Annotated in this window: 202 protein-coding genes, 2 pseudogenes and 1 riboswitch (2 of these 205 only partly in view); of the genes and pseudogenes, 121 read left to right on the top strand and 83 right to left on the bottom strand. The window is 42.8% G+C overall.

What is annotated here, in order from left to right; genetic code table 11:
- Together F899_RS08935 and F899_RS08930 are read left to right on the top strand one after the other, a co-directional pair.
- Window positions 1-224, top strand: partial view of a hypothetical protein gene (locus F899_RS08935; protein ID WP_005222280.1) — the 3' end only. 556 nt of this gene lie to the left of the window's left edge; 224 of the gene's 780 nt are visible here — the last part of the coding sequence; its start codon lies beyond the left edge, outside the window; it ends in the stop codon at window positions 222-224.
- Window positions 225-379: 155 nt separating this feature from the next.
- Window positions 380-1027, top strand: coding sequence for a ParA family protein (locus F899_RS08930; RefSeq protein ID WP_005222278.1), 648 nt, complete (start codon window positions 380-382; stop codon window positions 1025-1027).
- Between the two features lie 75 nt (window positions 1028-1102).
- Here F899_RS08930 and F899_RS08925 read toward each other — a convergent pair whose 3' ends face one another.
- From F899_RS08925 to F899_RS08905, 5 genes are all read right to left on the bottom strand, one after another.
- The gene (locus F899_RS08925; RefSeq protein ID WP_004809500.1) at window positions 1103-1639 is read right to left on the bottom strand and encodes a DUF2058 domain-containing protein; all 537 of its coding nucleotides are present in this window, start codon (window positions 1637-1639) and stop codon (window positions 1103-1105) included.
- Between the two features lie 16 nt (window positions 1640-1655).
- Entirely contained in the window at window positions 1656-2330 is a 675-nt protein-coding gene (locus tag F899_RS08920) for a YoaK family protein (RefSeq protein ID WP_005222276.1), read from the bottom strand.
- 46 nt (window positions 2331-2376) lie between these two features.
- On the bottom strand, window positions 2377-3573 hold the full coding sequence (gene sstT / locus F899_RS08915) for a serine/threonine transporter SstT (protein ID WP_005222275.1): 1197 nt from the start codon (window positions 3571-3573) through the stop codon (window positions 2377-2379).
- A 310-nt stretch (window positions 3574-3883) separates the two neighbouring features.
- Window positions 3884-5635 (bottom strand): SulP family inorganic anion transporter, encoded by a 1752-nt coding sequence (locus tag F899_RS08910; protein ID WP_005222273.1) that lies wholly within the window; start codon window positions 5633-5635, stop codon window positions 3884-3886.
- 200 nt (window positions 5636-5835) lie between these two features.
- The gene (locus tag F899_RS08905) at window positions 5836-6147 is read right to left on the bottom strand and encodes an ArsR/SmtB family transcription factor (RefSeq protein ID WP_004809492.1); all 312 of its coding nucleotides are present in this window, start codon (window positions 6145-6147) and stop codon (window positions 5836-5838) included.
- Window positions 6148-6430: 283 nt separating this feature from the next.
- Here F899_RS08905 and cysK point away from each other — a divergent pair, with 283 nt between their 5' ends.
- From cysK to F899_RS08885, 4 genes are all read left to right on the top strand, one after another.
- Window positions 6431-7429, top strand: a complete 999-nt coding sequence (cysK, locus tag F899_RS08900; protein ID WP_005222271.1) for a cysteine synthase A — start codon at window positions 6431-6433, stop codon at window positions 7427-7429.
- 148 nt (window positions 7430-7577) lie between these two features.
- Complete coding sequence (locus F899_RS08895; RefSeq protein ID WP_005222269.1) at window positions 7578-10262, top strand: heavy metal translocating P-type ATPase; 2685 nt, start codon at window positions 7578-7580, stop codon at window positions 10260-10262.
- Between the two features lie 4 nt (window positions 10263-10266).
- A complete protein-coding gene (cueR, locus tag F899_RS08890) occupies window positions 10267-10698 on the top strand; it encodes a Cu(I)-responsive transcriptional regulator (protein ID WP_004809488.1) in 432 nt (143 codons plus the stop codon).
- Window positions 10699-10726: 28 nt separating this feature from the next.
- Window positions 10727-10921 carry a heavy-metal-associated domain-containing protein gene (locus F899_RS08885; RefSeq protein WP_005222267.1) on the top strand — a complete coding sequence of 65 codons (195 nt, stop codon included), beginning with the start codon at window positions 10727-10729 and terminating at the stop codon, window positions 10919-10921.
- Between the two features lie 42 nt (window positions 10922-10963).
- Here F899_RS08885 and F899_RS08880 read toward each other — a convergent pair whose 3' ends face one another.
- Window positions 10964-11569, bottom strand: coding sequence for a TetR/AcrR family transcriptional regulator (locus F899_RS08880; protein WP_005222266.1), 606 nt, complete (start codon window positions 11567-11569; stop codon window positions 10964-10966).
- 209 nt (window positions 11570-11778) lie between these two features.
- Window positions 11779-12870, bottom strand: a complete 1092-nt coding sequence (locus F899_RS08875) for a zinc-binding metallopeptidase family protein (protein WP_005222265.1) — start codon at window positions 12868-12870, stop codon at window positions 11779-11781.
- A gap of 317 nt (window positions 12871-13187) precedes the next feature.
- Between F899_RS08875 and ureE the strand changes: the two genes are divergently transcribed.
- From ureE to F899_RS08825, 9 genes are all read left to right on the top strand, one after another.
- Window positions 13188-13670 (top strand): urease accessory protein UreE, encoded by a 483-nt coding sequence (ureE, locus tag F899_RS08870; protein ID WP_008307360.1) that lies wholly within the window; start codon window positions 13188-13190, stop codon window positions 13668-13670.
- Window positions 13657-14322: an urease accessory protein UreF gene (locus F899_RS08865; protein ID WP_005222263.1), complete on the top strand. Its 666-nt coding sequence runs from the start codon at window positions 13657-13659 to the stop codon at window positions 14320-14322. The genes ureE and F899_RS08865 overlap by 14 nt, the downstream gene beginning before the upstream one ends.
- Window positions 14323-14339: 17 nt before the next feature.
- Window positions 14340-14954: an urease accessory protein UreG gene (ureG, locus tag F899_RS08860; RefSeq protein WP_005222262.1), complete on the top strand. Its 615-nt coding sequence runs from the start codon at window positions 14340-14342 to the stop codon at window positions 14952-14954.
- Between the two features lie 30 nt (window positions 14955-14984).
- On the top strand, window positions 14985-15866 hold the full coding sequence (locus F899_RS08855) for an urease accessory protein UreD (RefSeq protein ID WP_005222259.1): 882 nt from the start codon (window positions 14985-14987) through the stop codon (window positions 15864-15866).
- Between the two features lie 270 nt (window positions 15867-16136).
- Window positions 16137-16439 carry an urease subunit gamma gene (ureA, locus tag F899_RS08850; RefSeq protein ID WP_005222257.1) on the top strand — a complete coding sequence of 101 codons (303 nt, stop codon included), beginning with the start codon at window positions 16137-16139 and terminating at the stop codon, window positions 16437-16439.
- A gap of 9 nt (window positions 16440-16448) precedes the next feature.
- Window positions 16449-16757 (top strand): urease subunit beta, encoded by a 309-nt coding sequence (locus tag F899_RS15800; protein WP_004809471.1) that lies wholly within the window; start codon window positions 16449-16451, stop codon window positions 16755-16757.
- 15 nt (window positions 16758-16772) lie between these two features.
- A complete protein-coding gene (ureC, locus tag F899_RS08840) occupies window positions 16773-18473 on the top strand; it encodes an urease subunit alpha (protein ID WP_005222254.1) in 1701 nt (566 codons plus the stop codon).
- Window positions 18474-18547: 74 nt separating this feature from the next.
- Complete coding sequence (locus F899_RS15795; RefSeq protein ID WP_005222243.1) at window positions 18548-19660, top strand: hypothetical protein; 1113 nt, start codon at window positions 18548-18550, stop codon at window positions 19658-19660.
- A 100-nt stretch (window positions 19661-19760) separates the two neighbouring features.
- The gene (locus F899_RS08825; RefSeq protein WP_005222240.1) at window positions 19761-20648 is read left to right on the top strand and encodes a DMT family transporter; all 888 of its coding nucleotides are present in this window, start codon (window positions 19761-19763) and stop codon (window positions 20646-20648) included.
- A 67-nt stretch (window positions 20649-20715) separates the two neighbouring features.
- On the opposite strand, the gene pcaD is transcribed toward F899_RS08825, so the two are convergent.
- From pcaD to F899_RS08765, 12 genes are all read right to left on the bottom strand, one after another.
- Entirely contained in the window at window positions 20716-21495 is a 780-nt protein-coding gene (pcaD, locus tag F899_RS08820; RefSeq protein WP_005222239.1) for a 3-oxoadipate enol-lactonase, read from the bottom strand.
- Window positions 21496-21562: 67 nt separating this feature from the next.
- A complete protein-coding gene (gene pcaF, locus F899_RS08815; protein WP_005222236.1) occupies window positions 21563-22768 on the bottom strand; it encodes a 3-oxoadipyl-CoA thiolase in 1206 nt (401 codons plus the stop codon).
- 171 nt (window positions 22769-22939) lie between these two features.
- Window positions 22940-23593: a 3-oxoacid CoA-transferase subunit B gene (locus F899_RS08810; protein WP_005222235.1), complete on the bottom strand. Its 654-nt coding sequence runs from the start codon at window positions 23591-23593 to the stop codon at window positions 22940-22942.
- A gap of 19 nt (window positions 23594-23612) precedes the next feature.
- The gene (locus tag F899_RS08805; protein WP_005222233.1) at window positions 23613-24284 is read right to left on the bottom strand and encodes a 3-oxoacid CoA-transferase subunit A; all 672 of its coding nucleotides are present in this window, start codon (window positions 24282-24284) and stop codon (window positions 23613-23615) included.
- 37 nt (window positions 24285-24321) lie between these two features.
- Window positions 24322-25542 (bottom strand): benzoate/H(+) symporter BenE, encoded by a 1221-nt coding sequence (benE, locus tag F899_RS08800; RefSeq protein WP_005222231.1) that lies wholly within the window; start codon window positions 25540-25542, stop codon window positions 24322-24324.
- Between the two features lie 58 nt (window positions 25543-25600).
- Window positions 25601-26386, bottom strand: coding sequence for a benzoate diol dehydrogenase BenD (gene benD, locus F899_RS08795; RefSeq protein ID WP_004731107.1), 786 nt, complete (start codon window positions 26384-26386; stop codon window positions 25601-25603).
- Window positions 26387-26403: 17 nt separating this feature from the next.
- Window positions 26404-27420 carry a benzoate 1,2-dioxygenase electron transfer component BenC gene (benC, locus tag F899_RS08790; protein ID WP_004894952.1) on the bottom strand — a complete coding sequence of 339 codons (1017 nt, stop codon included), beginning with the start codon at window positions 27418-27420 and terminating at the stop codon, window positions 26404-26406.
- A gap of 93 nt (window positions 27421-27513) precedes the next feature.
- A complete protein-coding gene (benB, locus tag F899_RS08785; RefSeq protein WP_004809446.1) occupies window positions 27514-28005 on the bottom strand; it encodes a benzoate 1,2-dioxygenase small subunit in 492 nt (163 codons plus the stop codon).
- On the bottom strand, window positions 28002-29390 hold the full coding sequence (gene benA, locus F899_RS08780) for a benzoate 1,2-dioxygenase large subunit (protein WP_005222229.1): 1389 nt from the start codon (window positions 29388-29390) through the stop codon (window positions 28002-28004). Before benA ends, benB begins: the two co-directional genes overlap by 4 nt.
- A gap of 75 nt (window positions 29391-29465) precedes the next feature.
- The gene (gene catA / locus F899_RS08775; protein WP_004894948.1) at window positions 29466-30386 is read right to left on the bottom strand and encodes a catechol 1,2-dioxygenase; all 921 of its coding nucleotides are present in this window, start codon (window positions 30384-30386) and stop codon (window positions 29466-29468) included.
- 162 nt (window positions 30387-30548) lie between these two features.
- On the bottom strand, window positions 30549-30839 hold the full coding sequence (catC, locus tag F899_RS08770) for a muconolactone Delta-isomerase (RefSeq protein ID WP_004809440.1): 291 nt from the start codon (window positions 30837-30839) through the stop codon (window positions 30549-30551).
- Window positions 30840-30862: 23 nt separating this feature from the next.
- The gene (locus tag F899_RS08765; RefSeq protein ID WP_005222227.1) at window positions 30863-31972 is read right to left on the bottom strand and encodes a muconate/chloromuconate family cycloisomerase; all 1110 of its coding nucleotides are present in this window, start codon (window positions 31970-31972) and stop codon (window positions 30863-30865) included.
- A 114-nt stretch (window positions 31973-32086) separates the two neighbouring features.
- Here F899_RS08765 and F899_RS08760 point away from each other — a divergent pair, with 114 nt between their 5' ends.
- From F899_RS08760 to F899_RS08750, 3 genes are all read left to right on the top strand, one after another.
- Window positions 32087-33001, top strand: a complete 915-nt coding sequence (locus tag F899_RS08760) for a LysR family transcriptional regulator (protein ID WP_005222226.1) — start codon at window positions 32087-32089, stop codon at window positions 32999-33001.
- A 415-nt stretch (window positions 33002-33416) separates the two neighbouring features.
- Complete coding sequence (locus F899_RS08755) at window positions 33417-34787, top strand: MFS transporter (RefSeq protein WP_005222225.1); 1371 nt, start codon at window positions 33417-33419, stop codon at window positions 34785-34787.
- Between the two features lie 111 nt (window positions 34788-34898).
- Window positions 34899-36233, top strand: a complete 1335-nt coding sequence (locus tag F899_RS08750) for a DcaP family trimeric outer membrane transporter (protein ID WP_171056680.1) — start codon at window positions 34899-34901, stop codon at window positions 36231-36233.
- A 38-nt stretch (window positions 36234-36271) separates the two neighbouring features.
- Here F899_RS08750 and F899_RS08745 read toward each other — a convergent pair whose 3' ends face one another.
- A complete protein-coding gene (locus F899_RS08745; protein WP_005222221.1) occupies window positions 36272-37684 on the bottom strand; it encodes an aminotransferase-like domain-containing protein in 1413 nt (470 codons plus the stop codon).
- A 185-nt stretch (window positions 37685-37869) separates the two neighbouring features.
- On the opposite strand from F899_RS08745, the gene F899_RS15660 reads away from it, so the two are divergent.
- From F899_RS15660 to F899_RS08725, 5 genes are all read left to right on the top strand, one after another.
- On the top strand, window positions 37870-38037 hold the full coding sequence (locus F899_RS15660; protein WP_004894933.1) for a hypothetical protein: 168 nt from the start codon (window positions 37870-37872) through the stop codon (window positions 38035-38037).
- Window positions 38038-38295: 258 nt separating this feature from the next.
- The gene (locus tag F899_RS08740; protein WP_005222219.1) at window positions 38296-39951 is read left to right on the top strand and encodes a long-chain-fatty-acid--CoA ligase; all 1656 of its coding nucleotides are present in this window, start codon (window positions 38296-38298) and stop codon (window positions 39949-39951) included.
- Window positions 39952-40268: 317 nt separating this feature from the next.
- A complete protein-coding gene (locus tag F899_RS08735) occupies window positions 40269-41291 on the top strand; it encodes a flavin reductase family protein (RefSeq protein ID WP_005222217.1) in 1023 nt (340 codons plus the stop codon).
- Between the two features lie 27 nt (window positions 41292-41318).
- Entirely contained in the window at window positions 41319-42482 is a 1164-nt protein-coding gene (locus F899_RS08730) for a fatty acid desaturase family protein (RefSeq protein ID WP_005222214.1), read from the top strand.
- A 389-nt stretch (window positions 42483-42871) separates the two neighbouring features.
- Window positions 42872-43222 carry a hypothetical protein gene (locus F899_RS08725; RefSeq protein WP_034434013.1) on the top strand — a complete coding sequence of 117 codons (351 nt, stop codon included), beginning with the start codon at window positions 42872-42874 and terminating at the stop codon, window positions 43220-43222.
- 81 nt (window positions 43223-43303) lie between these two features.
- Here F899_RS08725 and F899_RS08720 read toward each other — a convergent pair whose 3' ends face one another.
- A complete protein-coding gene (locus F899_RS08720) occupies window positions 43304-44014 on the bottom strand; it encodes an HAD family hydrolase (protein WP_004809418.1) in 711 nt (236 codons plus the stop codon).
- A gap of 281 nt (window positions 44015-44295) precedes the next feature.
- Between F899_RS08720 and F899_RS08715 the strand changes: the two genes are divergently transcribed.
- The 4 genes from F899_RS08715 to uca all read left to right on the top strand — a co-directional run bounded on the left by F899_RS08715 (window position 44296) and on the right by uca (window position 50561).
- Entirely contained in the window at window positions 44296-45189 is an 894-nt protein-coding gene (locus F899_RS08715) for a LysR family transcriptional regulator (RefSeq protein ID WP_004894919.1), read from the top strand.
- Between the two features lie 203 nt (window positions 45190-45392).
- A riboswitch (guanidine-I (ykkC/yxkD leader) is annotated at window positions 45393-45504 on the top strand.
- A gap of 28 nt (window positions 45505-45532) precedes the next feature.
- Window positions 45533-46270, top strand: coding sequence for an urea amidolyase associated protein UAAP1 (locus F899_RS08710; RefSeq protein WP_005222210.1), 738 nt, complete (start codon window positions 45533-45535; stop codon window positions 46268-46270).
- Window positions 46271-46285: 15 nt separating this feature from the next.
- Complete coding sequence (locus F899_RS08705) at window positions 46286-46936, top strand: urea amidolyase associated protein UAAP2 (protein ID WP_005222208.1); 651 nt, start codon at window positions 46286-46288, stop codon at window positions 46934-46936.
- Between the two features lie 4 nt (window positions 46937-46940).
- On the top strand, window positions 46941-50561 hold the full coding sequence (gene uca, locus F899_RS08700; protein WP_005222206.1) for an urea carboxylase: 3621 nt from the start codon (window positions 46941-46943) through the stop codon (window positions 50559-50561).
- Window positions 50562-50901: 340 nt separating this feature from the next.
- Here uca and F899_RS08695 read toward each other — a convergent pair whose 3' ends face one another.
- The gene (locus F899_RS08695; protein WP_005222204.1) at window positions 50902-52614 is read right to left on the bottom strand and encodes an electron transfer flavoprotein-ubiquinone oxidoreductase; all 1713 of its coding nucleotides are present in this window, start codon (window positions 52612-52614) and stop codon (window positions 50902-50904) included.
- Between the two features lie 226 nt (window positions 52615-52840).
- Entirely contained in the window at window positions 52841-53677 is an 837-nt protein-coding gene (locus F899_RS08690) for an IclR family transcriptional regulator (RefSeq protein WP_005222202.1), read from the bottom strand.
- Window positions 53678-54262: 585 nt separating this feature from the next.
- Here F899_RS08690 and F899_RS08685 point away from each other — a divergent pair.
- The 5 genes from F899_RS08685 to F899_RS08665 all read left to right on the top strand — a co-directional run bounded on the left by F899_RS08685 (window position 54263) and on the right by F899_RS08665 (window position 59540).
- Window positions 54263-55417, top strand: coding sequence for an acyl-CoA dehydrogenase family protein (locus tag F899_RS08685; protein ID WP_005222194.1), 1155 nt, complete (start codon window positions 54263-54265; stop codon window positions 55415-55417).
- Between the two features lie 32 nt (window positions 55418-55449).
- Window positions 55450-56649: an acyl-CoA dehydrogenase gene (locus tag F899_RS08680; protein WP_005222192.1), complete on the top strand. Its 1200-nt coding sequence runs from the start codon at window positions 55450-55452 to the stop codon at window positions 56647-56649.
- Between the two features lie 216 nt (window positions 56650-56865).
- Window positions 56866-58146 (top strand): MFS transporter, encoded by a 1281-nt coding sequence (locus F899_RS08675; RefSeq protein ID WP_008307316.1) that lies wholly within the window; start codon window positions 56866-56868, stop codon window positions 58144-58146.
- A gap of 51 nt (window positions 58147-58197) precedes the next feature.
- Window positions 58198-58866 carry a 3-oxoacid CoA-transferase subunit A gene (locus F899_RS08670; protein ID WP_005222181.1) on the top strand — a complete coding sequence of 223 codons (669 nt, stop codon included), beginning with the start codon at window positions 58198-58200 and terminating at the stop codon, window positions 58864-58866.
- Window positions 58866-59540: a 3-oxoacid CoA-transferase subunit B gene (locus F899_RS08665; RefSeq protein WP_005222180.1), complete on the top strand. Its 675-nt coding sequence runs from the start codon at window positions 58866-58868 to the stop codon at window positions 59538-59540. The genes F899_RS08670 and F899_RS08665 overlap by 1 nt, the downstream gene beginning before the upstream one ends.
- A gap of 545 nt (window positions 59541-60085) precedes the next feature.
- On the opposite strand, the gene F899_RS08660 is transcribed toward F899_RS08665, so the two are convergent.
- The 3 genes from F899_RS08660 to F899_RS08650 all read right to left on the bottom strand — a co-directional run bounded on the left by F899_RS08660 (window position 60086) and on the right by F899_RS08650 (window position 64083).
- Window positions 60086-61279, bottom strand: a complete 1194-nt coding sequence (locus F899_RS08660; RefSeq protein WP_005222178.1) for an MFS transporter — start codon at window positions 61277-61279, stop codon at window positions 60086-60088.
- Window positions 61280-61296: 17 nt separating this feature from the next.
- Window positions 61297-62562, bottom strand: coding sequence for a DcaP family trimeric outer membrane transporter (locus F899_RS08655; RefSeq protein ID WP_005222175.1), 1266 nt, complete (start codon window positions 62560-62562; stop codon window positions 61297-61299).
- Between the two features lie 222 nt (window positions 62563-62784).
- Entirely contained in the window at window positions 62785-64083 is a 1299-nt protein-coding gene (locus tag F899_RS08650; protein WP_005222173.1) for an MFS transporter, read from the bottom strand.
- A 452-nt stretch (window positions 64084-64535) separates the two neighbouring features.
- Between F899_RS08650 and F899_RS08645 the strand changes: the two genes are divergently transcribed.
- Genes F899_RS08645 through F899_RS08635 form a run of 3 tightly spaced genes read left to right on the top strand, consistent with a single transcriptional unit; the run spans window position 64536 to window position 68069 of the window.
- Window positions 64536-65309, top strand: a complete 774-nt coding sequence (locus F899_RS08645; RefSeq protein WP_005222169.1) for an enoyl-CoA hydratase — start codon at window positions 64536-64538, stop codon at window positions 65307-65309.
- 2 nt (window positions 65310-65311) lie between these two features.
- Window positions 65312-66832, top strand: coding sequence for a 3-hydroxyacyl-CoA dehydrogenase (locus F899_RS08640; protein ID WP_005222167.1), 1521 nt, complete (start codon window positions 65312-65314; stop codon window positions 66830-66832).
- A gap of 25 nt (window positions 66833-66857) precedes the next feature.
- Window positions 66858-68069 carry a 3-oxoadipyl-CoA thiolase gene (locus F899_RS08635; RefSeq protein WP_005222165.1) on the top strand — a complete coding sequence of 404 codons (1212 nt, stop codon included), beginning with the start codon at window positions 66858-66860 and terminating at the stop codon, window positions 68067-68069.
- A 119-nt stretch (window positions 68070-68188) separates the two neighbouring features.
- Here the strand turns inward: F899_RS08635 and F899_RS08630 are convergent, their stop codons facing one another.
- Window positions 68189-68626, bottom strand: coding sequence for a PaaI family thioesterase (locus F899_RS08630; RefSeq protein WP_005222163.1), 438 nt, complete (start codon window positions 68624-68626; stop codon window positions 68189-68191).
- Window positions 68627-68736: 110 nt separating this feature from the next.
- Here F899_RS08630 and F899_RS08625 point away from each other — a divergent pair, with 110 nt between their 5' ends.
- From F899_RS08625 to F899_RS08590, 8 genes are all read left to right on the top strand, one after another.
- Window positions 68737-69492 (top strand): class II aldolase/adducin family protein, encoded by a 756-nt coding sequence (locus F899_RS08625; RefSeq protein ID WP_005222162.1) that lies wholly within the window; start codon window positions 68737-68739, stop codon window positions 69490-69492.
- A complete protein-coding gene (locus F899_RS08620) occupies window positions 69489-70412 on the top strand; it encodes a 2-hydroxyacid dehydrogenase (RefSeq protein WP_005222161.1) in 924 nt (307 codons plus the stop codon). The genes F899_RS08625 and F899_RS08620 overlap by 4 nt, the downstream gene beginning before the upstream one ends.
- A 36-nt stretch (window positions 70413-70448) precedes the next feature.
- Window positions 70449-71237: an enoyl-CoA hydratase-related protein gene (locus F899_RS08615; protein ID WP_005222160.1), complete on the top strand. Its 789-nt coding sequence runs from the start codon at window positions 70449-70451 to the stop codon at window positions 71235-71237.
- An 11-nt stretch (window positions 71238-71248) separates the two neighbouring features.
- Entirely contained in the window at window positions 71249-72229 is a 981-nt protein-coding gene (locus tag F899_RS08610; protein ID WP_005222159.1) for an NAD(P)H-dependent flavin oxidoreductase, read from the top strand.
- 207 nt (window positions 72230-72436) lie between these two features.
- Window positions 72437-74239 carry an acyl-CoA dehydrogenase C-terminal domain-containing protein gene (locus tag F899_RS08605; RefSeq protein ID WP_005222158.1) on the top strand — a complete coding sequence of 601 codons (1803 nt, stop codon included), beginning with the start codon at window positions 72437-72439 and terminating at the stop codon, window positions 74237-74239.
- 129 nt (window positions 74240-74368) lie between these two features.
- Window positions 74369-75208, top strand: coding sequence for an alpha/beta fold hydrolase (locus F899_RS08600; RefSeq protein ID WP_005222157.1), 840 nt, complete (start codon window positions 74369-74371; stop codon window positions 75206-75208).
- Between the two features lie 15 nt (window positions 75209-75223).
- Window positions 75224-76720: a flavin-containing monooxygenase gene (locus tag F899_RS08595; RefSeq protein WP_005222156.1), complete on the top strand. Its 1497-nt coding sequence runs from the start codon at window positions 75224-75226 to the stop codon at window positions 76718-76720.
- A gap of 76 nt (window positions 76721-76796) precedes the next feature.
- Complete coding sequence (locus F899_RS08590) at window positions 76797-78479, top strand: AMP-binding protein (protein ID WP_005222155.1); 1683 nt, start codon at window positions 76797-76799, stop codon at window positions 78477-78479.
- A gap of 70 nt (window positions 78480-78549) precedes the next feature.
- On the opposite strand, the gene F899_RS08585 is transcribed toward F899_RS08590, so the two are convergent.
- The gene (locus F899_RS08585) at window positions 78550-79773 is read right to left on the bottom strand and encodes a CaiB/BaiF CoA transferase family protein (RefSeq protein ID WP_005222153.1); all 1224 of its coding nucleotides are present in this window, start codon (window positions 79771-79773) and stop codon (window positions 78550-78552) included.
- Between the two features lie 358 nt (window positions 79774-80131).
- Between F899_RS08585 and F899_RS08580 the strand changes: the two genes are divergently transcribed.
- The 6 genes from F899_RS08580 (at window position 80132) to F899_RS08555 (ending at window position 86966) form a co-directional block, all read left to right on the top strand.
- On the top strand, window positions 80132-81403 hold the full coding sequence (locus F899_RS08580) for an MFS transporter (RefSeq protein WP_004646947.1): 1272 nt from the start codon (window positions 80132-80134) through the stop codon (window positions 81401-81403).
- A 1081-nt stretch (window positions 81404-82484) separates the two neighbouring features.
- Complete coding sequence (locus F899_RS16050) at window positions 82485-82598, top strand: hypothetical protein (protein WP_005222148.1); 114 nt, start codon at window positions 82485-82487, stop codon at window positions 82596-82598.
- 4 nt (window positions 82599-82602) lie between these two features.
- On the top strand, window positions 82603-83046 hold the full coding sequence (locus F899_RS08570; protein ID WP_005222146.1) for a CopG family ribbon-helix-helix protein: 444 nt from the start codon (window positions 82603-82605) through the stop codon (window positions 83044-83046).
- An 11-nt stretch (window positions 83047-83057) separates the two neighbouring features.
- Window positions 83058-84866 (top strand): allophanate hydrolase, encoded by a 1809-nt coding sequence (atzF, locus tag F899_RS08565; RefSeq protein ID WP_005222143.1) that lies wholly within the window; start codon window positions 83058-83060, stop codon window positions 84864-84866.
- The gene (locus tag F899_RS08560; RefSeq protein WP_005222141.1) at window positions 84863-85885 is read left to right on the top strand and encodes an ABC transporter substrate-binding protein; all 1023 of its coding nucleotides are present in this window, start codon (window positions 84863-84865) and stop codon (window positions 85883-85885) included. Before atzF ends, F899_RS08560 begins: the two co-directional genes overlap by 4 nt.
- 55 nt (window positions 85886-85940) lie before the next feature.
- On the top strand, window positions 85941-86966 hold the full coding sequence (locus F899_RS08555) for an ABC transporter substrate-binding protein (protein WP_005222139.1): 1026 nt from the start codon (window positions 85941-85943) through the stop codon (window positions 86964-86966).
- Window positions 86967-87031: 65 nt separating this feature from the next.
- On the opposite strand, the gene F899_RS08550 is transcribed toward F899_RS08555, so the two are convergent.
- The 6 genes from F899_RS08550 to F899_RS08525 form a co-directional block, all read right to left on the bottom strand.
- On the bottom strand, window positions 87032-87931 hold the full coding sequence (locus F899_RS08550) for a YncE family protein (protein ID WP_004894896.1): 900 nt from the start codon (window positions 87929-87931) through the stop codon (window positions 87032-87034).
- Entirely contained in the window at window positions 87928-88941 is a 1014-nt protein-coding gene (ahr, locus tag F899_RS08545; RefSeq protein ID WP_005222137.1) for an NADPH-dependent aldehyde reductase Ahr, read from the bottom strand. The genes F899_RS08550 and ahr overlap by 4 nt, the downstream gene beginning before the upstream one ends.
- A 3-nt stretch (window positions 88942-88944) precedes the next feature.
- Window positions 88945-90021, bottom strand: coding sequence for an isopenicillin N synthase family dioxygenase (locus F899_RS08540; protein WP_004894890.1), 1077 nt, complete (start codon window positions 90019-90021; stop codon window positions 88945-88947).
- 68 nt (window positions 90022-90089) lie between these two features.
- Window positions 90090-90419 (bottom strand): DMT family transporter, encoded by a 330-nt coding sequence (locus F899_RS08535; RefSeq protein WP_005222135.1) that lies wholly within the window; start codon window positions 90417-90419, stop codon window positions 90090-90092.
- An 11-nt stretch (window positions 90420-90430) separates the two neighbouring features.
- The gene (locus tag F899_RS08530) at window positions 90431-91324 is read right to left on the bottom strand and encodes an ABC transporter ATP-binding protein (protein ID WP_005222134.1); all 894 of its coding nucleotides are present in this window, start codon (window positions 91322-91324) and stop codon (window positions 90431-90433) included.
- Window positions 91324-92268, bottom strand: a complete 945-nt coding sequence (locus F899_RS08525) for an ABC transporter permease (protein ID WP_005222132.1) — start codon at window positions 92266-92268, stop codon at window positions 91324-91326. Before F899_RS08525 ends, F899_RS08530 begins: the two co-directional genes overlap by 1 nt.
- 310 nt (window positions 92269-92578) lie before the next feature.
- Here F899_RS08525 and mtlD point away from each other — a divergent pair, with 310 nt between their 5' ends.
- Entirely contained in the window at window positions 92579-94705 is a 2127-nt protein-coding gene (gene mtlD / locus F899_RS08520) for a bifunctional mannitol-1-phosphate dehydrogenase/phosphatase (protein ID WP_005222130.1), read from the top strand.
- Between the two features lie 65 nt (window positions 94706-94770).
- Here mtlD and F899_RS08515 read toward each other — a convergent pair whose 3' ends face one another.
- The gene (locus F899_RS08515) at window positions 94771-95775 is read right to left on the bottom strand and encodes an ABC transporter substrate-binding protein (RefSeq protein ID WP_004809403.1); all 1005 of its coding nucleotides are present in this window, start codon (window positions 95773-95775) and stop codon (window positions 94771-94773) included.
- A 10-nt stretch (window positions 95776-95785) separates the two neighbouring features.
- The gene (locus F899_RS08510; protein WP_004809402.1) at window positions 95786-96364 is read right to left on the bottom strand and encodes an ANTAR domain-containing response regulator; all 579 of its coding nucleotides are present in this window, start codon (window positions 96362-96364) and stop codon (window positions 95786-95788) included.
- Window positions 96365-96765: 401 nt separating this feature from the next.
- Between F899_RS08510 and F899_RS08505 the strand changes: the two genes are divergently transcribed.
- The 15 genes from F899_RS08505 to F899_RS08435 all read left to right on the top strand — a co-directional run bounded on the left by F899_RS08505 (window position 96766) and on the right by F899_RS08435 (window position 114145).
- On the top strand, window positions 96766-98115 hold the full coding sequence (locus F899_RS08505; RefSeq protein WP_004809401.1) for an MFS transporter: 1350 nt from the start codon (window positions 96766-96768) through the stop codon (window positions 98113-98115).
- Window positions 98116-98150: 35 nt separating this feature from the next.
- Entirely contained in the window at window positions 98151-100697 is a 2547-nt protein-coding gene (nirB, locus tag F899_RS08500; RefSeq protein WP_005222127.1) for a nitrite reductase large subunit NirB, read from the top strand.
- Window positions 100698-100721: 24 nt separating this feature from the next.
- The gene (gene nirD, locus F899_RS08495) at window positions 100722-102332 is read left to right on the top strand and encodes a nitrite reductase small subunit NirD (RefSeq protein WP_005222125.1); all 1611 of its coding nucleotides are present in this window, start codon (window positions 100722-100724) and stop codon (window positions 102330-102332) included.
- A 185-nt stretch (window positions 102333-102517) separates the two neighbouring features.
- Window positions 102518-105295, top strand: coding sequence for a nitrate reductase (locus F899_RS08490; protein ID WP_005222123.1), 2778 nt, complete (start codon window positions 102518-102520; stop codon window positions 105293-105295).
- On the top strand, window positions 105295-105918 hold the full coding sequence (gene mobA / locus F899_RS08485; RefSeq protein ID WP_005222121.1) for a molybdenum cofactor guanylyltransferase: 624 nt from the start codon (window positions 105295-105297) through the stop codon (window positions 105916-105918). Before F899_RS08490 ends, mobA begins: the two co-directional genes overlap by 1 nt.
- A gap of 226 nt (window positions 105919-106144) precedes the next feature.
- Window positions 106145-107206 carry a GTP 3',8-cyclase MoaA gene (moaA, locus tag F899_RS08480; RefSeq protein ID WP_005222119.1) on the top strand — a complete coding sequence of 354 codons (1062 nt, stop codon included), beginning with the start codon at window positions 106145-106147 and terminating at the stop codon, window positions 107204-107206.
- 1 nt (window position 107207) lies between these two features.
- Window positions 107208-107474 carry a MoaD/ThiS family protein gene (locus tag F899_RS08475; RefSeq protein ID WP_004809395.1) on the top strand — a complete coding sequence of 89 codons (267 nt, stop codon included), beginning with the start codon at window positions 107208-107210 and terminating at the stop codon, window positions 107472-107474.
- A 1-nt stretch (window position 107475) separates the two neighbouring features.
- Window positions 107476-108042, top strand: a complete 567-nt coding sequence (locus tag F899_RS08470) for a molybdenum cofactor biosynthesis protein MoaE (protein WP_005222117.1) — start codon at window positions 107476-107478, stop codon at window positions 108040-108042.
- A gap of 45 nt (window positions 108043-108087) precedes the next feature.
- Complete coding sequence (moaCB, locus tag F899_RS08465; protein ID WP_005222115.1) at window positions 108088-109011, top strand: bifunctional molybdenum cofactor biosynthesis protein MoaC/MoaB; 924 nt, start codon at window positions 108088-108090, stop codon at window positions 109009-109011.
- The gene (locus tag F899_RS08460) at window positions 109008-110255 is read left to right on the top strand and encodes a molybdopterin molybdotransferase MoeA (protein WP_005222114.1); all 1248 of its coding nucleotides are present in this window, start codon (window positions 109008-109010) and stop codon (window positions 110253-110255) included. The genes moaCB and F899_RS08460 overlap by 4 nt, the downstream gene beginning before the upstream one ends.
- Before the next feature lie 14 nt (window positions 110256-110269).
- Entirely contained in the window at window positions 110270-111025 is a 756-nt protein-coding gene (modA, locus tag F899_RS08455; RefSeq protein WP_005222112.1) for a molybdate ABC transporter substrate-binding protein, read from the top strand.
- Between the two features lie 12 nt (window positions 111026-111037).
- On the top strand, window positions 111038-111724 hold the full coding sequence (gene modB, locus F899_RS08450) for a molybdate ABC transporter permease subunit (RefSeq protein ID WP_005222110.1): 687 nt from the start codon (window positions 111038-111040) through the stop codon (window positions 111722-111724).
- The gene (locus F899_RS08445) at window positions 111724-112371 is read left to right on the top strand and encodes an ATP-binding cassette domain-containing protein (RefSeq protein WP_005222109.1); all 648 of its coding nucleotides are present in this window, start codon (window positions 111724-111726) and stop codon (window positions 112369-112371) included. Before modB ends, F899_RS08445 begins: the two co-directional genes overlap by 1 nt.
- Window positions 112372-112465: 94 nt before the next feature.
- Window positions 112466-113668 carry an MFS transporter gene (locus tag F899_RS08440; protein ID WP_004809388.1) on the top strand — a complete coding sequence of 401 codons (1203 nt, stop codon included), beginning with the start codon at window positions 112466-112468 and terminating at the stop codon, window positions 113666-113668.
- Between the two features lie 186 nt (window positions 113669-113854).
- Complete coding sequence (locus F899_RS08435) at window positions 113855-114145, top strand: hypothetical protein (RefSeq protein WP_228127798.1); 291 nt, start codon at window positions 113855-113857, stop codon at window positions 114143-114145.
- Window positions 114146-114295: 150 nt separating this feature from the next.
- On the opposite strand, the pseudogene F899_RS08430 reads toward F899_RS08435, so the two are convergent.
- Window positions 114296-114635 (bottom strand): annotated as a pseudogene (locus F899_RS08430) (P-II family nitrogen regulator).
- A gap of 406 nt (window positions 114636-115041) precedes the next feature.
- On the opposite strand from F899_RS08430, the gene F899_RS08425 reads away from it, so the two are divergent.
- Together F899_RS08425 and F899_RS08420 are read left to right on the top strand one after the other, a co-directional pair.
- Window positions 115042-116055, top strand: coding sequence for a M48 family metallopeptidase (locus F899_RS08425; protein WP_004809385.1), 1014 nt, complete (start codon window positions 115042-115044; stop codon window positions 116053-116055).
- A 90-nt stretch (window positions 116056-116145) separates the two neighbouring features.
- A complete protein-coding gene (locus tag F899_RS08420; RefSeq protein WP_004894830.1) occupies window positions 116146-116349 on the top strand; it encodes a hypothetical protein in 204 nt (67 codons plus the stop codon).
- An 8-nt stretch (window positions 116350-116357) separates the two neighbouring features.
- On the opposite strand, the gene F899_RS08415 is transcribed toward F899_RS08420, so the two are convergent.
- Both F899_RS08415 and F899_RS08410 read right to left on the bottom strand, forming a co-directional pair.
- Window positions 116358-116966, bottom strand: coding sequence for a MarC family protein (locus F899_RS08415; protein WP_004894827.1), 609 nt, complete (start codon window positions 116964-116966; stop codon window positions 116358-116360).
- 28 nt (window positions 116967-116994) lie between these two features.
- The gene (locus F899_RS08410; RefSeq protein ID WP_005222100.1) at window positions 116995-119031 is read right to left on the bottom strand and encodes a choline transporter; all 2037 of its coding nucleotides are present in this window, start codon (window positions 119029-119031) and stop codon (window positions 116995-116997) included.
- Window positions 119032-119301: 270 nt separating this feature from the next.
- Here F899_RS08410 and betI point away from each other — a divergent pair, with 270 nt between their 5' ends.
- The 10 genes from betI to F899_RS08360 all read left to right on the top strand — a co-directional run bounded on the left by betI (window position 119302) and on the right by F899_RS08360 (window position 131256).
- Entirely contained in the window at window positions 119302-119907 is a 606-nt protein-coding gene (betI, locus tag F899_RS08405; protein WP_005222098.1) for a transcriptional regulator BetI, read from the top strand.
- The gene (gene betB, locus F899_RS08400) at window positions 119904-121379 is read left to right on the top strand and encodes a betaine-aldehyde dehydrogenase (protein WP_005222095.1); all 1476 of its coding nucleotides are present in this window, start codon (window positions 119904-119906) and stop codon (window positions 121377-121379) included. The genes betI and betB overlap by 4 nt, the downstream gene beginning before the upstream one ends.
- An 11-nt stretch (window positions 121380-121390) precedes the next feature.
- A complete protein-coding gene (gene betA / locus F899_RS08395) occupies window positions 121391-123046 on the top strand; it encodes a choline dehydrogenase (RefSeq protein WP_005222094.1) in 1656 nt (551 codons plus the stop codon).
- 129 nt (window positions 123047-123175) lie between these two features.
- Window positions 123176-123946 carry a TorF family putative porin gene (locus tag F899_RS08390; protein WP_005222093.1) on the top strand — a complete coding sequence of 257 codons (771 nt, stop codon included), beginning with the start codon at window positions 123176-123178 and terminating at the stop codon, window positions 123944-123946.
- A 334-nt stretch (window positions 123947-124280) separates the two neighbouring features.
- Window positions 124281-126482 carry an OsmC domain/YcaO domain-containing protein gene (locus F899_RS08385; protein WP_005222092.1) on the top strand — a complete coding sequence of 734 codons (2202 nt, stop codon included), beginning with the start codon at window positions 124281-124283 and terminating at the stop codon, window positions 126480-126482.
- Window positions 126483-126724: 242 nt separating this feature from the next.
- Complete coding sequence (locus tag F899_RS08380; RefSeq protein ID WP_005222091.1) at window positions 126725-127723, top strand: acyl-CoA dehydrogenase family protein; 999 nt, start codon at window positions 126725-126727, stop codon at window positions 127721-127723.
- On the top strand, window positions 127711-128505 hold the full coding sequence (locus F899_RS08375) for a PIG-L deacetylase family protein (RefSeq protein ID WP_005222090.1): 795 nt from the start codon (window positions 127711-127713) through the stop codon (window positions 128503-128505). Before F899_RS08380 ends, F899_RS08375 begins: the two co-directional genes overlap by 13 nt.
- Window positions 128486-129094 carry a class I SAM-dependent DNA methyltransferase gene (locus F899_RS08370; RefSeq protein WP_005222089.1) on the top strand — a complete coding sequence of 203 codons (609 nt, stop codon included), beginning with the start codon at window positions 128486-128488 and terminating at the stop codon, window positions 129092-129094. The genes F899_RS08375 and F899_RS08370 overlap by 20 nt, the downstream gene beginning before the upstream one ends.
- Entirely contained in the window at window positions 129091-129813 is a 723-nt protein-coding gene (locus tag F899_RS08365; protein WP_004894797.1) for a glycosyltransferase family 2 protein, read from the top strand. The genes F899_RS08370 and F899_RS08365 overlap by 4 nt, the downstream gene beginning before the upstream one ends.
- A 210-nt stretch (window positions 129814-130023) precedes the next feature.
- Window positions 130024-131256 carry an MFS transporter gene (locus F899_RS08360; protein ID WP_034434010.1) on the top strand — a complete coding sequence of 411 codons (1233 nt, stop codon included), beginning with the start codon at window positions 130024-130026 and terminating at the stop codon, window positions 131254-131256.
- 31 nt (window positions 131257-131287) lie between these two features.
- Here F899_RS08360 and F899_RS08355 read toward each other — a convergent pair whose 3' ends face one another.
- Window positions 131288-132718: a trehalose-6-phosphate synthase gene (locus tag F899_RS08355; RefSeq protein ID WP_005222087.1), complete on the bottom strand. Its 1431-nt coding sequence runs from the start codon at window positions 132716-132718 to the stop codon at window positions 131288-131290.
- Window positions 132685-133572: a trehalose-phosphatase gene (otsB, locus tag F899_RS08350; RefSeq protein ID WP_005222084.1), complete on the bottom strand. Its 888-nt coding sequence runs from the start codon at window positions 133570-133572 to the stop codon at window positions 132685-132687. Before otsB ends, F899_RS08355 begins: the two co-directional genes overlap by 34 nt.
- Window positions 133573-133948: 376 nt before the next feature.
- Between otsB and F899_RS15655 the strand changes: the two genes are divergently transcribed.
- From F899_RS15655 to F899_RS08340, 3 genes are all read left to right on the top strand, one after another.
- Window positions 133949-134089 (top strand): hypothetical protein, encoded by a 141-nt coding sequence (locus F899_RS15655; protein WP_005222082.1) that lies wholly within the window; start codon window positions 133949-133951, stop codon window positions 134087-134089.
- A gap of 148 nt (window positions 134090-134237) precedes the next feature.
- On the top strand, window positions 134238-134690 hold the full coding sequence (locus F899_RS08345) for a CocE/NonD family hydrolase (protein ID WP_228127797.1): 453 nt from the start codon (window positions 134238-134240) through the stop codon (window positions 134688-134690).
- Window positions 134691-135057: 367 nt separating this feature from the next.
- Complete coding sequence (locus tag F899_RS08340; protein ID WP_004894786.1) at window positions 135058-135975, top strand: LysR family transcriptional regulator; 918 nt, start codon at window positions 135058-135060, stop codon at window positions 135973-135975.
- 112 nt (window positions 135976-136087) lie between these two features.
- Here the strand turns inward: F899_RS08340 and F899_RS08335 are convergent, their stop codons facing one another.
- Both F899_RS08335 and F899_RS08330 read right to left on the bottom strand, forming a co-directional pair.
- Window positions 136088-137140, bottom strand: a complete 1053-nt coding sequence (locus F899_RS08335) for an aromatic ring-hydroxylating oxygenase subunit alpha (RefSeq protein WP_005222077.1) — start codon at window positions 137138-137140, stop codon at window positions 136088-136090.
- A 192-nt stretch (window positions 137141-137332) separates the two neighbouring features.
- Window positions 137333-138262: a LysR family transcriptional regulator gene (locus tag F899_RS08330; protein ID WP_034434237.1), complete on the bottom strand. Its 930-nt coding sequence runs from the start codon at window positions 138260-138262 to the stop codon at window positions 137333-137335.
- A gap of 269 nt (window positions 138263-138531) precedes the next feature.
- On the opposite strand from F899_RS08330, the gene F899_RS08325 reads away from it, so the two are divergent.
- The 8 genes from F899_RS08325 (at window position 138532) to F899_RS08290 (ending at window position 147654) form a co-directional block, all read left to right on the top strand.
- Complete coding sequence (locus F899_RS08325) at window positions 138532-139587, top strand: aromatic ring-hydroxylating oxygenase subunit alpha (protein ID WP_005222075.1); 1056 nt, start codon at window positions 138532-138534, stop codon at window positions 139585-139587.
- Window positions 139588-139704: 117 nt separating this feature from the next.
- Window positions 139705-140178, top strand: a complete 474-nt coding sequence (locus tag F899_RS08320) for a nucleoside deaminase (protein ID WP_034434008.1) — start codon at window positions 139705-139707, stop codon at window positions 140176-140178.
- A gap of 339 nt (window positions 140179-140517) precedes the next feature.
- A complete protein-coding gene (locus tag F899_RS08315; RefSeq protein WP_005222073.1) occupies window positions 140518-141609 on the top strand; it encodes a BMP family ABC transporter substrate-binding protein in 1092 nt (363 codons plus the stop codon).
- A 105-nt stretch (window positions 141610-141714) separates the two neighbouring features.
- Entirely contained in the window at window positions 141715-143319 is a 1605-nt protein-coding gene (locus F899_RS08310) for an ABC transporter ATP-binding protein (protein ID WP_034434005.1), read from the top strand.
- 41 nt (window positions 143320-143360) lie between these two features.
- Window positions 143361-144458, top strand: a complete 1098-nt coding sequence (locus F899_RS08305; protein ID WP_005222071.1) for an ABC transporter permease — start codon at window positions 143361-143363, stop codon at window positions 144456-144458.
- Window positions 144459-144479: 21 nt separating this feature from the next.
- Window positions 144480-145400 carry an ABC transporter permease gene (locus F899_RS08300; protein ID WP_004809345.1) on the top strand — a complete coding sequence of 307 codons (921 nt, stop codon included), beginning with the start codon at window positions 144480-144482 and terminating at the stop codon, window positions 145398-145400.
- Window positions 145401-145432: 32 nt separating this feature from the next.
- A complete protein-coding gene (locus F899_RS08295) occupies window positions 145433-146818 on the top strand; it encodes an amidohydrolase family protein (protein WP_005222070.1) in 1386 nt (461 codons plus the stop codon).
- Window positions 146819-146937: 119 nt separating this feature from the next.
- The gene (locus F899_RS08290) at window positions 146938-147654 is read left to right on the top strand and encodes a metallophosphoesterase (protein ID WP_005222069.1); all 717 of its coding nucleotides are present in this window, start codon (window positions 146938-146940) and stop codon (window positions 147652-147654) included.
- Window positions 147655-147733: 79 nt separating this feature from the next.
- Here F899_RS08290 and cynS read toward each other — a convergent pair whose 3' ends face one another.
- Entirely contained in the window at window positions 147734-148183 is a 450-nt protein-coding gene (gene cynS, locus F899_RS08285) for a cyanase (protein ID WP_005222068.1), read from the bottom strand.
- Between the two features lie 284 nt (window positions 148184-148467).
- Here cynS and F899_RS08280 point away from each other — a divergent pair, with 284 nt between their 5' ends.
- The 3 genes from F899_RS08280 to F899_RS08270 all read left to right on the top strand — a co-directional run bounded on the left by F899_RS08280 (window position 148468) and on the right by F899_RS08270 (window position 152565).
- The gene (locus tag F899_RS08280; protein ID WP_000323725.1) at window positions 148468-149277 is read left to right on the top strand and encodes a formate/nitrite transporter family protein; all 810 of its coding nucleotides are present in this window, start codon (window positions 148468-148470) and stop codon (window positions 149275-149277) included.
- 50 nt (window positions 149278-149327) lie between these two features.
- Complete coding sequence (locus tag F899_RS08275) at window positions 149328-151052, top strand: bifunctional protein-serine/threonine kinase/phosphatase (protein ID WP_005222067.1); 1725 nt, start codon at window positions 149328-149330, stop codon at window positions 151050-151052.
- Between the two features lie 187 nt (window positions 151053-151239).
- Window positions 151240-152565, top strand: coding sequence for a PQQ-dependent sugar dehydrogenase (locus F899_RS08270; protein ID WP_005222066.1), 1326 nt, complete (start codon window positions 151240-151242; stop codon window positions 152563-152565).
- Between the two features lie 503 nt (window positions 152566-153068).
- Here the strand turns inward: F899_RS08270 and F899_RS08265 are convergent.
- Window positions 153069-153767, bottom strand: coding sequence for a hypothetical protein (locus F899_RS08265; protein WP_005222064.1), 699 nt, complete (start codon window positions 153765-153767; stop codon window positions 153069-153071).
- A gap of 260 nt (window positions 153768-154027) precedes the next feature.
- On the opposite strand from F899_RS08265, the gene F899_RS08260 reads away from it, so the two are divergent.
- The 8 genes from F899_RS08260 (at window position 154028) to F899_RS08225 (ending at window position 162596) form a co-directional block, all read left to right on the top strand.
- Window positions 154028-155026, top strand: a complete 999-nt coding sequence (locus tag F899_RS08260) for a putative oxygenase MesX (RefSeq protein ID WP_005222062.1) — start codon at window positions 154028-154030, stop codon at window positions 155024-155026.
- 42 nt (window positions 155027-155068) lie between these two features.
- Window positions 155069-156112, top strand: coding sequence for a methionine synthase (locus F899_RS08255; protein WP_005222060.1), 1044 nt, complete (start codon window positions 155069-155071; stop codon window positions 156110-156112).
- A 97-nt stretch (window positions 156113-156209) separates the two neighbouring features.
- Window positions 156210-156704, top strand: coding sequence for a flavin reductase (locus F899_RS08250; RefSeq protein WP_005222049.1), 495 nt, complete (start codon window positions 156210-156212; stop codon window positions 156702-156704).
- Between the two features lie 420 nt (window positions 156705-157124).
- Window positions 157125-157796 (top strand): DUF1345 domain-containing protein, encoded by a 672-nt coding sequence (locus F899_RS08245; protein ID WP_034434002.1) that lies wholly within the window; start codon window positions 157125-157127, stop codon window positions 157794-157796.
- 235 nt (window positions 157797-158031) lie between these two features.
- Window positions 158032-158733, top strand: coding sequence for a VIT1/CCC1 transporter family protein (locus F899_RS08240; RefSeq protein WP_005222045.1), 702 nt, complete (start codon window positions 158032-158034; stop codon window positions 158731-158733).
- A 188-nt stretch (window positions 158734-158921) separates the two neighbouring features.
- Window positions 158922-160598 (top strand): phosphoethanolamine transferase, encoded by a 1677-nt coding sequence (locus F899_RS08235; protein ID WP_005222039.1) that lies wholly within the window; start codon window positions 158922-158924, stop codon window positions 160596-160598.
- Between the two features lies 1 nt (window position 160599).
- Window positions 160600-161271 (top strand): response regulator transcription factor, encoded by a 672-nt coding sequence (locus tag F899_RS08230; RefSeq protein WP_004894748.1) that lies wholly within the window; start codon window positions 160600-160602, stop codon window positions 161269-161271.
- Between the two features lie 5 nt (window positions 161272-161276).
- Window positions 161277-162596 (top strand): ATP-binding protein, encoded by a 1320-nt coding sequence (locus tag F899_RS08225; RefSeq protein WP_005222038.1) that lies wholly within the window; start codon window positions 161277-161279, stop codon window positions 162594-162596.
- Window positions 162597-162621: 25 nt separating this feature from the next.
- Here the strand turns inward: F899_RS08225 and F899_RS08220 are convergent, their stop codons facing one another.
- Both F899_RS08220 and F899_RS08215 read right to left on the bottom strand, forming a co-directional pair.
- Complete coding sequence (locus tag F899_RS08220) at window positions 162622-163329, bottom strand: phosphatase PAP2 family protein (protein WP_005222037.1); 708 nt, start codon at window positions 163327-163329, stop codon at window positions 162622-162624.
- 39 nt (window positions 163330-163368) lie between these two features.
- On the bottom strand, window positions 163369-163755 hold the full coding sequence (locus F899_RS08215) for a diacylglycerol kinase (protein ID WP_005222036.1): 387 nt from the start codon (window positions 163753-163755) through the stop codon (window positions 163369-163371).
- A 240-nt stretch (window positions 163756-163995) separates the two neighbouring features.
- Between F899_RS08215 and F899_RS08210 the strand changes: the two genes are divergently transcribed.
- Complete coding sequence (locus F899_RS08210) at window positions 163996-164805, top strand: SDR family NAD(P)-dependent oxidoreductase (protein ID WP_005222035.1); 810 nt, start codon at window positions 163996-163998, stop codon at window positions 164803-164805.
- 338 nt (window positions 164806-165143) lie between these two features.
- On the opposite strand, the gene F899_RS08205 is transcribed toward F899_RS08210, so the two are convergent.
- From F899_RS08205 to F899_RS08185, 5 genes are all read right to left on the bottom strand, one after another.
- Window positions 165144-167474, bottom strand: a complete 2331-nt coding sequence (locus tag F899_RS08205; protein ID WP_005222034.1) for a PhoX family protein — start codon at window positions 167472-167474, stop codon at window positions 165144-165146.
- A 168-nt stretch (window positions 167475-167642) separates the two neighbouring features.
- The gene (gene tatC, locus F899_RS08200; protein WP_005222033.1) at window positions 167643-168419 is read right to left on the bottom strand and encodes a twin-arginine translocase subunit TatC; all 777 of its coding nucleotides are present in this window, start codon (window positions 168417-168419) and stop codon (window positions 167643-167645) included.
- Window positions 168416-168832 carry a Sec-independent protein translocase protein TatB gene (gene tatB, locus F899_RS08195; RefSeq protein WP_005222032.1) on the bottom strand — a complete coding sequence of 139 codons (417 nt, stop codon included), beginning with the start codon at window positions 168830-168832 and terminating at the stop codon, window positions 168416-168418. The genes tatC and tatB overlap by 4 nt, the downstream gene beginning before the upstream one ends.
- Before the next feature lie 9 nt (window positions 168833-168841).
- Window positions 168842-169060 (bottom strand): Sec-independent protein translocase subunit TatA, encoded by a 219-nt coding sequence (locus F899_RS08190; RefSeq protein ID WP_004894723.1) that lies wholly within the window; start codon window positions 169058-169060, stop codon window positions 168842-168844.
- A 242-nt stretch (window positions 169061-169302) separates the two neighbouring features.
- Complete coding sequence (locus F899_RS08185; protein ID WP_005222029.1) at window positions 169303-169488, bottom strand: hypothetical protein; 186 nt, start codon at window positions 169486-169488, stop codon at window positions 169303-169305.
- A 204-nt stretch (window positions 169489-169692) separates the two neighbouring features.
- Here F899_RS08185 and F899_RS08180 point away from each other — a divergent pair, with 204 nt between their 5' ends.
- Together F899_RS08180 and F899_RS08175 are read left to right on the top strand one after the other, a co-directional pair.
- Entirely contained in the window at window positions 169693-169950 is a 258-nt protein-coding gene (locus F899_RS08180) for a helix-turn-helix transcriptional regulator (protein WP_004894712.1), read from the top strand.
- The gene (locus F899_RS08175) at window positions 169950-171176 is read left to right on the top strand and encodes a type II toxin-antitoxin system HipA family toxin (protein WP_005222028.1); all 1227 of its coding nucleotides are present in this window, start codon (window positions 169950-169952) and stop codon (window positions 171174-171176) included. Before F899_RS08180 ends, F899_RS08175 begins: the two co-directional genes overlap by 1 nt.
- A gap of 635 nt (window positions 171177-171811) precedes the next feature.
- Here the strand turns inward: F899_RS08175 and F899_RS08170 are convergent.
- The 11 genes from F899_RS08170 to F899_RS08120 all read right to left on the bottom strand — a co-directional run bounded on the left by F899_RS08170 (window position 171812) and on the right by F899_RS08120 (window position 185445).
- On the bottom strand, window positions 171812-172588 hold the full coding sequence (locus tag F899_RS08170; RefSeq protein ID WP_026056703.1) for an OmpA family protein: 777 nt from the start codon (window positions 172586-172588) through the stop codon (window positions 171812-171814).
- 1 nt (window position 172589) lies between these two features.
- Entirely contained in the window at window positions 172590-173549 is a 960-nt protein-coding gene (gene tagF, locus F899_RS08165; protein ID WP_004894649.1) for a type VI secretion system-associated protein TagF, read from the bottom strand.
- Window positions 173550-173591: 42 nt separating this feature from the next.
- Complete coding sequence (tssM, locus tag F899_RS08160; RefSeq protein ID WP_004894646.1) at window positions 173592-177419, bottom strand: type VI secretion system membrane subunit TssM; 3828 nt, start codon at window positions 177417-177419, stop codon at window positions 173592-173594.
- A 47-nt stretch (window positions 177420-177466) separates the two neighbouring features.
- Window positions 177467-178897 carry a hypothetical protein gene (locus F899_RS08155; RefSeq protein WP_005222027.1) on the bottom strand — a complete coding sequence of 477 codons (1431 nt, stop codon included), beginning with the start codon at window positions 178895-178897 and terminating at the stop codon, window positions 177467-177469.
- Window positions 178894-179886: a type VI secretion system baseplate subunit TssG gene (tssG, locus tag F899_RS08150; RefSeq protein ID WP_004894643.1), complete on the bottom strand. Its 993-nt coding sequence runs from the start codon at window positions 179884-179886 to the stop codon at window positions 178894-178896. Before tssG ends, F899_RS08155 begins: the two co-directional genes overlap by 4 nt.
- The gene (gene tssF, locus F899_RS08145) at window positions 179850-181664 is read right to left on the bottom strand and encodes a type VI secretion system baseplate subunit TssF (protein ID WP_004894641.1); all 1815 of its coding nucleotides are present in this window, start codon (window positions 181662-181664) and stop codon (window positions 179850-179852) included. The genes tssG and tssF overlap by 37 nt, the downstream gene beginning before the upstream one ends.
- 5 nt (window positions 181665-181669) lie before the next feature.
- On the bottom strand, window positions 181670-182146 hold the full coding sequence (tssE, locus tag F899_RS08140; RefSeq protein WP_004894639.1) for a type VI secretion system baseplate subunit TssE: 477 nt from the start codon (window positions 182144-182146) through the stop codon (window positions 181670-181672).
- A 75-nt stretch (window positions 182147-182221) separates the two neighbouring features.
- The gene (locus F899_RS08135; protein ID WP_004809258.1) at window positions 182222-182725 is read right to left on the bottom strand and encodes an Hcp family type VI secretion system effector; all 504 of its coding nucleotides are present in this window, start codon (window positions 182723-182725) and stop codon (window positions 182222-182224) included.
- A 48-nt stretch (window positions 182726-182773) separates the two neighbouring features.
- A complete protein-coding gene (gene tssC / locus F899_RS08130; RefSeq protein ID WP_005222026.1) occupies window positions 182774-184255 on the bottom strand; it encodes a type VI secretion system contractile sheath large subunit in 1482 nt (493 codons plus the stop codon).
- Complete coding sequence (gene tssB, locus F899_RS08125; protein WP_005222025.1) at window positions 184248-184751, bottom strand: type VI secretion system contractile sheath small subunit; 504 nt, start codon at window positions 184749-184751, stop codon at window positions 184248-184250. Before tssB ends, tssC begins: the two co-directional genes overlap by 8 nt.
- Window positions 184752-184779: 28 nt before the next feature.
- On the bottom strand, window positions 184780-185445 hold the full coding sequence (locus tag F899_RS08120) for a hypothetical protein (RefSeq protein ID WP_228127796.1): 666 nt from the start codon (window positions 185443-185445) through the stop codon (window positions 184780-184782).
- Between the two features lie 352 nt (window positions 185446-185797).
- On the opposite strand from F899_RS08120, the gene tssH reads away from it, so the two are divergent.
- From tssH to F899_RS08090, 6 genes are read left to right on the top strand one after another with little or no spacing between them, the layout of a single operon-like run.
- Complete coding sequence (gene tssH / locus F899_RS08115) at window positions 185798-188464, top strand: type VI secretion system ATPase TssH (RefSeq protein ID WP_004894622.1); 2667 nt, start codon at window positions 185798-185800, stop codon at window positions 188462-188464.
- Window positions 188465-188510: 46 nt separating this feature from the next.
- Window positions 188511-189617, top strand: a complete 1107-nt coding sequence (gene tssA, locus F899_RS08110) for a type VI secretion system protein TssA (protein ID WP_005222021.1) — start codon at window positions 188511-188513, stop codon at window positions 189615-189617.
- A 6-nt stretch (window positions 189618-189623) separates the two neighbouring features.
- Complete coding sequence (tssK, locus tag F899_RS08105) at window positions 189624-190988, top strand: type VI secretion system baseplate subunit TssK (protein ID WP_004894617.1); 1365 nt, start codon at window positions 189624-189626, stop codon at window positions 190986-190988.
- A 5-nt stretch (window positions 190989-190993) separates the two neighbouring features.
- Complete coding sequence (icmH, locus tag F899_RS08100; RefSeq protein ID WP_004894615.1) at window positions 190994-191803, top strand: type IVB secretion system protein IcmH/DotU; 810 nt, start codon at window positions 190994-190996, stop codon at window positions 191801-191803.
- A gap of 14 nt (window positions 191804-191817) precedes the next feature.
- Window positions 191818-192465 carry a hypothetical protein gene (locus F899_RS08095; protein WP_005222019.1) on the top strand — a complete coding sequence of 216 codons (648 nt, stop codon included), beginning with the start codon at window positions 191818-191820 and terminating at the stop codon, window positions 192463-192465.
- A gap of 5 nt (window positions 192466-192470) precedes the next feature.
- Window positions 192471-193430, top strand: coding sequence for a M15 family metallopeptidase (locus F899_RS08090; protein WP_034434000.1), 960 nt, complete (start codon window positions 192471-192473; stop codon window positions 193428-193430).
- 20 nt (window positions 193431-193450) lie between these two features.
- Here F899_RS08090 and F899_RS08085 read toward each other — a convergent pair whose 3' ends face one another.
- The 7 genes from F899_RS08085 to F899_RS08055 form a co-directional block, all read right to left on the bottom strand.
- Window positions 193451-194221 (bottom strand): alpha/beta fold hydrolase, encoded by a 771-nt coding sequence (locus F899_RS08085; protein ID WP_005222016.1) that lies wholly within the window; start codon window positions 194219-194221, stop codon window positions 193451-193453.
- Window positions 194222-194737: 516 nt separating this feature from the next.
- Entirely contained in the window at window positions 194738-195151 is a 414-nt protein-coding gene (locus tag F899_RS08080) for a hypothetical protein (RefSeq protein WP_005222015.1), read from the bottom strand.
- Window positions 195148-195516: an immunity protein Imm33 domain-containing protein gene (locus F899_RS08075; protein WP_005222014.1), complete on the bottom strand. Its 369-nt coding sequence runs from the start codon at window positions 195514-195516 to the stop codon at window positions 195148-195150. Before F899_RS08075 ends, F899_RS08080 begins: the two co-directional genes overlap by 4 nt.
- A gap of 126 nt (window positions 195517-195642) precedes the next feature.
- Window positions 195643-196245: a nitroreductase family protein gene (locus F899_RS08070; protein WP_005222013.1), complete on the bottom strand. Its 603-nt coding sequence runs from the start codon at window positions 196243-196245 to the stop codon at window positions 195643-195645.
- Window positions 196246-196662: 417 nt separating this feature from the next.
- Window positions 196663-197154 carry a hypothetical protein gene (locus tag F899_RS08065; RefSeq protein ID WP_005222012.1) on the bottom strand — a complete coding sequence of 164 codons (492 nt, stop codon included), beginning with the start codon at window positions 197152-197154 and terminating at the stop codon, window positions 196663-196665.
- Window positions 197155-197280: 126 nt separating this feature from the next.
- A complete protein-coding gene (fumC, locus tag F899_RS08060; protein WP_005222011.1) occupies window positions 197281-198675 on the bottom strand; it encodes a class II fumarate hydratase in 1395 nt (464 codons plus the stop codon).
- 108 nt (window positions 198676-198783) lie between these two features.
- The gene (locus F899_RS08055; protein WP_005222004.1) at window positions 198784-199791 is read right to left on the bottom strand and encodes an SDR family NAD(P)-dependent oxidoreductase; all 1008 of its coding nucleotides are present in this window, start codon (window positions 199789-199791) and stop codon (window positions 198784-198786) included.
- A gap of 67 nt (window positions 199792-199858) precedes the next feature.
- On the opposite strand from F899_RS08055, the gene tusD reads away from it, so the two are divergent.
- Genes tusD through F899_RS08035 form a run of 4 tightly spaced genes read left to right on the top strand, consistent with a single transcriptional unit; the run spans window position 199859 to window position 201246 of the window.
- On the top strand, window positions 199859-200227 hold the full coding sequence (gene tusD, locus F899_RS08050; protein WP_004894594.1) for a sulfurtransferase complex subunit TusD: 369 nt from the start codon (window positions 199859-199861) through the stop codon (window positions 200225-200227).
- A 44-nt stretch (window positions 200228-200271) separates the two neighbouring features.
- Window positions 200272-200622 carry a hypothetical protein gene (locus tag F899_RS08045; RefSeq protein WP_004894591.1) on the top strand — a complete coding sequence of 117 codons (351 nt, stop codon included), beginning with the start codon at window positions 200272-200274 and terminating at the stop codon, window positions 200620-200622.
- An 11-nt stretch (window positions 200623-200633) separates the two neighbouring features.
- Window positions 200634-200918 (top strand): hypothetical protein, encoded by a 285-nt coding sequence (locus tag F899_RS08040; RefSeq protein WP_004894589.1) that lies wholly within the window; start codon window positions 200634-200636, stop codon window positions 200916-200918.
- A gap of 16 nt (window positions 200919-200934) precedes the next feature.
- Window positions 200935-201246: a TusE/DsrC/DsvC family sulfur relay protein gene (locus F899_RS08035; protein ID WP_004894586.1), complete on the top strand. Its 312-nt coding sequence runs from the start codon at window positions 200935-200937 to the stop codon at window positions 201244-201246.
- Between the two features lie 180 nt (window positions 201247-201426).
- Here F899_RS08035 and F899_RS08030 read toward each other — a convergent pair whose 3' ends face one another.
- On the bottom strand, window positions 201427-201951 hold the full coding sequence (locus tag F899_RS08030; RefSeq protein ID WP_004894583.1) for a hypothetical protein: 525 nt from the start codon (window positions 201949-201951) through the stop codon (window positions 201427-201429).
- 273 nt (window positions 201952-202224) lie between these two features.
- Window positions 202225-202539 (bottom strand): annotated as a pseudogene (locus F899_RS08025) (aminoacyl-tRNA deacylase); the annotation flags it as partial.
- 177 nt (window positions 202540-202716) lie between these two features.
- Here F899_RS08025 and F899_RS08020 point away from each other — a divergent pair.
- The 4 genes from F899_RS08020 (at window position 202717) to F899_RS08005 (ending at window position 205529) form a co-directional block, all read left to right on the top strand.
- On the top strand, window positions 202717-203934 hold the full coding sequence (locus F899_RS08020) for a tyrosine-type recombinase/integrase (RefSeq protein ID WP_005221999.1): 1218 nt from the start codon (window positions 202717-202719) through the stop codon (window positions 203932-203934).
- Window position 203935: 1 nt separating this feature from the next.
- Window positions 203936-204181, top strand: a complete 246-nt coding sequence (locus F899_RS08015; protein ID WP_005221991.1) for a hypothetical protein — start codon at window positions 203936-203938, stop codon at window positions 204179-204181.
- Window position 204182: 1 nt separating this feature from the next.
- Window positions 204183-204818, top strand: coding sequence for a hypothetical protein (locus tag F899_RS15170; RefSeq protein ID WP_005221989.1), 636 nt, complete (start codon window positions 204183-204185; stop codon window positions 204816-204818).
- A 267-nt stretch (window positions 204819-205085) separates the two neighbouring features.
- The gene (locus F899_RS08005; protein WP_005221988.1) at window positions 205086-205529 is read left to right on the top strand and encodes a hypothetical protein; all 444 of its coding nucleotides are present in this window, start codon (window positions 205086-205088) and stop codon (window positions 205527-205529) included.
- Window positions 205530-205982: 453 nt separating this feature from the next.
- On the opposite strand, the gene F899_RS08000 is transcribed toward F899_RS08005, so the two are convergent.
- From F899_RS08000 to F899_RS07990, 3 genes are read right to left on the bottom strand one after another with little or no spacing between them, the layout of a single operon-like run.
- Window positions 205983-206378 carry a hypothetical protein gene (locus F899_RS08000; protein ID WP_005221985.1) on the bottom strand — a complete coding sequence of 132 codons (396 nt, stop codon included), beginning with the start codon at window positions 206376-206378 and terminating at the stop codon, window positions 205983-205985.
- A gap of 6 nt (window positions 206379-206384) precedes the next feature.
- Complete coding sequence (locus F899_RS07995) at window positions 206385-207005, bottom strand: lysozyme (RefSeq protein WP_005221983.1); 621 nt, start codon at window positions 207003-207005, stop codon at window positions 206385-206387.
- The gene (locus F899_RS07990) at window positions 207002-207373 is read right to left on the bottom strand and encodes a hypothetical protein (RefSeq protein ID WP_005221982.1); all 372 of its coding nucleotides are present in this window, start codon (window positions 207371-207373) and stop codon (window positions 207002-207004) included. Before F899_RS07990 ends, F899_RS07995 begins: the two co-directional genes overlap by 4 nt.
- A 156-nt stretch (window positions 207374-207529) precedes the next feature.
- Here F899_RS07990 and F899_RS07985 point away from each other — a divergent pair, with 156 nt between their 5' ends.
- Complete coding sequence (locus tag F899_RS07985) at window positions 207530-208021, top strand: hypothetical protein (protein WP_005221980.1); 492 nt, start codon at window positions 207530-207532, stop codon at window positions 208019-208021.
- 169 nt (window positions 208022-208190) lie between these two features.
- Window positions 208191-209264, top strand: a complete 1074-nt coding sequence (locus F899_RS07980; RefSeq protein ID WP_005221978.1) for a RelA/SpoT domain-containing protein — start codon at window positions 208191-208193, stop codon at window positions 209262-209264.
- A gap of 290 nt (window positions 209265-209554) precedes the next feature.
- On the opposite strand, the gene F899_RS07975 is transcribed toward F899_RS07980, so the two are convergent.
- On the bottom strand, window positions 209555-218515 hold the full coding sequence (locus tag F899_RS07975; protein WP_005221975.1) for a PLxRFG domain-containing protein: 8961 nt from the start codon (window positions 218513-218515) through the stop codon (window positions 209555-209557).
- Window positions 218516-218651: 136 nt separating this feature from the next.
- On the opposite strand from F899_RS07975, the gene F899_RS07970 reads away from it, so the two are divergent.
- A complete protein-coding gene (locus tag F899_RS07970) occupies window positions 218652-219578 on the top strand; it encodes a hypothetical protein (RefSeq protein ID WP_034433994.1) in 927 nt (308 codons plus the stop codon).
- Window positions 219579-219619: 41 nt separating this feature from the next.
- Here the strand turns inward: F899_RS07970 and F899_RS07965 are convergent, their stop codons facing one another.
- Window positions 219620-219856, bottom strand: a complete 237-nt coding sequence (locus F899_RS07965; RefSeq protein ID WP_005221971.1) for an Arc family DNA-binding protein — start codon at window positions 219854-219856, stop codon at window positions 219620-219622.
- Between the two features lie 115 nt (window positions 219857-219971).
- Here F899_RS07965 and F899_RS15570 point away from each other — a divergent pair, with 115 nt between their 5' ends.
- Window positions 219972-220133 carry a hypothetical protein gene (locus tag F899_RS15570; protein WP_005221969.1) on the top strand — a complete coding sequence of 54 codons (162 nt, stop codon included), beginning with the start codon at window positions 219972-219974 and terminating at the stop codon, window positions 220131-220133.
- 77 nt (window positions 220134-220210) lie between these two features.
- Window positions 220211-221056, top strand: coding sequence for a BRO-N domain-containing protein (locus tag F899_RS07960; protein WP_034433992.1), 846 nt, complete (start codon window positions 220211-220213; stop codon window positions 221054-221056).
- Between the two features lie 38 nt (window positions 221057-221094).
- On the opposite strand, the gene F899_RS07955 is transcribed toward F899_RS07960, so the two are convergent.
- The 6 genes from F899_RS07955 to F899_RS07930 form a co-directional block, all read right to left on the bottom strand.
- Window positions 221095-223158, bottom strand: a complete 2064-nt coding sequence (locus F899_RS07955) for a hypothetical protein (RefSeq protein ID WP_005221965.1) — start codon at window positions 223156-223158, stop codon at window positions 221095-221097.
- A 75-nt stretch (window positions 223159-223233) separates the two neighbouring features.
- Window positions 223234-225765, bottom strand: a complete 2532-nt coding sequence (locus F899_RS07950; RefSeq protein ID WP_005221964.1) for a hypothetical protein — start codon at window positions 225763-225765, stop codon at window positions 223234-223236.
- 2 nt (window positions 225766-225767) lie between these two features.
- Window positions 225768-227093, bottom strand: coding sequence for a hypothetical protein (locus F899_RS07945; RefSeq protein ID WP_005221963.1), 1326 nt, complete (start codon window positions 227091-227093; stop codon window positions 225768-225770).
- Window positions 227086-229656, bottom strand: coding sequence for a hypothetical protein (locus tag F899_RS07940; RefSeq protein WP_005221948.1), 2571 nt, complete (start codon window positions 229654-229656; stop codon window positions 227086-227088). Before F899_RS07940 ends, F899_RS07945 begins: the two co-directional genes overlap by 8 nt.
- A gap of 3 nt (window positions 229657-229659) precedes the next feature.
- A complete protein-coding gene (locus F899_RS07935) occupies window positions 229660-230244 on the bottom strand; it encodes a hypothetical protein (protein ID WP_005221946.1) in 585 nt (194 codons plus the stop codon).
- A gap of 30 nt (window positions 230245-230274) precedes the next feature.
- A protein-coding gene (locus F899_RS07930; RefSeq protein WP_005221944.1) for a hypothetical protein crosses the window boundary here: on the bottom strand, window positions 230275-230686 show its 3' portion. The gene runs 761 nt beyond the window's last position; the window shows 412 of its 1173 coding nt (coding positions 762-1173); its start codon lies beyond the right edge, outside the window — the gene reads right to left on this strand; its stop codon occupies window positions 230275-230277.

Here is a 230686-nt window from a genome sequence, read left to right as displayed (position 1 = left end):
ACAAATGTGCATTTGCAGGAAGAGTGAGTTCGGAAAACAATGCACCATATTTTAATATTCATCTGGTCTTAACAGGTTCTGCAAGTTCCGACTGTTTGAATGGGGCACAGCAAGTAGATGGGATATTGCTGAATCAGATTGATAGCCAGTCAATTTATATGATGGCCGAGAACAGCAATCAGCAGGATGCAATTCTGTTTATTGGACAGAAAACTCAAAATTGATCTCAGTTAGAAAGCTTTTTAAACAAAGCATCTGAGGGTGCTTTTTTACAGTCTAATGAAAATGAGTTTTGACTTTTTAAATTAAATCATTCATTTTAAAACCATAATTATTTTAAGTATTTAATAATATTTTTGATTAAAAATGCGGGAATAACATGACGATCTTTGTGGTGACCAGCCCGAAACGAGGGTCAGGTAAAAGTACCTTGGCGATGAATCTGACAGAATATCTGCGTCTTCAAGCCAGAACACTCTATATTGATACTGATGACGACAAGCAGAATTTTGAATGGGTGGCTTTGCATCGTACAGGTTTTGGCTTTGAACATATTTCTTTAAAAGACCATCCAGATGAGTTAATGCGGCGTGTAGAACAGGTCAAAACTCAATATGATGATATCGTGATTGATATCGCCGGGCATGATAGTTATGCATTGCGCTCGGTGTTAATGCGAGCAGATAAACTGATTATTCCTATGTCAGCAGAGGCTGAAGAGCAGGAGATGTATACTGAGATGCTGCAACTGGCCATCAGTGTTGCACAGTTCAATACCCAGTTAAAAGTCTATGGAATACTGATGCGTGTACCTCAGCAGATCGAAATCTCGCAAATTGAAGCAAATCAGAATTTACTCAAAGGCATTCCTGGTGCACATTCTTTGAATACTATTATTTATGAGGATGAAGCCTTTGATGATGCAAAAAACTTGGGCTGTAGCATCTGGGAACATTCACCAGCACAAGGGCAACGTTTTGATCAATTTATTCAGGAGCTAATGGCTGATACAGCACAGCCAGTTTGATTGTCTACCTCGAATCATTATGTTAATAGTGCTTAAAAAAAGCTCCCGAAATAGGGAGCTTTTGGCTTTCATGGATTACCACATCAGGTCATCCGGAATCACATATGCTGCATATGGATCTTCTTCATCGGTGGTCTGTTCATTCTTCTCAGAATTATTCACAATGATGAAGCCTTCCATTTTGGCATTGATACGATCCGCCAGCGCTTTAGGCAGGAAAGCATAGCTGTCATTTTCGCGGGCGATCACCAAACTGCCTGCAACCAGGGCATTATAAATTTGCTGATTCAGATAGACTTTCTTGATTTTAGAATCATCAATAAACTGATAGGAAATCTCCCCATCAGTATCCCGAATTTTATGCTGATTGATCATTTGCATGATGGCAGCTTTGAGTTCTTTTTCCTGCAGCGCTGCCTTTTTCTCTTGTTCAATGGCCTGATCTTTTGCCAGCTTTTCCTGTTTGGCCTGTTCAATTTTCGCCTTGATTTCAGCTTCACTGCTATCACCAGTGCGCTTTTCATGAACGGCCTGCTTTGACAATTTTTTTGCTTTCTTATTATCGACCAGACCTGCCTTTAACAATTGTGCCTGTAGTGCGTTTTTAACCATGAGTATTTCCAGAGAATTAATGCTTTAAGCGTCGATAACGTAAATAAATGATCCAGTAAATCAGGCTTAGACTAAGGCTGAGTGCTGCCGGGATCAGGAATGCGTTTAATTTTAAATAAGGATAAATACAGCTGGCAAGAACACCGCCAATTAAAAATCCGATCAGGATCAGTAAATGAAGGATAGTCCGTCGAAATTCGACTTCCAGTCCACGCAACTTATAGCCTAATGACAGCCCAAGATCGGTTAATACACCAGATAAATGCGTAGTGCGGATAATCGTGCCTTTATAGTGACTGACCATGGCATTTTGCACACCCATCGCCACACAGGCCCACAGCAAGCCATAATGAGGAAAATATGGTAACAAGATCCAGCACAGGATAATAAAAAGAGCCACCAGACTAAGCGGATATCCATAACGGCGGCCTAGCTGAAAGTGGCTATTTCCCAAGATAAGACCGCTATACATTGAGCCAATGACATAACACGCAGTAACCAGGCACAGATAGAGAATCTGTTCAGGCTGCCATTGCACCAGTGCCATGGCCAGCATACTGATATTGCCGGTCATATGGGAAACGGATTGGTGCAGGAGAGTAACCAGACCGAGTACATTAATCATGCCGGCATTCACGGCAAGAAAAAATGCACCCAGTTGAACCCAGATGGGTAAACGCTGTAATGGCATAAGAACTCAACATCTATTGGCAAAATATTGAATTATCAATATAAGATCAATTAGATGCGCGGTCTACAGCTGTAGTAAATAAAACGTCAGTTGATGAGTTGAGTGCAGTTTCAGTTGAATCCTGCAATACGCTAATCACCATACCGATTGCAACGACCTGCATTGCGATATCAGAAGAAATACCAAACAGACCACATGCAACTGGAATCAGCAGCAATGAACCGCCGGCAACACCAGAGGCACCACAGGCAGAAACAGTTGCAACCACAGAAAGAATAATCATGGTGGTTAAATCAACATGAATGCCTAACGTATTTACCGCTGCAAGCGATAACACGGTAATGGTTACAGATGCACCCGCCATGTTAATGGCTGCACCCAGTGGAATGGCTACACTTGAAGTGGATTCAGACACACCTAAGCGTTTCGCCAGATCCAGATTTACCGGAATATTTGCAGCTGAGCTACGGGTAAAGAATGCAGTGATGCCACTTTCGCGCAAGCAGGTAAAGACTAGTGGATAAGGATTGGCACGTGTCACCAATGCAACCAGTAATGGATTCACCACCAGTGCTACGAAGGCCATCGTACCAAGCAATACTGCCAGCAAATGACCGTAGCTTTCTAAAGTTTCCAGACCCGCTTCGGCAAAAGTAACTGCTACCAGACCAAAAATACCGACAGGTGCAAAGCTAATTACCAGACGGATCACATGGTTAATGGCATTTGCTGCATCATTTAATACGGTTTTAGTGGTTTCAGATGCATGACGGAATGCAATGCCCAGTGCCACAGCCCAAGCCAGAATACCAATGAAATTTGCTTCAGCAATTGCAACCACCGGGTTCGCAACAAAGCTGAGCAGCAGATTTTTCAGGATTTCACTTAAACTGCCTGGTGGCTGTAAGTCACCTTGTGCAGCGACGTCCAGGAACAGCGTACTTGGAAACATGATGCTGGCAATTACAGCACTCACTGCGGCCAGGAACATGCCGATCGCATACATGTACATGATCGGGCGCATACGGGAGTTTCCTTGACCCACTTTAAAGTTAGCAATGGAAGCCAGAACTAAAATGAAAACGAGGACAGGAGCGACAGATTTAAGAGCTTTAATAAAAAGGTCGCCTAGCAGACTGAGGTAGGGCGCATATTCTGGAAAAACCAGCGCGACACCAATACCAAGTATAATGGCAATGATGATTCGGGAGACTAAACTCATACGCGAAAGGGCAGAGAACATAAGGTTGCCTTGTGTAAATTACGAGGGCTAAATGCGGAAAAAATTTGCGTTATTTTATACTTAAAATTCTATGTGCTTAAAATATATTTTTAGTTTAAATATAAGTTTATGAAAATAAATAATAATTATAGAAAACCACCTATATTTTTTGTCTATAATTTAATCAAAATCAAGTTTTGGACAAAATTTTAAGATGAAAATGTATACCATATATTTATTATAGAAATGCTCTTAAAAAAGTGATCAATTTTGCTGATACTACGAGATGCCTTCAAAATTAATCACGTTGTTCCTGGAACAGTCAAATGAGTTAAATGGAATAATCTTTACTGTGATCATTAAACAGATCGGGAGAGAGATCCCGAATTGCCTGATAGTGCGTCAGATAAATCTGTCCACTGAGATGTTTAAGCAATTTGGATTCCTGTAAGCGATCCATGACTGGTCCTTTCACTTCCGCAAAGTGTAGACGAATATTGAGTTTGGACAGTTCTGTATTCAGATCTTCCAGCATTTCCAGAGCACTAAGGTCAATGGCACTGATACTGGAACAGTTCAAAATGACATGCTCGAGCTGGTCTTTACCACTGACTGCATTAATCAAAAAGCCTTTAAAGGCATTAGCATTCAGGAAGCTTAGATTTTCATCAATACGCAAGGAAAGCACCTGATCTGAGGTCAGCACCTGATGGCGCTGCACATTGCGGAAATGCTGGGTGCCTTCAATCAGGCCGACTACTGCAATATGCGGACGGGAAATACGCAACAGCATCAGCACGAAGGTGGAAATAATGCCAATAATCAGACCTGTCGAGATATCAATCAGCACCACACCAAAGAAAGTTACCCACATGGCAATCCCGTCTGCTTTGGAATAGCGCCAAGCGTTCATAAAGGGCTGGAAATCAACCAGTTTCCAGATCGATACAATGATCGTGGCTGCAAGAATCGCCAGTGGCAGCTCTTCAAAGAAACCAGTAAAAAACAGGCTGACCAAAATAATCAGCAGAGAAGACAGTACACCCGCCATTGGCGTTCTGGCACCAGCATCTGCGTTGACTACAGTACGTGACAAGCTACCAGTAACTGGAAAGGCAGAACTGACTCCGGCACTAATATTGGCAATACCCAGTGCAATCAGTTCCTGGTTACTGTTTAGCTGGCTACGTTGCTGTAATGCTGTTGCTTGCGCGATAGACAGCGATTCCACAAAACTGATCATCGCAATCATGGTCGCGCCTGGCAGCAAGGTGAGCACTAAATCCCAGTTCCAGTGTGGAAAACTTAAAGGTGGAAATCCGGAAGGAATTGCACCTACCGTTTTGATCCCTTGTATTTGCAGATTTAGATACACCACAGCCAAAATACCTAAAGCGACTAGCATTAATGGTACAGCACGCACCAGAAAATCAGTCGATCCAATCCGGCTTTGTACAGACTGGGATTTCAGAATTTTTGGAAGATAGATCAGCAGGCCAATGGACAGCAGCCCAAAAACCAGACTTGGCCAGTGAATCAGATGGAGATATTCCAACAGGCTAAACACAAATTGCTGAAGATTATTGGCTTGTAATGGCACATCGACCAGAAACTTAAACTGTCCAACCGCAATCAGCAGCGCAGAAGCAATAATAAAACTCTGAATTACCGGATGGCTAATCAGCTGAATCAAAAAACCAAAACGCATTAAGCCTAATAATAGGGAAATGATTCCGACCATCAGCGCCAATAAAGTTGCTGCTTCGATATAGACGGGTGAACCGACTTCAAATAAAGGATTCAGCGTGGCGAAGGTCATCATGGAAATGATGGCCACAGGACCAATCGACAAGGTACTGCTACTACCTAGCATAGCGTACAGAATCATAGGCAGGATACTGGCATATAGCCCCATGATCGGCGGCAATCCAGCCAGCATGGCATACGCCATACCTTGCGGCACCAGCATGGCAACCACAATTAACGAAGCCAGCACGTCGGACTTGAATTTAACCGGACTATAGTGGCTTAACCATGACCAGGCCGGTAATAATTGCAGCAGTTTTGACTTCGAATTGGACATATAAAAGTCTAAATCACAAATATAGATATATTATGCACATTTTCTGCTAAGAAATCATGGATAAAAGTGGAGCTTGATCAACCCTCATATAAAAAATGACCTGACCAGTTCTTAGCAATAATTCTGTCTCAAAGAGATGATCTACATATTGAAGATCATCTCCAGTGCTAAGAGGAATGTTTAGACTCTAGATAAAATGCTTAAGCTTTTGCACAGTACAATTGATACAGCGTATTCAGGATGACCACCAGATTCTGATCTTTAATAGAATAGAAAATTTGCTTACCATCGCGGCGGGTACTGACCACATCACTTTTACGTAACATCATCAATTGCTGGGAAAGTGTAGGTTGCTGGATGTGGGTGAGATTTTCAATTTGGGAAACGTTGAGTTCCGCTTGGGAAAGATGACATAGGATGATGAGACGGTCAGTGTTTGCAAGAGATTTCAGGATGCCAACCACCTGATCAGCTGAATCACGCATGGTGGTGATTTCAAGATCGGTATTCATTCAGAATGTCCATAGAGATAAAATACAGCGCGAATGATTATAAAGGTCTGAATCCTTAAACATTTGGTAAAAATCACTTATTTTTATGGCTTTTTGTGAATTTAAATATCAATAAAAATTATATATTTGACATTAAGTAATCAGTTATTTTTATTTTATATTAATAACTTATATAACAGTTGATTTGCCATAATAGAGTACAGATTCCACTTTCTTCTACAAAATCTGAAAATACTTGTATGATGATAGTGCACTTCGAGCTAATAACATCAGGGATATACTAATGAGTACAGATGCAGCATTTCCTACGCCCAACAATCTGGGAATAGCGGTTTACAGTAACAATGCAGAAGCCATTGGCAATACACCTCTTGTGCGCATTAACCGTGCCATCACAGGTGGAGCAACTGTACTCGCGAAAGTTGAGAGCCGTAATCCGGCATTTTCGGTGAAATGCCGTATTGGTGCAGCGCTGATTGCAGATGCTGAAAAATCTGGTAAGTTAAAACCAGGCATGCACATTGTTGAACCAACCAGTGGCAATACCGGTATTGCACTGGCTTTCGTTGCTGCAGCAAAAGGCTATCCACTTACACTGACTATGCCAGCCAGCATGAGTATCGAACGCCGTAAAGTGGTCAAAGCCTTTGGCGCTAACCTGATTTTGACTGAACCTGCGAAAGGCATGAAAGGTGCAGTAGATGAAGCGGTTCGTCTAGTGACTGAACAGCCTGAAACATATTTCTTGCCACAACAGTTTGAAAACCCCGCTAACCCGAAAATTCATGAAGAAACGACTGGCCCAGAAATCTGGGAAGCGACTGGCGGTAATGTTGATATTCTGGTTGCTGGTGTAGGAACTGGCGGTACCATTTCAGGTATTTCACGTTACTTCGAAAAAGTCCGTAACAAGCCGATCTATTCGGTTGCCGTTGAGCCAGCTGAGTCACCAATTATTACTCAGGCGAAACGTGGTGAATCATTGACGCCTGGACCACATAAAATCCAGGGGATCGGTGCGAACTTTATTCCTGGTAACCTTGATCTTGATCTGGTAGATGAAGTCATTGCGATTGACAGTACTACGGCAGTGGAATGGGCACGTAAAACGGCATCGCAAGAAGGTATTTTGGTGGGTATATCAAGTGGTGCTGCGATGGCTGCGGCTGCACAACTTGCAGCGCGTCCTGAAAATGCAAGTAAAAACATTGTGGTAATTTTGCCAGATGGTGGTGAACGTTACCTGTCATCGATATTATTTGAAGATATTTCTGCGGAATAATTTTTAGCAAGTATTTGACAATACGTTAAAAGCCCGGGTTTATGATCCGGGCTTTTTTATTTTCACATAAAGACTTGACCTTCCAACTATGGGAAGGTTTAAGCTATAAACTAAATTCAAACTATCAATAATATAAAGGATATGTGCCATGCAGGAACTGTCGAATACTCAACTGTATCAAACGACTGTACAGATTGAAGGTATGACCTGTGCTTCTTGCGTGGCACGGGTAGAAAAGGCTTTAAAGAAAATTGAAGGCGTAGTTTCGGCTCATGTCAATCTATCTACGGAAAAGGCATCGATTAGTGCCGATCATGTGATTCCCTGTGCCGAGATTATCCAGAAAATAGAGCGTGCTGGCTTTAAGGTGGTACAACAGAAATTCGAACTGGATATTGAAGGCATGAGCTGTGCCTCTTGTACTGCCCGAATTGAAAAAGCCCTCAAAAAAATTCCAGAAGTGCTGGAAGCCAATGTGAATCTGTCTACCGAAAAGGCTTATGTCACTGCAGTCAGTTCTTTACAGCAACAGGTCTTGGTCAAAGCCATTCAGAAAGCCGGTTTTGATGTCAAAGCAGATCAGCTTGAACTAAATATTGAAGGGATGACTTGTGCATCCTGCGTCGCTCGGGTGGAAAAAGCACTCAATAAAGTGGAAGGCGTCACTGCGGCCAGTGTCAATCTGGCCACTGAAACGGCACAGGTTTCTGGTTCAAACCTGAATATTGCTAATCTGATCCAAGCGGTTAAAAAAGCCGGTTATGAGGCACAGCTAAAAACTGCAAAAGTGAATTTCACCGAGCAGCAGAATTTCCAGCATAAAAAAGCTGAAGAAACAGCTTCATTGTATCGTGATCTTTGGATTGCCCTGGCGCTGGCATTACCGGTATTTATTCTGGAAATGGGATCACATCTGCTTCCGTCCTTCCATCATTTTGTTGTGCATAATATTGGTACGCAGAACAGCTGGTATATCCAGTTTGTACTGACCACTTTGGTATTATTGTTTCCGGGGCGGCGTTTCTACCAGCATGGGATTCCAGCTTTACTGCGACTGGCACCTGATATGAACTCGCTGGTAACGGTGGGTACATTGGCAGCATATCTGTTTTCCGTTATCGCAACATTCTTCCCATTTTTATTGCCGCAAGCCACCGTACATGTCTATTTTGAAGCGGCAGCGGTCATTATTGCCTTGATCCTGTTAGGTCGCTACCTGGAAGCACGTGCCAAAGGCAAAACCTCACAGGCGATTCAATACCTGATTGGCCTGCAGCCTAAAACCGCACGTGTCTTACAGGATGGACAATGGCTGGACCTGCCCATTTCCGAAGTCCAGCAGGATATGATCATCGAAATTCGCCCGGGTGAAAAAGTCGCAGTAGATGGTGTAGTGACTTCCGGTCATAGCTATGTCGATGAAGCGATGGTGACGGGTGAACCGGTGCCTGTGGCCAAAAATACTGATGATAGAGTGGTTGGCGGCACTATTAACCAGAATGGAACCTTGCAAATCCGTGCGACCGCCGTGGGTGAAGATTCAGTACTGGCGCAGATCATTAAAATGGTCGAGCAGGCGCAAGGTGCCAAACTGCCGATTCAGGCAGCTGTAGATAAAGTTACCTTATGGTTTGTGCCTGCGGTAATGGGTCTGGCTTTATTGACCTTTATAGTCTGGTTCCTGCTTGGTCCTGAGCCACAATTGAGTTATGCACTGGTTAATGCCGTGGCAGTTCTGATTATTGCCTGTCCATGTGCCATGGGCCTGGCAACACCGACCTCGATTATGGTCGGTACCGGTCGTGCGGCAGAAATGGGGATACTGTTCCGTAAAGGCGAAGCTCTACAGTTATTGCAGCAAACTAAAGTTGTGGCAGTCGATAAAACCGGAACACTGACAGAAGGAAAACCTGTCATGACTGATTTTCACGTGCTAGAAGGTTTTAATAAACAGCAGGTTTTACAACTGATCGCCTCGGTAGAAGCCAAGTCTGAACATCCGATTGCCTATGCGATTGTGCAGGCTGCAAAAGAGCAGCAGATCGAATTAATCGAAGTAAGTAAATTTGATTCGATTACTGGCGCCGGGATTAAAGCACAGATCAATAATCAGGATATCCAGATTGGTGCTGAACGATTGATGCAACAGCTGGGTTTAAATACCGAGCACTTTGCTGGAATAGCCTCTAAATTGGGACAAGAAGGCAAGACACCGCTGTATGCAGCGCTCAATGGAAAACTGGCAGCTATTATTGCCGTAGCTGATCCGATTAAAGATACCAGCTTTAAAGCCATTGAAGAATTGCATCGTCAAGGTCTGAAAGTCGCAATGATTACGGGTGATAACCCACATACGGCGAATGCGGTAGCACAACAACTCAAGATTGATCATGTGATTGCTGAAGTCTTACCTCATGAAAAAGTCGATGCCGTAAAAATGCTGCAAAAAGAGCATGGCATTGTAACCTTTGTGGGTGATGGTATTAACGATGCACCGGCACTCGCGCAAGCAGATGTCGGCATGGCGATTGGTACGGGGACTGATGTTGCAATTGAAGCGGCAGATGTAGTGCTCATGTCTGGCAATATGCAGCATGTCGCCACCGGCATTGGCATCAGTCAGGCCACCATCAAGAATATTCGACAGAACCTGTTCTGGGCCTTTGTCTATAATATTGCATTGATCCCAATTGCTGCGGGTATCCTGTATCCATTCTTTGGCATCCTGCTTTCGCCAATGTTTGCCGCAGGTGCAATGGCTTTATCATCGGTATTTGTTGTCAGCAATGCCTTGCGTTTAAAGCTGTATCAGCCACTATCAGCACAGGAGTAAATCAGTGAATATTGGACAAGCCGCCAAACGATCCGGTATCTCGGCCAAAATGATTCGCTATTATGAAGAGATTGGTCTGTTACCTGCGCCGAAACGTAGTGAAAGTGGCTATCGTGACTATAGTGATGCTGATATCCGTATGCTCGGTTTTATCCAGCATGCACGCGAGCTGGGATTTTCCTCGGAACAGATGAAAGAGTTGTTAGGCCTATGGCAGAATGAAGTGCGGCAGAGCAGTGAAGTTAAACAGCTGGCACAAAAACATATCACTATACTGGAACAGAAAATTCAGGATATGCAGGCCATGGTCAAAATTTTGAAGCAATCTGTCGCGCGTTGTGCTGGTGATGAGCGTGCCGATTGTGCAATTTTAAAAGATATCGAGCAGGGACTGGATACAAATCCACCCTCCAGCCATCACTCAACTTCAAGTTAGAATAAATCATTCCTAAGGAGATAAGCGCATGAAATTTCGTATTGAAAATATGACCTGTGGCGGTTGTGCACGTAGTGTTACTGCAACCATCAAGGATCTGGATGAACATGCACGTGTTGAAATCGACGTAGAGAAAAAGCTGGTTGAAGTAGAAACTGGCGTACATCAGGATGAAATCGTTGCTGCACTGACTGAAGACGGTTTTCCACCTGTAGCAGTATAAGTAGCGCTACGAAAGCAAGCCTGACCTGTGTGTCAGGCTTTTTTATACAGAGGTATTGTTGGGTGCAATCATTAAAGCTTGATTGACATAGAGTTCAATCAATCGTTCACGAGAACCGATAGCTTTTTGATAGCTGGTTGAATTCAGTAACAAGGAAGCGCCATAGGTCACTGTCCAGATAAAAGACAGATAATCCCGGATCGACATGTTACTGTTATTGGCATCCAGATATTCACGAGTAAGGTCACGGATACTCAGAATCCGTTCTTCACGAACCTGATACAGTTCCTGAAACAGTTCTTTCAGACCTTTTTCAGTATTGGTCAGGCGCTCCTCAATCATATGCAGTAAAATGGTTCGATTGGAATTGTGCAAATGATAAAGCATATATTCCAATACATAAGTCCGGAAGTCAGTATTAAAACGTTTGGAAATCTCTAGAAGACGCTGTTCATTTAAAATAATCAGTTCCAGATATAACTGGTTTTTGCTTTTAAAATGCTTGTAAATGGTCCCCTTGGCAATATCCATTTCACTGGCAAGCTCATTCAGGGTAATGTCTTCGTTATTATCTAGAAGCAGGTTCTCGGCCATGCTCAGAATTTTTTCTTTACGCAGAAGAAAGTTCTGTTGTCTTACACTACTCATCTTATCTTTACTAACGTGTCGAAAAAGAACAATAACAGCCTAATTATTTTCAGATTAAATGAATATCAAACTATGGTCGTGCATGGTAATAAAATTGTTGGATAATTGATCATTTACTGACTAAATTCATAAAAATGACCAGGATCTGGTGGCTAAACGGCAATTTAGAAGATAATTCTCATTGTTTTAGGACGTGACGGGGCAGCGATTTAACTGGGTAATTTTGAATCAGCTTCTTTAAATGCTTTGTCCAGTACATGACTATGAATAAAGCGCAGCTTGTTTTTCACAACTTCGGTAAGCGTAAACGGATAGGCATCTTCCAGTCCCATGCTACGATTCAGGGCGTTCAGGTTAAACGTTAAAGTGATCCAGTTATCCAGAATGTGTTCAATGTCTTTGCCGCCAATCGGGCATTCATTAAAGGACATGCTGGCCAAGGTTTTACCATTTCCATCAACACGCAGGCCACCATAAAAAGCGGTTTCCAGAGTGTCCATAATATGCAGATAATGCGCCCAGGTTTCGGCCCAATCTTCCCATGGGTGTGCCGTCGCATAGGTGCTGATATATTTTTCTTGCCAATTTTCTGGCGCACCTTCTTCATAATGGCGCTGCAACGCAGTGGCATAATGCTGACGTTCATCACCAAAATAAAGTCTAAATTCTTCAATTAGTTCTGGATGAAGATGCTGCATGATACTGAAATAAAAATGCCCACTTTCATGGCGGAAGTGACCTAAAAGAGTGCGATAATTTTCACCCATATCAATACGCGTGGTTTCCCGATACACCACATCTGCTTCAATGGCATTCATGGTGATCAGGCCATTGGCATGTCCGGTTAACACTGGCTTACCATCCATAGGCAATAAAAAGTGAAAACGCAGACCAAATACATCATCATCTGTACGTTTTGGACGCGGCATCATATTCATGCGCTGAGTAAGATATAAAAAGCGCCGTTTGGCCTCTTCAAGTCGCCGCCAGTAGGTAATAACGTCAGGATCATCCAGATTGGGAATAATATGGGTCAGCTGACAGGACTCGCAGTAATCCTCATCGCAATCGCCCGGAATCATCCAGTTACAGACCTGATAATGGGTATAGTTATAGCAAGGCTTATAGTGCGTGGCACGATATTCTGATTTCAGCGGAATCCATTCATCTTCACTGATTTTTTCAAAAGTGCACATGTCCTTTTCCGATGCGATATAACCAATCGGAGATTTGCAGTGATGGCATTCAGTTGAATAAAAAAAGATCTGATGCTCACATTTGGGACATTCAAAATATTTCATTTTCACTCCGTGAAAAGCGTGGAACCGCTAAGCCCGAGTAGTTTTACTTAAATCCAGTTGCTATCATTTCATTTAAATAAAACTAAATAATTCAGATACTTGAATCAAAATAACTAAACTCTTAACTCAGCTGGCTGCTCTTATATTTTAGCCGCAGTTGAAGATAGGTGAAATGTCATTCGTAATTTTTATGTAAGAAAATTGAATCCAATATCTTGGCACGATAAATGCTTTATTTTGATGCAATATTTTCTGTTTTTTGATCAATTGTTCCGCTTTGGAACGTGATGAATCAAATTGATGCATATAGGGCCAAGATGAAGATTTTTACCCAACGTTTGGAAGATGCCAGTCACTCTACTGATATTGAAAGCATTGAACTTAGCTTTGATACGCGTCAAAAAAGCCGTTTCCGCGCTACGCTAAAAAATGGCACCGATATTGGTGCAGACCTGCCACGTACCGGGATTTTACGTAGTGGTTCAGTCATCGCCACCGATCGTGGTGAATTGCTGCGTGTTAATGCCAAGCCAGAAACCTTGATGCAGGTCACCGCAGATCATGAATTTGATCTTTTGAAGGCAGCCTATCACCTGGGTAACCGTCATGTGCCGCTGATGCTGACACCAACGGCACTCTACTTTGAACCGGATCATGTGCTGGCTGAAATGGTCGAAGGTTTGGGTTTACATGTAGATACAGTACAACATCCGTTTGAACCAGAGAGCGGCGCTTATGCACAGCACCAGCATGATCACCGTTTAAGCCCAATCAAGTCACTGCATCATGTCGCACATTAAGGCTTCGCAACTACTCAGCCTGCTAACCCTGTCTTCGACGGCACTACCGGTCGGTGCTTACTGCTATTCACAAGGGGTTGAAAGCGCGATTGATACCGGCTTGATTCATGACGAAGCTTCCAGCATTGCCTACTTTAATGAAGTGTTGGAAATGCTATTGCTGCGGTTCGAACTGCCAATTTTAAAATGCTTAATGCAAAGTTATGACGATGAAATCATATTTCAGCATTGGGCTGAAATTTACAGGGCAAGCCGTGAAAGTAAGGAATTACTGGCAGAATCCCAGCAGCTGGCATTTTCGCTGAATGCCTGGATTCGCGATGTACTCAAGCGACCAGTAAAAGTTAAAAAACAGTATGGCTACGTTCCAGTCTATGCCCAGTTGTGTGGCGAATTGCATTTAGAAGTCGATGATGTCCTGACTGCTTATGCATTTGCTGTTCTGGAAAATCAGGTATTAGCCGCTGTGAAAACAGTGCCTTTGGGGCAAATGAGTGGTCAGCGGATTCTTTGGCATCTGCATGGAGAAATTCCGGCACTTATCGAGCGTGCCATTAACCTGAGTGATGATGAGATGAGTAGCGCTTTGCCGAATTACGCCATGCTGAGCATGCGCCATGAAAATCAGTATTCCCGTTTATTTAGATCTTAAAAATTAAAGGAAAAATTATGTCAGAACGTAGTCCATTACGCGTTGGAATCGGTGGCCCAGTGGGTTCAGGTAAAACTGCTTTAACCCTGAATTTGTGTCAGGTATTGCGAAATAAATACAACATGGCCGTGGTCACCAATGACATTTATACCAAGGAAGATTCGAACTTCCTGACCCGTAATGAAGCCATGTCGCCTGACCGTATTGTCGGTGTTGAAACTGGTGGCTGTCCACATACTGCGATTCGCGAAGATGCCTCGATTAACTTGGCAGCTATTGATGACCTGTGTGAAAAGTTTGATGGACTGGAGCTGATCATTATTGAAAGTGGTGGAGATAACCTGGCTGCAACCTTTAGTCCTGAGCTGTCTGATCTGACTTTATATGTGATTGATGTTGCTGGTGGTGAAAAGATTCCACGTAAAGGTGGCCCGGGTATTACCAAATCGGACTTACTGATCATTAATAAAACCGACTTAGCACCGATGGTGGGGGCAAATTTGGATGTTATGGATCAAGACGCAAAACGTATGCGTGGCGAGAAACCATTTTTATTTTCCAATATGAAAACCAAAGATGGTCTTGAGCAAATTATTGAATTTATCGAAAAACAAGGTCTGTTTAAGGCATAGGTTAGTTAGTCAGGATAAGTGCACAACGAAATGAATAGCGTGGTAGAAGCAGAACACGGCTCAGCAGCAAAACTCTGGTTTGCACGTTTGCAACTGGGTTTTGAGGCAGATTGCAGTAATGGGCGAACCATTCTGCAGCATCGCAAGCATGAGGGCCCGGTTCGTGTGCAAAAAATGCTGTGGCCTGAAAAAACCGGAGTCTGTCATGCAATTATTGTACATCCACCTGCCGGAATTGCCGGAGGAGATCATCTGAGTTTCGATATGCGCGTCGGAGCAAATGCGCACGGACTGGTGACCACACCAGGTGCCGGTAAATGGTACAAGACTAATCTGAAACAGGCCTATCAGCATATTGATATTCGTGTGGAAGAAAAAGGGATTTTTGAATGGCTGCCGCAGGAAACCATGCTATTTGATGGTGCCAATGCACATGCGTCCACCACCATTCACTTAGATCAAACTGCCAGTTTTATTGGTTGGGACATGCTGGTGATTGGCCGTCAGGCAAGATACGAGCAGTTCGAGCAGGGCGGGTATCGCAGCCGTTTTTTACTGTATCGCGGTGCAAAGCTATTGGTCGCAGATCAGCTGAAATTCTCAGGACAGGATCGCTGGCTAAAATCCTGTCTGGGTATGAATGGACATGCTGTGATGGGCAATCTATGGGCTGTACCGCCTGAAAAATATCGTGCAAGTTTTTATCTGGATGAGCACATCGATCTGATTCGTGAACTCCTCATGCGTATGGATGTACCGGTGACATTAACACTACTGGATGATGTGCTGACGGCGCGTTATCTCGGGGATGACGTGCGCCAGTGTCATGATGCATTTGCTGCGATTCGTGCACGACTGCGTCGTTACTGGTTTGGACTAGATGAAGAGTTTCCGAGGATTTGGCGGACGTAATCCCTCCTTGCGTAGCCGTGCTACTCACCCTTTAAAAAGGGAGGAGAAAAGCCCCTCTTTCATAAAGAGAGATTGGGGAGATTTATAGAAATGGATTTAGGACAATTTTATTAATCCCTCCTTGTGAAGCAGTGCTTCTCATCTCCCAAAGGGAGAAGGAGTTTTTACATACAGGTGAATTTCCCTCTCCTATAAGGAGAGGGTTAGGGAGAGGTTTCTATAACGTGCACACATTTTGCATTAAAAATATTGAAGAAATAGGAAATAGACATGGAACTAAATCCGACTGAAAAGGACAAAATGCTGATTTTTATTGCAGGACTGGTGGCAGAGCGCCGTAAGGCACGCGGGCTGAAATTAAATTACCCGGAAGCCATTGCCTTTATTTCTGCTGCTTTACTGGAAGGTGCACGTGATGGCATGAGTGTGAGCGAGTTGATGCACTACGGCACGACTTTACTGACCCGTGATGATGTCATGGAAGGTATACCTGAAATGATTGCCGAAGTTCAGGTTGAAGCGACCTTTCCTGATGGCTCTAAGCTCGTCACTGTGCATCAACCGATTGTCTAGGAGCGTTATATGATTCCGGGTGAAATTTTTACGCCAGATACTGATATTGAAATGAATGTGGGTAGACAAACTTTAAAGATGACCGTGGCTAATGCGGGTGATCGTCCGATTCAGGTGGGTTCACATTTTCACTTTGCCGAGGCTAATGATGCTTTGCAATTTGACCGCGAAAAAGCCCATGGCTATCGCTTAAATATTGCAGCAGGAACAGCCGTTCGATTTGAGCCTGGACAAAGCCGTGATATTGAATTGGTGGCTTTAGCCGGTAAGCGCGAAGTGTATGGCTTTGCAGGTCGGGTCATGGGCAAGTTGGACTAAAGGAATACTTATAAAATGAAAATGTCACGCCGTGCTTATGCGGAAATGTTTGGTCCAACGGTTGGCGATCGTGTCCGTTTAGCCGACACCGAACTGTTTATTGAAGTGGAACAAGACCTCACCACCTATGGGGAAGAGGTCAAATTTGGTGGTGGTAAAGTCATTCGTGATGGAATGGGGCAATCTCAGCTTTTAGCCGATGACGTTGCTGATACTGTGATTACCAATGCACTAATTGTCGATTGGTGGGGTATTGTCAAAGCAGATGTTGGTTTGAAAAATGGCCGCATCTGGAAAATTGGTAAAGCAGGCAACCCTGATATTCAGCCTGATATTACTATTCCATTGGGTGCTGCAACCGAAGTCATTGCAGGTGAGGGGCAGATTCTCACTGCTGGCGGTGTGGATACCCATATTCACTGGATTTGCCCGCAACAAGTGGAAACGGCATTGATGTCAGGTGTGACCACCATGATTGGCGGTGGTACAGGACCTGCGGCAGGCACATCAGCAACCACAGTGACACCGGGGCCGTGGCATATCTCGACTATGTTACAAGCCATTGATGATTTACCGATGAATATTGGTTTATTGGGCAAAGGTAATTTAAGTCAACCTGAACCGATAGCCGAGCAAATTAAAGCGGGTGTGGTCGGTTTAAAACTGCATGAAGATTGGGGTTCAACACCTGCAGCTATTGATAACTGCTTAACCGTCGCAGATCAGTATGATGTACAGGTGGCGATTCATACAGACACACTAAATGAAAGCGGCTTTCTAGAAGAAACTTTGGCAGCATTTAAAAACCGGACCATTCATACCTACCATACTGAAGGCGCTGGTGGCGGACATGCGCCTGATATTTCAAAAGCTATTGGTCAGCCGAACGTATTGCCATCTTCGACCAACCCAACCCGTCCATATACCATCAACACCATTGATGAGCATTTGGATATGTTGATGGTGTGCCATCATTTAGACCCTGCAATTTCTGAAGATGTGGCATTTGCGGAAAGTCGTATTCGCCGTGAAACTATTGCAGCGGAAGACATTTTGCAGGATTTGGGCGCAATTGCCATGATGTCATCAGACTCGCAAGCAATGGGGCGTGTCGGTGAAGTCGTGATTCGCACATGGCAAACCGCACATAAAATGAAAGTGCAGCGTGGACCTTTGGAGGGTGACAATGCCACACATGATAATAATCGTGTAAAGCGTTATATCGCCAAATATACGATTAACCCTGCCATCACGCACGGTTTAAGTCATGAAATTGGTTCGGTGGAAGTAGGTAAACTTGCCGATTTAGTCTTATGGAAACCTGCATTTTTTGGCGTTAAACCGTCGATGATTATTAAAGGTGGGATGATTGCAGCTGCGCCAATGGGCGATATTAACGCGTCCATTCCAACACCTCAGCCTGTGCATTATCGTCCGATGTTCGGTGCCAATGCGCGTGGTGTGCATAACACCTGTATTACCTTCTTATCGCAAGTGGCGATAGAGGCATGTGTGCATGAAAAGCTCGGTCTGAAAAAGTTGATTAGTCCGTGTAAAGGCACACGGGATATTCAGAAAAAAGATATGAAGTTGAATACTTACTGTCCTGTGATGGAAGTTGACCCGGAGATTTATGAAGTTCGGGCAGATGGGAAATTGTTGACTTGTGAACCCGCGGAAGTATTGCCGATGGCGCAAAGGTATTTCTTGTTTTGATATAAAAAGCCCCAAAAATTGGGGCTTTTAATTTATAGTTAAATTATTTACTTAAATAAAAATAAGAGGCAATTGTGGGATTTTCTTTACAAAGTAATGATTTTACTAGTGCAATCAATCGTATCCAAGCAGTAATTAGCAAAGCTATGGAATCATCTGATCCGATTCTTAAAGATTGGGCTCAAAACCTTTTGAGAGTTGATTTTGTATTTAATAATGAATCCATAGAGCAACTAGAAAATAACTTACATGAAACTAAGAAATGGAATTTATTTAATTTAGTCGACGCATATGCTGATAATAAAAATAATGATTTAGAACTATTGAAAGTAACTACGATCATTGTTTTTATTTATTTTCAAGAAGCATATTTTAGATTAGGTGAATATAGTGAAAATATAGTTTTTAATAAGTTTAAGGATAAAGTTTATGATTTAAAAAAAGAAGAATATCAAAAATATAAAATATACTTTGATTATTTAGATGAATTACCATACAGAATTTGCAAAGAGATATATAGTGATACGAGATTAAATGAAATCAGAATTTTTTTAGAGGAAAAAGATTTTTCAGAGTTCAAAAGCTTTGTCGAAACCAACACAACAACTTTTGAAATGATAAAAAAATGGGAAGAAACTTTTGAATATAAACAAAAAATTGTTTCAGAATTGGAAAATAAACTTGAGCATAGTAAGCAAACTTATGATTTTGTCTTATTAAATAAAGGTTTTAAGGAGCTTTATGAACAGAAAAAATTAGAGTTAAAAGAAAGAAGAGAAGGTTATTCGCAATTTGGAGCTACCCTAGTATGTGTGCCATTAGCTGTAATTATTGCAATCATTATTTTAATTTTGACAGGCTACGAAGCTAAATTAGCATCAATGTGGTTTTTAGCAATACCAATTACGACATTAATGTTGTTTCTGTTTTATTTTACTCGAGTAGGATTGCAGCATGTGCGTTCAGTTCAATCTCAAATGATGCAACTCGAACTTCGAATGGCACTCTGTCAGTTTATTCATAACTATGCAGAAGACTCTGAAAAATTGCATACTAAAAATAAAGCAGGTTTTGAGAAATTTGAAAATATTATCTTCTCACCATTAGTTTCATCAGACGATAAAATTCCCACCACTTTTGATGGAATGGAGCAACTTGCCAAATTAGTGAGTGAATTTAGAAGGTAATCCAAACTTTCTGCTATCAATTCCGATCATATTTATAATTAGTCATCTCATCTGCAAAGGCATAAAATTATTTCACTTTTAACCTAACAGCAGATTAGACATGGCAATCAGTTGGATCTTCTTTACCTTAATGGCTGCATTCATGCAGGCATGGCGTAATGCATTTCAAAAACAACTGAGTTCGACTGTTGACGTCTGGGGCGTAACGCTTGCGCGTTTCTTGTTTGGTTTTCCACTTGCATTTATATATATCCAACTACTGTACCATTTTTACCCAGTCATTGAAGCTGTGCATTTTACTGCAAAGTATTGGATATATATTTTCATTGCAGGAGTGAGCCAAATTCTTGCCACTGTACTGATGGTGCAACTGTTTAAACAAAAAAATTATGCTATTGGTGTTGGTTTAGCCAAAAGTGAAGCTATCTTAGCCGCGATTATTGGCGTGGCTTTTCTATCAGATCATTTATCGTTCTTAGCCTGGATTGGCGTACTCATTGGCGGTTATGCAGTATTTTTACTAAGTAAAGGCAACCAACTGAGTGGACTTTCTGCTAAAACGTTGATGATCGGGGTAGGTAGTGGGCTTTGTTTTGCCATTACGTCCCTTTTAGTTCGAGAAGCCAGTCTAGAACTAACTAATTTGCCTGTATTACACCGTGCATCTTGGGTATTAATTTTAGTCATTGGCTTCCAATGCATCAGCATGCTCATTTATTTAAGCCTATTTAGCCGTAAAACACTCGTTGCTATGCGTGAACGTATGGGACTGACTATGAAAGTAGGCTTTTGTAGTTTCACAGCATCCCTTGGTTGGTTTACTGCCATGAGCATGATGAGTGTACCGGTGGTGAAAACCTTAGGGCAGATCGAGATTTTATTTAGTATGCTGATCTCGGCGTATTTCTTTAAAGATAAATTGGCCAAGGCTGAACATTGGGGACTGGTGCTGGTGGTGATTGCAGCAATCTTAGTGATTTGGGCTTAATTCTTACTTAATTTGATCCAGAAAAAAAGCCACTGATCAACAGTGGCTTTTTCTTTGCATCTAGTGTTCAAGCTGCAATAAATTTCTGAACGGCCTGATTAAAGGCCTCCGGTTGCTCCACACTGGAAATGTGCGAGGCATTGATTTCAAACAACTGGCTTTGTGCAATTTCAGCTTGCATGGCTTGACCATCTGCAACTGTTGTCACAGGGTCTTGCTGACCAGCCACAATCAGTACCGGCACAGAAATGGTTTTGATCTGTTCGCGTAAATCCGCCTTAGCCAAAGCTTCGCAGCAACTCGCATAACCTTCCGGGCTGCCAGCTCCAAGGTCGTTTGAAAGCTCTGCAACTATCGCTGCGTTGCTCTGGATAAAGGGATCGGTAAACCAGCGTGATGCTGCTGTCGATGCGATCGGTTGTAAACCTTGTTCACGCACCAGCGCGGCACGGTCATTCCAGGCCTGTTCCTGACCAATCTTGGCAGCAGTATTGCAGATAATCACGTGGCTAAAACGTTCGGGCTTGTTGATTGCTAACCATTGACCGGTTAAACCACCCATTGAAATACCACAGAACGCAGCTTTCTCAATTTTTAAATGATCAAGTAGGTTTACAACATCTTGACCCAGTTGATCAAGGCTATACGGACCTTGCGGTGCAGATGAAGCCCCATGACCGCGAGTGTCATAACACACTACAAAATAATCTTGCTGGAAAAATTCAATTTGTGGTTGCCACATGCTGAATTTGGTGCCCAGTGAATTAGAAAAAATCAAGGCTGGCTTAGATGCATCACCAAAGGTCTGGTAGTTGATCTGTGCATCATTCGATGTAAATGTTGGCATTTTTTAAATCCTTCATCTTCCCTCAATCCCTCCTTTACGAAAGGAGGATCGAGAGAGCATTTAATAATTAAACACGTTCAATAATCAAAGCAATGCCTTGACCGACACCAATACACATTGAACATAGAGCGTATTGACCACCGGTTTGTTCCAGCTGGTTGAGCGCAGTCGTCACCAGACGTGCGCCAGATGCACCGAGTGGATGACCCAAAGCAATTGCACCACCGTTTGGATTAACTTTCTCTGAACCTTCTTCGATACCCAAGTCACGGGTACATGCCAGTGCTTGAGCAGCAAAAGCTTCATTCAGTTCGATTACATCCATTTGCTCTAGCGTTAAGCCGGTTTGAGCAAGTAGCTTTTTGATGGCAGGTGCTGGACCAAAGCCCATAATACGTGGTTCAACACCCACAACTGTTGAGCCAATAATTTTGGCACGTGGTTTTAAGCCGTGTTGAGCAACCGCTTCATCAGATGCGATTAAAAGAGCAGCCGCACCATCGTTAATACCAGAAGCATTACCCGCCGTTACCGTACCGTCTGCTTTCACCACTGGTTTCAGTTTTGCCAATGCTTCTGCTGTGGTAGAGGCACGTGGATGTTCATCAGTATCGACAACCACCGCATCGCCTTTACGCTGCGGAATCACCACAGGCACGATTTCATTCTTAAAGAAACCATTGGCCTGCGCTGCTGCGGTACGTTGCTGGCTGGTCAGGGCAAACTTGTCCTGATCTTCACGGTTGATGTTGAACTGTTCCGCCAGATTTTCAGCCGTTTGCGGCATGGTTTCTACACCGTACATTTCTTTCAGTTTCGGATTGATAAAACGCCAGCCCATGGTGGTGTCTTCAATCTTCTGGCTACGGCCATACGCCGTTTCTGACTTGCCCATCACGAATGGAGCACGCGACATGCTTTCTACACCACCGGCAATAATCAGATTGGCTTCACCGGCTTTAATCGCCCGTGCTGCCATCGCAACTGCATCCATCGATGAACCACACAGGCGGTTCACGGTCGTTGCCGGCACTTGATAAGGCACACCTGCAAGCAGGGATGACATACGACCGACATTACGGTTGTCTTCACCAGCCTGGTTGGCACAGCCATAGATCACGTCATCGACCTGTTCCCAGTTCACCGATGGATTACGTTCCATCAAGGCTTTGATTGGTACAGCACCTAAGTCATCTGCACGGACAGGGGCGAGGCCACCGGCATAACGACCGAATGGGGTACGGATAGCATCGATAATATATGCGTTTTTCATTTATTTAATCCTTTTACCTCCCTTAATCCCTCCTGAAAGGAGGGAGACTTACCCGGACTCAAAAAGCTTTGAGTTTCGATATAAAGTCTCCCTTTCTTGCGCATCAACTTAAAGTAATGCTTAAGTTTTGCTCAGGAGGATGAGGAGGATTTTAAATTTCTTTAAAGCGTCTTAACCTTGAGTCGCATCAATCAACTTGGCGCCAGTCAATGACTGCAATTCTTCAAATGACAGACCTTCGACTTTCTCAATCACTTTCATACCTTCGTTGGTCACATCAATCACACACAGGTCGGTATAGATACGGTCGACACATTTCAATCCAGTCGCAGGATAAGACAGTTCAGCCACAATTTTTGGCTCGCCTTTTTTGGTCACGTGATCTGTGGTAATAAAGACTTTTTTTGCACCCACAGCCAGATCCATCGCACCGCCGACTGCAGGAATTGCATCTGGAGCACCAGTATGCCAATTCGCCAAGTCACCATTTTCAGCGACCTGGAAAGCACCCAGTACGGCGATGTCTAAGTGACCGCCACGCATCATTGCGAAAGAGTCACCATGATGGAAGAAAGAACCGCCTTCAAGTAAGGTCACGAATTCTTTACCAGCATTAATCAGTTCAGGATCGCGGTCTTCTTCAGCAGGAGGAGGACCGAAAGCCAACAGGCCATTTTCAGAATGCAGGAAGACGTCTTTATCGCTTGGCAGATAGCTTGAAATCTTTGTTGGTAAACCAATACCCAAGTTCACATAAGCGCCATCAGGAATATCTTGTGCCACACGTTCAGCGATCTGGTCACGGGTCAGTTTGCTATAGCTCATTATTTATCTCCGATGCCAATTATTGTGCAGGCTTAACTTGAACAATGTGTTGAACAAAAATTCCCGGGGTGATGATGTGCTCTGGATCCAGTGCACCCAGTTCAACCACTTCAGAAACTTGAGCAATGGTCACATCTGCTGCCATTGCCATGATTGGGCCGAAGTTACGCGCAGATTTACGGTAGACCAGATTGCCCCAACGGTCGCCTTTAGAAGCTTTAATTAAAGCAAAGTCAGCTTTAATTGGATTTTCTAAAACGTAGTCTTTACCTTCGTAGTTCATGGTCGGTTTGCCTTCAGCCAGCAAAGTACCAAAACCGGTAGGCGTGTAGATTGGACCTAAGCCCATACCTGCTGCCTGAATACGGCAAGCCAGATTACCTTGCGGCACCAGTTCCAGTTCAATCTTGCCTGCACGATATAACTCGTCAAATACCCACGAGTCAGACTGACGCGGGAAAGAGCAAATGATTTTACGGACAGCGCCAGCTTTAAGCAGTTTCGCCAGGCCGTAATCGCCATTACCGGCATTATTGTTGACAATAATCAGGTTTTTAATACCCAATTCGATCAGACCATCAATCAGTTCAGCAGGCTGACCCGCTGTACCGAAACCACCGATCATAATGGTAGAACCGTCCTTGATCTGGGAGAGTGCTTCTTTCAATGATAATGAACTTTTATCTATCATAATCTGGTCCTTACATATCCTAAACTGATGGATGTCTTTAAACTCGTTTTGAATCTGATGCTGTAACTGGAACTGCGTTACGGTTTTTCTGTGACAGCAGAAAATGTGCGACCAAGCCAATGCAAATTCCCCAAAAGACTGAACTCAGTCCTAAGAAATGCATGCCGGAAGCAGTCGCTAAAAAGGTGATCAATGCTGCATCACGTTGTGATTCTTTGCCCATGGCCACGGAAATGTTGGTAGCAATCGCACCGAGCAATGCCAGTCCTGCCAAAGCTGCAATGAGTTCTTTGGGCATCAGGCTAAACAGCATGACAATGCTGCCGGCAAATAAGCCGCCCAAAATATAAAAAAGCCCATTCGCCACACCGGCGATATAACGCTTTTCTTTTAGCTCATGTGCGTCTTTGCCTAAACACAATGCAGCTGTGATCGAGGCCAGTACGATGGTAATACCCCCCACACAGGCGACTGCAAGCGAGGCAATACTGGTTGCACTAATAATCGGCTTGGCGGGCATGTCATAACCACTGAGTTTGATAATCGCCATTCCCGGTAAAAACTGGCCAGACAGGCTGACCAGAATGAGCGGGAGGGCCAGATTCAGGGTTGAACTCCAGGTCCATTCTGGTGCAATAAATTGCGGAATCGCCAGACTGAAATCTGCCGTGACTGGGTTAATCTTGCCGAGTAGCATGCTTAAAACCACACCGGCAATCAGCACCCAGACCATGGCATAGCGGGGACTAAAACGCTTGGCCAGCAAAAATACCGCCAGCATGCCAAAGACGATATAGGGCATGGTATCGGTCGCGGTGAACACCCCTAAACCAAACTGCAGTAAAATCCCCGCCATCATTCCGGCAGCCACTTCCTGAGGAATCCAGGACAGCAATTTGTCGAAATAACCGGTGATCCCAATGAAAAAAATCACCACAGCAGAGGTGATATAGGCAGCAACCGCTTCATTGAGCGAAATATCCGGAAACAGCGTGACTAATAAAGCCGTTCCGGGCGCAGACCAGGCGGTGACGACAGGTATTTTGTATTTAATGGATAAAAAAATACCTGCGAGCGCAGCCCCAATAGAAATTCCCCAAATCCATGAAATCATCATGTCTGGGGAAACCTGAGCTTGCTGTGCCGCCTGGAAAAAAATGATCAGTGGCCCTGAATAGGAAATCAGCACTGCTAAGAATCCTGCAACAGTGGCTGAAATGGACCAATCATTTTTTAATGTCTGAAACAGGGTGTTCATTGGTGATGTGCCTCCTTGCGTCGAACCATGAGCCTGTTAAAAATCGTGATGATCAGGATTAGCCCTGATCACCACCACCGACCGGTACCACTGTACCTGTCATATAAGATGATTCATCCGAAGCCAGGAATACAATTGCATTCACTTGCTCCTGAATCGTACCGTAGCGTCCCATGAAAGTACGGTCAATGGTCTGATCAACCACTTGCTGCATCCATTGTTTTTCAGATTCAGTCAATGGATTGGCATTGCGCGGTACTTTACGTGGTGGTGCTTCAGTGCCACCCGTCGCGATTGCATTGACACGGATACCATCTTTGGCATGTTCAAAGGCAAGGGAAGCGGTCAGGCCGTTCACACCACCTTTGGATGCTGAATATGGCACACGGTTAATGCCGCGTGTCGCAATAGAAGATACGTTTACAATGGTACCTTTCTGATTTTTAATCATTTCCGGAAGAACTGCGCGGCAGCACCACAGTGTCGGGAACAATGAACGGTTCACTTCCTTGATAATTTCCTCTTCAGAAAATTCTTCGAAAGGTTTCATCCAGATCGCGCCACCGACGTTGTTGATCAGGACATCGACACGGCCATAGGTTTCTAGCGCTTTTTCAACGACTGATTGAGCACCGGCAAACGTTTCCAGATTGGCTTTGACCGTAATCGCATCACCGCCAGTCGCTTCAATTTCAGCCAGAACTTCTTCTACATAAGGGGAAAGGTCAGCCATGACGACTTGGGCGCCTTCGCTCGCCACTTGCAGCGCGACACCGCGACCGATGCCTTGCGCGGCACCCGTCACGATTACAACTTTATTTTCAAATCTTTGACGGTTAGACATTGAACAAATTCCCTCTATTAGTTGGCAGAGAATTTTTCAAACAGGAAGCTTGCAGGTTTAACGCCTTCAGCATCTAACCAGCCGCGAACCGCTTCTACCATTGGTACTGGACCACATAGGTAGATGTCTACGTCGCCGCCATTCAGCCATTCGTTTTCGATATGACCGGTCACATAGCCTTTACGCTCATGTGCCGATTCCGGGTTAGCAACCACTGTACGGTATTCGAACCATGAGAATTTTTCTTGTAGTTCATTCAGTTTTTCAATCGCTACCAAGTCGAAATCATTGGTCACACCAAATACTAAACGCACTGGATGTTCTGAACCTTTTTCTTCCAGCACTTGCAGCATCGACATGAATGGTGCAATACCTGTACCACCCGCCAGCATCAATACTGGACGGGTCACAGGGCGCAGGTAGAAGCTACCAAATGGACCGGTGAAAGTCATTTTATCACCAGCTTTGGCATTGACACTCAAGAACTCACTCATTTTACCGTTCGGTACGTTACGTACCACAAAGCCGGTTAAACGGTTGCCTGGTTTAGAGCTGAATGAATAAGAACGGGTTTCAGTTGTACCTGGAATACCCACGTTCACATATTGACCAGCAAGGAAGTGAATATCTGGTTGACCTTCATCTAACTGAATATCAAAGGTAATGGTCGAGTCAGACAGGTTTTCGACACGCGCCAAAGTACCCTGGAATGCGTGAATTTCAGTTTTACACACTTCCGAAGAGGCCTGAATCTGAAATACGGCGTCTGAGGTCGGTTTACATTGGCAAGCAAGAATGTAGCCTTCAGCTGCTTCTTCTGGGGTTAATGCATCTTCAATATAAGTTTCTTCAGGCATGTCAAATGAACCTGATTCACAAAACGCACGACACGTTCCACAAGCACCATCACGGCAGTCCAAAGGAATATTGATCTTTTGACGGTAAGCTGCATCAGACAGGGTCTCGCCTTGGGCAACAGAAATAAAACGTGTAACGCCATCTTCAAATTGAAGTGCAACATTGTGGTTTGACATGGCTGAATATCCTATATAAATCTTTGTAACTGGACCTTTCAGCCAATTTTCCATCTGGCTGAAAGGTTTTACCTGGCTGTAATAAAAACAGTCTTAAAGGTGATAGATGTCGATAACCTGATTGATGTAATCATTTTTCAGTACCACGTATTTGCTTAAAATTTGTGGTTTATCGCCTGAAAAATCGATTTCATAACGTGACATACCGAAGTAGCTGTAGCTGTTTTTGTAACGGAAACTCAAGGTATTCCAGTTAAAACGTACAGTGACCTTGTCGCCATCACGTTCAACAAGTTCAATATTGCTGATGTTATGGCTGGTACGGGTATCCGGCATGGTTGCAGATGAACGTTCAGTCTTGATACGGAACACACGGTCTTCTAAACCTTGACGGTCTGGATAGTAAATCAACGAGATTTCAGACTGTGGATCTGTAGTCAGTTTGTCGTCGTCATCCCAGGCTGGCATCCAGAAAGACGCAGTAGGGGCATAACAAGTTAACCAGTCATCCCATTGTTCATCATCTAAAAAGCGGGCTTCCTGATACAGGAACTGCGCAATATTTTCTAAAGTGATGTCGCTCATGCGTTTTCTCCTTCAGTAGATGCTGCAATTTCTTTTTCAGTCGCGATGCCTTTTTTGATCAGTTCTAACCAGTACTGGTGCTGAGCCAGGTATAGACCTTCATCTTCAGTTTTAATACCAGACAGTTTTGGTTTTAAACCAATTTCGTTGGCTGCATCGTCCGGGCCTTGGATCCAGTGTTTAGAACCGCGACACATATCGTTCCATTCCAGCGCGATACCGGCATAACCTGCCTGACATGCACGGAATTCTTCAAGATCGTCTGGGGTTGCCATACCTGATGCGTTAAAGAAGTCTTCATACTGACGGATACGACGGGTACGTGCTTCCGGCTCTTCACCTACAGGCGCGATACAGTAGATCGTCACTTCAGTCTTATCGACAGAAATCGGGCGCAGCACACGGATTTGTGAACCGAACTGATCCATGAAGTAAACGTTTGGATAGATACACAGGTTACGTGAACGTTCGATCATCCACTTCGCCATAGCTTCGCCATATTGCGCAGTGTATTCATCTTTCTTGGCAAAGTTAGGACGGTCTTCCGGGTTAGCCCATTGCGTCCAAAGCAGCATATGACCGTGTTCAAAGCCGTAAGAACCACCGCCTTGCTTGCCCCATGAACCTGCGCTCATAGCACGGATGTTATCGCCAGCTTCTTTTTCTTTACGTTGCTGAGTCGTTGCAGCATAGTTCCAGTGTACTGCAGACACGTGATAACCATCGGCACCGTTTTCAGCAGTCAACTTCCAGTTACCTTCATAGGTATAAGTCGAAGAACCACGTAAAACTTCCAGGCCTTGCTCAGACTGACCCACGATCATGTCAATGATTTTGGTCGCTTCGCCCAGGTATTCTTCCAGAGAAGGAACATCCGGATTCAAGCTGCCGAACAGGAAACCTTTATAGTTTTCAAAACGGGCAACCTTTTTCAGGTCATGTGAACCGTCTTTGTTAAAGCAGTCTGAATAACCCGCTTCAGCCGGGTCTTTTACTTTTAATAACTTACCTGAGTTATTAAACGTCCAGCCATGGAATGGGCAAGTATAAGTTGCTTTGTTGCCTTTTTTGTTACGGCACAATTGTGCACCGCGATGCGAACAGGCATTGATCATGGCATTCAGTTCACCTTGACGGTTACGTGCAATGATGATCGGCTGACGACCAATATAGGTAGTATAGAAGTCGTTATTGTTTGGAATCTGGCTTTCATGTGCAAGATAAACCCAGTTGCCTTCAAAGATGTATTTCATCTCCAGGTCAAACAGAGCTTGGTCTGTGAATACAGACCGGTGAAGTTTAAATTCACCAGATTCAAAATCGTCAACTAGAAGCTCATCAATACGATCAAGATGACTGGTGTTAATTACAGGAATACGAGGCATGTCCGTTCTCCGACTTTCCAAGGAGGGGAAGTCATCGGGATGAATCTAATGATTACACCCCGAATCCATTTTGCATTAAGCGCTTGCGCGGCGACGATCAACTTCAGTAGAAGGTGCGTCTGCTTTTTCTTTCACAAGTTCAATATCAAATTGAATATGTTTGAAAGGACCTTTCAAACCACGTTTTGCAATTTCAGCTTCATCAGTTACATCAACCGCAGTTGCAACCAGGCCTTCACGAGTAGCGAATGCAAAGTCATCCCACAGGTACTGGTCGCCTTCGATGTTGAACTGAGTTGTCAGCTTGCGGTAACCCGGTGCAGAAACGAAGTAATGCACGTGTGATGGACGGTTACCGTGACGGCCTAATTTGTCCAGTACGAATTGAGTCGTGCCTTCTGGAGGACAGCCATAACCTACTGGCATAGTGGTTAAAGCCACATATTTACCATCCTGGTCGCTGAAAATAGAACGGCGTAGGTTAAAGTCAGACTGTGACTTGTCAAAGAATGAGTAGTTACCCAGACTGTTGGCATGCCAAACTTCAACTTTGGCACCTTCAATGATATTGCCGTCAGTATCTTTAACTGTACCTTCAATGATCAGTGTCGGAATTTTGCCTTCTTCAGAGCCATCATCCATACGGGCAAAGCCGACAGATTCAGGAGCACCCGCCACATATAACGGACCTTCAATCGTACGTGGCGTACCGCCAGTAATACCTGCTTTGGCATCTGCTTCATCAGCACGTAAGTCTAAGTAGTGTTCCAGACCCAAGCCTGCAGCCAGTAGGCCCAATTCATTAGCTTGACCGGCATCGGTAAAGTATTCCAGACCTTTCCACAGTTCTGACTGAGAAATATCAAGATCTTCGATCGCCTGGAAAAGGTCACCTAGCAGGCGCACAACGATTTGCTGGACACGCTCGTCTACAGGACCTGTGGCTGTATCCACGTTCATTTGTTTAACTAATGCATCAATTTGTTGACGGTTCATACTATTGCTCCTTAAGTATGTCTGTTTATTGGTGGCTGTTGTTTCAATCCTTATGGCTGAAACTTGGCTGCCACAGTCCTTTGTTAATTACCCTCTGAATACCCTCATCGGATGTGTTCAGATTTGACCGACCTGGCATGTTCCAGGTCTCGGTCATTGTGATCAGGTGTCATCTTCCCGGATTGAAGAAGGGTGGCGGTTTAGTGCCATGATTTCGATATCCATATATGGATACAGTGGTAAGCCCTGCAAAATGTTGTGCAGCTCTTCGTTACTTTCCACATCAAAAATACTGATGTTTGAATACTGGCCTGTGATGCGCCAGATATGGCGCCATTTACCTTGGCGCTGTAAATCCTGTGAATAGGCTTTTTCAACAGCCTTGATTTCGTTGGCTTTCTCGGCAGGCATATCCAGCGGGATATTTACATCCATACGTACATGAAACAGCATGTCTCACTCCTCAATCTAATTGCTTATTTACGGCGTAAATTGTCGATCTTGTCTTCATCCAGCTGAATGCCCAGACCGGCACCTTGCGGTAGATGCAGCTCAAAATTCTGATATTGCAGTGGTGTTTTCAGAATTTCTTCTGTCAGCAGTAGCGGGCCGAATAGTTCAGTACCATAGGCCAGATTCTCAAAGGTCGAGAACAGGTGAGCGGATGCAATTGTTCCTACTGAACCTTCCAGCATGGTGCCACCATACAGGTCAATCCCTGCAAGGTTAGCTACTGTTGCGACATCACGGCCTTCCAGCAAACCACCTGATTGCGCCACTTTAACTGCAAATACAGAAGCTGCATTAGTACGAGCCAGCTTATAGGCAGTGCTTGGCCCCATCAGTGATTCATCGGCCATAATGGCAATATCAAAGCGACGGGTCAGACGTTGCATGGCATCAATATTGTCAATAGCACAAGGCTGTTCAATCAGGTCAACGCCACCTTCCTGTAGTAGAGTAATGCCCTTAATCGCATCTAGCTCTGACCAGGCACGGTTCACATCGACACGAATAGAAACGTCATTGCCTAAGGCTTTTTTAATTGCCAGAACATGTTCAACATCTGCTTCTACTGGACGTGAACCGATTTTTAGCTTGAAGAAGTTATGGCGTTTTGCAGCCAGCATCTTTTGTGCTTCAGCAATGTCTTTTTCAGTATCCCCAGAAGCCAGTACCCAGAGGACCGGTACGCCATCACGTAAACGACCGCCTAGAAGTTCAGAAAGTGGTAAACCTAAACGCTGCGCCTGAATATCCAGCAGGGCAGTTTGAATGGCACATTTCGCAAAACGGTTGCCATTAATATTTTTTTTGATTGCTTGTAATGTCTGTGCAACATTTAAGCCTGATAATGTTTTTAAAAGCGGTACAAAATAAGTATCAATATTTACTTTGACACTTTCAGGGCTTTCATCACCATAACCTAAGCCACCGATAGTTGTTGCTTCACCCCAACCGATGTAACCATCTTCAGTGGTGATTTTGACCAATACCAGGGTCTGGGTTTGCATCGTCGCCACTGCCATCTTGTGAGGACGAATGGTTGGAATTTCTACCAGCAAGGTTTCAACTGACTTATACATAATACGGGTTCACATTCTTGCTTTAATGCTTTGACTTGATATACCTTAAAAGAATCATAAATGGCTGTCGAAGACCATTTTTGCATTTTATTATATTTAAAAGGTATGCACGTTATGGAGCTCAGACATTTAAGGTATTTTGTAGCAGTAGTTGAAGAGCAAAGTTTTACTAAAGCTGCAGAGAAACTTTTTATTGCCCAGCCCCCATTAAGCCGTCAGATTCAAAATCTTGAGGCAGAACTTGGTATTGCGTTATTTGAGCGTGGCAGTCGACCACTTAAAACCACTCAGGCTGGTTATTTTTTCTACCAGCATGCGGTAAAAATTCTGGCCAATGCTGAAGAAGTGAAGTCCATGACCAGGCGTATTGGTATGGTGGAACGCACGGTTACCATGGGTTTTGTTGGATCTCTGCTTTATGGATTGCTGTCGCGCATTGTCTACTTATATAGGCAGCAACAGCCACACCTGAAAATTGAACTGGTGGAAATGACCACCATGGAACAGGTTAAGGCACTGAAAGAAGGGCGTATAGATGTTGGCTTTGGGCGTTTACGTATTTCTGATCCGGCATTAAAGCGGGTACTGTTGCGTGAAGAACGTCTGGTACTCGGTGTACATTCCAGCCATCCTTTATCTTCCCATAATAAAGGGATATATCTTGCTGATATTGTTGATGAAAAATTATTTCTCTATCCTAACCATACCTCTCCAAGTTTCGCCACCCAGGTACAGGGATTATTTTCAGAATATAATCTGGAACCACAACATGTCCGAATTGTAAGGGAAATCCAGCTGGCGCTGGGACTGGTCGCAGCGGGTGAGGGTGTATGTATTGTACCGGAAAGTGCTCATTCGATTCAGTTAGCTCACCTTAACTATATCCCGATTCTGGACGAGAGCGCAGTCAGCCCGGTTTTTCTGACTATGCGCAATATGGACGAGAGTGAAGATATCATGTCCTTATTTGATTGTATTTACCAAGTGTATGATTTGGAAGCAATTAAATATGATAGAAACAGTTTTTAGACATGAATTTATCCCTGAATATACCGCGCCTTAGACTTAAGTTTAAGGCTTGGGCGGAATTTTCTCCTTACCCTCTAAAAAAAGTATGCAGTGATCTACGACTTTAGTGCAATCGGGAAATTTTGATATAGAAGAAAATTTTAAATCCTCCTTTTATACCTATTTTGTTTGATTGCTGATCAAAGTGCTCTGACATTCAACCTTTTAGGTTCTTTCATACCCTAAACCTATATAAAAACCAGGTATTTCAGCCAGCAAACCCGATTTATGATGAAAACATCGGTCCTGGAAGGTCGATTCTGCCTGTAAACAACTTTGAAGGTATAGATATAGATATATTCGGTTTTGGACATTTATCCAGCCATGCTGCATTGTTGCTCCATTAATTGGAACGTTGCATTTGCAGGAGGCAAAGATGGAAGCAACCAAAGTCAATATCAATACATTAATTGATGAAGCGAAATTTACACCATTTCACTGGGGTGTTCTGATCTGGTGTTTGATCATTATTATTTTTGATGGCTATGACCTGGTGATTTATGGAGTAGCCTTACCATTATTAATGCAGGAATGGTCTTTAACAGCGGTACAGGCAGGGATGTTAGCTAGTACTGCCTTGTTCGGCATGATGTTTGGTGCCATGAGTTTCGGCACGCTGTCCGACAAAATCGGGCGTAAGAAAACGATTATGCTCTGTGTGGCAATTTTTAGCGGATTTACCTTCCTGGGGCCATTCGCCAGCTCACCGGTAGAGTTTGGAATTTTACGTTTTCTGGCTGGTCTTGGCATTGGCGGAGTTATGCCAAACGTTGTAGCGCTAATGACCGAATATGCGCCAAAACGTATCCGTAGCACTTTGGTTGCCCTGATGTTTAGTGGTTATGCGATTGGCGGTATGACGTCTGCACTTTTAGGTGCATGGCTGGTACCACAGTTTGGCTGGCAGATCATGTTCTATATTGCCGGTGTTCCTTTATTGGCTTTACCGTTAATCTGGAAATTCCTGCCTGAATCGTTGATGTATCTAACCGTCAAAAATCAGACTGTAGAAGCACGAAACATCATTAAAAAGATTTCACCTGCTCAAGATATTACAGAAAATTCTCAATTTGTCCTGAATGAAGTGAAAAAGGGTGATGAAGCACCATTAAAAGCATTATTTCAGAAAGGTCGTACATTCAGTACCTTCATGTTCTGGATTGCTTTCTTTATGTGTCTATTGATGGTGTATGCATTGGGAAGCTGGTTACCAAAGCTGATGATTCAGGCGGGTTACTCATTGGGTGCTAGTATGATCTTCCTGTTCGCCTTGAATATTGGCGGCATGATTGGCGCAATTGGCGGGGGTTATCTGGCTGATAAATTCCATATCAAAAAAGTGCTGACCATTATGTTCCTGTGTGGCGCATCTGCCTTAATTCTGCTTGGTTTTAACAGCCCGCAGTTTGTACTTTATACCCTGATTGCAATCGCTGGTGCTGCAACGATCGGTTCACAGATCTTGTTATATACCTTTGTTGCACAATATTACCCATCTACTGTGCGTTCTACCGGAATGGGTTGGGCATCGGGAATTGGTCGTATTGGTGCCATCGTTGGGCCCGTTTTGACAGGTGCATTGCTGACAATGGAACTACCACACCAAATGAACTTCTTTGCCATCGCGATTCCGGGCGTGATTGCAGCGCTGGCCATTTTTCTGGTGAACCTGAAAGCTTCTGTAGATGGTGAAGTCCTTGAAACCTCTGAATCGGGCGAAGCCATACTTGCCAAAGAAGCGAATTAATAAAGAAAATATCAGTTAATAAGTTAAATATTTCAATGGAATAGGTCACCATCATAAATGGTGGTGACCGGTTACTGGAATTAAATTGCATAATAAAAAAGCGAGTTTAGGATGAACATGTCGCAATTCACTAATCAACAATCAATCAACAATTCAACCTTCAAACATAAAGTTTTGATGAGCATGATGGCAATAAGTATAGGCGGTATCAGCCTGTCAGCTATAGCGCAAAGCACAGCTCAATCCAGTCAGGATGAAATCGAGCAGTTACGTCAGGAAGTCAAAGCCTTGCGTGCCATGCTTGAACAGCAACAGTCTCGACAAGTTACATATACAGCACAGGCAACAACACCGGCAGCTATAGCACCAGCAGCCAAACCTGTGATGAAACTTGCTAGTGGTGCTGAATTCAATCTTTACGGGAATGTCCGTGCCGATGCCTCTTATCAGGCTGAAGGCGGTGCAGCTACACGTATGTACAACCAGATTAATGCTGTTCCACTTGAGGGTGTAGGCGAGCGCAGTGATGAGTTCAAATCAACACTTTCTGCAACCCGTCTAGGGATGGACTTTAAAGCCCCTGTAGGTGCTGGGGACAAAGCCCTGAGTGCTAAAGTTGAAGTAGATTTCCTGGGTGGCGCAAGTCTGGATAATTTACGTATCCGTCATGCTTATATGAGTTATGCCAACTGGCTGATTGGTCAGACCTGGTCAAACTTTGCTATACCGGATTATATGCCAGAAACTGTAGATGCTTTAGCTTATGCAGGTGGTGCAGTAAAGCGTACGCCTCAGGTTCGTCATACCAGTACCTTTAGTCCTGCTACCAATCTGGTCCTTGCAGTAGAAGATCCAAAAGATGGAACCATTATTGGTATTAAACAGCGTTTACCGGCTTTGACAGTACGTCTAAATCATAAGTTTGCTGATAATCTTTCCGTCAGTGCCCGTGCCATGGGGAATGAAAAGCGTGTCAATGGAGATGAAAAAATGGCATGGGGTGTAGGACTTGGTGCAAAATATGAAGTCGTACCCAGTATTACTTTAAAAGCCGACTATTATCATGTCAAAGGGGATAGCAGCTTTGTGTCTTATGCTAATCCTGGTGTAGTCAGAGCGACGAACGGGGATCTTTTACAGAGTGAGTTCGACTCGATTACTGTCGGTTTAACCCAGCAGTTTAATGACAAGTTACGTGGTACCTTGGGCTATGGTTATATGAATTTCGAGCAAGATAATGGATATGTTACTGCTACCGCGAATCCAACAGCAATTAACAAGGACCTTTGGCAGGCATGGGCCAATGTATTTTATAACCCTTCCAAGCCACTCAGCTTTGGTTTTGAATATGTATATGGTGAACGTGAAGCATTAGGTGCAGCCACGAATGGTAGCACTAAGGGTGAAGATAACCGGATTAACGCCGTTGCGATCTATAGCTTTTAATACTTCTCAGATTATATTTTGAAAAGCGTGAACCCAGTTTACGCTTTTTTATTGTGTTCAATTTGATCGATGATCTGTTCTACAGCTTGAGCAAGTTCATCTGTCCATTCAAAAGAACAATTTAATCGAATAAAGTTCTGTGCTGCATGTTTAGGCCTGAACAGCAGACTCGGTGCAATGGAAATCTTCTGTTCAAGCAAATCTGTATAGAGCTGCTGCGAATCCATATCTTCAGGCAGCTCTACCCACAAAAAATAGCCCGTTGGATAATAGTGAATCTTACAGTCTTCAGGTAATCTGGCTTTGAGTTCCTGATAAAAACGTTTTTTGTTCTGATTTAAATGACGGCGCAAACTACGCAAATGCTTTTCATAATGATGATGCGCAACAAAATCTACCAATGTATTCTGTAAAAGCGGACTCACACTCAGAGTACTCATCAACTGTAGATGTTGAATGGCATTGGAATATGGGCCTGCAAAGACCCAGCCGACCCGTGCACCCATGCCCAGCGTTTTAGAAAATGAACCACAGTGCAGTACCAGATTGTGCTGGTCGAAATATTTCACTGGAACTGGTTTTTCCTTGCCAAAGTTCAGTTCCTGATAAACGTCATCTTCAATCAGATGCACCTGATACTGAGCTAAGCACTGTGCAATATTTTCTTTGATTTCTGTAGAAACTGTATAGCCAATCGGGTTCTGTGCGTTCAACATCAGCCAGCAGACTTTGATCGGATATTGTTTCAGGACTTTTTCAAAAGCTTTCAGATCAAAACCACGTTCAAGATCATCAGGAAGAGTAATGACATTTAGTCCCAGTCTTTCAGCAGCTTGCCAGGCTCCATAAAATACGGTTTCCTGTAAAAGAATATAATCACCCGGTTGGGTGAGTGCCTGTAAAGACAAATTTAGAGCATCTAGCGCACCGGACGTAATGACAATGTCATCTGAATGGCATGATATACCTTGTAATTGATAACGTCCGGCAATGATCTGGCGCAGCTCCAGATTACCCGGTGGCATATTTGGATGATTCAGATAGCTGTTTTTACGTTTGGAATGCTGGGATAATAACTGCATAAATTTGCTATTAAATAGCAGTTCAGGATTGGGGAATGCCGATCCCAACGGGATCATATCTGTTGCCTGAGTATCTTTAAGATAGTTAAATACCACCGAATTGATCTGTATTTTCTCGTGAGCTGCTAATGTTTCTTTAATGGAAGTTATTGCAAGATCAGCACGTTCAGCAATGTAATAACCGGATTTATCTTTGGCATACAGCCAGCCTTGTGCCTCAAGTTCCTGATAGGCATTTAACACTGTCATCAGGCTATAACCGGAAAGTTCGGACTGCTCACGCAATGAAGGGAGTTTGTTATGGGCTTTCCAGATGCCATCTTCAATCATATGGCGAATACTGAGTGCGAGTTTCTCAAATTTATACATACATCAAGAAAAATAAAAAATGGAAGTTTATCTGCATATATAGCATATTTAGTCAGGTTAAATATAACAGTTGGAGCAGTTATGATTTATCTGTTATATTTTTTTAGGCAGTATTTGTATCTACTCATTTTTTGCAATCGGGCTGAAAATAAGGATAGTCCCTAAATCCAGCGACAGGTGAGCATATGACTCCAGACGAACAGAAAAAAGCACCGAAATATGCAGACAGCAGTATTTCTGATGAAGCTTTCAAAAAGATGATTATTTGGTTCGCTATTTATGCAGGGTTGTTTTGTCTGGGGGTGGTTTTAGTGGTCAACGCTGATAACCTGTTCTTCTCAGGACTCAAATAATAAAGAATCCCGGTTTAATGACCGGGATGTTTATTCATATAATTATTCCATTATAAAAAATGATAGTTTTTGATACTTTCATAGACGCCGTAGTTTTTGTCACATTTTGCTACTTGCTTTCATATTTTTCCTTGCTAGATTCAAGCAAGTGATGCGTTTATTTTGCAGTGTCTGCTAATCTGCGCATCATGCTTAAATAAAAATATTTAAAAATCTCGACAACAATATGGACGTATAACAAGGATAAAGGAGCACAACATGCTTGGAAATATGATGTTTCAGCCCTTACTGATCAGCAGCATGATTGAACATGCAGGACGCTATCATGCCGATACTGCGGTAATTTCAAAAAATACTGATCTCAGCATGACCCATACGACCTGGGGCGAAATTCGTAACAATGCCAAACGTTTCGCCAATGTGCTGAATCAGCTGGGACTGCAACATGGCGACCGTGTCGCGACCATTGCATGGAATAACCATCGTCATCTGGAATCCTGGTATGCCATTTCTGGAAGTGGATTTGTTTGCCACACGATTAATCCACGTTTATTCCCGGAACAGTTGGTATTTATTATTAATGATGCATCAGACCGCGTAATCCTGTTTGATAAAACCTTTGTACCATTAATTAAAGCCGTCAAACCGATGTTAAGCAAGGTGGAGCACTTTATCTGTCTGGATGCAAAAGATGAGGCCATCCTTGAAGCTCTTCCAGATGTGAAATTCTATGATGAGCTGATTGCCGATCAATCTGATGATTTTGATTGGCCTGTACTCAATGAAAATGCAGCAAGCTCACTGTGTTATACCTCTGGAACTACAGGTCATCCAAAAGGGGTTTTATATAGTCACCGTTCAACGACATTACATAGTTTTGCGATCAGTTTGCCGGATTCACTGAATGTATCTGCACGAGATATCATGCTGCCTGTAGTACCGATGTTCCATGTCAATGCCTGGGGGACACCATATGCAGCAGCGATGGTCGGCTGTACTTTGATATTGCCAGGCCCAGGGCTAGATGGCGCAAGTTTAGTCAATTTAATTGACAGCTATAAAGTATCAGTTGCACTAGGTGTACCAACGATCTGGCAAGGTTTGATTGCAGCAGCGCAACAGTCGGGTTCCAAGTTAGAAAGCTTAAAACGCAATGTCGTCGGCGGTTCGGCATGTCCGCCTTCAATGCTAAAAGTATTTAAAGAACAGTTTGATTGTGAAACCATTCATGCCTGGGGTATGACAGAAACCAGTCCACTTGGCGCAGCCAATCAGATTAAAGCCAAACATCTGGATTTGAGTGAAGAAGAGCGTTTAGAAATTCGTCTTTCTCAAGGTCGTCCACCATTTGGTGTCGACTTGCGTTTGACTGATGAAGAAAATGGATCGAATGAAATTACTCGCGATGGTGAAACCACAGGCAATCTGCAGATTCGTGGTCACTGGATCATCAATAACTATTTTGGCAAGGAAGAATCTTCTTTAACTGCTGATGGCTGGTTTGATACGGGGGATATTGCCACCTTAAATGAAGATGGCTTTATGAAAATCAGTGATCGTGCCAAGGATCTGATCAAATCGGGCGGAGAATGGATCTCCTCGGTGGAACTGGAAAATCTGGCCATGGGTCATCCACAAATAGCCATGGCAGCTGTCATTGCTGCACAGCATCCGAAATGGGATGAGCGTCCAATCCTGATTGCGATTAAAAAACCTGACAGTCAGCTCACCGAGCCAGAATTGCTGGATTATTTTGCTGACAAAGTGGCTAAATGGCAGGTGCCAGACAAAGTAATTTTTGTCGATGCAATTCCACTGAGTGGTACTGGCAAGATGCTGAAAAAAGACTTGCGTGAAAAGTTTGGAACAGTATTGCTGGATCAGCAGACAGAGCTCAGCCCAGCTGTAGAATAATACCTATAAACTCTTCCAAAATAACAAGGCTGATTACAGAAATGTGGTCAGCCTTTTGCATATTTATAGCCATAAAGCTCATAGAAAAATATTCGATCCAAATAGTCGAACTGGCATGAAATGCCTTTCCGATTTACATGCCGAAACCGAACTTTAATCAAAAGCACATCATTTTGTCCGACAAAAAACAGGAATTCTACCGACAGAAACATGATTTGACCCGAATTGACATGGAACGAATCATAAAAGCCTATATTCTGAATACATAATAAATAGACAGATGTACATTAATTCTGTTTCTGTATGAGGTAATAAAAATGACAAGTATGCAAAGCTACAAGCCTCACTGGATCCGAGAAGACTTCATTGATTTCATTGCTGAAAAAGTTCATCCAACTTTGGCATTGAAAAAAGTGAAGGCAGAAGTGATCAGCATCCAGGTTATTGGCAATGATTTTTATAAGATCCAGCTACGTCCAAATTTCAACTTTCAGGCTAAAAAATTTCAACCAGGACAGAATGTGGCTGTGACTTTAAGGCTGGATGGTATTTTGCATCAGCGTCATTATTCTGTCGTTACAATGCTAAAAAATGGTGATGTAATTATCGCTGTTAAACAGCAGGGTAAAGTATCCCGTGCCTTGAGCTCCTCACAACTGGGTGCTGTGGTAGAGCTTTCACAGACACAGGGCGAATTCACCCTGCTGAATTCCCCTAAACCCATTTTAATGCTGGCCTCAGGCAGCGGCATCACTGCAATTTACTCCTTACTGCAAAAAGCCGTAGTGCAGTTTCAGCATCCGATTGATCTGATCTACTTCACCCGTGATGATGCGTTTCATGCTGAAATTAAAACCTTGGCACTGATGCATCCACATCTGAAATATCATCATTTTAATACTGTGGAGCATAAGCAGCATCTAAGCCTACAGTTACTCAACAAGCTGGTGCCTGATTTTGAGCAACGTGAAATTTATGCCTGTGGTTCAGCGGCCATGATGAAAACAGCACACCGTATTGCTGAAAAGCTTTCCGTGAAATCCAGTTTCCATTCTGAATACTTCCAGATCGTGGTGGATGAAAAAGTTAAAGCACAACCTGTGCAATTCCAGCGATCGCATCAGGAGTTTCAGGCCAGCTCTACCATTCTGGAAAGTGCTGAACAGGCAGGTTTGCGTCCTGCACATGGTTGCCGAATGGGAATTTGTAATACCTGTTCCTGCACCAAAGTCAGTGGCTCAGTGAAAAATATCTTGACTGGTGAAATCGATCACGAGAGCAATACCCCGATTAAACTGTGTATCTCCCAGGCCGTTAGTCCTGTGGTGATTAATCTTTAATCCCTAGAAAAATAAGAAGGTACTCTCATGAATATGCAAATTGATTTTAAGCGGCACAATAAGACCCAATTTTTAAGCCCTGAACAGATTCAGGAATTTGGTGCCAAGGTGGATGCGATCCGTCGTGAGGTGATGGATGATTTAGGTGAAAAAGATGCTGAATACATCTATAAAATCCGTAATTTTGTCCGCTATAGCGAAATTGCTTCCCGGGGCATGCTGATGGTGGCCGGTTGGTTGCCACCAGTCTGGCTACTCGGTACAGGCTTATTGGGTATTTCCAAAATCGTAGAAAATATGGAACTTGGTCATAACGTGATGCATGGCCAGTTTGACTGGATGAATGATCCAAGTCTGAATGGTTCGACTTATGACTGGGATACCATTGCCACCGGTGATGACTGGAAATACACCCATAACTATATTCATCATACTTATACCAATATTGTCGGCATGGACCACGATGTGGGTTATGGCCTGATTCGTGTCAGTGAATCGCAAAAATGGGAACCCCGTTTTCTGTTTAATATTCCACTAACAATTCAGTTGATGGTGTTCTTCGAATGGTACGTGGGTCTACAGCGCCTACATCTGGAAGATGTAATTGCCTATAAAACCAAAACCTGGAAACAGGTTTGGGATGAAGCAGCGCCACTACGTAAAAAGATGCGCCGTCAGGTACTGAAAGATTATGTATTCTTCCCGATTATTGCCGGCCCAAATGCCATTCCAGTATTTACTGGCAATGCAGTGGCCAATGTGATTCGTAGTCTGTGGGCTTCAGCTGTGATCTTTAACGGTCATTTCACGGAAGATGCTGAAACTTTTGAAATGGACAATACAGAAAATGAATCCCGTGCGGAATGGTATCTGCGTCAGATCCGCGGTTCGAGTAATTTCAGTGGTACCGAATGGCTACATATTCTAAGTGGTAACTTGAGCCATCAGATTGAGCACCATTTATTCCCGGACATGCCAGCGAACCGTTATTCAGAAGTGGCACCAAAAATCAAAGCATTATGTGCTGAATATGGTATCCACTATAACGAAGCCAGTTTTATGAAGCAGTTTTCGACCGTTTGGGTTCGCGTTGCAAAATGCTCTGTACCAAACGAATGGCATGCACAAATTGCAGAAAAAGTGCAAAGCGCAAAATCTATATTGAATGCTGTAAAAGCCAAGTTCTTTTAATCACTTTTCTTTAACAGCATTATATTGATGTTTCTTAACCAGTTTGGTACTCCTCAATAACTTTGGATGGGTTATTGAGGATTTTTTTATCTGAGCTTCTTATACATATCAACTTGGTTGTAGATTGTCTTGGATCTAGTAATATTAGTTCCAATAAGCTTAAAAAATGCTAATACCTTATCAAATTCAAGTATTGTAAAATATTTGATTCATTAGAATAATTAAGTAATACATCATATTTTATGGATAAAATGTGAAGAATTCTTTTCAAAAAAACACTCATGCAAAACAGACTTGGTACGGCTGAAACGCTTTGCCTACAACAACTCGCTAAACTTTAGGAAAGTTCTTTTTATAATGGCGGCGTCGTAACATCCAAGGTCTTAGGTTTGAAATATCTTAAATATTTTTCAGGAATCTCCTTATTATTGCTGTTAACTGCTTGTAACACCACTGAAGCGCCAGCTCCAGATTATCAAGGCAACTGGAAGAACACTCTAGAAAATCCAAAACTTGAAAATATCCTGGTAATTGCTAAAAATGGTGAAAATTATCTGATTACCAATACCATCAAAGATAAGGAAACCGGTAAAACAGAGAAAAAGAACCCGATGCCCGCGGCTGTGAATGAAAATGGCATGCTTCAGTTGAATGCAGGGGCAGGAATGGTTGATTTTGTAATTGATGAGAAAACTGGCAACCTTGTAGGGTCAGGTTCAGTCTACAAAAAAGCCAAATAATGCTCTAATCTAATCCGTTTAGAAATAACAATATAAATGTCATGAAACGGAATTATTCATGACATTTATTTATATAGATATTTAAGCAATATGCCTTAATAATTCGGTAAAATCCTGCACAAAATAATTTGCTCTGGCTTTAATCAGCTCGATTTCATGAGCAGAATACTGATCATAAATTGCCACTACCTCTATTCCTGCATTATTCGCAGCTTCTACACCAATTAAAGAATCTTCAATAATCAGGCAATCTTTGGCTTCAATTTTAAAATGCTCAAGAACATTCAGATAAATTTCTGGATGTGGCTTGATGTTCTGGACATTTTCGCGGGTGAGGATTAAGGCAAAATCATCATCAAAGCTGATTTTAGCGTTAATATTTTGATTATTGTCCTGATAACGCTGCACATTGAATAAACTGGTGGTTGTGGTTAAGGCCAGTGGAATCTCTTGCTTTTTCAGGGCCTGGATTATAAGTTCCGCCTGAGGTTTTAATTCGACCACATGATCCAGAAAATGTCGTGAAATACTGTAACGGCGGTTTTTAACGTCTTCTTTGTTTAGTTCAAAACCGTATAGTTCTTTTAAATAACCACAATATTCCAGATAAGGATCAGGCAAATGTCGAAAGGCTGTCAACTGTAGATCCCGCTGCTGCTGGATCAATTTTAAATTGGCTTTTATACCGGAAAGTTCATGAATCAGAGCTGCATCAACTTGGTTCCAGATACCGACTGAATCAATCAGGGTGCCATCTAGGTCAAAACATACTAATTTTTTGTTCTGAAACATGACACTTTTCCCTTAATTTCCACAGTCTATTCTGTGCGGCTGAGTATATAACATGCGACTTAAGTGTTTCAGCTGAAATAAAAGATAAGGGTTATCCATTTTACATGAAGTGGTATTTGACAGAGTTATAGATCGGGTAAACAGTATTTTTATTGCAAAACACATCCTGAATGATCATACAGATAGTCACAAAGTGTTATATTTGGACATTGGCACTAGATCAAATTGCGCGGATGATAGATCCACCAAAATGATTAAAAAATTGAAGGAAATGTGTTTCTGTGTTTGAACTTGACTGTAAATTGCTCAGCATCTTTTATTATGTCTACAAATTTAAGAACGTCTCCCATGCAGCCGATTATCTGGATATGAGCCAACCGACGGTGAGTAATCTGCTCAATAAAATCCGTCAGCATTATAATGATCCTTTATTTTTGCGTATTGGCAATGAAATGCTGCCGACGGATCTGTCAAAGCAGCTATTTCCTTTGGTCAGTGAAGCGCTGAGTAAAGTCGAAACCATCAATAATTTTACTATTGATTTCGATCAGACCACCTCTCAGCAACGCTTTACCTTGGCAATGACCGATGTATCGCATCTGGTCCTGTTGCCAAAAATTTCACAATATTTAAAACAGCACGCTTCGCATATTCGTCTGAATGTGCGTCCAATTACTTCAGAAACCAGCTATCAAATGGCCAATGGAGAAATTGATCTGGCTTTAGGTTTTTTGCCGAATCTGGAAAATGGTTTCTATCAGCAGAAATTGTTTGAACAGTATTATGTGGTGATTGCAGCCAAAGACCATCCACGGCTGGTTGGCGACAGCCTGACTATTGAAGAGTATTTGCGTGAAACGCATATTGATATTGATGCCGGGATGGGACATTACCATATTGAAAACGAATTGCTGAATCTAGAACTCAAGCGAGACATTCTGATGCGCTTGCCAAGCTATTTAGGCGTAGGACTGGTGGTGCAGGAAACCGATGCAATTGCGACTGTGCCTTATTATTTGAGTGAAGTATTACTATCGCGTGGCAATCTCAAGATTTTTAATGCGCCGATTGCATTCCCGACCTATTCTGTGAAGCAGTATTGGCACATGTCCTGTCATCATAAAACCAGTCATCAATGGTTACGCAATATATTGCATGAGATTTTAAGTAAATAATCCTGCAGCTATAGACCCGGACTTAGTCCTCATCTATAGATTTTAAAATCTCGGCCTATGCTGGGATTTTTGTGTTTTGGTGCATCTTGATGCCTATAACAGATTCTTGCACCTGAATTGATCAGTTAAAACCCCAAAAAGTATTACTAAATGGAAAAACAGTATTACTAAATTGGCACAGCCTTTGCATCTATCAAACTCATCATAAAGTGATCTAGGGTTCCGATACATGAACATTCATGTATGTCTGAGACCGAGAGTTCACGGCGAAAGGAAACACTGATCGCTACACGGAGGGATAAAAGCCCGGGAGGTAAACCGTCAAAGATTAGGGTAGATGCATATGAGCACAATAACTTATCACGAAGATCAAGTCCTTTGGACTGAACGTTTACCGGGTGGACACCACTGGTCTGCACGCATTCAGCGCGGCGCAGTCTTACAACTTAAATCCTTAGGCAACAATGCCAATGTCGCACTGTACTGCGTGAATAGCGGAGATAAACTTGAACGCTATAACATGCCAGACAGCTTAAAAGGGCAACACACGGCATTTTTAAGTACTGGGCATATTTTAACTTCTGATTTGGGTCGTGCCATGGTCTCGATTGTCAAAGATGATCACGGTTGGAATGATGTTTTTTGTGCACCAAGTACTGCACAGCAAATTGAAAATCAATTTGGTCAAAAGACCTTTCAAGATGCCCGTAACGAGATGTACCGCAACGGCAAAGACAGCTTATTACTTGAGATGACCAAATTTGGATTATCGGCAACCGACCTCAGCAGCACTTTAAATCTGTTTTCTAAAGTTCAACCTGATGATAATGGCAATCTCAGCTATGTGGCATCAGACAATACCGATCAAGTGATTGAACTACGTTTTGAAATGGATTGTTTGGTGTTTTTATCATCCGCACCACATGCATTAGACAATAGCACCGTGTATGCACCTGCTGATATCGAATTAAATCTGTTTAAAGCACTTCCTTTAGGCGACAGCGATGTATGTCGTGATTCATGTCCGCAAAATCAGCGTGCATTCCAAAATAACAATCGTTACTACGCATTAAGCGCTTAATTGGGGGAATACAACATGACTACACTTGTGAATTTAGAAAAATCAGTGTTAAGCGAAGTCTGTCCTGCTGGTGAAGCATGGATGTGCGAAGTCAAAAAAGGACAGTATTTCCGTATTGTTGACTTAGAGGGAAACCAAGCGGTCGATACGCTTTTTATCTCGGCTTCAAACCCTGAAGAGCGTTATAGCGCAACCGATACTTTAGCCATTAATCAGCAAATTTATTTAGAAAAAGGCACGGCTTTATATACCAACTTTGGCAACAAAATTGCCACCATTCATGATGACAACTGCGGTCGCCACGACACGTTGGGCGGTGCATGTTCATGTGAAAGCAACACAGTGCGTTATAGCTTAGATAAATATCCAATGCACAGTTGCCGTAACAATTTCATGATTGCGCTGTCACAACATCCGATTGCCAAAAAGCATGGTTTAAACGTGCGCCATATCGGTCCAAATATTAATTTTTTTATGAATGTACCTGTAACTTCAGATGGTCACCTGAAATTTGATGATGGGATTTCTGCACCGGGCAAATATGTGGAAATTAAAGCTGAGATGGATTTGATTGTGTTGATCTCAAACTGCCCACAACTGAATAACCCATGTAATGCCTATAACCCAACAAAAATTCAACTGATTGTCCGTGAAGGCGAGGTATAAGACTATGACTTTAAAATATGGGTTTAATAAAGTTCTCATCGCCAACCGTGGTGCAATTGCTTGTCGTGTCATCCGTACCCTTAAAAAATTAGGCATCCAATCGGTTGCGGTGTATTCGGAAGCAGATCGTGATTCCTTGCATGTGACTTTAGCTGATGAAGCGGTCTTTATTGGTGATGCACCTGCAAGCCAAAGCTATCTGAATGTCGATAAAATCTTAGAAGTGGCCAAACATACCGGTGCGCAAGCGATTCATCCGGGCTATGGATTCCTGTCTGAAAATGCCGAATTCTGTAATCTCTGTGAAGCACAAGGCATTGTGTTCTTGGGTCCAAATGCCGAGCAAATGAAAGCATTTGGTCTGAAACACACTGCACGTGAATTGGCGATTCAAGCCAATGTACCGTTATTGCCAGGTAGCCAATTATTGGCTGATGAAGCTGAAGCCCTGCTTGAGGCTGAGCGTATTGGCTATCCTGTGATGCTGAAAAGTACCGCAGGTGGTGGTGGTATTGGCATGCGTTTGGTGTGCAATGCGGAGGAGCTGAAAGAAGCTTATGCAACCGTGTCTTATTTAGCGCAAGCCAACTTTAAAGATGCAGGCCTTTACTTAGAAAAATTCGTACAAAATGCTCGTCATATCGAAGTGCAAATCTTTGGTGATGGCAACGGTTTAGTTCTAGCACTGGGCGAGCGTGATTGTTCGGTGCAACGTCGTAACCAAAAAGTCATTGAGGAAACGCCTGCACCACATTTAAACGATACGCAACGTGCCTATATTCAAAATGTCGCGATTCAATTGATGCAATCGGTGAATTACCGCTCGGCAGGTACCGTTGAATTTGTCATGGATACCGACACGCAAGAATTCTATTTCCTGGAGGTGAATACCCGTCTGCAAGTAGAACACGGCGTGACTGAGCAAGTCTTTGGTGTGGACTTGGTTGAATGGATGGTGACTTTAGGCAGTGGCGATTGGGTGGCACCTACATTAAAACTTGAGTCTCAAGGTCATTCGATTCAAGTGCGTCTCTATGCAGAAGATCCAATCAAAAACTTCCAGCCAAGTGCAGGGCTTTTAACGCATGTAGAATTCGATGCCAATGCACGTAATGAAACATGGGTAGAAACAGGTTCAAATGTCTCATCCTTCTATGATCCGATGATTGCCAAAATTATTGTGACTGCGGATGATCGTGAGTCTGCGATTCAAGCCATGACCGATACACTGGCTAAAACCCAAGTGGCTGGTATTGAAACCAACCTTGAATATCTGCAAAACATTATCGACTGTGATGTGTTTAAAGCCGGTACGCAAACCACACGCTTCTTAAATACTTTTGAATGGAAAACCCAAAAAATTGAAGTGTTACAAGCCGGTATTCAAACTGCGGTGCAAGATGTGACAGGTCGTTTGGGCTATTGGGATGTCGGTGTGCCGCCCTCAGGTGCGATTGATCCGTTATCTTTAAATGTGGCGAACCAACTTTTGGGCAATGCACCCAATACCGCAGGTTTAGAATGTACCTTACAAGGACCAAGCCTAAAATTCCATTGCGATAGCCAAATTGTATTGGCAGGTGGCGATATGCCATCGACCTTAGATGGTATTCAAGTTCCAATGTGGCAAACGGTGAATGTCCGTAAAGGTCAGGTGTTGAAATGTGGCAAAATCGCCACAGGTTGCCGTACTTATATTGGTATTAAAGGCGGTCTGAATGTCCCTGAATATTTAGGCTCACAAGCGACCTTCACCTTAGGTCAGTTTGGCGGTCATGCAGGGCGTAACTTACTGATTGGCGATATGCTGCCAATTACGGCATTCACAAGTGATGAAGTGAAAAGTCTTGCTCCTGAACGAATCCCGACATTCTCTAATACTTGGGAGATTGCGGTGATATATGGCCCACATGGTGCGCCTGATTTCTTCACCAAAAATGACATTGATACTTTCTTTGCCAATACTTTTGAAATTCACTTTAACTCAAGCCGTACTGGTATTCGTTTGATTGGTCCAAAACCTGAATGGGCACGAGAGGATGGCGGTGAAGCCGGTCTGCATCCATCCAATATTCATGACAATGCCTACGCGATTGGTGCGATTGATTTCACTGGCGATATGCCGATTATCTTGGGTCCAGATGGCCCAAGTTTAGGTGGTTTCGTCTGTCCTGCGGTGGTGATCAATTCTGAACTGTGGAAACTCGGTCAATTGAAAGCGGGCGATAAAGTCAAATTTGTACCTGTCAGCTATCATCAAGCCAAACTCTTAAATGAAAAATATCACGCACAGTTAGCAGCAACGGATACTCAAAATGTTGCATTTGAGGAATCGTTCTATCCAGAACTCGCAACCTTAAAAAATGCTGTCCTCGATACCTTAAAAGGTAAAGATGGTGCGCCTGATGTGGTGTATCGTCCTGCGGGAAACAACTACATGTTGTTGGAATATGGCGATTTAGTGCTTGACCTGAATCTACGTTTCCGTATTCATGCTTTGATGCAGTGGGTACAACAGCAAAATATTCAGGGCATTATCGACCTGACACCAGGTGTTCGTTCGCTACAAATCCATTTTGATTCGATCAAACTTGATCAAATTGATTTACTGCGTTTATTGCAAGTAGCAGAAGCGGAACTGCCTGATGTGACGCAAATGCAAGTTCCATCACGTACCGTGTATTTGCCACTAGCTTGGGAAGATTCACAAACCCAACTCGCTACCGAACGCTATATGCAAACCGTGCGTCCCGATGCACCATGGTGTCCGGACAATATTGAATTTATCCGTCGTATTAATGGCCTAAAAGATAAACAAGCCGTAAAAGATGTGGTGTATAACGCGAGTTATTTGGTCATGGGCTTGGGCGATGTGTATTTGGGGGCACCTGTAGCAACGCCACTTGATCCTCGTCAGCGTTTAGTCACCACTAAATATAACCCTGCACGCACATGGACACCTGAAAATGCTGTCGGCATTGGCGGTGCATATATGTGTGTCTATGGTATGGAAGGTCCGGGCGGTTATCAGTTTGTCGGTCGTACCTCGCAAATGTGGTCACGCTACCGTAAAAACCCTGATTTTGAACAGGGTATGCCGTGGTTATTACGCTTCTTTGATCAAATTAAGTTTTATGAAGTCTCCGAAGCTGAACTGATGCACATGCGTGAGGACTTTAAAGCAGGTCGTTTAAAACTGCGTATTGAAGAGGGTGTACTTAACCTGAAAGAATACAACGACTTCTTAACGGAAAACCAAGAGTCGATTGCTGCCTTTAAAGCAGTGCAACAAGCCAACTTTGATGCAGAGCGCCGTCGTTGGCATGAAGCAGGACTTGCAGAATATGTGTCTGAAAGCCTGGATGCGGTAGATGATGGCGAAGGTGTAGAAGTGCCTGAGGGGGGGTGTGCGGTGGAATCGCATATGCCAGGTTCAATTTGGAAAATTGAATGTCAGTCAGGGGATATTGTGGAAGAAGGGGCAACGCTTGCGGTGATTGAAGCAATGAAGATTGAGATTCCGATTATCGCACCTGAGCGTATGCGAGTGGATGCGATTACCATTGAAAAAGGGCAAACGGTAAAAACAGGACAGGTGTTATTTACGTTGGCGCCAGTAGCTTAAAGAATCCTCCCTAACCCTCCTTTTTCAAAGGAGGGAATTTCCTCTCTTTATTCTTGCGCTATATATAGCTCAGGGTTAGGGAAGATTAAGATCATCCATGGTTTTTTATACTTTGAATATTGGTATTCAGGTTAAATATGTGATCAATTAAAAATAATAACTTTAAATAAATATTCATTTTTAATCCCAGCTCCCTAGGGAGCTGGGATTACCTAAAAAAATAAATGAAGAGTTATTACTAACGTCTACATGTTTGGGTATGCGAGCCAATGCCTCACACAACTATCCAGATTACATATTGGGATAGGAGAAAGGCACGGCTTCGCAAGAATTATCCAAATTACATATTTGGATAATTCGGACCACCAGCACCTTCCGGTGTTACCCAGGTGATGTTCTGAGAAGGATCCTTAATATCACAGGTCTTGCAGTGTACACAGTTGGCTGCATTGATCTGGAAGCGTTTAGAACCATCATCATTTTCCATGATTTCATATACACCCGCCGGGCAGTAGCGCTGAGCTGGCTCATCCCATTTTGGCAGGTTCACGTTCACTGGAATTGAAGCATCAGTTAGTTTCAAATGCGCTGGCTGGTTTTCTTCATGAACAGTGTTGGATACAAACACTGAAGACAGGCGGTCAAAAGTCAGCTTGCCATCCGGTTTTGGATAGTTCGGCTTGAAGTTCACCGCATCAACAGTTTTCAATGTCTTAAAGTCTGGCACCAGGTCATGCAGGGTGAATGGCACTTTAAACACGTTCTGGTCGATAAAGTTGAATGCACCACCCATCCATTGACCGAACTTATGCATTGCAGGGCCAAAGTTACGCGCGCTATACAGCTCTTCTTTCAACCAGCTGTTGTTGAACTTGTCTGTATAAGCAGTCAACTCTTTTACGAAGAAATCTTCGCCTTCAGTTACACGTGCAACTGCCAGGTCACCGCCTTTCTCTACACCGGCCTTGATTGCTTCAAATACCGCTTCACCGCAGAGCATGCCTGACTTCATCGCAGTATGTGAGCCTTTGATCTTGGCAAAGTTCAGGAAGCCGGCATCATCACCGATTAAAGAACCACCTGGGAAAGTGAATTTCGGCAGAGAGTTAAAACCGCCTTTGGTTACGGCACGCGCACCATAAGAAATACGTTTACCGCCTTCCAGATACTGTTTGATCAGAGGATGGGTTTTCCAGCGCTGCATTTCCATGAACGGATACATATGCGGGTTTTCATAAGAAAGATCCACGATCATGCCCAGGGTCACCTGGTTATTTTCAGCATGGTAGAGCCACCAGCCACCTGAAGAACCGGTTTCATTGAGTGGCCAGCCAGCACCATGCATGACCAGACCCGGTTTGTGCTTGGCAGGATCAATTTCCCATAGTTCTTTAATGCCGATCCCGTAGTGTTGTGGATCTGCATCTTTATCCAGGTTGAATTTCTGGATCAGGCGTTTACCTAAGTGGCCACGGCAGCCTTCAGCAAAAATCGTGTATTTCGCGTGCAGCTCGTAACCTGGAGTGAAGTTATGCGTTGGTTCGCCATCTTTACCAATGCCCATGTCACCCGTCTGGATACCTTTGACTGAACCATCTTCATGGTAAAGGATTTCAGAGGCAGCAAAGCCTGGGAAGATCGACACTTCCAGTTCTTCCGCTTTTTGGCCTAACCAGCGCACCACATTGCCCAGTGAGATGACATAGTTGCCATCGTTATGCATGGTTTTTGGCACCATCCAGTGCGGAGCTTCTTGTGATTTTTCATCAGAGAGCAGGAAGAAGGTTTTGTCTTCAGTCACTGGAACGTTTAAAGGTGCACCTTCTTCTTTCCAGTTAGGGAACAGCTCGTTCATGGCACGCGGTTCAAGTACAGCACCAGACAGAATATGAGCACCGACTTCGGAGCCTTTTTCCACGACACAAACGGACAGATCATTCAGGTTGTTTTCAATTGCAAGCTGACGGATTTTGATCGCAGCAGAAAGACCCGCAGGGCCTGCGCCTACGATAACTACGTCAAACTCCATCGATTCTCTTGTAATATTTTCCATAATATAAAATCCAATTTCGCTATGCGATATTTATAGCATTATATAAATCGGTTATGAAGCTTATTTTTGATCTTTTTATTTGAAATAGGACTTTATCTATTTTTTAAATCTTATCTATTTCATAGCATTAAAAAGGTTTGCTGCAAATTCTAGTTAAAGTAGGAAGATGTGTAGATTGAGTATTCAATAATAAGAGCGACTTAATGTCGCTCTAATAATCATTTTTTTATATGTTATTGAGATTCAGCGCAATATTATTCACCATGTGAATCAGACGCGGTCCAATTTCATTTTCCAGTTTTTCCTGATTGAGCAGATAACTTGGTGCACCGCAGTTAAATGTTAAAATTCCATGTTTGGGATGAATCAGTGGAACTGCCACGGAATTCACATCTTTTGCCCAGTCTCCCAAAGACAGACAGTAGCCATAATCCTGATAATCACGGATTGCACGTTCCAGATTACGCTTGATGGTTGGCCATTGATCTTCATTTCTTTTCTTGATCGCATCAAATAAATATTCACGTTCTTTAACTTCCATTGCAGCCAGGCAGGCACGACCCATGGCACTACTATGCAGTGGCAAGGTTGAACCAACTGGACGGCGCATAGTCAGCGTTGATTCTGTATGTACCACTTCCAGATAAATCATGCTTAAGCGGTCACGTGTTGCCATGGCTACAGGCGCTTGTGAATAACGTGACATTTCCTCCATGAAAGGATAGGCTTGGGTACGTGCAGAAATATTGCTTAAAGCAGCATATCCTAAGGCTAAAACACCAACGTCTAACAGATATTTAGTGGTATTCGGAAGCTGTTTTAAATATCCTAACGAAACCAATGTGCTGGTGATCCGGGCTACGGTTGGTTTTGGTAAATTGGTCAGTTGTGCAATTTCCTGGTTGCCCAGTAATTGATTGGTTGCTGAAAAACATCTCAGGATTTCCAATCCACGCGCAATAGATGCGATAAATTGAGGATTGTTTTCTCTATGAATATGAGAAATCGGATCTAAACGGATCTCATCAAAATTAGGAATTTCGCCAGTTTTATTTTTTGTCATGATCAGAGCAATTAAAGGTAAATTAATAAATATGATAGCAATTAAATTTCACGATACAAAATAAAACACTTCTATTAAAGATAAAAATAAATAAAAAATATCAGCTTTATCTGTATTTAGTTCAATTAGTGCTATTCAGCTAAAAAACGATACAACATTCTTCATCATTCTAAGTAAATAAGATTCTTAAGTATCTCTAGAAAATTTAAATTACTCTCTGAAAGAAAACAACACCTCAAATTTTCGAAATAAATATAAATACAGGCCTGTATTTATATTTATTTTATTTATTGAAGGAGAATTTTCTGAAATAGCTTTCTGCCTTATAAAGATCAGAATAATCTTTCCTAAGTGCAGTTTTAACTCTTATTTGATACAAAAACAACAAATAAATTTCGTATTGTGAAATAAAACATTAAATCCATTCTCATCTTAAAACTTGAAAAAGTTTATTTTTTAGAAAGAAACAAAATTTTTTGACGATTTTTCTTGCTCATTTTGTTTTTTTATGGTTATTTATTTCGCTATGCGAAACTAAAAATTACGGTAAAGGAATTTACCGATATTAAATAAATGGAGATCCATATGATCCGTGACCCGGAAATGCTTGAACAGCTACTATCTACAATTCGTAATTTCGTAAAAAATGAACTAGTTCCTCTAGAACATGAAGTTGAAGAAAAAAATGCGATTCCTGAACATATTGTGGATCAGATGAAAGAATTAGGCTTGTTTGGCCTGACGATTCCAGAAGAATATGGTGGTTTAGGTATTACCATGGAAGAAGAAATTCTGGTCGCGATGGAACTAGGTCGTACATCTGCTGCGTTTCGTTCTTTGATTGGAACCAATAATGGAATTGGCTCAAGTGGTATCGTCATTGACGGTACAGAAGAACAAAAACAGAAATATTTACCGCGTTATGCGACTGGTGAAATCATAGGTTCTTTCTGCTTAACTGAGCCAGATTCAGGTTCGGATGCAGCATCTTTAAAAACCAATGCAGTCAAAGACGGCGATTACTATATTTTAAATGGCACCAAGCGTTTTATTACCAATGCACCTCGTGCAACAACATTCACCGTCATGGCACGTACCAATCCGGAGATTAAAGGTGCGAGTGGCATTTCAGCATTTTTGGTAGAAGCCGGCACACCGGGTTTAAGCTTGGGTAAAATTGACAAAAAAATGGGCCAACATGGTTCTTATACCTGTGATGTGATTTTTGATAACTGTAAAGTGCATAAAGATCAGCTTATTGGTGGCGTAGAAGGAATTGGTTTTAAAACCGCGATGCGTGTGCTTGATAAAGGCCGTTTGCACATTGCCGGTTATAGCGTGGGCATGGCAGAACGTATGCTGGAAGATGCTTTAAATTATGCCGTTGAGCGTAAACAGTTTGGTCAACCAATTACAAATTTCCAGTTAATTCAAGGCATGCTGGCAGATTCCAAAGCTGAAATTTATGCAGCCAAATGTATGGTGCTAGATGCGGCTCGACTTCGTGATGCTGGCAAAAATGTGACGACTGAATCTTCATGCGCAAAAATGTTTGCCACTGAAATGTGTGGTCGTGTCGCGGATCGCTGTCTGCAAATTCATGGTGGAGCTGGCTATATTAGCGAATATTCCATTGAACGTTTTTACCGTGATGTGCGCTTGTTCCGTCTGTATGAAGGTACAACTCAAATCCAGCAAATCATTATTGCACGTGAAATGATTAAACAAGCTACAGCTTGATCGGCAGATTTTAGAAGATTGGAACTATTAAAATGAGTACAAAAATTAGATTTAATTGGCAAGACCCGTTTTTAATCGAACAGCAACTAACGTCAGAAGAGCGTATGATCCGCGATGCAGCGGCAGCGTACTGTCAAGACAAACTGATGCCGCGTGTACTGGAACAATTCCGTCATGAACAGACTGATCAGACCATTTTCCGTGAGATGGGTGAGCTCGGCTTGCTAGGACCGACGATTCCTGAACAGTATGGTGGTGCCGGGTTGAACTATGTCAGCTATGGCCTGATTGCACGTGAAGTTGAACGTGTCGATTCAGGTTACCGTTCTATGGCCAGCGTACAAAGCTCGCTGGTGATGGTGCCAATCAATGAATTTGGCTCTGAAGAACAGAAACAGAAGTATTTACCAAAACTGGCAACTGGTGAATATATTGGCTGTTTCGGCCTGACTGAACCGGATCACGGTTCAGATCCGGGCAGCATGATTACTCGTGCCAAGAAAGTTGATGGCGGTTACCGCTTAACTGGCGCAAAAATGTGGATTACCAATAGTCCAATTGCCGATGTATTTGTTGTTTGGGCGAAAGAAGTCTCTGCTGAAGGTAATGTCGGTGATATTCGTGGCTTTATCCTGGAAAAAGGCTGGGAAGGTTTATCTGCACCAGCGATTCACGGCAAAGTGGGTCTGCGTGCTTCGATCACCGGCGAAATCGTGATGGATAATGTATTTGTTCCAGAAGAAAATGCCTTTCCGGAAATTCGTGGCTTACGTGGACCATTTACCTGTCTGAACAGTGCACGTTATGGCATTGCCTGGGGTGCGATGGGCGCAGCTGAATTCTGCTGGCATACTGCGCATCAATACACCATGGACCGTAAACAGTTTGGTCGCCCATTGGCAGCCAACCAGCTAATTCAGAAAAAACTGGCGGATATGCAAACTGAAATCGCGCTTGGCTTACAGGTTGCTTTACGTTTTGGCCGTATGAAAGATGAAGGGATTGCTTCGGTAGAAGGAACTTCACTGATCAAACGAAATAACTGTGGTAAAGCCCTGGATATTGCCCGTCTGGCCCGTGACATGATGGGTGGAAATGGCATTAGTGATGAATTCGGCGTAGCCCGTCATCTGGTCAACTTAGAAGTGGTGAATACCTATGAAGGTACCCATGATGTACACGCTCTGATTCTCGGTCGTGCCCAAACTGGAATTGCAGCATTCTGCAATTAAATAAAGATAAGCCTCTAGCCAGCATTGCTGGCTAGTCTGGTTTTTTCAGTTTTTATTTAATAAGCGACTGACTTAGCTCTCTAGAACATATTTGAATGTACTACATAGCTACAATTAAATTAAAAAATGATCGAATATTTTATATTTCATTTAAATAATTAAGTGAAATATGGATTCTTAAGAGGCACAGGAGTGCTGAAAAGTAGAAAGGGTATTATGGATACAATCAGTTCACAACAACACCCGGTGGAAGGTGGAAACGAACCCAAGCAGAAAGTCTGGATTCTGGCCTTTATCTTTTCGTTTTTGGCATTACTGGTCGATGGAGCGGATATTGCCTTATTGGCTTATAGCCTGACCAGTTTGAAACAGGAATTTTCATTAAGCAATATGCAGGCCGGTGCCTTAGGCAGCTGGACACTTGCAGGTATGGCAATAGGTGGTTTTTTTGGAGGTTGGGCTTGTGACCGTTTTGGCCGGGTTCGTGTGATTGTCATTGCCATTGCCTTATTTTCATCATTAACTTTCTGGCTAGGATTTACTGAAAGTTACGATCAATTTAAATGGCTGCGTTTTACTTCTGCGATTGGATTAGGGGCCTTATATATTGCCTGTAATACACTCATGGCAGAGTATGTACCTACCAAATATCGCTCCACAGTATTGGCAACCCTGATGACTGGCTGGACCTTAGGTTCGGTGGTGGCCACTGTTCTAGCGGGCTGGTTATTGCCTGAATATGGCTGGCGCTATCTTTATTACATTGCCATTATTCCTATTGTTCTTGCAGTCGCAATGTACTTTTTAGTGCCTGAACCAAAAGCCTGGTTAGATGCGCGTCAAGCACGTCTGGATGCAAAAGCCAGTGGTATTGTCCAGGAAAAGCCAAAAAACACATTTAAAATGATTTTTGTAGATGCACTTAGCCGTCGCATGTTTATCCTGTGGTCATTCAGTACCGCATTTTTACAGTTTGGATATTACGGTGTTAGTAACTGGTTACCGGCTTATTTAGAGTCAGATCTGGGGATCAAGTTTAAAGAAATGACCCTGTATATGATTGGAACCTTCCTGATCATGATGTGTACCAAAGTCATTGCCGGCTTTATTGCTGACCGGATTGGCCGTCGTGCAGTGTTTGCTTTTGGTACCATGGGTACTGCGATTTTCATTCCAGTGATTGTCTTTGGTAATACACCAGATAACATTCTTTGGTTGATGCTGTTCTTCGGCTTCCTGTATGGCATCCCATACGGTATTAATGCCACTTATATGACAGAAAGTTTCTCGACCAAAATCCGCGGAACAGCCGTGGGCGGTGCCTATAACGTTGGTCGTTTAGGTGCTGTTTTCGCTCCCTTGACCATTGGCTACTTTGCTCAAGGTGGCTCCATTGGTACCGGTTTATTGATTATGGGGATTGCCTATTTTCTTTGTGGTCTGATTCCCGCGTTTTTTATTAAAGACCGTTTATTTGACCCACAAAAAGCCGATTAATTGATAGATCCAACATTTTATAAAGACAGGAAGATGCTAGGAAGCAATTGCATGAATAAAATCACACAGGACATTGAAACTATACTCAAGCAGATTCCAGACGGCGCACATATTATGACCAGCGGCTTCGGTCTGGCAGGACAGCCAATCGAGCTTATTGAAGCGCTGATTGATATTGGTCCGAAAGACTTAACCATCATTAATAATAATGCTGCTTCTGGTGACAGAGGCCTAACCAATCTGTTGTTATCTGGGCTGGTCAAGAAAATGATCTGTTCATTCCCGCGTGCCAATAATTCTAAAGTATTTGAAGAGCTATATAAAGCTGGAAAAGTAGAGCTAGAACTGGTTCCACAAGGGAATTTAGCTTGCCGAATTCAGGCAGCGGGTGCAGGTCTGGGCGCTATTTTTACGCCTACAGGTTTTGGAACCAAAATTGCTGAAGGAAAAGAGACCCGTCATATTAATGGCAAGGACTATGTGCTGGAATATCCAATTTATGCGGATTATGCCTTGATTTATGGCAATCAGGCGGACCAATGGGGCAACTTGACCTACCGTAAAGCAGCGCGAAACTTTGGTCCTTTAATGGCAAAAGCAGCTAAAACCACCATTGCCCAAGTACACGAAATTGTTGAACTCGGCGATCTAGATCCTGAGATTATCGTGACACCGGGTATTTTTGTGCAGCATGTGGTGAAGGTAGGAGATATTAAATAATGGCTATTCAAAAACGTACACGTGAGCAGATTGTAGAAAAAGTTGCACAGGATATTCCCAGCAGTTCTTATGTGAATCTTGGTATTGGTTTGCCGACACGCGTTGCCGGTTATTTAAAGCCTGAGCAAGATATTGTCTTGCATTCCGAAAATGGCGTTCTGGGTTTTACCGCTTTAACTGATCCTGAACAGGCTGATGATGATCTGATTAATGCTGGTAAAGAACTGGTCAGCATGCTCGATGGCGGCAGTTTTATGAACTCTGCGGATTCTTTCGATATTATGCGTGGTGGCCATTTGGATTTCTGTATTATGGGTGCATTTCAGGTCGCAGTGAATGGTGATCTGGCTAACTGGCACACCGGGTCACTAGATGCAGTACCTGCGGTTGGCGGAGCGATGGATCTGGCAGTGGGCGCACGTTGTGTCTATGTCTGTATGGAACATGTCACTAAAAATGGTGAGCCTAGAATTGTAGAAGAACTGACTTATCCAATTACTGGTAAAAACTGTGTAGACCGAATTTATACTGACTTATGTATCATTGAGCTAAAAGATAATCAGGCTTGGGTAGTGGAAATGGTCGATGGCCTAAGTTTTGAAGAGCTACAGCAAAACACCGGTTGTAAGTTACTTGATGGTCGCGCTACAGAGAGCTTAAAAGTATCAGTTTAATAATCTAAAGAAATGAAACCATCTTTACAAATCGCAGCTTAGGCTGCGATTTTTTTATAAGATATTCTTTTATGCTAACAGTCAAAGAACTTAAAAAATAAGTAGTTTGTTACTCAACTGAGTTATTTAAAACTCTTAATTAAAAGAAAGCTTAAAAGATATCTTAAAAGGATTTATACAAATATTAAGATTTTAAATCAGGTTAAATTTTTAAATATCAAAATATTAAATAAAATAATCGAAAAGGATTCTGGTAGAAGAGAGTTCTTCTTATGCTGGATAATCCTGTCCTTTATTTCCCAGCGTATAGTTCTAAATAGAAACACAGGGCTAATATGTCAAATACTTTAAATATCTTTCATAAACCAAAAAATGATCGTCATCTTCATATTTAATGAATTTTGAATGTTCCTTCTCCCTCTGGGAGAAGGTTAGGATGAGGGAATTTCTTCTTAATGATTAAAAAATGATTTATGAAAGAAGCCTTTGTGAACTTAAACTAATATTCTATGAGTTCACAGTATTAAATTTTAGATTATGTATGATTAGGACTGGATATTGACCAGACTGCGTTCACGGCTTAAGTCATAGCGGTTAATACCAAATATGAGCAGGGCAAAGATAAACCCCAATGCGACACAAGCTGACCAACCATACATTTTCCATAAATGTAGTGACAAAAACGCGCCCAGACCGGCCCCTGAAAAATAACAGGTCATATAGATGGCATTAATTCGCGAACGGGCCTGTATTGAAATTCGATAGACCAGATTCTGGTTCAAGACATGCAAACAGGAAATGCCAAAATAGGCTAGAATTAAGCCCAGGATATAAATCCATAAATAGTTCTGGGCAAAGAACAAGGGAATCCACGCCAAAATCAGTCCGCATGTGGCCAGGTGCGCAATCCATTTTTCCCGATGCCTACCAATCATTTTACCAGTCCATTGAGAAGACCAGATTCCGACTACACCGACAATGCCCATGAGTCCAATCTGAAAATCATTAAAATGATAGGGTGCTTCTGCCAGTATAAAGGTCATGGTCGTAAAAATAATACTCAGCATGCCGAAGCCCAGACCGCCAATCATACTACGTCGGATCAACATAGGTTCTGTCTTGGCAAAGGTAAATAATGAGCCATAAATTTGTAAAATGCTCATCTGCAATTGGGTTTTAGCTTTTGGTAGCTGGAACCACATTGCGAGGCTGAGTAAAAGAATAGAACAGCCACTAAATAAGTACACCGCATGCCAGGACCATAAAGTTGAAATCAGTCCGGCCACGGTACGGGCAAACAGAATACCGACCAGGACACCGCTCATCAGCAGGCCAACGACTTCGGCACTTTTATCACGTTGCGACAGGCTGGCGGCAAAAGGAATCAGAATCTGGGTGGTAATCGAACAAAAAGAGGCGAGCAAGGTAAAGCCATTCAACATATGCAGGTTGGTGCTGGCGGAAAGCCCAATAAGCGCCAATCCGGTACAGAACATCAAACTACAGATATACAGCCGTTTTTCGAATAAATCGCCTAGCGGTACAAAGAAAAACAACCCAGTGGCATAACCAATCTGGGTTAAAACGACAGTCCAGCCAGACTGAGCTACACTGATCTGCAGATCCTCTGCAATAGAATAGATCAAGGGCTGGTTAAAATAGTTACAACCTGCGCAGAGTGCGCAGGTCATGGCCATCATGAACATGAAACGGCGTGAAATTTGCCCTTGGGCTGACATCCTTGTCTCCTGAGGCCTTAAAAGCTATAGTTGGCAGAGAGGTTGATACGCGAAATATCTGCTTCCTTGTTGTCAAAGGTTTCACGCTTGCCATGATGATATTCTGCACCCAGATTAATCTTTGGAACTGGAGAATAAATCAGGTTAGCGACATAGTCAGTTAAACGTTTATTGGCTTCAGGATTTGCTCGTGCATAATCACTTGAATCGTCAAAATCAACAATACTGGCATTAATACTACTACGTAGTTTTGGTGTGAATTTATGTGTGAAGCCTATATTTAAGCTATTGAACTCATTGAGCAAAAGTTCATTGTTGGCTGTATCAACTGAATAATCTCCACCCCAAGCAGCCCCATCGGATGTTGAGCCTTGAGTTAAAAAGGCTGCAATGCGCTGGTCACCGACCATATGGAAATAGTTGCCCTGGATCGAGTTTTGATCATCAAAGCGATAACGTCCACCAAGACCTACACCCCAACCGACTTTTTCAATATCACCTGTATCTGTCTGAGCTTGTTTTTGATTTACAAAACCTTGAGCTAATAGATGTACTGGGCCAGACTGATGCACATATTTAGTGGTTAAAGCAGGCAAGGCAGAAGAACGATCGCCACTGGCTATATATTCAAGACCCACATTCCAGGTATTTTCCGGATCAAGCTTAAACGCATAGCTGACTTGAGGCGTACGTAATATTGAACCACCTAGGAACAGACTATAATCTACAGCTTCGGTACTGATTTCAGGCGTAGACATCAATGACCATGCCTGACCAAAAGTCCAGTTATAATATTTTAAATGCGCATGACGAATACGCAGACCACCATCACCCTTACCATTGTTGGTCCAGAAGTCGGCTTCTAAACGAGCGGAAACGTTCGGATTACCGCCTAGATCCTTAGCTAGAAAACCAATTCGACTGGCCGCCAAAGTGAAATCTGAACGGGTTGAATCAGGTTCAGTAAAAGGCACTTTATTGATCTGGTTAATGGTTCGGCCACGAGCTTCTGGCGTACTCTTGAAATCGATCGCACCATCCAGACGGATCATTCCATACACATCAACATTGTCCAGTACGCTACTTAAACTTTTGGAGTCCGCTGTTTTAGACTGTTCTTGCTGGTTCTTTAACGCAAGTTGTGCTGCTTTTTGTTGTTCAAGTTCAGCCTGAATTTGCTTTAATTGCGATTCTAGAAACTGCATCCGATCTTCAGACGCTTCTGCCGAAAATGCCTGTACTGAAGCAAGACCACATAATGTCGCTAAAACTAATTTTTTCATTTCTTAATCCCTAAAGAAATTTTCTGATATCTAAGAAGGAAAGCTCTTTCCTTGTTGTCGATCTAATTTTTAAATGCAGAGATGCTAACTTTGGAAGAATAAGTATGAGACCAGTTCAACAGGAACCATCCAGTTCAGGTTAAATCCCATAGGTTCGATATCTAAAGTCATAAAAATTTGGATTGAGGAGGGCTGTTAATTACAGCCCTTACACAGGTTAAGTTATTCTGCTTTTTGCGGATCGTATAAACGGTCTTTAATGAACAGCGCAGGAATCAAACCACACAGGAAGTAAGCTGCACCCATGACCATCAAGCCTGTGCCGATCGAACCATGCATCGCCAGATAACCAATAGTAATTGGGGCGAAGATTGCACCGATACGACCAATGTTGAATGCACCACCGACTGCTGTTCCACGCACGGCGGTCGGGAAGCTTTCAGTTAAGTAGGTTGCATTAATGGCATATGGAATACCGTACAGGAAACCGAAGATCAGCATCAGTACACCAATATTGTCTGCGGTATGCATATAAACCACGACAGGAATAAACAGAGCCGTTCCCATGGTGCCGAAAGCAAAGACGATACGGCGGCCAATTTTGTCAGCAACATAGCCTGCGATAATTTTTGCAAAAATCATGGTGATGAATGTGCCCACCATATACAACGCCATTTCTTTAAACTTGATGCCTAATTCAGCTTCCAGATAGCTTGGTAACCAGTTACTTACACCGAAATAGCCAAATAACAGGAAACCAGAGCTGAAAGACCACAAGATAAACATTTTGCCATGGGTCTTGTCCTTAAGAATAGTGATATATGGATTGCCTTTTTTCGCGTTATTATCCACGATCTGGCCGGTTCTTTTCATTTCACGTACACGCTTCCATGATTCCGGCTCTGGCACCATAAAATGCATCAGAATACCCAAGGCTAATGGCGCAATCGTGATCCAGTACAGCATACGCCAGCCGAATTCAGGAATGATCCAGCCTGAAAGCATGGTGATGACCAAAGAACCCAAGGTAAAACCGGTCATTAATGTTGCTAATACCGTAGTACGATATTTGGTCGGTACGTATTCCGACATGAGGGTATTACAGGCAATATATAAACAGCCTAAACCCAAGCAGGACAGGGTACGTAAAATTGCGAACTCAGTATAAGACTGGGCAAAGCCTGAATAGGCAGACAAGATCGAGAAGGCAATGGTTGCTAATACGATGACTCGCACGCGACCAAACTTGTCACAGGCCCATCCACCGACAAAGCCACCAATTCCCATACCTAGAAGGGAATAACTTCCTAAAGCACCGGCCTGTACAGAAGTCAGTCCCCATTCAGCTTTCAGACTGGTCAGACTGAAAGCCAAAATGCCAATATCTGCACCGTCACAGAGTAAAATTAGAAAAGCAAAGACAAAGGCTGTCATCCACAGGCGTTTTGGTGCCTGTTTAATGGTGTCCTCGGAGGAGACAGGTGTTTTATTGTCTCCAGTTACGATGGTATCGCTTGTCATTCTTATATCCTCTATAAATTAAAAGTAGCATTTCCTCTGCTACCGCTAAATCCATTTTCCTTCCTCTCGGAAAAGTGTTTTTCCTGATTAAAGTGTCTGCTCCTGTTTTGGTTTAGCCACGTCAACAATCAGGTTAAATCTGATTTTTCAGCCCTATACTGGGTTAAAAATCACTGAACGACGAAGTATCTTTATTACGTAAATTAATTTTTAGTTTCGTTATAAGGCTAATAATTACTTAAATGAATAGCCAAAATTTACTTTAAATAATTAATTCCGCATTGCGAAATCAATTAATCATAAAACAACCAACTGAACAAGAGTTTTTACTCTATTTTTAGTAAAAAATAACTTTTTTGAATTTTTGAGTTAAAAATTCTTGATTTATAGACTTAGAAACCGTAGTTTTATATAAAATAAAATTTCGCTATACAAAATAAATGGAGATTTTAATGGAACAGGTGGTTCAAGTAGAGCAAATCTCAGCACATGTGGCGATGGTCAAGATCCATCGACCAGAAGCAAAAAATGCTTTGAATACAGAAGTGCGCCAGAAACTGGCTGCAGCTTTTCTACAACTCAATGATGACGAAAATATTCGGGCCATTATTCTTACGGGCGGTGAAACAGATTTTGCAGCAGGGGCCGATCTAAAGGAATTAGCTACCGCTGAAACCATCCAGATGATGCAACGTCGTACTGAACGTTACTGGCAAGCGATTGCGCAGTGTTCAAAACCGGTGATTGCAGCTGTAAATGGATATGCACTGGGGGGTGGATGTGAACTGGCGATGCATGCAGACATTATCATTGCTGGAAAAAGTGCCCAGTTCGGTCAACCTGAAGTGAAAGTTGGCGTGATGCCGGGTGCAGGTGGGACTCAACGTTTATTCCGTGCAGTAGGCAAATTCCATGCCATGCGTATCATCATGACCGGTTGTCTGGTACCTGCACCGGAAGCTTATCAAATTGGTCTGGTGTCCCAGGTGACTGAAGACAGTGAAACCCTTGCTACAGCAATCAAGATGGCAGAAGGGTTGGCAAAAATGCCGCCAATTGCCTTGGAGCAAATAAAGGAAGTGGCTTTATTGGCCGAAGATGTGCCGCTCAATGCCGGACTTACTCTGGAACGTAAGTCTTTCCAGATGCTGTTTTCTTCAGAAGATCAAAAAGAAGGTATGCAGGCCTTTATCGAAAAACGTAAACCGAATTATCAGGGACGATAGGCATGAGTATTCAAATTCAGAAAATCGGAATTATTGGCGTAGGCACGATGGGTGCAGGTATTGCCCAGATTGCGATTCAGTCTGGTCATGACGTGATACTGTTTGATGCCAAAGAAGGGGCAGCTGAAGAGGCACATGACAAACTGGCCAAAACATTAAATACCTTGGCAGATAAAGGTAAATTCAGCCACGAAAAAGCAGCTGAAGATATTGCCCATTTATCAATCGCACAGCAATTAGAAGATTTGAAAGATTGTGATCTGATTGTTGAGGCGATTATTGAGAATCTGGAAATCAAACAAAAGCTGATGCAGCAACTAGAAGACATTGTTAAACCGGAAGCCATTTTGGCATCGAATACCTCTTCATTATCGATCAGTGCCATTGCTGCCAATTGTAGTCAGCCGGAACGTGTTGCCGGTTATCACTTCTTTAATCCGGTACCACTCATGAAAGTGGTTGAAGTAATTGAAGGCTTTAATACCCGTGCTGACATTATTGAAGCATTAACCCAGCTTTCTACAAAAATGGGCCATCGTCCGGTCAAAGCTAAAGATACCCCAGGATTTATCATTAACCATGCTGGCCGTGCTTTTGGTAGTGAAGCCTATGCCATTTTGAATGAAAATGTCACGCCATTTTATGATATTGACCGGATTTACCGTGACGGTATTGGTTTTAAAATGGGACCATTCGAGCTGGGTGATCTGACCGGTATGGATGTGTCGCACCCAGTCAGTGAATCGATTTATCAACAGTATTATCAAGAAGCTCGTTACCGTCCAAGTGTGATTACCCGCCAGCGTTTTATCGCTAAACAGTTAGGTCGTAAAACCGGTAAAGGTTTCTATGATTATACCTCGGGAACTAAAGAGGGTGATGTTGCTCCCACATTGGTTGAAAAACTGGCGCAATATCCAGCAGTTTGGCTAGGCACCGAATATGAGCAAGACCATCAGGCGCTTGAGCAGTATCTGCAACAGTTCAATATTCAGATCGAGCAAACTGAAACACCTTCGGCAGATGCCTTAATCTTAATTGCCACTTATGGTGAAGATGCAACTTCAGCCGCTGTTCGTTATCAGGTGGCACCTCAGCAAGTGGTGTGTATCGACCTACTGTATGGGCTGAATAAACACCGCACCTTAATGCCAACTTTTGTGACCAAGCCTGAACTGACCCAAGCGGCTCAATCGATTTTCAATCTGGATGGTGTGACTGCGAGTGTAATTCAGGAAAGCGTTGGCTTTGTGGCTCAACGTGCTTTGGCAATGATTGTGAATCTCGGCTGTGATATTGCCCAGCAAGGCGTCGCGACAGTTGAAGACATCAATGTTGCGGTAAAACTAGGCCTCGGTTATCCGCATGGTCCAATTGAATGGGGGGATGTGCTGGGTGCTGAAAAAATCCTGAAAATTCTGGATAGCATGACTGCGATTACCCGTGACCAGCGTTACCGTCCAAGTCCTTGGTTGCGTCGCCGCGTTCAGCTTGGTCTGCCTCTTGTTCATACAACACATTAATTAAAAAGTTAAAGGAATAACACTCATGTTAAATGCATATATTTATGATGGTTTACGTTCACCAATCGGTCGCCATGCCGGAAGTCTGGCAAGCGTACGTCCAGATGATCTGGCAGCTACAGTCATTAAAAACCTGCTGGAAAAAACCGGTATCCCGGCAGAAGACGTAGAAGATGTAATCTTTGGTAGTACCAACCAGGCCGGTGAAGACAGCCGTAATGTGGCACGTTTTGCAGCATTGTTAGCGGGTATGCCGGTAACAGTTCCGGGGCAGACGGTAAACCGCTTATGTGCATCAGGTCTCGGTGCTGTGATTGATTCGGCACGTGCCATCACTGCAGGCGAAGGCGAGTTGTACATTGCCGGTGGCGTAGAAAGTATGACCCGCGCGCCTTTTGTGATGGGCAAAGCAGAAAGTGCTTATTCACGTGATGCCAAAATTTATGACACCACGATTGGTACACGTTTCCCGAACCGTAAATTCACGGATCAGTTTGGCGCGCACAGCATGCCTGAAACAGGTGATAATGTGGCTGAAGAATTCGGTATTAGCCGTGAACAGGCAGATACTTTTGCTGCTGCATCACAAGCGAAATATCAAGCTGCAAAAGAAGCAGGTTTCTTTGACGGTGAAATTACCCCGATTGAAGTTTCACAAGGACGTAAATTACCGCCTAAATTAGTGACTGAAGATGAACATCCACGTCTATCTTCAACATTTGAAGCATTATCCAAGTTAAAACCGCTTTTCGAAGGTGGTGTGGTGACTGCGGGTAATGCATCAGGTATCAATGACGGCGCTGCAGCACTGATTATTGGCAGTGAAAAAGTTCAGGAACAGTATGGCTTAAAACCTCTCGCTCGTATCCTGTCTTCTGCAGCCGCTGGCATTGAGCCACGCATCATGGGAGCAGGCCCAATTGAAGCGATTAAAAAGGCAGTACAGCGTGCGGGTTTGACGCTAGACGATATGGATATCATCGAGATTAATGAAGCCTTTGCCAGTCAGGTATTATCTTGCCTGAAAGGTCTGGATGTCGCTTTGGATGATCCGCGTGTCAATCCAAATGGTGGTGCGATTGCCATTGGCCATCCACTGGGCTGTTCGGGTGCGCGTTTAGCTTTAACCGTTGCACGTCAGTTACAGCGTACCGGTAAAAAATATGCCGTGATCAGTCTGTGTATCGGTCTGGGTCAAGGCCTGGCGATGGTGATTGAAAATCCTGAAGCTGCATAACAGCTTAAGTAATCGCCTTAATGCCATGTATCTATGATATGCATGGCATTTTTTATTGGAATTTTTTCAAAATAAAAAAATCCCTGCACATACAGGGATTGATTACATCAGTGTAATGATTACTTACGACCAGTGACTAATAATGTTGCCGACCCAAAGGCATAAACTTTACCTTCTTTATCGATAATTCTGCCTTCTGAGGTCAGTACATTACGTCCGATCCGGATAACTTCACCAATAGCTATATAGGTTTCGCCGCTTTTCATTGCCTTCAGCATTTTTACATTCAGGTCAATGGTCGAGAAACTGACACCTGCATCTACTGTCGTATGCACGGCAGCGCCAGTGGCACTATCTAGAACCGTTGCACAAAAGCCGCCATGAATTCCACCCTGTAAATTGTAATGGCGCTGATCAGGACGCACCTCATATTCCACATAGTTTTCGCGCACCAAGGTCAGACGCATGGGAATAATTTCACTCATGGCTGAACTGGGAATTTCCCCATTCTTAATTGCGGTGAGATATTCAAGTCCGTTTAATTGTGATGTGGGCATATCCACTCCTTGTAACGATTTATTTCGCTTTATGAAATAATATTCTGTTTTTCTAAAATTATGATATAACAGATAGTGATCGAAATGCTATATTTTTCCAGGATGGAACGATGACAATAAAAAATCTCGTCACAGATGCCGAGTGGCAGGCACGTTGTGAACTCGCAGCGCTTTATCGCATTATCGCGCATTACCGGATGACGGATCTAATTGATACCCACATCAGTTTAAGAGTTCCTAATCAGCCTGACTGTTTTCTGATTAATCAGTATGGTGTTGCTTTTGAAAAAATGCGTGCTTCAACGCTGGTCAAGATTAATCATGAAGGGCAGGTCGTAGAAAGCTATGAACAGGACAAGCCGGTGAATATGGCTGGCTTCGTCATCCACTCCGCAATTCACGAAGCACATGCTCATCTGAACTGCGTCATTCATACACATACCGCAGATGGGATAGCCGTTTCTGCCCAGAAACATGGACTTTTGCCAATTTCCCAGCATGCGCTGAAATTTTATCAGCAGGTGGCCTATCACGAATATGAAGGCGTGGCACTCTCAACAGATGAGCAGGAGCGCCTGATTCAGGACCTAGGCGGCCATCGCGCCATGATTTTACGCAATCACGGACTTTTAACGGCTGGCGAAACGATCGCTCGGGCCTTTCATGAAATCTATTTTCTGGAGCGTGCCTGTCAGGCACAGGTGAAGGCCTTAAGTGGCGGTGCTGAATTGCATTATCCAGCAGAAGAAGTCCGAATTAAAACTGCTAAACAGTTCGCCAGTCCGTTGGTAGAACCGATTTTACAGCGTGCCTGGCAGGCTGCGTTATCCCTGATTGAGCATCAATATACGGAGTATGCATCATGATTGTGATATCAAGTACTGTGCCGAACATTGAAGCCATTCTGGTCAAGTCTTTTCAGAAATATGCCCCTGAGAGCAGTTTTTGTACAGTGGACAGCCCGGAAGCAGAGCAGGCGACCACGGCCGCATGCTGGTTTCCAGATCTGGAGAAATTGCAGCAGCTCCCAAAACTTGGCCTGATTCATTCGATTGCGGCAGGAGTCGAGCATTTAAACTTGAATGAGATAAGACCTGATCAAGCCGTGTGCCGGGTACTCGATCCGCATCATCAAAAAGGCATGTTTGATTACCTGCTTTGGGGTGTGCTGTATTTTCAGCGTTATTTTGACCGCATGATTCAGCAACAAAAGCAGCAGCTATGGAAGCAGTATCGTCAGAGTTATAGCCAGCATATCCAGATCGGGATTATGGGTCTTGGGCATATGGGGTCTTATGTAGCGGAACGTCTTGCCGACATGGGCTATCAGGTCTCGGGCTGGGCCAATTCCCCGAAAGAGATTGATCAGGTTAAAAGCTATGTCGGTTCAGAACAGTTGTCCGATTTCCTGGCTCAAAGCCAGATCCTGATTAACCTGTTGCCACTTACAGAAAAAAATACCGGCATTCTATCTGCTGAATTATTCCAGCAACTCCCTGAACAGGCAGCTCTCATTCAGGTCGGGCGAGGCCAGCATTTAATCGAACAGGATTTATTGGCAGCGCTGGATTCAGGCCATCTGCGTGGTGCAATTGTCGATGTGTTTGAACAGGAGCCATTAGCTGCTGAACATCCATTCTGGCAGCATGAAAAGATCGTTGTTACACCACATGTCGCCTCACATGCGCCCATGTCTGTGGTGGTGGAACAGATTCTGGAAAACGACTGCCGTTTTAATCAGGGCCTGGATTTGTGCCATCAGGTAGATGTTAATAAGGGCTATTAATTGTAGGGATACAGGCAAAAAATAAGGAAATTGATGATGTGGGAAATGATTCAAACCCAGATTCAGCAAGGCGTCGCGACTTTAAGTTTTAACCGGCCAGATTCATTGAACAGTTTCAACCGACAAATGCATGAGGAAGTGCAGCAGGTGCTGAAAAGCTGGAATACGAATCCGGATATTCGGGTGATTGTGATTCGTGGTAATGGTCGGGCATTTTCAGCGGGACAGGATTTAAAAGAACGTGCCGGGCAGCTCGGTAGTGTGCCGTTGCCTCCCGAAGGCTCTCTAGCCAAATATTATAATCCTTTGATCAACCTGATTCGTAAAAGCCCCAAACCGGTGATTGCGGCAGTAAATGGTGTGGCTGCCGGTGCAGGGGCCAATATCGCACTAGCTTGTGATCTGGTCATTGCCAAAGAAAGTGCCAAATTTATTCAAGCCTTTTCTAAAATTGGCTTAATTCCTGATGCCGGCGGCACCTGGATGTTGCCGCGTTTGATCGGCTATGCACGTGCCATGGCACTGACTTTACTTGGTAAGCCTGTGCATGCCAAAGAAGCGGCTGAAATGGGTATGATCTGGAAAATGATCCCTGATGCAGAATTTGATGCTTATATCGATGAGCTTGCACAGCGACTGGCACGACAGCCGACCTATGCACTGGCCTTAACCAAACAGGCTTTGCAACGCAGTGCTGAAAATAATATGGACCAGCAACTGGAACTGGAACAAAACCTGCAATATCTGGCGCTGAGCAGTCAGGACTATAAAGAAGGTGTCCAGGCTTTTGTCGAAAAACGCCCTGCACAATTTACCGGATGCTAAGGAGAGCATTTATGAAAATTCAGACCCGTATTACCGAGCTTTTAGGCATTCGCTATCCGATTATTCAGGGCGGTATGATGTGGGTCGGTACCTCAGAAATGGCCAGTGCAGTTTCTAATGCTGGTGGCTTGGGAACATTAACGGCATTGACTCAACCGACGCCTGAAGCCTTGGTCAAGGAAATTGCACGCTGCCGAGAAATGACGGATCAGCCTTTTGCTGTCAATCTGACTTTATTGCCCGCTGTGAATCCGCCGCCATATGCCGAATATCGTCAGGCCATTATTGAAAGTGGAATCAAAATTGTAGAAACGGCAGGCAACAAGCCGCATGAACATATTGAGGCGTTTAAGCAACATGGCATTATTGTCATTCATAAATGTACTTCCGTTCGTCATGCGCTCTCAGCACAAAGAATAGGCGCGGATGTTATTTCGATTGATGGTTTTGAATGTGCGGGCCATCCGGGTGAAGACGATATTCCTGGCTTGATTTTAATTCCTGCGGCAGCGGATCAGCTTACTGTGCCGATTGTGGCCAGTGGCGGTTTTGCTGATGGCCGTGGTCTGGTCGCAGCTTTGGCTTTAGGTGCTGAAGGCATCAATATGGGTACACGCTTTTGTGCCACTCAAGAAGCGCCGATCCATCCAAACATCAAACAGTTTTATGTCGATAATGATGAAAGGGCGACACATCTGCTATATCGACAGTTCAGGAATACTGCCCGTGTTGCCAAAAATGCGGTATCTGATCTAGTCGTTAAAATGGGTGAAGATCCAAATCTGGAATTTGAACAGATTCGCCCTTATGTCAGTGGCTTAAAAGGCAAGCTGGCTTTGGAAAATGGCGATGTAGATGCAGGCGTACTGACAGCAGGTCAAGTCATGGGATTGATCCATGATATCCCGACCTGTCAAACGCTGATTGACAATATCATGCAAGAAGCAGAACAGATTGTTCAGCAACGTTTGGCTCAGTTTTTCCCGCGCTAGATCGATTTATTTTGATCATTTAATAAAAAGCCATTCATTACCGAATGGCTTTTTTATACCAAAGTTTTAATTTTTTAAATGTGATTTTTTATGTCATGACTAGATTTTATCCATGCACTTATATTATATTCGACCTAAAACATAATTTCGTATTATGAAATTAATTGTCATAAATATACAAATTAGAACTCATACAAGGGAATTACGATGAGAAATTATATTGCGCCATTAAAAGACATGAAGTTTGTCCTGAAAGATCTGCTCAATGTTGAACAGAAATACGAAGGCTATGCAAAGTTCGCAGACAAAGTTTCTATGGATATTATGGAACAATATCTGGAAGTCGCTGCTGATTTTTGCCAAAACGAACTTCTACCAATTAATGCGACAGGCGACCAGCAGGGCTGCCGTCTGCAAGATGGCGTCGTGACTACACCGGATGGTTTTAAAGCGGCTTATGACAAATATGTAGAACTTGGTTTTACCTCATTAACTGGTGATGAAAAATATGGTGGCCAAGGCTTCCCGACCTTATACCGTATTGCCATTTCAGAAATTATTACGGCGACTAACTGGTCTTGGGGTATGTACCCAGGCCTGTCTCATGGTGCGATGCGTACTTTAGAGCATCATGGTAGCGATGAACAGAAACAGAAATTCCTGGTACCTTTAATTGCAGGTCGCTGGACCGGAACCATGTGTTTAACTGAATCACATGCCGGTTCTGATCTGGGCCTGATCCGTACTAAAGCGGTGCCAAATGAAGATGGCAGCTACAGCATCAGCGGTGAGAAAATCTTTATTTCAGCAGGTGAGCATGACCTGGCTGAAAATATCGTACACATTGTATTGGCGCGTTTACCGGATGCGCCTGCAGGTACTAAAGGTATTTCGCTGTTTATCGTGCCTAAATACAATCTGGATGAAGCTGGAAATGTGGCTTCACGCAATGGTGTGGTGTGTAGCGCGATTGAACACAAGATGGGTATTCATGGCAATGCGACCTGTGTACTGAATTTTGATAATGCCAAAGGTTTCCTGATCGGGCCTGAAAACCGCGGCTTGAACTGCATGTTTACTTTTATGAACTCTGCGCGTATTGGTACAGCGATTCAAGGTTTGGCAGCAGCAGAATCTTCTTATCAAGGCGCGTTGGCTTATGCCAAAGACCGTCTGGCGATGCGTTCACTTGAAGGTGCGAAAGAGCCAAACCTGCCTGCGGATCCAATTATCGTGCATCCGGCAGTGCGTAATATGCTACTGACTCAAAAGGTATTTGCAGAAGGTTCACGTGCCTTGGCTTATTATCTGGCAACGTATGCTGATATCGCTGAAGCAACGGATAATCCTGAAGAGAAGAAAGCTGCAGAAGACCGTCTGGCATTATTGACCCCAATTGCTAAAGCCTTAATGACCGAAACAGGTGTAGAAGCTGCCAAACACGGTATGCAGGTCTTTGGTGGACACGGCTATATTGCTGAACATGGCATGGAACAGATTGCCCGTGATGCACGTATTGCCAGTCTGTATGAAGGTACTACTGAAATTCAATCAATCGACTTGCTAGCGCGTAAAGTACTGGGTTCAAAACTGGATCTGCTGACCGCATTAACCGATGAAATTCAGGGCTTTGTAAAAGAACACCAGCAACATGCCCAGTTAAGCCAGCAAGTTGCACAAGTCAGCCAGCTAACTGAACAATGGCTGGAACTCACCAAAACCATTCAGACTCAAGCACAACAGTCTGCCAATGAAATTGGGGCAGCATCAGTTGACTACCTATATTTCTCTGGTTATGTGGTGTCGGCTTATTTGTGGCTGAAAATGGCAATTACTGCACAACAGAAAATTGAAGAAGGCCATACCGATCCGTTCTATGCAGCCAAGATCAAAACTGCACAATTCTTCTTTGCTCGGATTTTACCAAGAACCGCGACACATACTGCCAATATTCTAGTTGGTGGTGAAAGCCTGTTTTTACTTGAACCTGAAGAGTTCAAATTCGATTAAAGTTTTTGACCCACGATACTCGTGTCGTGGGTCTTTTTTTAATAATTTTTGCATCCTAATCCCATTCAAATATTGAAAGTTATTCTTTGGTATTGAATAAACCATAAAACAACAAGATCAGGAGTCTATATGGATTTAGACATGATTACTCGACAGTTTCCTTATACTGATCGGGAGCTTACTTTTCATGAAGTCGGACAGCGCTCTGCATTTCCCACTATTATTCTGATTCATGGCACCGGTGGAAATACCGACAAGCATTTCAGCTATATTTTTCCGATGCTGGGTATTCATCAGCGGGTTTTATCCATTGATTTACATACCCCCGATAAAGCTGATCTGGCGGTGACCGATTTTAGCCAGCAGGTTGAAGCACTGATTCAGCATGCAGTTGCAGAAGATGAAATCATTACAGTGGTAGGCTATTCACTCGGTGCCGTGATTGCTGCACAAGTAGCAGCCAGTTTAAAACAGCGTGTGGCACGTTTGATTCTGTTGGCTGGTTGGACCAAAACCAGCTCGGTACAGCAACTACGGACGACTATCTGGCAACAGTTATTTAATGAACAATCTGCGGCCTTGCCTCATTTTGTCAATTATTGCCTGTATAGCGATGATTATCTGTCTGCACGAAGTGAACAGCAGGTGTTGGATCTGGCACGCTTTGTTAAGCCATCCCAAGATGCAGCCAAACAGCGCGAACTGAATTATCACATTGATATTACATCAGCTTTGTCTGACATCTGTGCAGAAACTCTAGTCGTTGCCTGTCGTGAAGACCGCATGGTGCCTGTAGCCCAAGCAAAACTGCTGTTTGCTTCAATTTCGAACAGTCGCTATATCGAAATTTCTTCAGGACATGCGCTCTATATCGAAGCACCGGCAGAAGTGGTGCAACTGGTGAATCAGTTTAGCCAGCATCCACAGCAATATCCGGTGAATCAAAAAATCCAGCCGTCGATGCCTTAAAACAGGAGAAAAATAATGCAAGCTCAAGGACAGCGCAGCAAGATTCTAATTGTAGGCAGTGGTTTTGGTGGATTAGGCATGGCAATCCGCCTTAAGCAGCAGGGCATCCACGATTTCAAAATCATTGAACGTGCAGCAGAAGTGGGCGGCACCTGGCGTGACAATACCTATCCCGGGGTCGCCTGTGATGTACCTTCCCATTTATATTCTTTCTCTTTTATTAAAAATCCCGACTGGTCACGCGTCTTTCCGCAAGGAGCAGAAATTCAGCGTTATTTAATTCAATGCTGTGATCAGGAAAATATCCGGCCCCATATTGATTTTCATACCCAACTGGAAAAAGCCAGCTGGAATGCACGAGAACGCATCTGGGAAATTCACACCTCTACAGGTCTGTATCAGGCTGAGATCTTAATTACTGCAACCGGGCATCTGGCAGATGAGCATCTCCCGCAAATTCCGGGGCTGGAAGAATTTGAAGGCCAAGTGATGCATTCTGCGCGCTGGAATCATCAGATAAATTTGGAGAATCAGCGTGTTGTTGTGGTCGGTTCTGGTGCTTCTGCCGTTCAGCTTGTACCGGAAATTGCAAAAACGGCCAAAAGCCTGACTGTCTTGCAACGTAGTGCGCCCTATATTTTGCCCCGACCAGACCGACCTTATTCTGAATCAGAAAAACAGCTTTTCCGCAAAGATCCGGACAGTATGTCAGCCCTCAGACATTCCTTGTTCTGGGGCAATGAATACAATTTTGCCCAGCGCCGTAATCTGCAAAGCCAGATTGAGCGGGTCAAGAAAAACTGCCTGAAATTCTTAAAACATCAGATTTCAGATCCTGAATTACAGCAGAAACTCACACCGAATTATGAACCTGGTTGTAAGCGTTTATTGCTGTCTAATGATTATTATCCAACCTTTTTAAAAGCGCATGTCACGCTTGAAGATTCAGCCTTGGCAGAAGTTACGAAAGACAGTGTATTAAGCCAGGCTGAAAATAAATTTTCTGCAGATATCATCGTATTCGCGACAGGATTTGAAGCAGCACGCCCACCTTATGCGGCAAAGGTGGTCGGTAAGCATGGCCTAAGTCTGGAACAACAATGGTCTAGCGGCATGCAGGGTTATCAGTCAACGACCGTACATAATTTTCCAAACCTGTTCATCCTGAATGGGCCAAATACAGGCAGTGGACATAATTCAGCACTTTATTTTCTGGAAACCCAGTTTGATCTGATTCTAGATGCCTTGCAGTTTTTTGAGCAGGAACAGATCCAGGTTTTCGAAGCGGATCAGAGCGCTGAAAATAGCTATATGCAGGAGCTACAGCAGCTTTCGCAAGGTAGTGTCTGGTTATCGGAAAGCTGTAAAAGCTGGTATCTGGACCCGGTCAGTCGTAAGCTGACTTTGGTCTGGCCGGATTATGCTCATTCATTTAGGGATAAAAATCAGCATTTTATTCGTAGCGGTTATCACTACAAGTATGTTGAATCAAAACAGCAGAAAGTGGTTTAAAAATATTTAATTAAAATCAAAATCTTATGGTTTAAATAATACAAAATAATTGTAAATCCAGGACAGGAGTATAGTCATGAGCAGTCAACCATGGATGGAAGAATATAAAAAGTGGAATATCAATCCGGAGTTTAGCCGGCCAGATCCTGAGAAAACCCTGAGCACGACCATTGCTGAGAATCTGGTGAAATTTCAGGATAAAACCGCATTTATCTATCTGGATCGTAAATTCAGTTATCACGATATCGATGTCTATAGCCAGAAATTCGCCACCTATTTACAGAGTCTTGGGCTGACTGCTGGCAGCCGTATTGCAGTGATGTTGCCAAATATTATTCAGTATCCAATTGCGACATTTGCCATTATTCGTGCCGGTTATGTGCTGGTCAATGTCAATCCGATGTACACCCAGCGTGAACTGTATCATCAGTTACAGGATTCAGGTGCAGAAGCCTTGATTATCCTGGGACAGACTTTGGAGCAATTAACAGCACTAGATGAATGTCCTGAACTCAAATATGTCATTTCAACGCATTCGCTAGATTTTATTCAAGAGCAACCAAGTGCTATTTATAGTCAGGCAGCACAATATCCGGATAAACAGTTTTTTGACTTTAAACAGGTGATTGATCAAGTCGAACAGATTGATTTTAAAACACCTGTACAACATCAGGAAGATACGGTTATTCTGCAATACACGGGAGGTACCACAGGTGTTTCTAAAGGTGCTGAACTGAGTCATCGCAATATTTTATTTAATATTGCCCAGAACAGTACCGTATTTATCAGCCATTTTGGTGACCGCTATGCTATTGAAAATGAATATGTTTTCTGTGCCTTGCCGCTGTATCACATTTATGGATTTACCATCTGCCTGTTCAGTTATGGTTTAAGCCGTGGTTTCGCCAATGTCCTGATTCCAAATCCGAGAGATCTGGATGCTTTGGCGGATCAATACCAGAAACATCCACCCACTGTTTTCCCCGGGGTGAATACCATGTTTAATGCCTTGGCGCATCATTCACCTTTCCGTGAACTGGATCATTCACGCCTGAAAACCACAACCGGCGGAGGGGCATCTATTTTGAAAAATACGGCAGAGTTATGGCATGAGGTCACAGGCTGCCAGATTTATGAAGGTTATGGGCTTTCCGAAACTTCACCGACTGCAACTTTTAACCCGCCTTTAAGCCGGCGATTTAGTGGCACGATTGGCTTGCCATTGGCAGGGACTGAAATTCTGATTCTGAATGATGAAGGAGAACCTGTAGAGCTTAATCAGGCTGGAGAAATCGCCATACGTGGTCCACAGGTGATGAAAGGATACTGGCAGCAACCGGAAGCAACAGCACAGGTATTTACCAAAGATGGTTACTTCCTGACAGGTGATATCGGTTGTATGGACGAACAAGGCTATATCACCATTCTGGACCGCAAAAAAGACATGATTCTGGTCTCCGGATTTAATGTTTATCCCAATGAGCTGGAAGGCGTACTGTCCAAACATCCTAAAATACTGGAATGTGCAGTGATTGGTATTGATGATGAAAAATCTGGACAGGTACCCAAGGCATTTATTGTGAAACAGGATGAAACTCTGACCCAAGATGAAGTCATGACTTATCTGAAACAGCAACTGACCAGTTATAAATTGCCGAAATACATTGAGTTTGTGTCCGAACTACCAAAGTCTGCAGTAGGAAAAATTCTGCGTCGCGAGCTGCCTCGTACTGTTCAGCCGAGTGCAAAAGCCTGCTAAGGAATGATCTAATCCATTATTTTTAAAATAAAAAAGGAATCTAAAGATTCCTTTTTTACTGCTTGCAGGCTTATCGATGCTGGATGACTTTTTTTCTTTTCAGTTCTTCCATTTCAGCAGAACTTAAATATTGACTCAAAATGGCATCGGTATCTTCACCGAGACAAGGTGGGGCCTTTTTATATTCTACCGGTGTCTTGGAGAGTTTGATTGGTGAACCGATTGAGGTGTAATCTTCACGTAAAGTATGCGGCATCTGAATCACCATATTACGTGCCAATACCTGTTCTTCTTGCAAAGTCTGTTTCAGGTCATTGATCATTCCTACCGGCACTTTAACCGCATGGATTAAATCCACCCAGGTTTTTGCCGGTCTAGTATAGAAATGAGCCTGTAGAACTGTGGTCAATTCTTCACGATGTGTAACACGTCCAGAATTTTTTAAGAAGCGAGGATCTTCTGCCACCTTAGCCAGACCAACGGCCTGACACAAAGCTTGGAATTGCAGATCGTTGCCACAGGCAATAATAAATTCGCCTTCCTGGGCTTTAAACACCTGATAGGGCACAATATTGGCATGCGCATTTCCGAAGCGACCGGGTACTTTGCCTGAGATGAGATAATTCATGGCCAGAACAGAGAGGGAAGCCACCTGGGTGTCCAGCAGCGCCATATCAATATACTGACCTTCACCAGTTTTCTCACGGGACAACAAAGCCGCCTGAATGGCAATTGCGGCATATAAGCCGGTGGTCAAATCGGCAAAGGCCAGACCTGCTTTTTGCGGGCCACCACCGGGCAGATCGTCACGTTCGCCAGTGACACTCATCATGCCGCCCATTCCCTGAACGATAAAATCATAGCCCGGCTCTTGCGCACGCGGACCGTTCTGGCCAAAACCAGTAATAGAACAATATACCAGTCGCGGATTTAGCTGACTCAGACTTTCATAATCCAGTCCATATCGTTTCAACGAACCGGCTTTATAGTTTTCAATAACTACATCACTCTGTTCAGCAAGTTTTTTGATAATACGTTGACCTTCAGGTGTAGATAAATCGATTGCAACCGAGTGTTTTCCACGGTTGGCTGACAGGTAATAAGCCGATTCATGGGTATCTTGCTGCTGATTGTTTTTAAGCCAGGGTGGTCCCCAGACACGTGTATCATCCCCATGATCCGGTTTTTCAATCTTGATCACTTCTGCACCCAGATCAGCCAGAATCTGGCTACACCAGGGCCCAGCCAAAATCCGGCTTAAATCCAGTACACGAAATCCTGTTAAGGCACCCATTATTACGCTCCCTGTCCGATCTTATTCAAATGACATATCGTTCTTATCCCTCTTTTTAAAGCTATAGGAAAATGAAAGAACAATCAACTTTATGATAATAAATTTCGCATAACAAAATAAAACATCTAAAATGATTGAATATTCATCTTATTTTCTTTAGCCTGATGCAAATATAAGCATGAACTAAGAACAAGAGGTCACTGATAAAAAGGGAAAAACGATCTCCCAGACAGGATTAAAACAGGAGTCAATCAAGTGAATTAAAAACGGATTAGCCTTAAAGCATATTCATTAGTGGAATAGCTTTAAATATAAAAAGATCATGAAAACCTAAGGATAGGAAAACAGAGATTTAAATATGACGGATTTAGCGAGAGAATTAGAAAAGATTAAACCGACAACCAAACGAACCCAGCAAATTGCTTTTATTTTCGCCTTTCTGGCTTTACTGGTAGATGGCGCGGACATGTTGCTGCTGTCTTTCAGTTTAAATAGTCTGAAAGCAGAGTTTGGTCTCAGTAATCTGCAGGCTGGTACACTAGGCAGTTTCACCTTGGCAGGTATGGCGATTGGCGGCTTTATAGGTGGCTGGGCCTGTGACCGTCTGGGCCGTGTACGTACCGTAGTCATTTCGATTCTGGTATTTTCCATATTGACCGCAGCCTTAGGCTTTGCACAGAACTTTGAACAATTTGCTGTTTTACGCTTTCTGTCTGCTTTCGGTATTGGCTCTTTATATATTGCAGCCAATACGCTCATGGCTGAATATGTTCCAACTGAATATCGCACCACGGTTTTAGGTACCTTACAGGCAGGATGGACCGTCGGTTATATTGTGGCCACTGTACTGGCAGGCTGGATCATTCCGGAATATGGCTGGCGAACCCTGTTTTTTATTGCCATTATTCCCTCGGTTATGGCGATTTTTATCCAGAAACTGGTTCCTGAGCCAGAATCCTGGCAGCGTGCACGTTTGCAGCGTCTATATGCCCCAGCTGAAATCACAGCACAGCAACCCGCCAAAAAAAGCACAGTCAAAGAGATTTTCGCGGATCCTGCGAATCGCAGAATGTTTATTTTGTGGATCTTTACGGCCGGTTTTCTGCAATTTGGCTATTATGGCGTAAACAACTGGATGCCGGCATATCTGGAATCTGAATTGCACATGAATTTTAAATCCATGGCCGGCTATATGATTGGTACTTATGTGGCGATGATTTTCGGGAAAATTCTGGCGGGCTTTGCCGCAGACCGTCTGGGTAGACGCGCTGTCTTTTCGTTTGGAGCAATTGGAACGGCGATTTTCCTGCCCGTGATTGTGCTATTCAATACCCCAGATAACATTGCTTATCTGCTAATTTTCTTTGGCTTCCTGTATGGCATTCCATATGCGATTAATGCCACTTATATGACAGAAAGCTTCGCCACATCAATTCGCGGTACTGCGGTAGGCGGTGCTTATAATGCAGGTCGTATCGGCGCCATGTTTGCTCCTGCAATTATTGGCGCGGCAGCCAGCGGTGGTTCAATTGGCCTAGGCTTCCTGATTATGGGCGGTGCCTATTTCTTGTGTGGGGCAGTGTCCGGGATATTCATCAAAGACCGTCAATACGATCCACAAAAGGCATAACCGGTGGCTTGATGAACTAGTAACAAAAAAGACCGTCGGTAAGGGCGGTTTTTTATGATTTTAAAACTTTTCCCCTATGAATTGTGTGTATAAAATTATTTAGAATCAATTTTTAATATAATTTATGATCTATTTAATAATAATTTTGGGTTAGGCTTTATGACAGCCCACAAGAAACTGACGAACAAATCCACCTCGAATAGGGTGTTGCAAAAACAATATACTGATTTAAAGATAGCTTTACATTCGAAAAATAAGGAAATTTCTCAATTAAATTTGCTTTATCATTATTGCAAGAAAGCATTCTTGGAGTTTGATGTAAAACGCCGTAAAAACAAAATTTTAATTCTTTTTAAATTTATGAAAAAATCAGGAGTGTAGCACCATTGCAGAAATTTCCTTAAATTCTAAAAAAGAAAAATATTGAGCTAAACATGGTGGAATTATTTTATTAAGATATAACGCCGTTTCTACAAAAAAACAATTACAAGAAGATTTTATGCATTTTAAGGTGACTTAGATACCCCATCTAAAAAGGTTAATTTTTTATATTTTAGAGTTAATCCTGTTTTTCACCTAACTAACTTAATCTGCTTTGCCTTAAACAACTCAGCCACCCTTTGATGCACTAATGAACCTGAATGGTGCAAAATGGTACATTTCTTAGGCATATTTAAGGTTAGTAAATCATCTTCATTTTTGCTACCTGTGCTTATGTAGCTCATTTCTCTTTTATTCTGACCTAATCAACTTAATTTTATCTTTTGGCACGCTTTCTGCTTTTATTTAGATACAACATAAATAGAGGAGAGCAATACACTTGATCACTCAATCACAAACATCGGTTAACCATGCATGTATAAAAACAATAGCAAGGACATGAGCAAGAAAAATGGAATAAACCGGTGAAATAATCAACTAACTCTGCTTTCAAACAAGCCCCATCTCAATGTTATGGGGCTTTTTTTTGCCATTGAATTCAAGTTTATTCGCCAAGTCGCAATAGCTAAAAATTGGCACGCATTCTGCATTTGTTTAAGTAATACAAAACATAATTTTCGTAATACTTAAGGAGATGCACATGAATACGGTTCAAGCTAAAAAAAACCTGCATCCGTTTAAAAAATTCCTGATCGAATTATTCAGCGTACGCGCTGGCTTATACATCAAACAAGACCTGACTTTTAAAGGATAAAACCGTGCCTAAACAAAAATTGGCACGGATCAGCGTGACTGTGCCAGAAACCACGCTGCATGCGATGGATCAAAAAATTGTCGAGCAGCACTATGAAAGCCGTTCGCAGGCCATTGTCGACATGATTAACCGTCACCTGATTGATGATCTGGTGATTCGCGATGAAGTCATGGTTGGCACACTCACCTTGCTCTATGACGTCAGTCTGAAACCGCTGCGCAGTCAGCTGGTCGATCTGCAACAGCAGTATCTGGCACAAGTGATCAATTCGCTTCATATCCAGCTGGATGATGAAAAAATCCTGCAAGTCATGCTGATGCAGGGCGCGAGCAGTGATCTGAAAGAAATTAGCGAACAATTTATTGCACTGAAAGGCGTGATTAAAGGGCATCTCGAACTGATGGATGCTGTCATGCCGCCCATTCCACAAAATACCGAACACACTTAAGGAGAACAGCTGTGCACAACTTATGGACTGTACAGGACTGGCAACACGCCTACCAGAATAACAATATCCAGCTTAGTGACCTGATTGAGTATGTTGCCGAGTTTAAGAATGACGATCATGCCTGGATTTCAATTGCGACAGCAGCACAATTACAGGCACAAATTGATGCATTGACTGGTGCAGATATTGAAAGCTTGCCACTTTATGGGGTGCCATTTGCAGTCAAGGACAATATTGATGTTGCAGGGTTCTATACCACAGCCGCATGTAAAGAGGCAGCTTATCTGGCGACTTCCGATGCTACAGCAGTAGCCAAATTAAAAGCTGCCGGCGCGATTGTCGTGGGTAAAACCAATCTGGACCAGTTTGCGACGGGTCTGGTCGGTGTGCGCTCCCCATACGGCGCGGTGAAAAACAGCTTTAATCCTGAATATATCAGTGGCGGTTCAAGCTCAGGTTCCAGCGTGGTGGTAGCCAATGGATTAGTACCATTTTCACTGGGTACAGATACTGCAGGTTCAGGACGTGTACCGGCAGGGCACAATAACATTATCGGACTCAAACCGACCAAAGGCTGGTTCTCGACTACAGGCCTGATTCCGGCTTGCCGCACCATCGATGTGATTTCGATTTTTGCCTTAACGGTGGATGATACCTGGCAGGTGGCGCAAGTCATGCAGGGCTATGATGCCAGCGATGAGTATTCCAGAATGCATCCTCAAAATGTACCGAGCCAATTTTCAAAAGGAAAAATTGCCATTCCGGATACACTGGAATTTTATGGTGATGCTGAAACTGAAAAAGCATTCCAGCTGGCGATCACACGTGTAAAAAGCTTGGGTTATAGAGTTGAGCCGATTGATTTTGCTCCATTTCAACAACTGGCAGCGGCCCTGTATAACCGCTCTTGGGTAGCTGAACGTACCAGTGCCGTGGAAAAAATGGTGCAACGCGAGCAGACCCATCCGGTAATTGGCCAGATTATTGCGCAGGCAGACCGGTTCAGTGCGGTCGATGCCATGCAGGATGAATATGAACGCGCCCGCCTGAGCCGTGTTATTCAAAATACACTGGCAGATTATGATGCCTTGATGGTGCCTACTGCACCCACCATTTACCGCATTGCAGATGTAGAAGCGGATCCCCTGGTCAAAAACAGCCATATGGGCGCTTATACCAATTTTGTCAATTTTGCCGATCTGTCGGCTTTGGCGTTACCAAATGCGATTCGTGCCGATGGTTTGCCAACGGGTGTGACCTTTATTGCACCAGCCTGGATGGATGAGGCACTGGCCAAATTCGGGCAAAAATGGCAGCAGGCGAGCCCGTTAAAGTTAGGCACCTCTGAACTTAGCTATGAAAAAACAACTGAAATCTCATCGGGTCACAGCGTCAAACTGGCTGTAGTTGGAGCACATCTGACCGGAATGCCACTGAATTTTCAGCTGACCACACGTAGTGGCACCCTGATCAAGCAGACCCGGACTGCTTCGCATTACAAACTGTATGCTTTAAAAAATACCACACCGCCAAAACCTGGCCTGCAATACAGTGCGAAAGGTTGTTCAATTGAAGTCGAAGTCTGGGACATTCCACGTGCATTGTTTGGCGACATTGTCGCTGAAGTACCGGCACCACTCGGGATTGGCAATGTACAGCTCAGCGATGGCACATGGGTCAAAGGTTTTATTTGTGAAGGCTATGCCTTAGAGGATGCAACAGATATTAGCCATTTTGGTGGTTGGCGCGCCTATATCGAATCTAAAAAAGTCAGCAATACCAAGTTTAAATGCGCATGCATAGGGGAAATCGCACGATGATTAAAAAAGCCTTGTTGTCAGCATCTGTACTGACCACGATTTTATTAGCAGGCTGTGACAATACAGCCAAAGTACCGGAACCAAAAGCCAAAGCTGAAGGCAGCGTGAATACCAAGCCCATTACGATCGGTTACAGTGATTGGCCGGGGTGGGTGGCATGGCAAGTCGCGATTGAAAAAGGCTTCTTTCAAGAGGCAGGGGTCAATGTTGAGTTTAAGTGGTTCGATTATTCAGCATCGATGAGTGCTTTTTCGGCCAATCAACTTGATGCCGTTTCGGTATCCAATGGCGATAACTTGGTGATTGCATCCGGTGGTACCAAGGGCATCATGATCATGGCGACCGATTATTCAGCCGGGAATGACGTCATTATTGCTAAAAATGGCATAAATTCGATTCAAGAACTAAAGGGCAAGCAAATTGCGGTCGAAAAAGGCTTAGTTGATCATCACTTGTTAAATACGGCTTTAAGCGATGCGGGTATTGCACATACTGATGTGAACTTGGTCAACGCGGTCACCAATGAACTACCACAAGTCTTTTCAAGTCCTGATGTGGCTGCGATTGCGGTATGGCAGCCGGTGGCCAATCAAGCCTTGAAAGCCGTTGCAGGTTCCAAGATTATTTATTCCTCTCAAGATAAACCTGGTCTGATTTATGACACTTTAACGGTCAATATGACGCATTTGTCTGCACACAAAGAAGAATGGAAAAAAATCATTCAAGTGTGGGATAAAACGGTGAAATATATTAATGATCCAGCCACACGTCCTGATGCCTTAGCCATTATGGCAAAACGCGTTGGTCTTGAAGCCGATCAGTATGCACAGTTTATTGAAGGGACGCATTTATTGGATTTGGCAGCCAATAAAAAGGTATTTGAAAAATCGAACAACTTTGATTCACTCTATGGTTCAAGCTATCACGTCAATGAATTTAACTTTAAAAATGGTGTATATACCCAAAAAGTCGATGTAGATGGGGTCATTTATCCCGAACTTGTACAATCTTTACCATAATCCTTTTTATACAGGCTTTTCGTATCGAAAGGCCTTTTTTCGTTAAGGGGGCTGTATGTTAAAAAAATTATCTCTTTCTGTGTTGGTTGCTTCAAGCTTAATTCTCGTAGGCTGTAGCAAATCATCAGATACCACAACTGAAGCAAAAGCAGTCAATTCAAGTACTGCTCCGATCCGTATCGCCTATAGTGAATGGCCGGGTTCACTCGCTTGGGAAGTGGCAAAGGCAAAAGGATGGTTTGAGGAGGCAGGCTTAAATGTACAACTTGAATGGTTCTCCGACTATAACGCATCAATTCAAGCCTTTTTGGCAGGCAAAATTGATGGGGCGAGTGTCGCCAATGGCGATAACTTTATGCTGTCTTCACAAGGTGTGAACGGGAGCATTATTTTGGTCAATAGTATGTCGACCGGAAATGATATCATTATTGCGAAACCGGGCATTGAGTCTGTTAAAGAGCTTGCAGGGAAAACCGTTGCATTCGAGAAAGGCTTGGTCAGTGAATTGTTCTTTACCACCGCGATGGAGAATGAAGGTCAAGATCCGAGCAAAGTCAAAGTCGTTAATGCGGTGACCCAAGAACTATCACAAGTCTTTAATACACCAGGGATTGATGCGATCACGCTTTGGCATCCATTTGGTTTACAGGCCCTTAAAGCTGTACCGGGTTCTAAAGTCATTTATGATTCAAGCAAAACACCGGGATTAATTTACGATGTTCTTTCGGTGAACTTGCCAAACATTGAAAAACGTAAAGATGAGTGGACCAAATTGATCGTGGTGTGGGACAAGATTGTGAAATATCTTGAAGACCCTGCGACACGTGCAGATGGTATTAAAATCATGGCAGATCGTGCCGAGATTAAACCTGAACAGCTTGAAAACCTGATGGCGGGTACGACCTTGCTCGATTTAGAAGATAATAAAAAAGTCTTTGTTAAAGGTGATGGCTTGGACTCACTGTATGGTTCTTCTTATAACGTCAACAAGTTCAATATGCGTGTCGGAATTTATTCAGAAAGCCCTGTTGTCGAAAATACCATCTATCCACATTTGGTCAATGCTGCACAAGCTGAATAATCCATCTAAGCTTGATAAAAAAGGGCTTTTTAGCCCTTTTTTATGACTCACGATTTAAGCGAAGTTCATGCTTCAATCAGCCAAACTTTCTCAATATCATGTGCAGTGACCCATAACACATCACCACACTGCATTACCGCACCACTTCCAGCATTCTCTTGTGCAGTGATCTGCCTTAAAATCTTGCCAGAAATCAAATCAATTTCGATTAACAATAGATTTGTCGTTCTGACCCAAAGTCTGTTTTTAGATGCAAAAATATCCCCACCATCGCCACGTGCATGTTCAGGGAGTTGAATGGTTTGAACACACTCACAGGAGAGAGCATCAATTTTTGAAACCGTGCCATGCTTTTGATTAAGGCTAAACACATATTGATCATTGGCCGAGATAAACCAAGGGGTTTCATCAACATCAATCACATGTGTTACACGGTTTAAGAAAGGATCAATCCGTTGTACGGAGGCGTGTTGAGTGTTGGTGAGCCAAATTGCACCTGCACCATAGCAAACATTATAAGAGCTCGGTAAGACTTCAATATGTTGTTCAATTTGACCGCGACACGGTGCAATTTTGGTGAGTAATCCTTCTGCGGAGACCACCCAAATGGCATCATCGGATGCCGCCAAACTAAATTCACCCGTTAAATCCGCAAGACCCGTCGGAATGATGGCTAAAACTTCATTACTAATCTGATCTATTTTATAAATGGATTGATTTTCTAGACTCGCCACCCATACTGCTGAAAATGCACACACCGGAATTCCTGCAGCCTTAGGCACTTGAATTTCAGCCACCACCTGATTGTCTTGAGCCGAAAACTTTTGTAAGACATCCTGATTGGTGGCCCAAATATAGCGGCCATTACTCGCCATAAAGTCGACAAAACCGGAAACATGCCGAGTTTGTAGCGCAAGATGTTCAATGGGTACTTCATTTGATTCAAGCAAAACAGCATGATTCATCTATGTAACTCCTGCATATTGATGACAGCACGGTAGCGCAGTTTCCCCTGACGTAACTTCTCAATCGCATCATTGACTTTCGAGATGGGAAATTCCTCCACCCAGGGCTGTATATGGTGACGTGAGCAGAAATCGAGGAGCTGATGCATGGCAATCGGTGTACCTGTGGGTGAACCTGTTAGACTAATTTGTTGATCAATTAGCTGAAAGCTTGAGATTTTAAGAGGAGCTTCGACCAAACCGACCACATGAAACTTTCCTTCAGGAGCCAATAAGCGAATGTATGCATCCCAATCGAGTGCTTGATTGACCGTATCCACAATCAGATCAAAATTTTGTGGGGGAATATCATCAAGCTGAGTCGAGGAAAGGACTTGGTCTGCACCTAATTGTTTTAGTTCATCATATTTTGCAGGGTTTGAACTAAACGCAGTGACTTTGCAGCCCCAAGCTTTGTAAAGTTGCACTGCAATATGTCCTAAGCCACCAATACCAATCACGCCCACATGATGAATCGCTTGAATACCATGTTGCAGTAAAGGGGTAAATACCGTTAAACCACCACAGAGTAATGGTCCAACACTTTGGAGATCCATATTTTCAGGAATAGGAATCACCCAAGAGGCTTGCGCACGGACATGACTCGCAAAGCCACCATGACGTCCTACAATCGTGGATTCAGATTGTTTGCACAGATTAGGTTTGGCCGACAAACAAGGATGACACGTTTGACAATGACCCGATTGCCAACCTAAACCGACCACTTGATTGGGGACTAGATGTTTTACCGTGCTACCAAGCTTTGAAATACGTCCAATGACTTCATGACCCGGAACGAAAGGATATTGTGTTTGTTGCCAATCATTATCAAGCATAGAGAGGTCAGAGTGGCATAAGCCACAGTACATGACCTCAATTTCAACCTCATCGGGGTTTAAGTCGTTAAACTCAAACTGATAAGGTTGAAGTGCTTGCTTAGGCGCATGTGCGGCATAAGCAAATACAGGCATCACTTATGCTCCTAAGTCATCATAATTGTGTTTACCAAAATGGACATTTGGACCAGTCAGTTGAATTTCGCCACGTTTGACCATCTCACGCATATAACGAAAGCCTTGCGCACTGACTTCAAATAGATGTTGACCTGCAATCACAGGCGGATATTTCTCTAAAGCTTCTGGCGTTGCAAATTGAGGCAACGGTTTAATCTCGACATCATAGTCACAAGCAAAGAATAGCGGGAATGAATAACGTTCATCACGGACTTTACGAACACGATGAGAGGTTGCAGTAAAGCGACCGCCACTTAAGGCTTCAATCATGTCGCCAATATTGACCACAAATGCATCTTCAATGGGAGGTGCATCAATCCATTCACCTTTAGAGTTCACCACTTCGAGTCCTGCTGCAGTAGGTAACAAGATGGTGAACAGCTCCATATCGGTATGTGCACCAAAACCAAAGATATCTTCTGCTTCTAGATCATGTGGATAGTGCATTAAACGTAGTTGAGAGGTGGGTCGTGTGACTAAACGGTTAAGCGCATCGGGTTCAAGTTGAAGGGCCAATTCAAAACCGCGCAGCAGCACACGTCCTAAGGCAATCACATCTTCATAATAAGCGCTAACATCTTGCTTAAAATTCGGGAGATCGGCCCATACATTCGAGCCATGCATCGGTTTTTGAGCAATCACGTCAGGATCATCATCAGGTAAATCCCAACTCAAATCGAAAGCTTCTTTATTGTCTGTTTTGTTGGGTAATTCTGCCAAATCAGGACGATCAATCGCTTCAACACGTTCTTCACCCGGTGGCACATATCCACGATGCTTAATGCCAAATTTGCCGGCATAATACTGCATTTTTTCTTCAAAGGGTAAGGCGAAAAATGCTTTAGCTTGGGCTTGTAATGCTTCTATATGTGCTCTCGGAATGCGATGACCCTTAATATATAAAAAACCGACATGCTCAGCCGCTTTGCCGAGTTCTATCGCAACCTGTTGTTGATCTGCAGGATCTGCACTGTACAACCCTGAAATATCAATGACAGGAATTTCACTGAAATCTTTTTCAATCGTTTGAATGCTCATGTTACCCCCTAAAATGAGGCACGTATGGTGTGGAACAATGCGTGCCTTGTGAATTTACTAATGTCTGCTTAAATTTCAGTACTGTTTGAAAAGACGTTAATAATGACGATGCCAAGCACCATAAAGGACAGCCCAATCAGCGCTGCCGTGTCCAAATGCTGTTTATAGAAAATCCAACCAATGCATGAAATCAAAATAATGCCTGCACCCGACCACAGGGCATATGTAATACCCACGGGGATGGTTTTCATGGTGAGCGCTAGAAAGTAAATTGCGATCAGATAGCCAATGACAGTGATCGTGGATGGAATCCATTGGCTAAGACCATTCGATGCTTTTAAAGCAGAGGTCGCAATCACTTCTGCCACAATTGCAATCATTAAATAGAGGTAAGCCATATTGATCTCACTTACTTGCTAGTACTGACTTTGGTCATACGAGGAATCACCGGTAAATCTGCCAAAGCAGGATCAAGTTCATCTTCTTCGGCATGCACCAATTGATCGACACGTTGACGTAAGCTTTTAAACTCAGGTGTCAGCATGAGGTCAGGATGACGTGGGCGTGGCAAGTCGACTTCAATAATTTCTTTAATCTCACCTGGGTTGGCTTTCAGTGCCACGATACGGTCGGCAAGTAGAATGGCTTCGTCCATATCATGGGTAACAAAAATGATGGTAATGTCGATGTTTTTCCAAAGATCCATTAAGTGACGTTGCATTTTTTGGCGCGTATGTGGGTCAAGTGCACCAAAAGGTTCATCCATGAGCAGAATTTTCGGTTCATTGACTAAGGCGCGGGCAATGGCGACACGCTGTTTCATCCCACCTGACAGTTGGTGTGGATATTGATTTTCGTATTTTTCTAAGCCAATGATGTTAATCCACTCGCGTGCTTGGGCTTCGGCTGCTGAATGACTTTGGCCCTTCATTTTTGGACCAAACATTACATTTTCTTTGACGGTTTTCCACGGAAAGAGGGTATAGCCTTGGAACACCATGCCACGCTCAGGACTTGGGCCTGTAATCGGTGTGCCATCCACTAAAATCTCACCACTACTATATGGGTCTAAACCTGCAACCACACGGCTAAAGGTCGATTTACCACACCCAGAGGGTCCAATCACACAAATAAATTCACGTTTATGGATTTTGAGATCTAATGCATTTAAGACCGTGCGTTCTGTTTTGCCATGTTTAAACTTTTGTGTGAGTTGTTTTGCTTCTAAGATCACGGGACGTTGGTAAATCTTGTCAAAATAGTGACGTGAATCAAATGCATCAGTATGTTCAAGCTGTGTCATTAGTGTGCTCCCGCTTTCCATTTAAATAAACGTTGACCGATTTTCATCAGGACGACATCGCAGATCAGACCGATCATCCCAATAATTAAAATTGCAGCGAAGACATTGTCGAAATGTTGGTAGCGTGCTTGCTGGGTGATAAACCAAGTAATGCCAGAGGTGCTGCCAATCAGTTCAGCCACAATTAAGTAAGTCCATGCCCAACCGAGCAGTACACGCAAATTACGGTAAATTTCAGGTAATGCTGCAGGGATCACGACATGGAATAGGCTTTTGAGTTTATTCGTTCCTAAGGTAAAGCCTGCTTCAATCAAGCTACGGTCAACCAAGCGTGTGGTATTGGCAATAATCAGAATTTGTTGGAACAAAGTGCCAATCACAATAATGGCAATTTTTGGTGCATCGTTGATCCCTAAAATTGCAACGGCTAGGGCACCAAATGCAGGTGCAGGCAAATAACGGAAAAATTCAACAAAAGGCTCGGTCAGTTGGGATAGCTTGTTTGAAAAACCGCATAAAATTCCGAGTGGGACACCGGCTAAGGAAGAAATAAAGAATGCAGTAAATACCAATTTAATACTGTGCCAAAGGCTTTCGTGAAACCATGGCGCATTGGCTTGGGCAGGCGGGGTGGTAAACGCTGTTACCAAGGCTTTAGCAACCTCATGCGGTGCAGGTAGGTATATAGGATTAACTAAAATCCCTTGCGGTGGTGTTAGGCCTTGATCCACTGCATTCTGTGCCTCTGCATAAAACACATCTTTGTGCACACGACTATCGACTTGTAAAAAGCTGACACTACCCGATTGGGTAATCTGTACTTGCGGATGCCATATAAATGGTAAGTAACTTACCGCACACCAAATGAGAATTGGTATTAAAAATGACCCCAAGCCAAATAACAGTTTGTTCCTTTGACTGAGTTCGCTTGCAACGTAACTCATCTTGCTGCCCCCAATATTACGTTTTTTATAAAATGTAATACTGACTAAGCAAAATGGATGCCATGATGGGCTGAAATCATCAGGATGATGAAAGAATCTGATTTACAAAGAAGAATTGAAAAGATGGAATAGGCTACTTACCTAACTTAACATTCTGATTACGTATAAAAACATAAAACCTAGCATTTTAGCCTTTATTGATTATTTTTTAACCCAAACTATTTCATATTTTTACATCAGTTTAATTCGGCTTTGTTTTTCCTTAAGGTATTGTCCACTTCTTAACTCATTGAATTATAAAAGGGGAGCAATGCTAGAATTTAAAAATCAAATCGTACACGGCGCAATTTTCGATATGGATGGAACCATGTTTGATACCGAACGCTTGCGCTTTCAAACCTTGCAACAAGCTTCACGTGAGCTGATTGGCATTGAATTTTCTGAAAGTTATTTAATGCAGTGTTTGGGCCTTAGTGCTCGTAGTGCAGAGCAATTGGCTAAAGAGCGTTATGGAGAAGATGTACCTTATGCCGAGATTCGTCAACGCGCCGATGTACTGGAACTAGAACATGTGCGTCATTACGGTGTTCCCGTTAAAAAAGGTTTATTGCAGGTCTTGGAACGCCTACGCAAAGCTGGCCTGAAAATGGCGGTAGCGACATCCAGCCGACGTGCGATCGCAGAAGAATATCTGATCAATGCCAATGTCTATAAGTTTTTTGATGTACTGGTCTGTGGCGATGAGATTAAACAGGGGAAACCTCATCCAGAAATTTTTATCAGTGCAGCCGAAAAAATCAATTTAAGTCCGGCACAATGTCTGATGTTTGAAGATTCTGAAAATGGTCTGCGCTCTGCCTATGATGCAGGCGGGATGACGGTGCTTTTCAAAGACATCAAAACACCGAACGAGTCGATGCTGGCACAAGCCCAGTATTATTATGAAACAGTCGAAGATTTCTTGACGGAACTGAACCAGTTTGTGCCTGTTCTGGACATGCCAGAACTACAGACTGCTTTTCCGCAAACGCTGAATCAGTTGACGGTCGGGATACACGGTTTTGGTGCAATTGGCGGCGGTTATCTGGCTCAGGTGTTATCGCATTGGGATGGATACACACGTCCACGCAAAATAATTGCTTCGACACGCAATCCACTGTATCAATCCAGCGTCAATGCTTTTGGTACTTACTGTATTCGCTATGGCCAGAATTCTTTTGATCAGCGTATTGAAAATATGAGCGTGATTGATGCGCATGATCTGCAACAAATGCAGAACATGTATATTGAATCCAGTCTGGTCGCCATTTGCGTACCAGAGGAAGCACTGGTTTCTGAAGCGGAGGTCATTGCACAAGGTTTATACGCACGTTATCTGGCTTATGAGCAGCAGGATCAGCCACTGACAGTGCTCATTATCCTGAATAAAATTGGTGCTAAACAACAGGTGATGCAGCAGATTCTGAATCGTCTGCGACGGATTACCGATGAACAGACCGCACAGAACATTATGGATCAGCATTACTTCTGTGACACTGTGGTCAACCGTATGGTGTCCAAGCTGTCAGACCAGAAACTGTATCGTCAGTTGCGCATTAAATACAACATGTTCAAGCAGTACCAGCTGGATGAAGATTTATCCACCGTTGATCTGGATGATTCAACCGCATTGAATAGCGAGCAGGAACATCAGGCAGGTCTATATATAGAAGACCTGCGCCGTAACTTCCAGCCGAGTCATATCCTGCAGTCTATGGATTTGATTCTGTTTAATGCTGAAACAGATATGCCAATTTATGTGGAAAATAACAGTCCCTTACTGGCGAAAATGCGACAGATGATTCTGGTGGATGATATTGCCAATATCCAGCTGATTAAAAACCGCTTATGGAATGGCATACATGCGATGATGGCCTGGTATGCCAGCCTGCGTGGACATCCGACTATTGGGATTGCCATGTCAGATCAGGCAGTCAGAAAATTTATGCACCAGTCCTTAGCTCAGGTGAAGCATAGTCTATGTTACCAGATTCCAAAACATGCCTCAGATCTGGAACGTCTGGCTCAAAGCTTTAGTGAATCTTGTGCCCATGCTTATCAGGACCCATGCGCACGTGTAGGTCGTGAGCCTTTAAGAAAACTTGAGCATCATGAGCGGGTGATGGGCTCATTGGCCACCTTGCTCAAATATAGCTTGCCTTTTGATGTGGTTTTAAAAGGAGCAGTACTTGGTTATGTCTATGCTCTGGAGCAGGGCGAATGCGAACAGCAGGAACTGTTAATGCATTTGCAGATCCAGTTAAGACATATGGCATTAGAACCGCAGCTCTATGAGATGTTGTATGACGAAATGTCACAATTCATCAATCAGATCATTGCTGGAAAACTGTCCTTGCAGAAATTCATGCAACTGAATTTACAACAGGCATTCAGCTGAATAAAACGTTAAATCTAAAAGACCCAGAATTTTCTGGGTCTTTTTTTATGGAAATAGGCAATGTTTTAAACAGTAGTCGCTTCTTGCTGATAAATACAGGATTGCGCAATCTGTTTTTTCTCGGTTGCGGTCATTTCAATATCTTCCCATTTTTCCATTTGCTGCAAGAGCCAGCTAAAATCTTCCAGTTTGGGTTGGGCACTTTCACCATGCATATTACGGATAATTGTCTGAATCTTATGGAAGTCATAAACATGCTGATGATCAGAACATTCAAACTGGATAATCTTATAATCGACCAGCATCTCCCAGACTTCAGACAGGTCAGTTCTCTGTTGCAAATCGGCCTGGGCTTTCTGAATCGCAGTCACTAAAGCTTTTAAGGTCAGTGGATGTTGTTCTGCCCACTCCTGACAGACTGCTAATACTTTGTCTGCCACTGCAGGAATAATATTTGGGCTGGAAGCCACAATAAAACTATGACCTTCAATCTGTGCCTGAATATTCCACGGCTCGCCTACACAAAAGCCATCAAAGACATGTTGGGCAATACCTTTCACCATCGAGGGCGGTGGCGAGGTTAGCATATGAAAGTTTTTAGCCAAATCTGGATCGGTCAGTGCCAGCCATTCACGTAAACAGAAATGATGGATTGAATATTTATATACATGCGCCAGATTCACGCGTTTATTTTCTTTCAGTGCTTGCACGACTTTTTGCGAACTGGTTTTTTCATCGAAATCCGGATGTAAATCCAGCGCATAGCAAATATCCTGGCGCAGACTGATAAAGGCCTGATTAATGCTGAGTACCAAAGGCGTTTGCAGATTGGCTTTCAGTTGATCCTGACCAAGTGCTGCAGCTGGCAACATTGCAGACAGGCAGTGCGCGACATCAAGGAAGCCATAAGCCAGACGGTCACGCAGACTGGCCCATGAAGCTTCCCGGATCAAGTTCACCTTTAAACCTTGTTCCTGAAAATAACCCTGTTTTTCCGCCCATAAGATCGCGACACAATCGAGCAAAGGAATAAAGCCGATATTAATTTCATGCTGTTCCAGTTCAGACATTTTCTTCTCCTTATTCGCCCGATAACAGTTTTTGTGCATCCAGCAGACGTCTTGCCATTTCGCCCAAAGTTATGCGGTGACTCATGGCATTTTTGCGCAGCAGGGCAAAAGCCTGTTCTTCGCTCATGGAATGCAGTTGAATCAGCAAGGATTTAGCTTTGTCGATATCACGGCGGTCTGCCAGCTTATCTTGGGTTTCCTTGAGATCATTCAGCAGTTTTTTATGCTTACGGAACTGCTCAATGGAAATCTCCATGATGCTATTCAGCTTGCTCGGATCAATACCATCAACAATATACGCCGTCACACCGGCATCAATCGCGCTTTTGATGGTGTCCTTGTTGGAGTTCTGGGTAAAAAGAACCGTAGGTAATTCATACTGGCTCACGCAGCTTTCGATAATGTCTCGATGCGGGTGATCCATATTCAATAGAATGACATCTGCTTGCAGATTCTTGACATGCGTCATACTTAGATCATGGATGATCAGGCAGGCAACGACGATAAAATCATGCGCAGTTAATGAATCCTGAATAAATTCAGCACGCTCGGCATTGTCATCAATGAGTGCAATTTTAAGTTTTGGCATATTACAGCTTTATTTTTGATCCAATGATCGGTACATCTTGAACGCATTTATATGCAATTTTTGCGCCATTTTTATGCAATGTTAAGCAGGGTTTTCTGTATTTTTATGATTCCTTTTTGTGCAAAAGCTTTGAAACAGTGCAATTCCATCAATGTCGTAGGGGATTGCAATGCTTATAAATAAGTTGGACTAGCGCTTTATCCTTAGAAAATAAGTAAAAAAGCCTTTTTTATAAAATTGGCACAGATCCTGCTAAGTATTTAACAAGATAAGAGTATTGAGTCAAAGGCGACTTATACCTGAAAATTTAGACGGCCAATGACGTCCGTTCTGTTCGATTCTGACCTGCCAAAGCCACAGGCCAGGATATTTATAACGTTCAGTTCTGGAGGAAGATGGTCATGTCTTCAAATTTACAAGCTCAAAAAGCAACAAAAATAAGTCTATTCAGTTTTTCCAGCGCAGCGATGCGTGCCTTCCACATGAGCTGGCTGGCATTCTTTGTCTGTTTCTTCGCCTGGTTTGCCTGTGCGCCGCTGATGCCGGTCATTGCAGGTGAATTCAATCTGACCAAAGCACAAATCGCCAATATCAATATTGCCGCAGTTGCCATCACCATTCTGGTTCGTCTGATTGTGGGGCCTTTATGTGACAAATACGGTCCACGTAAAACCTATTCTGCATTACTGATCATCGGCAGTATTCCTGTCTTTGGTGTCGCAGCTTCTAATAGCTACGAATCCTTCCTGTTCTTCCGCTTATTGATTGGCGCCATTGGTGCCAGCTTCGTGATTACCCAATATCACACCAGCATCATGTTTGCGCCAAATGTCGTAGGTACGGCAAATGCGACAACTGCAGGCTGGGGCAATGCAGGTGGTGGTGCCACGCAGGTATTGATGCCATTAATGCTGGCTGCCCTGGTGATGTTCGGTGTTGAACAGGCAATGGGCTGGAGAATTGCACTGATTGTGCCAGGCGTGATGATGGTGATAGTAGGCTTCCTGTACTGGAAACTGACTCAAGACTGTCCTCAAGGCAACTTTAGTGAATTACGTGCCCAAGGCGTCAGTGTCGGCAGCGATAAAAAAGGTGGCATGGCGATTCTGATGCATGCAGCGAAAAACTACCGCGTCTGGATCCTGTTTGGTGCCTATGCTGCCTGTTTCGGTATCGAAATCTTCATTCATAACATTGTTGCAATGTACTACGTAGAAAACTTCGAGTTTGGTCTGAAAGAAGCGGGTATGGCTGCGGGGATCTTTGGTTTGCTGGCGTTATTTGCACGCGCCTTGGGTGGCATCGTATCTGACAGAGTCGCACTAAGCAAAGGCCTGGATGGCCGTACCAAAGTATTGTTCCTGATGATCCTGCTGGAAGGTGTGTTCCTGGTAGTGTTCTCACAAATGAACAGTGCAATGCTGGCAATCCTGACCATGACGGTATTTGCCCTGTTTACCCACATGGCCTGCGGTGCGACCTATGCGCTGGTGCCATTTATTGATCGTGATGCACTGGGTGGCGTGGCGGGCATTATCGGTGCAGGCGGTAACGTAGGCGCAGTTGCAGCGGGCTTCTTATTAAAAGGCATGCTGGATATCCAGACCACATTAATGATGCTGGGTGGGCTGGTAGTGATTGCTGCGAGCTGTGTACTAATGATCCGCTTCTCGGTTGAGCATAAGGAAAAAGAACAGCGTCTGTTTGAACAAGCGATCCAGGATCGCAACCTTGCTGAAGCGCAAAATTAAGACCAAATATTTTAAAATTAGTAGGAAGTAAACATATGAAAATTATCATGATTGGTTATGGCATGGTGGGCCACAAATTTATCGAATCTGTACTTGAACAGGCGGGCGATGATATTGAAATCACTATTCTGGCTGAAGAACCACGTCTGGCATATGACCGTGTTCATTTAACTGAATATTTCAGTGGAAAATCAGCAAAAGACTTGACCCTTTGCCGTAGCGACTTTGCGGATGCATATGGGATCGACCTGCGCTTGGGCACTAAAGCAGTTTCTATCAATCAGCACACTCGTACTGTGAATACCCAGCATGGTGAAGAGTTAACTTATGACAAGCTGATTCTGGCAACAGGTTCCTATGCTTTTGTTCCCCCAATCCCGGGGAATGATCGTGAAAACTGTTTCGTTTACCGTACGATCGAAGACCTAGATGCCATTCGTGCAGCCAGCCTGAATTCAAAAACCGGTGTGGTAATCGGTGGTGGTCTGTTGGGTTTGGAAGCAGCTAAAGCCCTGCGTGATCTAAATCTGGAAACACATGTTGTTGAGTTTGCGCCACGTCTGATGGCAGTCCAGATTGATGATCTTGGCGGAAAAGTTTTACGTTCAAAAATCGAAAATCTGGGTGTAAAAGTTCATACCCAAAAAGCAACCTCATCTATTGAAGACGGTGCCAATGCTAAACATGTGATGAAGTTTGGTGATGGTGCTGAACTGGAAACCGATATTATCCTGTTCTCTGCAGGGATTCGTCCACGTGATGAATTGGCGCGTCAAAGCGGGCTGGCTATTGGTGAACGTGGCGGAATCATGATCAATGATTACTGTCAGACTTCTCATCCAGATATTTACGCGATTGGTGAATGTGCACTCTGGAATAACAAGATTTTTGGTCTGGTGGCTCCAGGCTATGACATGGCACGTATCGCTGCAAAGCATGTGCTGCAAGAAGAATGTGCAGCATTTGCTGGCGCAGACATGAGCACCAAGCTGAAACTGATGGGTGTAGATGTTGCTTCGGTGGGTGATGCACATGCCATGACACCAGGTTCACTGAGCTATTTCTACGCCGATGAAGCGGCTCAAGTCTATAAGAAAATCGTGGTCAATGCCGAAAAGACCAAACTGTTGGGTGCAGTACTGGTCGGTTGTGCCAAAGAATATAACGACCTGCTGCAAATGATGCTGAATGGACTGGCTGTACCTGAGAATCCTGAAAGCCTGATTATGCCGGGCTTTGATCAGGCGACTGCTAAAGCAGGTGGTAGCGGTGTGGATCTACTTCCAGACAGTGCAACCATCTGTTCATGTAATAACGTGTCTAAAGCAGATATCTGCTCTGCGATTGCTGATGGTTCAACTTCACTCGGCGCTCTGAAAAAATGCACCAAAGCAGCAACCGCTTGTGGTGGCTGTGCGCCACTCGTCACTCAAGTATTGAAGTCTGAGTTGCAACGCCAAGGCGTAACGGTGAATAACCATTTGTGTGAACATTTTGCTTACTCACGTCAAGAGCTGTATCACCTGGTTCGTGTTAATGAAATCAAGACGTTCGATGACCTGGTTCATCAACATGGACATGGGCTGGGCTGTGACATCTGTAAACCGACAGTAGCGAACATTCTCGCATCTTGCTGGAATGATTTCGTCTTAAAACCAAGCCATGCTGGCTTGCAAGACAGTAATGACTACTACCTGGGCAATATCCAGAAAGATGGTTCTTACTCAGTCGTGCCACGTATGGCGGGTGGTGAAGTTACGCCTGATGGCCTGATTGCGATTGGTCAGATTGCTAAAGAATATGGCCTATATACCAAACTGACAGGCGGTCAACGTGTCGATATGTTTGGTGCACAAGTGCATCAATTGCCGGAAATCTGGGAAAAACTGATCAATGCAGGTTTTGAATCAGGTCATGCTTACGGTAAATCCTTACGTACGGTGAAATCTTGTGTCGGTAGCACCTGGTGCCGTTATGGCGTAGATGATTCGGTTGGCTTGGCGATCTTCCTGGAAAACCGTTACAAAGGCCTGCGTTCTCCACATAAACTGAAAATGGCCGTGTCTGGCTGTACCCGTGAATGTGCCGAAGCACAAAGCAAAGACGTGGGCGTGATTGCCACTGAAAAAGGCTGGAACTTATATGTCTGCGGTAATGGTGGCATGAAACCACGCCATGCAGAACTGCTGGCCTCAGATCTGGATACGGCAACGCTCATCAAATACATCGACCGTTTCTTCATGTTCTATATCCAGACTGCAGATCGTTTGCAACGTACTTCGGTATGGCGTGACAACCTGGAAGGTGGCCTGGATTATTTGAAAGATGTCATCGTGAATGACTCGCTTGGTCTGGCCGCTGAACTGGAACACCGTATGCAGCATGTGGTGGGTACTTATCAGGACGAATGGCGTACTGCGATTGAAGATCCTGAAGTTCGTAAACGCTTTAAAACCTTTATTAATGCCAAAGCTGAACTGCAAAATGATCCTCATGTTCAATTTACTGAAGTACGCGGCCAGATCCGTCCGAAAACTGAAGCTGAACGTGATATCACACGTATTCCAGTAGTTGAAGCCTGATTCAAAGCATAAGGAAGAAAGAAGATGACCATTTTAAAAGATATGAATGAACTGAATTGGGTGGAAGTGTGTGCACTGGATGACATTACCCCGAATACCGGTGTAGGTGCATTAATTGAAAATCAGCAAATTGCTTTGTTCCGTGTAGGTCATGAAAAGCGTGTTTATGCCTTAAGTAACCAAGATCCATTTAGTAAAGCATTTGTAATGTCACGCGGGATTCTGGGTGATCTGCAAGGGGAACGCGTCGTCGCTTCACCGATTTACAAGCAGCATTTCAGTCTGGCAACCGGACGCTGTCTGGAAGATAAAGACCAAAAGCTGCTGGTATTTCCGAGCAAGATTGAAAATGGCAAAGTCTGGATCAGTCCGACCCCTCAAAAAACCTATATCACCAATAATGGTACTTCTCAGGAAAAGATGAAGCTGGTTTTGGTGGGCAATGGCCTGGCTGGTATGCGTTGTCTGGAAGATTTATTGGATATGGCACCAGACCGTTATGAAATTACTGTGATTGGTGAAGAACCTTGGGGCAACTACAACCGTATTATGCTATCACCAGTATTGTCTGGTGAGAAAACTATTGATGACATCATGCTGCATTCGCATGCCTGGTATGCTGACAAAGGCATCCGTCTGATTGCCGGTGATCCGGCGGTTCGCATCGACCGTCCTCGTAAACACGTATATACCAAAAAGGGCGAAGTGATCAGTTATGACCGCCTGATTCTTGCGACTGGTTCCAAACCATTTGTTCCACCGATTCCGGGGAGTGACTTAAAAGGTGTACTGAGCTTCCGTGATATTTATGATGTCAATAGTATGCTGGATTACTGCAAGACCCGAAAAAATGCCGTAGTCATTGGCGGAGGACTTTTAGGTCTGGAGGCAGCGTATGGACTAAGACAGCAAGGCATGAATGTGACTGTGTTGCACCTGATGGACCGCATCATGGATCGCCAGCTAGACAGTAAAGCCAGCCAGATGCTGAAAACAGCGATTGAGCAGAAAGGTATCACGATTCTGACTGCAGCGAATACCGAATGCCTGTTTGGTGAAGAAGGTCATGTGACTCAAGTCAAACTCAAAGACGGGACTGTGCTGGATGCTGATCTGGTGGTGTTTGCCGTGGGGATCCGTCCAAACATGGCTTTAGCACAAAGCGCAGGCTTACGTTGTAACCGTGGTGTATTAGTGAATGACACCATGCAGACTTTTGACCCAAGTATTTATGCGGTGGGTGAATGTATTGAACATCGAGGTCAAACTTTTGGTCTGGTTGAACCACTTTGGGGCCAGGCATTTATTTGTGCATCACATCTGGCCGAGCATGGCAGTCTGACGTTCAAAGCGCCAACTGTTCCGACTCAACTGAAAGTGAGTGGTTGTGATGTATTCTCGGCAGGTGACTTCGAACCAAAAGATGATTTTGAAGATATCGTACTGAATGACGAGAAACGTCAGATCTATAAACGCATTATTATTCAAAAAGATAAAGTCATTGGTGCAGTACTGTTTGGTGATACTGAGGATGGTGCATGGTATGCCGAGCTGATTGCAGATCAGACACTGATCACTTCGATTCGAAATAAACTGCTGTTTGGTCGGGATTTTGCATTAAAGAAAGCAGGGTAATCCATCACATAAATCTCCCCTAACCCCTCTTTAAAAAGAGGGGAACCTCCCTCCTTTAACAAAGGAGGGTTGGGGAGGATTAAAGGTTTTGAGACCAAGAAAAAATTTAAATCAAACCTGTAAAAGCTAGACATTATAGATTTGGCGAGATAAGTGAATTTAGATAATTTAGGAGCACAGCAGCAATGAATAGTATCCCACTGGTGGAACTGCATAGCTCCACAGAATTAAAGACTAAAATCACACAGACCACATGCCCATATTGCGGCGTGGGTTGTGGTGTGACTGCACATGTAAGGCCGACGATCTCAGGTCCGAAAGTGACTGTTGAAGGTGATGTCAAACATCCTTCGAATTACGGAAAATTGTGCATCAAAGGCAGTAATCTGGCTGATACCTTAGGATTGGAAACCCGTTTATTGCATCCAATGTTAGGTCGTAAAGACCAGCGTGAAGTTACTGATTGGGATATTGCAACTTCAACGACTGCCCATAAATTCCAGCAATATATTGAGCAGTATGGCCGTGACAGCATTGCCTTTTATGTCTCGGGTCAGCTGCTGACTGAAGACTATTATGTGGTGAATAAGTTCGTCAAAGGCTATCTCGGCACGGCAAATATTGATACCAATTCACGCCTGTGTATGTCTTCGGCTGTAGCTGCACATAAGCGTGCCTTTGGTGAAGATCTGGTTCCAGCCAGTTATGAAGATTTTGAACATACTGACATGGTGGTGCTGGTGGGTTCCAATACTGCTTGGTGTCATCCGGTGCTCTACCAGCGCATCATGAAAGCCAAGGAACAGCGTGACCTGTTCGTGGTTGTGGTTGATCCACGTTTTACCAGTACCTGTGAAGCAGCAGATTTGCATCTGCCTATTCTGCCAGGGCAAGACGTTGCACTATTTAATGGCCTATTACAGTACTTATATCAGCATGGTGATGTAGATCAGGAATTTGTTGCTGCACATACCCAAGGGCTGGAACAGGCCTTGACCAGCAGTACTGCGGAAGCTTCGATTGAAAATGTTGCGGCACGCACCGGTATTTCAGCTGCTAAGCTGACTCAATTCTTTGAAAAATTTGCCCAGACTGACAAAGTCATGACATTGTTCTCCATGGGCGTAAATCAGTCATCCCGTGGCGTCGATAAAGCCAACAGTATTATTAACTGCCATTTGCTCACCGGAAAAATTGGCAGACTCGGTGCAGCCCCATTCTCTATGACCGGTCAGCCAAATGCGATGGGCGGACGTGAAGTCGGTGGTCTGGCCAATATGCTGGCAGCCCATATGGATTTAGAAAATCCGGAGCATCAACAGCTGGTGCAAAAATTCTGGCAAAGTCCATATATTGCCAAGCAAGCGGGTTTTAAGGCAGTTGATCTATTCCAGGCAGTCGAAAGCGGCAAGATCAAAGCCATCTGGATCATGGCAACCAATCCGGTCGTCAGTTTGCCCGATGCTGATCAGGTGAAGCGTGCTCTGGATAAATGTGAATTCGTAGTGGTCTCTGATATCTGTCAGGATACGGATACTACTCAATATGCTGATGTATTACTTCCAGCTTTAGCCTGGGGCGAAAAAGATGGAACCGTCACCAATTCGGAACGCCGTATTTCACGGCAACATGCCTTTTTAGATGCGCCGGGTGAAGCCAAATCCGACTGGTGGGCGATTGCACAGGTGGCGAAGCAAATGGGCTTCAGAGGGTTTGATTTTCACAATAGCCATGAAATTTTTAAAGAACATGCCGGACTCTCTGCCTATCAGAATGTAGAAATTTCCCAACGTCTAGAAACCCCATATTTCCGTTATTTTAATCTGCAAGGCTTGAGTAATTTAACCGCAGAAGAATATGACAAACTGGAACCAGTGCAATGGCCGGTTTGGGATAAACAGCAACCTGCTCAATCTGTAGGACGATTATTTGCCCAAGGCCAGTTCAGTCATGCTGATGGTAAAGCCAAGTTTATTGCTACAACTGCGATTGATCCGGTTAATCAGGTTTCCAGTGAATATCCTTTAATTCTGAATACCGGCCGGATTCGTGACCAATGGCATACCATGAGCCGCACTGGATTATCTGCCAATCTCAGTACACATCGTGCCGAACCTTACTGTGAAATTCACCCGAATGATGCACTGAAATACGGGATTCAGGATGGTGAACTGGTCGAAGTTCGTTCTGAATGGGGACAATGTATTTTACGTGCTCAGGTTAGTGACGATATCCGTCGTGGTCAGGTCTTTGCACCAATCCACTGGAATGATCAGGCGGCATCCGATGCACGTATCGGCAAGCTGGTGAATCCGGTGGTCGATGCCATTTCTGGCGAGCCTGAGTTTAAGCATACGCCAGTGTTGATCCAGCCATTCCATACCCAGTGGCAGGGCGTGCTGTATGTACGTGAAGGTTATGAAAGTTATGTGCAACCCTTTATTGATAAAACCATCTGGTGGACCAAGGTAAAGGCTATTCGTGCGACACGTTATGAAATTGCGGATCGTCAGAAATTCAATACCACAACCCAACAGTTAAAGAACTTATTGCCTTTTACTGAAGAGGACTTTGAATGGCTAAATCTGGAGGACCAGACCGCGCATATCAGCCATAGCATAGTGTTGCAGGATGGCAAGCTGATCGCCAGTCTGTATATCGCTCCGAAAGTACTGTTACCAGATCGCGACTGGTTATCGGGGCTGTTTCAGCGTGAACGACTCAGTGCCATGCACCGTAAAGCGTTGCTGGCCGGTCAGGCGATCTCAATGAGCAAGAGTGAAGGTGCGCTAGTGTGCAGCTGTTTTAAAGTCGGTAAAAATCGCATCATCCAAACTATAAAAGAAAAAAATATCACCAATGAAAAACAGGTGACCGCATGTCTAAAAGCCGGCGGCAACTGCGGTTCCTGCTTACCTGAAATTCGTGGCCTGATTAAAGCTTGCCAGACGGAGTCCGTATAATGAAAAGAATCCATAAGAGTATAAATTATCCACCCACCGATTTAGTCATCCTGGCCGGTGGCCAGGCGCGTCGGATGAATGGCATTAACAAGCTGCTGCAAAAGTTTGATGATGAAATTCAACTGATCAAGATTCACCAGCAGCTTAGATCGCGTGTTGGTCAGGTCTGGATCAACAGCCACCGTGATCACTCCATTTATGAACGCCTTATTCCATCAATCCGTTATTTTCAGGATGATGAACCGGGCTTTCAAGGACCTTTGATGGGCATGAAAAGTGCCTGGTCTCATGTGCAGTCTGACTATGTGCTATTTGTACCGTGCGATGTGACTTACATTCCAAAAAAGGTTATTTCTGGATTACATCGGGCCATGCAGCGAGATCTTCTTTGTGAAGTGGCTGTAGTGGAAATAAATGATATAGCATTGTATCCATTCTGCTTACTTAAACGAAGCAGTTTGCCGACACTGGTTCAGCATCTCGAACAAAATCAGCGCAGTTTAAGACATTGTTTTGCGAAAATGCACATGCAAATGGCGCGATTTAAAAATCATGCACTGTTTTTTCACAGCATTAACTCCTTTGATGAATTGCAGCAGCATCAGCAACTGCATTTTCTCTAAGTGCTGAGTGAGTAGTGCTTAAAAGTAGGGCAATACACCTGTTTAAAACTCTTATTTTTCTTAAATTCCAATAAATCGCACTCAAATATTAAAAAGCCGCAATTTCTGCGCAAAGTTGGAACACTTATTGCACTTTAACCCTAGAGCAATAGCAATTTAATAGGGCATCGGTCAGCAAAAATTTGGCTAGAAAAAAAGTTGATGATCGACCCTGATGGAATAAGCAATGAACCACATCAATCCTTTACAGCATGCTGAACCAGTCCCGGTATTTCAGGATCAGTTTGGACGCAATAAGCGTAAGCTCCGTATCTCTGTGACGGATCGCTGTAATTTTAAATGTGTTTATTGCATGCCAGAACATCCGGAATGGATGAAAAAACACGATTTACTCAGCTTTGAAGAACTCTATCATTTTTGTGAATTCATGGTTCGCCGTGGTATTGAACAGATTCGGATTACCGGTGGCGAACCTTTAATGCGCCAAGGTGTGGTGCATTTTATTGCTGAAGTACAACAACTGAAAAAAATCGGCCTGAAACGTATTTCAATGACTACGAATGGTCATTATCTCAAACAATATGCAGCAGAATTAAAGCAGGCCGGGCTAGATGACCTGAATATCAGTCTGGACAGTCTGGATGCAGAGCAATTTGAACAGTTAACTGCAAAAAAACTGCAACCCGTATTAGAAGGCATTCAAGCAGCCCAGCAGGCTGGCTTTCAAATCAAAATTAATACAGTACTCATCAAAGGCATCAATGATGACCAGATTCTGTCTTTGGCACACTGGGCCAAACGCGAACAAGTTGAATTGCGTTTTATCGAGTTTATGCCACTCGATGGCGACCAGAACTGGTCACGTGATCATGTGGTTAGCGAGCAGGACATTCTGGATCAACTGGCACAAGTATTTGAAGTAAAGATCAGACAAGGTCAGGGGGCTAATCCAGCACGAAGCTATTACATTGACGGTATGTCGATCGGCATTATTTCAACGATTACCAATTCATTCTGTGGTAACTGTGACCGTTTACGACTGAATGCTCAAGGTGAATTATTTAACTGCTTATTCTCAACTCAAGGTCTAAAACTCAAAAACAGTATTCAACAGTTAAGACAGCACCTAGCATCAGCTGAACAAACCCTGCAACAACAGCTGCAACCCTATATCTGGAATAAAGCTGCTGGCTTTCAGGCCATTCAGGCTCAGCAAAGACTGTTCAATCCCTCCCATAAAACCCATTCAAATTTCCGAAAAATCAGCATGCATATGATAGGAGGCTAAGATGACTACAAAACTTCAATCATCGATTACCGTCAAAATCGAATCTTTCGGTGCGATCGAACGTCAGTTACCTCAAGATTTAACTGTGCAATGTCAGATAGACAGTCTGGTCGCCGATGTACTCAATAAAGTCATTCAGTCCTTTCCAGAAGCTTTCAACCTGTTAGAGCGTTGTGCCTGTGCCATCGGTGAAGACATTATTTCTCGTCAGACTCGATTAAATCAGGACAGTACTCTAGTGTTGCTGTCACCGGTCGCAGGAGGTTGAGATGGAACTGAAACAATTTGCCCGTATTCAGGACACACCGCTGCAACAGGACGTATTTGATGGGATTCAATATTTTCCTGAATGTGGGGGAATCGGTATTTTTATTGGAACAGTACGAAATCATCATGAAGGTAAAGCGGTTAAAGCACTGAAATATACCGCTTATGCACCTGTTGCTGAAAAGATGATTCGCCAGATCGAGCAGGAAATTCAGGCTGAATATGACGTGTCCTATGTCCGAGTTGTACATCGTATCGGTTCACTGGATATTGGTGATATCGCCATTATTGCCATGGCCTATGCATCACATCGTCGGGAAGCTTTTCAAGCCTGCGAAGAAGCCGTGGAACGGGTCAAGCATGAAGTACCGGTCTGGAAAGAAGAATTCTATATGGATGGCAGTAGCCAATATGTCGAAGGTTGCTGCATTCGTCGTGACCAGGGTTCAGATCATCACACTCATAGAAAGCATGTGCATACTCATAACTGTACTGATGCGCATAAATCGGAAAAATTGCCTTTGAACCTGATCCAGCCAGATGTTCCTGTTTATCAATGGCCGCTATAAATTCAAGTTTGCGTAAAAAATGAAAAGATTCAAGAAGGATAAGCCATGAAAGATGTCGGAATGAAACCGGAGAGTTACCGCACTGCTATTGCCACCGGGATTCTGCATGCGCCGCCACACTGCATTGAATTACTGCGTAATGGTAATACCGACAAAGGTGATGCGCTAAAAACCGCCCGGATCGCAGGGATTTTAGGCGCAAAACGTACTGATGAACTCATTCCTCTATGTCATCCACTGCCAATTTATCGGACCGATGTGGAATATGAGCTTGAAGAAGCCCATATAGTGATTACTGCGGTAGTGGAAACGATTGGTCCAACGGGTGTGGAAATGGAAGCACTGACAGCAGTCAGTCTGGCAGGTTTGACCCTTTACGATATGCTGAAACCACATTGTGAGCCGGAAGAATTATGTCTGGATCAGGTTAAACTGGGGCAAAAAAAGGGTGGAAAATCACATTTCACTCGTGTTTTGAAAGAACCTTTACCAGCCTCTGTCATTGTACTTTCTGATACCGTGGCATCTGGCAAGAAAGCCGACACAGCCGGGCAGAATGTGATGGAAATTCTGGAAGAAGCTAATTTTGGCTATATCCAGTATCAGGTGATTCCGGACAGTCCTGAACAGCTAAAAGCTTTTATTGAACAGCAAAAAAATGATTATCCATTAATTCTGACAGTGGGGGGTACGGGACTTGGCCCTAAAGATCTGACAGTGGAAACTATTCAACCCTTACTAACCCGCGAAATTCCGGGACTGATGGAAGCTGCACGCAGTTTTGGTCAACGTCGTACACCTTACGCAGCACTGAGCCGCGGTGTCGCAGGTTATATTGAAAACAGCCTGATCCTTACCTTACCGGGTAGCCGCCAAGGGGCTAAAGAATCCTTAATGGCGATTTTACCTGCACTCGTACATCTGTTTGATGTACAGAAAAATATTCCCCATGTAGGAGGCTATGAATGAACTCTGCTGTAACGACAGAACATTCCGCCTGTGGCAGTGAACCCGGCCTAATTTCTGTCGATCAGGCTCTGCAGATGATTTTAGATCATACTGATCATCTAGGCATTGAAACACTGCCCTTAAGTCAGGCACTGAACCGTTTCGTAGCCGAAGATATTTATTCAAAAACTCAGCTGCCGATATTTTCGCAAAGTGCTGTAGACGGTTATGCCATCTATATGGATATCGACATGCCAGTAGAAAGCAGTTTTGAGCTGATCGGTGAAATTCGTGCTGGACAGGGAGCTGATCTGATACTTGAGCCAGGTCAGGCAGTACGCATCTTTACTGGCGCGAAAATTCCGTTGCAGACCACGACGGTGGCAAGACAGGAAATTGTACAGCTCAGGGACTCGACTATTATCTTGACTGAAGCCTTACGACTGGATGCTGATATCCGTCAAGCCGGTGAAGAAATTCGCATGGACCAATGCCTGGCTGTTCAGGGGCAGCAGCTCAGTATTGGAACAATTGCAGCCTTAAGCATGGCAGGGATCCGGGAAGTTTCAGTTTATCGCTATCCTAAAATTGCAGTGGTGATTACTGGGGATGAAGTGGCTGACACTGTGGAAGACCTGAATTCCGGCAAAATTTTTGATGCCAATGCTCCTTTAATTCAAGCCTGGTTCCAGTCCAGAAACCAGCAGGTTGAGATCATGCATGTTGCCGATACCGAACAGGCGGTCAGCGCGCTATTTCAAAGGCTGAGAACCCAGTATGATCTGATTCTGACCACCGGTGGTGTATCGGTAGGAGATTATGATTTTGTCCGCCCGGTAGCACTGAAAATTAGTTTTGAACAGTTATTCTGGAAAGTCAAACAGAAACCTGGCAAGCCAATGTTCTTCGCCAAATCTGAGCGACCCGATCAAAATCCATGTTATTTACTCGGCCTGCCGGGTAATCCGGCTGCAGTCTATATAGGCATGCAGGTTTATGTATCAACCTTAATCAGTACGTTGCAAGGTCAAAAGCAATTACCACAATGGTTTAGTGCAGTAATGAGTCATGACTTGAAAGCCGATAGCCGGGAACGTTTTTTGCGTATGGCAGTAAGTTTTGAATCGGGAATGCTAAAGCTTTCCAGCTTGCCGAAGCAACAGTCGCATATGCTGAGTAATCTGATGCAGGCCAATTGTATTGTCCGTATTCCGGCAGCGCAAAGCATCCAGACCGGTCAGATCCTGCAAGGTCTGTTTATTTAAGGAATATGTCACCGATGAAAAAGGGATTGATCTTATTCAGTGCAGTTTTCCTGTCCTGTTCAGTCCAGGCTGGCAGTACCATCCGAGTCTATGCGGCCGCTAGTCTGAGCAATGCGGTGACGGAGATTGCCAGACGTTATGAAAAACAGTATCCCTCAATCAAAATAGTGCTGGTCTTTGCAGCATCTTCATCGCTCGCCCGGCAAATTGAAACTGGCGCACCGGCTGATATTTTTTTCTCAGCCGATCAGGACTGGATGAACTATCTGGTAAAAAAACAAAAAATAGCTAGATCTCAAGTAAAGCCCTTATTAAGCAATGAACTGGTATTAATTAGTCCTTTACAGCGTCAGCAAAGCTTTCAGGCCAGTTCTCAATTTAATTTTGCCCAGTCCTTTCAGGGGTATGTATGTACCGGACAAATGGAATCTGTGCCTGTCGGTAAATATGCTAAACAGAGTCTAACCAATCTGAAATGGTTAAAGGGTCTGCAAGGCCGCATTGTCGGAACAGATAGTGTTCGTTCGGCCTTGGCTTTTGTGGAACGTGGTGAATGTCAGGCCGGGATTGTGTATAAAACCGATGCGTTACAGAGTAAAAAAGTGAAAATTGCTGGGGTCTTTCCAGCTCATACGCATAGCCCGATTGTCTATCCAATTGCCTTGACTCAGCAGGGCAGTAAAAATGCCGATGCAGTCAAATTCATACGTTTTATGAGTCAGCATACCGAGGCGAAAAAGATTTATCAGCACTATGGTTTTAAACTCTAGGATGGTTCCAGTATGCTGACACCAGAGGAACTCAGTGCATTGTACCTGTCAGCAAAAGTTGCAGGTTTTGCCACAGCGATCAGTTTGCCGTTTGCCATCTTATTGGCGTGGATTCTGGCACGTCATGAGTTTCGCTTGAAATATGTGGTGGAAACACTGTTACACCTGCCGATGGTTTTGCCACCTGTGGTATTGGGCTATTTATTATTGATTGTCTTTGGTGGCAATGGCTGGATTGGACAATGGTTGCAGCAGTGGGGCATTCAGCTGGCTTTTAACTGGAAAGGTGCAGTGCTGGCCGCCATGATTGTGGCTTTCCCCTTAATGGTGCAACCGATCCGGTTGTCCTTTCAAATGATTAATCCGCAACTGGAACAGGTAGCAAATTCTTTGGGTGTTCAGCCCTATAAAGTCTTTTGCAGTATCAGCCTACCGCTGGCGTTGCCCGGTATTCTGATTGGCAGTATTCTCTGTTTTAGCCGCAGTCTGGGAGAATTCGGTGCTACCATCACCTTTGTTGGCAACATTCCTGACGAAACCCGCACCATTCCGATTGCGATCTATTCCCTATTACAGCAACCTGATGGCGAACAGATGACTTTACGACTGGTGCTTTTATCTCTAGGTCTGGCTTTTGCAGCATTATTGGCGAATTACTGGATTATGCAAAAATATCAGCAGAAAATTCAGGAGCGCTAATGCTACAGTGTGAGTTTCAGTATCAAAAGGATGCCTTTAGTTTAGATGCAGCAGTTCAGATGCAGAATTCTGTCCTGGGAATTGTTGGACCTTCGGGAGCAGGAAAAACCACTTTTCTTAAATTACTCCTTGGACTCTATCAACCACAATCTGGCTATATTCATTTAAATAAACAGATCCTGACCGATACAAACCTGAAAATTCATATTCCAATCCATCAGCGTAAGATCGCTTTGGTATTTCAGCAGGCGATGTTGTTTCCACATATGAATGTTGAGCAGAACCTGCTTTACGCCAAAAAATGGGGCAAATTGGAACAGGAAAAATTCCAATTAAAGGAGATTGCCGAGTTACTGGAAATTGATCATCTATTGCAGCGTCGGATTCAGCAATTATCGGGTGGGGAAGCACAGCGTATTTCGATCGGGCGGGCGCTGTTGTCCAGTCCTGAATTACTGCTCTTGGATGAGCCATTGACTGGCCTGGATACCAAACTGAAACAGCAGATCCTGCCATTTTTTACTCGCATCCGCGATGAAATACAGGTGCCGATGATTTATGTGACCCATCATCATGAAGAGCTGGAACAGCTGGATGCAGAAATTATTGAATTACAGGATCATCAGCTAAGCAATTCGCCGAGATAACTTTTTTTAAGAATACTTATAAAGAGAAAATAAAATAAATTTCAAGTAATTTGGCTTGGCGTATAATCTTAAGCCATTACCGGATACTACATGGATGAATATGACGGATATTGCACAGACCGAAGTAACGCGGTCTGCCTCAAAAATGGTTTTACCCATTGTCTTTGCTGTTGCCCTTGCACATTTCTTAAATGACCTGATTCAAGCCTGTTTACCAGCCATCTATCCCTTATTGAAAACTAATTATGACCTGAGTTTTGGTCAGATCGGCTTAATCTCTCTCGTGTATCAATTGACGGCGTCTTTATTACAACCTTGGGTGGGCTTCTATACTGACAAATATCCAAAGCCTTATCTTTTACCGATCGGTATGGGCTTTACCCTGTTTGGGATTCTGCTGTTAGCTTTATCGCAGAGCTTTGTAATGCTATTGGTTTCCGCTGCAATTATCGGGATCGGTTCTTCGACTTTTCATCCGGAAGCATCGCGTGTAGCGCGTATGGCTTCTGGTGGCAAGCTCGGTACTGCACAATCAGCCTTTCAGGTCGGTGGCAATAGTGGCTCTGCAGTAGGACCGTTACTGGCTGCACTGATTATTATTCCAAATGGACAAGCGTCTTCGGCATGGCTGATGCTGTTTGCTGCTTTTGGCATATTTGTATTATTTAAGGTTAGCCGCTGGACCATCACAAATAGCCAGACACAACTGAAAAAGATGGGTGCTACAGCAGCGTCCAAACTGCATGGAATCACTTTAATCCGTGCGCTTGGTGTCATTGGTATCCTGATGATCGCCAAATTTACTTATACCGTGAGCATCAGTAATTATTTTACTTTTTACCTGATTGATAAATTTGGTATCTCAATCCGAGATGCGCAGCTCTATCTATTTGCCTTTTTGGGCGCCGTCGCTTTGGGCACTTTCTTTGGCGGGCCGATCGGCGACCGGATCGGCCGTAATGCAGTGATCTGGTTTTCCTTTTTAGGTATGGCACCATTTGCCTTACTCATGCCGTATGCCAATTTATTCTGGACTTGTATCTTTTCAATTTTCGCTGGCCTGATTTTATCGTCAGCATTTTCAGCGATGGTGGTGTATGCTCAGGAAGCAGTACCAGGCCGTGTGGGTACGATTGCCGGTTTGATGTTTGGCGTCATGTTTGGCATCAGTGGGATCGCAGCAGCAGGATTAGGTTATGTGGCAGATCATACCAGTATTGCTTGGGTATTCCAGTTATGTTCATACCTGCCATTATTGGGCATACTGAGTTTCTTCCTGCCTAAAACTCAAAAATAAAAACAGGATCAAGACCTACGTTCGAAACAGAATATTGCCTATCTTAAAACCTCAAAGATGAATCATTTTTGAGGTTTTTTTTATATTTCATCTAAACTTTATAAAGAGAAGATCTGGTAAAAATATGTGATTGATATTACATTGCTTTATCTAGTAAATATTATGTTAGATTATAATAAATAGAATATGTCCAATTTAAGAATTGGAATAATAATTGCTTGGTCTAAAACAAAGAAAAATCAATTCAGTAATTACAAATTTGGAGGGGAAGCGATGAAAGTAAGAATAATATCTACTTTCGCATTATTAGGCGGCATTTGCATGTTTACGACCGTCACTATGGCAGGTGAGGGTGGTTTGCATTTTGCAGAAAAAAATATTGCTAAGGCAGCAGAATATCTTGAGAAAAAGAAAGTAACGGTAGCAGATAGCGAAGTCTTACATGCCAAAACAGTCGAAGCTAAAATTCAAAAATAAATATTCAAGTTATCCAGAATAAAGCTCACGCCATCATGAGATAGGTGAGCTGTTCTGCAAGTTATATAGATCCACTAACTGAAATATAATTTGCATAGATTCATAAACAGCATTTCTTTAGAGATAAATTTTTACTTCTACAAAAGATGCCTAAATTGCTGCTACTCCAGTTTCGCTGGTTCTGATTCGCACGACCTGCTCTAAAGGCGTGACAAAAATCTTGCCATCACCAATTTTATCGGTACATGCCGCTTTAATAATACCTTCAATCACCTGATCTACCTTTTCCATCTGGGACGGCAACTTCTACTTTTACTTTCGGAAGGAATTCAGCACTATACTCAGCACCATGATACATTTCAGAGTGACCTTTCTGGCGCCCGGCACCTTTTACCTCAGTGACTGTCAAACCATGAACACCCTGATGAGAAAGTTCAGCACGTACATCATCGAGTCTGAATGGTTTAATAATTGCTGTTATTAATTTCATCTCGATCTCCTTGGCTTATCTTAATTCTTTAAAAATAGAAGCCATTGAAGAGAGATACAATTTAAATATGTATTTACTGTTTCAAATTCACTTCATAGACACGAAATCCGCATGAATGATTTTTCAGATTGCTTTTGTATGAATAAAAGGGAGGATTAAGTTAGAAATGAGTACTGTTACTTTTTTTAATCTTATTTCTTTGCTTTAATTCTGCTTATCCTGATTTAACCTTAACCAATCCTCATTTTTAATATAAAAATAATTAATTCAGAAGCTTAGTTTAAAAAATTATTTTCTAAGTGATTAGCAATGGAATAGTGACCAAACATTTATTAAATACAACTTCACAATTTAAAAGAACTCCGCTAAAACTACAATCAAATGTTAATAAAATGTAATTTTTTGTATGAAAAATTTATTTTCAGCACTCATTGCTGTTGGGGCTCTAACGGGTTGTATCAATACCACTCATATGGGACACGGAGCTGACCGTAAACAACTCATGTTGTTATCTCAAGATCAGGTCGTTGAACAGGCGAAGCGTAAATTTACCCAAAAAACGGGACTTATCGAAAAAGAATATTTAAGTGAAGCTGAAATACGTTGCGCTAAAATTATGAACAGGATAATTCCTTATACGGATCATTACATTTCAGCAGATCGAACAATTAAATGGGGCGTTCATCTTTATCATTCAGACAAATCCAATGCAGGTGCCTTGGCTAATGGGATGATTTTCATGAGCTACAAGATGGTAAATCGTGCGATGCTGGATGATGAAGCGCTGGCGTACATTCTGGCGCATGAAATGGCACATGTTATTCGTGAGCACCAGCGTGAAACACAGAGCTGGAAATATATTGTAAGTCCACTTTTAGTGGGAACTGCCTGGGCAACAGCAGGAACTTCAGCACTGATTACGGGCATATTACATGATGGGTATGGTAGTACCTATCAGCGCCGTATGGAGAAAGAAGCAGATTTGTTGGGACTCGAACTCATGGCAAGAGCAGGATATAACCCTAAACAGGGAATTGCAGTATTCGCTCAGTTCTATCCGACTTTTCTGAAAGAATACCCGATACAAAGCAAATTACCTGCATTTATGCAACGGCATCCATCTTTAAAGCAGCGTTTAAAATATGCTGAAGAAAATCTGGATAGCCCGATGGCGCTTTATGATAAAAGCACTACGGAACAGTTGAGCTCTAAAAATCTGATTGAAATCAAACAAGATCCGAATACTAGGTTACTGATTAATGGTCAACTGGTACGTAATATTGATATTGAGTCGATCACCAAGGATGCAGAAGGTAAGCTCCATTATGTACTCAAATCGAATGTGCAAACCAGCGTCACCAGTCAAAGTCCAGTGAGTCAACCCAAAGACGCCTTGAGCACAGTGAAAAGGGTGCTATAACTTGATAAACATGGATTTACCAGACTTCAACAGCATATGATTTATAGTGTTTTAAACTGAAATCAATTGATTGATGATGCGTTGAAATGAATGAGAGTAAATACCAAGAAATTAACCGCTAAATTGCTCACGGCTCATTGGACACGTGAGCAGGACATTATACTGATTGAAAATAATAATTTACCTATTGAACAACTCATTGAAATGCTGAAATGCAGTCAAGAAGATATTATGGCACGCCGAAAAGTCTTAGGGCTGGTGACGCGCAACAAGCAGTTAAGACGGCTTTTATAATGATTGAATTAACCCTGCATGATGCCACTGACGCCCGTGACAATCATATCAATCGCAATTGTCCCAATCAGCAGCGCAGCAACACGACCGACAATATCGACATATAAATCGATGTAGTTAGAGTATTTATGCTGTAAATGATCATGTAAATATTTCATTAGAATTAACAGGCTACATGTCAGAAAAAGGGTAGAGAAAATCACCAGAATGGTTTGCCATAAACTGAGCTGAATGCCGGTAATCACGGATGCCGAAATGGTTCCCGGACCAATCATAAAGGGCATGGCAATGGTGCCCGCCAGGTGACTAGGTGCACCACGCATGACCCCAATCGTATCAGCACCTTCAAATACATAACGATAGCCAATCACCAGAAAGATAATACCGCCAAAAATCTGGAAGGATTCAAAGCGGACGTGCAGCACTTCCTGAAAGAAAGCTTCGCCAGTCTTGGCAAAAATGATAAAAACAATAAAGCTGATCAGGCTGCCCTGAATCAATGCCATGTTGAATACTTTGGCCTCGGAATTACGGATAATTCCGAGCATGTAAATACTCATCAAAAAAGGATTGAGCAGGGAGAAGAACAGGGCAAAGGCATTTAAAGTTTCTGACATTATTCAATCCTTTTTAATGGGTCTTATCCTAAGATTCGCGATCCGGAAATAGTGGGCGTTTACCCGGGCTAATCCGGTTGATATGCAGATACATCATATGACGTTCATATTTATCCAGAATGTCATTGATCACCTGTTCTTTGCTATAACCCACCAGATCATTGCCCTGAGAACCTTCAAACAGGTAACTTTCCAGACGGTAGTAATAACGTTTGGTGCGTTTCCCGCGGGCACTGAAGTTTGGCGTGTCATAACGTACTGGCCAAATGGCATAGACAAAGTTTTCTTCTTCATCCAGCTGAATGACTAAATCCAGATGATAAAGTTCAGGTTCATGATCAACCGGTTTTTCCTGTACATCAACGTGTATCCCTTTGCTGATTAGCTCGCTGGCCACAGCCTGAATTGCCGGTTTACACACGTCATCCAGCATGTTTCGGGTTTGGCTCAAGCTGGGGTGCAACATGACCCGACTCAGACGTTTCTTCCAGTTGAAAATATCGACATTGCCGACAACAGGCGCTGCATTTAGGCTGGTGCTGGCTTGACGAAAATCTTCAAGTCGCAAAGATTTATATAAGCCAGCCATCACAAAGAAAATCACGAAACTAAAGGGCAGGCCCATAATAATCGTGGTGTTCTGTAATGCTGTCACGCCATTGGCCATCAGCATCGCCAAGGTCAACAAGCCAATCGCAATCGCCCAGAAAATACTGAGCCAGCGTGGAGAGTCATGCTCGATATTGCTAAATTTAGTGGTGAAATTGCCTAATACCAATGCTCCAGAATCTGCCGAGGTCACATAGAACAATAAACCGGTAATCGTGGCCACGCCTGCGGTAAACATAAAGCCGGGATATTGCGCTAACAGATCATAAAAACCGTGGGCCGGGTTATCGAGAACGGTCGCTGCAAGCTGAGTATTACCGTCAAAAATGACGCTATATAAAGCGCTGTTACCAAAAATAGATAACCAGGTCAGGGTAAATAACAATGGAATAACCAAAGTCCCAGTGACAAATTCACGAATGGTACGACCACGTGAAATCCGTGCCAAGAACAGCCCCACAAAAGGTGACCAGGCGATCCACCAGGCCCAGAAGAACAAGGTCCAGCTATTCATCCATTCTTTCGGCTGCTCAAAAGGAAAACTGGTCAAAGACAGTTGAGGAAACTGGCTGATGTAGTCGCCAAAGTTCTGGATCAAGGCACCCAGTAAAAACTCGGTATTGCCGACAAATAGAATGAACAGCAGTAATCCGATCGATACGTAAATATTGATCTCTGAAAGAATGCGAATACCTTTGTTGACCCCCGCAGCGACAGAAAAAATAGTAATAATCACGGCCACCAGAATTAAAGCGGTCTGGACCCAGAGATTTTCCGGTAAACCAAACAGCACATGCAGACCATAATTTAATTGTACGACGCCAATACCGCAGGTGGTGGCAATACCAAAAATCGTCCCGAGTACCGCAGCAGTATCTACTGTATGTCCAATTGGACCATTAATTTTTTTACCGAAGATGGGATAGAGTGCCGAACGGATGGTCAGTGGCAAGTTATAACGATAACTGAAATAGCCCAGTGCGACCCCAATGAGCGCGTACATACTCCAGCCGGTTAAACCATAGTGAAATAGGGTCCAGACCATGGACTGACGTGCAGCTTCAAAGGTTTCACCTTCGCCCACCGGTGGATGCATATAATGGGAAAGCGGTTCTGCCACCGAGAAAAACATCAGGTCAATCCCGATTCCGGCAGAAAATAGCATCGCCGACCAACTCAGCAGGCTGAATTCCGGTTTGGAATGTTTAGGACCCAATTTAATCTCGCCATAACGTGAGCAGGCGATAAACAGGATAAAGACCAGATACAGTGTTGCCGCCAACAGGTAGTACCAGCTAAAGGTCGCACTGACCCAGTTTAAAATATTGGTAATAACCTGATTGGCCTGTTCATTAAATAAAATGGTGATGATAGAAAACAGCAGAATAAGCGTTGCCGAAAAATAAAAGACCACTTTATTCAGACTATCTTGCACCTCTTCGTTTTTCTTTTGCATAAATCCATGACCATCGTTTTGTTGCCGGATGATCTACAGTGCAGTGTGATTTGAAAGCAAGAGCCTGCGGTAAAGCTGCCTTATTTTTGTGAATTACAAACTTTTGCAAATCCAAAACAAACTGCGCTGTACATCAAGGGTGAGCTGGTACTATAATTTTTATTAATTGAACGTTCAATTAAAAAAGCGTTTATGAATTGTTACATCATTCAGCTATTTGCTTTAGCAGAGTGATTTTTTATTGTTACATCCGTTATTCAGGTTAGTCCTATGCCAAAAGTTGGTATGCAGCCGATCCGTCGCCAGCAATTAATCGATGCCACCTTAGCTGCCGTGAATGAATTGGGTTTTGCCGAAAGCTCAATCAGTCAGATTGCTCAGCGCGCCGGAGTATCAACCGGCATCATAAGTCATTATTTTGGCGGTAAAAATGGGCTCATTGAAGCAACGATGCGTTATTTATTGCAGCAGTTAGGTAAGTCTGTTGCAGAAATGCAGTCCCAAGTGGATAGCACACCTGAACAACGTTTACTGGCCATTGTGCGAGGCAACTTTGCTGCCCCACAAACAGATAAAGCGGCCATGAAAGTCTGGCTGGCATTTTGGGCCAGCAGTCTGCATCAACCTGATTTACACCGTTTACAGCAGGTCAACCATTACCGCCTGCATTCCAATATCAAGCATGAATTCATGAAAGTGCTGCCTAAGGCACAAGCTGAAAAAGCCGCTCAAGGACTGGCTGCGCTGATTGATGGCTTCTGGTTAAGGGGTGCACTGATCAATGAAGAACTTGACCCTGAAATGCCGATAGAACTTTGTAGTGACTATATCCGACAGCAACTCAAGAATGACTCAACTGCGAGGGAATCCCATTGACACACTTTAATCTGCAACGTCCTTATATCCACGGACAATTTGTCGATGCTACATCCAACAGCACATTTGAAACAATTAATCCGGCGACCGGCGAAGTTCTGGCAGAAGTCCAGATTTGCAGCAAAGACGATATCGACCGTGCGGTAAAATCCGCTCAGCAAGGCCAGAAAGTCTGGGCAGAAATGACGGCGATTCAACGTTCCCGTATCTTAAACAAGGCTGTCGCTATTCTTCGTGAACGCAATGACGAGCTGGCACGTTTAGAAACTCTCGACAGTGGTAAGGCTTTTAGTGAAACCTCAACTGTCGATATTGCAACGGGCGCTGATGTGCTCGAATATTATGCGGGTATTTTGCCAGCACTCGAAGGCCAGCAAATTCCACTACGAGAAACATCATTTATTTATACCCGTCGTGAACCTCTGGGTGTGGTGGCCGGAATTGGTGCATGGAATTACCCGATTCAAATTGCCTTATGGAAATCGGCTCCTGCACTGGCAGCAGGCAATGCCATGATCTTTAAAGCCAGTGAAGTAACACCTTTAACTGCGTTAAAACTGGCAGAAATTTATACCGAAGCCGGTGTTCCGCATGGTGTCTTTAATGTGGTGACAGGTGGCGGTGAAATTGGTGCTTATCTGACCTCACATCCGGACATAGCTAAAGTTTCATTTACTGGTGGTGTTGCCACCGGCAAAAAAGTCATGGCCCAAGCTGCGAATTCCAGTCTGAAAGAAGTCACCATGGAACTCGGTGGAAAATCCCCGCTGATTATCTGCGAAGATGCCGATCTGGATCTGGCAGCAGATATAGCCATGATGGCCAACTTCTACAGTTCCGGTCAGGTTTGCACCAATGGAACCCGGGTATTTATCCCTTTGGCCTTGAAAGCAGAATTTGAAAACAAGATTTTGCAGCGCATTCCTTATATCCGTATGGGGGATCCACTTGATCCTGACACCAATTTTGGTCCAGTGTCCAGCTTCTCTCATATGGAAAAAGTGCTGGATTATATCGAACAGGGCAAAAAAGAAGGCGCTCGTTTACTTTGTGGTGGTGGCCGTGCCGAAGATGAGCAATTTGCCCAAGGCGCTTATGTGCTACCCACGGTATTTACCGATTGCCGTGACGACATGACGATTGTCCGTGAAGAAATCTTTGGTCCAGTCATGAGTATTTTGAGTTATGACTCAGAAGAAGAGGCTATTTGTCGCGCCAATGCCACAGAATATGGTCTGGCCGCTGGTGTCGTGACACTAAATCTGGCACGTGCGCATCGTATTATTCATCAAATCGAAGCCGGTATTTGCTGGATCAATACCTGGGGTGAATCTCCAGCAGAAATGCCAGTGGGTGGCTATAAACATTCGGGTGTCGGTCGCGAAAACGGTATTGTCACACTACAGCAATATACCCAGACCAAATCAGTTCAGGTGGAATTGAGTCCTTTCCAATCCGTGTTTAACGCATAAGGGGAGGATGAATGAATTACGACTATATTATTATTGGTGCAGGTTCTGCGGGTAATGTATTGGCAGCGCGTTTAACGGAAGATCCAGAGATCAAAGTCTTGTTGCTGGAAGCGGGTGGTCCGGATCATCGGCTGGATTTTAGAACCCAGATGCCAGCCGCTTTGGCTTATCCATTACAGGGACGACGCTATAACTGGGCCTACCTGACCGACCCCGAACCACATATGAATAACCGTCGGATGGAATGCGGTCGTGGTAAAGGCTTGGGTGGTTCTTCGTTAATTAACGGCATGTGCTACATTCGCGGTAATGCCATGGATCTGGAACAGTGGGCCAGCCTGAAGGGGCTTGAACACTGGAGCTATGCCGAATGTCTGCCATATTATAAAAAAGCGGAAAGCCGTGATATTGGTGGCAATGATTATCATGGCGATTCTGGACCGGTTTCGGTGGCAACGCCTAAACAGGGCAATAATGAACTGTTTCATGCCATGATCGAAGCGGGTGTACAGGCCGGTTATCCACGTACCGATGATCTGAACGGTTACCAACAGGAAGGCTTCGGTCCGATGGATCGAACTGTGACACCGCAAGGCCGTCGTTCCAGTACAGCACGTGGTTATCTCGATATGGCCAAAGGTCGGGATAATCTCACGATTATTACCCACGCTATGACCAACCGTATTCTGTTTAATCGTAATCAGGCGATTGGTGTGGAATATTTTGAGGGGCAAAATACCTTGCAGCCGATTCAGGTGTTTGCCGATCGTGAAGTGCTACTTTGTGCTGGTGCAATTGCATCACCGCAAATCCTGCAACGTTCTGGTGTGGGTTCGGCTGAACTGTTAAAAAGTCTGGATATTCCTGTAGTTCAGGATTTACCGGGAGTGGGTGAAAACCTGCAAGACCATCTGGAAATGTACTTGCAATATCAGTGCAAAAAACCGGTGAGCTTATATCCGGCTTTGAAATGGTATAACCAGCCGATGATTGGGGCAGAATGGTTATTTTTGGGTAAGGGCATTGGCGCGAGCAATCAGTTTGAAGCAGGTGGTTTTATCCGCTCTTCAGATGAATTTGAATGGCCGAATATTCAGTATCACTTTTTACCGATTGCGATTAACTACAATGGCACCAATGCCATTCATGAGCATGGTTTTCAAGCTCATGTTGGTTCAATGCGTTCGCCGTCGCGTGGCCGTGTCCGTCTGAAATCCAAAGACCCGTTTGAGCATCCAAGTATTCTGTTCAACTATATGAGTACCGAGCAGGACTGGCGTGAATTCCGCGATGCCATCCGCATTACCCGGGAAATCATGCATCAGCCGGCATTAGATCCCTATCGTGGTGAAGAAATCAGTCCAGGAAAACATCTACAAACAGATGCTGAAATTGATGAATTTGTTCGTAATCATGCAGAAACCGCGTATCATCCATCGTGTAGCTGTAAAATGGGTGAGGATGACATGGCGGTTGTCGATGGTTATGGACGCGTACATGAAATGCAGGGGCTGCGTGTGATTGACGCCTCCATTATGCCTTTGATCATTACCGGCAATCTCAATGCAACTACGATTATGATCGCTGAAAAACTGGCAGACCATATTCGTGGCAAACCTGCTCTTGCGCCTTCATCGGCACCTTTTTACAAGGCGCTTCGCGCTTAAATCATAGTTTTATTCCTGTCATCTGGCAAAGCAGGAGTAAAACGAATTTCAATTTTTTCCCAAAAACGGAGATAAAACCTCGACTGCTGTCGTTTTATCTCCGGCTTTGCTTAATACAATTTATATTTTATGAAAATATTCAATCAAACAGTGCTGTTTGGCTGTGCTGCTGTTTCAAGTTTTTACTGTTATGCCGATGATGCGGAAGTAAAACAAATAGAAGCAAGTGGAAACTTGAGTGTGGTATCCAAATATATCTCCCGCGGTTTGACCAATGTACCTGAAAATGATGACGTTGCTGTACAGGCTGCATTGAATCTGGCTTATGGCAATTTTTATGTTGGATATTGGGGATCTACGCTTGGATACTCTTATGCAGAAGTGCAGGGGCGTCCGGGACATCGTTCAGACAAATTCGAGCATGACTTTCTAGTGGGTTATACCCATAGCAGCGAAAATTATGACTGGGATTTATGGAACGCAACCTATTATTATCCGGGCGGCAAGCATACTACCGGAAATGAGCTGGGTTTAAATGTAAGTCGTGCGTTGAATGATCAGACCAGTATCGGGGCCAGCATATCGACCTATCTGTATGATGTGGCTTATGCCAATCAGGGCGATACTTTTTATACACTTAACCTGAGCCACCAGTTGAATGATCGCCTGAATGCCAGCGTTACGGCAGCAGGGAGCTATTTTAACGATGAAGGCAAATATGAGGGCGGTGAACTGGGCGATACCGAAAAGCAGTTTGCCTTTCGTTATGCTTCTGCCGGACTCAGTTATGCGCTTTTACCGCAGTTGAGTGTGTCGGGTGAATATATCTTTGGCGGTTATGACCGCTATGCTGACAAGCAGCGTAATCTTGCAGTATTTGCCCTAAGTTATGATTTCTAAGATTATCTCAGACTAGGCAGGTGAAAATCTGCCTCATCCGCAACCTTGATTGATCATATAATTCATGACTTGAAGTAGATTCATGCTCCTGTAGCTCAGGAAAGACTGAGGGCCTAGTTTAATCTGCCAGAATTTCAGACAAATATTATCAATTTCATAAAATAATTCTATAATAGCGGCCATTCTCGGCAGCGTTATCCAGACACTTCGTCAAATGGCATAACCTGACCATTTTCTATTTTTCATTCAAGTTCTCCTCCGTGAACCGGCTTGTATATTCAGATTCAGCATCTTATCTGTCTGTGACGGCACATAAGAATATTTAGGTATCCACATGGAAATTAAGGTCAATTATCTCGATAATCTACGCCAGGAAGCCAAGTTCGATGACTTCACGGTGATTGCCGATCAGCCGATCCGCTATAAAGGCGATGGTTCGGCACCTGGCCCATTCGATTATTTTCTGGCGTCGTCGGCACTTTGTGCGGCTTATTTTGTCAAAGTCTATTGCGCAGCACGTGACATTCCAACCGATAATATCCGCCTTTCGCAAAACAATATTGTTGATCCTGAAAACCGCTATAAACAGATTTTTAAAATCCAGGTTGAACTGCCGGCTGATATTTCTGAAAAAGATCGCCAAGGAATTTTACGTTCGATAGACCGTTGTACCGTCAAGAAAGTAATTCAAACCGGTCCTGAATTTGTCATTGAAGAAGTGGAAAGTATTGATGCGGATGCTCAAGCCTTGTTAATGCCAAGTCTTGCTTCTGAAAACAGTACGTTTATTCCAGGTAAAGACCTTCCGCTGGAAGAAACCATTGCCAATATGTCTGCCATTCTGGCAGGCCTTGGCATGAAGATTGAAATTGCCTCTTGGCGTAATATCGTGCCGAATGTGTGGTCGCTACATATCCGTGATGCGCAGTCGCCAATGTGTTTTACCAATGGTAAAGGTTCAACCAAAGAAAGTGCGCTGGCATCTGCCTTGGGTGAATTTATTGAACGTCTGAACTGCAACTTCTTCTATAATGATCAGTTCTGGGGTGAAGATATTGCCAATGCAGAATTTGTGCATTATCCAGATGAAAAATGGTTTCAGCCGGGTCCAAATGGCGAACTGCCTGCAGAAGTTTTAGATGAACATACCCGTGAAATTTATGATCCTGAAGATGAGTTATTGGGTACCCATCTGTATGACACCAACTCCGGTAATACTGCACGTGGCATCTGTTCATTGCCATTTGTACGTCAGTCTGATGGTGAAACGGTTTATTTCCCGTCGAATCTGATCGAAAACTTGTACCTCAGTAATGGTATGAGCGCCGGCAATACCTTGGCGGAAGCACAAGTGCAATGTCTGTCTGAAATTTTTGAGCGTGCGGTAAAACGTGAAATTCTGGAAGGTGAACTCGCACTTCCAGATGTGCCTGAACAGGTTCTGGCAAAATATCCAAAAATTGTCGAAGGCATTAAAGGCTTAGAAGAGCAAGGTTTCCCGGTGCTGGTTAAAGACGCCTCACTAGGCGGTCAGTTCCCGGTGATGTGTGTCACCCTGATGAACCCACGTACCGGCGGTGTATTTGCCTCATTTGGTGCCCATCCTAACTTTGAAGTGGCATTAGAGCGCAGTCTGACTGAATTGTTACAAGGCCGTAGTTTTGAAGGTCTGAATGATCTGCCAAAGCCAACCTTTAGCAGCAATGCAGTAACTGAACCGAATAACTTTGTTGAGCATTTCATCGACTCAAGCGGTATGGTGTCTTGGCGTTTCTTCAGCGCGAAATCAGATTATGATTTTGTCGAGTGGGATTTTACCAATAACGGTCAAAATTCGAATGTGGATGAAGCTCAGGAATTATTCACGATTCTGGAAGACATGGGCCATGAAGTTTATATGGCGGTGTATCAGCATCTAGGTGCAACCGCTTGCCGTATTCTGGTACCGGGCTATTCGGAAATTTATCTGGTGGAAGATCTGGTTTGGGACAATACCAACAAGGCCTTGCTCTACCGTGAAGATATCCTGAATCTGCATCGACTGGATGATGAACAACTAGAAGCACTGGTTGAGCGTCTGGAAGAAGCAGATGAGGATGACTATACCGAGATCAAAACCTTGATCGGTATCGAGTTCGATGAAAATACTGAATGGGGCCAACTCACTATTCTTGAACTGAAACTGCTGATTTATGTGGCTTTACAGCAATTTGAAGAAGCCAAAGATCTGGTTGAGCAGTTCCTGCAGTTCAATACCAATACCGTTGAACGTGGCTTGTTCTATCAATGCATGAATGTGGTACTTGAAGTACTGCTTGCTGATGACATGGAACTTGAAGATTATGAACACAACTTCCGCCGTATGTTTGGTGATGAACGTATGGATGCGGTGATGGGTTCAGTTGAAGGCACAGTCCGTTTCTATGGCCTGGCTGAAACCAGTATGAAGCTTGAAGGTCTGGATCGTCATTTACGCCTGATTGACAGCTATAAAAAGCTGCATGCTGCGCGTGCCAAGTTTGTGGCTCAGCAATAATCCATAGATAGCTGCATCAAAAAACCGCCTCCAGATAGGCGGTTTTTTTTATTGCTTTAAATATTTAAGATTTACAAATCAGACAAATTCCTGACAAAAAGCTACAGTATTTTGCGCCAATACTGGGCATAAATTAATTCATAAACAGTCATTTACATAATGAATAGTTAAATTACTCACTTTGCTATTCATATTTAAGAAACCGATAAAAGAATCTTAATGATATTTAATGAGGAAGATGAATGTACCTCAAACAGCTGATCGAACAATTAAAAGTAGAATTTAATTCTTCTTCGACTGATCCCGAGCAGCGGATTGATCACGCTTTACATCAGCTGATTCCACACAGTCTGGAGGTGCCATACCCGGGTGAAGGACAGACCTTAAAACGCTGGCAGATCCTGAGTCAGGTTGCTGCCATAGACTTGAGTCTGGCCAAACTATATGAATCGCATCTGGATGTACTGGCGATACTGCATGAACTGCATGCTGGTCCTGAGCAGATTGTCGGATTGACTGCTATCTGGGCAGCAGAGGGTGGTCCTAAACCTTTACAGCTGGAAGATGATCTGCTTTCCGGAATTAAACCATGGTGTTCAGCCGCCGGTCAGGTGCAGCAGGCTTTATTGACCTATCGGGATGAAGAAGAACACTCGCAACTGTTACTGGTAGATATGACCCAGGATGGGATTCAGATCAATACCAGTGCCTGGCATGCCGTGGGGATGCAATATACACGCACGGCTGAGGTCAGCTTCAATCAGGTCAAGGTCAAAACCATTAGCAAGCCAAACTATTATCTGGATCGTCATGGATTTTGGCATGGTGCGGCTGGCGTCGCTGCCTGCTGGTTTGGTGCAACGCTCAAACTGGCCGGTTATTTAAAACATGCCATGCATCATAAAACTAATCCATTTAGAGAAATGTATCTGGGTGAGGTCAGCAGCAAGCTGTATGCAACTCGGGCACTATTTCATGAAACTGCAAAATTGATTGATGCCGACCCTAGATATAACCATGAATTGATAATTCGAGCTTTACGTGCCCAGGTCGAAGACACTGCACTGGCAGTACTGGAACTTTGTGGTAAAGCCTTGGGTGCGGCACCATATTGCCAGCAGGCGGATTTTGCCCGCTGTGTAGCAGATTTGCCCGTATTTGTCCGGCAAAGCCATGCTGCATTTGATTTGCAGTGTATTGGTCAACTGACGATGGAGGATGAACAGACATGGGCACTTTAAAACATCCAATCGTTGAAGACCGTATTATTCAGGGTGAAGGAACAGCGCTAGAAGAATGGCAGCAGAGTCAGCAGCTCCATCATTTAAAAGCGCTTGAACTGAGTAAAATATTTCCCCTAAATAGTCGCATTTGTATTGTTGCTCCACATCCGGATGATGAAATTCTTGGCTGTGGTGGACTGATTCAGCAGCTGGATGCAGCGGGTTATGAGATTATTCTTTTTGCAGTCACCAATGGCACAGCCAGTCATCCCGACTCGATACTATATACACCAGAGCAGCTGGATCATATCCGACCTCAGGAAACAATAAATGCTTTAGGCGTTCTCGATCTGCAACAATCGATACAGCGTATTGCGCTGAATATCCAGGATGGTGAGGTAGCGCAACAACGTGACCAGTTGGCAGCTGCTTTAAAACCGTATTTGCAAGCAAATGATATTCTGGTAACCACTTTTGAACATGATGGCCATCCTGATCATGAGATTACAGGTCAGGTAAGCAAACAGCTTGCAGCAACGCATTCTTTAAAATGTTTACAGGTGCTGATCTGGACCTGGCATTGGGCCCGTCCTGGAGATAGTCGTATTCCCTGGCATAAAGCCCTTAGACTTGAACTCAACCCAAAGCAGTTAGCGCGTAAAATACAAGCCATGCAATGTTTTAAAAGCCAGCTTGAACCGGACTCTAGTACAGGTAAAGCTCCTATCGTATCGGGCAGCGCATTAGCACGTCTTTTACAGCCATGGGAGGTCTATATTGATGACGAAGGCCATCTATAATCATGACTACTTCGCCGAGCTCTATCGCATAAATAATGGCGATCCCTGGCAGTATGAACAGCGCTGGTATGAGAAGCGAAAACGCGATATGACTTTAGCTGTACTGCCTTATCCGAAATTTAAAAATGGTATTGAAATTGGCTGTAGTAATGGGGTACTGAGCGCCGAGCTGGCTGAACGATGCGAAGCTTTACTGTGTATGGATGCCAATTCGACCGCCATACAGCTAGCGAATCAGCGCCTGATCCATGATCATGTCAAAGTGGTGCAGGGGATTGTGCCACTGGATTTGCCAACACAGCAATTTGATCTGATTGTTGCCAGCGAAATGCTATATTACCTTGAAGAAAATATTCTGCTGCAACTGATTGAATGGATGAATACGCATCTCAGTCCACAAGGCTGTATTGTGGCTTGCCACTGGAGACATGCGATTGAAGGCTTCAGTCTGAATGGAGAACAGGTTCATCAGATTTTAAAACAGCGATTGCATTATTATCACCACACACAGTTACAGGATGCCGATTTTTTTCTGGATGTCTGGACACATGACGTAAATTCGATAGCCGTACAAGAAGGATTATTATGAAAAAAATTGGTGTTGTCATTCCGGCCTGTAACGAAGAAGAAGAAATCGAACATTGTCTACAGGCACTGGAACGGGCACGCCAAAAATTTTATCAAGACATGTCTCAAAGTCATGGCATACAAATTCAAATTCTAGTCGTGATGGATAGCTGTACTGATGCTACAGCAGAAAAGTTAAACACTTATAATGTTTTAGCTATAAGTTGTAATTATCGTTGTGTAGGAAAAACCCGTGATCTCGGTATACAGCATTTGATCCAACAAGGCTATGACTGGATTTGCTGTACGGATGCAGATTCCAGAGTACATCCAGACTGGTTTAAGACCATGCTGCTGCATCAGCCTACACATGTGATTTGCGGAGTCGTTGAAATTGCGCAATGGGATCACTTAAGTTTAGCTACCCAAAAAAAATATCTGCACCATTATCAGGATCATATGGGGCATCGGCATATTCATGGGGCCAACCTTTGTTTTAAAGCATCGAGTTATAAGGTTCTTGGCGGCTTCAAACCTATGCCATGTCATGAAGATGTAGATCTGGTTAAACGCGCAGAAAAAATGGGAATGCATATTACCTGGTCTAACCAGTTGAGAGTGGTGACCAGCAGTCGCCTGATTTCACGTGTCCGTGAAGGATTTTCACAATTTTTATGGAGCATTGAACGACAAAATCAGGATAACAAATCCAATACAAAATGCCTGAGAAAAATTATTTGAAAGTTTTTGAAACTATATTTTTCAATGAATCATAGGCTTAACAATTTGGCCGATTTTTTTGATTAGAACCTATTCCATTTAAAATAAAACTGCTTATAATTCATCCAAATTAAGCCCTGTGAACTAATACATTTCAAGTATAAGTTCATGGGGTTTTTCTATGGATCAACGGTTTGGGATACCGCACCGAAATTTTTACTGGTTCTTACTATGTACGCTCCGTTATTACCTGCTTCTCTTCGTGCGCTTCCACGTAGTCATTGGCAACGTATTGCCACTGCACTATGTTTTTTCGCTCTGGGTTTTAGTACTGCTGCCTGGGCACCGTTGATTCCACTGGTGCAGCAGCGCCTGAATTTAAGTCATTCAGATTTCGGTGTGTTATTGCTTGCCGCGGGCGTAGGTTCAATGATCGCCATGCCATTGGCAGGTCGTATGGCACATCGTTACGGCTGTCGTTCTGTTATCGCTACAGTATTGGCCGCATTTGTTTTAATTCTGCCTGCATTGGCATTTAGCCCGACTAAATTGCTATTGGCAGCCGCTTTATTTTGCTTCGGTGCTAGCGCTGGCGCACTCGGCGTATCGGTTAACCTTCAGGCAATTAAACTGGAAAGTCAGCAACGTAAAAGCATGATGTCACTGTTCCACGGCGTATGTAGCCTGGGTGGTTTGGCAGGTGTGTTAGGTATGACCAGTATGCTGGCATTTGGTCTTGCACTGCCTTTAAGTGTACTGGTGATCAGTATGAGCATTTTACTGATCATGGTATTTGCTGTGCCATTCTGTCTAAAAGCAGAAGCTGCAGCTGAAGCAACAGAATCTGAAGATACTACCCAGAAAGCTGCCCATAAACCACGTCCAACATTTGCAATTCTTTGCATGGGATTGATCTGTTTTATCGCTTTTCTGTCTGAAGGCGCAGCGATGGACTGGAGTGGAATTTACCTGAATACTCAATTTAAAGTTCAAGCATCTCAAGCTGGTCTAGCTTACAGTTGCTTTGCTGCTTTAATGGTTGCAGGACGTTTAAGTGGCCATCTGATTATTCGCTTCTTTGGTGAAAAGAACACGATTCTGTACAGTGCCACTTTGGCAGGTTTGGGTCTTCTGACTGTGGTATTTGCACCAGTGTGGTATGTGGCTTTGATTGGTTATGCGATCCTGGGTCTGGGTAGCGCAAATATCGTTCCGCTGATGTTCTCACGTGCAGGACGTCAAACTGAATTACCCAAACATATTGCTTTATCTTATGTTTCTGTATTTGCTTATACCGGTTCTTTGCTTGGGCCAGCATTGGTGGGCTTCGGAAGCGAGATCATGGGTCTAAGCCAGGTATTTTTTATCATTGCAGTTGGCCTGATCAGCATTACTGTACTGAACCAGCTGACTTCTGCTCCAGCAACTGCAGCAGAAGCAGAAAAAACACAAACACCAGCATAAAGCTGGTGTTTTTTGTTTAAATCAAAGCCATTTAATGCTGTAAATAAAGATCGTGAGAGGGTGACTTGCTAAGTGGCTGGTAAATATACTGGCTACTTACATGTTTAAGATCTTTTAAGAAACAATCACGCCAATGCACAATGTCATAGTCCATCAGGCCTTGAAATAGCGCCTGATAACGTGCAATACGTTCAGACTTCGGCATTTTCACTGCCAGCTTTAAGGCTTTGATCATGCTGTTGTTATCATGAGGATCGACCAGTAAAGCTTCACGCATTTGCTCAGCAGCGCCCGCATATTTGGACAGAATCAAAATGCCCGGATTTTCTGGATCTTGAGCAGCAATATATTCCTTCGCTACCAGATTCATGCCATCACGTACCGAATTGACCCAGCAGATTTCTGACTTGCGATATAAACTCATCAAGGCATGATGGCCTAAAGCATCATAATGACAGTCAAAGACCGGTTGATCTGTATGAGGGAAATCCTGATTTAGCTGATCGACACCTAGTTTTAAATCCCGATACAGATTGGCATAGGTCGGAACTTCCAGTCTGCAAGGACAGGCAATCTGAAACTGGCGTATCTTTGACAACATTTCAGGAGTTTCCTGGAAACATTGACGCAGCGCATCCACCTTCTGTAATAAGCCCTTACTATAGTCAATTCGGTCTACTGAAATGATATGTTTAACATCAGGTGATGAACTGAAATCAAATGGCAGTTCAATATGAGTGAGTTGTCCCGCACGACGCTGGATTGCAGTAGGATGCACACTGATCGGATAAGCTTTTACTTCTACCTGACGCTGTCCATTACGCAGAATATTGTTGGTATGTGCAGTTAGAGACAAGGTAGTTTTCAGGAAATCATAACAGTTTCTCTGATCCTGCTGCGTTTGCATGCCAAGCAGATCATACTGTGCCAGATGCGCTGCAAGATGCTGGCTGCAGTCTAGATCTTGCCATTTTTGTGTCTCTGGAAATGGAATATGCAGGAAGAAACCGATACGATTGCGCATGCCCAACTGACGGCAGTAATGTGCAACACTTAAGAAATGATAGTCATGCACCCAGATCATGTCACCCGGTTCAATAATTTTCTGCAACTGGCGGGCAAACTTAAAATTGACATCCTGATAGATCCGGTAATCCTGATCTGAGTAATCAATATATTGATTCTGGTCATGCATTAGCGGCCATAGTGCACCATTCGCAAAACCGCAGTAAAAACCCTGATATTCAGCTTCAGAGAAACTACAGGTATGATATTCAATCTGCTGATCTTTCAGGACGTCAAAGGAATTCTGCCTATATGCCGTCTTTTTGCCATTCCATCCCATCCAAATGCCACCTATACCATTTAGGGCATCTTCCAGAGCAACCGCAAGACCACCTGCCTGAGTGGCATTCGGGTTCGGTAATGTTACACGGTTGGATAATACAATGAGTCGGGACACGTTTTTTCTCCTTTCATTTCTTGTTTTAACGCTTTTAGTGATGTTAAAAATTCATGTAAGAAAAAACCGACATCTGCCACGTCGTCTAAACGAGCTTTGGCTGCGCTTTCTCCTGGGCCAACTTTGATTGACATACCTCCATAGTCATTAATGATGTGAAAACCAGCTTCATCCGTTAAATCGTCCCCAATGAAAATGGGGTAAAACTGCTCAGCTTCAAGATCCTCTAAAATATGCTGGATTGCCGCACCTTTATTGCAACCGTGGGGAACCAGTTCATAGACACATTTGCCGCTTTTTAATTCAAAACTTGAAAATTGTTTAAGATAATTATCAATAATGGCTTTTGCCTGATCTGCATATTCAGGATGTTCACGGAAATGCAGAGCAACTGAATGGGTTTTGTGTTCTACCCGAATCGGCTGCCATTTATGCTGCTGCTCAAGCACACTAGATTTGAGTTGTTCGAGTTCTTTGTGATTGATATAAACAAGTTTTTGACCTATACCATCTTGCTGTAGCAGCTCTATGCCATGTGATCCGATAATATTCCAGCGATAAGGCTGAATCAGTCGTTGTGCTTGCTCGATAGAACGTCCGGTAACCAGATATAAAGGTAAAAATTGCTGGATTTGTGCAATATTATTTAGGGTGGAAGAGGGGATAAAACTCTGTTCAGGATCTGGATGAAATTCTGAAAGTGTACCGTCAATGTCTAAAAATAAAATACAGGGTAAGGAATTATATTTAGCTCTCCAATCCAGCTTTTTCGCTATCTCGGTATAAATAGAATCTAGAACAGCATTTGTAGTTTTCATTGTTAGGGTGTAATAAATTACAGTCTCTTGATGCATTGATTATTTTTATAACATGTCAAGATCTGTGATCTGCTTATTCCTATAATGAATAATACATTTCACCTATCTACTGTAACGTTGCAATATCTTGTAAAAATGTCTTGAAAATCACATTTGTATAAAATTCTCTCTCAATCATAAATTTCAAAAATCTATCAAGATATGAATAAGCATAGTTTTGTATAAGAATTTTAATAATAGAAAAGGGGCATTGTCAGTTTGTAAATGCGGTGTTAAGAAGTGACCTAAAAAGAAAAACAGAGAGAAGGAGATCATTTCGTTAAATCAAACTTAATAAAAACTATGAACATAGATAAAAATGCATGACTCATTGATCGAGGAATGCATCATTATAATAATTAGGATATAAGCAATGAAGCTGCTCAATAAATTTTATGCTGCCATGGCAGCGACGGTCACTGTGGTTGCAGTGACCGTGGGTGTGGTCAATAAAACTCTCACACCCCCAGCAAGTCACTTCAGATTTAAGTTACCTAGAACCACAATCTTTTAATGACTCTACAGGCATGACACAACCTGCCATTACATTAAAAAATACTAAATTAGGAACACGACAGTTCGAAAGTCAAGTTTAACCCCCATTACTCAAAAATGCAGATGCAAAATGGAGCAATTACACTCGCGATTATGATTATCCCAATATGGTCACTTTGCCTGTACAGTGGATTAAAATGCGTGATGGTACCAAAATCGCAATTCGTGTTACCTTGCCAGCTGATCAGAATAAACAACCTGATTTTACTAAACCTCATCCAGTGATTTTAATCCAGACAGCCTACAATACAGGCTTTGCAGGCCAGATTGCGGATATGGCAGGCGGCCCGAATCCTGAATTTGTACGCCGTGCTTATGCCACAGTAGTTGCCGATGTACGTGGTACCGGTTCTTCAGAAGGGGGATGGCAGGCATTTGATGGCATTGAACAGCAGGACAGTTTTGAAATTATTGACTGGGCCGGCAAACAGTCATGGTCAAATGGTAATATTGGTCTCTATAGTGTTTCTTATCTAGGTATTACCAGCCTGCTAGGGGCGTCTACTCAGCATCCAGCCGTAAAAGCCGCATTTCCAATGGTACCAATTGGTGATGGTTAGCGTGATATTTTATTCAATGGCGGGCAGCTTAATACCAATTTTATCCCATTATGGATGAGTCTGGTTGGCTTGCTTGGTGCATTACCAGTTGATGCGATTCAAAATGATCCGGTGAATGGTATTACTCTAAGGCTGGATAAAATTCAGAATTTGCTGAAGGCAAAGCCTCACCATCAAATCATTCTTGTTTTCAAAATTAGCTTTTAAAATATAAGTCGGATTATCTCTTGGGAATGTTAGTAGCTATAAATACAAATTGAATAAATATCATTATTATTATTTAAAACTGAAAAAAACTAACAGATAAAAATTTTATGCTTTATGATCAGCATATTGAAAATGCTTTATGAAAATTCTGCAGGAAGACATGTTAGAACTTCGTCATTTAAAAACTTTAGTTGCTTTACGAGAACATGGTTCATTGGTCGCCGCTGCAGGAGATTTGTGTCTTACACCTTCAGCCTTATCTCATCAATTGCGTGAAATTGATCAATGGTTTGGCGTAGAAGTCGTAAATCGCCGTAGTCGGCCTGTGAGCTTTTCCAATGTTGGACAGCGATTACTTAAACTGGCAGATGAAATATTGCCTCAGGTACAGATTGCCCAAAGTGATATTACTCGTATTGTCCATGGACAGACGGGACGTATTATTTTCTCCTCTGAATGTCATAGCTGCTTTGACTGGCTGATGCCTTTACTCAATCAGTATCGCATCCAATATCCAGATGTAGATTTAGACTTTGCCTCAGGTTTTGAAGCCAATCCGCATGAGCTGTTACAAACTGGTGAGTTTGACTTACTGATTACCGCCGATCCGATCGCATTAAAAGGGATAGAGTATTTTCCGATTTTTGAATATGAGTCACGTTTGGTACTTTCTAATACTCATCCATTGGTACGTGCCAAAGAGATTAGCGTACAGCAACTGGCAGAAGAAACACTGGTGACTTACCCGGTGGATAAACATCGCCTGGACATCATGTCACGCCTGTTTATTCCCGCAAATATTTTACCAAAGCAGATCCGGACGACTGATTTAACCCAGATGTTGATTCAGCTGGTGGCAAGTGGACGCGGCATTGCAGCACTACCGGACTGGGTGGTGAATGAATATGAGCAGAAAGGCTGGGTAAGCTCACGCCGTCTGGATTGCGTCGCACCTGAAGGGTTACGTCGTACTTTATTTGCAGGCTATCGCACTGAAGAAAAACAGAAAGATTATTTTGAAGGATTCCTGAAGCAGCTAGAACGGTTCTCCAAGAAAAGAGAGGCATATTATGATTAACGCTTGTTACCATTTCTTTGAAAGTATGTGTTATTCAAGAAAGACTCTGATCCACTGTTCAAACTGAAAGCTTGAAAATAATCCAGCCAAGACCAGAGCCTTCCATTTCAACTCAAGCCGCAAATAAAGGACTGAATCCATGCTTACGCAGCAATTTCCGGTACATGCTGGAACTGCGATCTGCCGGGAAATGTGCTTCTAAAGACAAGTCCAAAGGCAGATATTCAGGTTCCTGGTTTTCGACGATTAACCGGTCTTCTTCAAAAATTTTCAGGTTAAAGTCATAGGCATCTTCAACTGGCAGGTCTTTGTCATAATTCCGGCAGATGGGTGCAAACAGCCGCGTAGTACGTGCTGTCATAGGCGAAGCTGCATTCATAATGACCTGTTTGGCATCATTGGGAAAATGAATGGTCAAGGTCGCGGTAAAGGGTACACTGATCTCAAAATGGCGTAGCCATTTAAAGTCTTTTGCACCGCGCTGATCCAGCCCGATCGGATAGCGTCCAACGGTACTGATATAGTCAGCAGCAAAACCATCATCGGTTTCATAGGTTTGATAATCGGGTACTTCTGAATTATCCGGATCGCCAAAAGTATCTGGATGTACCCATGCAAAGTGTGCGACATCAATAAAACCTTCTAGCTGCCGACCGGCAAAACACTGAATATCAACTTTCGGGCAAACCAGTTGCTGGTAATCTGCTTCATCCCAGTAAGGCATTTGCGGAATATTTGCTTCAGCCTGTTTATCTGCCAGCAGTGAGCACCAGATCAGACCATATTTTTCTACTGCAGCATAGGTTTTTAGATTGAAACGCTCAGAGATTTTTTGCTGCGGATGGGCCGGGATACGATTACATTTTCCACCTGATCCAAAGCGTAGACCGTGATAAGGACAAACCACACCTTGTCCATCATTTTTTCCCAGACTTAAAGCAACCCCTCGATGTGGACAGGTATCTCGCGCCACAATAATTTCATCCTCCATTTTATAAATTACCAAGGGCATATCCAGCAACATGGTCCCGATTGGCTGTTCAGAGACCTCGCGTGCCAAGGCTACCGGATACCAGTATTGCGCTAACAGGTGCCAGTCATGTTCTGAAAATGTCATATGAACAGGTAAGTCAGGCTGATGCGTGAGGATGGTTTTACTATTCATGATTGCCTCAAATCGGTGTTATTCGATTGAATATAGATCAACAGGCTATTCACCGAAATTAGAGAAATCCGTATGAGGTATTAAGAAAATTAGAATACTCTTTAGCATTTGAAGATCATTCTCTTTTATATGTGAGCATATTTTGAGAATTAACGCGTCTTTACGGAAAAGGTAGACCTCACAAATCATTTATTAGGCTGCTTGCTGAGAAATCTGACTTTTTAGCTGTTCCATCTGTTCAATAATATGCTTGATCATTAGCTGGGAGGCTCGTGAAATCTGACGTTTTGGCGCCACGCAAAGGGCAATGGTCAAAGGACGTACACCTTTTTCCGTAATCAGTTTAAAGATCAGTTCATCGCGTTGCAGTTCCGGGAAGACATCCAGATAACTCAAGATGCCAATACCGGTATTGGCCTTGATCATGCTGTTCATCAGGCGGATATCATTAGATTCCGTTTTACGTGCCGGAATGAATTTGTGATGTTTGTACATGGCCTGTACATAGTCATGAATGATTAGCGGCTCTGCTGCAATAAAATGATTGTCATCCAAGGTATCTGAAAAATAGATTCGTTCAGCCTCAGCAAGGGGATGCTGTTTGGACATGACAAAGCCCAAAGGTAATTCCAGAAAATGCAGTACTTCCAGCTGATGATGGGCTTTGGGATTAAGAATCAGCCCGAAATCCAGTTCGGTATCGATAATTTTTCGGGCAATCACTTCACTGTCTGCCACCCGTATATTGAAATTGATCCAAGGATACTGCGCATACATATGCTGTAGTGACTGCATTACAAAGCCTTCGCTCAAGGCAGAAATTAATCCAAATTCGATACTGCCACGTTTGAGTCCCTGAATTTCATCAAAGCGGATACAGGTCTGCTGAAACTCCTTTTGCCATTTTAGAATATCGGCATATAGCATTTCACCCGCTAAAGTTAACTTCAGTCCGTTTGGCAAACGTTCAAACAGATCAATACCTAGCTCTTCTTCAGCCAGGGCGATCTGCCTGTGAACCGCAGATACCGAAATAAACAACTGATCTGCAGCCTTACGTAAACTGCCACTTTTCGCCACTGCAATAAAGTAATCAGAAAAGCGTGAAAACGGGGTATTTATCAATTTACTCAAGCCTGTTTCACCTGTACTTAAAATTCAATAAAAGCTTTATGCGAGTTTTATGCCAAAGCAGGAAGCTAAGGTCCAAGCCAATCAAGTATTACAAGGTACTGTTCTAATTTTTAGAATGATTTATACGAAACATTCTAATAGACGAAAAAGTAAAAAAACGAGTAGTTTCAATTGTAAATAACCGGAACGCTAGCCAACACAAACAGCGTTTCAGGGGGATTAAAAACATTCAGGATTTTGCAGAAAAAAGGTTTGATATGAACGCTATTCCAATGATCAATGTATTTAGCAAGCCATGCTACAGCCAGTTTGATGATCAGGATTGGGAGATTCTGGCGCATCATTGGTATCCGGTTGCACGTATTCAGGACGTGAACGAAAAGCCACAGCAAGTGACTTTGCTGGATGTCAAACTGGCAATTTATAAAACTGAAAGCGGCGTCATTCATCTGGTACGCGATATCTGTCCGCATCGTGGTGTACCATTGAGCAAGGGCTGGGTTTCTGGGGAAAATATTGTCTGTCCCTATCATGGTCTGCAATACAACGAACAGGGAAAATGTATCAAGATCCCAGCGCAACCCGAGTTGACTAAAATCTCAGACCGTTTCTCGCTCACAAAATTTCCAGTCGTAGAAAAATACGGTCTGATCTGGACCAGCCTGTTTAGCCGGAATGAAAGTGCTGCCAATTTCCCGGTACTAGATACCTGGGATACCGCAGAACATCAATCTATTTTACCGCCATTTGTGGATATTGCTGGTTCGAGTGGTCGTCAGTTAGAAGGCTTTATTGATGTCGCGCATTTTGCCTGGGTACATCACAATGCTTTTGCCGATCGTGATAATCCGGTGGTGCCGAAATACAATACCGAACGTACGCCATATGGTCTGCATACTGAATATGTCAGTAATGTCAGCAATTATCCTCATGGCATGCAGCATCTGGCACCTGAAGGATTTTTATGGAAACGCGTGTTTGATGTCTATCCACCATTTTCTGCGATATTAACTGTGCATTTTCCAAATGAAGGCATTCTTAAAATCCTGAATGCCTGCTGCCCGGTGTCACACAACCAAACCAGACTGTTTGTACCATTAACCCGAAATTTTGATACCACTGGCGATTTACAGGCAGTTTATGATTTTAATGCACAGATCTTTGCTGAAGACCAGGAACTGGTAGAAAGTCAAAAACCGGAAGAGCTGCCACTGGATATTTCCATGGAAGCACATTTTGAAGCAGATCGCTCATCAACAACTTATCGACGTATATTGGCAGAATGGGGATTAAGTAAACGTTATATTGTTTAAAATAAACCAGTATATTTTTATTTAACAAGCAGGGGCTATATTTAAATAAATTATACTTTCTTAAAATGCAAAGAATCTATTTAAATATTCAATCATTTAAAATTTATTCTAGTATAAATAAGCCGTCCAAATCATCAGCAGATATTAAATTTTTTAAGACTTTCTAATGATGTGGGACGGCGTGCTACCCAGTTGGGACATCATCCCTTTGGAGCAGTACTGGTGGCGCCAGATCATGAAACGGTGCTGCTCACCCAATGTAATATTGATACGGTCAATCATGCAGAATCGACATTAGCCCGTATTGCTGCCACCAATTATCTAGCAGATTATTTATGGCAATGTACGCTTTATACGGCAGTAGAACCTTGCTGTATGTGTGCTGGAACCATCTATTGGGCTAATATAGGCCGTGTAGTTTATGGTATTTTGGAAAAATATTTACTTGAATGTACCGGTAATCATCAGGAAAACCCAACGATGAGTGTCAGCTCACACTATATCTTTAGCCATGGACAAAAGGACATTGACTTGATTGGACCAGTACCTGAGATTGAAGCTGAAACGGTCAGTTTACAAAAGCAATTCTGACAAAGCAGATAAGCCTTTTTAGAAGAAAATCCCATTTTAAGAATGGGATTTTTTATTTTTACAGAAATTATTTTAAATATAAATGCCCATTTTAATAGCATTTACTTATATCAAGCGCACTTATTTAATTCATTTTATTTAATATTAAAAAAATTATTTATTAATAAATATTAAAATAATAAAATATTACTTTTATTTTAAAAGAAATAAATTAAATAAATCATTTTTTAATCAAGTTGGAATAGTTATTGCTAATTATAAAAAGAACCGATTTTACTCATCTGAGTAAAGTTATTGATTAGTGTGCATGGGGCACAAGTACAAAAAGAGCGGAAGAGAATGAAAGAAAAAAAGATCTTTAAAACCGGATTCAAAACACTGATGGGGATACTATGTGCGGGTGGCCTGGTGGCGGCATCAATGACTCATGCACAGGATAAAGCAGCATTTGTATATATTGGCCCAACCAGTGACCATGGCTGGACCTATTCACATGATCAGGGCCGGATCAAGGCTGAAAAAGCGCTGGGCGGCAAATATAAAACCTCCTATATCGAAAATGTTCCAGAAACTGCCGATGCAGAGCGTGTTATCCGTAACCTGGCGCAGCAGGGCAATAAAGTCGTTTTTGCCACCTCATTTGGCTATATGAATGCCATGGAGAAAGTCTCCAAGCAGTTCCCGAATACGGTATTTATGCATGCCACTGGTTATAAGCAGGGCAAGAACCTGGGGGTATATGACGTTCGTACCTATGAGGGTGCCTATATGCTCGGTGTGGTTGCTGGGCAGAAAACCAAAAACAATGTTTTAGGTGTCGTGGCATCATTCCCGATTCCTGAAGTGGTGCGCAACATCAATGCTTATACTTTGGGTGCGCAAAGCGTGAATCCAAAAGTGAAAACCAAAGTGATCTGGGTCAATTCATGGTTTAACCCGGGCAAGGAACGAGATGCTGCATTGGCATTGATTGCTCAAGGTGCCGATGTGTTAATGCAAAATACTGATTCTCCGGCAGTCGTTCAGGCGGCTGAACAGAAAGGGGTCTATGCATTTGGCTGGGACTCGGATATGAGCAAATTCGGTTCTAAAGCCCATCTGGCGGCTTCGGTACTCCATTGGGAAAAAATCTACACCCCAGTGATGACTCAGGTCAGCAATAAAACATGGAAGCCAAGTGCACTGTGGTATGGGGTAAAACAGAAAGCAGTCGATATTGAAAGCTTCGGACCAATGGTAACTGCGGGTGAGAAAAAGAAAGCACTTGCTGTTCGAGATGCGATCCTGAAAGGTACCTTGCACCCATTTACTGGCCCGCTCTATAAACAGGATGGTTCAATGGTCATTGCTAAAGGTAAAACACTGGATGATGCCACCCTGAGCAAAATGAACTACTACGTAAAAGGTGTAGAAGGTTCACTTCCGAAATAAAAAACAAAATAACAGCCATCACATCATTCTAAACACAGGCTCATGATTCATCTGGCCTTTAGCAAAAAGCAGATGAATCAACCAGCCGCATAAATCAGGGCACTTATGATGAATCCAACACATGATCTGTCTACACCTATGCCCAAGATGAATACAGGTTCAGGCAAGGATATTCCGCGACTGGAGCTGGTCAATATCTGCAAAAGCTACAACTCACTCAAGGCAAATGACCAGATTCATTTGACTGTATACCCTGGACAGATCCACGCCATTTTGGGGGAAAATGGTGCTGGGAAAAGCACCCTGATGAAAATTATTTATGGTGCAGTCAAAGCCAATCAGGGACAAATTCTGTGGAATGGTAAAGAAGTCCGAATAGACAGTCCATCAATGGCGAGAAAACTCGGGATCGGCATGGTCTATCAGCATTTTTCCCTGTTTGAGACCCTGACTGTTGCTGAAAATATTTTATTGGGACTGGATGAAAAAGTAGATTTACCGAACCTGAGCAAGAAAATTATTGCCGTTTCTGAACAGTATGGTTTACCTGTCGATCCGCGAAGGGAAGTTCATTCCTTATCGGTAGGTGAGCGGCAGCGTGTAGAAATTATTCGTTGCCTGTTACAACATCCAGCGCTGATTATCCTGGATGAGCCGACTTCAGTTTTGACACCCCAAGCGGTACGGCAGTTATTTAAAACTCTGCGTATGCTGGCATCTCAGGGAGTTTCTATTTTATATATCAGTCATAAACTGCATGAAATTAAAGAACTCTGTGATGAAGCCACGATTTTGCGTAATGGACAAGTCACCGGAAACGTCGATCCACGAGAAAAATCGACCAGTGATTTGGCCCGCCTGATGATTGGCCGTGATTTACCCACTTATATACGCGCAGAATATCAGGGCATACCAGAAACCTGTTTTCAGGTTGAAAATCTTGGCTATCAGTCTGATGATCCTTTTGGTGTGTCCTTACAAAATATCAATCTTAGCGTTCAGGCAGGTGAAATTGTCGGTATTGCCGGTATTTCCGGAAATGGACAGGCCGAACTGCTGTCTTTATTGTCCGGCGAAGCGCTGACCAAAACCGGCAGGCTTGATCTGGAACAACAGGAGATTACTGCATTAACTGCTGGCCAGCGGCGTAATGTGGGACTTGGGTTTGTACCGGAAGAACGTTTAGGTCGTGGTGCCGTCCCCAATATGACATTGGCTCAAAATGTGCTATTGACCGCCTATCGTCAGAAATTCACCCGTTGGGGCTTAATTAAATTCTCAGATATCCAGACTTTTGCTGAAAAAATTATCAAAAAATTTGGGGTTAAGGCCAGTGGTGCGAACGCAGAAGCCCGTTCTTTATCGGGTGGGAATTTGCAAAAATTTATTGTCGGCCGTGAAATTCTGCAGAATCCAAAATTCCTGATCGTGGCTCAGCCCACATGGGGCGTAGATGTAGGTGCTTCCATGTTTATCCGTCAGACGCTGATCGATCTGTCACGTCAAGGGGTCGGTATTCTGGTGATTTCCGAAGAACTCGAAGAACTGTTTGAGATGAGCGATCGCATTTGTGTACTCGCCAATGGCGAGCTGTCGAATCCAGTTCCAACCCAGCAAACCAATGCAGAAAGTATTGGCTTACTCATGTCTGGCATTCAACGCCATGAAGCGACCTCGGCCACGGCAGAGGAGCAACACGCTCATGCTTAAGACTTTATTAGAACAACAAATGATTTGGGGAGGATGAGCACATGCATTTACTCGAACCACGTGAACATCCGTCACAACTGATGAAATGGCTGTCACCAGTTATTGCCCTGGCAGCCATGCTGGTCGTTGGCAGTATTTTATTTTTAATGCTGGGGATTAGTCCTGCACAGGCCATGTATGTATTTTTTATTGAACCGCTGATGACTTCCTATGGCTGGAGCGAGTTGGCCGTTAAAGCGGGCCCTCTAATTCTGATTGCCTTGGGTTTAGCTGTTGGGTTTCGTGCCAAACTGTTCAATATCGGTGCCGAAGGTCAGCTGATCATGGGTGCCATTTTTGGCGGCGGTATCGCACTGCTATTCCATGAACAGGCAGGTTGGTGGATTTTACCTCTTATGATTTTTATGGGCGCAATTGGCGGTGCCTTATGGGGCGCAATTCCTGCATTACTGAAAACCCATTTTAATGCCGAAGAAACCCTGACCACCTTGATGATGAACTATGTCGCACTGTTTGTATTGCTCTATCTGGTTAATGGTCCTTGGCGTGATTCAGAGGGCATGAATTTTCCGCAAACTGTCATGTTTAGTGAAAGTGCAACCTTACCGATGATTCTGGAAGGAACACGGGTTAATGCTTCAATCTTTATCATCGCTGTGGCTGTGCTTCTGTTCTGGCTCTTTATGCGTAAAAGTATGACTGCTTTTAAACTGGAAGTCAGCGGACAAGCACCTTTAGCTGCTAAATATGCTGGTTTCTCATCTTCAAAAGCGATCTGGCTGAGTCTGGTGATTTCCGGAATGATGGCGGGGATTGCCGGGATATGTGAAGTAGCAGGCCCAATTGGTCAGCTGAATCCGAGCCTGTCACCAGGTTATGGCTATGCTGCAATTATTGTTGCTTATCTGGGTCGTCTGAATCCGATTGGTATCGTACTTTCCGGATCATTAATGGCATTGATTTATCTCGGTGGAGAAATGGCACAAATGCAATTACAGCTTCCGGTTGCGATTACCGGGATATTCCAAGGCTTGCTGCTGTTTTTCCTGTTGGGATCGGATGCCTTGATTGATAACCGTTACCGCTTTGCCAAAAAACGTGTAGTGCCTGCAGCTGAACCTGCTTCGGCAAATGCTTAACAAGATCGGAGGAAGAACAATATGGCTATAGAAATGACCGCAATTCTGGCAGGCACAATCGCCGCAGCAACGCCTCTAATCTTTGCAGGTTTAGGTGAGTTGGTGTCACAACGCACTGGGGTAATTAATTTAGGTGTAGAAGGCATGATGCTGGTCGGTGCCATTGCCGGTTTTGCCTTTGCTGCCCAATATGAAGCCAGTGTATTTAGTGCCTTATTGATCGGTGGGCTGGCAGGTATGCTGATGGCATTGATCTTTGCTTTCTTCACCTTATCACTTAGTACTAATCAGTCGGCCTGTGGTTTGGCTTTAACTATTTTTGGGCTGGGTATTTCTGCATTTTTAGGTCAGAACTATGTCAGCATGGCTTTACCGGGTTTAAGTAGCTGGAATATACCTGTACTGGCAGATATTCCCTTCATTGGTCCAATCCTGTTTCAGCAAAACTATGTGGTCTATCTGTCCATACTGGCATTTTTTGCTGTGTGGTTTGTATTGGCAAAAACCCGTCTGGGCTTGCTGTTAAAAGCAGTAGGAGAGTCACCTGAAAGTGCACATGCCATGGGTTACCACGTACTGGCTATTCGCTACGGCGCCGTCCTGTTTGGCGGCTTGATGGCAGGTATTGGGGGAGCATTCTTATCTACTGTATATACCCCAATGTGGATTGAAAATATGGTCGCAGGTCGGGGCTGGATTGCAATTGCTCTGGTGGTCTTTGCTGTCTGGAAACCATCCCGACTGATGCTGGGTGCTTATCTGTTCGGTGGTGTGACCATCCTGCAGTTTCATGCGCAGGCATTGGGGATCAAAGTACCCAATGAGTTTTTAGCAGCTCTGCCTTATCTGGCGACGATTGTAGTACTAGTCGTAATTTCCCGAGACAAGAAACTTTTGAAGATGAATCTGCCAGCGTCATTAGGCAAAACGTTTGTGCCTTAAACCTATCAATTAAAAAGATGATATAGAACAAAATGAAAATATTAGCAGCAGCCTATGTGCTGACCATGAATAGTCAAAATGAATGCATCAAAAATGGGGCGATATTGATTGAGGGAGACCGAATCAAGGCCATAGGAACCAAGACCGAACTTACCCAAAAATATCCCAATGTCATCGTGCGTGATTATCCTGAAGCCCTATTAATGCCAGGCTTAATCAATACGCACTGTCATTCCGGACTATTAAGAGGCACTGCTGAAGGACTGCCAGTATGGGATTGGCTGGAACAGTTTATTGATCCAATGCATCGTGTGCTTCAACCTGAAGATGCCAAGGCTGCCTCGTATTTGTGTTATGCAGAAGCGTTATTATCCGGTACCACGACCATTGTTGATATGTGGCGCTACATGGATGGCAGTGCAGAAGCCGCACAACAGCTTGGTATCCGTGCTATCTTGGTACCTTATGTCGCCGAGCACCCTGACCATGACTATTTTGAAACCCTAAAAACGAATGAAGCCCTGATTAATCGTTGGCATCAGCAAAGTCATGGCCAAATTCAGGTCTGGGTGGGCTTAGAACATCTGTTTTATGCTGAACCTCATGCACTCAAACGTATTCAAAGCTTATGCCAGGATTATCAGACCGGTTTTCACACCCATAGCAATGAAAGCCAGTTTGATGTCCAGGAAAACTTGCGCCGTCATGGTGTACGTCCAATCCAGACACTGGAACAGCTGGGTCTTTTAGATTTGCCACATACCTTACTTGCACATTGTGTGTGGGCAGATTCTAATGAAATTCAAATTTTGAAAGAACACAATGTTGGAGTTGCCCATAATCCAGTTTCAAACATGAAACTGGCCTCAGGTGCTGCGCCTGTACTGGATATGCTCAAACAGGGAATTGCTGTCGGTTTAGGCACAGATGGAGAAAAAGAAAATAACAATCTGGATATGTTTGAGGAAATGAAGACGGCTTCTTTATTGGCCAAGTTTTCTTCTTTGGATGCAGCAGCCCTAGATGCATGGTCTGTTTGCCAGATGGCCACCTGCTTAGGTGCAAAGGCATTGGGCATGCAGGATCAGATTGGTAGCCTGCAAGTGGGGAAGCTAGCTGACATTATTGCTGTAGATATCGCTACCCCACGTATGACGCCGTTGGTGGATGAAGGCCGATTATTTAATTTATATACTAATCTTGTACATGCTGTTCAGGGACAGGATGTCATCATGACCATGGTTGGCGGTAAAATTGTCACTGAAGGTGGGCAATTGCTGAATGCAGATCTACAAAGCTTAATCGATGAAGTCAATCGGGTTACACCTTTACTCTTTAAACGACGTGATGCATGGATGGCACACACAGGTCAAGCTATCAATGAATTAAATCGAAATTCAGCTGAGGAAACTGAATAAATACGATCTTAGCAATGAGGTATATTGCAGGCTGTATAAACCAGTAACCCAAATTTAAACCTGTATACCTATCCTAATCGCATCGTCCTATTTTAGTGATTTCAAAGATTCCACATATCATGATGACGCTAAGCAGAAATATTCGAGGAGCAGATTATGCTGCCATTTATGTGGTCGGAGATCTGCATGGTTGCTATCGCCTTCTGATGCAAGAATTGGAAAAAATCAGGTTTAATTTTGAGCAAGATTTGCTGATATGTACCGGTGATCTGGTGGATCGAGGCAGTGAAAATCTGGAATGTATTTCTTTATTAGATCAGCCCTGGTTCTTGAGCGTCCGCGGCAATCACGAGGAAATGTGCATCAAAGGACGTGATGATGTATGGATTCAGGATATGCATGCACGAAATGGTGGTGAATGGTTCTATCTATTGTCCACCGAAAAACAGGATGAACTCAGCGAAATCTTCTCTCAGCTTCCATTGGTCATTGAAATTCAACTTGAAGATAAAAAGATTGGCATTTTGCATGCGGATGAAGATAAAAAGATTGGCATTTTGCATGCGGATATTGATATCCATGACTGGAATCAGTTTAAGACAAACATTGCCAAGGGTGAACGAAAAATTCCGGGCTTAACTTCAGCTTATACTAATGCATTATGGGGGAGAGGCCGTATCCGGCATCATTCCAAGCGCTATGGAACCGTTAAAAATATTGATGAGGTCTATTTAGGGCATACCATTGTGAAAAGGCATACCCAGATTGATAACTGTCACTATATTGATGTCGGTTCCTCTTATACGCAGCAGCTGTGTATCGTCAAAATTAAATGAGGATAAGGGCGGTGGTATAAAAGATCTCCTTACGAAGAAATAAAAAGCCATCAATATGATGGCTTGATCAAACGATTAATTAATAGGATTTATAAGGTAAAAACTTGCCAGACAATACGACATTTACCCGGTCACCGTTTGGATTTTCCTCACGCTGAATATCCATGCTGAAGTCAATTGCGCTCATAATGCCATCACCGAATTCTTCATGGATCAGCTCTTTAATAGTCGAACCATATATATTTACAACTTCATACCAGCGGTAAATTAAAGGATCCGTAGGCACACTGGTTGGTAAAGAGCCTTTATAAGGTACAATTTGCAGCCATGCCACTGCCTCATCACTAAGGTCAAAAATCTGACCAATTTTCTCTGCCTGCTGTTTATTAAATGCCATTTGTCCCAGGCAGGCAGCCGTTACCCATTCTTTAGAAAGACCAATTTCTTTGGCGACATCTGCCCATTTAATTGACTTTAAAACTTTCGCTGAAATGATCATGTCAGTTACTTGTTGACGATGGGTAATCATAAAAATCTCCAGATTATTTTTGAAATACATTTATGTGAATTTTCATTAATGCAGTTCTCATGCCAACTAGAGGACGAAATTAGTTTTAAATAGAGTGCAAAAAATTGAATGATTTTTAAATAATTTATGGCACAGCTTTTGCTTCATTTATAACAAGCATGGCAATGGCGCCATAACAAAATTACCTGTTCTGATATTTAAGGCAACGACGCCTAAGGTTTCAAAGACCTTAGGCGTCTTTTTGTTTAAAAACAGGTCCAGATATTAAAAATGAGGACGATGACATGGCATATCTTGCTCCTGCAGAGTTTGCAAAAAAAGTGGTAGATGCGGGTGAATCCAAATTACATATGGCAACCCGTGATGTATTGATTCGTGCCTTTATGGCAGGTGCGATTTTGGCGCTGGCAGCGGTATTTGCCATTACCATAGCCGTGCAAACAGGATCAGCACTAATTGGTGCGCTCCTGTTTCCAGTTGGTTTTTGTATGTTGTATTTATTGGGCTATGACCTGTTAACTGGGGTGTTTGTACTTACGCCGCTGGCATGGCTAGATAAACGCCCAGGGGTGACATGGGGACGTATTCTAAAAAACTGGGGCTTGGTGTTTGTAGGGAACTTTACAGGCTGTTTAGTCGTTGCGGTGCTCATGGCAGCGGTTTATACCATGGGTTTTGCAGCGGATCCAAACCCTGTCGGCGTGAAAATTGCGCATATTGGTGAGGAGCGGACATTAGGTTATGCCGAATACGGATTCGCCGGCTGGATGACTATTTTTATCCGTGGCATGCTGTGTAACTGGATGGTGTCATTAGGTGTCATTGGCGCGATGATGTCTACTACGGTGAGTGGCAAATTCATTGCCATGTGGATGCCAATTATGCTGTTCTTTGCCATGGGCTTTGAGCATTCTGTAGTGAACATGTTCCTGTTTCCATTTGCCATGATGATGGGCGGTGACTTCTCGATTGCTGACTACTTCCTATGGAATGAATTGCCGGTTGCTTTGGGTAATCTGGTGGGTGGTTTGGCATTAACAGGTCTGGCACTTTATACCACCCATGTCCGTACTGGTGTTAAAAAAGAATTTTAATATTCAGCATTTTATAAAGGGATCGTATAGATCCCTTTTGAGCTTTCAGCATGAAAAAAACATTAAAAGTCAGTATTGGGCAATATTCTACTGCCGGAATTAAACAACAGAACCAGGATTTCCATGGAGTATATCTGCCCGAAGGACATGTGCTGAAACAGAAAGGTATTGCCTGTGTTATAGCGGATGGAATCGGTAGCAGTAATGTCAGTCATCTTGCAGCAGAAACCGCTGTTGGCAGTTTTTTATCTGACTATTATTCTACTTCAGATGCCTGGAGTACACAGACTTCAGCAGAACGGGTGATCCGCGCGACCAATTCATGGCTTTATGCACAGACTCAACAAAGTCAAGGACGTTTTGATAAAGACCGAGGTTATGTCTGTACCTTATCTGCACTGATTTTAAAACAGCAACAAGCCCATATTTTTCATGTTGGTGATAGTCGTATTTACCGCATTCGCGATCATGAAATTGAATTACTGACCCATGATCATCGTGTCTGGTTGTCATCCAGAGAGCATTATCTCAGCCGAGCCTTAGGTGCAGATTATCGTATTGAAATTGATTATCGAAATATTGAGCTCAAAGAAAAAGATATTTTTTTACTGATGACCGATGGGGTCTATGAATTTGTCACAGATCAACAATTATTAGATTTAACTTTAATAGATGCAGATTTAAATCAACTTGCCAAAGCATTCGTTGAAAAAGCCTTAGAACAGGGCAGTGATGATAACTTAAGTCTCCAGGTGATCCGTGTAGAACAGCTGCCTGAACTGAATCAGTTTCATATTCAGCAGGATTATGTATTTCCACAACAGCTCAGTAAAGGTGAAGTTTTTGAAGGTTATGTGATTGATAAGATTTTGCACCAAAATCATCGCAGTTGCCTGTATTTGGCACACGATACTCAGCAGCAGCCTTTGGTCATAAAAACTTTGGGGGTAGATTTACAGCAAGATAAAAATGCCGTAGAGCAGTTTCAACTCGAAGATTGGGTATCGAAACGTCTGAAACATGACAACCTGATGCACTGTTATCCACATAACACTGAGAAAAAATATTTATTCCAATGTTATGAATATTTGCAGGGTGAAACCTTGGCTCAATGGCTGCATCGCCAGGAAAAGCCTTTAAAGCTCGATGATATTTTACCAATTTTGCAACAAACGGCCTTGGCTTTAAATGCAATGCATCGGCTGGAGATGCTGCATCAGGATATACGGCCAAAAAACATCATGGTTTTAAATACAGAAAGTGCCATGAAAATTAAATTGATTGATTATGGTTCAACAGCAGTAAGAGGTCTGGTCGAAATTAATCCTAAAAATGCGAATCGACCCCTCGGAACCTTGGCATTTATGGCACCGGAGTATTTTATTGATCATTCGCCATCTGTACATTCAGACCAATTTTCTTTGGCGGTCATGGCCTATTATTTACTGACCAAACAATTACCTTATGGGACAGATTTAGCTCGGTGTAACAGTTTAAAGCAGCTTAAAAAAGTTCAATATCATTCCATCAGGAAATATCGGCCTGATTTACCTATATGGTTAGATAAAATTTTAGGCCAAGCGCTGAGTATTGAACCGAGACATCGTTTTGAGGCTTTGTCTGAACTCATTCATAATCTAACGCATCCTTCCAAAGAATTATTAAACTCTAAACCACCAGCAATCATTGAACGTGATCCTTTACGTTTTTGGCAAATGAGTTGCGCCGTATTAGGGCTATTATTTTTACTGAGTATTGCATGGCCATTTATTTGAAAAGACAGGATCAAACCATGCTTAAAATTAGCGGTATATAGATAAGTTTTTATTCAAACTAGACCATAAGATTGAATATCAAAAGCGCAGCAATCAATCAACAACCAGATAAAACAAGAACCCTATAGTTGTCATTTGAATAGACTTCTAAGATAAGCAGATAACAACAAAAAAGCAGGGAACCACAATGTCTGCTCAAATTTTATCGTCTATCCTGAGTACTGCCATAATATTGGCATTCGCTGGATGTACATCGTCATCCAAGTCTCCGATTACAGACAGTTATGGTCCTCAACCTGAGCTGCCTGAACCTAAATCCAGTTTGTTCCCTGTCGTTAATATCGCACCAGCCAAAGGCTGGCCAGTAAATACTATGCCTACACCGGCTGCGGGTTTAAAAGTGCAGGCTTTTGCCAAAGGTCTTCAGCATCCACGTTGGCTCTATGTTCTGCCGAATGGAGATGTATTGGTGGCGGAAACTGATGCGCCGCCCAAGCCTGAAGATAGTCAGGGGATTAAGGGTAAAATCATGAAAATGGTCATGAAAAGGGCAGGATCTTCTCATCCAAGTCCTAACCGTATTAGTCTACTTCGTGATAATAACCATGACGGCGTTGCTGATCAGAAAACAGTATTTTTGCAGAATTTAAACTCACCATTTGGCATGACCCTAGTTGGAAATACACTATATGTAGCAAATACAGATACTTTAGTAGGTTTTCCTTATCAGCCAGGTATGACTCAAATCAAAGAAAGTGGTCGCAAAGTATTGGCTTTACCGGCAGGTCCCTTAAACCATCATTGGACCAAAAACGTGATTGCCAATCCTGAAGGAACCAAACTCTACATTACAGTTGGCTCCAACAGCAATGTAGCTGAAAATGGCCTAGACCAAGAAAAAGGACGAGCTCTGATCATGGAATTTGATATGGCCAGTTCTAAGGCACGTCCATTTGCAACTGGCTTACGTAATCCTAATGGCATGGATTGGCAGCCTCAAAGTGGAGCATTATGGACTGTAGTTAATGAGCGGGATGAAATCGGGAATGATTTGGTACCTGACTATATGACCTCAGTGAAAGACGGCGCTTTTTATGGCTGGCCTTATAGTTATTATGGTCAGCATGTAGATAAACGGGTAAAGCTGCAAAATCCTGGACTGGTAGCACGGGCGATTAAACCGGATTATGCATTGGGCAACCACACGGCATCATTAGGTTTGAGTTTTTATAAAGCTGAGTTAATGCCTCAATATCGCGGTGGTGCACTAATTGGTCAGCATGGTTCTTGGAACAGAAAACCACATAGTGGCTATAAAGTAATTTTTGTACCATTTAGTAATGGTCAGCCTTCCGGTACCCCAAAAGATGTCCTGACAGGCTTTTTAAGCAAAAATGGAGAGGCATTAGGAAGGCCAGTGGGTGTAACAGTAGATTTATCAGGCGCAATATTGGTTGCTGATGATGTAGGAGATACAATTTGGCGTGTGTCACCAGATGAACAGGTCCGTTAATCAGCAAGAAAAGGGATAGAGATATTGATGTTTATATTCAAAAACTTAAATACCAGTATGCTATAGTTTTACTTGAGACAATATTCAAAAAAAATAAAAGCCTTATAGTCTCTCCCAAAACTATAAGGCTTAGCGGCTGTAGTCTCTTCTTTTATTACTTACTATCCCGGTAAGTTCGCTGTCTTGGCGACTTTATTATCGTTATAATGCGATTATTATCAGCTTTCCTTGCTGACTCTTTATGTGAAATATAATGTCAAAAATTTTGACGATAGAAAATAGGGTAATTACTCTAATTTGTGTAAGCAATTTCCTACAAAAAATAACACTTTTATACAAAATAAAACATTATATGAAAATTCTTGTACATACATTCACTTCTAATACGCTCAAACCAATGTATTTTAATGTTTTTTTATTAATAAATAATTAATACAGTACATACCCTTTAGGTATCATTGCTTAACCAAATAACTATAATTAACCTCTTCTAAGAAGCCAATTTAACAAATTAATAGCAATCTATATTCTCCATCATTTTCAACAGGAGCTCTATGCACACAGGGTAAAACTTGCTGTGCTGGATGATCAACAGCGAGTCGCCAGAGATTTCCCGTGTCTAAATTAACAGGCTTTGCATCAGCTTTAGCCCGATAATGCAGATCGAAGAAATATTCTTCCAGAAACGTCTCAAACTCAGTTTCTGGTCCGTCATGTAACTGCTTGAGTTGTTCCCTGATTTCAGGAATCAAGATTTTTTGCTCAACCTGGTTATTGGGCAAAATCTCGCTTGCAGCACCGTGATAGATGCATAAAAATGTATCCGTTTCGATAGGGGAGCGATCCACATGGTAGGAATAGACATCGGTCGAAATAAAATCAAACTCATCATCCCGTTCGTAGGATTTCAGCAAATTCAGGCAAGGGGAAGCGCCGTAGTCAGTCAGTAGCTGCATATCTTTTAATATGATTTCTCTAGCCACATGACCCTGTTCAGAAAGCTGAAGCGCCAAAAGATCTTCAACAGAAACTTCAATCATATTTTCTTTTAAATCTAGTTTAGCGACGATTTCTTTAAAATCACCAGACAAATTTCTAGACCAGCAGATGGCATTCGCCTCACCCAGAAAATCCGAATATACGAGTTCAGAAAAAGTTGAAACCACTCGAACTTGAGGATTGTCAGAAAAGGTATTGGTCATTTCAGAATGAAGTCGCTACTTATAAATCGTGCTCAATAATACACTTTGATATTTAGAAATGAATAATGATCGGCAACATAAATTAGAATCTTAATTTTTCTATTAAAGTATAGATCATTATTTATACACTCCACTCATTAAGATGAATTTAACTCATCTTTTACTGAATTTATATCGTTTTACTCATGTTTGGATTCACGCTTAAATACATCCATACAGAAATTTGCTTTTTTTATAAAAAATTTAGGTGGCATATCTCCATGAGTACAGCATTCCAATGTTCAATTAAACGTATTCGTTTTGATGAGAACTACGAACCAGCAAACAATACACGTCTAACCACCAACTTTGCCAATCTGGCACGTGGTGAAAGCCGTCAGGAGAATCTTCGTCGTACACTTGAGATGATTAATAACCGTTTTAATAGCTTGGCAACTGCCGATAATCCTAGAGGTGATCGTTATTCACTGGAGATCGATATCATCTCTGCTGAAATTGATATTGAGGGCAATGGTCAAACCTTTCCCTTTATTGAAACCTTGAAAAGTACCATTATCGACCATCATACCAATGAACGCATTGAAGGCATGATTGGGAATAGCTTCTCATCTTATGTACGTGATTATGACTTCAGTGTGGTATTGCCATCACTCGGCTGTAAGGCCAATGAAAAACCTGAAGACTTTGGTGACCTACACGGCAAGCTGTACCAGCATCTTGTGAATTCAGCAGTCTTTAAAGCTGAATTTAATAAACAGCCTGTGATTTGTCTGAGTGTTTCCACTACGAAAACCTACTACCGCAGTGCCAATGTGCATCCTGTTCTAGGCGTGGAATACACTAATGATGACTACTCACGTACCGATGAATATTTTAAAAAAATGGGCTTAAGTGTTCGCTACTTTAAACCTGAAAATGGCAATGCGCCGTTGGCATTCTATTTTGCGGGCGATTTGCTGCATGATTACACCGATTTTGAATTGATCAGTGCGATTAGCACCATGGAAAGCTTCCAGAAAATCTATCGTCCTGAAATTTACAACACCAATTCACCCGCAGGTGTGGTGTATCAGCCTAGCCTGAGCTATGGCGACTATTCATTAACTCGCATTGTCTATGATCGTGTTGAACGTGGGGAACTAGCAGTCAAACAAGGTAAATGGACAGAGGAAAACTTCATCAAGCCATATAAAGACATTCTGGATGAATGGGCTGCCAATTTTAAAGTAGCAACGGCTCAGCAAGACAACGCTGCCTGATAGATCACATATATAAACGAATTTAGAGAAAGAAGATTAGACATGGCACTTTTACAACCTGAAAAGTTACTCCCGACCTCTACAGCAGGCAGCTTGCCAAAACCGTCCTGGCTGGCAGAACCTGAAAAGCTCTGGTCAGCTTGGAAACTTGAAGGTAAAGAACTACTAGAAGCGAAACGTGATGCCTTAAAACTGTCTTTGCATGAACAAGTCCATGCTGGCATTGATATTGTCAGTGATGGTGAACAGACCCGTCAGCACTTTGTGACCACGTTTATCGAGCATCTTGAAGGGGTGGATTTTGAAAAACGTGAAACTATGCGTATCCGTAACCGTTATGATGCCAGCGTACCTTCAGTAGTCGGTGAAGTTTCCCGTAAAAAAGCAGTGTTTGTGGATGACGCAAAATTTTTGCGTAGCCAAACCACGCAGCCGATCAAATGGGCACTGCCTGGCCCAATGACCATGATTGATACGCTGTACGATGGTCACTACAAGAGCCGTGAAAAACTGGCATGGGAATTTGCCAAGATCCTGAACCAAGAAGCACTTGAGTTAGAGGCAGCAGGGGTTGATATCATTCAGTTTGATGAGCCAGCATTCAATGTGTTTTTTGATGAAGTGAATGACTGGGGCGTCGCGACTTTAGAGCGTGCGCTTGAAGGTCTGCAATGTGAAACTGCGGTACACATTTGTTATGGTTATGGCATTAAAGCCAATACCGATTGGAAAAAGACCCTCGGTAATGAATGGCGTCAGTACGAAGCAGCCTTCCCTAAACTGCAACAATCTAAAATTGATATCGTGTCACTCGAGTGTCAAAACTCGCGTGTACCGATGGATCTGATTGAGCTGATTCGGGGTAAAAAAGTCATGGTCGGTGCGATTGATGTTGCAAGCAATCAAATCGAAACGCCTGAAGAAGTTGCCAATACACTGCGTAAAGCATTGCAATTTGTGGATGCAGACAAACTGTATCCATCAACCAACTGTGGGATGACACCGTTGTCTCGTCAAGTGGCTCGGGGCAAACTCGAAGCACTAAGTACAGGGGCAGCGATTGTTCGTCAAGAGCTGGGCGCTTAGCACGAAATGGTCTTCACCAGAGGAGGGTAAATGATCCATAGATTATTTACCTGACTTTGAGTAAAGACAGGTTACATATACATTTGAGACAAAAGAGATGATTGAAGCAACTGACTTTAGAAATGCAATGTCCTTGTTAACCACGGCTGTAAATGTGATTACAACCGAAGGTATAGCAGGAACACATGGCTTTACCGCATCTGCCGTTTGTAGTGTGACGGATACACCGCCGACATTGCTGGTGTGTATGAATCAATCTTCTCGCTCGCATGCACATTTTATGAGAAATAACGTGCTGGCAGTAAATGTACTCAGCACGCAGCATGAATACATCTCAAATGCATTTGCATCTAGTAAATTCAGCTCAGAAGAGCGATTTAAGATAGGCGAGTGGACAACTCTTAAGACAGGTGCTCCAATTTTAGAAGATGCTTTGGTGAGCTTTGATTGCCAGATTGAAGAAATTCAAAAAGTGGGTACACACAGTATTTTCTTATGTCGAGTCATCGCGATTAGACGCAGTCAGCAAGAGGAAAGCCTAGTGTACTTCAACCGCGCATATCATCAGGTTGGTCAACTAGAAACTGCGTAAATGTTCATTACTTTAATATTGAATTCTTTTAAAGTGTGTAGTCGAGACCAGAATCCTCAGCCTGGTTTATAAAAATTAGGCTAATCAAAGTTTAGTAATTTGATTTTTAGCTTTAATTTCTTCGGAAAATTTCAAAATTAACTTTGATGAACATCAATATTGGAATTACATATTTAACTGACGTCTACCTAAAGTCTGCTGCACACTTTTTTAGTTTTTTAGCTAAAAGGGTTCAAGATTCAGTTTCATTAAGAATAGGAAATTAATTTTTTTAGTTTCTTTTACTACTAGATTTTAAAATATCTATTTTATCGTAATCTTGAATCAGTACGCCTTTATCTACTAAAAGCTCTTTTACCCTGTTGTTTTAATAAAATACTTTATACTGCTAAAGCCATCTCATGACATGCGGGACAGCTCATACGTTTCCTCCAATCTATAAGAACAGCGCTTCAGTCCCGACTTTATTTCTTTATTATCTTTCCATCTCTCCTGATTTGGTATTTTATTTTCTATTCAGCAACTCATTTAAGCTGGTCTACCTGCATTTTGATGAGCTGGAACATTACCATTTATGCCTACTTACTTTTTACTATCAAAAAGCTCTGGCCCATAGACCATCACCATATTCTACAACGTGCCATAAAACAGGATGCCAGCAAATGGGTCATTCTGGTGCTCGTCATCATCACTTTAGTGATGTGTTTTATTGCCATAATTATTGAAATTAATCATTTACCTAAAGATGCTGCCATCAGAACCGGCCATTTAGGGCTATCCATCCTGACTATTATTTCGGCCTGGTTCCTGATGCACACCATTTTTGCAATTCATTATGCCCATGACTTTTATTTAGCCCTAGAAAAGCATAAACATGGCGGACTGGCTTTTCCTAGTACGCCAAATCCAACCTATCCCGATTTTCTGTATTTTAGCTATATTATTGGCACTTCAGCGCAAACGGCCGATGTATCAATTACTCGCCAACCCATGAGAATACTCAATACTTTACATTTGCTTCTGGCGTATGGATTCAATACCACGATTTTGGCCATCGCTATTAATGTAACAGCAACCTTTATCAGTACTTGAAAACACAGCATTTAATAATAAATAAACTGTAGTGATAGGACTGTGACTTGTAAATTTCTCAGATGTTAAAATGAGTGCAATTGGAAAAATGCAATCCATGCAATAAAAATTGGTAAATCAGAGCGCTCACCCATTCATGAGCTGTTCTGAACAAGAGTTTATTAAATAAAGAGTTGTTTCTTCAAGCGAAATAAATATACGATCATGATGTTGAGAACAAAAAAGAGACTATACCGTGCGTCATTCTTATCATCTTGAAAAACATTATTTTGAACGGGCGGGCTGGTTGCGCGCAGCTGTACTCGGGGCAAATGACGGAATTATTTCTGTCACCAGTCTGGTGGTGGGAATGGCAGCCAGTGGCGCGTCCACACATACCTTGTTGGTGACTTGTGTAGCCGGATTAATTTCCGGAGCTGCGTCGATGGCTGCTGGAGAATATATCTCGGTCAAATCCCAGCAGGATATTGAAAAGAATGATCTGAATATGGAGGCACGTGAGCTTAAACGTCATCCAGAACATGAACTGAAAGAACTGGAAAATATTTATATCCAGCGTGGCTTAACCCCTGAGGTGGCCCAGCAAGTTGCCTTGCAGCTCACCGCACACAATGCTTTAGATGCACATGCCCGCGATGAAATTGGTATATCAGAAAACACTTCGGCTCAGCCTTTTCAGGCTGCATTTTCATCCGCTATCGCTTTTACTATAGGCTCACTATTTCCTCTACTTTCTATTTTGTTACTGCCTGAACAGTACCTGGATAAAGGCGTGATGCTGATCGGTGTGCTTAGTCTCGGGATTATGGGCGCACTGGCAAGTTATACAGGAGGGGTGAGCATCTGGAAAGGTTCGGCCCGAGTCATGCTTTGGGGGGTGATTGCCATGCTATTTAGCTCCTGGATCGGCTCATTATTTAATGTGGCTGTAGCTTAAATGTACTCAGGATGTGCTTTTCAAATTCGCTCTAGTCAGGGAATCACATCCTTTTTAAAACAATAAGTCTAAACAAGGGTGAAACAGTAGCATTGAAAATTTTATGAAGTTCGCAAAGAAAGGATTTTAAGTCATTTTTAAGCTTCAGATTTTAGGCTAAAGCATCTTAAAGTCTTTGAACTAAAAAAATGCTTAAGCTGCCTTCTTTTCCCGGTCTACGCCAGATCAAATCCATCAGCCTTGCACGCTTCAACCTGTTACTCGCCATTTGGCTAGGGCTGGTCTTAAACTTTGCTTTCTATCAGAAAATCCATCAACTGACGCCCTATACCAATCTCAAGGCAGGCGCATTGTTGGCGGCTACAGTCCTGGTAGTTATCGGCTTGTACAATCTGGTCTTGCAATGGCTGAACTGGAAATGGAATGCCAAGATACTCGCCAGTGTGCTGATCATTCTGGGCGGTTTTAGTGCTTATTTTGTCAATAGTCTGGGGGTTGTTATTACACCGGACCAGATCCAGAATATGCTGCAGACCGATGCCCGTGAAGTCCGTGATCTCTGGTCAATACGACTGTTGATCTGGACGCTAGTCTTTGTGGTTTTTCCGCTGTGTATCGTCTGGATGCTGAACATTCAGCCTGCATCTTTCGGGCGTCAATTGTTGCATAAAAGCCTGAGCAGTGTGTTTTCGGCCGGATTAATTCTAGGACTGTTATTCTGTTTTTATGTCGATTATGCAGCAATCTTCCGCGAGCACCGCGATCTAAAGGGCATGATTTCTCCGCAAAACAGCATTGCGTCCACCGTATCTTATTATAAAAAGAAAGCACCTAAAGCCAATTTGCCTTTAATCACTTATGGTGAAGATGCCCATCTGCTACAGCAGGCTCAAATGCAGAAGCAACCTAAATTGATGGTGCTAGTGGTCGGGGAGACTGCACGTGCCGAGAGTTTTGCTTTAAATGGCTATGCGCGTAATACCAATCCTGAATTGGGCAAGTTAGCGGTGATTAATTTTAGTCAGGTCAGTTCCTGTGGTACAGCAACCGCCGTTTCAGTTCCATGCATGTTTTCAGGTATGTCCCGTCAGCATTATGACGAACAGCTAGCCAGCCATCGTGAAGGTTTACTGGATATCACTCAGCGTGCCGGTTATCAGGTGACCTGGATCGACAATAACTCTGGCTGTAAAGGCGCCTGTGACCGGGTGCAGCAATATCAGATTCCTGCCCAACTGAAACAGAAGTGGTGTGATGCTGCTGGTGAATGTTTTGATGAAATTCTGGTGGATAGCCTGAAAGATTATCTGGCACATCTGGACAAAAATAACTTGAAACCGCAATTAATCGTGCTACATCAGATGGGCAGTCACGGGCCAGCATATTTCAAGCGTTCCAAAGCGCCGTATCAACCGTTCCAGCCGATCTGTAACAGCAATGCCATTCAGGGCTGCAGTGCTGAAGAATTAAAGAACAGCTATGATAATTCGATTGTCTATACAGATCATGTGCTCGCTCAAATTATCGAGACCCTAAAACATCAAAGCCAGTATCAGACCGGTTTATGGTACGTGTCTGATCACGGAGAATCCACTGGAGAGCATGGTTTATATCTGCATGGCGCACCTTATAGTATGGCACCGACCCAGCAAACCCATGTTCCGATGCTAATGTGGTTTTCGCAGGACTGGACACAGCAGAATGCCCAGCAGGTGAGCTGTCTTAAAGCACAGACCAAACAGGCACGCAGTCAGGATCATCTTTTCCCAAGCTTATTGAGTCTGCTGGATATAAAAACGCAAGTGACTGAAGCTAAAAATGATATGCTTGCACAATGCTCATCATCATTAAAGAACAGAGCTTGAAATGCATAAAATACTGATTATCGAAGACGACTTTATGATTGCCGAGTCGACTGAAACCTTGCTCAAGCTGCATCAATTTGATGTGCATTGGGTCAATAATGGCCTGGATGGTTTAAAGCAGTTACAGCAGCAGGCCTATGATATTGTCCTGCTGGATTTGGGCCTGCCGATGATGGATGGCATGCAGGTGCTTAAACATATCCGGCAGAAGTTTCCCAATTTACCGGTGCTGATTATCTCTGCCCGGGATCAGTTACAGAACCGGGTCGATGGGCTAAATCAGGGGGCAGATGATTACTTGATTAAACCCTATGAATTTGATGAACTGCTGGCCCGTATTCATGCTTTGATCCGACGTAGTAGTCCCAAACATACCGAGGTAGAGAGCCATAAAAAGTTATCACACAGTGGTCTGGAACTGGATCTAGAGCAGCACATCGCATGCTTTAATGATGAACCGATCGAATTGTCTAATCGGGAATGGTCTATTCTCACTGCACTCCTCATGCATCCTAGCAAAATTTTTTCTAAAAACGATTTAGAAGACAAGCTTTATGATTTTGATAGTGATGTCAGCAGTAATACAGTAGAGGTCTATATTCATCATCTGCGGGCAAAACTAGGAAAAGACTTCATCCGCACCATACGTGGGCTAGGGTATCGCTTAGGATGAGCGCCATGCAAAAACGTTATTCCTTGCAAAAACGTCTGGTTATTTATATTTCATTATTTAGCCTGGTATTAGGCTGTGTGCTGATCTTTTCAGCATACCGGATTGCACTCGAAGAAATTAATGAAGTACTGGATAAACAGATGCAAAGTCTGGCAGAGCGCATTGCAGAAAATCATCCGCGACCGCTACAAAGCCAAATTGATCTGGAAAAACAGTACAGTGAAGAAGATCTGTTTGTAGATATCTGGTCTTACGCAGAGACAGCTACTCCCTTGCATCCACAGAATGTGCTGGTTGCACCGGTCAAAAAAGCAGGTTTTTACAAGCATCAAACGCCGTATGGAACCTGGCTCACCTATATCATTCCAAGTGACCAGTTGCAGATTCAGGTGAGTCAGCAGCAAAATGTCCGGCAGGAGCTGGCGCTGGAACTGGCCGGCAATATGTTTCTGCCTTATGTGCTTTTCTTACCTTTTGCTGTGTTCGGTTTAGGCTGGATGATCCGGAAAAATTTTCAGCCGCTGCATGATTTTAAAACGGAACTGGCCAGCCGTAAGGCGCAAGAATTAAAGCCGATTGAAATGAAAGATTATCCCCTGGAGCTAGAACCGACTATTCAGGAAATGAATCATCTGTTTGGACGAATTTCTCTGGCTCAACAGGAACAACGTCAATTTGTCGCGGATTCTGCCCATGAATTACGTACACCATTGACCGCACTCAACTTGCAGCTGCAAATTTTATTGCAGCATTTTCCGCAGAGCGACTCGCTTCATAATCTGAGTCAGGGTGTTTTGCGCATGCAGCATCTGGTCAACCAGTTATTGAGTTTGGCCAAACAGGATGCTTCCGACAGCTTAACCGAGCCGGCACAAATGCTTTCGCTCAATCAGATGACCGTGGCCTGCATTGAGCAGATGATTCAGCTGGCCTTACAGAAAGAGATTGATCTGGGCGTAGAACAGCAACAGGAATTGCGAATTCAAGGACAAGCTTCGACCTTGCACTCGATTATTTATAATTTAATTGATAACGCGATTAAATACACTCCGAAAGGCGGCGTGATTAATGTATCGATTTTTCAGCAAGGCCAGCAGGCGATTTTACAGATTGAAGATAGTGGAGCCGGGATTGATCCTACACAATTCGCCCAGATCCGGCAGCGTTTCTACCGGATTCATAACCATGCCGAAATTGGCAGTGGTTTGGGTTTGTCGATTGTCGATAAAGCCACCGAGCGCTTGAGTGGAACGCTAGAATTTTCGCAAAGTAGCAGTCTGGATGGTCTGTGTGTACAGGTTAAATTTCCTGTGGTCGAAGCCTAAGTGGATAGGCTTTGGTTTTTAGGCATTAAGGCTGTCTGATGTTCATATGCATGGGGTGATTTGCCAGTGGCATTTTGTGGCTAAACAGTGCATAGCCAATGACATTCATGCACCAGATCATCCAGCCAGTCCACAGGTTATGACTCAGAAAATGCGCACCGCGCATCATTTGTGCCCAGCCCATGGCGAAGCCTAAAATCAGTGCCGCGATCAGGAAAAAATAAGCCCGCTTGCGGTTAGCAATCCGATAGACAAAATAGCCAGCCATCAAGGCAAAACCGCTGGATGCATGTCCTCCGGGAAAACAGTGTCCGGCAGTGGCACTCAAATCCCACAAAATACCATCATGGGTAGGAATAATCATATCCCAGGGACAGGCATGCGCCGACTGGGATTTTAAAATACCAATTGAGGCCGTGGTCAGCACCACCATGCTAAAGAAATAGCCAAATTCCCAGCGCCGTTGATGCCAGTTCTGCCATTTCAGTGAAACTAGCCAGCCGGCTAACAATGTTATGTACACCAGAATCAGCAGATTTTTGACATAGTGGTGATTTAGTTCTGCCAGTGCCCAGTGTTGCCGCAGGGGAAATTGTCCCTGATCATCAATGAACGGATAGATCAGCTGTAAATCAACCCTCCCAGCTACATCAAAAAAATTCCAGAGCATCAAAAAACTGAAAATCAGCAGCAATGTTTGTGTTAGTAAAAACCGGGAATGCTCGAATATCATTTTAAATCTTCCATTTTTCTTGCTGTAGCAGGCGCGTGGTCAAATCAAATGACCCGCTAAAATAAGACCCCAGGTCACGGTAATTAAACTGAGTGCTACAAACTGGGCGGCGCTGCCCATATCCTTGGCATTTTTAGACAGTTCATGCTGCTCCATGGAAATACGGTCTACCACCGCCTCAATCGCCGAGTTAAGCAGTTCAACGATTAGCGCCAACAGACACACGGCCACCATCAGTGCTTGCTCAACCCGGCTCACCGGCATGACAAAGCTCAGAGGAATCAAAATCAGATTGATGAGCAGGATTTGCCTGAAGGCCGCTTCATTTTGAAAGGCTGTTTTAAAGCCGGCCACGGAATAACGAGTCGCATTCAGAATACGCTGCATTCCCGAGGTGCTTTTATAGGGTGAACGGTAGGAAGACATAGCTGTCATGAGTCAATAAAAGGAAACTCTAACTTAAGATTTCGTGCTTAAAACTCTCTTAAAAAAATGGCCTCTATGTGTTTTTTAATAAAAATAATATTTAAATTTATATGCAGAATTAAGATTTTTTTAAGTTTGGAGTTTTATCTTAAGTATTAAGTTATTTTTCGTGATGTGATCCACATGACCTGCGGCAGATTTGATCTCAAATCATTCTGTTAAGAACAAGAGAAAGTATTTATGCCTAATTTAACTGCAACAATTATGGATGCTACTTCTGGTATTGGTCAGGCTATTGCAAAGGTTCTGGGCCAAAACGGGGTCAATCTGGTTCTTGTTGGGCAGAATCAACAGATTCTGCAAAGAGTACATGACAATATAGCCCAATGTTATCCACAGCTACAACTGGATTTAATTCATTGCAACTTTGCCGATCAGCAAAGCAGAGAAGAGCTGGTAAAAGCTCTTGCTACGCTGAATAAACCCATTCACTACTACATTAATAACATCAGTATCAGTGATTTCAAGCTATTTACACAGCAGTCGCAAGAAATCATGGAACAAATAATGCTGATTAATGCAGTTTATCCAATGCAGCTGATACAAAAGATCCTGCCATTGATATCTATCAGTCCGCCTGGCCAGGTCATTAATGTGGGTTCAACCTTTGGCAGTATTGGCTATCCTGGATATGCTAGTTATTGTGCCAGCCAATTTGCCCTGCGTGGTGCAACCGAAGCACTAGCCCGTGAATACAGCAAAAGTTCAATCAGATTCAGATACTTTTCATTACGGGTTACCGAAACCAATATTCATCATTCAAATGCAATAGAAATGAATATCAGACTGGGAAAAAATATTGACAGTCCCGAATTTGTTGCTGAAGAACTGTATTGGTTTTTACATCGGGATTGTCAGTCGTATCAGGTCGGCTATCCTGAAAAAATTTCGATAGCTGTTAACCAGATTTTACCAGATTTAATATCAGCATCGATTAATAGAGAGTTACCAACGATTTGTGAATGTGCAGAAAAAGTTGCTAGTTTCTAACTGTGATTCACAGACTGAAGAAGCAGGATAGTAATATAGTTCCCTTAGAGTGGCAGGTATCAATCCCTCCTTGGATACCTGCTTTTTTTTTAGAAAAATACTCAAAAATAAAGCTGCAAATTACAAGTCTTCCAAGTAGAAGATAGCTGAAGCTATGATTAGTTGTATTGGATTTCACTTATATATTGATCCGAAGTCCACTTCATACTTTAATATTTATATCAATTTAACTCTAAACAAAAATATTCTTTTTATTGACCAGTTAACTCTTAAAATTAAAAAACATTCAAAAATTAAAATGCCGGCATTGAGCCAGCATTTTAATTTAAGTGAACTCTTTAACCGGCTATAACACCGCCATCATTACGCGTAATCACAACAGTTGCTGAACGTGGACGTGCGGTCTTGTTCGAACGATCTGATTGACTTGCAGGCCAGTTACTGGTTGGAGCATCAAAGGTTTTAGAATCTTCACCCGGATGCTGTACATTGATGAAAATGGCCTTATAGTCCGGTGTCATGGTTACCCCTGTGATTTCACACTCTTTTGGACCAGTCAGGAAGCGACGTAAATTTTCATTGGTCACTTGGGCACCCGCAATCGTCGCTTGACCATTAGAGGTTGTTGCTGGACCACCATCACCTACTTGTCCAGGCAGGGCAGCCAGCATCATACAGTTAGTGGTATCTGTATAAGCGCCGTCGTCTGTCTGAATCCAGAGTACGCCACGAGGATCAAACCACATACCGTCTGGTGAAGACAGATCATTATTATCATTTAAGCCTGACAGGTTGATATTGGCATCCATAGATGCTTCAGCACCGAACAGGTAGATATCCCATTCAAAGCTTTCTGATGCAGCGTTTTCTTCCTTAAAGCGAATAATATGGCCATTCACATTACCTTTACCGCCTTCAGGATCTGAGTAATTACGTGGATTGGCAGCATCAACAGGTTGCGCCGAGTTATTGCCACGATTACTGTTATTAGTCAGGGTAACGTAGACTTCACCATTCTCCGGGTTAACGGCTACCCATTCAGGACGGTCCATCTTCGTTGCACCAACGGCATCGCCTGCCAAACGTGCAAAAGTTAATACATCCGCATCAGAGCTAAAAGGATATACCGCATTTTCTGCAGTTAAACCATTTTTACCGTGAGCAAGTTCAATCCATTGACCAGTTCCATCTGCATTGAACTTGGCAACATAGAACTTACCGTTATTCATATATTTGTCACCAGCACGGTAGCCGGTATTGATATCTTTTGGATCCCATTTTGCATCAGAGACAAATTTGTAAATGTATTCACCACGTGAGTCATCGCCCATGTAGAAGGCAAACTGTTCACCTTCAATCGCACGGCTAGCACGACAGTCTTCGTGAGCGAAACGGCCCAGTGCAGTACGTTTTACCGGATTCGCACTGTTATCAAATGGGTCAATTTCAACAATCCAGCCAAAGGTATTTGGTGCATTACGATAGTCTTGACTTGCAGATGCTTTGGTTACGTTAGCTGACCAGCGGTCATACATATCTTGTGATTCAACTCCAGCCTGAGATGTTTCCCATGCATAACGTGAAGATTTATCTAAATAAACAATACGGTCTTGATCATCGCGTTCCGGAACTTTTTGTCCTTGTGCATCTAGAACATAAACAATACTATTTTTCTCATCACGTTTAACTGTACCATCGGCATTTTTTTCAGTTTGATATGAAATATCTAAGCCTAAGCCATAACGCTTAAGTGCAGTTTTCTCAGCTTCGCTACGATCTGCATATTGGTCTGTACCTGAACGCTGGAAATAACCAATAAAGTTTTCCTCGGCAGTTAAATAAGTGCCCCATGGTGTATAACCATTACCACAGTTATTGTGTGTACCACGAGTCTGACGACCGGTAGGAGAGAAAGCAGTGCGGACTAATGGAGAGTTTGTCACCGGCCCAGAAAAATCCATCACTGTTGAAGCCGTAATACGGCGGTTAAATGGTGAGGATTTAACGATTTCTACCGCTTGAGTTTCGGTATTTTTCTTAATATGCATAATTGAAACACCATGTGCATTCACTTCACGGATGACTTCATCTTCTGGACGACGACCATCAACTTTTGTTGGTCCTTGAGGATGTAAAAAAGTTTGATTGATATATTCATGGTTCATCACCAGCAGGCCATGCTCAGATGCATTCTCGTCATAACGGCCAGTCTTAGTGCTTAAACCAAAATAGCTCATACCATCGTGGCAGTCACCAGAACGGAACTGAAAGCTTGGGCCGTTCGGAATATTGTTATCGTCCCAGTCAGAGTAGATAGGATGAATTGAGTCACCCATTGCATATAGGACAGTGGCTGTATAGCCTTCAGGAACCGTAACCCAGTCATCCAGGTTTTTTTTCACTGGGCTAAAACTTAATTTTTCTGGACGAGCATTGTTGTCTGCTGGCGGATTCGGATTGCTCTCATCGTCCCCAATATTGCCATTTTCATTGTCATCGCTACACGCAGTCAGGCTAGAAGCCAGTGCCAATGCTGCAGCCCCACTTGCAGTCTTTGCAATCAAGTCACGACGTGACATAGATTGTTCTAGAATATCCCGAAAATGATGATTATCTGAAGTGTTATTGTCCAGTTCCTGATTTTCATCATAAGGTAGGTAATCTGTCATTGTTTTATTCCCACAACTAAGGTTTGGTTGTTTTAAAGTCAGAAATAAACTAGCAGTTAAATATGACTAAAAGGTGAAGCTTTTATTTCAAAATAATTAAATAAAACATTTATTTATATAAATAAATTAATGTAAAAAAGCCCCCAGTAAGGAGGCATTTTTTCTTAATTAGCTATTTTTCAGATGTCGCTTTTCCAGAAATTTTCCCGCCATTAAACCTAGCTCAAACAGCAGCCACATGGGTACAGCCAGCATGATCATGGACAGGGCATCAGGGGGCGTTACAAACATGGCCACAAAAAAACACCCCACCACAATAAAGCGTCTTTTTTCTACCAAAGTCTGTGTGCTTACCACACCGATCAGAATCAATAACAGGGTAATAATCGGAATTTCAAAGGTAAATCCAAACACCAGAAAAAGTTTTAAACAGAAGGCCAGATAACTATTAATGTCAGTCATGGGCGCGACAGTTTCAGGCGATACACTGATAAAAAAATGCAGGATAGACGGCAAAGCCACCAGATAGGCAAAAGCGATACCCGCATAAAACAGGACAATGCTGCCAATCAGGAGCGGCAAAGCCAGACTTTTTTCTTTTTCATATAGTGCCGGCTTAACGAAGGCCCAAAGTTGATACAAGATAAAAGGCATGGCGATCAGCAGGGCAACAAAAAAGTTCAACTTAAACGGCGCCATAAATGTCGCAGTTACATCGGTGGCAATCATGGTAGAACTTGCCGGTAACTGGGCACGTAAGGGCTCGGATAAAAGCTGATAAGTATGCGTCGCAAATGGTAACAGACAGAAAAACAGTCCGATCAATATTCCTACAATCTTGAAAAGATGCTTGCGCAGAATCACTAAGTGTCGGGTAATCGGCATTTCTTCTAGATGAACTTTCTGGGGATCGCTGCTGGCTTGAGTCGACGGTAAAATATTCATACGGCCACCTTCATGTCAGGATATTTTTTTTCTTGCTTGGCGACCTGCTTAGCCGGAGTTAAATGAACCGGGGAAAGCGGCTGATTGACCAGTTCATAACTTGACTGAGTTTTCAGTACCGGCTGTTCTGAAATTTTTGTGACCGGCTCAATTGGTGCATTGAGATCAGCCATTTGTGCCTGCATTTTGGCTTCCAGTTCCTGAATACGTTTCAGCTCGGTTTGCATTTGCTCACGTAGCTCAGACAGACGCAATTCACGGTCAAGATCATTTTGTATATTGCTGACGGTTCTTTTTATCTTGGTAGACCATTTACCTATAAAACGAACTGCCTCAGGTAGCTTATCTGGTCCGAGCACTAGAAGTGCAATTACCCCAAAGGCTAGCAGCTCAGTCATTCCAATATTGAGCATGACGATACCTTAACTTTTGATTGAACTCTCGCTGACTTTAACTTCAGCATCAATAGTGCGGGGCTGTTGAATTTTTGCCGCTTCAGCCTCTTCTTCACGTACAGATTTTTTAAAGTCCTTGATTGCACCGCCAACATCTTTGCCCAGATTTTTGAGTTTAGACGTGCCAAAAAGTAAAATTACGACGATTGCAAAAATAAGTACGTGCCAAATCGATAATCCTGCCATGTTGTCCTCATTACATCTTTTTTAAATTTATGGGCTTATCTCAACATTAATAAATGACAAATCCATGACGTTTTGATGGCAGTTTGGAGACAGGAAGCAAGAGGGAAGTTCGCAATGAGTTGTGCTGTTTATTTTTTTAAATTTTTCTGGTTTATAAACTTAGTAAAGTTAATATTTTAAGAAATGAAAAAAAGTAAACATCCCCAGACCTCTATCATGTCAAAGTAGAGGTCCGGGAAAAATTAATAGCGAATCCCTAATTTTTTCAATTTTGAAATTAAGGTCGTTGGATTAATTGCAAGTAATTTGGCCGCACCATCTTCACCAAAAATTTTTCCTTCACAATGCTGGACAGCCCGTTGCAGGTTTTTAATTTCTATTTGTTTAAGCTCATCAATACTAAGAATATCTGAATTACCATTTTCCATGATTATCTTCGTAGATATACCGTGTAATTCAGAAAGCATTTATTAGCTAATTATTCGCTATATAGCGAAATATAGACAACATAAACCCTAATGTTCGCCATATAGAAAATATAAGATAAATATAGTAAGATATTCGCCATATAGCAAACTCATATATACTGGTTAGCAATATTTCGCTAAATGACGAACAGATGGGGGGGTTTTATGGCTAGTCGTGCAGAGATTGGAGTAAAAATACGTGAAGCAAGGCGGAAATTAGACTACACACAACAAATGATGGCAAAAAAATCTGGAGTCAATAAATCCACCATTTCTGAAATAGAAAATGGTCGTTTCACAGGCTCATTTGATATTTTTGAACGTCTAATAGATGCGGTTGGATTGCAGTTTGAAGTCACGCCCAAAAAACGAAATCTGCCAAATTGGAATGACATCGATACTTTATTTAGTGAAGAAGATTGATGGACAACTTTCAACTACCAACAGAAATCAAGTCTATTGAAGTATTTACAGATAATTTCAAACAAGGCTTGTTGACACATAGTGGTCATTATTACTATCAACCAGTACAAGAACAAAGATTTGTATCTCTTACCATGACTTTGCCTGATATGCAGGGATATTCACATGGGGCATTACATCCTATTTTTTCCCAAAATTTACCAGAGGGGCATAATCGCCATTTTATTGCCAGTAAACTTGCTCGATATGCTAATGTGAATGAAATGTATTTATTGGCTCTACAAGAAGCTAATGGTATTGGCATGTTGTCCTATAAAAGTGAATTGCAATTACCAGAAGTAGAAATAGTTAGCCTCGATGAAATTCTTAACTACAATAGCCAAGTTCCACTTTTTCCACAATTATTAGAAAAATATTATTTACGAAACTCTTTAGCTGGAGTTCAGCCCAAAGTTAGCATTCCTAATGTGACTACTCTAACGGAGCGTACTGTTCAACAAAAAGACCTGATTGTTAAGTCTTATGATGCAGACTTTGATTTACTGACGGTAAATGAATTTGTCTGTATGGAAGCTGCTCGTTATTGTGGTTTGCAACCACCCAAAACATATTTATCAGCCAATTTAGAAACCTACATTATTGAGCGTTTTGATAAAGCTGCTGATGGAACCAAATTAGGCTATGAGGATTTTACGACTCTTCTCAAAAGGTCTAATGACCCAAACGAGAAGTACAAGGGGAGCTACGAAAACTTGCTGAAAGCCACCTATCTATACACCCGAAGTGAAGCAGAAGTCGTAAAAATGTATAAGTACATCGTTTTTAATTGCCTGATCGGGAACGGTGACGCTCACCTTAAAAACTTTGCTCTGCAATATACGCCAGATATGAGCGATATCTTTGTATCACCACCTTTCGATATCACACATACACTCATATATAAAAATATTGATAATCAGCTCGCTCTTAAAATAAATGGCAGCAAGCAATTCCCGACTAAGGCAGAGCTGTTGAAATTGGCTGAAAGTCCTGAATTTCGCATTAGAAATGCCAAAGAAATTATAGAGTATTTCAGTGACCAAATTGCTGACTATTTAAAATTATCCAATGAAATTGAATACTTAGATGGATTGCGAGAATCTATTAAGCAGAATCTATCAAAGGTAATGAGCACTCATTCAATCAAGCCTGTATATAGACATGACAAAAAGAAAAAGTACAAATAATCCATTCTAGAATAATTTACAACCGTAGTAGCTACTATTATTGAGAGATGCCCTCAGAGACGTGGGATTTATTTTCCATTCAATGATATAGAATAAACCCGAACAGACTGGTCATATCGGTAACAGGCTGACATTTATTGAGGGAGGGAAGTGTTGACTTAGGTATTCCTTGGCAGTTTGGCGGGATCAGAGATAGTAATATTGCGGTTTTGAGATTAGTAGATATAAGTAACACCAGAATGGATTTCTCAGATTTACAGTAGAAATTCTTTTAAAAAGCTTGAATACCAAGATGCAATTCGCAAGGAAGGTGAAGATTTTGCGATTGAATACAAACGAAAAGCTTTGGTCGCTAATGTATAAAAATCGATGAAAATTTTTGATAGATCGAAGATTTTATTTGATAAAACTAGTAATGATTTTTTCCTAAGTGAGTTTTATTTCATTATTAGCTTTATTTTTTCGCAATTTCATTTTTAGCTTTAATTTCTACTGAAAATTTCAAAATTAATTTTTATGAACAACATATATAGAGATAGGCTATCTGCACAACATCCTATTTAACATAATATACATTATACGCAATACTATTAATAATACGATTATCTATGTTGTTGCTCAAGCAACTTATATTTTTAAAGTACTTCAAACTCAATCCGACGGTTTTTCTTTCGACCTTCAGCTGTGGTATTTTCCGCTACAGGTTTACTTGCACCTAAACCATCAGTACTGAGCAAATGTGCTGGAATATTTTTTTTGATTAAATAAGTCTTTACTGCTTCTGCACGTTGCTGACTCAATTGCAGATTTTGATGAGCATTGCCTGAACTATCCGTATGTCCAATAATCCGTATTTTTTTAGCACCCACCTTGTTTAAAGCAATGACCATTTCATCCAGGATCTGTGCACCTGAAAATGCTAATACCGCACTACCAGATTCAAACTCAATGATTCGATTCTTTAATGCTGCATCAATGATCTGCTGTTCAGCCTGATTGACTGAAAGCTGGGTATTTAAGCGGTAACTTGCTGGCGTTAATCCCTGAAATTTTGCTGTAGTTTCCTGAATTTCATGGGGATTTGATAATTTACCTGTGAGCTGAATATCAGTACCTTTTACTGTTAATTTACCGTTTTTGACCTTTTTCAGGTCTTCATGAATTACTGTACTGACTGTATTTGACCAGTCTGCTGGTGCGGTGACCTGACGGATCTGGATGCGGTCCACCACATTTTTCTGCCCATAAGTTGTATATAATTTATTCAGTATTTCCTGTTTGGTAATCTCAGTGGGTACAGCACCTTCAATAATGATCGGTTGCGCACACACTGAAAAACTCAACAAAAAAGATATTAAGAGATTGATTTTATATATTTTTTTTAATTTTAAGTATTTGTTTTTTATTTTCATTTTATGCTTCTACAAATGTTTGTTTAAATAACTTGATTCCTTGAGCCAGACTCATCTGACGCTCACTTAAGGACTTTTCCAAGGCTGCCAAACCTGCATTATTTTCTAGATACTGATCAATCCAGGCTGCATGGATCAAGGATACCCAGTGTTGACTATCTAAGTTTTCGGTAAAAATATCACTTAAAGCCAGTATATCTGCACCTTTAAAACCAAATAATAAAATAGGCTGTTCTTTATGTAATATACCAATCAACAGTTCTGTATGATGATGTTGTACAAACTGGATAATCAGGCTGACCCAAAATGCTGCAATTTCATAGCAATAACTCATATTATGAATAGGTAAAATCAGTACTTTATTCAGACGACCGGTACCTTGCTGGATAATTGGTTGCAGTAACAAACCCAATCCAATCAGGCTCTGTGCCAGCTGATAGGCACTCAGATTCATCAGCTTAGCAAATGAATGAATTGTATGATGTTGATAAAATTCCTGCGCTTCTTCTTGGCTGGGCACCATAATCTGGTTGCTCAGCTTACTCAGTTTATCCAGCAAAATATCAGTATCACGAATGGAACGCATTACCCGGTTACATTGATAAAGCTCAACCAGAGCCGATTTGTAGCGCAATGGCGAATACATGATATTTTCAAATGGCTGTTCATGCTCAATCAGATGACTGAGCATCATTGGAAACTGCCGCCCTGAACTGTCTTCACTGGCAATTAAGTTAGCCAGCAAAAATAGTTTTTCTTTGGGATTGGCAATAAAGAAATCCAGCGCGGGTAATTGCGCATAGGTCTGCTTGAAATCTGCCTTCTGCATGGCAAACTCCAATGCTTCCGTAATCCACTGATCAATCAGTTGAATGAGCTGATATTGTCCACGTGACTTGAGAAAATCGCCACGTGCTGGACATTTACCATAATAAAGTGGTGTGGTTTTTAACTCATGCATTACTCACCTCCACCATTTTCTTTAACTTGAAATGAATCCTCATCATGGTACAGCTGCTCCCGTATTAGCTAATGCCGTGGCCGGATTGTGTACCGATACAGGAACACTTTGCGCAGCCACGACACGTACCGATTTATTGGAAACGACCTGATCCATCAGTTGCAGGTTGGCATAGTTTGGCTGTCCGCCGATAGAACTGGCATTCTGGCCACTGACCAGACGGAAGTTTACTTTTACCAGGAGTTCCGGGTCTTCCTTGCTCTTCCAGACCATCTCAAAGTTGCTGCCTTTCTGGGTACGTTGTGCACTTTCAATCAGACGGTTAATGCCATATTCGCCCGGTTCATCAAAAATGGTATGCGTTTTCCCTTCAAGATCCACTAGGGTAATGCGTGCGCCTGGAATCGCGCCCGGATTTGGCCAGACAAAGTTCACCCATTGCTGTATGCCATTTTCAAACAGCATGCGTTGCCCATCGATATCAAAGGTATAAGCTAAAAGCTGAGGATTTTCCAATGGATAGAACTGGAAATTGGACTGGCTTGCAGCAGGAGCTTTACCCTGCCCCTGTTTTAGTTCGCCTGTTGCAACCCCATGAGCAGGTGCGACATAAGTCTGAAAATTTGCTACAAAAGCCGGGTTCAGACTGATTCCCAGATCCTGCCAGGTTTTGGAGGTCAAGGTATAGCCACGTCGGATCACCAGTGGATCCAGATGTTCTTTCACAAAGCGTGCAATACTGCCACTTTCACCAAAAATCTGGTTAATTTCATTGGAAGTGGCCTGTAAGGTTGCCTGACTGCTAAAAGGATATTTTTGAGCCAGATTCTGGCTAAATGGCTGATAAGATTGCATGGTCCAGAGCTTGTTTATTTCAGCTTGTGCAGGAACCAGCAGTCCCTCAAAGGATTGGGTTAATGGTGCAACCAGAAGTTTTTGTAACAGTTGCTGATCCAGCTCTGTCGTCCCCGCCGCCATTTTCTCTGCCACAAATTTTTGGCTGGTGTTAAAAATGGAGTTCTGTTCATGAATGGTCTGTTTGACCAGAGCCATACTGGCAGGACCAATATCACCTGAGCTTTTTAGATCATTGAACTGGCTGCGGATTTTTGCCATTGACTGCATGTAACCATCCAGAAGCGATTGATTCTGCAGATCATCGCGCTGACGTACCATCTGATAGAACATCTGGAACTCACGTGCAATCACACCATGCCCTAACGGGCTATTGGCCTGTTGCACTTGCTTCGCTTCATCACGATTCAGCACTTTGCGCTTAAACCAGGCAATAAAGCCTTTTTGCGGCACTGCCAGTTCTGCCTGAACCATCGGATTATCCCAGCTGGTCTCTTGGGCCACACGTTGGATCAAGATACGGATTGGAGAATGTTCCGGTTCGCCCAAGAGATCCATCTGCTTGATCTGCTGATTGAAATCGCCTGCTTTGGCATAATGAATCGCGTTCAGGAATTTACGCCATTCTGCAATATATTCTTTCTTATAGAGCTCAGTCAGTTGACGACGGATCTGCTCAGGACTACCACTAAAGCTGAGATCATCAGATTGCGTGGTATTCAGCACCCAGTCCCGACTATCGGTTGTGCTGCTCGCTGCCTGCTCGATGGCTTCCTGTACATAACCTTTCCATGCCGGATAGGTATAAATTCCCGGCAAAGCATAGCTTCCCAACATGGCATTCTGGTTGGTTTCACCCAGAATCTGTTTGACTGTCATTGCGGGGAAACGCACGGCCGCACGACTCTTGATTTCATTATAGACACGGTCACGTGCAGAAATACCGGTGGTAATCGCTGTCAATATCTGACGGGTCTGATCCACCAATACTGCATCAGAATTCAACTGAGGGAAACTGTTTCGTCCTGACAATGTAATGGCATAACCCAGAATCTGCTCGGCTTTCTGGAGCATTTCACCCCGCGGTATTTCACCGCGGTTTTGTTCCAGCCATGTGCGCCAGAAACGTGTCAGCTGATCACTTAAATGACTGGAATCCATATACTGGCGATTGCTCAGCATCAGATAGGTTTTTAAGGCATTATAAGCATCCTGAGGATTCTGGTCTGAAGGTTCAGAAGCAATCTGGCGGCCTTGCGCCACATGATTCATTTTCACCTGAATATAATTTTCTTTTAGCACCGCTTCATTTGCCTTAACACGTTGCAGATACTGTGCAATCTGCTGCTGGGTAGGCTGAAGCACTAGCTGTTCAATACCCTTAAGGTATTCAGTTTCCAGTTTTTCTCGAATCTGGTTACCCTGATATAAACCAAAGCTGTATTTCAGTGGACGGTCCTGATCAAACTGATCCAGTTGCTGCAGATGCCCCTGTAAAATCATTAAGGCATCCAGTTGATGGCTCAGTGAACGGTTGGCTTGTGCCTGTATCTGCACCACTTTATTCAGGTCGGCCTGAACTTCAGCAATGAGCTGTTGGTTATTGCGATATGACCATAACCATAAACTGAGGACAATCGATAACCCAAGAATTGCACAGGTAAAGGCCATAAAACGCTGACGTTTTTTTGTCGGGTTAATATGCTGACGTACCAGATGCTTGTCTTTCAGGATCACATTGGAAAACAGGCCTTTCAGGAAATAACCGTGGTTCTGGGAAACTGACTGTTTCGGCAGACCAATGTCACTGTCATCACTGTGGATCAAATGAAAATCATCCGCGATCTGTTCCGTCATTGGGCTTTCAATTACGCCATCCTGCAAGGCACTGGTAAAGTAAAAACCACGGAAAATAGGTTTAAACTGGTATGGATTTTCCTGGAACAGTGTAGAAATAAAGGTTTTTAAAACCGGTTTTAGGCTCTTAAATTCCAGTGGAAAAGTCATGACACTTGGAGAAATGTGCTGTGAATGCCGACGGCTCAAATGCGTTGTACTGACACTTTTCAGACCATCGTATAAAATATTGTAATGCTTCTCAAACAGCTCCAGCGCCTGCTCGCTGGAATTTGCCGTATACGGTAAAGTCGCGCCCCAAACCTGATCAAATTCCTGCGCATCATAACAGTCAAAAAATTCGGTAAATCCGGCAATCAGGTCCATTTTGGAAAAGACCAGATACACGGGAGCAAAGACTTCTAGACGTTCAGTTAGATCCTGAATACGGGCACGCAGATTTTTGGCTAATTTAATGGATTTTTCCGGACTCTGGCTGACCAGCTCGGCAATACTGACAAGGACAATCAGACCATTCACGGGCGCCTTTGAACGATTTTTCTTGAGAATATTCAGAAAACCGAGCCATTCGGAATGGTCCTCAGCATAGACCGAATAACGCCCTGCCGTATCTAGTAAGACTCCTTCGGTTGAGAAAAACCAGTCACAGTTACGGGTCCCGCTTAAGCCGGAAGACACCATCTGTTGATGATGTTCTTCAAATGGAAAACGTAAACCGGAATGGTAAATGGCCGAGCTTTTTCCAGCAGCAGGATTGCCAATCACCATATACCAAGGCAGTTCATACAGTGCCATATTCCCCTTACGATCTCCAAGTCTGGACTTGCGGATCAGTTGAATTGACTCCTTCATCTGCTGCTGGATCAACTGCAGTTCTTCTTTATTCTTATGTTTGTTCTGTTCAGTTTCGGTTGTACTGGCAATAGCCTCGGAAAGTTCCTCGCCTTTTTTGGCATGCTGATAATGCTGGATCAGTGTATAAATCCCCCAGACTACCAGGATCAGACTATAAACCGCCACCAGCATCCAGAACACACGGTCCGATACAGTGTTTTTCATGGAAATAATCACCACGAAAAATGACAATGCCATCATCACTTTTGGATTGGTCACATACTGCCAGACATATCCCAAGATCGTATAAAATAATGTATTCACTGTAATCTCTTATATTTCTTTATTGTCTTTCAGGTTTTTAAAATTTTTCAGGCCGCATTCTGTTCTAGTTCCTCAACCATATTGACAGGTTGACAGACAAAAAATGTCTGAGGATGCTGCACCGTATAGGCCAATGTAATGACATCATCATTCATTTGCATGCACAAAAATATCCCAAACAAGGCTTTCATCTCTACCGTACTGCCCAGATAAGAATGGCAATACAGGCCGTGATGCAGTTCTATCCCAGCTGTACCTAAATACTGCTGAATTTTTTTAGAGGTATTGATCTGTAATGGATCATCCAGCAATAGTACAAATGCGGCTTCCTGCTGCAACTGTTCAGCAAAATTTGGAGATTGTTGCTGTAAATATTCACTAATATTTTTGACATGCTTTAAGGTTTTAATTGATTTAATTTCCATTAAATCTTCAATGTTTAACTGTGGAGCAGACAGGCATATACTCGCGGCATATTCTCCCGGCAGATATTGTTCCGACTGCCATAACTGCTGTTCCAGCCACTCCTGATCAATTTCAGACTGTACTGCAATCACCAGACTGACCTGTTCATGTTGCTGCTGAATATCATTGAGCAGATTGATCCAGAGTGCATAAGTATTGTGATGATCGACATAATGGAACTCGACATGAATCTGGCGCTGCACAATTTCATATTGCTGTTCTAGCTGTTCAATCAGCGCCTGTTGTGCTTGATCTGGCCAGATATGGATCAATGCTGCTGGCAGCAGAATATGCAGATTCAACTTATTTAATCGTGCCACCTGCTCAAATGAGGGTTCTATTTCATTCTCTTCATCAAACTGTTCATTGATCCAGCCCGGATGCATACGGTATTCATAAGCGGTTTCTGCATCATAGAACATCGCTGACTTTCTCAGATGTGTCGCAATGTGATGCAGACTTTCAGCATGTTGCTCCATCTGCTGCTGAATCAGTAAATTGATTCGTTGCAGCCGCATGCTGTGCAGAGTCTCATCCTCTTCTACTTCGGCTAACAACTCGTCCAGATGTCGAATGCGATAAGACAGGATCGGCAGTCCATAGTGATTGACCAAAGTTTCATCCAGTTTCGGGCTTTTGAATGCCTGCATTGCGTCAATAATTTCATGATTTTCACCAAAGCTATGGATTGCTGCGGATGAATAAATTTTTAAAGTCTGCTCTTCAACCGGTTTATCTTTATTTTTCTCCAGTTCACTTTGCTGTTGTAGCTGTTTTTCTTGATTTTCAGCGGCTTCTAACTTTTCTGCTTTAGCTGTCTGATAAGCTTTCAGCGATGTATAAATCAACCATGGGGAAAGCAATAACAAGCCGGAAAAAACCGGCAGCAGAATAAAAAACTGCAGCATCTCCATAGCCGTCGGATCATACTGCACATCGCGCCAGTAGTAGATCACCAAAGCGCTTGTCAGCAGGATGAGTGCCAGAATGGTTGCAACAATGGTCTTGATCAAGCTGCTCTCCCCATCAGGCTATAACAGGTTTCCTGATTATCTGCAGCGGCTTTTGGCATCAGAAAAGCACCTTGTCCCAGCCCGGCACTTTGATCACCGAGCCGAATTGGGCAGATTTCAGCCTTGCTTAATACCAGACGCAGATCCACCATCAAGGTTGGGCTGCACCAGGTTGAAATCATCTGCTTGAGTTTTTCACTATATTTTTGCTGCGGCAGAAAATCCAGATAGTCCTGACGATTCAAAGGACCAATCACGATTTCAATTTTTTCATCAATCTGGGTCAGCACTTCGCCACAGAAAGTATTGATTCCCAGTAATGCAGGATTTGATCCGCCCAGTGAAGCTTTTTGCGAAGCATCCAGTTTAAACTGTTCTGGTAAATACTCCCGGATCTGAACCTGATGCTTGAACATGCAACCCAGCATGGTTTTCAGCACATAAGCACTATTATTTTGCCCCTGCATCAGACCGGAAAATTCAGCAAAATAATCATCCAGATGCTGTTGCTGATGTTGTTTACGCACATAGCCATTGAGCGCATGCAGAATCTCCAGATAATGATTTTCCTGCTCAATTTCATAACGTACTGGCAGATGATAGTGAATCGAGGCTTCGATATATTGCGCGGTCAGTTTATGGTTAAATAAACCGAGAAAATGCAGGGTTTCCTCGCGCTGCTGACGCGGGCTTTGCTTGATACGGTAGGTATAGGTATAAGGCAATACTCCCTGTGTCCCGGTCAGACCAATCATCGGACTGGTCAGCTGAATTTTCTGATCTGTCCATTGCAGAGACTCAATTTCGGATTTGGGGAAATTCAGATTCAGCGAGCTAGCAAAACTAAAACTCTTGCTCCAGTCTTGTGAGTGTTGCTGCTCCGGATAATGACGCAGCAGACGTGTTGCCTGCACCAGTTCAAAGCGGGTGGACTGCTGATACAGCTGTTCTACTACAGAAGCTTTTTGCCACCAACGTTCTGCACGCATTGGTATACCTCCTGTTCTGTTGCTGCATCAATCACAATCATTTCCACATAACTGTTCATTTGCACTTTCAGATTAAAAATATGATTGAGCAATTGGGCAAAGATATACAGACTCGAGCCTCGGAATGCTTCACTCTCGATTTTGACCTGCGCACGAACCCCACGAACAAACAAAGGAAATGGTTTGTGTTCTAGTAATTTCTGACTAAGTGAAAAATCAATCGATTGAATTGCGGCAATGATCTGCTGGTTTTCCTTGGAAGCCGGCAGGTTATACAGCTCCAGCAATTCCTTCAGATGTGTGATTGCATCGCCTTTCATCAAGGACAGATTATTCAAGGAAAGATGGGAAATGATGCGCCATTGTTCTTTCTGGCTCTGCTTGAATCGATAAGGTAAAGATGGGCGCTTTAACAATAGTCCGCGTCGAGCCAGCTGATTGTCATTTAAGCTGAGCGCATTCTGATCCTTATTATAGCTTTCATAAGGCAGATCGCGGTTACAGCATAGCAACTGGGTACTGATAAAATCAGAGGAAGTATTCTGCGGTTCCAGACTTCGAGAAACCACAGAAAATTTCAGGTCATTCTTTTGCGTACTGGCAATTTCTGGTTGCAGATGATAATAAAATTGTGCGCCGTCATGCCGGTAATGACTCATGGCAAAAAACGGTAAAACCTGATGGGCAACCTGTTCTTTATCACTGTTTTCACGAATCAGGTTCATCTCGGAGACCGCATACACCTGATAATATTCAGGATGATGCGCATCTGAAATGAGTGGATATTCCAGTCGCTGATGATTGATTTTCTGCGGTTCGGCCTGTTTCTCAAACAGGTTAACCACTGGCGTCACGAACAGCTTGAAATTGGCGAGATTCAGTTCTGAATAATTGCGAATCGCAGCCTGATCATTCAGGTTCATTTTAAAGTGAATATGCAACTCAAAATTCGAGGTATCTGCTTCGATCTGATGGAGAAAATCCAGATTCAGGTTCAGGAAACTGAACTTGTCCGGAAAGCAGAAATATTCCAGTAATAGTCGATAGGCTTGATGGGTGTGCTGATCAACTGGCAATATACTCTCCTCCTCGCTAAAGCCTGATAGCTCGAAGGGATTTGAAATCTTGATTTCCTGGCCATTTACCTTTAACGAAAACTGGGTTTCTGTCTTAAAAACCTGATCCAGCATCTGTAAAGGGAAACTGGAAATCGCATCCAGATAAATCGGTAGCTTATGCTTTTGTAGTAAGTTCAACTGATGATTAAAAATTTCAAAGCCCAACACGAGCGTCGCATTACGGTTCAGATGAATGTGCGCCGAAGGATGGGTTTTAAAATGGACTGATTTCAATGCAATTGGCAGTAAAGCCACCTCCTGCACCGTCCGGTATTCACACTGCACACCACGCACACTTTTGGATTTAAGTGAAGTATGTTTCGGGATCAAACGTACATCAGTCAGTTGTTTGATTTTATTCGCATCTCCAAAACTGACCATCGAACAGGCTGGAAACGGCTTTAGATACTGGGGAAACATCACCGCAAAAATCGAACGGGTAAATATTTCATAGCTGTCATATAGCTTTTTATCAATCCGTGCCGAGATCAATGAAAATGCCTGAATCAGGCGCTCAATATGCGGGTCGTCAATCTGTTCCTGATTTAAAGACAGACGTTGGGCAATTTTTGGATATTTATTGGCAAATTCACGGGACTGCTGGCTAAATTCCTGCAGCTGTTTTTCGTAATAAGGTAATAATTCTTCAATCGCGCTCATTCTTATTATGATCTTGGCAAAATAACATATTGTTGTGTGGTCGGTTTTAATAAAGCATCAAAAACTACAGGCTCGTATAAAGGATGGATATTTAAATAGGCCTGAATACTTAAGCACAGGCTACCCATATTGTTTTCATCTAGCAGCATTTCCACCCGGACATGCTTAAGCCGTGGTTCATGTGCTGAAATAGAAGCTTCAATCGAGCGACAAATCTTGTCACGATCCATCGGATTTGCAGTCGATAAGCCCACAAAATCAATAATCCCAAATTGCAAAATGGACTTTTTGACCAGCACATAATCATCAATCACATGGTTCAGCATGACCATACGGCTGTTCAACAGATCTTCCAGATCTGCCGCAACGGCTTCACGTAACTGCTGAATCGACATGCCCTGTGCACGGGTTTCATCTTGTGGCAGCAGTCGATCAAACAAGGTCGAACGAAATCCATAAGTATAAAGCTGATCCAGATTCATGTGTTTCCATCATCCATTTGATATTTATTCATTCAGATAGAGGCCTGCAGGTGCAAGCCTCTAAATTCAGAAGCATTAAGCAGCGTAAGATGCCGTATTATTGGATAATGACCATTTCTTGGTTACAGCACCTTTCTGTGTACCATTAATATCCTGCTGGTTATAAGTCCACTCAACCGCAGCATATTTCAGGCCAAACGCTTCAGTCGGTACGCCTTCTGCATTCACGCTTGGCATAACTTGAGAAACCAGAACGTGTTTCAGTTTGATCTGTAGGTACTTGATACGCTTGTCGCCGTTGGCACGATAGAAGTCAATCTGAACTTCATCAAAGGTATAACCGGCAGAACATGCTTCCCAAAGTTTCGGGCTGGTAGCATCCAGATCTTTGACAAAAATCATGTCAGAATGTTCTACACGCTCAGCGGTATGACCACCCACACTTGAAGACGTCGCAGATTTAGGCTGGCGAATATTATGGGACCAAGAGTTTACTTCAAGCCAACTTTTATGTTCAGAATCGCGTGATTCACCATCGACTTTATATTTGCCGCGAAATTGGACGTATATGTCTTTCATTGTTATTTTTATCCTGTTTTATAATCAATAATAGAAAATGCAACCGACCTAATTGCTCGATTGCGGCAGTTCAGTGACAAGTCGCAGGGATACTGATAACTCATCAAGCTGAAAATGTGGTCTTAAGAAGACCACTGATTTGTAGTGACCAGGTTCAGCTGGATTTTCTACAACCTTGATTGACGCTTCACGCAAAGGATATTGCGCCTTTGATTCCTGAGAGGCGCCATCATCCAGTAATACATATTGAGATAACCAGTCATTCAAAAAGGCTTCAACATTGCCTGCAGAAGCAAAACTTCCTACCTTGTCACGCATCATCGCTTTTAAATAATGTGCGATACGTGAAACTGCCATGATGTACTGAATCTGGCTCGATAAAGCAGAATTAGCATTCGCGGCATCATTGTCATATTTTTTCGGCTTCTGAGTCGATTGAGCACCAAAAAACGCGGCATAATCGGTATTTTTGCAATGTACCAGTGGAATAAAACCAAGATCGCTCAGCTCTTTTTCGCGTCGGTCCGTAATTGCAATTTCGGTTGGACATTTGAATACCACGTCACCGTCAGGCGTTTTAAAGGTATGTACAGGAAGTCCTTCAACCAGGCCGCCGCCTTCAACACCACGAATCGCAGCACACCAGCCATGCATATCAAAAGCATTGGTTAAGCGAGTACCAAAAGCATAAGCGGCATTCATCCACAGATATTCGTGATGATCTTCACCAGATACTTCTTCTACATAGTTAAAACCTTCAGTCGCCGTACCTTCTTGCGGATGATATGGCAGGCGCCCCAATACACGTGGCATGGTCAATGCAACATAACGTGCATCATCACTTTCACGGAATGAACGCCACTGTACATATTCAGCAGTTTCAAAAATCTTGGACACATCACGTGGACGATCGATATCGGTAAATGATTCCAGCCCCAATATGCTGGGGCTGGCTGCAGAAATAAATGGTGCATGTGCTGCTGCTGCCACATGTGAAATCTGTTCCAGCAAATACATGTCTGATGGCGTCCGATCAAACTCGAAATCACCAATCAAGGTAGCATAAGGTGCTCCACCAAAAGAGCCATATTCTTCTTCATAGATTTTCTTGAATAAGGTGCTTTGATCAAAATCAGTGGCACTTTGGAAATCCTTAATCAATTCCTTTTTGGTAGTATTCAACATCCGGATTTTAATCAAAGAGTTGGAGGGAGTTTCCTGACAGAAATAATATAAGCCACGCCAGGTTGATTCAATCTTCTGGAATGCTTCATGATGCATGATCTTGCTCAGCTGGGTTGAAATCAGGGCATCGATTTCAGCAATACGCTTGTTCAGTGCAAGGGTCATGTTATCGGATACAGTAATTGTACCCGCCATGACTTCACGTACCAGTTCACCAATCAGGCTTTTGGCACGGTCATGTTCTTCATCCGTACGCGCGATACGGCTACGCTCGACGATAGAGTCAAGTAATGAGTATTCTTCAACATTCAGGTGTTCAGCAGTTGCTGCATTTAAATTACTCATGCTCCGCCTCCACACTCATCTTGCGGATCTGATCAGTACTTTTTAGGACTTCATCCAAGAGATCTTCCAAACGTTCATTATTGGAAATTTTATTACGTAAATCTGTTAAACGTTCACGTGCTTCAACCAGTCGTCGCAATGGATCAACCTGCTGTACAATCTGTTCTGGCTTAAAGTTATCCATGGAATTAAAGGTCAGGTCCACAGACATCTTGCCGCCCTCTTCGGTCAGGGTATTTTCAACCTGAAAATTGGCCCGTGGTGCCAATGACTCCATCACTTCATCAATATTGTCTAAATCTACATTGATAAATTTCTTGTCTTTTAACTTGGTTTTTTCCAGTTCAGATGCTGCTGAAAAATCTCCCAGCACGCCGACCACAAAGGGCAACTCCTTGACTTCGCGGGCATCCCCAACTTCCACATCGTAAGTCAATTGCACACGTGGTGGACGAATCCGCTGTAATTTCTTCTGTACACTTTCACGCTTAGCCATATTGCTGATTCCTATGAATTATTTTTTATTAGTTGTTTCGAAGTGCACCAAATGGATTGGAGCTAGACTGAACATTAGGAAGGACGACCGGCTCTGTTTTTTTGGCGATAACATTACTGTTAGATATTTCTTTTGCTTTACTCCGTACAGGAGCACTTATACGTGTTTTAGCCGAGCTGGTTTTTTTACTTGCCGTAGTCACCGTTTTTTTCTTGTTGCCTGAATCCTTCTCTGCCCTTAGAGGCATAACCGTAACGGGTTGGGATAAACGTACATTGTCATTAAAAACTTTGGTAATGGCGTAGGTTTCTTCATTCAGCGGACGAATTTCTGTAGTGCGCATATAGTTCAGGGCATGATTAGAAATCGCAACACCAGCAAGGAAGCTAATATCTGTTAGTTGACGTGTTATGTAATTTTCACGACTTAACTGATCTACTGCTTGAAGTGCTTTCAGATGCAGACCACGATCCAGATAAAGTTGAGCAATATCGGCTTTGATTTTACGCTGTAAATTAAGATCTTTCCGAGTGGCTTTGGCACAAAGCTGTTCATACTGTTGCAGGATTTCTGGATCAGTATCTCCTTCGGCCAGTGGATGAACTTTAAGACATGATTTTTTTAGGGTTGCAGCATGCGTCTGCATCAGACTCATCGTGCAGACAGCCAGCATCAGCACGAGTATGTAACTCATATTTTTTTTCAAAATTAGCCTCAAACTTTTCTTTTTCTGGTTGTTGATTTTTTTACTTGAAATGACTTTTCTGTATTTATTATTTAAAAATCATCTTGCGAATTTAACAAAAAATGATCACACTAAGTCAACAACAAAAATTGACTTTTGTAAAATATTTTTTAACAGTCTCTAGAAAAATGTTAAAGATTATATGACTTTTATTCTTTTAAAAACATATAAATATTAGGGTAAAATTGATCAGAAGAACTGATTCAATTGCAGTCATGCAAATAAATAACAACAACAGCACAATCCTATCTTTCAAACCTTAAAAAGATTGTGCCTTGTAAGAATAAATAATGAGAAATACATGAATAATCTGAAAATTTTAATTACTAAATTATCTGATCATGCACGTTTATGTCTTGAGAAATCTGCCAACACCTGTATTCATCAGCAAAATTACGAAATCGAAATTGAACATTTTTTTCTCGAATTACTCTCGCATAACCAGCTAAATGATGTCCAGTTATTGCTTAAAAACTATAAACTTTCTAAAGAAGCTCTGCTAGATGATCTAAATAAAAGTTTATTTCAGCTTAACAAAGGCAATTCGCGCACCCCTATTTTTGCCACGTCAATTATCCGCTTACTTGAGCAGGCATGGCTGCTGGCCTCCGCTGAAAAAGAACCCGTCATTCGTAGTGGTCATCTGCTTGTGGCTTTACTGACTGCGTCTGAACTGTCTCAAATTGCGATGCGTTCATCCGCAATTTTTGAGCTGATTCCAATTGATACAATGAAGCATCAGTTCCTGGATTTGTGCCAGGACAGTATTGAAAATGTGTCAGCTCAATTAGTAACGTCTCAGCCAGTAGCTCATCAAAATGCTAAAACGACTGCAAAGAAAACTCCTGCGCTGGATCAATACACCATCAATCTGACGCAGAAAGCTATTCAAGGAAAAATTGATCCAGTCATTGGGCGTGAATTTGAAATTCGTCTGATGCTGGATATTTTGATGCGCCGTCGTCAGAACAATCCGATTTTGACAGGTGAGCCGGGAGTCGGCAAGACGGCTGTAGTGGAAGGATTGGCTCTCAAAATTGCCCAGCAACAGGTCCCTGATGCCCTGAAAAATGTGCAATTACATGTGCTGGACATGGGGCTGTTACAGGCAGGCGCCAGTGTCAAAGGTGAATTTGAGAACCGACTGAAACAAGTAATTCAGGAAGTACAAAGTGTTGCCTATCCAATCATCCTGTTTATTGATGAAGCGCATACCCTGATTGGTGCGGGTGGCCAGGCCGGTCAGAATGATGCTGCGAATTTACTCAAGCCAGCACTTGCACGAGGTGAATTACGTACTATTGCTGCAACCACGTGGACGGAATACAAACAGTATTTTGAAAAAGATGCAGCGCTCAGCCGCCGTTTTCAGGTCGTCAAAGTTGAGGAGCCGACAGAAGCAGTCGCGATTGATATGCTGCGCGGCATGATTCCAGTAATGGTTCAGCATTTTAATTTGCAGATTGATGATGAAGCGATTATTGCTGCGGTACATGCGTCGCATCGCTATATTAGTGGACGTCAGTTACCCGATAAAGCAATTAGTGTCTTAGACACTGCCGCCGCACGCGTTGCACTGACTCAGAATACTCAACCGGCACAACTCGATCAACTGCAGGCACAATTGCATAATCTGGAACTGGAGCATAAATTACTCACTCAAGAAAACCAGAACCTGCCCATTCATCATGAACGACTTAATGATCTTTCAGTAAAAATTGTAGTGCTTCAGCACAGCATCCAATGTCTGGAAGATCAATGGCAACATGAATTGCACCTTGTTCAGCAGATCCGGCAGTTTCAGGCACAAGACCAGGATGAAAAATCCAGTCAAAAAATTGCGGCGTTACGTGCAGAACTAGTTGAAGTACAGCAAAAAAATCCACTGGTCTTTGAACGCGTCAATGTCAGCATCATTCATGAAATCATTTCGGATTGGACGGGTATTCCAGTGGGTAAAATGGTTAATGATGAAATCAGGCAGGTATTAGAGCTTGAAAACCGTCTGGCACAGCGTGTGATGGGGCAAGATTATGCCCTGCAGCAACTGGTACAAGGCATTAAAACTTCTAAAGCCAGACTGGAAGATCCGAATAAACCCCAAGGTGTGTTCCTACTGATTGGTCCAAGTGGTGTTGGAAAAACTGAAACTGCCCTCGCCCTGGCAAATGAATTGTATGGTGGTGAATCACATCTGATTACTATCAGTATGTCAGAATATCAGGAAGCCCATACTGTTTCTTCATTAAAAGGTGCGCCTCCAGGCTATGTCGGTTATGGTCAAGGTGGCGTGCTGACTGAAGCTGTTCGCCGCAATCCATATAGCGTGGTGTTGCTGGATGAAATTGAAAAAGCGCATCGTGATGTACAGGAATTATTCTATCAGGTCTTTGACAAAGGTATGCTAGAAGATGGTGAAGGACGGCTGATTGATTTTAAAAATACCATAATTTTACTGACCTCCAATGTTGGTTCATCTGCCATCATGCAGGCCTGTCTGAACCATCAACCTGAACACTGGCCAAGTGCAAAGGAGCTGATCGAACAGCTTAAACCTATTTTATATCAGCAGTTTAAACCGGCGTTCTTGGGACGTATGCAGATCGTACCGTACTTCCCGTTACATGATGATCTGCTACTCAAAATTATTAAACATAAACTCGGTAAAATTATTCAGCGTGTTCAAATGCAATATAAAACCGAAGTCACTTATAGCGGCGATCTGTTAGAACTGATTTTAAGCCGTTGTACAGAAGTGGATAGCGGTGCACGTAATGTTGACCATATTCTTAATACCAGTGTATTGCCTGCTTTAGCCACCGAAATTTTAATGGCACTCAGTGAAGAAAAAGTGCCTGAGAAAATTCAGATTGAGGTTGAAAATGATGAGATTACTTATCTTTTAGATCAACAGCAACCCAAAGCGAAAACCAAACGCACCCGAAAAAAGAAAACGGATGCCGTATAAAGCCAGATTTAAAAATTAAAGAAAAAGAATAAGTTTCAGGTGAAGAATGACCCTAGATATTGAACAACTGCTTGCCCCCATCTCTGATCATCGGCCATGTGGGGAGGATTGCTCATTTTCAAATGACTTTCATGCCATTAAAAAGGCCAGAACTCAAGATGATCCTTTGCTAGATCAAGGTGACTGGATCTCTGAGCCACGTCAGGCAGACTGGCAGTTTGTACTGAATAAATCGGTTGAGCTGTTAAGTGATAAAACCAAAGACCTGCGACTTTACACCTGGTTAGCTGAAGCTTGGGCAAGAACTCACGGATTTGAAGGAATTTCCCGTGGCCTGGAACTGAGCCATCGAAGTATTCAGCAATATTGGCCGGATTTACATCCTTTAATTGAGGAAGATGATTTAGATCAGCGCCTGGGTTTACTGCAAGGCTTAATCAGCCAGATTCCGGTATTAATGAAACAGGTTCCCGTGGTCAGTCAGGCACCGTTTTATCATTTGGGAAATTATGAGGCATTTTTACATCAACAAAATATCCGGCTGCGTCAAAGTCAGCAGGATGAAGGTCATGAATCTCTAACTGGCAATGATGAACTTCACAACTTCGAGCAATTGCTACAGGCAACCTCCCGTTCTGTACAAATCCAAAACTACCAGCAGGTTTTGGATATTCATCAGCACTGGCAGCAACTCAAAAAAAACCTAGATGATTTATTGGGTCTGGATGCACCGAGTTTTTCTGGAATAGATGAACAGGTTGATTCCATTATTGCCCTGATTAAACGCCTGTATAAAGTGGAACAGATCGTACATCAAAATAATGAAAACTTATTACAGCCGAAAGAATCAGCAATTCAGCCAGGTTATACGGATACAGTCTCTGCTGTTGCGCAGACTCAATTCAGATTACAGCCACAAAATCATCTGGCCAACCGGGAACAGGCGCTGAAAGTCTTAAATGAAATTGCTAATTATTTCCAGATACATGAACCGCACAGCCCGGTGAGTTATATGCTGCAGAAAACCATTCGCTGGAGCCAGATGCCGCTACACGAATGGCTGGCACACGTGATTAAAAATGAGAATCCCCTGGAACAGGTGCAAGAGTTACTAGGTGTACCCGATATGAATAATTCGAATAGTGAGTGGTAAGACTGAATGTTTAAAGCAGAAAAAGTTCTTTGGGGGGAAGGTTTATTTTTACGACCTCAGCATTTTCAGTTACAAGATGCCTATCATGAACAACGTCTGAACCAGATGATTCAGGCAACCTTTCCTTTTGCCTATGGAATTCAAGTGATTGAATTTGATGAAGCCCAATTCAGCATGAATATCATGGCACTCAGCCGGATTGAAATGGTCTGGCAAGATGGGGAAATTTATCGTGCACCTTCACAGGATCTATTACCTGAGCCCGTGCAACTAGAAAGCCTGAATCTGCGTACAGAAATGGCTATTTATCTTGCTTTACCGATGGTTCAGGCAAGTAAACAAAATCTTAATCATGAAGATAGTTCACAGTCCAGCCGTTATCATTCCCATTTAAGCTCGACTCATGATCTATTTACCAATGCCGCTACAGCTGAAATTACCCTGTTACGCCGTCGTGCGGAATTCAAGATTTTTGAAATCAGCCAGGAACCTGAACAGGCCCTCGATGGTTATTTTTATATGCCGATTGCAACAATGAAACGCCAAAGCTCAGGGCATTTTGTGCTGGATCATAAATTTATTCCACCGATTCTGCATATCGAAGCCTCAGAAAATCTACTGAATAATCTGAAGCGGACTTTGAATATTATTCGCGCCAAAATAAAAACTATTCAGAACAACAACCGTGAAAATGAACAAAAACTGATTGAATTCCGTTCTGGCGATATTGTGTCTTTCTGGTTGGTGAATGCACTCAATACTGCCCATGCCACTCTAAATCACATCCTGCAATATCCACGCATTCATCCAGAACGTCTCTATTCCGAATTATTGCGTCTGATTGGATCATTACTGACTTTTTCAACCACGTATGCTGTCGACCAGTTACCGCAATATCAGCATCATCATTTACAGGACAGTTTTGGCCAGCTGGATGTCATTTTACGTGAGCTGCTGGATACGATTATTTCAAACCGCTATATCAGTATTACCCTGAAAGAAACCCGCCCATCTTATTGGGTGGGGAGTCTTGAAACAGACAAAATTTCCCGGGATACCCGTTTGTATCTCGCGGTATCCAGTAGTGTAATGCCAAGCCATGACCTGATTGCCTATGTACCGATACGCTTCAAAGTAGGCAGTACGGTTGATGTTGAACAGCGGGTCATTGCCGCTTTACCCGCAGTGCCAGTTCAGCATCTGATTCAGGTGCCGACCGCGATTCCGGTACGTTCAGGTGTGAGCTATTTTGAGATAGAACCGAATAATGAACTGTATCAGCACATGATTGAGTCCGAGACCATTTGTGTCTATATCCCGAGTGGGTTCCAGGACATTTCAATTGAGCTGATTGCTGTAGTAAATGGATAAAAATAATGAATAGTCTAAATAATGCCCCTTCACTATTTGACGACGGACAAATTGGCACCGGTTTTACAGCTATAACAAATACAGATACACATCCACACTCAGCGACTGCCAGTCTAGTCGATCTGTTACATGATGGATTCTATGTGGTATTTCTGATTCGTAATCAGTATGTACCTTCCGATTTGGAATCCTTCCGCCAGAAAGTACTGGATATGCTATCACGTTTTGAGACTCAGGCGAGAAAACTGCAATTTTCTGCTAAAGATATTCATGATGCAAAATATGCCTATTGCGCATTACTCGATGAAACCATCGTGACCCAGCAAGCTCCGCATTTTTTTGATCTGCAAAATTTCTGGATGATGAGTCCACTCCAACTAAGTCTGTTTGGATCACAACTGGCAGGTTATCGTTTCTTTGAATACATGGAAGAAATCCGCAATAAAGACAAAGAACGCCTCGCCGTTCTTGAAGTCTATCATTACTGTTTATTGTTAGGCTTTCATGGAAAATACCGGATTGAATCGATGAGTCAGCTGAATAGTCTGATTAGTCGGGTCGGCGATGAGATTGATTATCTCAAAGGGAAAAAAGCCTTTTCTCCTTTTTCGGCCATTCCGGATCAGATTAAACATATCATTCACCGCGAATTACCATTTTTCTGGATTTTGATTTTCTGGCTGCTGTTTGCGCTGGCAAGCTTTGTGGGTTTGCACTATGTATTGTCTAAAGACCGCCATGCAGCATTTGCCCAATATCAAAATGTGATTAGTGTTCCTGCAGAACAGGCTTATATCACCATCCATTTACCATAAATATTGCACCGACTATGGCATACAAAAATAATAAACATATTCCTATCTTACAGCCTGTAAAGGCTCTGTCTTATTCTCCTCAATTTTACTTCTTGAGCGGATTTATACTTGGGGTGTTATCAGTAGGTTCAGCTTTGCTCGGTTATCATTATTATCAGGATCATAAAGACATTACTGCTGCACAATTAACAGTAGAAAGCGATCAAGGCGCAGACTCAAGCCATACGTTAGATAGTGAGCAGCTTATCCAAACAGCCGGTGCGCCGTCGGATCAGGAAAATATCCCTAATCCGGAAGATGGTTTTGATCAAAATATTGACAATATGTTTAAGGTGGCAAAGCCAGAAAGTACAACTAAAACCGAAAATCCTGGTTCACCTTTTGAATCTGCATTTGGTGTTCAAGCGCAAAAGCCTTTACCTCAGGCCAATGGTAAAATTAAACCGCTTAAATCCCAACCACAAACTATTCCATCTTCTGTTGCACCATCTAAAGAAATCCAACAATCTGAAAAAAATCCTGTAAATGTAAGGCTTGTTACTCAACCCACAAAACCAAAACAATTAGAAAAAACTGTTGAGCTAAAAACAGCAAGTACGTCTACTCAGGAACAGTCGCCTGTGACGACTGCACAAGAACGTCCTGAAGTCGCACAGTCATAAGCAGCATGATCTACCTCATATTATCCAGTTTTATTTTACTTAGCATCGGCATGTTGGTGCTGGTTTCTTATGAATTCAGAATCCGGTTGATAAGTTTATTCACGCAAATTTTACCGTATGGCAAGAATCGTATTTTGGCAGCCAAACAGGTGGCTTGGGAATTTAATCAGGCAGCTTCGTCAGAGAAAATCCAGTCACATTGGCATATTCAGCAATGGTGGATTTTATTAGCCGCATTGGCGTTATTCAGCAGCAGCATCATTTTTAGCTTAACCCGTCCCATTACTGCCAGTACTTTTGAAGCAAATTATTTACGTGAAGTTGATCCGCAAATCTATAGCTTACTGGATGGTCAGGTGCTCGCACCTCCTCCAGAAGTAGATGAACATCTGATTGAAACAGCCTTGCAGGAAGAAGCAAATTACTATGCCAACGTCGTTTCAGCGCAAGTGATTAACCCTTTACCTAATCCTGCTGGAGATGTGCATCTGCCTGACACTCATCATCATAACGATCTCAATACAGCCAACCGGAAATGGGACAAAATTAATCCACGTTATAAACAGCGTTTGTTGATGGTATTTAAAATTATGCGTGAACAGCATGGCTATGAACTGGTTTTATTAGAAGGTTATCGTAGTCCAGAACGCCAAAATTCACTCTCTGCGAATCCAAATACCACACGCGCCAAAGGCTATCAAAGTTATCATCAGTTTGGTCTGGCCGCGGATATTGCCTTTAAACGGAATGGCAAAGTCTTGATCAGCGAGCGAGATCCATGGGCGATGCGTGGTTATGAACTCTATGGCCAAGTGGCCGAATCCGTCGGACTCACTTGGGGCGGTCGCTGGAAATCAATCAAAGATTATGGTCATACTGAATATCGTATGCCGGGTCTGAAAAAAACGGCTGAAATGGCGGCTCAGCTGATTAATGAAGGTCAGCTACAAGCAGCTGCATACTGACCTTCAAGCTCTAACAGATTTTATTGGTTTTCATCCAGAAAGGCTTGCATATGTTCCAAAACTTGTGCCGGCTTCTCACCATGTAACCAATGACCTGCACCTTCAATGAGTTCAACATTGGCATGCGTAAATTGACGTTCAATCACAGCGAACTGTTCTGGTTTGGAAATATAAAATGAGTTACCACCTCTTAAGAAAAGTGCTGGTATATCAACTGGTGTCAGATCTTCCCAATATAGAATATCCTGATAATGCTTATATAGCGTCTGCACATTAAACAGCCATTGTCCTTTATTAAAGGATTTTAGCAGGAACTGAATCACCATTTCTTCTTGTAAATATTCATACATGATTTTTGTCGCATCCGATCGTGAATTCACGTTGGCACGTTCTACAGCTAATAAAGCTTCAAAAATTTTTGCATGATGATTTTCATGATATTGGATTGGGGTGATATCAAGAACCACAAGCTGCTCTACCCGACCTCGTGCAATATCAGCCAGTTTCATGGCAACTTTCCCCCCCATAGAATGCCCCACCACAACAAATTTTGTGATATTGAGACTATCCAGAGTTTCAAGTACATCTTCTGACATGAGATGGTAATCATGTTGATCCGTATGTCCTGATAAACCGTGATTGCGCAGATCTAACTGAATGACTGTACGTTGACTTGCAAAATGTCGCGCCAGCATTCCTAAATTACTCAAGCTGCCGAATAAACCATGAATGAAGACCATTGGTACAAGTGTTGAGTCATCATGAGTGGTAATTTGGTAGTTGAGGATCATTTGAGAGTTCCGTGATTTCGTAGTTTAGTTGTTGATATTGGAATTTTATTGAAAATTAATCAATTGCTAATTCTTAAAATTATAAATTTTGCTTAGGCTATTTACTCGGTATAAAGAGATTTGCTTAGGCTATTTGTCAAATATATTTTAAAAAATTTTGACGGTAGCGTTTGAAACCTCAAGATTTGGATAAATCATCAGTAAATAGGCTTAATAAATTAAGCTGAATGAGTACGAGCTATAAATGAATATGATTGAAGGCTAATTTCGGAAATATAGTCTTAATTTTTCAGTAAGACATCAATGGATTTAAAACTATCTCTTCCCTTTTACCAGATAAAATTGCTTAGGCTATTTTTTGATGATACAGAATGAGAAATTTATGCTATCTCACCTGTCGCTATTAATGTTTAATAATTTTAATCAATACTTCATTTTTCTTGGTATTTACCCGGGAAAATTCGCATTAATCTTATTTTTATGTAGTTTTAATAAATTAAATATCAGAAAATTAACCTAAATCAAAGGCTTTGCTTTATCTTCTTCAACAGGCTGTTCTGCCCTGCTCTTACAAAAAACACTTGTAGTCATGCCAGAGCTATTCATGCTCTGGTTTTGACGATCCAGATAATTTTGCGCCACCATCGCCATCATGGAAGCCATATTCAACTGACTATTTTCCTGAGAAGCTTTCAAGATATTCTGATAAGCCTGAATGCGATCACATAATACCTGACGTTCGGTGCTGATACTCGGCTTGTCTGATGCTGTATGCGGTTCATCCAGAATGGCTTTGCTGTCATTGACCACGCGTGTTTGCTCAGCAATATACTGATCAAATTGCTCCTGGGTCATCGTCTCGGCTACGGCGTAATTCGTGATGAGTACACCGTTGAGTCCCAGCAAGATAGCAAAAGCTAAGCGGTTCATTCCTGACCTTCTTTCCATACATCTTCATAATCATCAGCATCGATCATGAAACGAAAGCCTTGATCCAGCGCCAGATAAGGAAGCACTTCTGGGACAATATCCTGTAATTCACGTACAGTCATAATTTCAAAGTCAGCATCGCTGGATACTTGTTCACCACCATAGATATACCAGCTCACTTTTGTTGCTGTATCTACTGCCTTGCGAATGCCAACAATTGGGTCCTGATTCAGGGTATGGACTGCCACGGCAATAACGTCATCCCCACTCACCTCTACATAGGCAGAACCGACTTCTTCGCATAACAATTTCTGTTCAGCAATAAGCTCTTGAAGCGGTGAAAGTTTTTGGGTGTTCTTTGACATAGCGCCATTTCTCTTAGATTTAATGCGCCCTAAGTGTAGCCTAATTTTTATTATTCGGAATATGCTTTTATCGCCTATTGCATGGCATCTGCCTATAAGAATTTAGACAGATGCCGGTTTTTCAAATTATTTGAATACTTTGAAACGGTCTTGATCCGCCATAAAGTCTTTGGCACGCGCCTCACCTTCAACTGAACCAAATACCAGTTGTGCTCTCAGTTGCCAGTTTGCTGGAATGTCCCACTCTGCATGAACTTTTTCATCTACGATCGGGTTGTAATGCTGTAGAGATGCACCCAAGCCTTCAGTATGCAATGCTGTCCAGGTCGCAAACTGAGCGATCGCAGTAGAATGTTCTGCCCAGATCGGGAAGTTATCTGCATAAGATGGGAACTGATCTTGTAGGCTTTTCACGACATCTAGGTCTTCAAAAAATAAAACCGTACCTAAGCCTGCAACAAAAGTTCCCATTTTCGCTGAGGTTTTTGCAGCACTTTCTTCATCTTTGGCATAACTTTTTAATTTTTCTGCGACAAAGCTCCAGAATTTCTCATGTTCACCATTAAACAGGATCACGGCACGGGAAGATTGTGAGTTAAATGATGAGGGACTTTGTTTAATAGCATTTTGAATCAAATCAGTTAAGAATTCAGGAGATTGTGTGACATTCTTGCCAATCGCGTAGATCGTACGGCGTTTTGTAATTAAATCTAAAAACTGATTCGACATTATTAAAAATCCTTTGATATATCTTCGGAAAAACTGGAACCTTCACTTATTTTTATGAAGGAAATCTAATAAATAAGAATTCTATAATTCATCTACTCATTAGTACTTATAGCTTAAGAAAATATGCTTAGAATAGCTATATTATTAAAGTAATATCTTTATATATTCTTATGATAAAGAATGGCTTATTAATTTATTTTTTATCAAACGATAAAATAAATGCTCTTTTATGAACCAATTTCTGTTTTAAAATAAGTCATCATGTTCAATGATGCAGCAGAATTTTCTAAGTAAAAAATAGAAAGATTTGCTTAGGCTATTTATGGAAATTGAACTAATCAAATAGTTTTTTGGAGCCTATTAAAATTCATCCCCCAAATATGGAGGATGATATTAAATTAATCAGTTTAAATTTACTTAAAATTTGGCATTAAGCACTTGAGCAGAGACTTTATTTTTCCACAGTTCACGTAGTACTGGCAGATAAAACTTCTCGCCCAGATCAACCAGCTCAGCATCAATCAGAGCATGGATATCATGCATAAATAGATAATCCAGCTCTACAGTCGTGAGCTTCATATGCTTTTTTTGATATTCCTTACGCTTCTGCTGTGCCTGTTTAACAAGCTGATCTGCAAAGGCTTTATCTTTGAACTGAGTAATCGCATTTAAACGCAGTTCAATAATCCCCCAACCAGCTAAAAACATCTGGAAAGTTTCAAAATCATTGGTCGTTGATTCCCATGACATTTCATCCAGATTTTCATTATCGGGAAGTACAGGTAAAAGAAGTTCCATAATACTTGGAAAAATCTTTTTAAAATTCAGAATAAATTTAACAGGATGCTCACCTGGATAATCCTTGAATTGCACCTTTCTTTGAACATCTGTTAAATAAATATCAAGCATAAAACAATCATCAGTGGTTAATCTCATCTAGTGCTATTGTACGCAACTCTGCCTGAGATAAAAACCACTGCTGACTATTCCATGATAAAACAGGCTTAAAGATTGAAAATAAAAGCGTTACAAGCTTTATTTCGCATTCGCTGAAACCATTTTCTCAGGACGGACGACTTCATCAAACTGTTCAGCTGTGACTAAACCAAGTTCTACCGCAACCTGTTTTAGAGTTTTACCTTCTTTATAAGCAGTCTTGGCAACTTTGGCTGCATTCTCATAACCAATCACTGGGTTCAATGCAGTAACCAGCATTAATGAATCATGTAAGAAGTGCTCAATCTTGTCACGGTTCGGCTCAATACCGACGGCGCAGTGATCATTAAAACTATTACAGGCATCACCGAGCAGCTGAATGGATTGCAACAAGTTATACGCGATTACAGGCATAAATACATTCAGCTCGAAATTTCCAGATGCACCTGCCACATTAATGGTGGTGTCATTTCCAAGCACTTGCGCCACAACCATGGTCATCGCTTCGCTTTGAGTAGGATTGACCTTACCCGGCATGATGCTTGAGCCTGGTTCATTTTCAGGAATACGGAGTTCCCCAAAGCCGCAACGTGGCCCACTGGCTAACCAGCGAATATCATTGGCGATTTTATTCAGACTCACTGCTAAAGTTTTTAATGCACCGGAAGCAAAGACTGCCGCATCACGACCTGCCAAAGCTTCAAATTTGTTTGGTGCAGTGACAAATGGCAGTCCAGTCAGTTTTGCCAGAGTTTGCGCTGCTTTTACTGCATAGTCAGGATGGGCATTCAAGCCTGTACCTACTGCTGTGCCCCCTAAAGGCAATTCATATAAACCATGCAGTGCCTGTTCCAGACGCAATAAACCGTGATCTAGCTGAGATACATAACCACTAAATTCCTGACCTAGTGTCAACGGCGTAGCATCCTGTAAGTGAGTACGGCCAATTTTGACGATGTCTGAGAATTCCTGAGATTTGGCATGCAAGGTATCACGCAGTTTTTTTACTGCTGGAATCAGTAATTCATTGATTTGCAGACTTGCAGCGACATGAATTGCTGTTGGGAATGAGTCATTCGTTGATTGAGCACGATTAACATGATCATTCGGATGAACCGGTTTTTGAGAACCTAAAGGATTTCCCAGATTCTGGTTAGCGATATTGGCAATCACTTCATTACAGTTCATATTGCTCTGCGTACCAGAACCTGTCTGCCACACCACTAACGGGAATTGACTATCCCATTGTCCTGCAATCACTTCTTCTGCTGCTGAAACAATATAACCTGAAAGTTCATGCGGAATCTGATTTAATTCGGCATTCGTCAAGGCTGCCGCCTTTTTAACCAGACCCATGGCACGAATCATGGGCCGTGGCAGACGTTCATTACCAATTTTAAAGTTCTGCAAACTACGCTGAGTTTGTGCTCCCCACAGTGCTTCACTGGGTACAGCAACTTCACCCATGGTGTCATGTTCAATACGTGTTTGCATATTTAACCTCTTTATAAAGTTTTAATATTTCCTTGTTCCATCTTAGGCAAAATAGAACAGCATGTAAATGATAATTATTATCAATAATTGGGATAGCGTTAATCGGTATTATTGCCCACGTAATGTGTTCTGATAAAAACGCCACTCGTCTTCAAGCATTTGCCGAATCGAACGCTGAGGCTGCCAGTTTAAAGTGTTCCTGGCCTTTTCCGCCTTAGAGCCAACCTGATCTACTTCCGGATTAGTGTAATATAGCGCCTCTTCCGTCTTGATATTGATTTGCGTCACTTCACCAATTTCATCGAGCAATTTCTGAATCGAAATCAATTCGCCCGCTATATCAAAGGCTTCACAGGCAAAACTTTGTGTACTGAGCCATTGCAGACTCTTAATGACTGCATCACAACAATCTAATACATGCAAAAAACTGCGTTCTACAGTTTTATCTTCAGTATTGGCCTGTTTTCGCAGTTCAATACTTTCCCGCTGTAAGGCTCCAACCTGCATGGCCAAAGGCACGATATTTTTTGGTAGCGGCGGTACCACTTCACCCAGTACCCCATGTTCAAAGGCACCCGAAATATTGCATAGTCTGAGGATCGCAATTTTCCATTCATTATCAGTACGTGCAGTATCACGGATAATTTCTTCTACCATCTGTTGAGACTTGATATAAGGGTTTGGATAACTGAAATTAAATGGTGTTTCTTCAGTCAGATCAGGACTGGATTGCCCATAAACAGCAAGGCTGGACAAATGCACAAGATTACGAACACCCGTCCGTTGCATGGCACGTAAGAGACTCATAATACAACTGACATTATCATTGTAATATTCCAGCGGTTTTAGTACCGATTCTTCTAATGATTTAAAGCTTGCAGTATGTACCACGGCGTCAATGGAATTCTGTTCAAAGACTTTGTTTAAAGCAGGCGTATTACGGATATCAATTTTAACAAAAGGCACATACATGCCGGAAATGAACTCAAGACGTTCTAGCGTCTGTAGGCTGGCATTGGCCAGATTATCGACCACAATGACCTGTTGCCCTTGTGCGAGCAGACTTAAAGCAATATGAGAGCCTATAAAGCCTAAACCACCGGTCACTAAAATCATTGTATACTACCTTTTTATTATGTAGCCCAGATCAACTGCTTAGTTGATCAAGCCTGTAGTGAATTTCATGAGCACCTTAATTCTTATTACCTCCGCCCCGACGTCGATACATGCCTGGCATGCCTTGGGACTTGCCAAAGCATTAAAGCAAAAACAGGAAGACTTTCGGGTTTTCTTTTACCAGGACGGTGTGTCTGTTGCTAATGCTCTGCAATGGGTACCGGATGACCAGCGTCACCTGACCCGTGAGTGGCAGTCCTTGCAACTACGTCTGCCCGTATGTGTAAGTGCGGCGTTAGCGCGTGGTATCACAGATCAGGAGAATGCTCAACGTCACAATATTCAACAGCATAATCTTGCAGATCAGTTTGAATTGGTCGGATTGGGCGAACTCGCTGATGCTGTTCAGTCTGCACATCGTCTGCTTCAATTCTAATCGGTCTATTTTTTGGGATATGTTGCTTTTAAAAGGTATATTGTGTGAAATCTGTACTCGTTATATTAACTCAATCGAATCTGAATTCCTTGCAGGTTCATGAAAGTCTTTCTGCGACCATGGTACTTGCGACCTTTGGTTCAGACGTGAAAGTCTTATTACAAGGTGCAGCTTTAAGCCTATTACGTTCAGATCTGCAATTTGAACAGCTTAAACATGCGTTCAAAATTGCTTCCAACATGGTCGACAGTTTTGAATTTTATGATCTGACCCCAATTCTGGTGGAAAGTAAAAATCAAAACTCGCCTTTTATACAAAATACAGAGCAAGAAATTGAATTTGTCGAATTAAACCCAGCCTTTATGCAAGGCTTTAACCATGTATTGTACTGGTAAGGTTGCTCACCATGTCTGATAAAACTCTTTATATGATTCAAGCCAGCCATGCGGCTACAGCACAGATTATCGAACAACTGTCCCAACTCTATAGCGAAAATGATCAGGTAATTCTGATGGGCGATGCAGCCTTGTCAGTTGAGCATCCATTTATTCAGCAGCTGAAAGAGATTTATATTCTGGAAAATGAGGCTGAGTTATTGCCTCAACCAGAAGTAAAAAATTTGAAAATTATTAATTATACCGAATTTGCAGAACTATGCTTGGGCTTTAGTCGCTGTATTTCTATGAAGTAACACATACGGATCTATCATGAATTTAGAGTTAGACCAAGATGGTCATTTAGTGGACTATACCATCTGGAATGAAGACGTCGCACAGGTGCTTGCCGAGAGCTTAGAGTTAAAACTGACCCCTTGGCATTTTGAAATCTTACAGGCTGTACGTCAGTTTTATCAACAGTTTGGTCATTCTCCAGCGACACGTCCTCTCATCAAATTCCTGATGAAAACTGTAGGGCCTGAAATCAACAATGCTGTACTTCAAGAAAAATTTAATACAGGCTTGGTGGCACGCCACCTTAGTCGTTTGGCAGGCATTCCTAAACCGGCGAATTGCCTTTAAGCAGATATATAATTACTACTCATGCAAGTTTAAAAACGATACAGTTTACTTAACTTGCATGAGATGATTTTTATATCCTGTAGCTAGAGTATAAAGTTTACAATCATGCAGACCTTCATCTCTCAGCTTAATTCTGAAGAACCACTTTAATACATCACACTGATATTGTTCGCCTCTAGATCATACCGTGCTTAAACTCATCTCATCAGAAATTATATGTGTTTCATAATAAGAATAACGCGTTTTCAATTTTGCCGATGCTCGTGTCAGTTCATGTTGGTACTCAGGCAAGAATGTCTGTAGCAAATTAATATTGGCGAGTGCCTCCTCCTGTTTAAGCGCCTTATTTTCCAATAATGTTTGTTGCCTGTTTAGAAATATTCTCAGCTGCAAATATTCAGGCTTATGTCCATCCTGCATTGCAAATAGCATACTGGCAAAATCTGAAACAAACTGAGCGCGCTGTTGGTTCAAAGGCTGAGATTGATTCCGCACCACTCCCTGACGCTGTACAGCCTGATTCAAACTTTCTGCCTGACGGTCTAGAAACGGCGTATGGGTATTCATCCCATAAAATGCTAAACTGCTGGTGCGGTTCAATCCCAATTCTTCCCGATGGATTTCATTATGGACCTGATAACCAATCAACCATAAGATTAAAAATAGAGCCACAGTACTAAGCAGGTAAACGCCTTTTTCATTCATATGCCACCTCCCGGTTAAAACCGTGCAGAAGTGATTCCCCAAGTGACAAAAATAGACAAACAGCGTTAAGCCAAATAACGATCTTCATGAGCAATGCTCCAATTTATTTTTCTTTTAATTTCTTATTGTTGTAAGTAACTCATGGTTACCTTTGCATTAAAACAATATACAAATGCAAAAAAAATGTGTAGCGCTTTCCGACCAAAAGAAAACCCGAATTTTGCACTCCGGGTTTAATTAAAATACTAATTAATGTCTTTTTAATACATTAAATTATTCATCAACTATATCAATAAAAGGTGCATTTAAAACCTTGGCTAAATCTGCTGGGTTTAGACCAATGTCCAAACCACGCTTGCCACCACTGACATAAATTTTATTCAGCCTTTCTGCTGATACATCAATCACAGTTTTCAGGCGTTTCTTTTGTCCCACTGGGCTGATTCCACCCACCAGATATCCGGTTAATCGTTCTGCCTGTTTAGGATCTGCCATCTGCAATTTTTTACAACCGAATGTAGCAGCTACTTTTTTAAGATTAAGCTGATGATGAACAGGTAATACTGCCACAAAATATTGCTTTTCATCCGTAAACACTATTATATAAAGCAAAGCAAATCTAAACAAATTTTAAACTATTGTATTTATTATAAATTAGATACTTATAAAACTAAAACAAATCTAAGCGCTATATGCAAAATCTTATTTTGTGAGTACTATTGTGAGTAGTTTTCAAGTTACTCATATTTTATTTAGGTTACTCACATGCTCACTGATACCAAAATTAAGAGCCTTAAACCAAGGGATAAAGCATATCGCATTGCTGACCATAATGGGCTTTGTATTGAAGTTAGACCAACAGGTACAAAACTGTGGCGCTATCGATACCGGTTTGAAAACAAGGCCTCAATGCTAAGTTTAGGTGAATATCCACGGGTAAGTCTAGCAGAGGCAAGAAAGAATCGTGATGAAGCGAAGGCTCTACTCAGTGAAGGTAAAAACCCTGCTTTAGCCCGCAGAGAAGAAAAAGTCGTACAAAGTGTAAAAAACGCAAATACGTTTAAAGCTGTTGCTGAGGAATATATTACCGAGATTTTAAAAAACAGATCGGAAACGTATGTTGGAAAAGTAAAATGGTCGCTTGATACGGATATCTATCCAGTAATTGGAGCCAAGAGTGTTGCTGACGTGACTGCTGCAGAAGTCCTATATATTGCAAGATCAACGATCACTCGTGTTCGGACAACAGGCGCTAGAGGGACTGGTGAAGTTACCGCAGCAAATAATATTAAAATTATTGGTGCTGTTATGCGATATGCGATCGCCACTCTAAGAGCTGAGAATGATCCGACTTATGCAGTACGTGGTGCTATTAGTCGCCCAGATGTTGAACACGCTCATCCACTCTCCAAGGAGCAACAAGTCCAGTTTAGAAAGGGAGTTGATAATTATCATGGCACAGCAACAGTTAAGAATGCCCTACTCACTTTAGCTTATACAATGCTACGCTCAATCGAGATTAGACGTATGAAGTGGGAGTATGTCGATTTTGAAGAAAGAATTATTACCTTTCCTATTTCAACACGAAGTAACTCTCAGGAAAGGACAATGAAAAAGAATAGGATCCACCTGGTTCCCATGTCTGATCAACTGTTCAATGTACTCAAGTCTCAATATGCTGAAACAGGCAACAAAGAGTATGTATTTTCAAGTGCATACAGTAGCGCAGCCACAATCGGAAGTGCTACATTGAATAGTGCTCTAAAAAAAATAGGGCTTAAAAACTCGACATCACACGACTTTCGAGCAACCGCAAGTACTATCTTAAATGAGCTTGATTTCGATGATGATTGGATTGAAAAGCAACTTGCTCATGCCGAACAGAACAAAGTAAGAGCATCATACAATCATGCTAAATACATTAGTCAGCGCCGGAAGATGCTACAAGACTGGGCTGACATAGTTGATAAATGGGGGCAATAAAATGAAGACTAAAAAATTTGATCCAAATAATTTACCAAAAGCTTTAACAGATGAGCAATTAACTCAGAAGTTGATCCCTACCCGCTTTATTCCAGAAAAACCCGAAAAACTTAAAGATAAGAATGTAGTTTATGTTTTCGATAGTTCTGATTCATTCAATCTTACTTATGATGAGTTGGTAGAAATTGTGAGCAAAGCACGAAAGGCTGGGTCTAGAATGATTCCAATTTTAGGGACAATAAATTAGTATGAAGTTAAAATCAGCAATGTTTTGGGTTTACCTTGTTGTAATTTTATATTTGGTAAGCATGCTTGTTTACGTAAGTGTTGAGTTTTTTGGCGGTGCTGATACTAATAAAATTTCTGCATTTGGATCAGTCCTTAGTGGGGTCGGAACTCTATTTGCTGGTTTTGTTGCTATATACCTGTTTAATGATTGGCGTGAACAACACAATAAGAATATTGAATCTCAATTATGTATGAAAGCTTTTGATTATATACAAGGCTTTGAATTTGAACTTATCGATATAGAGAGATTTACGATACTGTATTTAGTTAACCCTAACAAAAGTTTACTCCATAAAAAATTTAATAATAACTTAGAAAGGCTTAATGTCATTGCAGATAAAAGTTCAGTTGTATTATCTGATTTGGGTTTCTTTATTCCAAAAAAAGAGTATGACAAAAAGTTTAAACCTCAATTTGATATTATTATTGATCAACTAGAGCAATACATTCATATCTATGATTCGACCTTTAGGTTTTACAAACCTAACTCACAAGATAAGGAGTTTATCCAAAAATATCGTGAATTAACTGCAGGTCTAAGAGATCGATACCGGGCAACCTTTGTTGAATTAAATGAATATTACAAGGCTCTATAAATCCACCTTTCAATTCACACATCCTACACAACCAGTGAAATGATTTTTTATTGTAATTAAATGGACTGTTTAGACCTAACTTGAGAGCTTTTTCTTTCCGGTCATGCCCCACTTAATGGCTAAACATCAATTGCGTGGCCATCTATTATTTTCTACATTATTTCGATATTCTGGTATGCAAAAATTACTTTCATAAGATATTGTTAGTAACTAACTTTGTATTCTATTATTTTAGAAGATAAAAACTAATATCAGGAACCAAATAACATGTATGAAGATTACACACGTCAAGCCTTACCTTCACAGAATTATAGAGCACTTTTAGGTTCAGCTATATGTGTTTTCAATTCAAATAATAGCTTTGTCATCGAAAATATTTTAAGAATTGATCAGACGGGACAATATAAATGGGGTGAACTTATAGACAAAATGTCCGGTCAACTAAAAGATGATATTAGAAATACTATCACTAATAATTCGAATGATAGTATTGCAAACCTTTTCAATGATATTGTTTACATAAGAAATAGAATAGTACATAGCTTTCAATTTACAGCACCCCCAGGAATTACTGATGATCCTGATAATCAGATGCTAGCAACTAAACATAAAGATGGAAAACAAGAACCAATAACCGAAGAATATTTAATGAATTTTATTGAAAAGAATGAAGAGCTTTCATCACAATTACATCAATTGCGAGGTTATTAGATTTTCCATTTAATATAATGATCGTTATACGAAAAAAACCCTCAATCGAGGGTTTTTATTTATGGCCAGCTTTCACTCAACCTCTTTGCATCAAATGCGTGTCCATCTGCTTTTTCTGGCATGCTTCGATATTCTGCTGTGCAAGTTTCGAGTAACTCACTGTTGGTAGCTGTGAACATGGCATGCGCCCATCCCTAACCTTAAATTTAAACCTGTCATTTAAGTCTGACCACCCGAACAGGTCAGCCACCGCACAACTCTAACTCCCAAAGATGGCTTAACATTTACTCGAATTACCTGATCTTTTGGCATAGTTACCCCACAAAAAACCCTCAAATTGAGGGCCTTTTAACAGCTTGATTCAGAGCACGTTTTCCTTGAGCACATTCAACATACATTCGCCGATCTTTTACCCAAGCTTGAAGTGCATATCCACCATCACCCAATTCAATCTCAGGGAGGTCGGGACAGTCCTGGGTCAGATTCGCTGGTAGGTTCCATGCGACCGGCTTCGTTGAGGGCTGACACGCCATCAGCATCAAGACACACGTTACGATAAACAGGGCGTTCCGTGATTTTCTCAACTTTGTTGTTAATGACTTCCGTGTGTACTCGATCTTGATCTTTAAGTTCTTCATATTGACCACCCACTTTGTCAGCGCTGCTACGTTGTTCATGTTCCGCATCTACATAAGGTTTAATTGCTTTTGCAATATCGGCTTCGCGCTGTGACTCACTACGCTCAAGTGCAAAGTGCTTCCATGCACCAAAGGCAACTGCCAGTGCAAGCAGGACTAGCAGTACTACAATCACAGCTTTATAAAATTGGGCTAGAAAAATATCGAGCATGCTGGATTACCCCTTAAGGAACAGTGCTTTTTCTTTGGCACGGCGATTAACCAAACCTTGCACACGTTTACTATTGTCGAATACCCAACGGTCAAACTGACTTGCTGCACCAGACTTGTTACCCTGATTTAACAAGGTCAGGAAAGTACTCTTGGCGAAAGCCGTTTCACCAATGTTGTAGACAAAGGAAGCCATTGCATTGAATTGGTTTTGAGATACTTTAGCCTTCACGTATTTATCCAGACAGGCATCAACCCATTTACAATCATTTTTCAGCCAGATTTCTGCCTGAACTCGCGTACATTTATCGCCCTGACGTACACGGGTACCATTTGGATATTTAATGGTGCCGTAACCAATAGTCCATACACCACCCGTATCCAGATAGGCATGATCCTTAAATCCTTCAAATTCACGGATCAGGTCATACCCGGCTTCGGAAATATCCCACTGGCCAGTCACACCAGCCAGTAAGGTATAGCCAATTAATCGGCTAAAGGTATTTAGTCCATGGCACTGGATAATTTCATCACCTGCCATAACCTGATCAACAGATAATTTTCCACCGGACATTGCACGGAGCCATGAATAAGCCTGGGCAATTTGAGCAGTGTGATCAATACTCATTTCTTCCCATTCCCCCAAATTGCCAAGAACGCCGCTTTAACTTCATGCAGTACTTCGGACATAGGTTTCCCCTGCAGTAACGCGACGGACTGATAAACGATGCCGATACCAAGCAAGCCAAATACTGCGAAGAACAGCATGATTGCGCCTTGATACATCGTAGATACGTGGAGTAAGTCGAAGTATTCAATGAAAGCCGAACCACCATATAAACTGACAGTTACACTGGCCATAAACTTGACGATGACATTCAGTGAGACTTCTATCTTTCCGTCTTTATCAATGTCACCACTTAGGACCAGCGCCAAGATTGCACCAACAACTGCGGGTACGATCTTGATGATCCAGGGGATGGTGTTCTCTTGCATAACGCTCTCAATACAAATTCTGATCTATTGATGCATCATTGACTTTTCACAGATAGTTACGCGAACCCTACACAGGAGGATTTAGCTTAAAAATTGCACAGTATGACGTAAAAGCAGTGAGTAGCCTGTAAGTACAGAACTTATAGAGTGTATTAAATGAAGAAATTTAAAATGATCTGGATGGAACGTGTTGTGGATCACGAAGGCGATACTCTGCACCACGAAGAAAAAAGCCAAATTATCGAAGCTGAAAATGAAGATGCTGCCTGCGACCAGTGGGAAAAAGAAAATGAACATAATGAATATCAAAATGGCCTAAATGACGTGGTGGAAGTCATCGAAACACCGCTTTTTGATAAAAAAATCTTTCTAGATATGCCAGATGGCCTGACCTACGCCGTACCGGTTGAAGTCATTGCCCGTAATCGTGCTGAACACTATAAGAATGAATTCAATGACGATCTGGGTGAAAGCCTGCGTGAAGATACCATCCCGTTATTTTTAGATAATGATTATGAAATTAAGGACTGGGCACGCAACAACATGAACTGGTCGGATGTAAAAGATAAAGCCATTACATTGAAGAAAAAAATTGATTCAGATGAATATCAAGAAGTCTGGGTTAATGGCGAAATGAAGATTACATAAGATGAGTAAGAAATCAGCGTGAGTTGGTTTCTTTTCTAGTTTTAGATATCTTAAGACAAAATAAATATCCTTAAATTTACGATGAAAAACATAAATTTATTAAAAATTAAAAACACCAAATTAAAAAATATGATAATCTCATAGCCAAATCAAATACTAGGTATTGGTTATGAGTGGCTCAGAAAAAATAATTGTACCGGGTACAAATGTCTTAAGACGAGCGGGCAATACTTTAATCAGCTCAGAAGCAAGTGAGGCTGAAAAGATAGAAGCCTTTAAAGTGCTAACAGCATGGCGTTCTTTACATACATACCCAATTGATACTTTTCAAAAAACCTTGAGAAGAAGATGTGGTGAGTTAAAATTTAAAGATTCGACAGTAGCGCAGAGGCTCAAACGCTTACCCTCAATTGTCTCTAAATTGAAGCGATACCCCGGAATGAACCTGGCTCGAATGCAAGATATTGGCGGGCTAAGGGTGATTTTGCCTAGCATTCAAGATGTTTATCGACTACACAATGACTTGATCCACATAAACAAGAGATTTAGCCATGAGCCAAAACTCCCTTGTGATGATTATATTCAAAAGCCAAAGCCAGATGGTTATCGCAGCTTGCATCAGATATTTATCTACAAAAGTAGAGACCATACAGAGTTGGATGGCCTAAGCATTGAGCTGCAAATAAGAACTAAATTGCAGCACTCTTGGGCAACAGCTGTTGAGACTCTTGGGGTAATTGAAAAAGCATCTATAAAGTCTGGTTTTGGCTCTGAAGATCATAAGCATTTTTTTAAGTTGAGCAGTGCACTTTTTTCAATAAAAGAACAAACCCCGATGCTACCGGAATTTGCAGAACTTACCCCAAATGAGATTGCGCATCAAGCAAAAGAAATTGAAGAAAAGCTACAGATCTTCAAGAAACTCAAGGGAATTGCAATTACCGCTAAGCACATTGAGTCAACTTCTAATAGTAAGTATGCGTATCATATTTTAAGACTATATAGAGACGAAGATGCTTGGAAGGTGGATGTGATGCCTTTTTCCAAAAATCAAGAAGATCTAGCCAAGACTTTTTATGCATCACTTGAGGCGAAAGTTAAAGGTGATCCAGATGTAGATGTGGTATTGGTATCTGTGGGTGATTTGAAGGCGATTAAAAAAGCTTATCCAAACTACTTTCTAGATACTAATCAATTCATCAAAGAGATGCAGTCGGCGTTTAAGAAATATTTGGATGCTTAAAACCAAACCTCCTCCGGGAGGTTTTTTATTTAATGGCTTCAATTTTGTAACATCCAATAATTTTTTTGTAATATTTATGTTATAAATTGTTTGCTTTACTTATCACATGCATATGAATGATGAAAAGTGGAGCGCCGAAAATGCTAACTAAAACAGAAATCGTTGTTGTCGTTCTAATGATAGTAGCCTTAATTCTCATCGTTTATGAGATGGGACAAGGTGGTAGTTGGACTTTATAGAATTTAGACTTTATCAAAGTTAAAAGAAAAGCCCCTTGGAGGGCTTTTCTTTTACTCATCAATCGCAAAACGCCCTATATCTGCATCCTCACGTTTCTTGTTCGGCAGATAAATACCATGCTCTGCTTGCTTCACACGTTTTTCACGCTGACGTAAACTTTGCATCGCCTGAACTCTGCTGATCCGGCGTGACGGGTTCTTCTGGTTGAAGGCCTGAATCTCTGCCCAAATTTCCTTTTGGCCATCCATATCATCACGCTGAACCGCACGAACATAATCATTCATTAATTCTGTACGACGCTTATCCAGGCGCTTGGTATGCGAATAAATTGCACTACGTCCTTCGGTGGCCAAGCGTACTTCACTTGGGCTAAAACCAATAGCCTGTGCTGCAAGGCCGAACATACCCACGTCATCCTTAATCATGACTCCGGTTTTATCCTGGGCACCTTCGGTCGCATATCGAATAGATCTCAATGGAGAACGCAAGAATACCGGTGACATGGTTTCCACCCCTCGCATACCGTGTCCTTGCCCTATTTCAGCTAGGCCTTTAAAGGTATTGGTTAGAATCCCTACCACTGGGCCTAACCCACTCATCACCATGGCATCACTAAAGTCTTTGCCTTCCAGACCATCCTGCACATCTGGTAGCAACAAATTATTAATACCAACACGGCCAGACAAGTCAGCTGGGCCAAATCGTGAAGCACCTTTCATGAGAACTTCTGAAGTCTTGGTACCCAGTGCATCGGCAAGAGCATTACGCAAAGCAGCTTCTGCATCCCATGGTTCATCGTCATCACTTCCCAGCATTGAAGCCATGGCCAGAATCGGCCCAACCAACGGCAATCCCATTACCCCGGCAAATACAGTATGCATTCCAACAATGCCGGCCAATGCACGCTGTGCCTCACGACGTGCTTCAGGAGTTTCGCCTTTAAGCGACTGGTGAGCTGTACGTGCCAAGGTGTAAATCATATTCTGGCCAAACTGTTTGAACAGTAAAATGACCTTGGCAATATTGCCCTGCATGATTCGTGGACGGTTCCCTGATGAATAATCGAAGTGGCCCTTATAGGTAGAGTCCATTGCCTGCTCAAAAGCCTGATCGTGCATTGAGCCACTATCACGTGCCAGCCGGTACGCAGCAATGAATGTCACTTCACGGTTAAAGCGTTCAGCATTATGAAATAGAGTACTTGCGACCCGCATAATCGGACGCAGTTTCCACATCACACCACTATCTTCACCTTGAGCAATACCCGCCAAGTCGTGTGCCATGGTCACATCGATCACACCACGACGCACAGCTTCTTCATAAGCCTTGAGCTCATCGCCTTTCAGAATTTTGGCAATATCATTTTCCCAGTTCTTTGGATTGATCCCTTTGATCGACACGCCTTTACGGAAATCATCTGATGCTTTGGCCAATGCTGCCCCTGCCTTATCATATCCCCACTTGGCACCCATCTGAGGATAGGCCACCAAGACTGTTTGCAAGGTGTTTACTGCTGCCGATGCCGGTGACAAACCCAAGTAATACAGGAAGCCTAAACTGGTTAAAGCTGTCGATAATGGGTGTGAGTTCGCCTGCATCATCTTCTCATGGCGTTTATTCATCTCCCCGATGACTTGTTGTGCTACACGCTGGTCATAACCTTTACCAGCATTAAATTCATCATTAGCATGCTTTTGCATTCCATCCAGCATTTCCTCAAGTTGATCTTTATAACGCAGCTTGGCCAAGTAACTGCCACCATGAAACATATTCTGGGCAAAGGCACGACGAGCATCCTGGCTAAAACCTGCGGTACCTTTACGGTGAATTGAGTGTTTTGCATAAGATAGATCCGGCAATGATTTTAGGTATAACTGCCCTAAAATATCTTCTAGCTCTGTCTGACGTTGTGCATTCAATCCTAGGCTGCCCAACTCATTAAATAGAGTAGTCATAAAGCCACGGCCTACACCATCTCGGGCCGCATTAAATTCTTTATCAAGTTTTGGTTCAAGCACATTACTGCCTGGGTATTCTGTCAATAAAACTTCACGTAATTTATGTGCTTCAGATAAGGTTTCAGCACGACTAACACTCAGCACTTCGCCTTTATTATTCTTCGCCACTACCACATATTTACCAAAACGCTGTAATGGGAAGTACACGCCCTGCGTATAACCAAAGAAATTGGCATCCATCTGCTGCAGTAATTCGGTCTTTTTCTGATTACTCATACTTGAGCGCAGAATACGATCCTGAATTGCCTGACGCACATCACGGTGATGCTTTTTATAGGCATCACGTGCTTCTCGATAAACCTTTTTCGCATCCCCGGACAGTGCGTCAAACTGTTTTTTCAGCTTGGTATATTCTGCAATATTGTCACCTGGTTGATATGGCTTGGCCGGATCGATCTTGGCCAAGGTTGCATCGTGCATCACATTGGCCAACTCTTTTTCATCTTTTAAGTCAGCCCAACGACGTGCTAGTTCATCTGACAATGCAGCCACTTCGTTCTGATCCGCATCCATCATTGCCACCATGTCGTTATACGGTTTCAGCTGCGGCAATAGCTTTTGGTACAGCTCTGTCAACTGACGACGGCCCAGTGCACCTAATACATACTGCAAAGCATGTGTAGCCTTATAACCTGCTTCGGTTTTAAGTTTATTACGACCCTGCTTATTCATATTGCTAACCAGATTCTGAATAATCTGCTGAGCATTGGCCTGCCGGCTAAATCGAATATCGGTATCCTGGCTGCTAAAGAGTCCGGTATTTCCAACGGCTGATTTGACCTGTTCCGGGTTAAATGCGACCAGGTAATCCATATTGTTGAACTGGTGCCGAATTCCATTGAAACCGTCTTGCATAGCACCAACAATCTGCTCACGTGTGGTCTTGGAATTGCTATCAAACATCTCTGGGATATTGGCAAACAGTGGCATCACTGTCCCTTCACTGTTTTGAGAACGACTGCCGGCATAATTTTGCGCTTCTTCATAACGATCGGTGAGATACACGCCACGACCCAGTAAACCACCACCGAGTTTAAAGCGAGTGAATTGAGAGGATGTGCCGTGGTAAACCACCTGAGGCTCACCATTCTCATCGACCACTTTAGAGGCAGTCTCAGGGCTATTTTCCCAGTCACCAAACCATTGTTTAAATTCTGGTGTCCGTACCTGCAACCACTGTTGTTCAGTCAGATTGGTTGGTTGGCCATTCGGTGCTTTCATCCACTGATCTGTACCCTGCAGTTGAGCACGTACATTTTCTACTGAAGTCGGTTCGGCAATCTGCTGCTGGATCATGCGGTTGGCCAAGGCCACCATATCGTTTTCATTCAGATTTAAATTGATACCCAGTCGATCAAAGGCCCATGCCTTCACAGCACTCACGACCTTATCAATAAAACGTTTGATTGCACTTTTTTGCAGGGCATTCATTTCCTGCTGAGTGGAAGCCAAGGTTAAAAGATAAGGTAGGTATTCCAGCTGCTGTGTTTTGGTATCAGTTTCACGCTCTGCAAGACGTTTTGCTTCAAGCGCAAGCGGATGTTTACGCTGAACCATATCGTTGAATATATCCATAAGGTCGGCATATTTTTCTTCACTCATGATGTTTTGAAATCCACCATGACCACCCAACTCATGCAGGAAGGTCGGGATAATGCTGGTTTCGTTCAGGTTGTTGGCAACTAAAGTCACACGGCCATTCTGATAAAAACCTTCCACACCTGGTTCATCTACAGTACTGACTATATCCAGCAAACCACGACGCTCTAGGCTAGAAACGGTCTTTTCACCGAAGCGTTTCACCAGAGCTTCACGCACTTGTTCTGGTGTCTGGCCAGACTGCACATTATCTTGAGCACGACTATAAAGACGTGTACCGGTATCAGTCTTCTCCGTCTGCAACCCGCCGATCAGATCATCAAAAGCCTGATTGATTGCAACACGTTCCTCACCAGATGGGAAAGGACGTTTTACCCCATACGGCGTGAGGATACCCACATTTTCAGGACTATAATTCAGAAAAGGACTACGGGCATTCTTGGCAGCGATCTTATCTTCTACATAACCCTGGAATGCACGTGCCGACATTTCATGTGGAGTCGTCCAGTAGTCACTACCGCGGCCTTGATCCAGTTCTTTGGCATTCATGGCAAATTCAGTTGGTACTGACTTGTATTTGGTTGTGCTTTGCTGTGCATCAGCAAGTAGTTTAAGCCGGCCCATATAGCGGCTCATGCTGCCGCGAAGATAGTCCAGTACTCCCTTAAAGTCTGCATTAAATCCTGATCGGCCACGGACGGCTTTAAAAATCTCATTGATCTTGTCCAGCGCATCATTGGTGTGGCGGTACCCACCAAAAGTACTACGGCTTTTGGGGTTCTTACGCGCCTCAGTCTCAAGCAACTGGCCTGTGATAATAAGCTCTGCTGCAGTATCGAACTCTGCCAGCTGATCTGCAGAGGCAGGTTTATTAAATCGTTTGTAGTACTGCGGATCGAGCTGCTTGGTCAGATTCTCACGGATAGAATTTAGTTTATCCTGAACTTCATCACGTGAACGTGCAACAAACTCGTCTGCTGCCTGGGTATCTTCAATATAAGCCTGTGACTTTTTAAACATGGTCACCATGAGCTTTTCAAAGTTATTGCGTACATCTTCACGTACACCAGACTTCACTACCTTAAAACCATGACTTGCAAAACGATCCGCAGGATTCGCTTTTACATTCAGGCTACGTGAGCCATCTTCATGCTGGATCCATGCTGAACTGGCTGAACCATCCTGGCGTGACAGGTAATGATCGAATGCATGCCACCATTCATGCGCCAGAGATCCGGCACCGTTCATTTTGGTGAGATTGATCACGACACGATTAGATTCATAATGTGCTTTGGCACTACTCAGTCCTTGACCACGTGCACCAAATGCCAGTGCAAGTTCTCCATTTAGACTTAGAGCTTCTGGTGGGATATTCAAGACTTCAGCCAGATCCATCAGACCATCAAATGCATCATTCAATAATTCCTGACGTTCTGCCTGGTTGTTCCAGTTGCCAAATTCCACCCCACGGAATCCAAAGACTCGACTGAAATCAGAATCTTTGGCATCTCCTTCACGGCGGGCCACACCGGTACGTTGAGTATTCTCAGGACGTGGCAGATCCAATTCACCAAATGTGGTATTGGTCTCTAAAATTTCCTGCGCATGACGTACCAGGTATTCATTTGCTGCATCACGGGTATCAAACAACTGCTGCACAACCTGCACATGCTTACGGTCTGATACGGTTCGGACAATGATGTAGCCTTTTTTTCCATCTTTTGTGTCAGTGGTGACACGATGCTTCATAGCAACCGCTGCCACAGGTAGAAACTTCTCAGCTTCTTCCTGGCTGTTAAACATTTGATTGGTAAGACGACGGTTATTGCCCATCCAGTCCTTATTTTTGGCATCTGAAATCGTCCACTTGCCGACTTCAGCTGGATTGGATGATGCTGCAATTTCCGAAATCTCAAAACGTTTGGCCCAGGTCGGACGGTCATCTTTAGGTTTTTCTGCTACAGGTTTTTTACCAGTTTTTACTGCAGTGTCTTTACGTGCACCACCAATTTTTTCACCAAAGTCCTGAATGACTTCTTTTGGTTTTGTGGCAGCAGGTTTTGAACTATCCGGTTTTTCCGGAGAGTTGGATTTAATATCCTTATTTTGCTCTTGCACCGGAGCTTGTGCCGGAGCCGGACTGTCTTGCACCGGAGCTTTGTTCTGTACCGGTGCTTTCCCGACCCATTCACCCGTAGCAGGATGCTTCATTCCCAGAATTTCAACACGGCCATTTTCATGCTGCACGGCATGATAGTTTGGATTTTTGAGTGCATTTCTCTTTTTAGGAACGCTGTGCAGGTCAATGGTAAAATCATCACCCAGTGTCTCCACATCAGACATTACGCTTTCTAGGCTATCACCATAGTCACGCTGAACACTCTGTGGATCTAGAGTGGTTTCGGACTGAGGTGCTGCACTTTCACCTGCAGGTTTCTTGGTATCCCCATTTTTTAACCAAGTCTTAAACTCATCCTTACTCATGGCACGAACTGGCCCGATTTTCCAGCCTTTATCAAAGTTGGATGAATAGGCTTGAATCGCATCTTCCTGTGAATTAAATCCCATCATGACTTTATGTTCATCAAATCCACCAGTTTTCTGGTCAATCTGATCCACAATAAAAACTTGTTCTGACTCAGGGTTACGGCCTATATAGGTATCAATTTGTTCATTGTCGGAACCAATACTAGATTTGATGTACCCGTAATGGTCACTCATGGTATGCGCCCATTCCTTACCATCAGGATCGGTACCACGTCGCTCAGAACCACGCGGATTTTCTACAGCAATATTTAAACCATGAACTTTAATGTGCCCTTTCTTATAATTACCCGCCTCGATCTGTGCTTGAGTTGGTTTAGGAAGGTCATTTAGATTGCTGGATGCGGCTTCATGTGCAGCATTTTCAATCTTGGTTTGCTGCTCAATATTCTTGTGCTGGGTTTCAATTTCAGTACGCTGCGCCTGAAGGCTGTCCAGCTGCTTACGCATCTGCATCTTCTTTGGAACGCTTTTTTCTGCCTGTAACTGCTGTTTTACAGTGGCAATATCACTATCTACCTGACTCAATTGCTGTGCAGCAATCTGTTGGGTATCAGTTAAGTCTTGTACCGTAGCTGGCTCACTATTTTCAGAAATTGCTGTACGTTCGGCACTTAAAGCTTCAAGTTGCTTACGAATCTGTGCCTTTTTAGGTACGCTTTTTTCAGTGACAAGCTGTGCTTCCAGTTCGGCTACTTTGGATTGAGTATCAAGTAGTTTGGATTTTGCTTCACTAGCTTGGATTTCATTTGGACTTTGGTTGGGTGTGATGACCTGACCTACATCAGATTGCGCAGGTTGTAATTCATTCTGCGCTGTTCCTGTTGCTGCTCCCATTTGCGCCGTTGCATTGGTGTCATTTTGTTTAGAAACTGGTTGGCTTCCATTGTTAAGCGGTGCATTTCCTTGCTGTGTTGTTCCATTCTGAATGCCTTCATCAATGGTGATTGGTGCATTTTGATCTCCTTTCTGACTCTGCTTTAGCTGCTCAATTGCTGTAGTGACTTCTGTCCCATAAGTATTTTGCTTGCCGTTAATCTGTTCAGGTGTGAGTTCACGTGCTGCATTTGCTGCCTGTTGCAATGGCGCATTACTGTCTTCGGTTTTCCCTGTTGTGTTAGATGATGCTTCAGCTACAGCTTGTGCCTGCATTTCAATTTGCATCTGCTGAGATATACCACTATCCACAGCTGTGGCAGCTGCTGTAGATAATGGCCCTAAATTTGGATCAAGTCCCATTTGCTGGGATGGTGTTAAATCGACTTTCTTGGAGTCAATAATAGGTTTTTGAGGAATATTATCAAAAGGACTGATACCGTTATAGTCCACCACAGGATCTGGTGTTTCTAAACCAAACGTATTATTAAATTGAATCTGACGCTCTAAATCAGTTGGACCTTGCTCAGGTCGCTCAAAGTCAATGCCATTGTCTGCCTGTGTTTGCTGCTGCTCTACCAGTGATAGCGGTGTTTCAATATTCGGCGCTTGGAAGTTAATGCCGTTGTCATAGCGTGGATTCCCATCAGCCGCCTCTAAACGGCTCATATCAATGACTGGGTTGGCTAGTGGTGCACTATCGGAAAACGGGCTTAGTTTACTTGGATCAAGTACTGGATCTGGCACACCTCCACCAAATAATTGTGATTGTGTATCACGCATCGCTTGGCTTTCTTGGGCTTGCTGTGCAGCTTGTTGCGCTACCTTAAGTTGCTCATCAGTCATACTTTTAGGTTTTGTTAAGTATTGAAAGGCTTTCTGCCCACCATACATAACACCAGACTGACCAAGAGAACTGATTGCTTCAAGGGCAGCGTTCTTGGTGTCCCAGTCTCCATAAGCAATACCAGAGCCAAAATACTCGCCCGCAAACTCCCCTGCAGGATCGGTTGCAAATGCCGCTGTATTTCGAGCTACATTTTCAGCACCTTTTAATGATGACTCATACACTTTATCGGTAGCGATACGTTGTGCAAAGTCACTGGACTGCATTGCAGTTTTAACCGCAGCATTATCCGCTGTATCAACCCCCATGCTTGTTAATGCTCGAGAGGTGGCTGCCTTAGCCGGTGCATCAAGAAGAAGACGACCAGCGCCCCATGTTGCCCGATCAATCGTACCTAGTATTAAACCTTTTGTAGCCGCTTCATCAAAAACTTTATCCCCATTTTTTTCAATAAATGCCTGAACAGATTTTGTGTCCTGTGGGTTAATACCTGCCTTCTGAATTGAATCTAATAAATGATACCCCCCTTCAATCGCAGTATTACCTGCAGCCCCGCCAGCAATCCCCCCAACAACACTACCAATTGCAGCACCAGGAGCTGCACCTGCACCAGCAAATGCTGCACCAATTGCACCACCTGCCATTGAGCCAGTTTTGGCACCAGCGGCCATCCCAGTCATTGGCGCAATCATATTGGGTGTTTGTTCAAGCAAACCAGACCCCATAGCTTTTAAATCTTTTCCTAAAGATCGAGCACCACCAATGAAGCCTTTTGAATTATCAATATTTTCTTTTATCTGACCAGCAACTTCAGAAATACCGCCAGTAATGCCATCCCCTCGCTCCCATGCATCCATGAGAACCTTGCCTTCTTTAGTGCCCGGATTAGCCTTCACATAATCATCTGCTTCTTTGACTCTTTGTGCTGCTGATGCTGTATCACCAGTAGCGAGATCGGCAGATATCGCCATGCTGTTTTTAGCTTTTGTCCAACCACGAGCTAAAGCCCCATCTTGTTCTTTGCCATAATTTGGATCAGAAAATGGATTTTTTTCTTTATTGGTATTAACCAGATCACTACCATAATTAGGATCTGAAAACGGATTTTTATTTAGAGAATCGGGCATGACACACTCCTATCGGCATGTCACAAATAATGCTATTCCATCTTTGTGTTGGTCGAACCCCACAGAACTATTGCCACTGATATAAATTTAAATTATCGTAAATTCATATAATTATTAGTTTTTTTGGGGTGGAATAATGTGGTTGGATTTATCAAAAAAAATACATTGGATAGTCACTGTTATGGGGAGTTGTTTCTTTTGTATATTTTTCATAACATTAATAGCGAACTATTTCGAAATAAAAATATACCATGACAGCTTATGGGGAATAATTAAAACATTCACAATTCTTTTTTTTCTTCCAATGTACGTTGCATATAAAGCGATGTTTATTTTTGGATATATTAAAGAGCAATCTGAAATTAATATTTATTCTGAAACTTTTTGGGGCATACTTGTAATCACCCAATGGATACCAGCCACAATGGGTTGGGTATGTGCTAATAATCTATATAAAGAGATAAAAAATAAATCAGCTGAACAAACCTATCACGAACAGCCACAATATTATTATGCACCTCAACCAGCTGTAGTAAATGAATCACCAGTGCAAGAAAAAATAACTACTCAACAAAATAAGGAAAACAAGCCAACAACAAAAAAACTAATATGCGAACCAAAAAAAGTTAATCACTCCACAAGTGGTTTAGATTTTTATGGATCTCTGAAATACGCCATCACAAATACCACATCTAACCTAGAAACAAGATTGAAATGGGGTGTGACATCCAATCAACCCTATGCAATATCAGATTCCTATACAGGAAGTATAAGAGCACGTTTATTTGCTTTTCCTGAATCTTTTACAGGAAGTACAAATTCAAATGGTTATCAAATTGGTGAATATTATCCAAATTTTTCAGGAACAGTAAAATCTACTAATCAACTTTACGCAAATACTTACGTTTCAGGAATTATTTCTTATAACCAGAAGCCAAGTATCCCATCAGGTTCTTATTGTATTGTTGCGTTTTTAGAGGAATACAATGAATATTCTTGTTCTCATCATGATAAATATTGTGTTGCAGCTTGGTTGCAATTCGAAAATGCCGAAACTTTCTAACTAATAGCCGACATCAAGTCGGCTTTTTAGTCAGCACTGACTTACTTTTCTTTATTTTTTTTCAAATCCTGAATTTCTTCAAAAATCAAACTTAATGCTTTTGAAATATCGACATATTGAGTTGGCGGTTTTTCTTCACCAACAAAACTTTGCTCAAGACGTGCGACCATTTCTGCACTTTGTGAACGATTATTCCTATCTGCTGATTCTTCAATTTTCTTCTTCAACTCAGGCGGAACACGCAATCTAACTATAGTGTGATCAGTTTGATTACTCATTAAATCCTCAATGCCACAAATTGTGGTAAATATTTCGTAATAGATATTTACATTACCACAAAGTGTGGCTATAGTTATCAAACGCCACAAAATGTGGCATAAAAAGGAGGAAGTCATGAAAGATAAACAAAAAGATTCAACCGATGTGCGATTTCGCTTAAAAAACGAATCACACGAGCTTTTGAAAGAGAAAGCAAAAAAAGAGGAGCGCTCAATGAATTACCTTATGAATAAGGCGGTTGAGCTTTTATTAAACCAAGAGAGTGCGAAAGCATGAAATTAACAGACAACAAAAAAGCCCCTGAATCTTGGCGGATGCGGAGCTTTAGTGTTGTTAACAAAGGAATATTAACTATGTCTAGTTTAGCATTAAGTTTTAACGATGTAAATTTTTCACCTGTTCAGCATGATGGGCAAATCTGGTTAAGTGCAAGTGAGTTGGCAAATGCATTAGGTTATGCTCGTTCAGATGCAGTTTCAAAAATCTACGACCGTAATGCTGATGAATTTACATCAACTATGACAACGACCGTCAATTTGGGGGTCGTTAGAAGAACAGGTACTGTTGAAATGGGGAATCGTATTTTCTCTTTACGAGGTTGCCATTTAGTTGCCATGCTTTCCCGTACTGCAATCGCCAAACAATTCCGCAAATGGGTTTTGGACATTCTAGATCATGAAGTTTTAAATCAACAGATTGAAAGTCGCCAATCCATCTCACCAGAACAACAAGCTTTACTTCATGAAATTGTGGCTCGTCGCTCCACTGGCGAACGTAAAGTTTATTCCGAGATGTGGGCGCGTCATAATCGACACTTTAAAATCCCACGCTATGCTGAACTGTTAGCCATACATTTTCCTGAGTCTGTGCATTATCTGGAAACCATGGAACTGAAATCTAAAATTACAGCACCTGCTAAAACGACAATGATTGAAGTAGATAAACGCTATCATCAGAACGTTCAAGGCCTTGCATGGCATATGCTTTGGGTTCGGGAGTGGTGGAAGGAATTTGGTGAGCCTTTGCGCAAGCTAAATCCAAATATGGCTGGTGCGATTCATGACCACTTTGCTAACGGTGCAGCATTTGCCTATCATTTTATTGATAAGGATGAGCTAAAAAAGTACAGAGAGTTCACGGAATATTTCCAATGGAATTTAAGTAGCTCAGAGCGTATGGCGCTTAAATTCAAGCGTTAATTTTAGAAAGCAAAGCCACCCGAGGGTGGCTTTTTTTCTTAACTATTTAAATATCGAGCAGCAGCACCCTGCCCATAAATAGCATCAAATAACCCTGCCTGATCCGGATTTTTCTTTAACATAGAAATATGACCTTCTACAGGTTGGGTTGTTTGAGTTTTAGGTCCGCCCATATCTACATACTGTTGCGTTTGGGTATCAAAAATCTGTTGCGGACGGTTGACCATATTACCAGCATTTTGATCCCATTCCTGCCCCCCACCAACTGCCATATAACGATCACGGCCATTCTGCTCTTTCGCACCAGTTAAGCGGTCAATCCGTGCCTGAATAGATTGACGCTGCTCATCATTTTCTGCTCTGTCGTACATCTCATATAGTTTTTCAGCCCGCTCAGCCTGACGAACGCCAAAACCTTCTTTCTTCTCAGTCAGATTCTGCTGACGTTGTTTCAGGCCAAAATCAGTATTGAACTGATAGTTGTCCTGAGCAAGGCTTGCACCATGGCGTAGGTTCTGACCATCTTCGCGCATACCTGTTTGCAAGATGCTTGCAGCATTATTCATACCATTATTCTGTATGCTGGTCGCATTATTCGCATCGGTAATATATCTTTGGTTTGCTAAATTAGCCTCACCATCAATTAACTGCTGTCTGAGTCTAAGTTGCCCACCTGTTAATCCTCTTGCTCCCTTAATCACCGTGCTTGCATCTCTAAACAAAGCCTTACGCTCTGCCTCATCAAATTCACTTCGCTGTGGTGCTTGAGGCTGTCTAATAGCTCCAAAGCCTTGCCCTTGTGGATTCATTCGCTGTGCAATGGCGGCCTGAATCTGCTGTTCACTTGGCCCCATCTCCCGGGTATTGGCCATAAAGTTTTTTACGCCCTGCGGATCTCTGCTAGGAGTGATACCACCCGCAAAACCACTACTTTGCAATTCTGGAATACCCGCGGCACGGGCCTGAGCTGCTGCACCCGGATTGGCATAACTAAAACTATTGCCTTTTTGCTGAATTGCATAAGGATTAGTATTAGTTGATGCGGGTTGTGCTGTCTGCCCTCCAACCGATGAGCCGTACATGGCATCATTTAACTGATCATTAAACGATGGCGCTGTATTTGTTTTTTGCTGTGCAGCATTATTTTTAGGTGTACTGCTTACAGCTGATGCCACCTTAGCAGCTGGTTGTATTTGATTTTCTGTGTCTGATTTCACTCCAGACAAGCCAAACATCTGTCGCACACCCTGTCGCGCCTGGTCAAAACCTTGTCCTGAAAATTCAGCACTAGGTGCAACCATATTGCCACGGTTTGGATTATTTGCACCACCAATCCAAGCTGCTGTACTGCGAGCACCTTCACCTGCACCAGCTGCTAATGCACCTGCACCGCCGAGTAATCCTTTGCCTAACCCTGTTGCTGTGTTTACCAATCCACCTACAGGGTTCCATGCGCCATTGTCATGTTCTGGCGCGAGGAAGGTTTTTGCAGTTTTACCTATTCCCCAACCACCTGATTGTGATTGTTCTTTTGGCTGCACTTGTTGTGTACTTACTTGAGTTGGAGCCACCGCAGGTGCATTCACTTTAGGTTGTGCTGTCGGGAATTGAATGTTCTTGTTATCAGTCAATGCAGTTGCAGTCGATGGCTGGTTAAACCCACTGCGCGGCTGTCCTGCCCCTAAACTACCTTGTGGCTGGCTCTGTGTTTTTAAATTCCGTTTCCATTCATCCTCAACCACCCCACCATCCCGAAAGAACAGCTTTGGTTTTTCACCTGGCTGATCCATGATGGTTTGTGGTAAGCCACTGGGTGTATGGGTCTGATCTTTCATTTGATCCAAAGCCTGTGCACCGACTGCATGCACTTGCTCTGGTGTCATTTCAAACTCACCATTACTGACATTTACATCTAGTGGTTTACCCTGGCCAAGCTGCTCTAAATTTTGTTCACCAATTTGAGCGGTTGAATCTGCCGGCATAATGTAAGTTCCATTCGGTACAGTCTTTTGTACGTCATCAGACGTACCTGTACCTGGCCCCTGAATTTTACCGCCTTCCTGATTGGGCTTTTTCTGCCCTTTTTTTAAACCGAAGCTCATAAAAAAGCCCTAAATCTTATTTGATGAGTAAAATGTTACCGATCAAATAAGACTTAAGGCGAACCCTAGAGGGTCTTAATAGTTACCATAGCTGTAGCTATGGGTTTCGGTCTTGGATTCAGATTCGGTTGCACTGTAGCCAATTGAAGTTGAACCGCTACCGCTGATTTGTGCAGATACGTGCATGGCAGACATGGCACCTGCAGCCATCTGAGCATTAAACTGTGCAATACCTTTCATGCTTTCTGCTGCAAGTTCGGCTTTCTTGACTGAGTGGCTTAAATCGACCTCATATTTTTTGATCTGCATTTCAGCATAAGCCAGGTTGGTACGGATATTCATATCGGTATAACGTGCCTGGGTTTCTGCATTGGCAATACCGGTACGCATTTTCATATCAGCAAACTTGGCTTGAGTATCTGCATACGCCAGGTTGGTGCGTAAATTCAAGTCGGCATACTTGGCCTGGGTATCTGCATTGGCCAGTGCGACACGTGTACGAGATTCAATGTAGCGGTTATAAATATCACTGTTGGCAATCGTGGTCCGTAGCGATAAGTCTGCATAGCGTGAATGTGCTTCTGATACAGCAATAGAAGTACGTGAGCGCATATCAGCAAATCGTGACAAGGTATCTGAATTGGCGATACCGACACGGATCTTCATTTCTGCATACTTAGACAAGGCATCGGCCAGGGCAATGCGTGTACGTGAATTGGATTCCACAATATTGCCTTGCGCATTCATCTTCTCAATGGACAATTGAATCTGCGACTTCATTGCTTCCAGATTGGCCGTGTATGCTTCGGTTTCAAACTGCAGTACTTTCGACTGTGCATCCATAGATGCGCGATAGGCTTCGGTATTGGCCTGAAACTCTGCAATTCGTACACGTGCCGCTTCTAGCTTCATATCTCCTTCTTTCATCTTGATATTGGCTTTAGACGAAAGACCTTCAATAGTGGTGGCATAGGTACGTGCCAAAGATTCATAGGCTTGGACTTTGGTGCCTTCGGCCTTGATTTGAGAATCAAACAGTTCGACCTTGATTCGTTCGGCACCGACCTGCTCACTGTAGGCTTGCACTTCGGTTTTATAAGCGTCAAAGTGACTTTTCACCAGGTCAGCACGTGCGGTTGCGCCTTGGATGAGTGCTTTATACACATCAACATTCGACATGACTGCATCAATTTTGGCTTTAAAAATATCGACGGTCTGTTGGTTAATCTGACCAATGGCAACTTGCGCATCCACCTGAGCCCGAAACGCCGTGATCTTGGCAATGGTTCCTTCAATTTTAGTTTTATATACATCGATCATCGATTTAAACGCATCAGTACGCGCATTAAAAATCGAGATTTGTGCATTAAATAAACTCAGTTTACTTTCGACCTGGAACTTGGCTGCATCCATGATGTTACCGACATAAGCAATCCATAGGTCTTGTTTTAATCGTTCCAGGGCAATACCTTGCTCGGTCAAGAATCGGATATGTTCAAGCTGCTTTTCAAACGACTGGACCATAATATCGCGGTTGAGATCTGCAGATTTTAAACGTGCATCATCCCGGATGGCATCGATCTGCTTCTGTGTCGATCCTTGTGGCAAGCTATAACCGCGACTAGCCCACTGATCAATCACTTCCTGTACGGCGCGTTCTGTTTCACGGCTGTTGCGTTCACGTGCACGATTAAATAGTGATGTTTCAATTTCGGCAGGTAATCCACTACCGGAAGCAGCACCTTCCATCCAGGCGCGGATTTCAGCAACCAATGGTTGAATCGCATTGTCCTTGTTGTGGCTATGATAGTCCGTTGTAGCAATGCTCTGTGCTTGTTGCATGATGCTATCAATATCGCTGGGTAGCTCTACGCTAAACTCAGGCGGCAATTCATCAAATACAGGTAGTGCTTCTGGCTCATAGGTCGGCAAGGTAATGGCTTGCAGGGCTTCCATTTCAGGCAATACAATTTCAGGCGCGTCAGGGATCTCAACACTGCCAATATCAATATCTGGCCGCACTGGCAAATCAAAATTACCCAAGCTTGGCAATGTTGGGAAAGTTAAAATCGGGTTTTCAGGTGCTTCCGGCAAATTCAGATCGGATAAATCCAGACCATTTAAAAGTTCTGATACATCAATATTGACTGTATTACGGCCAATATCCAGACCAGTTAAGCTGAGTTGTGGCAAGGTACCAATTTCAATGTTGGTGTCGATTTCAGGTAAAGAAAAATTAGTGAGTTCTGACGGAATCTCAATATCATTCTGCATGATGGGTGCGTCAGGCAAATTAATTTCAAGTGTAGGAATATTGGGGGATGTGAGTGCGGCAGGCCGTTCAATATCCAGATCCAAAATATGCGGTGCAGGTGCAATCACATTGAGTTCAGGTGCATCTGGGGTATCAATCGGTTGGAAGTGCGCATTCTCAGGACTTGGTAATTGCGGAGCACTTTCAACCGGCTCTACAGTAACGCCAGATAGTGTGGTCATGGCGTTGCTCATTTCACCTAGTAGCTGATTACTGCGTCCTTCAAAGTATTTCATCTTGTCCTGAACTTCAGCAACCGCCTGGTCAACGACATTCAGTGTAGGAATCATCATGGTTAAATTCTCCGTTTTGTTTTGGTTATGTTCACAACCATGTCGTTGATATAGGCTGTCGTGCCTTGAATATTGACTGAAAACTCAAAATGCCGACCACGTAAGCCACGGCCAAAGATCACCCGGCCATTGGTTAAATAATCGCTAGGCTCATTTTTAAGTACATAGTTAAATGTTTGCAGGTAGCCGGTTTGAGTCGTTCCTACATCGACAGACAATTGACCGTCCAGACTATATTCCAGGATCATGTTTTCAGGGTGAACCAGTCCGCCGGCACCGATATCTAGTTTTGCAGTTTTAATCTGTGCCGTGATGCTTTGCGCACCTTGTTTGAGTTCTTCAACACCATTTGCTGTAACCCCATAAAGCCGACCATCAATCGCAATCAGTTCTTCATAAGGGTAATCATAGTAACGGCTCATATTCCAGCCATCTGCTGTGGCAGTCCATGCACCGATAATGTTTTGATTGTCGTAATGTTCAGCATCCAAAAATACAAGCTCAGTCACCCTGGATGTTGCTCGTTTTCTACCTTCAACTGATTCAGAAAATTGAATCCCTGATTCAGCCAGGCTTTTGACAGTGCGCTGCCCTGATACCTGGTCAGAAAACACCAGACGTTCAGTCACCAGCTCAACCGTATCTGATAATTTTTTAAACTCGTCAGCCAGCCGGAAAGATTCTTCCACCCTTTCACGAACAATACGTGCAACCTTGTCTTGCAGTTTAAAACTGTCAGAAACTCGGCTAACTACCTGGTTATAGTGTTCAAGCTCTTGGCCAAGCCCCAAGGTTTCAACGATCAGGGTTTTTAATTTGTCACGCGTGGTATCTGAAAGGATAAGACTTTCTTCAACAAGATCACTTGAACGTGATAGTGCATGCAGACTATCGCTCAACTTCAGACGGTCACTGATACTTTGGAATGCAGTTTTATAGGTGAAATGTGCATCGGCCACTTTAAATGGCTCGATGTGCATAACCTTATAACCCACCTGCTCCACTTCTCCCAGGCCCAGATCTTCAGTGATTAATTCAGACTGTTTCACAAAGCTGTGGTCAGCTAGGCCTAAGACTTCTTCAATCAGCTGAAACTTGCGAACGCTATGAAACACTTGTTCAGAAAAGCCGAGTGCGCTATCTAATCGACCTTTACGACGTGACAGATCCTCATCACTTAACCGGATAATTTCATCTACATTGTGTCGAACCTTGCTGAGTATGGTTTCAGTGAAGGAAAAGCTTTCAACATCACCCGATCTTACTTTTCCAAAAGCATCGGAACTTAATACAATTGTTTCCTGAGTATCATCACGATAGTTACTCATTGATCACCCCAATAAAATGGTATGCGCGGCTGTGGTTCACCAGTGATGAATAGCCTGTGTACTTCCAAAATCCGGCTTCATTGGTTTCACTGATATTGGCATATCTGGTATCACCTAGAAAAACCTTACTACTTGTACGCTCCATGCCGTATCCAAACTCGTCAGGGGATGGCCGGAAGTAACGTGATTCTGGCGCTTCTGTAGATAGCGTGATGATGCGATCATTCACAACCCATTTCAGATTGCCTATGCTTTCTGCATCTTTTCTGGTGGAGTTGCTATATTCATTGACTGTAGGTGGACCACCACCACCGTCACTTTGCCAGGTATTCGCGTCGGGATGAATCAGCCAGGTATAATCTGCAGGCAGACCGCTAATCCACGGGCCTTGATCAGCGAAGTCTGAATACTCACTAGGGTTGTATTCGTGAATTTCCACCCAGACCGGGTTGCCATCTTTCGGATAAGGTATGCCAGTTTGCTTATGCAATGGCGTGTTCCAGGCAAAGACAAAATCATAAGTCCAGAATCTATAGAAGTTCGGATCAGTGACTGCACCCAGACTAAGAGATTCACCAAAATCCTTTTGACCTGTAACACCGGATCTAGCGTGAACGACACAGCTTGTATTAAACATCGGCACAAGTATGGCTAGTTCAAATGACCTATTAGATGTGGTTTCAGTCTTGGTTAAATGGGTGTAATAGCGGTTACGCCATAATGTTCCCTGCATAGCGAAATAGTGCAGAAATGAGAAATAAGGCTGACTGTCATAGCCCTGGTCCATTCCCTTAATAGTGGTATAGCGTTCTGTTGGTGCAACCTCATCACGATCATCAATATCGGTCAGATAGAAATTACCCTCAATCCTGGATTTCCCAAAGGTTTCGTTCATATACCAGGAACCCACCGTCATATATTCTTCAAAATCGGTTTCGACCTGCTTGGTAAATGTTTCTTCACGGTAAAAGTATTTCACCACTTTCAATGAATCATCATCGTAATAGGCATACATGATGGTGTCACAGTTGGCTGAAACACCTGGATGAAGCGGTGTGAAATCAAAGGATACACAAAGCCCTAAGCTGTATTCTGGAAATTTTATTTCAGGTTGATTGGCGCGTTTATTCGGGTGATATAGTTTCCCGGTATAGAGTTTATGCACACGTCCAGTATGTGCTGCAATAGGTTGGCATTGGTAGTCATCCCAATAACTCACCTCTGCACTGGCATTGCCGCTATAGCTACGTGCTCTATCTAGTAATTCTGTTTGTGTGATGTTGCGCAGTTTAAAGCGTAATGATCTGGCCATTGAACTATCACCACGTAAACCACCAGTGATACCTGTTAGATAATTTCCTAAAAGCTGCTTATCTGAATCATTGAGTTCATCACTTAATTTTACGGCATCAACGCCATAGTGCTTATCTGTTCCAATCAGATTCAAAGACAGACGAAAGGTCGAGCACTCAATCAAGCCACGATCATCGTACCGGTATCCAGTATTGTAAGCCGCATTGCCACGACTGTTGAAAGACCAGCCGCAAGCAGTAAACATGGCCATATGAGAATGAAAATCCGCTGTATCGCATATCTCGATAATTACACCGGCACGTACCCATTGCTGAAATTCAACTGGATCTTCAGGAAAACTTTCTCCAGAAGGAAACGCCTTAAATGTTTCAAGAACCGCAATCAGCTCATTATCTGACACCTGGTTGTAAATATATTCGTGAAATACCGGATCAGCTGTTAATGGGATAATAGGTAAAGGCATTACCCATACTTTACGATCTACCTGTATTAGCCATGGTTTACCTTCGTGATCAAAAGCGACGTTATGGCTTTTCGCCCATTTATAATCGTATTGGAATGTTCCATCTACAGGTGGCAAACCTGAATATCCCGGCAATCGTGTATCTTTATATTTTTCCCATAGCTCGAAGCGTAGCTTTTCAGGCAATGTAAAACTTATGCGTTCGATATCACTGTCAGGCAATTGATCAAAGTCCTGTCGGCCATAACCACCCACAAACTGAATCAACTTGGCCATATTTCCACGGTACCATCCTGGGTTTTGTCCAGAGTATTGCGTGTACTTTGTTACTTCACCAAGAGATGCAAATTCAGGAAACTTATTATTGGCCAGAATAGTAAAGCGTTCTAGTTCAAGTGTTTTGGTAAGTTTACGCTCAAGCTGACGTTCAAGCCGGTTTTTACATTGCTCAGTGATCTGGATAGCAACTTTTTCACCACGACGTACAGCTGCTTTTTCAATCATCCCACTAAAGAACATCGGAATATATTCTTTCACTAAGCCGTCATGAATGAACTTAAATTTTTCAGGTTCTTGTTTATCTGCAAGCACACGAAAAACACCACCCATTTCCTGCACGATGAAGTATCCACCGTCGGGTAAGTCATAGGTCTGTTTCAGGTTGTCAAGTTGACTGGCTTCCTTAAAAGTAAGAAAGCGGTGAATCACGGACGAGATACGCTCTATATCATTGTCAGTGAGTACACCGCTTATTACATGAAGCCCGTATGGTTTGGGGCTTGCCATGGGTTACACCGTTGCGCTTAGTCGATAGCCGATCTCGTAAACATCACCATTCTGGAAGGTACGCGCTACGGCATACTTACTTGCAGAAACAAGTGTACCAGTCGTACCGCCTTTGGTTGAGTTAGTGAGCAGTGCCGCACCGGTGACAGTCAAAGTTCCCGAGGTTGCAATAGTCAGTTGCGCAGCTGCCGCCATGTTGTCAATCGAATTACCGTTCGTATCTACTGGAACCCACTCGGGACGTGTCGCATTGGTATAGCCTTCAGTGCCACTGACAATCTCACTCGCTACAGCAGAAAAATTTGCCGCTGTCCAGGTCGGTGCTGGTGCCGTACTACCGCTAAATAATGCCAGGAAGTATTTTGCAGGTTTTGCTTTACCGCCTAAGGCCACATTCAGGATATGCGCAATACCCTCATTGACCACCAGGTTGTCATTGCGCTGCCATTCACCACCATTGACACGATCAAAGTATTCGCCTTTAAAGCTGATGCCGCCTAGCTTGTTAAACGTAATTTGATTGTCCTGTTCAGTGTATTCACCACGTGCCAACGCACCTAAAAGTGCGTCTTGATTAATTTTTTCCATTGTCATGACCGGATTTTATTGAACTTGTCATCAATGTAGTACAGTGACAATTCGGTCATCAAACCTTACAGACTGTCCATTCTTGGCTACAATACCCTTTAATGTTTTGGCATGAGCTTCGATCAGGTTTCCGGTAGGCGTACCAATACAGTAACCATTTTCAGCCAACCACAATACAGATTCTAAACCTGCAGATATCTCCCCAAGCAAATCACTATGGATACGTAAGGCTGTACCAGGCACCGGTGCTTTAGCGCCAGTTTGCACCAGGCGTAAATCTCTAACATCCGACCCACTTAAAAAAACCACACTGTTAGATTGACCAACCCAAATACCAGATTCTACCGGCTCCACAAAGGTCACACGTTGCGGTAAGGCAATATAATCATAACGCTCATCACATAAATGAAAGTTTAATGCCTGGGAAAAATACAGCATGTTT

The sequence above is a fragment of the Acinetobacter sp. CIP 101934 genome, assembly GCF_000369585.1.
Lineage (GTDB): Bacteria > Pseudomonadota > Gammaproteobacteria > Pseudomonadales > Moraxellaceae > Acinetobacter > Acinetobacter schindleri.
Note: the sequence above shows the minus strand (reverse complement) of the source record. Positions and strands in the feature narration are given on the sequence as shown.

Excerpts from the sequence above, each read along its gene's own strand:
- F899_RS08930 (WP_005222278.1), top strand. The coding sequence starts at position 380 with ATGACGATCTTTGTGGTGACCAGCCCGAAACGAGGGTCAGGTAAAAGT.
- F899_RS08925 (WP_004809500.1), bottom strand. The coding sequence starts at position 1,639 with ATGGTTAAAAACGCACTACAGGCACAATTGTTAAAGGCAGGTCTGGTC.
- F899_RS08920 (WP_005222276.1), bottom strand. The coding sequence starts at position 2,330 with ATGCCATTACAGCGTTTACCCATCTGGGTTCAACTGGGTGCATTTTTT.
- sstT (WP_005222275.1), bottom strand. The coding sequence starts at position 3,573 with ATGTTCTCTGCCCTTTCGCGTATGAGTTTAGTCTCCCGAATCATCATT.
- F899_RS08910 (WP_005222273.1), bottom strand. The coding sequence starts at position 5,635 with ATGTCCAATTCGAAGTCAAAACTGCTGCAATTATTACCGGCCTGGTCA.
- F899_RS08905 (WP_004809492.1), bottom strand. The coding sequence starts at position 6,147 with ATGAATACCGATCTTGAAATCACCACCATGCGTGATTCAGCTGATCAG.
- cysK (WP_005222271.1), top strand. The coding sequence starts at position 6,431 with ATGAGTACAGATGCAGCATTTCCTACGCCCAACAATCTGGGAATAGCG.
- F899_RS08895 (WP_005222269.1), top strand. The coding sequence starts at position 7,578 with ATGCAGGAACTGTCGAATACTCAACTGTATCAAACGACTGTACAGATT.
- F899_RS08885 (WP_005222267.1), top strand. The coding sequence starts at position 10,727 with ATGAAATTTCGTATTGAAAATATGACCTGTGGCGGTTGTGCACGTAGT.
- F899_RS08880 (WP_005222266.1), bottom strand. The coding sequence starts at position 11,569 with ATGAGTAGTGTAAGACAACAGAACTTTCTTCTGCGTAAAGAAAAAATT.
- F899_RS08875 (WP_005222265.1), bottom strand. The coding sequence starts at position 12,870 with ATGAAATATTTTGAATGTCCCAAATGTGAGCATCAGATCTTTTTTTAT.
- ureE (WP_008307360.1), top strand. The coding sequence starts at position 13,188 with ATGAAGATTTTTACCCAACGTTTGGAAGATGCCAGTCACTCTACTGAT.
- F899_RS08865 (WP_005222263.1), top strand. The coding sequence starts at position 13,657 with ATGTCGCACATTAAGGCTTCGCAACTACTCAGCCTGCTAACCCTGTCT.
- ureG (WP_005222262.1), top strand. The coding sequence starts at position 14,340 with ATGTCAGAACGTAGTCCATTACGCGTTGGAATCGGTGGCCCAGTGGGT.
- F899_RS08855 (WP_005222259.1), top strand. The coding sequence starts at position 14,985 with ATGAATAGCGTGGTAGAAGCAGAACACGGCTCAGCAGCAAAACTCTGG.
- ureA (WP_005222257.1), top strand. The coding sequence starts at position 16,137 with ATGGAACTAAATCCGACTGAAAAGGACAAAATGCTGATTTTTATTGCA.
- F899_RS15800 (WP_004809471.1), top strand. The coding sequence starts at position 16,449 with ATGATTCCGGGTGAAATTTTTACGCCAGATACTGATATTGAAATGAAT.
- ureC (WP_005222254.1), top strand. The coding sequence starts at position 16,773 with ATGAAAATGTCACGCCGTGCTTATGCGGAAATGTTTGGTCCAACGGTT.
- F899_RS08825 (WP_005222240.1), top strand. The coding sequence starts at position 19,761 with ATGGCAATCAGTTGGATCTTCTTTACCTTAATGGCTGCATTCATGCAG.
- pcaD (WP_005222239.1), bottom strand. The coding sequence starts at position 21,495 with ATGCCAACATTTACATCGAATGATGCACAGATCAACTACCAGACCTTT.
- pcaF (WP_005222236.1), bottom strand. The coding sequence starts at position 22,768 with ATGAAAAACGCATATATTATCGATGCTATCCGTACCCCATTCGGTCGT.
- F899_RS08810 (WP_005222235.1), bottom strand. The coding sequence starts at position 23,593 with ATGAGCTATAGCAAACTGACCCGTGACCAGATCGCTGAACGTGTGGCA.
- F899_RS08805 (WP_005222233.1), bottom strand. The coding sequence starts at position 24,284 with ATGATAGATAAAAGTTCATTATCATTGAAAGAAGCACTCTCCCAGATC.
- benE (WP_005222231.1), bottom strand. The coding sequence starts at position 25,542 with ATGAACACCCTGTTTCAGACATTAAAAAATGATTGGTCCATTTCAGCC.
- benD (WP_004731107.1), bottom strand. The coding sequence starts at position 26,386 with ATGTCTAACCGTCAAAGATTTGAAAATAAAGTTGTAATCGTGACGGGT.
- benC (WP_004894952.1), bottom strand. The coding sequence starts at position 27,420 with ATGTCAAACCACAATGTTGCACTTCAATTTGAAGATGGCGTTACACGT.
- benB (WP_004809446.1), bottom strand. The coding sequence starts at position 28,005 with ATGAGCGACATCACTTTAGAAAATATTGCGCAGTTCCTGTATCAGGAA.
- benA (WP_005222229.1), bottom strand. The coding sequence starts at position 29,390 with ATGCCTCGTATTCCTGTAATTAACACCAGTCATCTTGATCGTATTGAT.
- catA (WP_004894948.1), bottom strand. The coding sequence starts at position 30,386 with ATGAACCGTCAACAAATTGATGCATTAGTTAAACAAATGAACGTGGAT.
- catC (WP_004809440.1), bottom strand. The coding sequence starts at position 30,839 with ATGCTGTTTCATGTACGTATGGATGTAAATATCCCGCTGGATATGCCT.
- F899_RS08765 (WP_005222227.1), bottom strand. The coding sequence starts at position 31,972 with ATGTATAAGTCAGTTGAAACCTTGCTGGTAGAAATTCCAACCATTCGT.
- F899_RS08760 (WP_005222226.1), top strand. The coding sequence starts at position 32,087 with ATGGAGCTCAGACATTTAAGGTATTTTGTAGCAGTAGTTGAAGAGCAA.
- F899_RS08755 (WP_005222225.1), top strand. The coding sequence starts at position 33,417 with ATGGAAGCAACCAAAGTCAATATCAATACATTAATTGATGAAGCGAAA.
- F899_RS08750 (WP_171056680.1), top strand. The coding sequence starts at position 34,899 with ATGAACATGTCGCAATTCACTAATCAACAATCAATCAACAATTCAACC.
- F899_RS08745 (WP_005222221.1), bottom strand. The coding sequence starts at position 37,684 with ATGTATAAATTTGAGAAACTCGCACTCAGTATTCGCCATATGATTGAA.
- F899_RS15660 (WP_004894933.1), top strand. The coding sequence starts at position 37,870 with ATGACTCCAGACGAACAGAAAAAAGCACCGAAATATGCAGACAGCAGT.
- F899_RS08740 (WP_005222219.1), top strand. The coding sequence starts at position 38,296 with ATGCTTGGAAATATGATGTTTCAGCCCTTACTGATCAGCAGCATGATT.
- F899_RS08735 (WP_005222217.1), top strand. The coding sequence starts at position 40,269 with ATGACAAGTATGCAAAGCTACAAGCCTCACTGGATCCGAGAAGACTTC.
- F899_RS08730 (WP_005222214.1), top strand. The coding sequence starts at position 41,319 with ATGAATATGCAAATTGATTTTAAGCGGCACAATAAGACCCAATTTTTA.
- F899_RS08720 (WP_004809418.1), bottom strand. The coding sequence starts at position 44,014 with ATGTTTCAGAACAAAAAATTAGTATGTTTTGACCTAGATGGCACCCTG.
- F899_RS08710 (WP_005222210.1), top strand. The coding sequence starts at position 45,533 with ATGAGCACAATAACTTATCACGAAGATCAAGTCCTTTGGACTGAACGT.
- F899_RS08705 (WP_005222208.1), top strand. The coding sequence starts at position 46,286 with ATGACTACACTTGTGAATTTAGAAAAATCAGTGTTAAGCGAAGTCTGT.
- uca (WP_005222206.1), top strand. The coding sequence starts at position 46,941 with ATGACTTTAAAATATGGGTTTAATAAAGTTCTCATCGCCAACCGTGGT.
- F899_RS08695 (WP_005222204.1), bottom strand. The coding sequence starts at position 52,614 with ATGGAAAATATTACAAGAGAATCGATGGAGTTTGACGTAGTTATCGTA.
- F899_RS08690 (WP_005222202.1), bottom strand. The coding sequence starts at position 53,677 with ATGACAAAAAATAAAACTGGCGAAATTCCTAATTTTGATGAGATCCGT.
- F899_RS08685 (WP_005222194.1), top strand. The coding sequence starts at position 54,263 with ATGATCCGTGACCCGGAAATGCTTGAACAGCTACTATCTACAATTCGT.
- F899_RS08680 (WP_005222192.1), top strand. The coding sequence starts at position 55,450 with ATGAGTACAAAAATTAGATTTAATTGGCAAGACCCGTTTTTAATCGAA.
- F899_RS08675 (WP_008307316.1), top strand. The coding sequence starts at position 56,866 with ATGGATACAATCAGTTCACAACAACACCCGGTGGAAGGTGGAAACGAA.
- F899_RS08670 (WP_005222181.1), top strand. The coding sequence starts at position 58,198 with ATGAATAAAATCACACAGGACATTGAAACTATACTCAAGCAGATTCCA.
- F899_RS08665 (WP_005222180.1), top strand. The coding sequence starts at position 58,866 with ATGGCTATTCAAAAACGTACACGTGAGCAGATTGTAGAAAAAGTTGCA.
- F899_RS08660 (WP_005222178.1), bottom strand. The coding sequence starts at position 61,279 with ATGTCAGCCCAAGGGCAAATTTCACGCCGTTTCATGTTCATGATGGCC.
- F899_RS08655 (WP_005222175.1), bottom strand. The coding sequence starts at position 62,562 with ATGAAAAAATTAGTTTTAGCGACATTATGTGGTCTTGCTTCAGTACAG.
- F899_RS08650 (WP_005222173.1), bottom strand. The coding sequence starts at position 64,083 with ATGACAAGCGATACCATCGTAACTGGAGACAATAAAACACCTGTCTCC.
- F899_RS08645 (WP_005222169.1), top strand. The coding sequence starts at position 64,536 with ATGGAACAGGTGGTTCAAGTAGAGCAAATCTCAGCACATGTGGCGATG.
- F899_RS08640 (WP_005222167.1), top strand. The coding sequence starts at position 65,312 with ATGAGTATTCAAATTCAGAAAATCGGAATTATTGGCGTAGGCACGATG.
- F899_RS08635 (WP_005222165.1), top strand. The coding sequence starts at position 66,858 with ATGTTAAATGCATATATTTATGATGGTTTACGTTCACCAATCGGTCGC.
- F899_RS08630 (WP_005222163.1), bottom strand. The coding sequence starts at position 68,626 with ATGCCCACATCACAATTAAACGGACTTGAATATCTCACCGCAATTAAG.
- F899_RS08625 (WP_005222162.1), top strand. The coding sequence starts at position 68,737 with ATGACAATAAAAAATCTCGTCACAGATGCCGAGTGGCAGGCACGTTGT.
- F899_RS08620 (WP_005222161.1), top strand. The coding sequence starts at position 69,489 with ATGATTGTGATATCAAGTACTGTGCCGAACATTGAAGCCATTCTGGTC.
- F899_RS08615 (WP_005222160.1), top strand. The coding sequence starts at position 70,449 with ATGTGGGAAATGATTCAAACCCAGATTCAGCAAGGCGTCGCGACTTTA.
- F899_RS08610 (WP_005222159.1), top strand. The coding sequence starts at position 71,249 with ATGAAAATTCAGACCCGTATTACCGAGCTTTTAGGCATTCGCTATCCG.
- F899_RS08605 (WP_005222158.1), top strand. The coding sequence starts at position 72,437 with ATGAGAAATTATATTGCGCCATTAAAAGACATGAAGTTTGTCCTGAAA.
- F899_RS08600 (WP_005222157.1), top strand. The coding sequence starts at position 74,369 with ATGGATTTAGACATGATTACTCGACAGTTTCCTTATACTGATCGGGAG.
- F899_RS08595 (WP_005222156.1), top strand. The coding sequence starts at position 75,224 with ATGCAAGCTCAAGGACAGCGCAGCAAGATTCTAATTGTAGGCAGTGGT.
- F899_RS08590 (WP_005222155.1), top strand. The coding sequence starts at position 76,797 with ATGAGCAGTCAACCATGGATGGAAGAATATAAAAAGTGGAATATCAAT.
- F899_RS08585 (WP_005222153.1), bottom strand. The coding sequence starts at position 79,773 with ATGGGTGCCTTAACAGGATTTCGTGTACTGGATTTAAGCCGGATTTTG.
- F899_RS08580 (WP_004646947.1), top strand. The coding sequence starts at position 80,132 with ATGACGGATTTAGCGAGAGAATTAGAAAAGATTAAACCGACAACCAAA.
- F899_RS16050 (WP_005222148.1), top strand. The coding sequence starts at position 82,485 with ATGAATACGGTTCAAGCTAAAAAAAACCTGCATCCGTTTAAAAAATTC.
- F899_RS08560 (WP_005222141.1), top strand. The coding sequence starts at position 84,863 with ATGATTAAAAAAGCCTTGTTGTCAGCATCTGTACTGACCACGATTTTA.
- F899_RS08555 (WP_005222139.1), top strand. The coding sequence starts at position 85,941 with ATGTTAAAAAAATTATCTCTTTCTGTGTTGGTTGCTTCAAGCTTAATT.
- F899_RS08550 (WP_004894896.1), bottom strand. The coding sequence starts at position 87,931 with ATGAATCATGCTGTTTTGCTTGAATCAAATGAAGTACCCATTGAACAT.
- ahr (WP_005222137.1), bottom strand. The coding sequence starts at position 88,941 with ATGCCTGTATTTGCTTATGCCGCACATGCGCCTAAGCAAGCACTTCAA.
- F899_RS08540 (WP_004894890.1), bottom strand. The coding sequence starts at position 90,021 with ATGAGCATTCAAACGATTGAAAAAGATTTCAGTGAAATTCCTGTCATT.
- F899_RS08535 (WP_005222135.1), bottom strand. The coding sequence starts at position 90,419 with ATGGCTTACCTCTATTTAATGATTGCAATTGTGGCAGAAGTGATTGCG.
- F899_RS08530 (WP_005222134.1), bottom strand. The coding sequence starts at position 91,324 with ATGACACAGCTTGAACATACTGATGCATTTGATTCACGTCACTATTTT.
- F899_RS08525 (WP_005222132.1), bottom strand. The coding sequence starts at position 92,268 with ATGAGTTACGTTGCAAGCGAACTCAGTCAAAGGAACAAACTGTTATTT.
- mtlD (WP_005222130.1), top strand. The coding sequence starts at position 92,579 with ATGCTAGAATTTAAAAATCAAATCGTACACGGCGCAATTTTCGATATG.
- F899_RS08515 (WP_004809403.1), bottom strand. The coding sequence starts at position 95,775 with ATGTCTGAACTGGAACAGCATGAAATTAATATCGGCTTTATTCCTTTG.
- F899_RS08510 (WP_004809402.1), bottom strand. The coding sequence starts at position 96,364 with ATGCCAAAACTTAAAATTGCACTCATTGATGACAATGCCGAGCGTGCT.
- F899_RS08505 (WP_004809401.1), top strand. The coding sequence starts at position 96,766 with ATGTCTTCAAATTTACAAGCTCAAAAAGCAACAAAAATAAGTCTATTC.
- nirB (WP_005222127.1), top strand. The coding sequence starts at position 98,151 with ATGAAAATTATCATGATTGGTTATGGCATGGTGGGCCACAAATTTATC.
- nirD (WP_005222125.1), top strand. The coding sequence starts at position 100,722 with ATGACCATTTTAAAAGATATGAATGAACTGAATTGGGTGGAAGTGTGT.
- F899_RS08490 (WP_005222123.1), top strand. The coding sequence starts at position 102,518 with ATGAATAGTATCCCACTGGTGGAACTGCATAGCTCCACAGAATTAAAG.
- mobA (WP_005222121.1), top strand. The coding sequence starts at position 105,295 with ATGAAAAGAATCCATAAGAGTATAAATTATCCACCCACCGATTTAGTC.
- moaA (WP_005222119.1), top strand. The coding sequence starts at position 106,145 with ATGAACCACATCAATCCTTTACAGCATGCTGAACCAGTCCCGGTATTT.
- F899_RS08475 (WP_004809395.1), top strand. The coding sequence starts at position 107,208 with ATGACTACAAAACTTCAATCATCGATTACCGTCAAAATCGAATCTTTC.
- F899_RS08470 (WP_005222117.1), top strand. The coding sequence starts at position 107,476 with ATGGAACTGAAACAATTTGCCCGTATTCAGGACACACCGCTGCAACAG.
- moaCB (WP_005222115.1), top strand. The coding sequence starts at position 108,088 with ATGAAAGATGTCGGAATGAAACCGGAGAGTTACCGCACTGCTATTGCC.
- F899_RS08460 (WP_005222114.1), top strand. The coding sequence starts at position 109,008 with ATGAACTCTGCTGTAACGACAGAACATTCCGCCTGTGGCAGTGAACCC.
- modA (WP_005222112.1), top strand. The coding sequence starts at position 110,270 with ATGAAAAAGGGATTGATCTTATTCAGTGCAGTTTTCCTGTCCTGTTCA.
- modB (WP_005222110.1), top strand. The coding sequence starts at position 111,038 with ATGCTGACACCAGAGGAACTCAGTGCATTGTACCTGTCAGCAAAAGTT.
- F899_RS08445 (WP_005222109.1), top strand. The coding sequence starts at position 111,724 with ATGCTACAGTGTGAGTTTCAGTATCAAAAGGATGCCTTTAGTTTAGAT.
- F899_RS08440 (WP_004809388.1), top strand. The coding sequence starts at position 112,466 with ATGAATATGACGGATATTGCACAGACCGAAGTAACGCGGTCTGCCTCA.
- F899_RS08435 (WP_228127798.1), top strand. The coding sequence starts at position 113,855 with ATGTCCAATTTAAGAATTGGAATAATAATTGCTTGGTCTAAAACAAAG.
- F899_RS08425 (WP_004809385.1), top strand. The coding sequence starts at position 115,042 with ATGAAAAATTTATTTTCAGCACTCATTGCTGTTGGGGCTCTAACGGGT.
- F899_RS08420 (WP_004894830.1), top strand. The coding sequence starts at position 116,146 with ATGAGAGTAAATACCAAGAAATTAACCGCTAAATTGCTCACGGCTCAT.
- F899_RS08415 (WP_004894827.1), bottom strand. The coding sequence starts at position 116,966 with ATGTCAGAAACTTTAAATGCCTTTGCCCTGTTCTTCTCCCTGCTCAAT.
- F899_RS08410 (WP_005222100.1), bottom strand. The coding sequence starts at position 119,031 with ATGCAAAAGAAAAACGAAGAGGTGCAAGATAGTCTGAATAAAGTGGTC.
- betI (WP_005222098.1), top strand. The coding sequence starts at position 119,302 with ATGCCAAAAGTTGGTATGCAGCCGATCCGTCGCCAGCAATTAATCGAT.
- betA (WP_005222094.1), top strand. The coding sequence starts at position 121,391 with ATGAATTACGACTATATTATTATTGGTGCAGGTTCTGCGGGTAATGTA.
- F899_RS08390 (WP_005222093.1), top strand. The coding sequence starts at position 123,176 with ATGAAAATATTCAATCAAACAGTGCTGTTTGGCTGTGCTGCTGTTTCA.
- F899_RS08385 (WP_005222092.1), top strand. The coding sequence starts at position 124,281 with ATGGAAATTAAGGTCAATTATCTCGATAATCTACGCCAGGAAGCCAAG.
- F899_RS08380 (WP_005222091.1), top strand. The coding sequence starts at position 126,725 with ATGTACCTCAAACAGCTGATCGAACAATTAAAAGTAGAATTTAATTCT.
- F899_RS08375 (WP_005222090.1), top strand. The coding sequence starts at position 127,711 with ATGGGCACTTTAAAACATCCAATCGTTGAAGACCGTATTATTCAGGGT.
- F899_RS08370 (WP_005222089.1), top strand. The coding sequence starts at position 128,486 with ATGACGAAGGCCATCTATAATCATGACTACTTCGCCGAGCTCTATCGC.
- F899_RS08365 (WP_004894797.1), top strand. The coding sequence starts at position 129,091 with ATGAAAAAAATTGGTGTTGTCATTCCGGCCTGTAACGAAGAAGAAGAA.
- F899_RS08360 (WP_034434010.1), top strand. The coding sequence starts at position 130,024 with ATGTACGCTCCGTTATTACCTGCTTCTCTTCGTGCGCTTCCACGTAGT.
- otsB (WP_005222084.1), bottom strand. The coding sequence starts at position 133,572 with ATGCATCAAGAGACTGTAATTTATTACACCCTAACAATGAAAACTACA.
- F899_RS15655 (WP_005222082.1), top strand. The coding sequence starts at position 133,949 with ATGAAGCTGCTCAATAAATTTTATGCTGCCATGGCAGCGACGGTCACT.
- F899_RS08345 (WP_228127797.1), top strand. The coding sequence starts at position 134,238 with ATGGTCACTTTGCCTGTACAGTGGATTAAAATGCGTGATGGTACCAAA.
- F899_RS08340 (WP_004894786.1), top strand. The coding sequence starts at position 135,058 with ATGTTAGAACTTCGTCATTTAAAAACTTTAGTTGCTTTACGAGAACAT.
- F899_RS08335 (WP_005222077.1), bottom strand. The coding sequence starts at position 137,140 with ATGAATAGTAAAACCATCCTCACGCATCAGCCTGACTTACCTGTTCAT.
- F899_RS08325 (WP_005222075.1), top strand. The coding sequence starts at position 138,532 with ATGAACGCTATTCCAATGATCAATGTATTTAGCAAGCCATGCTACAGC.
- F899_RS08315 (WP_005222073.1), top strand. The coding sequence starts at position 140,518 with ATGAAAGAAAAAAAGATCTTTAAAACCGGATTCAAAACACTGATGGGG.
- F899_RS08310 (WP_034434005.1), top strand. The coding sequence starts at position 141,715 with ATGATGAATCCAACACATGATCTGTCTACACCTATGCCCAAGATGAAT.
- F899_RS08305 (WP_005222071.1), top strand. The coding sequence starts at position 143,361 with ATGCATTTACTCGAACCACGTGAACATCCGTCACAACTGATGAAATGG.
- F899_RS08300 (WP_004809345.1), top strand. The coding sequence starts at position 144,480 with ATGGCTATAGAAATGACCGCAATTCTGGCAGGCACAATCGCCGCAGCA.
- F899_RS08295 (WP_005222070.1), top strand. The coding sequence starts at position 145,433 with ATGAAAATATTAGCAGCAGCCTATGTGCTGACCATGAATAGTCAAAAT.
- F899_RS08290 (WP_005222069.1), top strand. The coding sequence starts at position 146,938 with ATGATGACGCTAAGCAGAAATATTCGAGGAGCAGATTATGCTGCCATT.
- cynS (WP_005222068.1), bottom strand. The coding sequence starts at position 148,183 with ATGATTACCCATCGTCAACAAGTAACTGACATGATCATTTCAGCGAAA.
- F899_RS08280 (WP_000323725.1), top strand. The coding sequence starts at position 148,468 with ATGGCATATCTTGCTCCTGCAGAGTTTGCAAAAAAAGTGGTAGATGCG.
- F899_RS08275 (WP_005222067.1), top strand. The coding sequence starts at position 149,328 with ATGAAAAAAACATTAAAAGTCAGTATTGGGCAATATTCTACTGCCGGA.
- F899_RS08270 (WP_005222066.1), top strand. The coding sequence starts at position 151,240 with ATGTCTGCTCAAATTTTATCGTCTATCCTGAGTACTGCCATAATATTG.
- F899_RS08265 (WP_005222064.1), bottom strand. The coding sequence starts at position 153,767 with ATGACCAATACCTTTTCTGACAATCCTCAAGTTCGAGTGGTTTCAACT.
- F899_RS08260 (WP_005222062.1), top strand. The coding sequence starts at position 154,028 with ATGAGTACAGCATTCCAATGTTCAATTAAACGTATTCGTTTTGATGAG.
- F899_RS08255 (WP_005222060.1), top strand. The coding sequence starts at position 155,069 with ATGGCACTTTTACAACCTGAAAAGTTACTCCCGACCTCTACAGCAGGC.
- F899_RS08250 (WP_005222049.1), top strand. The coding sequence starts at position 156,210 with ATGATTGAAGCAACTGACTTTAGAAATGCAATGTCCTTGTTAACCACG.
- F899_RS08235 (WP_005222039.1), top strand. The coding sequence starts at position 158,922 with ATGCTTAAGCTGCCTTCTTTTCCCGGTCTACGCCAGATCAAATCCATC.
- F899_RS08230 (WP_004894748.1), top strand. The coding sequence starts at position 160,600 with ATGCATAAAATACTGATTATCGAAGACGACTTTATGATTGCCGAGTCG.
- F899_RS08225 (WP_005222038.1), top strand. The coding sequence starts at position 161,277 with ATGCAAAAACGTTATTCCTTGCAAAAACGTCTGGTTATTTATATTTCA.
- F899_RS08220 (WP_005222037.1), bottom strand. The coding sequence starts at position 163,329 with ATGATATTCGAGCATTCCCGGTTTTTACTAACACAAACATTGCTGCTG.
- F899_RS08215 (WP_005222036.1), bottom strand. The coding sequence starts at position 163,755 with ATGTCTTCCTACCGTTCACCCTATAAAAGCACCTCGGGAATGCAGCGT.
- F899_RS08210 (WP_005222035.1), top strand. The coding sequence starts at position 163,996 with ATGCCTAATTTAACTGCAACAATTATGGATGCTACTTCTGGTATTGGT.
- F899_RS08205 (WP_005222034.1), bottom strand. The coding sequence starts at position 167,474 with ATGACAGATTACCTACCTTATGATGAAAATCAGGAACTGGACAATAAC.
- tatC (WP_005222033.1), bottom strand. The coding sequence starts at position 168,419 with ATGAATATTTTACCGTCGACTCAAGCCAGCAGCGATCCCCAGAAAGTT.
- tatB (WP_005222032.1), bottom strand. The coding sequence starts at position 168,832 with ATGCTCAATATTGGAATGACTGAGCTGCTAGCCTTTGGGGTAATTGCA.
- F899_RS08190 (WP_004894723.1), bottom strand. The coding sequence starts at position 169,060 with ATGGCAGGATTATCGATTTGGCACGTACTTATTTTTGCAATCGTCGTA.
- F899_RS08185 (WP_005222029.1), bottom strand. The coding sequence starts at position 169,488 with ATGGAAAATGGTAATTCAGATATTCTTAGTATTGATGAGCTTAAACAA.
- F899_RS08180 (WP_004894712.1), top strand. The coding sequence starts at position 169,693 with ATGGCTAGTCGTGCAGAGATTGGAGTAAAAATACGTGAAGCAAGGCGG.
- F899_RS08175 (WP_005222028.1), top strand. The coding sequence starts at position 169,950 with ATGGACAACTTTCAACTACCAACAGAAATCAAGTCTATTGAAGTATTT.
- F899_RS08170 (WP_026056703.1), bottom strand. The coding sequence starts at position 172,588 with ATGAAAATAAAAAACAAATACTTAAAATTAAAAAAAATATATAAAATC.
- tagF (WP_004894649.1), bottom strand. The coding sequence starts at position 173,549 with ATGCATGAGTTAAAAACCACACCACTTTATTATGGTAAATGTCCAGCA.
- tssG (WP_004894643.1), bottom strand. The coding sequence starts at position 179,886 with ATGCGTGCAGAACGTTGGTGGCAAAAAGCTTCTGTAGTAGAACAGCTG.
- tssF (WP_004894641.1), bottom strand. The coding sequence starts at position 181,664 with ATGAGCGCGATTGAAGAATTATTACCTTATTACGAAAAACAGCTGCAG.
- tssE (WP_004894639.1), bottom strand. The coding sequence starts at position 182,146 with ATGAATCTGGATCAGCTTTATACTTATGGATTTCGTTCGACCTTGTTT.
- F899_RS08135 (WP_004809258.1), bottom strand. The coding sequence starts at position 182,725 with ATGAAAGACATATACGTCCAATTTCGCGGCAAATATAAAGTCGATGGT.
- tssC (WP_005222026.1), bottom strand. The coding sequence starts at position 184,255 with ATGAGTAATTTAAATGCAGCAACTGCTGAACACCTGAATGTTGAAGAA.
- tssB (WP_005222025.1), bottom strand. The coding sequence starts at position 184,751 with ATGGCTAAGCGTGAAAGTGTACAGAAGAAATTACAGCGGATTCGTCCA.
- F899_RS08120 (WP_228127796.1), bottom strand. The coding sequence starts at position 185,445 with ATGAGTTACATACTCGTGCTGATGCTGGCTGTCTGCACGATGAGTCTG.
- tssH (WP_004894622.1), top strand. The coding sequence starts at position 185,798 with ATGAATAATCTGAAAATTTTAATTACTAAATTATCTGATCATGCACGT.
- tssA (WP_005222021.1), top strand. The coding sequence starts at position 188,511 with ATGACCCTAGATATTGAACAACTGCTTGCCCCCATCTCTGATCATCGG.
- tssK (WP_004894617.1), top strand. The coding sequence starts at position 189,624 with ATGTTTAAAGCAGAAAAAGTTCTTTGGGGGGAAGGTTTATTTTTACGA.
- icmH (WP_004894615.1), top strand. The coding sequence starts at position 190,994 with ATGAATAGTCTAAATAATGCCCCTTCACTATTTGACGACGGACAAATT.
- F899_RS08095 (WP_005222019.1), top strand. The coding sequence starts at position 191,818 with ATGGCATACAAAAATAATAAACATATTCCTATCTTACAGCCTGTAAAG.
- F899_RS08090 (WP_034434000.1), top strand. The coding sequence starts at position 192,471 with ATGATCTACCTCATATTATCCAGTTTTATTTTACTTAGCATCGGCATG.
- F899_RS08085 (WP_005222016.1), bottom strand. The coding sequence starts at position 194,221 with ATGATCCTCAACTACCAAATTACCACTCATGATGACTCAACACTTGTA.
- F899_RS08080 (WP_005222015.1), bottom strand. The coding sequence starts at position 195,151 with ATGAACCGCTTAGCTTTTGCTATCTTGCTGGGACTCAACGGTGTACTC.
- F899_RS08075 (WP_005222014.1), bottom strand. The coding sequence starts at position 195,516 with ATGTCAAAGAACACCCAAAAACTTTCACCGCTTCAAGAGCTTATTGCT.
- F899_RS08070 (WP_005222013.1), bottom strand. The coding sequence starts at position 196,245 with ATGTCGAATCAGTTTTTAGATTTAATTACAAAACGCCGTACGATCTAC.
- F899_RS08065 (WP_005222012.1), bottom strand. The coding sequence starts at position 197,154 with ATGCTTGATATTTATTTAACAGATGTTCAAAGAAAGGTGCAATTCAAG.
- fumC (WP_005222011.1), bottom strand. The coding sequence starts at position 198,675 with ATGCAAACACGTATTGAACATGACACCATGGGTGAAGTTGCTGTACCC.
- F899_RS08055 (WP_005222004.1), bottom strand. The coding sequence starts at position 199,791 with ATGATTTTAGTGACCGGTGGTTTAGGCTTTATAGGCTCTCATATTGCT.
- tusD (WP_004894594.1), top strand. The coding sequence starts at position 199,859 with ATGAGCACCTTAATTCTTATTACCTCCGCCCCGACGTCGATACATGCC.
- F899_RS08040 (WP_004894589.1), top strand. The coding sequence starts at position 200,634 with ATGTCTGATAAAACTCTTTATATGATTCAAGCCAGCCATGCGGCTACA.
- F899_RS08035 (WP_004894586.1), top strand. The coding sequence starts at position 200,935 with ATGAATTTAGAGTTAGACCAAGATGGTCATTTAGTGGACTATACCATC.
- F899_RS08030 (WP_004894583.1), bottom strand. The coding sequence starts at position 201,951 with ATGAATGAAAAAGGCGTTTACCTGCTTAGTACTGTGGCTCTATTTTTA.
- F899_RS08020 (WP_005221999.1), top strand. The coding sequence starts at position 202,717 with ATGCTCACTGATACCAAAATTAAGAGCCTTAAACCAAGGGATAAAGCA.
- F899_RS08015 (WP_005221991.1), top strand. The coding sequence starts at position 203,936 with ATGAAGACTAAAAAATTTGATCCAAATAATTTACCAAAAGCTTTAACA.
- F899_RS15170 (WP_005221989.1), top strand. The coding sequence starts at position 204,183 with ATGAAGTTAAAATCAGCAATGTTTTGGGTTTACCTTGTTGTAATTTTA.
- F899_RS08005 (WP_005221988.1), top strand. The coding sequence starts at position 205,086 with ATGTATGAAGATTACACACGTCAAGCCTTACCTTCACAGAATTATAGA.
- F899_RS08000 (WP_005221985.1), bottom strand. The coding sequence starts at position 206,378 with ATGCTCGATATTTTTCTAGCCCAATTTTATAAAGCTGTGATTGTAGTA.
- F899_RS07995 (WP_005221983.1), bottom strand. The coding sequence starts at position 207,005 with ATGAGTATTGATCACACTGCTCAAATTGCCCAGGCTTATTCATGGCTC.
- F899_RS07990 (WP_005221982.1), bottom strand. The coding sequence starts at position 207,373 with ATGCAAGAGAACACCATCCCCTGGATCATCAAGATCGTACCCGCAGTT.
- F899_RS07985 (WP_005221980.1), top strand. The coding sequence starts at position 207,530 with ATGAAGAAATTTAAAATGATCTGGATGGAACGTGTTGTGGATCACGAA.
- F899_RS07980 (WP_005221978.1), top strand. The coding sequence starts at position 208,191 with ATGAGTGGCTCAGAAAAAATAATTGTACCGGGTACAAATGTCTTAAGA.
- F899_RS07975 (WP_005221975.1), bottom strand. The coding sequence starts at position 218,515 with ATGCCCGATTCTCTAAATAAAAATCCGTTTTCAGATCCTAATTATGGT.
- F899_RS07970 (WP_034433994.1), top strand. The coding sequence starts at position 218,652 with ATGTGGTTGGATTTATCAAAAAAAATACATTGGATAGTCACTGTTATG.
- F899_RS07965 (WP_005221971.1), bottom strand. The coding sequence starts at position 219,856 with ATGAGTAATCAAACTGATCACACTATAGTTAGATTGCGTGTTCCGCCT.
- F899_RS15570 (WP_005221969.1), top strand. The coding sequence starts at position 219,972 with ATGAAAGATAAACAAAAAGATTCAACCGATGTGCGATTTCGCTTAAAA.
- F899_RS07960 (WP_034433992.1), top strand. The coding sequence starts at position 220,211 with ATGTCTAGTTTAGCATTAAGTTTTAACGATGTAAATTTTTCACCTGTT.
- F899_RS07955 (WP_005221965.1), bottom strand. The coding sequence starts at position 223,158 with ATGAGCTTCGGTTTAAAAAAAGGGCAGAAAAAGCCCAATCAGGAAGGC.
- F899_RS07950 (WP_005221964.1), bottom strand. The coding sequence starts at position 225,765 with ATGATGATTCCTACACTGAATGTCGTTGACCAGGCGGTTGCTGAAGTT.
- F899_RS07945 (WP_005221963.1), bottom strand. The coding sequence starts at position 227,093 with ATGAGTAACTATCGTGATGATACTCAGGAAACAATTGTATTAAGTTCC.
- F899_RS07940 (WP_005221948.1), bottom strand. The coding sequence starts at position 229,656 with ATGGCAAGCCCCAAACCATACGGGCTTCATGTAATAAGCGGTGTACTC.
- F899_RS07935 (WP_005221946.1), bottom strand. The coding sequence starts at position 230,244 with ATGGAAAAAATTAATCAAGACGCACTTTTAGGTGCGTTGGCACGTGGT.